The sequence below is a fragment of the Streptomyces sp. NPDC102451 genome, assembly GCF_044765485.1.
GTDB lineage: Bacteria > Actinomycetota > Actinomycetes > Streptomycetales > Streptomycetaceae > Streptomyces.
This window is the reverse complement of the sequence record NZ_JBIWKD010000006.1, coordinates 1-225,344: the sequence shown is the minus strand read 5'-3', so window position 1 is coordinate 225,344 and position 225,344 is coordinate 1. Positions and strand designations below refer to the sequence as shown.

201 protein-coding genes, 2 tRNA genes, 3 pseudogenes and 1 riboswitch (1 of these 207 running past the window's edge) are annotated in these 225,344 nt (G+C 71.2%); of the genes and pseudogenes, 87 read left to right on the top strand and 119 right to left on the bottom strand.

Going from position 1 to position 225,344, the window contains the following annotated elements:
- Positions 1 to 764: the 5' portion of a LysR substrate-binding domain-containing protein gene (locus tag ACIRD8_RS16570; protein WP_403991244.1), read on the bottom strand. Its footprint begins 190 nt before the window's first position; 764 of the gene's 954 nt are visible here — the first part of the coding sequence; it begins with the start codon at positions 762 to 764; its stop codon lies beyond the left edge, outside the window.
- A gap of 256 nt (positions 765 to 1,020) precedes the next feature.
- On the opposite strand from ACIRD8_RS16570, the gene snpA reads away from it, so the two are divergent.
- On the top strand, positions 1,021 to 1,698 hold the full coding sequence (gene snpA / locus ACIRD8_RS16565) for a snapalysin (protein ID WP_403991241.1): 678 nt from the start codon (positions 1,021 to 1,023) through the stop codon (positions 1,696 to 1,698).
- 85 nt (positions 1,699 to 1,783) lie between these two features.
- On the opposite strand, the gene ACIRD8_RS16560 is transcribed toward snpA, so the two are convergent.
- The 4 genes from ACIRD8_RS16560 to ACIRD8_RS16545 all read right to left on the bottom strand — a co-directional run bounded on the left by ACIRD8_RS16560 (position 1,784) and on the right by ACIRD8_RS16545 (position 5,757).
- Positions 1,784 to 2,452 (bottom strand): DUF6304 family protein, encoded by a 669-nt coding sequence (locus tag ACIRD8_RS16560; protein ID WP_403991238.1) that lies wholly within the window; start codon positions 2,450 to 2,452, stop codon positions 1,784 to 1,786.
- Between the two features lie 82 nt (positions 2,453 to 2,534).
- Entirely contained in the window at positions 2,535 to 3,125 is a 591-nt protein-coding gene (locus ACIRD8_RS16555; protein ID WP_403991235.1) for a GNAT family N-acetyltransferase, read from the bottom strand.
- Positions 3,126 to 3,218: 93 nt separating this feature from the next.
- Positions 3,219 to 4,262, bottom strand: a complete 1,044-nt coding sequence (locus ACIRD8_RS16550) for a family 2 encapsulin nanocompartment cargo protein polyprenyl transferase (protein ID WP_403991233.1) — start codon at positions 4,260 to 4,262, stop codon at positions 3,219 to 3,221.
- A gap of 91 nt (positions 4,263 to 4,353) precedes the next feature.
- Positions 4,354 to 5,757: a family 2B encapsulin nanocompartment shell protein gene (locus tag ACIRD8_RS16545; RefSeq protein ID WP_403991230.1), complete on the bottom strand. Its 1,404-nt coding sequence runs from the start codon at positions 5,755 to 5,757 to the stop codon at positions 4,354 to 4,356.
- Positions 5,758 to 6,059: 302 nt separating this feature from the next.
- Between ACIRD8_RS16545 and ACIRD8_RS16540 the strand changes: the two genes are divergently transcribed.
- A complete protein-coding gene (locus ACIRD8_RS16540) occupies positions 6,060 to 7,070 on the top strand; it encodes a questin oxidase family protein (protein WP_403991227.1) in 1,011 nt (336 codons plus the stop codon).
- A 14-nt stretch (positions 7,071 to 7,084) separates the two neighbouring features.
- Here ACIRD8_RS16540 and ACIRD8_RS16535 read toward each other — a convergent pair whose 3' ends face one another.
- Positions 7,085 to 8,512 (bottom strand): FAD-binding oxidoreductase, encoded by a 1,428-nt coding sequence (locus ACIRD8_RS16535; protein ID WP_403991224.1) that lies wholly within the window; start codon positions 8,510 to 8,512, stop codon positions 7,085 to 7,087.
- A gap of 98 nt (positions 8,513 to 8,610) precedes the next feature.
- Between ACIRD8_RS16535 and ACIRD8_RS16530 the strand changes: the two genes are divergently transcribed.
- From ACIRD8_RS16530 to ACIRD8_RS16515, 4 genes are all read left to right on the top strand, one after another.
- Entirely contained in the window at positions 8,611 to 9,063 is a 453-nt protein-coding gene (locus tag ACIRD8_RS16530; RefSeq protein ID WP_403991222.1) for an RrF2 family transcriptional regulator, read from the top strand.
- A 132-nt stretch (positions 9,064 to 9,195) separates the two neighbouring features.
- Entirely contained in the window at positions 9,196 to 10,401 is a 1,206-nt protein-coding gene (locus ACIRD8_RS16525; RefSeq protein ID WP_403991219.1) for a globin domain-containing protein, read from the top strand.
- A 144-nt stretch (positions 10,402 to 10,545) separates the two neighbouring features.
- Entirely contained in the window at positions 10,546 to 11,136 is a 591-nt protein-coding gene (locus ACIRD8_RS16520) for an N-acetylmuramoyl-L-alanine amidase (RefSeq protein WP_403991216.1), read from the top strand.
- Positions 11,137 to 11,165: 29 nt separating this feature from the next.
- Positions 11,166 to 12,059, top strand: a complete 894-nt coding sequence (locus tag ACIRD8_RS16515; protein ID WP_403991213.1) for a 1-aminocyclopropane-1-carboxylate deaminase/D-cysteine desulfhydrase — start codon at positions 11,166 to 11,168, stop codon at positions 12,057 to 12,059.
- Positions 12,060 to 12,075: 16 nt separating this feature from the next.
- On the opposite strand, the gene ACIRD8_RS16510 is transcribed toward ACIRD8_RS16515, so the two are convergent.
- Positions 12,076 to 13,677, bottom strand: a complete 1,602-nt coding sequence (locus tag ACIRD8_RS16510; protein ID WP_403991210.1) for a Na+/H+ antiporter — start codon at positions 13,675 to 13,677, stop codon at positions 12,076 to 12,078.
- A 35-nt stretch (positions 13,678 to 13,712) separates the two neighbouring features.
- Here ACIRD8_RS16510 and ACIRD8_RS16505 point away from each other — a divergent pair, with 35 nt between their 5' ends.
- The 3 genes from ACIRD8_RS16505 to ACIRD8_RS16495 all read left to right on the top strand — a co-directional run bounded on the left by ACIRD8_RS16505 (position 13,713) and on the right by ACIRD8_RS16495 (position 15,591).
- Positions 13,713 to 13,973 (top strand): UBP-type zinc finger domain-containing protein, encoded by a 261-nt coding sequence (locus ACIRD8_RS16505; protein WP_403991207.1) that lies wholly within the window; start codon positions 13,713 to 13,715, stop codon positions 13,971 to 13,973.
- A 230-nt stretch (positions 13,974 to 14,203) separates the two neighbouring features.
- Positions 14,204 to 14,617, top strand: a complete 414-nt coding sequence (locus tag ACIRD8_RS16500; protein WP_014154139.1) for an anti-sigma regulatory factor — start codon at positions 14,204 to 14,206, stop codon at positions 14,615 to 14,617.
- The gene (locus ACIRD8_RS16495) at positions 14,614 to 15,591 is read left to right on the top strand and encodes an RNA polymerase sigma factor SigF (protein WP_403991204.1); all 978 of its coding nucleotides are present in this window, start codon (positions 14,614 to 14,616) and stop codon (positions 15,589 to 15,591) included. Before ACIRD8_RS16500 ends, ACIRD8_RS16495 begins: the two co-directional genes overlap by 4 nt.
- 28 nt (positions 15,592 to 15,619) lie before the next feature.
- Here ACIRD8_RS16495 and ACIRD8_RS16490 read toward each other — a convergent pair whose 3' ends face one another.
- Entirely contained in the window at positions 15,620 to 16,072 is a 453-nt protein-coding gene (locus ACIRD8_RS16490; RefSeq protein ID WP_403991202.1) for a hypothetical protein, read from the bottom strand.
- 149 nt (positions 16,073 to 16,221) lie between these two features.
- Between ACIRD8_RS16490 and ACIRD8_RS16485 the strand changes: the two genes are divergently transcribed.
- Positions 16,222 to 17,190 (top strand): diacylglycerol/lipid kinase family protein, encoded by a 969-nt coding sequence (locus ACIRD8_RS16485; protein ID WP_403991199.1) that lies wholly within the window; start codon positions 16,222 to 16,224, stop codon positions 17,188 to 17,190.
- A gap of 320 nt (positions 17,191 to 17,510) precedes the next feature.
- Positions 17,511 to 17,768 carry a WhiB family transcriptional regulator gene (locus ACIRD8_RS16480; protein WP_003953983.1) on the top strand — a complete coding sequence of 86 codons (258 nt, stop codon included), beginning with the start codon at positions 17,511 to 17,513 and terminating at the stop codon, positions 17,766 to 17,768.
- Between the two features lie 198 nt (positions 17,769 to 17,966).
- Here ACIRD8_RS16480 and ACIRD8_RS16475 read toward each other — a convergent pair whose 3' ends face one another.
- Positions 17,967 to 19,433: a sensor histidine kinase gene (locus ACIRD8_RS16475; RefSeq protein WP_403991837.1), complete on the bottom strand. Its 1,467-nt coding sequence runs from the start codon at positions 19,431 to 19,433 to the stop codon at positions 17,967 to 17,969.
- Between the two features lie 548 nt (positions 19,434 to 19,981).
- Here ACIRD8_RS16475 and nagB point away from each other — a divergent pair.
- Positions 19,982 to 20,767, top strand: a complete 786-nt coding sequence (gene nagB / locus ACIRD8_RS16470) for a glucosamine-6-phosphate deaminase (RefSeq protein WP_403991196.1) — start codon at positions 19,982 to 19,984, stop codon at positions 20,765 to 20,767.
- A 74-nt stretch (positions 20,768 to 20,841) separates the two neighbouring features.
- Here nagB and ACIRD8_RS16465 read toward each other — a convergent pair whose 3' ends face one another.
- The 4 genes from ACIRD8_RS16465 to ACIRD8_RS16450 all read right to left on the bottom strand — a co-directional run bounded on the left by ACIRD8_RS16465 (position 20,842) and on the right by ACIRD8_RS16450 (position 25,560).
- Positions 20,842 to 22,362, bottom strand: a complete 1,521-nt coding sequence (locus ACIRD8_RS16465; protein WP_403991193.1) for a glycoside hydrolase family 3 protein — start codon at positions 22,360 to 22,362, stop codon at positions 20,842 to 20,844.
- Positions 22,363 to 22,372: 10 nt separating this feature from the next.
- A complete protein-coding gene (locus tag ACIRD8_RS16460) occupies positions 22,373 to 23,119 on the bottom strand; it encodes a carbohydrate ABC transporter permease (RefSeq protein ID WP_403991834.1) in 747 nt (248 codons plus the stop codon).
- Between the two features lie 89 nt (positions 23,120 to 23,208).
- On the bottom strand, positions 23,209 to 24,189 hold the full coding sequence (locus ACIRD8_RS16455; RefSeq protein WP_403991190.1) for a carbohydrate ABC transporter permease: 981 nt from the start codon (positions 24,187 to 24,189) through the stop codon (positions 23,209 to 23,211).
- 90 nt (positions 24,190 to 24,279) lie between these two features.
- Positions 24,280 to 25,560, bottom strand: a complete 1,281-nt coding sequence (locus ACIRD8_RS16450) for an extracellular solute-binding protein (RefSeq protein WP_403991187.1) — start codon at positions 25,558 to 25,560, stop codon at positions 24,280 to 24,282.
- Between the two features lie 283 nt (positions 25,561 to 25,843).
- On the opposite strand from ACIRD8_RS16450, the gene ACIRD8_RS16445 reads away from it, so the two are divergent.
- The 6 genes from ACIRD8_RS16445 to ACIRD8_RS16420 all read left to right on the top strand — a co-directional run bounded on the left by ACIRD8_RS16445 (position 25,844) and on the right by ACIRD8_RS16420 (position 33,038).
- Complete coding sequence (locus ACIRD8_RS16445) at positions 25,844 to 26,614, top strand: GntR family transcriptional regulator (RefSeq protein ID WP_403991831.1); 771 nt, start codon at positions 25,844 to 25,846, stop codon at positions 26,612 to 26,614.
- Positions 26,615 to 26,792: 178 nt separating this feature from the next.
- Positions 26,793 to 27,056 carry a DUF3311 domain-containing protein gene (locus tag ACIRD8_RS16440; protein WP_403991184.1) on the top strand — a complete coding sequence of 88 codons (264 nt, stop codon included), beginning with the start codon at positions 26,793 to 26,795 and terminating at the stop codon, positions 27,054 to 27,056.
- On the top strand, positions 27,053 to 28,687 hold the full coding sequence (mctP, locus tag ACIRD8_RS16435) for a monocarboxylate uptake permease MctP (RefSeq protein WP_403991181.1): 1,635 nt from the start codon (positions 27,053 to 27,055) through the stop codon (positions 28,685 to 28,687). The genes ACIRD8_RS16440 and mctP overlap by 4 nt, the downstream gene beginning before the upstream one ends.
- Positions 28,688 to 28,813: 126 nt before the next feature.
- Positions 28,814 to 29,314: a GNAT family N-acetyltransferase gene (locus ACIRD8_RS16430; RefSeq protein WP_403991179.1), complete on the top strand. Its 501-nt coding sequence runs from the start codon at positions 28,814 to 28,816 to the stop codon at positions 29,312 to 29,314.
- Positions 29,315 to 29,354: 40 nt separating this feature from the next.
- Positions 29,355 to 29,489, top strand: a riboswitch (cobalamin riboswitch).
- 136 nt (positions 29,490 to 29,625) lie between these two features.
- Positions 29,626 to 32,022: a ribonucleoside-diphosphate reductase subunit alpha gene (locus tag ACIRD8_RS16425; protein ID WP_403991176.1), complete on the top strand. Its 2,397-nt coding sequence runs from the start codon at positions 29,626 to 29,628 to the stop codon at positions 32,020 to 32,022.
- On the top strand, positions 32,022 to 33,038 hold the full coding sequence (locus ACIRD8_RS16420; RefSeq protein WP_382984452.1) for a ribonucleotide-diphosphate reductase subunit beta: 1,017 nt from the start codon (positions 32,022 to 32,024) through the stop codon (positions 33,036 to 33,038). Before ACIRD8_RS16425 ends, ACIRD8_RS16420 begins: the two co-directional genes overlap by 1 nt.
- On the opposite strand, the gene ACIRD8_RS16415 is transcribed toward ACIRD8_RS16420, so the two are convergent.
- Complete coding sequence (locus ACIRD8_RS16415) at positions 33,035 to 33,247, bottom strand: hypothetical protein (protein WP_403991173.1); 213 nt, start codon at positions 33,245 to 33,247, stop codon at positions 33,035 to 33,037. The genes ACIRD8_RS16420 and ACIRD8_RS16415 overlap by 4 nt on opposite strands.
- Positions 33,248 to 33,328: 81 nt before the next feature.
- Between ACIRD8_RS16415 and ACIRD8_RS16410 the strand changes: the two genes are divergently transcribed.
- Positions 33,329 to 34,303, top strand: a complete 975-nt coding sequence (locus tag ACIRD8_RS16410) for a GlxA family transcriptional regulator (protein WP_403991170.1) — start codon at positions 33,329 to 33,331, stop codon at positions 34,301 to 34,303.
- 67 nt (positions 34,304 to 34,370) lie between these two features.
- Here the strand turns inward: ACIRD8_RS16410 and ACIRD8_RS16405 are convergent, their stop codons facing one another.
- From ACIRD8_RS16405 to ACIRD8_RS16365, 9 genes are all read right to left on the bottom strand, one after another.
- Complete coding sequence (locus tag ACIRD8_RS16405) at positions 34,371 to 35,108, bottom strand: D-Ala-D-Ala carboxypeptidase family metallohydrolase (protein WP_403991167.1); 738 nt, start codon at positions 35,106 to 35,108, stop codon at positions 34,371 to 34,373.
- Between the two features lie 182 nt (positions 35,109 to 35,290).
- A complete protein-coding gene (gene def, locus ACIRD8_RS16400) occupies positions 35,291 to 35,929 on the bottom strand; it encodes a peptide deformylase (protein ID WP_403991164.1) in 639 nt (212 codons plus the stop codon).
- Between the two features lie 81 nt (positions 35,930 to 36,010).
- Complete coding sequence (locus tag ACIRD8_RS16395) at positions 36,011 to 37,003, bottom strand: tetratricopeptide repeat protein (RefSeq protein ID WP_403991158.1); 993 nt, start codon at positions 37,001 to 37,003, stop codon at positions 36,011 to 36,013.
- 90 nt (positions 37,004 to 37,093) lie between these two features.
- Positions 37,094 to 38,347, bottom strand: coding sequence for an HD-GYP domain-containing protein (locus tag ACIRD8_RS16390; RefSeq protein ID WP_403991155.1), 1,254 nt, complete (start codon positions 38,345 to 38,347; stop codon positions 37,094 to 37,096).
- Positions 38,344 to 39,732, bottom strand: a complete 1,389-nt coding sequence (locus ACIRD8_RS16385) for an HD-GYP domain-containing protein (protein ID WP_403991152.1) — start codon at positions 39,730 to 39,732, stop codon at positions 38,344 to 38,346. The genes ACIRD8_RS16390 and ACIRD8_RS16385 overlap by 4 nt, the downstream gene beginning before the upstream one ends.
- Before the next feature lie 138 nt (positions 39,733 to 39,870).
- The gene (gene rsrA, locus ACIRD8_RS16380; protein WP_099174563.1) at positions 39,871 to 40,191 is read right to left on the bottom strand and encodes a mycothiol system anti-sigma-R factor; all 321 of its coding nucleotides are present in this window, start codon (positions 40,189 to 40,191) and stop codon (positions 39,871 to 39,873) included.
- A complete protein-coding gene (locus ACIRD8_RS16375) occupies positions 40,188 to 40,844 on the bottom strand; it encodes a sigma-70 family RNA polymerase sigma factor (RefSeq protein WP_187281824.1) in 657 nt (218 codons plus the stop codon). The genes rsrA and ACIRD8_RS16375 overlap by 4 nt, the downstream gene beginning before the upstream one ends.
- Before the next feature lie 322 nt (positions 40,845 to 41,166).
- Entirely contained in the window at positions 41,167 to 41,868 is a 702-nt protein-coding gene (locus ACIRD8_RS16370; protein WP_403991150.1) for an alpha/beta family hydrolase, read from the bottom strand.
- Positions 41,869 to 41,877: 9 nt separating this feature from the next.
- A complete protein-coding gene (locus tag ACIRD8_RS16365; RefSeq protein ID WP_403991147.1) occupies positions 41,878 to 42,693 on the bottom strand; it encodes an SOS response-associated peptidase in 816 nt (271 codons plus the stop codon).
- A gap of 75 nt (positions 42,694 to 42,768) precedes the next feature.
- Here ACIRD8_RS16365 and ACIRD8_RS16360 point away from each other — a divergent pair, with 75 nt between their 5' ends.
- The 4 genes from ACIRD8_RS16360 (at position 42,769) to ACIRD8_RS16345 (ending at position 46,425) form a co-directional block, all read left to right on the top strand.
- Positions 42,769 to 43,482 carry a M50 family metallopeptidase gene (locus ACIRD8_RS16360; RefSeq protein WP_403991144.1) on the top strand — a complete coding sequence of 238 codons (714 nt, stop codon included), beginning with the start codon at positions 42,769 to 42,771 and terminating at the stop codon, positions 43,480 to 43,482.
- 114 nt (positions 43,483 to 43,596) lie between these two features.
- A complete protein-coding gene (gene aroA / locus ACIRD8_RS16355) occupies positions 43,597 to 44,976 on the top strand; it encodes a 3-phosphoshikimate 1-carboxyvinyltransferase (RefSeq protein WP_403991141.1) in 1,380 nt (459 codons plus the stop codon).
- Positions 44,977 to 44,980: 4 nt separating this feature from the next.
- On the top strand, positions 44,981 to 45,997 hold the full coding sequence (rsgA, locus tag ACIRD8_RS16350) for a ribosome small subunit-dependent GTPase A (protein ID WP_403991138.1): 1,017 nt from the start codon (positions 44,981 to 44,983) through the stop codon (positions 45,995 to 45,997).
- A 104-nt stretch (positions 45,998 to 46,101) separates the two neighbouring features.
- Positions 46,102 to 46,425 (top strand): multidrug efflux SMR transporter, encoded by a 324-nt coding sequence (locus ACIRD8_RS16345; RefSeq protein ID WP_103514042.1) that lies wholly within the window; start codon positions 46,102 to 46,104, stop codon positions 46,423 to 46,425.
- On the opposite strand, the gene ACIRD8_RS16340 is transcribed toward ACIRD8_RS16345, so the two are convergent.
- Positions 46,382 to 46,969, bottom strand: a complete 588-nt coding sequence (locus ACIRD8_RS16340; RefSeq protein WP_403991135.1) for a TetR/AcrR family transcriptional regulator — start codon at positions 46,967 to 46,969, stop codon at positions 46,382 to 46,384. The genes ACIRD8_RS16345 and ACIRD8_RS16340 overlap by 44 nt on opposite strands.
- Positions 46,970 to 47,085: 116 nt before the next feature.
- Here ACIRD8_RS16340 and hisN point away from each other — a divergent pair, with 116 nt between their 5' ends.
- Entirely contained in the window at positions 47,086 to 47,886 is an 801-nt protein-coding gene (gene hisN, locus ACIRD8_RS16335; protein WP_403991133.1) for a histidinol-phosphatase, read from the top strand.
- Positions 47,887 to 48,039: 153 nt separating this feature from the next.
- The gene (locus tag ACIRD8_RS16330) at positions 48,040 to 48,441 is read left to right on the top strand and encodes a cyclic nucleotide-binding/CBS domain-containing protein (RefSeq protein WP_403991130.1); all 402 of its coding nucleotides are present in this window, start codon (positions 48,040 to 48,042) and stop codon (positions 48,439 to 48,441) included.
- A 136-nt stretch (positions 48,442 to 48,577) separates the two neighbouring features.
- Here the strand turns inward: ACIRD8_RS16330 and ACIRD8_RS16325 are convergent, their stop codons facing one another.
- The gene (locus ACIRD8_RS16325) at positions 48,578 to 50,047 is read right to left on the bottom strand and encodes a catalase (protein WP_403991828.1); all 1,470 of its coding nucleotides are present in this window, start codon (positions 50,045 to 50,047) and stop codon (positions 48,578 to 48,580) included.
- A gap of 158 nt (positions 50,048 to 50,205) precedes the next feature.
- Here ACIRD8_RS16325 and ACIRD8_RS16320 point away from each other — a divergent pair, with 158 nt between their 5' ends.
- Positions 50,206 to 50,625 (top strand): Fur family transcriptional regulator, encoded by a 420-nt coding sequence (locus tag ACIRD8_RS16320; protein ID WP_124274600.1) that lies wholly within the window; start codon positions 50,206 to 50,208, stop codon positions 50,623 to 50,625.
- Between the two features lie 101 nt (positions 50,626 to 50,726).
- Here ACIRD8_RS16320 and ACIRD8_RS16315 read toward each other — a convergent pair.
- The 4 genes from ACIRD8_RS16315 to ACIRD8_RS16300 all read right to left on the bottom strand — a co-directional run bounded on the left by ACIRD8_RS16315 (position 50,727) and on the right by ACIRD8_RS16300 (position 56,213).
- A tRNA-Met gene (locus ACIRD8_RS16315) sits at positions 50,727 to 50,800 on the bottom strand.
- Positions 50,801 to 50,893: 93 nt separating this feature from the next.
- Positions 50,894 to 52,957, bottom strand: coding sequence for a sel1 repeat family protein (locus tag ACIRD8_RS16310; protein ID WP_403991127.1), 2,064 nt, complete (start codon positions 52,955 to 52,957; stop codon positions 50,894 to 50,896).
- 211 nt (positions 52,958 to 53,168) lie between these two features.
- Positions 53,169 to 53,242: transfer RNA gene (locus tag ACIRD8_RS16305), tRNA-Met, on the bottom strand.
- A gap of 43 nt (positions 53,243 to 53,285) precedes the next feature.
- Positions 53,286 to 56,213, bottom strand: a complete 2,928-nt coding sequence (locus ACIRD8_RS16300; protein ID WP_403991825.1) for a UPF0182 family protein — start codon at positions 56,211 to 56,213, stop codon at positions 53,286 to 53,288.
- Between the two features lie 128 nt (positions 56,214 to 56,341).
- Here ACIRD8_RS16300 and ACIRD8_RS16295 point away from each other — a divergent pair, with 128 nt between their 5' ends.
- Positions 56,342 to 56,911 carry a PPA1309 family protein gene (locus ACIRD8_RS16295; protein ID WP_403991124.1) on the top strand — a complete coding sequence of 190 codons (570 nt, stop codon included), beginning with the start codon at positions 56,342 to 56,344 and terminating at the stop codon, positions 56,909 to 56,911.
- A 46-nt stretch (positions 56,912 to 56,957) separates the two neighbouring features.
- On the opposite strand, the gene ACIRD8_RS16290 is transcribed toward ACIRD8_RS16295, so the two are convergent.
- From ACIRD8_RS16290 to ACIRD8_RS16280, 3 genes are all read right to left on the bottom strand, one after another.
- Complete coding sequence (locus tag ACIRD8_RS16290; protein WP_403991121.1) at positions 56,958 to 58,064, bottom strand: PDZ domain-containing protein; 1,107 nt, start codon at positions 58,062 to 58,064, stop codon at positions 56,958 to 56,960.
- 480 nt (positions 58,065 to 58,544) lie between these two features.
- Positions 58,545 to 59,006, bottom strand: a complete 462-nt coding sequence (locus ACIRD8_RS16285) for a molybdenum cofactor biosynthesis protein MoaE (protein ID WP_403991118.1) — start codon at positions 59,004 to 59,006, stop codon at positions 58,545 to 58,547.
- Positions 59,007 to 59,139: 133 nt separating this feature from the next.
- On the bottom strand, positions 59,140 to 60,282 hold the full coding sequence (locus ACIRD8_RS16280; RefSeq protein ID WP_403991116.1) for an SDR family oxidoreductase: 1,143 nt from the start codon (positions 60,280 to 60,282) through the stop codon (positions 59,140 to 59,142).
- A gap of 191 nt (positions 60,283 to 60,473) precedes the next feature.
- Between ACIRD8_RS16280 and ACIRD8_RS16275 the strand changes: the two genes are divergently transcribed.
- A complete protein-coding gene (locus ACIRD8_RS16275) occupies positions 60,474 to 61,925 on the top strand; it encodes a zinc-dependent metalloprotease (protein ID WP_403991113.1) in 1,452 nt (483 codons plus the stop codon).
- Positions 61,922 to 62,497: an NUDIX hydrolase gene (locus tag ACIRD8_RS16270; RefSeq protein WP_403991110.1), complete on the top strand. Its 576-nt coding sequence runs from the start codon at positions 61,922 to 61,924 to the stop codon at positions 62,495 to 62,497. The genes ACIRD8_RS16275 and ACIRD8_RS16270 overlap by 4 nt, the downstream gene beginning before the upstream one ends.
- A 66-nt stretch (positions 62,498 to 62,563) precedes the next feature.
- On the opposite strand, the gene ACIRD8_RS16265 is transcribed toward ACIRD8_RS16270, so the two are convergent.
- The 4 genes from ACIRD8_RS16265 to ACIRD8_RS16250 all read right to left on the bottom strand — a co-directional run bounded on the left by ACIRD8_RS16265 (position 62,564) and on the right by ACIRD8_RS16250 (position 66,419).
- Entirely contained in the window at positions 62,564 to 63,319 is a 756-nt protein-coding gene (locus ACIRD8_RS16265) for an AIM24 family protein (RefSeq protein WP_403991107.1), read from the bottom strand.
- A gap of 19 nt (positions 63,320 to 63,338) precedes the next feature.
- Complete coding sequence (locus tag ACIRD8_RS16260) at positions 63,339 to 64,019, bottom strand: AIM24 family protein (protein ID WP_403991104.1); 681 nt, start codon at positions 64,017 to 64,019, stop codon at positions 63,339 to 63,341.
- An 11-nt stretch (positions 64,020 to 64,030) separates the two neighbouring features.
- A complete protein-coding gene (locus ACIRD8_RS16255; protein ID WP_403991101.1) occupies positions 64,031 to 65,689 on the bottom strand; it encodes a TerD family protein in 1,659 nt (552 codons plus the stop codon).
- A gap of 106 nt (positions 65,690 to 65,795) precedes the next feature.
- Positions 65,796 to 66,419 carry a M48 family metallopeptidase gene (locus tag ACIRD8_RS16250; RefSeq protein WP_403991098.1) on the bottom strand — a complete coding sequence of 208 codons (624 nt, stop codon included), beginning with the start codon at positions 66,417 to 66,419 and terminating at the stop codon, positions 65,796 to 65,798.
- Between the two features lie 181 nt (positions 66,420 to 66,600).
- Between ACIRD8_RS16250 and ACIRD8_RS16245 the strand changes: the two genes are divergently transcribed.
- A complete protein-coding gene (locus ACIRD8_RS16245) occupies positions 66,601 to 67,746 on the top strand; it encodes a ThiF family adenylyltransferase (RefSeq protein WP_403991095.1) in 1,146 nt (381 codons plus the stop codon).
- Positions 67,747 to 67,810: 64 nt separating this feature from the next.
- On the top strand, positions 67,811 to 69,262 hold the full coding sequence (locus tag ACIRD8_RS16240; protein ID WP_403991092.1) for an ABC1 kinase family protein: 1,452 nt from the start codon (positions 67,811 to 67,813) through the stop codon (positions 69,260 to 69,262).
- Positions 69,263 to 69,363: 101 nt separating this feature from the next.
- On the opposite strand, the gene ACIRD8_RS16235 is transcribed toward ACIRD8_RS16240, so the two are convergent.
- The 5 genes from ACIRD8_RS16235 to ACIRD8_RS16215 form a co-directional block, all read right to left on the bottom strand.
- Positions 69,364 to 69,567: a hypothetical protein gene (locus ACIRD8_RS16235; RefSeq protein WP_403991089.1), complete on the bottom strand. Its 204-nt coding sequence runs from the start codon at positions 69,565 to 69,567 to the stop codon at positions 69,364 to 69,366.
- A 153-nt stretch (positions 69,568 to 69,720) separates the two neighbouring features.
- On the bottom strand, positions 69,721 to 70,080 hold the full coding sequence (locus ACIRD8_RS16230; RefSeq protein WP_403991086.1) for a hypothetical protein: 360 nt from the start codon (positions 70,078 to 70,080) through the stop codon (positions 69,721 to 69,723).
- A complete protein-coding gene (locus tag ACIRD8_RS16225) occupies positions 70,077 to 70,445 on the bottom strand; it encodes a WhiB family transcriptional regulator (protein ID WP_033298139.1) in 369 nt (122 codons plus the stop codon). The genes ACIRD8_RS16230 and ACIRD8_RS16225 overlap by 4 nt, the downstream gene beginning before the upstream one ends.
- A gap of 169 nt (positions 70,446 to 70,614) precedes the next feature.
- Positions 70,615 to 70,944, bottom strand: coding sequence for a hypothetical protein (locus tag ACIRD8_RS16220; protein WP_403991083.1), 330 nt, complete (start codon positions 70,942 to 70,944; stop codon positions 70,615 to 70,617).
- Between the two features lie 167 nt (positions 70,945 to 71,111).
- The gene (locus ACIRD8_RS16215) at positions 71,112 to 73,334 is read right to left on the bottom strand and encodes an ATP-dependent DNA helicase UvrD2 (RefSeq protein ID WP_403991080.1); all 2,223 of its coding nucleotides are present in this window, start codon (positions 73,332 to 73,334) and stop codon (positions 71,112 to 71,114) included.
- Positions 73,335 to 73,520: 186 nt separating this feature from the next.
- On the opposite strand from ACIRD8_RS16215, the gene ACIRD8_RS16210 reads away from it, so the two are divergent.
- Positions 73,521 to 73,778 (top strand): mycoredoxin, encoded by a 258-nt coding sequence (locus ACIRD8_RS16210; protein ID WP_403991077.1) that lies wholly within the window; start codon positions 73,521 to 73,523, stop codon positions 73,776 to 73,778.
- A 168-nt stretch (positions 73,779 to 73,946) separates the two neighbouring features.
- On the opposite strand, the gene ACIRD8_RS16205 is transcribed toward ACIRD8_RS16210, so the two are convergent.
- A complete protein-coding gene (locus ACIRD8_RS16205) occupies positions 73,947 to 74,672 on the bottom strand; it encodes a class I SAM-dependent methyltransferase (RefSeq protein WP_403991074.1) in 726 nt (241 codons plus the stop codon).
- A 761-nt stretch (positions 74,673 to 75,433) separates the two neighbouring features.
- Between ACIRD8_RS16205 and ACIRD8_RS16200 the strand changes: the two genes are divergently transcribed.
- Positions 75,434 to 75,586, top strand: coding sequence for a hypothetical protein (locus ACIRD8_RS16200; protein WP_403991071.1), 153 nt, complete (start codon positions 75,434 to 75,436; stop codon positions 75,584 to 75,586).
- A 56-nt stretch (positions 75,587 to 75,642) separates the two neighbouring features.
- On the opposite strand, the gene ACIRD8_RS16195 is transcribed toward ACIRD8_RS16200, so the two are convergent.
- From ACIRD8_RS16195 to ACIRD8_RS16165, 7 genes are all read right to left on the bottom strand, one after another.
- The gene (locus tag ACIRD8_RS16195) at positions 75,643 to 77,199 is read right to left on the bottom strand and encodes a recombinase family protein (protein WP_403991068.1); all 1,557 of its coding nucleotides are present in this window, start codon (positions 77,197 to 77,199) and stop codon (positions 75,643 to 75,645) included.
- Positions 77,200 to 77,281: 82 nt separating this feature from the next.
- Positions 77,282 to 78,106 carry a hypothetical protein gene (locus ACIRD8_RS16190; protein ID WP_403991065.1) on the bottom strand — a complete coding sequence of 275 codons (825 nt, stop codon included), beginning with the start codon at positions 78,104 to 78,106 and terminating at the stop codon, positions 77,282 to 77,284.
- Between the two features lie 69 nt (positions 78,107 to 78,175).
- Positions 78,176 to 79,120: an NAD(+) diphosphatase gene (nudC, locus tag ACIRD8_RS16185; protein ID WP_403991062.1), complete on the bottom strand. Its 945-nt coding sequence runs from the start codon at positions 79,118 to 79,120 to the stop codon at positions 78,176 to 78,178.
- A 44-nt stretch (positions 79,121 to 79,164) separates the two neighbouring features.
- On the bottom strand, positions 79,165 to 80,559 hold the full coding sequence (locus ACIRD8_RS16180; protein ID WP_403991059.1) for a dipeptidase: 1,395 nt from the start codon (positions 80,557 to 80,559) through the stop codon (positions 79,165 to 79,167).
- A 10-nt stretch (positions 80,560 to 80,569) separates the two neighbouring features.
- Positions 80,570 to 84,034 carry a UvrD-helicase domain-containing protein gene (locus tag ACIRD8_RS16175; RefSeq protein WP_403991056.1) on the bottom strand — a complete coding sequence of 1,155 codons (3,465 nt, stop codon included), beginning with the start codon at positions 84,032 to 84,034 and terminating at the stop codon, positions 80,570 to 80,572.
- A gap of 60 nt (positions 84,035 to 84,094) precedes the next feature.
- On the bottom strand, positions 84,095 to 87,445 hold the full coding sequence (locus tag ACIRD8_RS16170) for an ATP-dependent helicase (protein ID WP_403991053.1): 3,351 nt from the start codon (positions 87,443 to 87,445) through the stop codon (positions 84,095 to 84,097).
- Positions 87,446 to 87,742: 297 nt separating this feature from the next.
- A complete protein-coding gene (locus tag ACIRD8_RS16165; RefSeq protein ID WP_403991050.1) occupies positions 87,743 to 88,156 on the bottom strand; it encodes an MGMT family protein in 414 nt (137 codons plus the stop codon).
- A 216-nt stretch (positions 88,157 to 88,372) separates the two neighbouring features.
- Between ACIRD8_RS16165 and ACIRD8_RS16160 the strand changes: the two genes are divergently transcribed.
- From ACIRD8_RS16160 to ACIRD8_RS16150, 3 genes are all read left to right on the top strand, one after another.
- The gene (locus ACIRD8_RS16160) at positions 88,373 to 91,123 is read left to right on the top strand and encodes a lysylphosphatidylglycerol synthase domain-containing protein (RefSeq protein WP_403991047.1); all 2,751 of its coding nucleotides are present in this window, start codon (positions 88,373 to 88,375) and stop codon (positions 91,121 to 91,123) included.
- A 76-nt stretch (positions 91,124 to 91,199) separates the two neighbouring features.
- Positions 91,200 to 92,798, top strand: coding sequence for an alpha/beta hydrolase (locus ACIRD8_RS16155; RefSeq protein WP_403991044.1), 1,599 nt, complete (start codon positions 91,200 to 91,202; stop codon positions 92,796 to 92,798).
- An 80-nt stretch (positions 92,799 to 92,878) separates the two neighbouring features.
- A complete protein-coding gene (locus ACIRD8_RS16150) occupies positions 92,879 to 94,420 on the top strand; it encodes an alpha/beta hydrolase (RefSeq protein WP_403991042.1) in 1,542 nt (513 codons plus the stop codon).
- Positions 94,421 to 94,499: 79 nt separating this feature from the next.
- Here ACIRD8_RS16150 and moeZ read toward each other — a convergent pair whose 3' ends face one another.
- From moeZ to ACIRD8_RS16090, 12 genes are all read right to left on the bottom strand, one after another.
- Entirely contained in the window at positions 94,500 to 95,678 is a 1,179-nt protein-coding gene (moeZ, locus tag ACIRD8_RS16145) for an adenylyltransferase/sulfurtransferase MoeZ (RefSeq protein ID WP_147959389.1), read from the bottom strand.
- Between the two features lie 84 nt (positions 95,679 to 95,762).
- A complete protein-coding gene (locus ACIRD8_RS16140; protein WP_403991039.1) occupies positions 95,763 to 96,605 on the bottom strand; it encodes a spherulation-specific family 4 protein in 843 nt (280 codons plus the stop codon).
- Positions 96,593 to 97,558 carry an NAD-dependent epimerase/dehydratase family protein gene (locus tag ACIRD8_RS16135; RefSeq protein WP_403991036.1) on the bottom strand — a complete coding sequence of 322 codons (966 nt, stop codon included), beginning with the start codon at positions 97,556 to 97,558 and terminating at the stop codon, positions 96,593 to 96,595. Before ACIRD8_RS16135 ends, ACIRD8_RS16140 begins: the two co-directional genes overlap by 13 nt.
- A gap of 132 nt (positions 97,559 to 97,690) precedes the next feature.
- Positions 97,691 to 98,890, bottom strand: coding sequence for a hypothetical protein (locus ACIRD8_RS16130; RefSeq protein WP_403991033.1), 1,200 nt, complete (start codon positions 98,888 to 98,890; stop codon positions 97,691 to 97,693).
- Positions 98,891 to 98,924: 34 nt separating this feature from the next.
- Positions 98,925 to 100,769, bottom strand: a complete 1,845-nt coding sequence (locus tag ACIRD8_RS16125; protein ID WP_403991030.1) for a DUF3492 domain-containing protein — start codon at positions 100,767 to 100,769, stop codon at positions 98,925 to 98,927.
- Positions 100,770 to 100,958: 189 nt separating this feature from the next.
- Positions 100,959 to 102,599, bottom strand: a complete 1,641-nt coding sequence (locus ACIRD8_RS16120) for a dipeptide ABC transporter ATP-binding protein (RefSeq protein WP_403991027.1) — start codon at positions 102,597 to 102,599, stop codon at positions 100,959 to 100,961.
- Positions 102,596 to 103,585 carry an ABC transporter permease gene (locus tag ACIRD8_RS16115; protein ID WP_403991024.1) on the bottom strand — a complete coding sequence of 330 codons (990 nt, stop codon included), beginning with the start codon at positions 103,583 to 103,585 and terminating at the stop codon, positions 102,596 to 102,598. Before ACIRD8_RS16115 ends, ACIRD8_RS16120 begins: the two co-directional genes overlap by 4 nt.
- Complete coding sequence (locus tag ACIRD8_RS16110; protein WP_403991021.1) at positions 103,582 to 104,589, bottom strand: ABC transporter permease; 1,008 nt, start codon at positions 104,587 to 104,589, stop codon at positions 103,582 to 103,584. The genes ACIRD8_RS16115 and ACIRD8_RS16110 overlap by 4 nt, the downstream gene beginning before the upstream one ends.
- Positions 104,590 to 104,591: 2 nt before the next feature.
- Complete coding sequence (locus ACIRD8_RS16105) at positions 104,592 to 106,331, bottom strand: ABC transporter substrate-binding protein (protein ID WP_403991018.1); 1,740 nt, start codon at positions 106,329 to 106,331, stop codon at positions 104,592 to 104,594.
- Between the two features lie 204 nt (positions 106,332 to 106,535).
- Positions 106,536 to 106,631 carry an Ms4533A family Cys-rich leader peptide gene (locus ACIRD8_RS16100; protein WP_397697135.1) on the bottom strand — a complete coding sequence of 32 codons (96 nt, stop codon included), beginning with the start codon at positions 106,629 to 106,631 and terminating at the stop codon, positions 106,536 to 106,538.
- 88 nt (positions 106,632 to 106,719) lie between these two features.
- Positions 106,720 to 108,066 carry a DUF3152 domain-containing protein gene (locus ACIRD8_RS16095; RefSeq protein ID WP_403991014.1) on the bottom strand — a complete coding sequence of 449 codons (1,347 nt, stop codon included), beginning with the start codon at positions 108,064 to 108,066 and terminating at the stop codon, positions 106,720 to 106,722.
- Between the two features lie 8 nt (positions 108,067 to 108,074).
- Positions 108,075 to 109,040, bottom strand: coding sequence for an alpha/beta fold hydrolase (locus ACIRD8_RS16090; RefSeq protein ID WP_403991012.1), 966 nt, complete (start codon positions 109,038 to 109,040; stop codon positions 108,075 to 108,077).
- A gap of 110 nt (positions 109,041 to 109,150) precedes the next feature.
- Between ACIRD8_RS16090 and ACIRD8_RS16085 the strand changes: the two genes are divergently transcribed.
- From ACIRD8_RS16085 to ACIRD8_RS16070, 4 genes are all read left to right on the top strand, one after another.
- Positions 109,151 to 109,366, top strand: coding sequence for a hypothetical protein (locus ACIRD8_RS16085; protein WP_403991009.1), 216 nt, complete (start codon positions 109,151 to 109,153; stop codon positions 109,364 to 109,366).
- Positions 109,367 to 109,534: 168 nt separating this feature from the next.
- Positions 109,535 to 110,176 (top strand): TetR/AcrR family transcriptional regulator, encoded by a 642-nt coding sequence (locus ACIRD8_RS16080; protein ID WP_147959380.1) that lies wholly within the window; start codon positions 109,535 to 109,537, stop codon positions 110,174 to 110,176.
- Positions 110,177 to 110,317: 141 nt separating this feature from the next.
- A complete protein-coding gene (locus tag ACIRD8_RS16075) occupies positions 110,318 to 110,545 on the top strand; it encodes a DUF3107 domain-containing protein (RefSeq protein WP_167526138.1) in 228 nt (75 codons plus the stop codon).
- 196 nt (positions 110,546 to 110,741) lie between these two features.
- Complete coding sequence (locus tag ACIRD8_RS16070; protein ID WP_403991006.1) at positions 110,742 to 111,014, top strand: hypothetical protein; 273 nt, start codon at positions 110,742 to 110,744, stop codon at positions 111,012 to 111,014.
- Positions 111,015 to 111,023: 9 nt separating this feature from the next.
- Here the strand turns inward: ACIRD8_RS16070 and ACIRD8_RS16065 are convergent, their stop codons facing one another.
- Positions 111,024 to 111,770 carry a ferritin-like fold-containing protein gene (locus ACIRD8_RS16065; protein WP_403991003.1) on the bottom strand — a complete coding sequence of 249 codons (747 nt, stop codon included), beginning with the start codon at positions 111,768 to 111,770 and terminating at the stop codon, positions 111,024 to 111,026.
- Positions 111,771 to 112,243: 473 nt separating this feature from the next.
- On the opposite strand from ACIRD8_RS16065, the gene ACIRD8_RS16060 reads away from it, so the two are divergent.
- Positions 112,244 to 114,229, top strand: a complete 1,986-nt coding sequence (locus tag ACIRD8_RS16060; protein ID WP_403991000.1) for a DEAD/DEAH box helicase — start codon at positions 112,244 to 112,246, stop codon at positions 114,227 to 114,229.
- 106 nt (positions 114,230 to 114,335) lie between these two features.
- On the top strand, positions 114,336 to 115,190 hold the full coding sequence (locus tag ACIRD8_RS16055) for an alpha/beta fold hydrolase (RefSeq protein WP_403990997.1): 855 nt from the start codon (positions 114,336 to 114,338) through the stop codon (positions 115,188 to 115,190).
- Between the two features lie 21 nt (positions 115,191 to 115,211).
- Here ACIRD8_RS16055 and ACIRD8_RS16050 read toward each other — a convergent pair whose 3' ends face one another.
- The gene (locus tag ACIRD8_RS16050; protein ID WP_403990994.1) at positions 115,212 to 116,123 is read right to left on the bottom strand and encodes an NYN domain-containing protein; all 912 of its coding nucleotides are present in this window, start codon (positions 116,121 to 116,123) and stop codon (positions 115,212 to 115,214) included.
- Between the two features lie 210 nt (positions 116,124 to 116,333).
- On the opposite strand from ACIRD8_RS16050, the gene ACIRD8_RS16045 reads away from it, so the two are divergent.
- On the top strand, positions 116,334 to 116,486 hold the full coding sequence (locus tag ACIRD8_RS16045) for a hypothetical protein (protein WP_014154223.1): 153 nt from the start codon (positions 116,334 to 116,336) through the stop codon (positions 116,484 to 116,486).
- A gap of 109 nt (positions 116,487 to 116,595) precedes the next feature.
- Here the strand turns inward: ACIRD8_RS16045 and ACIRD8_RS16040 are convergent, their stop codons facing one another.
- The 3 genes from ACIRD8_RS16040 to ACIRD8_RS16030 all read right to left on the bottom strand — a co-directional run bounded on the left by ACIRD8_RS16040 (position 116,596) and on the right by ACIRD8_RS16030 (position 118,914).
- Positions 116,596 to 117,201: a MarC family protein gene (locus tag ACIRD8_RS16040; protein WP_403990991.1), complete on the bottom strand. Its 606-nt coding sequence runs from the start codon at positions 117,199 to 117,201 to the stop codon at positions 116,596 to 116,598.
- 114 nt (positions 117,202 to 117,315) lie between these two features.
- Positions 117,316 to 118,182, bottom strand: a complete 867-nt coding sequence (locus ACIRD8_RS16035) for a PHP domain-containing protein (RefSeq protein ID WP_403990988.1) — start codon at positions 118,180 to 118,182, stop codon at positions 117,316 to 117,318.
- Between the two features lie 87 nt (positions 118,183 to 118,269).
- On the bottom strand, positions 118,270 to 118,914 hold the full coding sequence (locus ACIRD8_RS16030; protein WP_403990985.1) for a DUF6758 family protein: 645 nt from the start codon (positions 118,912 to 118,914) through the stop codon (positions 118,270 to 118,272).
- Between the two features lie 157 nt (positions 118,915 to 119,071).
- Here ACIRD8_RS16030 and ACIRD8_RS16025 point away from each other — a divergent pair, with 157 nt between their 5' ends.
- Positions 119,072 to 120,304 (top strand): MFS transporter, encoded by a 1,233-nt coding sequence (locus tag ACIRD8_RS16025; protein WP_403990982.1) that lies wholly within the window; start codon positions 119,072 to 119,074, stop codon positions 120,302 to 120,304.
- 99 nt (positions 120,305 to 120,403) lie between these two features.
- On the opposite strand, the gene ACIRD8_RS16020 is transcribed toward ACIRD8_RS16025, so the two are convergent.
- Positions 120,404 to 120,988 carry a suppressor of fused domain protein gene (locus ACIRD8_RS16020; RefSeq protein WP_393382982.1) on the bottom strand — a complete coding sequence of 195 codons (585 nt, stop codon included), beginning with the start codon at positions 120,986 to 120,988 and terminating at the stop codon, positions 120,404 to 120,406.
- Positions 120,989 to 121,402: 414 nt separating this feature from the next.
- On the opposite strand from ACIRD8_RS16020, the gene ACIRD8_RS16015 reads away from it, so the two are divergent.
- Complete coding sequence (locus ACIRD8_RS16015; RefSeq protein ID WP_099174624.1) at positions 121,403 to 122,518, top strand: magnesium and cobalt transport protein CorA; 1,116 nt, start codon at positions 121,403 to 121,405, stop codon at positions 122,516 to 122,518.
- 13 nt (positions 122,519 to 122,531) lie between these two features.
- Positions 122,532 to 123,038, top strand: coding sequence for a hypothetical protein (locus tag ACIRD8_RS16010; protein ID WP_403990978.1), 507 nt, complete (start codon positions 122,532 to 122,534; stop codon positions 123,036 to 123,038).
- 69 nt (positions 123,039 to 123,107) lie between these two features.
- Here ACIRD8_RS16010 and ACIRD8_RS16005 read toward each other — a convergent pair whose 3' ends face one another.
- Complete coding sequence (locus tag ACIRD8_RS16005; RefSeq protein ID WP_403990975.1) at positions 123,108 to 123,860, bottom strand: hypothetical protein; 753 nt, start codon at positions 123,858 to 123,860, stop codon at positions 123,108 to 123,110.
- Between the two features lie 172 nt (positions 123,861 to 124,032).
- Here ACIRD8_RS16005 and ACIRD8_RS16000 point away from each other — a divergent pair, with 172 nt between their 5' ends.
- Genes ACIRD8_RS16000 through ACIRD8_RS15990 form a run of 3 tightly spaced genes read left to right on the top strand, consistent with a single transcriptional unit; the run spans position 124,033 to position 127,034 of the window.
- On the top strand, positions 124,033 to 125,307 hold the full coding sequence (locus ACIRD8_RS16000) for a magnesium transporter MgtE N-terminal domain-containing protein (RefSeq protein WP_403990973.1): 1,275 nt from the start codon (positions 124,033 to 124,035) through the stop codon (positions 125,305 to 125,307).
- Positions 125,297 to 125,857, top strand: coding sequence for a DUF1003 domain-containing protein (locus ACIRD8_RS15995; protein ID WP_403990970.1), 561 nt, complete (start codon positions 125,297 to 125,299; stop codon positions 125,855 to 125,857). The genes ACIRD8_RS16000 and ACIRD8_RS15995 overlap by 11 nt, the downstream gene beginning before the upstream one ends.
- 43 nt (positions 125,858 to 125,900) lie before the next feature.
- Positions 125,901 to 127,034 carry an Mrp/NBP35 family ATP-binding protein gene (locus ACIRD8_RS15990; RefSeq protein ID WP_403990967.1) on the top strand — a complete coding sequence of 378 codons (1,134 nt, stop codon included), beginning with the start codon at positions 125,901 to 125,903 and terminating at the stop codon, positions 127,032 to 127,034.
- 59 nt (positions 127,035 to 127,093) lie between these two features.
- Here ACIRD8_RS15990 and ACIRD8_RS15985 read toward each other — a convergent pair whose 3' ends face one another.
- From ACIRD8_RS15985 to sigE, 5 genes are all read right to left on the bottom strand, one after another.
- A complete protein-coding gene (locus ACIRD8_RS15985) occupies positions 127,094 to 127,792 on the bottom strand; it encodes a hypothetical protein (RefSeq protein WP_403990965.1) in 699 nt (232 codons plus the stop codon).
- A gap of 126 nt (positions 127,793 to 127,918) precedes the next feature.
- Entirely contained in the window at positions 127,919 to 128,398 is a 480-nt protein-coding gene (locus ACIRD8_RS15980; RefSeq protein ID WP_403990962.1) for a sec-independent translocase, read from the bottom strand.
- A 118-nt stretch (positions 128,399 to 128,516) separates the two neighbouring features.
- Positions 128,517 to 130,358, bottom strand: coding sequence for a trypsin-like peptidase domain-containing protein (locus ACIRD8_RS15975; protein ID WP_403990959.1), 1,842 nt, complete (start codon positions 130,356 to 130,358; stop codon positions 128,517 to 128,519).
- An 89-nt stretch (positions 130,359 to 130,447) separates the two neighbouring features.
- Positions 130,448 to 131,407, bottom strand: coding sequence for an anti-sigma factor family protein (locus tag ACIRD8_RS15970; RefSeq protein ID WP_403990957.1), 960 nt, complete (start codon positions 131,405 to 131,407; stop codon positions 130,448 to 130,450).
- Positions 131,404 to 132,165, bottom strand: coding sequence for an RNA polymerase sigma factor SigE (gene sigE / locus ACIRD8_RS15965; RefSeq protein ID WP_403990954.1), 762 nt, complete (start codon positions 132,163 to 132,165; stop codon positions 131,404 to 131,406). The genes ACIRD8_RS15970 and sigE overlap by 4 nt, the downstream gene beginning before the upstream one ends.
- A 178-nt stretch (positions 132,166 to 132,343) precedes the next feature.
- Here sigE and ACIRD8_RS15960 point away from each other — a divergent pair, with 178 nt between their 5' ends.
- Positions 132,344 to 133,009, top strand: a complete 666-nt coding sequence (locus ACIRD8_RS15960) for an O-methyltransferase (protein ID WP_078850520.1) — start codon at positions 132,344 to 132,346, stop codon at positions 133,007 to 133,009.
- A 106-nt stretch (positions 133,010 to 133,115) separates the two neighbouring features.
- Here the strand turns inward: ACIRD8_RS15960 and ACIRD8_RS15955 are convergent, their stop codons facing one another.
- Entirely contained in the window at positions 133,116 to 133,283 is a 168-nt protein-coding gene (locus tag ACIRD8_RS15955; protein WP_003966491.1) for a DUF3117 domain-containing protein, read from the bottom strand.
- Positions 133,284 to 133,597: 314 nt separating this feature from the next.
- Between ACIRD8_RS15955 and ACIRD8_RS15950 the strand changes: the two genes are divergently transcribed.
- On the top strand, positions 133,598 to 134,407 hold the full coding sequence (locus ACIRD8_RS15950; protein WP_403990951.1) for an enoyl-CoA hydratase/isomerase family protein: 810 nt from the start codon (positions 133,598 to 133,600) through the stop codon (positions 134,405 to 134,407).
- A gap of 14 nt (positions 134,408 to 134,421) precedes the next feature.
- Here ACIRD8_RS15950 and ACIRD8_RS15945 read toward each other — a convergent pair whose 3' ends face one another.
- Positions 134,422 to 135,006, bottom strand: a complete 585-nt coding sequence (locus ACIRD8_RS15945; RefSeq protein ID WP_403990948.1) for a DNA-3-methyladenine glycosylase I — start codon at positions 135,004 to 135,006, stop codon at positions 134,422 to 134,424.
- Positions 135,003 to 135,395, bottom strand: coding sequence for a DivIVA domain-containing protein (locus ACIRD8_RS15940; RefSeq protein ID WP_403991822.1), 393 nt, complete (start codon positions 135,393 to 135,395; stop codon positions 135,003 to 135,005). The genes ACIRD8_RS15945 and ACIRD8_RS15940 overlap by 4 nt, the downstream gene beginning before the upstream one ends.
- Before the next feature lie 90 nt (positions 135,396 to 135,485).
- On the opposite strand from ACIRD8_RS15940, the gene folP reads away from it, so the two are divergent.
- Positions 135,486 to 136,358, top strand: coding sequence for a dihydropteroate synthase (gene folP / locus ACIRD8_RS15935; RefSeq protein ID WP_403990945.1), 873 nt, complete (start codon positions 135,486 to 135,488; stop codon positions 136,356 to 136,358).
- Positions 136,359 to 136,433: 75 nt separating this feature from the next.
- On the opposite strand, the gene ACIRD8_RS15930 is transcribed toward folP, so the two are convergent.
- Together ACIRD8_RS15930 and dapE are read right to left on the bottom strand one after the other, a co-directional pair.
- Positions 136,434 to 137,219: a TIGR00730 family Rossman fold protein gene (locus tag ACIRD8_RS15930; protein WP_361580107.1), complete on the bottom strand. Its 786-nt coding sequence runs from the start codon at positions 137,217 to 137,219 to the stop codon at positions 136,434 to 136,436.
- Positions 137,220 to 137,304: 85 nt separating this feature from the next.
- The gene (gene dapE, locus ACIRD8_RS15925) at positions 137,305 to 138,384 is read right to left on the bottom strand and encodes a succinyl-diaminopimelate desuccinylase (RefSeq protein WP_403990941.1); all 1,080 of its coding nucleotides are present in this window, start codon (positions 138,382 to 138,384) and stop codon (positions 137,305 to 137,307) included.
- Between the two features lie 62 nt (positions 138,385 to 138,446).
- Between dapE and ACIRD8_RS15920 the strand changes: the two genes are divergently transcribed.
- Together ACIRD8_RS15920 and ACIRD8_RS15915 are read left to right on the top strand one after the other, a co-directional pair.
- Positions 138,447 to 139,343, top strand: a complete 897-nt coding sequence (locus tag ACIRD8_RS15920) for a hypothetical protein (RefSeq protein WP_403990938.1) — start codon at positions 138,447 to 138,449, stop codon at positions 139,341 to 139,343.
- Between the two features lie 309 nt (positions 139,344 to 139,652).
- The gene (locus ACIRD8_RS15915; RefSeq protein WP_403990935.1) at positions 139,653 to 139,997 is read left to right on the top strand and encodes an ATP-binding protein; all 345 of its coding nucleotides are present in this window, start codon (positions 139,653 to 139,655) and stop codon (positions 139,995 to 139,997) included.
- 90 nt (positions 139,998 to 140,087) lie between these two features.
- Here ACIRD8_RS15915 and ACIRD8_RS15910 read toward each other — a convergent pair whose 3' ends face one another.
- Together ACIRD8_RS15910 and fdxA are read right to left on the bottom strand one after the other, a co-directional pair.
- Entirely contained in the window at positions 140,088 to 141,191 is a 1,104-nt protein-coding gene (locus ACIRD8_RS15910; RefSeq protein ID WP_403990932.1) for a bifunctional succinyldiaminopimelate transaminase/glutamate-prephenate aminotransferase, read from the bottom strand.
- Positions 141,192 to 141,290: 99 nt separating this feature from the next.
- Positions 141,291 to 141,611 (bottom strand): ferredoxin, encoded by a 321-nt coding sequence (fdxA, locus tag ACIRD8_RS15905; RefSeq protein WP_014154250.1) that lies wholly within the window; start codon positions 141,609 to 141,611, stop codon positions 141,291 to 141,293.
- A gap of 117 nt (positions 141,612 to 141,728) precedes the next feature.
- On the opposite strand from fdxA, the gene ACIRD8_RS15900 reads away from it, so the two are divergent.
- The 3 genes from ACIRD8_RS15900 to ACIRD8_RS15890 all read left to right on the top strand — a co-directional run bounded on the left by ACIRD8_RS15900 (position 141,729) and on the right by ACIRD8_RS15890 (position 145,662).
- Complete coding sequence (locus ACIRD8_RS15900; protein WP_403990929.1) at positions 141,729 to 142,730, top strand: GNAT family N-acetyltransferase; 1,002 nt, start codon at positions 141,729 to 141,731, stop codon at positions 142,728 to 142,730.
- Positions 142,731 to 142,760: 30 nt separating this feature from the next.
- Positions 142,761 to 143,612: a transglutaminase-like domain-containing protein gene (locus ACIRD8_RS15895; protein ID WP_403990926.1), complete on the top strand. Its 852-nt coding sequence runs from the start codon at positions 142,761 to 142,763 to the stop codon at positions 143,610 to 143,612.
- 256 nt (positions 143,613 to 143,868) lie between these two features.
- Positions 143,869 to 145,662, top strand: a complete 1,794-nt coding sequence (locus ACIRD8_RS15890; RefSeq protein WP_403990923.1) for a coagulation factor 5/8 type domain-containing protein — start codon at positions 143,869 to 143,871, stop codon at positions 145,660 to 145,662.
- A 68-nt stretch (positions 145,663 to 145,730) separates the two neighbouring features.
- Here ACIRD8_RS15890 and ACIRD8_RS15885 read toward each other — a convergent pair whose 3' ends face one another.
- From ACIRD8_RS15885 to ACIRD8_RS15865, 5 genes are all read right to left on the bottom strand, one after another.
- Positions 145,731 to 146,168 (bottom strand): VOC family protein, encoded by a 438-nt coding sequence (locus ACIRD8_RS15885; RefSeq protein WP_403990920.1) that lies wholly within the window; start codon positions 146,166 to 146,168, stop codon positions 145,731 to 145,733.
- Positions 146,169 to 146,257: 89 nt separating this feature from the next.
- Positions 146,258 to 148,141, bottom strand: coding sequence for a hypothetical protein (locus ACIRD8_RS15880; protein WP_403990917.1), 1,884 nt, complete (start codon positions 148,139 to 148,141; stop codon positions 146,258 to 146,260).
- A 419-nt stretch (positions 148,142 to 148,560) separates the two neighbouring features.
- On the bottom strand, positions 148,561 to 149,022 hold the full coding sequence (locus ACIRD8_RS15875; protein WP_403990914.1) for a DUF6113 family protein: 462 nt from the start codon (positions 149,020 to 149,022) through the stop codon (positions 148,561 to 148,563).
- Positions 149,019 to 149,936 carry an N-acetyl-1-D-myo-inositol-2-amino-2-deoxy-alpha-D-glucopyranoside deacetylase gene (mshB, locus tag ACIRD8_RS15870; RefSeq protein WP_403990912.1) on the bottom strand — a complete coding sequence of 306 codons (918 nt, stop codon included), beginning with the start codon at positions 149,934 to 149,936 and terminating at the stop codon, positions 149,019 to 149,021. The genes ACIRD8_RS15875 and mshB overlap by 4 nt, the downstream gene beginning before the upstream one ends.
- A 74-nt stretch (positions 149,937 to 150,010) precedes the next feature.
- Positions 150,011 to 150,205, bottom strand: a complete 195-nt coding sequence (locus ACIRD8_RS15865; protein WP_014154257.1) for a hypothetical protein — start codon at positions 150,203 to 150,205, stop codon at positions 150,011 to 150,013.
- 221 nt (positions 150,206 to 150,426) lie between these two features.
- On the opposite strand from ACIRD8_RS15865, the gene ACIRD8_RS15860 reads away from it, so the two are divergent.
- Positions 150,427 to 152,553, top strand: a complete 2,127-nt coding sequence (locus ACIRD8_RS15860; protein ID WP_403990909.1) for an alpha/beta fold hydrolase — start codon at positions 150,427 to 150,429, stop codon at positions 152,551 to 152,553.
- A 9-nt stretch (positions 152,554 to 152,562) separates the two neighbouring features.
- Here ACIRD8_RS15860 and ACIRD8_RS15855 read toward each other — a convergent pair whose 3' ends face one another.
- From ACIRD8_RS15855 to ACIRD8_RS15780, 16 genes are all read right to left on the bottom strand, one after another.
- Positions 152,563 to 153,657: a hypothetical protein gene (locus ACIRD8_RS15855; RefSeq protein ID WP_403990906.1), complete on the bottom strand. Its 1,095-nt coding sequence runs from the start codon at positions 153,655 to 153,657 to the stop codon at positions 152,563 to 152,565.
- Positions 153,658 to 153,852: 195 nt separating this feature from the next.
- Complete coding sequence (locus tag ACIRD8_RS15850; protein WP_403990903.1) at positions 153,853 to 154,992, bottom strand: ABC transporter ATP-binding protein; 1,140 nt, start codon at positions 154,990 to 154,992, stop codon at positions 153,853 to 153,855.
- Positions 154,982 to 155,959, bottom strand: coding sequence for an ABC transporter ATP-binding protein (locus tag ACIRD8_RS15845; protein ID WP_403990900.1), 978 nt, complete (start codon positions 155,957 to 155,959; stop codon positions 154,982 to 154,984). Before ACIRD8_RS15845 ends, ACIRD8_RS15850 begins: the two co-directional genes overlap by 11 nt.
- 13 nt (positions 155,960 to 155,972) lie before the next feature.
- A complete protein-coding gene (locus tag ACIRD8_RS15840; protein WP_403990896.1) occupies positions 155,973 to 156,965 on the bottom strand; it encodes an ABC transporter permease in 993 nt (330 codons plus the stop codon).
- Positions 156,958 to 157,881, bottom strand: a complete 924-nt coding sequence (locus ACIRD8_RS15835) for an ABC transporter permease (protein WP_014154263.1) — start codon at positions 157,879 to 157,881, stop codon at positions 156,958 to 156,960. Before ACIRD8_RS15835 ends, ACIRD8_RS15840 begins: the two co-directional genes overlap by 8 nt.
- 135 nt (positions 157,882 to 158,016) lie before the next feature.
- The gene (locus tag ACIRD8_RS15830) at positions 158,017 to 159,645 is read right to left on the bottom strand and encodes an ABC transporter substrate-binding protein (protein WP_403990893.1); all 1,629 of its coding nucleotides are present in this window, start codon (positions 159,643 to 159,645) and stop codon (positions 158,017 to 158,019) included.
- Positions 159,646 to 159,810: 165 nt separating this feature from the next.
- Complete coding sequence (locus ACIRD8_RS15825; protein ID WP_403990890.1) at positions 159,811 to 160,953, bottom strand: ABC transporter ATP-binding protein; 1,143 nt, start codon at positions 160,951 to 160,953, stop codon at positions 159,811 to 159,813.
- Positions 160,946 to 162,004: an ABC transporter ATP-binding protein gene (locus ACIRD8_RS15820; RefSeq protein WP_403990887.1), complete on the bottom strand. Its 1,059-nt coding sequence runs from the start codon at positions 162,002 to 162,004 to the stop codon at positions 160,946 to 160,948. Before ACIRD8_RS15820 ends, ACIRD8_RS15825 begins: the two co-directional genes overlap by 8 nt.
- Positions 162,005 to 162,015: 11 nt before the next feature.
- Complete coding sequence (locus ACIRD8_RS15815; protein ID WP_403990884.1) at positions 162,016 to 162,960, bottom strand: ABC transporter permease; 945 nt, start codon at positions 162,958 to 162,960, stop codon at positions 162,016 to 162,018.
- Positions 162,953 to 163,882, bottom strand: a complete 930-nt coding sequence (locus tag ACIRD8_RS15810; RefSeq protein WP_403990882.1) for an ABC transporter permease — start codon at positions 163,880 to 163,882, stop codon at positions 162,953 to 162,955. Before ACIRD8_RS15810 ends, ACIRD8_RS15815 begins: the two co-directional genes overlap by 8 nt.
- A gap of 122 nt (positions 163,883 to 164,004) precedes the next feature.
- Positions 164,005 to 165,630 (bottom strand): ABC transporter substrate-binding protein, encoded by a 1,626-nt coding sequence (locus ACIRD8_RS15805; protein WP_403990880.1) that lies wholly within the window; start codon positions 165,628 to 165,630, stop codon positions 164,005 to 164,007.
- 465 nt (positions 165,631 to 166,095) lie between these two features.
- Positions 166,096 to 167,970, bottom strand: coding sequence for a translational GTPase TypA (gene typA, locus ACIRD8_RS15800; RefSeq protein ID WP_403990878.1), 1,875 nt, complete (start codon positions 167,968 to 167,970; stop codon positions 166,096 to 166,098).
- A gap of 333 nt (positions 167,971 to 168,303) precedes the next feature.
- A complete protein-coding gene (locus ACIRD8_RS15795; protein ID WP_403990876.1) occupies positions 168,304 to 170,571 on the bottom strand; it encodes an ABC transporter family substrate-binding protein in 2,268 nt (755 codons plus the stop codon).
- 194 nt (positions 170,572 to 170,765) lie between these two features.
- A complete protein-coding gene (locus tag ACIRD8_RS15790) occupies positions 170,766 to 171,317 on the bottom strand; it encodes an isochorismatase family protein (RefSeq protein ID WP_403990873.1) in 552 nt (183 codons plus the stop codon).
- A 43-nt stretch (positions 171,318 to 171,360) separates the two neighbouring features.
- Positions 171,361 to 172,839, bottom strand: a complete 1,479-nt coding sequence (locus tag ACIRD8_RS15785) for an MFS transporter (RefSeq protein WP_403991819.1) — start codon at positions 172,837 to 172,839, stop codon at positions 171,361 to 171,363.
- A 119-nt stretch (positions 172,840 to 172,958) separates the two neighbouring features.
- Positions 172,959 to 173,435, bottom strand: coding sequence for a MarR family winged helix-turn-helix transcriptional regulator (locus ACIRD8_RS15780; RefSeq protein WP_403990870.1), 477 nt, complete (start codon positions 173,433 to 173,435; stop codon positions 172,959 to 172,961).
- 210 nt (positions 173,436 to 173,645) lie between these two features.
- On the opposite strand from ACIRD8_RS15780, the gene ACIRD8_RS15775 reads away from it, so the two are divergent.
- Positions 173,646 to 174,701, top strand: coding sequence for a LacI family DNA-binding transcriptional regulator (locus ACIRD8_RS15775; RefSeq protein WP_403990867.1), 1,056 nt, complete (start codon positions 173,646 to 173,648; stop codon positions 174,699 to 174,701).
- 61 nt (positions 174,702 to 174,762) lie between these two features.
- Here ACIRD8_RS15775 and ACIRD8_RS15770 read toward each other — a convergent pair.
- Positions 174,763 to 175,734: pseudogene (locus ACIRD8_RS15770) on the bottom strand (acetylxylan esterase); the annotation flags it as partial.
- A 255-nt stretch (positions 175,735 to 175,989) separates the two neighbouring features.
- Between ACIRD8_RS15770 and ACIRD8_RS15765 the strand changes: the two are divergent.
- From ACIRD8_RS15765 to ACIRD8_RS15735, 7 genes are all read left to right on the top strand, one after another.
- Positions 175,990 to 177,237 carry a sugar ABC transporter substrate-binding protein gene (locus ACIRD8_RS15765; RefSeq protein WP_403990864.1) on the top strand — a complete coding sequence of 416 codons (1,248 nt, stop codon included), beginning with the start codon at positions 175,990 to 175,992 and terminating at the stop codon, positions 177,235 to 177,237.
- A gap of 2 nt (positions 177,238 to 177,239) precedes the next feature.
- Positions 177,240 to 178,226: a carbohydrate ABC transporter permease gene (locus ACIRD8_RS15760; protein ID WP_403990861.1), complete on the top strand. Its 987-nt coding sequence runs from the start codon at positions 177,240 to 177,242 to the stop codon at positions 178,224 to 178,226.
- Complete coding sequence (locus ACIRD8_RS15755) at positions 178,223 to 179,092, top strand: carbohydrate ABC transporter permease (protein WP_403990858.1); 870 nt, start codon at positions 178,223 to 178,225, stop codon at positions 179,090 to 179,092. The genes ACIRD8_RS15760 and ACIRD8_RS15755 overlap by 4 nt, the downstream gene beginning before the upstream one ends.
- 78 nt (positions 179,093 to 179,170) lie before the next feature.
- Positions 179,171 to 180,376 carry a glycoside hydrolase family 1 protein gene (locus ACIRD8_RS15750; RefSeq protein WP_403990856.1) on the top strand — a complete coding sequence of 402 codons (1,206 nt, stop codon included), beginning with the start codon at positions 179,171 to 179,173 and terminating at the stop codon, positions 180,374 to 180,376.
- Positions 180,377 to 180,558: 182 nt separating this feature from the next.
- Positions 180,559 to 182,037, top strand: a complete 1,479-nt coding sequence (locus ACIRD8_RS15745) for a glucoamylase family protein (protein WP_403990853.1) — start codon at positions 180,559 to 180,561, stop codon at positions 182,035 to 182,037.
- An 82-nt stretch (positions 182,038 to 182,119) separates the two neighbouring features.
- Positions 182,120 to 184,216, top strand: a complete 2,097-nt coding sequence (locus tag ACIRD8_RS15740; RefSeq protein ID WP_403991816.1) for a TPM domain-containing protein — start codon at positions 182,120 to 182,122, stop codon at positions 184,214 to 184,216.
- A 94-nt stretch (positions 184,217 to 184,310) separates the two neighbouring features.
- Entirely contained in the window at positions 184,311 to 185,024 is a 714-nt protein-coding gene (locus ACIRD8_RS15735) for a PspA/IM30 family protein (RefSeq protein ID WP_403990850.1), read from the top strand.
- A gap of 31 nt (positions 185,025 to 185,055) precedes the next feature.
- Here ACIRD8_RS15735 and ACIRD8_RS15730 read toward each other — a convergent pair whose 3' ends face one another.
- The 6 genes from ACIRD8_RS15730 to ACIRD8_RS15705 form a co-directional block, all read right to left on the bottom strand.
- Positions 185,056 to 187,638, bottom strand: coding sequence for a SpoIIE family protein phosphatase (locus ACIRD8_RS15730; RefSeq protein WP_403991813.1), 2,583 nt, complete (start codon positions 187,636 to 187,638; stop codon positions 185,056 to 185,058).
- Positions 187,639 to 187,831: 193 nt separating this feature from the next.
- The gene (locus tag ACIRD8_RS15725) at positions 187,832 to 188,269 is read right to left on the bottom strand and encodes an ATP-binding protein (protein WP_403990847.1); all 438 of its coding nucleotides are present in this window, start codon (positions 188,267 to 188,269) and stop codon (positions 187,832 to 187,834) included.
- Between the two features lie 151 nt (positions 188,270 to 188,420).
- Entirely contained in the window at positions 188,421 to 188,825 is a 405-nt protein-coding gene (locus tag ACIRD8_RS15720) for a (deoxy)nucleoside triphosphate pyrophosphohydrolase (RefSeq protein ID WP_403990844.1), read from the bottom strand.
- A gap of 71 nt (positions 188,826 to 188,896) precedes the next feature.
- Positions 188,897 to 189,079, bottom strand: a complete 183-nt coding sequence (locus ACIRD8_RS15715) for a hypothetical protein (protein ID WP_033298025.1) — start codon at positions 189,077 to 189,079, stop codon at positions 188,897 to 188,899.
- Between the two features lie 214 nt (positions 189,080 to 189,293).
- Positions 189,294 to 191,033 (bottom strand): purine-cytosine permease family protein, encoded by a 1,740-nt coding sequence (locus ACIRD8_RS15710; protein ID WP_403990842.1) that lies wholly within the window; start codon positions 191,031 to 191,033, stop codon positions 189,294 to 189,296.
- Between the two features lie 202 nt (positions 191,034 to 191,235).
- Positions 191,236 to 191,988 (bottom strand): GntR family transcriptional regulator, encoded by a 753-nt coding sequence (locus ACIRD8_RS15705; protein ID WP_403990839.1) that lies wholly within the window; start codon positions 191,986 to 191,988, stop codon positions 191,236 to 191,238.
- A gap of 170 nt (positions 191,989 to 192,158) precedes the next feature.
- Here ACIRD8_RS15705 and ACIRD8_RS15700 point away from each other — a divergent pair, with 170 nt between their 5' ends.
- Positions 192,159 to 193,277, top strand: a complete 1,119-nt coding sequence (locus ACIRD8_RS15700) for a threonine synthase (RefSeq protein WP_403990836.1) — start codon at positions 192,159 to 192,161, stop codon at positions 193,275 to 193,277.
- A gap of 6 nt (positions 193,278 to 193,283) precedes the next feature.
- Here the strand turns inward: ACIRD8_RS15700 and ACIRD8_RS15695 are convergent, their stop codons facing one another.
- A complete protein-coding gene (locus tag ACIRD8_RS15695; protein WP_403990833.1) occupies positions 193,284 to 193,766 on the bottom strand; it encodes a cupin domain-containing protein in 483 nt (160 codons plus the stop codon).
- 90 nt (positions 193,767 to 193,856) lie between these two features.
- Here ACIRD8_RS15695 and ACIRD8_RS15690 point away from each other — a divergent pair, with 90 nt between their 5' ends.
- Positions 193,857 to 196,445, top strand: coding sequence for a glycosyl hydrolase family 65 protein (locus ACIRD8_RS15690; RefSeq protein WP_403990830.1), 2,589 nt, complete (start codon positions 193,857 to 193,859; stop codon positions 196,443 to 196,445).
- 105 nt (positions 196,446 to 196,550) lie between these two features.
- Here the strand turns inward: ACIRD8_RS15690 and ACIRD8_RS15685 are convergent, their stop codons facing one another.
- Positions 196,551 to 197,144, bottom strand: coding sequence for a TetR/AcrR family transcriptional regulator (locus tag ACIRD8_RS15685; RefSeq protein ID WP_403990828.1), 594 nt, complete (start codon positions 197,142 to 197,144; stop codon positions 196,551 to 196,553).
- Between the two features lie 135 nt (positions 197,145 to 197,279).
- On the opposite strand from ACIRD8_RS15685, the gene ACIRD8_RS15680 reads away from it, so the two are divergent.
- A complete protein-coding gene (locus ACIRD8_RS15680) occupies positions 197,280 to 197,852 on the top strand; it encodes a hypothetical protein (RefSeq protein ID WP_403990825.1) in 573 nt (190 codons plus the stop codon).
- Between the two features lie 35 nt (positions 197,853 to 197,887).
- Here the strand turns inward: ACIRD8_RS15680 and ACIRD8_RS15675 are convergent, their stop codons facing one another.
- From ACIRD8_RS15675 to ACIRD8_RS15665, 3 genes are read right to left on the bottom strand one after another with little or no spacing between them, the layout of a single operon-like run.
- Complete coding sequence (locus ACIRD8_RS15675; RefSeq protein WP_403990822.1) at positions 197,888 to 198,988, bottom strand: SPFH domain-containing protein; 1,101 nt, start codon at positions 198,986 to 198,988, stop codon at positions 197,888 to 197,890.
- 45 nt (positions 198,989 to 199,033) lie between these two features.
- Positions 199,034 to 199,471 (bottom strand): NfeD family protein, encoded by a 438-nt coding sequence (locus ACIRD8_RS15670; protein WP_403990819.1) that lies wholly within the window; start codon positions 199,469 to 199,471, stop codon positions 199,034 to 199,036.
- Between the two features lie 27 nt (positions 199,472 to 199,498).
- Complete coding sequence (locus ACIRD8_RS15665) at positions 199,499 to 200,170, bottom strand: TetR/AcrR family transcriptional regulator (protein ID WP_403990816.1); 672 nt, start codon at positions 200,168 to 200,170, stop codon at positions 199,499 to 199,501.
- Between the two features lie 136 nt (positions 200,171 to 200,306).
- Here ACIRD8_RS15665 and ACIRD8_RS15660 point away from each other — a divergent pair, with 136 nt between their 5' ends.
- The 13 genes from ACIRD8_RS15660 (at position 200,307) to ACIRD8_RS15600 (ending at position 216,612) form a co-directional block, all read left to right on the top strand.
- Positions 200,307 to 201,251 carry an alpha/beta hydrolase gene (locus ACIRD8_RS15660; protein WP_403990813.1) on the top strand — a complete coding sequence of 315 codons (945 nt, stop codon included), beginning with the start codon at positions 200,307 to 200,309 and terminating at the stop codon, positions 201,249 to 201,251.
- Positions 201,252 to 201,422: 171 nt separating this feature from the next.
- The gene (locus tag ACIRD8_RS15655; RefSeq protein WP_403990810.1) at positions 201,423 to 202,283 is read left to right on the top strand and encodes an isocitrate lyase/phosphoenolpyruvate mutase family protein; all 861 of its coding nucleotides are present in this window, start codon (positions 201,423 to 201,425) and stop codon (positions 202,281 to 202,283) included.
- A 33-nt stretch (positions 202,284 to 202,316) separates the two neighbouring features.
- The gene (locus ACIRD8_RS15650) at positions 202,317 to 204,119 is read left to right on the top strand and encodes an AMP-binding protein (RefSeq protein WP_403990807.1); all 1,803 of its coding nucleotides are present in this window, start codon (positions 202,317 to 202,319) and stop codon (positions 204,117 to 204,119) included.
- Positions 204,116 to 205,507, top strand: a complete 1,392-nt coding sequence (locus ACIRD8_RS15645; protein WP_403990805.1) for a condensation domain-containing protein — start codon at positions 204,116 to 204,118, stop codon at positions 205,505 to 205,507. The genes ACIRD8_RS15650 and ACIRD8_RS15645 overlap by 4 nt, the downstream gene beginning before the upstream one ends.
- Positions 205,504 to 206,904 carry an MFS transporter gene (locus ACIRD8_RS15640; protein WP_403990802.1) on the top strand — a complete coding sequence of 467 codons (1,401 nt, stop codon included), beginning with the start codon at positions 205,504 to 205,506 and terminating at the stop codon, positions 206,902 to 206,904. The genes ACIRD8_RS15645 and ACIRD8_RS15640 overlap by 4 nt, the downstream gene beginning before the upstream one ends.
- Positions 206,905 to 206,964: 60 nt before the next feature.
- Positions 206,965 to 208,092 carry a pyridoxal-phosphate-dependent aminotransferase family protein gene (locus tag ACIRD8_RS15635; protein WP_403990799.1) on the top strand — a complete coding sequence of 376 codons (1,128 nt, stop codon included), beginning with the start codon at positions 206,965 to 206,967 and terminating at the stop codon, positions 208,090 to 208,092.
- On the top strand, positions 208,089 to 210,359 hold the full coding sequence (locus tag ACIRD8_RS15630) for an FAD/NAD(P)-binding protein (RefSeq protein WP_403990796.1): 2,271 nt from the start codon (positions 208,089 to 208,091) through the stop codon (positions 210,357 to 210,359). Before ACIRD8_RS15635 ends, ACIRD8_RS15630 begins: the two co-directional genes overlap by 4 nt.
- Positions 210,360 to 210,405: 46 nt before the next feature.
- The gene (gene phzG, locus ACIRD8_RS15625) at positions 210,406 to 211,065 is read left to right on the top strand and encodes a phenazine biosynthesis FMN-dependent oxidase PhzG (protein ID WP_403990793.1); all 660 of its coding nucleotides are present in this window, start codon (positions 210,406 to 210,408) and stop codon (positions 211,063 to 211,065) included.
- A gap of 29 nt (positions 211,066 to 211,094) precedes the next feature.
- The gene (locus ACIRD8_RS15620; RefSeq protein ID WP_403990790.1) at positions 211,095 to 212,048 is read left to right on the top strand and encodes a hydroxyacid dehydrogenase; all 954 of its coding nucleotides are present in this window, start codon (positions 211,095 to 211,097) and stop codon (positions 212,046 to 212,048) included.
- Positions 212,045 to 213,157, top strand: a complete 1,113-nt coding sequence (locus tag ACIRD8_RS15615) for a zinc-binding dehydrogenase (protein WP_403990787.1) — start codon at positions 212,045 to 212,047, stop codon at positions 213,155 to 213,157. The genes ACIRD8_RS15620 and ACIRD8_RS15615 overlap by 4 nt, the downstream gene beginning before the upstream one ends.
- Positions 213,154 to 214,266, top strand: a complete 1,113-nt coding sequence (argC, locus tag ACIRD8_RS15610; RefSeq protein ID WP_403990784.1) for an N-acetyl-gamma-glutamyl-phosphate reductase — start codon at positions 213,154 to 213,156, stop codon at positions 214,264 to 214,266. Before ACIRD8_RS15615 ends, argC begins: the two co-directional genes overlap by 4 nt.
- On the top strand, positions 214,256 to 215,455 hold the full coding sequence (pgk, locus tag ACIRD8_RS15605) for a phosphoglycerate kinase (RefSeq protein ID WP_403990781.1): 1,200 nt from the start codon (positions 214,256 to 214,258) through the stop codon (positions 215,453 to 215,455). Before argC ends, pgk begins: the two co-directional genes overlap by 11 nt.
- Positions 215,456 to 215,457: 2 nt before the next feature.
- Complete coding sequence (locus ACIRD8_RS15600) at positions 215,458 to 216,612, top strand: iron-containing alcohol dehydrogenase (protein ID WP_403990778.1); 1,155 nt, start codon at positions 215,458 to 215,460, stop codon at positions 216,610 to 216,612.
- A gap of 28 nt (positions 216,613 to 216,640) precedes the next feature.
- Here the strand turns inward: ACIRD8_RS15600 and ACIRD8_RS15595 are convergent, their stop codons facing one another.
- Positions 216,641 to 217,282, bottom strand: coding sequence for a DUF402 domain-containing protein (locus ACIRD8_RS15595; protein ID WP_403990775.1), 642 nt, complete (start codon positions 217,280 to 217,282; stop codon positions 216,641 to 216,643).
- Between the two features lie 82 nt (positions 217,283 to 217,364).
- Entirely contained in the window at positions 217,365 to 218,141 is a 777-nt protein-coding gene (locus ACIRD8_RS15590) for an AraC family transcriptional regulator (protein WP_403990773.1), read from the bottom strand.
- Between the two features lie 55 nt (positions 218,142 to 218,196).
- On the opposite strand from ACIRD8_RS15590, the gene ACIRD8_RS15585 reads away from it, so the two are divergent.
- From ACIRD8_RS15585 to ACIRD8_RS15575, 3 genes and pseudogenes are all read left to right on the top strand, one after another.
- Positions 218,197 to 218,802, top strand: a complete 606-nt coding sequence (locus tag ACIRD8_RS15585; protein WP_403990770.1) for a class I SAM-dependent methyltransferase — start codon at positions 218,197 to 218,199, stop codon at positions 218,800 to 218,802.
- 15 nt (positions 218,803 to 218,817) lie between these two features.
- A complete protein-coding gene (locus ACIRD8_RS15580; protein WP_403990767.1) occupies positions 218,818 to 219,663 on the top strand; it encodes an NAD(P)-binding domain-containing protein in 846 nt (281 codons plus the stop codon).
- A 5-nt stretch (positions 219,664 to 219,668) separates the two neighbouring features.
- Positions 219,669 to 219,851, top strand: a pseudogene (locus ACIRD8_RS15575) (type II toxin-antitoxin system RelE/ParE family toxin); the annotation flags it as partial.
- A gap of 51 nt (positions 219,852 to 219,902) precedes the next feature.
- Here the strand turns inward: ACIRD8_RS15575 and ACIRD8_RS15570 are convergent.
- Positions 219,903 to 221,321 (bottom strand): ATP-binding protein, encoded by a 1,419-nt coding sequence (locus ACIRD8_RS15570; RefSeq protein ID WP_403990764.1) that lies wholly within the window; start codon positions 221,319 to 221,321, stop codon positions 219,903 to 219,905.
- A 286-nt stretch (positions 221,322 to 221,607) separates the two neighbouring features.
- Between ACIRD8_RS15570 and ACIRD8_RS15565 the strand changes: the two genes are divergently transcribed.
- Together ACIRD8_RS15565 and ACIRD8_RS15560 are read left to right on the top strand one after the other, a co-directional pair.
- Positions 221,608 to 221,883: a hypothetical protein gene (locus ACIRD8_RS15565; protein WP_393882841.1), complete on the top strand. Its 276-nt coding sequence runs from the start codon at positions 221,608 to 221,610 to the stop codon at positions 221,881 to 221,883.
- Positions 221,880 to 222,287: a PIN domain-containing protein gene (locus ACIRD8_RS15560; protein WP_403990761.1), complete on the top strand. Its 408-nt coding sequence runs from the start codon at positions 221,880 to 221,882 to the stop codon at positions 222,285 to 222,287. The genes ACIRD8_RS15565 and ACIRD8_RS15560 overlap by 4 nt, the downstream gene beginning before the upstream one ends.
- Before the next feature lie 510 nt (positions 222,288 to 222,797).
- Here ACIRD8_RS15560 and ACIRD8_RS15555 read toward each other — a convergent pair.
- The 3 genes and pseudogenes from ACIRD8_RS15555 to ACIRD8_RS15545 form a co-directional block, all read right to left on the bottom strand.
- Complete coding sequence (locus tag ACIRD8_RS15555; RefSeq protein ID WP_403990759.1) at positions 222,798 to 224,513, bottom strand: AAA family ATPase; 1,716 nt, start codon at positions 224,511 to 224,513, stop codon at positions 222,798 to 222,800.
- Between the two features lie 57 nt (positions 224,514 to 224,570).
- Positions 224,571 to 225,101 carry an NUDIX domain-containing protein gene (locus ACIRD8_RS15550; RefSeq protein WP_403990756.1) on the bottom strand — a complete coding sequence of 177 codons (531 nt, stop codon included), beginning with the start codon at positions 225,099 to 225,101 and terminating at the stop codon, positions 224,571 to 224,573.
- Position 225,102: 1 nt separating this feature from the next.
- A pseudogene (locus ACIRD8_RS15545) lies at positions 225,103 to 225,252 on the bottom strand (tetratricopeptide repeat protein); the annotation flags it as partial.
- Positions 225,253 to 225,344: the final 92 nt, after the last annotated feature.

Sequence of the window (225,344 nt, the reverse complement as noted above, 5' to 3'; positions counted from 1 at the left end):
TCGCGCGGGCCCGAGGTCGGCTGGCAGGGGGCGACCGCCTCGCCGAGGACGACGAGGGAGGCCGCCGTGAGGTAATCGCCGTGCAGGACGGGCGGGTCGAGTCCGGCGGCGCCGAGGACCCGGCGTACGCCGTCCCACTCGCCGTCCACCGAGGGGTCGACCATCCACCGGTCGCCCGCCAGGTCGTCGAGGTCCACCACCGGCAGTCCGGCCGCCGGATGGTCCCGGGCAAGGGAGATGAACTGCGGTTCGCGGTCCAGGAGTACGCGCTGCTCCAGCCCGTCCGGGATCGTGAGCGGGAAGCCCTCCACCTCGTGCACGAAGGCCACGTCGAGCCGGCCCGCCGCCACCGCCGACAGCAGCGACCGCGCCGATACGTCGACCCGGAGCGAGATGTCCGTACCGGGCAGCCGCACCCGCAGTCCCCGTAGCCAGCCGCCTATGACCCGGCTGGCGGTGGACCCGATCCGCAGCCCGGGGCCACCGGCCCGGGAGGCCGCGGCCTCCGCCGTCGCGGCGCCGACCAGGGCGGACATGCCGTCGACCAGAGGCCGGGCGCGGCTGAGGACGGAACGTCCGAGAAGGGTCGGCCGGCAGCCCGTCCTCTCGCGGCGGAACAGCTCCGCGCCCAAGGTCCTCTCGATCCGCTGGAGCTGGGTGGTCAAGGAGGGCTGGCTGACGCCCAGCCGTCGTGCGGCCTGGTGCAGGCTGCCCGTGTCGGCGATGGCGCAGAGCGCCCTGAGGTGCCTCACCTCGAGCTCCATGACGGCGAGCGTATGGCTGTTCGTGCGCCGAGCACCAGATGCCCCAACCCCCACCAACCGGGCTGATTCAGGGGGTGTCGGGGCGACCGGCCCGTGCTGATTCTGTGTGCTCCCCGTGCAGGCGATAGGGGCGCGCTATCGCCGGTTGACATCATCCGCTGCGGGCCCGGCTGCCCCGACACTCTCTCCGTACCCCCCACCCGTTCCCCGTTCGGCTCCCGGACGGGGTTCTTCGGACAGGCAGGAGACACCCCCCATGCGTCACCCCAGGACAGCCGTCATGTCAGCCGTGGCCGGTCTCGGGCTCGGCCTCGCCGCCGCGCTCGGCACCACCCCCGCGGTCGCCGCCGCTCCGGCCCCCGCGTCCACGGCCACCGTGGCCACCGCGCAGTCCGGCTACGCCGCGTACGCCGGTTCGAACGAGAACGCTGCAGCGAACCAGGCCTTCTTCGACGCCGTCATGAAGTCGGTCGCCGAGAAGCGGGCCGCGAACCCGGGCGCCCAGGCCGTCACCGTGGTCTACAGCACCGCCAACGCCCCCAGCTTCCGCAGTCAGATAGCGAGCAGCACCAGCATCTGGAACAGCTCGGTCAGCAACGTCAAGCTGCAGGAGGGTTCGAACGCCGACTTCGACTACCGCGAGGGCAACGACTCCCGCGGATCGTACGCGAGCACCGACGGGCACGGCAGCGGCTACATCTTCCTCGACTACGCCCAGAACCAGCAGTACGACTCGACCCGGGTCACCGCTCATGAGACCGGACACGTGCTGGGGCTTCCGGACCATTACACCGGGCCGTGCAGCGAGCTCATGTCGGGCGGCGGTCCCGGCACGTCCTGCACGAACGCCTACCCGGACGCCACGGAGCGCTCGAAGGTGAACTCCCTCTGGCAGAACGGGCTCGCGGCGGCTCTCGCCCGCGCCGTCTCCTGACACCAGGGCCGGGCCATCGGCCCGGCACGCAGCACTGGGGCCGTTCCGCGGAAGCGGGGCGGCCCCACGCGAATGTCCTGGCCGGTCAGGCGAGTTCGAGCGGGAAGGCACCCCGGTGGCCGGTGCCGGCGCCGTGCGCCGGGCGCGGTTCGAACTCCCGGCAGCTCCATATCTCCTGGACGAATCCGGTGCGTCGGTCCCAGAGTCCGGCGACGTCGTCCCCGCCCGCCACGTCGCGGTAGGCGTCCTTCGCACCGCGGAAGCACGCGAGACCGCCGGACAGACCGCGGACCGGAGCCGGGAAGTAGTCGGAGAACGCGCAGGCTATGCACGTCTGCAGATGGATGCCCGGCGGCAGGATCCGCTGGACCGTGGCCAGTGCCGCGGCGAAGTCGCTCGCGGCGCGGTTCGACTCGTACACCGCCCCGTCCAGATGGAGGGCGAGATACAGATCCGGGTCCGCCCTGCGCAGGGACAGCAGGCAGCTGAGCGTGGCCTGACGGACCGTGCCGGACACGAGGACCGGGAGCGGGAGGTCCCACTCCAGGACGCAGTCGTCGAGCACACCGTCCACCAGAGCGAACAGTCCCTCCGGGACCGGCACGCCCGCCACGGGGGCCAGACCGTCGAAGCTCTCGCCCTCGAAGTCCGTGCCCCGGACGCGGATACGGAGCTGCTGTCCGTCCGTGGTGAGAATGACCGCCTCGGAACCATGGCGGTCCCGGTACCAGCCTGCCCACGACTCATCTGTCATGAGCAGGGACTGTAGCCCGTGCCCCGGTGCCCTCCCCGTGGCACCCTCCCCTTCCGTACCTCCGGTGGCCGGTCCTGGCCCATCAGGCCTGGGGCTCACGCCACATGGGCCACATCGGCGGCCCCTGGGGAAGGTCGACGGTCCGTCCCATGAAGGTGAATCCGAGCCTTTCGTAGAGACCGCGGCTACGCTCGCTGCTCGCCTCCAGATAGGCGGGGGTCCCCTCACGGTCGCACCGCTCCAGGACCCCCCTCATCAGCGCCTCACCGATCCCCTCCCCCTGGCGCTCCGGGGAGACACCGATCATCAGCAGGTACTCGTGCGCTCGGTCGTGGGGGTGGACGGCACCGGTCAGCCGCCCCACCAGCTCGGCCCGTTCGTTCTCCGGGTCCGCGGTCTCCCGCATGAGCGCCGGGGTGTCGTCCTCCTCGGGCACACCCGCCGGCACGGAGAGCCAGAGGGCCGCCGCCGTACCGTCCTCCAGCAGATCGATACGGCCTCCTTCCAGCGTGACGTCGGCGAAGACGCCGAGGAACTTCCCGTGCACCGCGCGCCGGTGGTCCTCGTCGGGGAAGACCCAGCTGCTCACCGGATCGTCGTGGAACGCCTCCTCCAGGATCCGTACGACCTGATCCCTGTCCCGCGCTTCCGCCCGCCGTATCCGTACGCCCATGACCGGCCCCGCCCTCTTCGTCCCGTGGTGTTGATCCAACCGACGCACGGAATCCTAGAGTTGGGCGTCCGAACCGGTCACGGGCGGCCCGGCTCAGTGGGTTCTTCTGGTGACGAATTCGGCCAGGGCGAGCAGGTCCCCGGCACCGTCCGGCGCGGGCACCGCACGGGAAAGGTGGTGGACGGCCCTGGCCATCCGGTCCGCCGCGGCGGCCTGCGCCCAGTCGCGCCCGCCGGCCCGGTCGACCGCGTCGGCTGCGCTTCTCACCTCCCCCGGTGTGTCCATGGCGCCCCGGTAGAGCGCGGCGAGCTCGGCGGCGGCCGGGGTGTCCGAGGTGAGCGCCGCGACCACCGGCAGGGACTTCTTGTGGGCGGTCAGGTCCGCCCCGACCGGTTTGCCCGTGCGTGCCGTGTCCCCCCAGATGCCGATCAGGTCGTCGATGAGCTGGAAGGCGAGGCCCGCTTCCCGGCCGAAGCCGTCCATGGCGCGGACCGCCCGCTCCCCCGCCCCGGCGTAGAGCGCTCCGAGGGCGCAGGCGCAGCCGAGCAGCGCGCCCGTCTTGGCCATGGCCATGGCCAGGCACTCGTCCAGGGTGACGTCGTCCGGGCCACGGTCCTCGAGGGCGCAGTCCGCCTGCTGTCCCGCGCAGAGCTCGATGACGCAGGTGGAGAGCCGCACCGCGGCGTGCGCGGACGCCGGGTGCGGGTCGTCCGCCAGCAGCCGCAGGGCGAGGGAGAGCATGGCGTCACCCGCGATGACGGCGTCCGGCACACCGAACACCGCCCAGGCCGTGGGCCGGTGCCGGCGGGTGGTGTCCTCGTCGATGACGTCGTCGTGGAGCAGGGTGAAGTTGTGCGCGAGCTCGACGGCCACGGCCGCCCGCATCGCCACGTCCGGATCCCCTCCCAGCGCACGGGCGGCGGCCAGGACGAGCGCCGGTCTGATGGCCTTGCCGGCCTGCCCGGAGGCGGGTGTGCCGTCGGCGTCCTCCCAGCCGAAGTGGTACATGGCGACCCGGCGGATCGCCCCGGGCAGCGTTTCGACGGCCGCCCGGAGGTGCGGGTCGACGGTGTCACGGGTGTGCTCCAGGAGCGCGGCGGCCTTGTGCCCCTCCATCGCGGCATCCGTACTGGTCATGGTCACGGTCACTCCTTCCGGGCGCCACGGGGCGCCTTGGTCGCGGCCTGCCGGGGCCCGGGCGGTCCCGCCGCCCGGGCCCCGGGGAGCGTCACCGCCAGCGGCTGACCTCCACGTTCTCCAGGACGCCGAGGGCGTCCGGCACCAGGACCGCGGCGGAGTAGTAGGCCGTCACGAGGTACGAGATGATCGCCTGCTCGTCGATCCCCATGAAGCGGACCGAGAGGCTCGGCTCGATCTCGTCGGGGATACCGCTCTGCTGCAGCCCGACGACGCCCTGGTCCGCCTCGCCGGTCCTCATGCAGATGATCGATGTGGTGCGCGCGTCGGAGACCGGGATCTTGTTGCACGGGAAGATCGGCACCCCGCGCCACGCGGGCACATGGTGTCCGCCGACCTCGACGCTCTCCGGCACCAGGCCGCGCTTGTTGCACTCCCGGCCGAACGCGGCGATGGCACGCGGGTGGGCGAGGAACAGCTTCGATCCGCGCCGCCGCGACAGGAGCTCGTCCATGTCGTCGGGACCGGGTGCCCCGTCGTGCGGCTGGAGCCGCTGGCCGTAGTCGCAGTTGTTGAGCAGGCCGAACTCCCGGTTGTTGATGAGCTCGTGCTCCTGACGCTCGCGCAGCGCCTCGACCGTGAGCCGCAACTGCTGCTCGGTCTGGTTCATCGGCTGGTTGTAGAGGTCGGCCACCCTGCTGTGGACCTTCAGCACGGTCTGGGCGACGCTCAGTTCGTATTCACGGGGCGCCGACTCGTAGTCGACGAAGGTGTGCGGGACGACGCTCTCCCCCACATGTCCCGCGGACAGGTCGATCTCCGCCTCGCCGTAGCGGTTGGTCCGCTGGTGCGGGATGGCGAGCAGTCCGGCGAGGTGGTCACGGAGCGAGTCCGCGCGTGCCGCCAGGTTGAGCACGTCCGACCGGCGCAGGGTGAGCAGCGTGCAGGCGGTCACCGCACGGGCCGTGTACTCCCAGGTCGCGTCGCCGTCGAGCAGGACGTGGTCCCCGAAATAGGCGCCGTCGGCGAGGACTCCGAGCACCGTCTCGTCGCCGTAGGGCCCGGCCCCGATCTTCTCGACCTTGCCATGCGCCAGCAGATGCACACGGTCCGCCGCTTCGCCCGATGCGGCGAGCACCTCCCCGGCCGCGACGTCGCGCTGCTCGCACCGGCGCGCCAGCTCGGCCAGCACCTCCTCGTCGCCGAAATCGCGCAGGGCGGGAAGTTCGCCGAGCTCGGCGGGGATGACCGTGACCCGGTCGCCCGTCTGGACGAAGGTCACCCTGCCGTCCCCGACCGAGTAGCTCAGCCGCCGGTTCACCCGGTATGTGCCGCCCTGCACCTGCACCCACGGCAGCATGCGCAGCAGCCACCGCGAGGTGATCTCCTGCATCTGCGGGGCGGACTTGGTCGTCGTCGCGAGGTTCCGCGCAGCCGCTGTGCCGAGACTCTGCTGCGGCGGCTGCGTGTCGCGAACCTCTTCACCAACGGACATCCGACATCCTCTCGATCATGGGCTGACCTGCGAGAAGAAGACTTGCAGCCGGAGGACACGGCGCGCTATTACACAAAAGAGTGTGACTATTCGGGCTTGGGGCGGGAACGCTGCCCGCACCCCGGCGCCCGCATACCGCCCGCGCCGGGCCGGGCCGGACGTCGCGGATGCAGGGCGACCCGGCCGGGCCGGACTTCGCGGATGTAGGGCAACCAGGGCCCCGGACCTAGGACTTCAGCCCGCTCCGCGTCCAGGACTTCCGCCCGTTACGGCGCCGCGCACGGGCGCCTAGCGTTCTCGCCATGGATACGACAGGCACTCTCGACGAGGCTCTCCAGCGGCTGCACATCTCGGGTCCCGAGCGGCTCGGGCGGCTCACCAACCACGCGCCGATGGCCGTCGAGGCCCTCGCCGCCAACGGTCAGTCGGCGGCCGTGCACCGCTGGCTCGACGTGTACGCCTCCAAGCTGGAGGAGTTCCCGGCCGGCGTCGAGCCGGTCACGGAGACCAACTGGCGCTCCGCGCTGGGCGATCCGCGCCGCGCCGCCGACTGGATCGGCTACTTCGGCCGGGAGCTCGCCGAGCATCCGTGGCGCGAGGTGCTCACCCTGTGGTGGCCCCGTCTCCTGCCCGGCATGTACGGCGGGTCGACGCACCCGGTCATCCGCGTGGGCCACGCCGTGCGCACGCTGCTGGCGGGCGAGGAGACCGGGCCGCGTCTGACCGAGCTCGCCCACGGCCTCGGGTACTGGGCGGCCCGCCACCACCCGATGACGGAGCTCGTGCCGGTACCCGGTGCCGACAGCGCCGCGGCGGCCCTCGACGCGGTGGCGCCCGTCGACGAACGGGAGGGCGGCTTCCCCGCCCGGCTCGGGCGGGTCAGGACCCTGCCGGTGTGGGCCGCCACGGTCACGGACCCGGCGGAGGCGCACCGTCGCCTCACCGAACTGGTCCGGGCGGCCACCCACCGGTACGCCACCCACGGCCACGGCGAGGAGACGATGCTGGTCCACGCGGCCACGGCTCCCAACGCCGTCCTGCGCACCCTCCCCGCGCTCCCGACGGCCCTGTGGGTGCCGAGCCTCCAGGCCGCCTGGACGGCCTCCGCGGCGGTGACCGCCATGTACGCGCCGGACGCACCGGTCGCCTACGTACCGCCGGGCCGGATCACGCCCGAGGAGGTCATGGCACGGGCCCTGACGCACGGCGACGAGCATGTCATCAAGCTGACCGACACGGCTCTGGACTTCGGCGACGAGCGGGCGCTCGCAGCGGCCCTGCGGGCCATCGAGCTCAGCGAGCCGCTGCGGTAGAACCCGACGGGCGGTCAGTACGCCAGCGGTGCCCCCGACGCGACGACCTTGCCCGGGTTGAGGATGCCGTGGGGGTCCAGAGCCGCCTTGACCGCGCGCTGCATGGCGAGGTTGACCGGCCCCACCTCACGGTCCATGCCGCCCATCTTCAGCAGCCCCACGCCGTGTTCACCCGTGACGGTGCCGCCGAAGGAGATCGCCGCGTCGAGGATGTCCTCGAAGGCGAGCTGGGCGCGGGCCCTGGCCGCCTCGTCGCCGGGCTCGGTGATGATCAGGGGGTGGAGGTTCCCGTCGCCCGCGTGGGCGATGTTGGCGATGAGGACGTCGTGCGCTCCGGCGATCTCCTCGACGCGCGCGAGCATCTGGGGCACCCGGGACCGCGGCACGACCACGTCCTCGGTGAGCACCGGCCCCAGCCGCTCCAGCGCCGGGTAGGCGAGCCGGCGGGCCTGGAACAGCGCGTCCGCCTCGGCCTGATCGGTGGAGACCTCCGCCCAGGCGGCGCCGGCCTCCGCGAAGCACGCCCGTATCGCCTCGGCCTCGGCGTCGCCCGCCGCTCCCGGGGTGTCCACACGGCCGAGCAGGATGGCGTCCGCGTCCGACGACAGCCCCATGTTCTTCCACTCGTCGACGGCCTTCAGGCAGTGCCGGTCGAGGAGTTCGAGTGCCGAGGGCACGATGCCCGCCGCCGTCACCCGGCTCACCGCGTCGCCGGCCGCGACGACCGAGTCGAAGAAGCCCGCCACCGTACGCTCGGCGGGCCGGGCGCCACGCAGCTTCACGGTGATCTCGGTGATCACTCCGAGGGTGCCCTCCGAGCCGACGAACAGGCCGCACAGGTCGTACCCGGCGACCCCCTTCGCGGTCTGCCGGCCCACCCGCACGGTCTCGCCGAGGCCGTTGACGACCTCAAGACCGAGTACGTAGTCGCGGGTCACGCCGTACTTGACGCAGCACATGCCTCCCGCGTTCGTGGCCGTGTTCCCGCCGATGGTGGACCAGGGCGAGCTCGCCGGGTCCGGCGGGTACCAGAGGCCCTGTTCGGCGCACGCGGCGCGCAGATCGTCGTTGACGACGCCCGGCTGGACGACCGCCAGGCGCTCCACCGGGTCGATGCGCAGGATCCGGTTCATGTCCTCGAAGGAGAGGACGACGGCTCCGTCCACCGCATTGGCCCCGCCCGACAGCCCCGTACCGGCGCCGCGGGGGATCACCGGGATCCGGTGTTCGACGCAGTACGCGACGACGGCCCGCACCTCATCGGTGTCCTGGGGCCGCACGACGGCCAGGGGCACCCCCGCGGGGGCCCACTCCGCCTCGTCGTGCGCGTAACGGCCCAGACTGTCCGGGTCGGTGATGACCTTGACCGCCGGTATCCCGTCGGCTGCGTTCGGCTTCGGCACGGCCGCTGACCACCTCTCTCGCCCACGCGCACCCCGCATCCGTCACGGGGCCGCACCTCCCATCATGACGCGGCGCCGAACGCGCGAAACGGCGGCCCTAAGTTGCATCGCGGATGCAACTTATCTACGCTGCCGCCATGCGGCTGACGCGATTCACCGATGTGGCGCTCCGGGTGCTCATGCGCCTGACCGTCACGGCGGACGACGAGGACCCGCCGACCACCCGCGAGGTGGCGGCCACCATGCAGGTGCCGTACACGCACGCCGCGAAGGTCGTCGCCCGCCTCCAGCACCTCGGCCTGGTCGACGCACGGCGCGGCCGGGGCGGGGGCCTGTCCCTCACCACCGCCGGACGGGCAGCCTCGATCGGCACCCTGGTCAGACAGCTGGAAGGGCCGGGCGAGGTCGTCGAGTGCGAGGGCGCCACCCCGTGCCCCCTGCGCTCCGCCTGCCTGCTCCGCTCCGCGCTGCGACGGGCCGAGGAGGCTTTCTACGCCTCGCTCGACCCGCTCACGGTCGGCGATCTCGTCTCCTCCCCCACCGGCCCGCTGCTGCTCGGCATCAGCAGCGGCCGCCCCGCACCCGGCTGATTCCCCACGCCCGCCCGGTGCGCTCCCACGGTGCGCACCGGGCGGGTCACGTCGGCCAAAAATACGCATCCTGGATGCTAATTAACCGGTGGCCCGACCCGCGTGCCACCATCACACCCGAGGAGTCACCCGATGCTCTCCGAGACGTCGACCGCCACCGTCCGCGCCACGCTCCCCGCCGTGGGGGCGGCCATCGGGGACATCGCGGACCTCTTCTACCGGAAGCTGTTCGACGCCCACCCGGAGCTCCTCCGTGACCTGTTCAACCGGGGCAACCAGGCTTCGGGCACACAGCGTCAGGCGCTCGCCGGTTCGATCGCCGCCTTCGCCACCCAGCTCGTCGAACACCCGGACACCCGGCCCGACGTGATGCTGGGCCGCATCGCCAACAAACACGCCTCCCTGGGCATCACCGCCCCGCAGTACGAGATCGTGCACACCCACCTCTTCGCCGCGATCGCCGAGGTGCTCGGCGACGCCGTCACCCCCGAGGTGGCCGCGGCCTGGGACGAGGTCTACTGGCTGATGGCCAACGCCCTGATCGCGATCGAGGAACGGCTCTACGCGCAGCAGGGTGTGGCGGCGGGCGACGTGTGGCGCGAGTGGACCGTGGCCTCCCGCGCCGAGGACACCTCCGACGTGGCCACCTTCCGCATCACCCCGTCCGACGGCGCACCGGCCCCCGCCTTCCGGCCGGGCCAGTACGTCTCCGTCCAGGTGGAGCTCCCCGACGGCGCCCGCCAGATACGCCAGTACAGCCTCACCGGGGCGCCCGGGTCCGCCGTGCGCTCCTTCTCGGTCAAGCGGGTACGGGGCGGGGCCGGCCCGGAGGGCGAGGTCTCCGCGCACCTGCACGCGCGACTGCGCACGGGCGACCGGCTGCGCGTCTCGGCACCGTACGGCGACCTGGTGCTCGACGGCTCCGACGCCCCGCTGCTCCTCGCCTCGGCCGGCATCGGCTGCACCCCGATCCTGTCGATGCTGGAGCACCTGGCGGAGGAGGGGCACCGTTCACCCGTCACCGTGGTGCACGGCGACCGGTCACCGGCCGACCACGCGCTGCGCACGGACCACGCGGCGCTCGCCGGGAAGCTCCCCGACGCCTCCGCGCACTTCTGGTACGAGACCCCGGAGCCCGGCCGGGCCGGTACGGACACGGAGCGCACCGGCACGGTCGACCTGAGCGACGTCCCGGTCACCCCCGGCACCCGCGCCTACCTCTGCGGCCCGCTCCCCTTCATGCGCGCCGTCCGCTCGCAGCTCCTGGCGAAGGGGGTGCCGTCCGCCGACATCCATTACGAGGTGTTCGGCCCCGATCTGTGGCTCGCCCAGGACTGAGCACGTCCCGCCCGGGGCACTCGCGGACTGTCCGGATCGAATCGCACACGACGCGAACAGCACCCGAACAGGTTTGCCGGAGCCCTGTGTTCCGGTACAAGCGCTGTACGGACACGCTCCCCCGCCAACGAAGGAGAGTCGGCCATGTCCTCACCCATGTCCGCCAGCAACTTCCTCAAAGCCCTGAAGAACGAAGGGCTGACCGTCGTCCAGGTGGGCGACTGGCGTACGCACAACCGCAACCACAAGGGCCCCTGGGGGCCGGTGCACGGAGTGATGCTCCACCACACCGTCACGAAGGGCACCGCCCGCACCGTCGAGATCTGCCGTGACGGCTACGCGGGACTGCCGGGCCCGCTCTGCCACGGTGTGATCGCCAAGGACGGCCGGGTCCATCTGGTCGGCTACGGCCGCGCCAACCACGCCGGCCTCGGCGACGACGACGTCCTGCGCGCCGTCATCGCCGAGAAGCGCCTGCCGGCGGACAACGAGTCCAACACCGACGGGAACCGGCACTTCTACGGCTTCGAGTGCGAGAACCTCGGGGACGGGAAGGACCCCTGGCCCGCGGTCCAGCTGGAGGCCATCGAGAAGGCCGCGGCGGCCGTCTGCCGCTTCCACGGCTGGAACGCCCCCTCGGTCATCGGGCACCTGGAGTGGCAGCCCGGCAAGGTCGACCCGCGCGGCTTCTCGATGAACGGCATGCGCAACCGCATCCATGACCGGCTGAAGTAGGGCGGCACCCGGCGGCACACAATGAGGGCATGACCGACGAAACGTTCGACCTCTCCCGGCTGCAGCCGGTGCTTCCCTCGCCCCTGCAGCCGGCGGAGGACGAGCGCTTCGCGCGGCACGGTGTGACGCTGCTGCTCAAGCGCGACGACCTGATCCACCCGGACCTGCCGGGCAACAAGTGGCGCAAGCTCGCCCCGAACCTCCGGGCCGCCGCCGGCCGCACCGTGCTGACCTTCGGCGGCGCCTACTCGAACCACCTCCGGGCCACCGCCGCCGCGGGACGTCTGCTGGGCTTCCGCACCGTGGGCGTCGTACGGGGCGACGAGCTGGACGGCCGCCCGCTCAACCCCTCCCTCGCACGATGCGCGGCCGACGGGATGCGTCTGCACTTCGTGGACCGGTCGACCTACCGTGCGAAGGCCTCTCCCGACGTCCTGGACGGCCTGCTGAGCCTCTTCGGGGAGTGTGTGGTCGTCCCGGAGGGCGGCAGCAACGCGCTCGCCGCACAGGGCTGCACAGAGCTCGGCCGTGAGCTGCGCGGCCGGCCCGGCACGGTGGCGGTCGCCTGCGGCACCGGCGGCACCCTCGCGGGGCTGGCCGCCGGGCTCGGCGACGGTCAGCGCGCCCTCGGCATCCCCGTCCTGCGCGGCGGCTTCCTGGGAGCCGCGGTGGAGGACCTGCAGCGGGAGGCCTTCGGCGCACGCGCCGGGCGGTGGTCCCTGGACGAGCGCTTCCACTTCGGCGGGTACGCCCGTACGACACCGGAGCTGCACGCCTTCGCCGACGACTTCGAGGACCGTCACGGCCTGCCCGTCGAGCGGCTCTACGTGGCCAAACTCCTGTACGGGCTGACCGTGCTGGCCGGGGAGGGCGCCTTCGCCCCGGGGTCCACGGTCACCGCGGTCGTCACGGGCCGGCCCTGAACCACAGGGAACGCGGTCACGCGCCGTCCGACTCCCGGTACGCGGCCGCCTCCTCCAGGTCGAGACGCCGCAGCAGCGCACGCAGCATCTCGTCGTCGATCCGCCGCTCGTCCCTGAGGCGTACGAAGACCTCCCGCTCGGCGGCGATCATGTCCCTCGCCAGCCGCCGGTAGGTGTCGTCCGCCGACTCCCCGGTGACCGGATTGGTCGCGCCGAGCCTCTCCCACACGGCGTTGCGGCGCCGCTCCATCACGGCGCGCAGCCGCTGGACGAGCGGGTCGGGCAGCGCGTTGCGCGGATCGGCCAGCAGCTCCTCCAGCGCGGCGTCGGCGGCCGTTGACGCCTCGTTCTGCGCTTGCGCCTCGGCCAGCGTCTCGGTGCGCGCGCTGCGTCTCGGCAGCTTCAGGACGCGCACGAGGAGGGGCAGGCTCAGCCCCTGGACGACCAGCGTCCCGATGACGGTCGTGAAGGTCAGGAACAGCACCAGATTGCGCGCGGGGAAGGCCTCCCCGTCGTGCGTGACCATGGGGATGGAGAACGCGATGGCGAGCGAGACGACGCCCCGCATCCCGGCCCAGCCGACGATCAGGGCCGAACTCCAGGAGGGCGGGCCCTCGCGCTCCCTGATGCGTGCGGAGAGCCAGGGCGGCAGATAGCTCGCCGGGTACACCCAGACGAAGCGCACCACGACCACGGCCACGAACACGAGGACCGCGTAGCCGAAGGCCTCGGCCACGCCGTAGGAACCCAGCCCCCGCAGCACGAAGGGCAGCTGCAGCCCGATGAGCGCGAAGACCGCCGACTCCAGGATGAACGCGACCATCTTCCAGACCGCCGCCTCCTGGAGCCGCGTAGCGAAGTCGACCTGCCAGGAGCGGTGCCCCAGGTAGAGCGCGACGACGACCACGGCGAGCACTCCGGAGGCGTGCACGCGCTCCGCCGCCGCGTAGGCGACGAAGGGGATCAGGAGCGACAGGGTGTTCTGGAGCAGCGCCTCCTTGAGGTGCGTACGCAGCCAGTGCAGCGGCACCATCAGCAGCAGGCCGACGCCGACGCCCCCGACGGACGCCAGGGCGAACTCACCGATCCCGGCGCCCCAGCTCATGCCCTCGCCGACGGCCGCGGCCACCGCCACCTTGAACGCGGTGATCGCGGTGGCGTCGTTCACCAGGGACTCGCCCTGGAGGATCGTCGTGACCCGGGCCGGCAACCCCACCCTGCGGGCGATCGCCGCGGCCGTGACGGCGTCCGGCGGGGCGACCACCGCACCGAGCACCAGCGCGGCGGTGAGCGGCAGGTCCGGCACGAGGAGATGGGCCAGCGACCCCACGGCGACCGTCGCGAACAGGACGTACCCCACGGAGAGCAGCGCGACCGGGCGCAGATTGGCCCGCAGGTCGAGGTACGAGCTGTCGACCGCCGCCGTGTAGAGCAGCGGCGGCAGCAGCAGGGGCAGCACGATGTGCGCGTCCAGCGTGTAGTCGGGCACCCCCGGCAGGTACGAGGCCAGCAGGCCGGCGGCGACCAGCAGCAGCGGCGGGGGCACCGGTGTCCGGCGGGCGGCCCCCGCGACCGCCGCGCTTGCCGCGACGAGCGCCACCAGCGGCAATGCGTCCATCTCGCTGTCCTCACATCCGACGTAACGTGGCCATCATGAGTGAGTGCCTCCACGTATCCGAACTGCCGCGCCCCGAACCCGCCCCGCTCAGCGACACCTGTCCGGAGTGCCTGGTGGCCGGAACCCATCCCGTGCAGCTGCGGCTCTGCCTCGTCTGCGGCCACGTCGGGTGCTGCGATTCCTCGCCCCTGAGACACGCCACGGCGCACTTCGAGGCGACCGGCCATCCGGTGATGCGCAGCTTCGAATGCGCCGAGAGCTGGCGCTGGTGCTTCGTGGACGGTTCGATCGTCTGACGTCTGGGTACGTCAAACCGGCGCCGGTTCTTCGCAATTGACCGCCGCAGACCCCTAGCCACTGTGTGTACTCATATGCCTACCATGAGTAATCAGCGGGTTGCGGTCTCGGCGACACGGCATCATGGGTCGCGACAGCGTCGCCGAACCACAGAACCGACGACGGACCGCACGGCCCCGGGCACTCGTCCCGGAGCCTCGAACGAGTTTGTGCCACCTTGGAGGTGAGGGTGTCCCAGATCGCAGGCGAGCCCGGGAACCAGGACTTCGTAGAGGTCCGGCTGCCCGCTGCGGGTGCCTACCTGTCGGTGCTGCGTACGGCCACGGCCGGTCTCGCAGCGCGCTTGGACTTCACTCTCGACGAGATCGAGGATCTTCGCATCGCGGTCGACGAGGCCTGCGCGATCCTGCTCCAGCAGGCCGTGCCCGGCTCCGTCCTCAGCTGCGTGTTCCGACTCGTCGGCGATTCCCTCGAGGTGACCGTCTCGGCCCCCACGACGGACGGACGCGCCCCTGAGCGCGACACCTTCGCCTGGACGGTGCTCTCCGCACTGGCCGGCAAGGTCGACTCCACGGTCGCCGACGACCGTACGGTCAGCATCAGCCTCTACAAACAGCGCGGCGCGGGACCCGGGCCGGCGTGAGCGACGGGAACGGGGACGGTCCTGTGCGGGACGAGACGATCCGGTCGGGGCCGGTGCGACCGGCAGCCCTGCCGGAGCAGCAGGCCCGGCCGCATCCGGAAGGCGGCGCGGACGACGCGCAGGGCCCTCCGGCCACGGCGGAGCAGTCGCGGGCCGAGCAGGCGCAGCAGCCGCAGGCGGAGCGGACGGGCCGGATGAACGAGCACGGGCACCACGATCCACATGACCGCAGTGGGGCACGGGCGCTCTTCATCGAGCTCCGGGAGCTCCCCGACGGCTCCGTGGAGAAGGCCGAGCTGCGCAACCGGCTGGTGCGGATGCATCTGCCGCTCGTGGAGCACCTGGCCCGCAGGTTCCGTAACCGCGGCGAGCCGCTGGACGATCTGACACAGGTCGCCACGATCGGCCTGATCAAGTCGGTCGACCGGTTCGACCCGGACCGCGGGGTCGAGTTCTCGACGTACGCGACCCCCACGGTCGTCGGCGAGATCAAGCGCCACTTCCGGGACAAGGGCTGGGCGGTGCGGGTTCCCCGGCGCCTCCAGGAGCTGCGGCTGTCGCTGACCACGGCCACCGCGGAGCTCTCCCAGCAACACGGCCGCTCCCCCACCGTGCACGAGCTGGCGGAGCGCCTGGGCATCTCCGAGGAGGAGGTCCTGGAGGGGCTGGAATCGGCCAACGCCTACAGCACCCTCTCGCTCGACGTCCCGGACACGGACGACGAGTCGCCCGCGGTCGCGGACACCCTGGGCTCCGAGGACGAGGCGCTGGAGGGCGTCGAGTACCGCGAGTCGCTCAAGCCGCTGCTGGAGGACCTCCCGCCGCGCGAGAAGCGGATCCTGCTGCTGCGCTTCTTCGGCAACATGACCCAGTCGCAGATCGCACAGGAGGTCGGCATCTCCCAGATGCACGTCTCCCGCCTCCTGGCCCGCACGCTGGCGCAGCTGCGCGAGCGGCTGCTCGTCGAGGAGTAGCGGACCGCTCGGGGGTGAGCGCGAAGGGTCAGGCGTCGGGGGTCGTGCGCGGCCCCCGACGGATGCCCAGCGCCTCCGTCGTGGCGGGGTTCAGCAGCAGCACGAGCGCCGTCACGGCGACTGCCGCGAGGACGATGCCCGCCGGGATCAGGGCGCCCTGGGCCCGCAGCAGCGTCCAGGCCACCGGCAGCGCCATGAGCTGCGTGATGAGCGCGGGGCCACGGCTCCAGCTGCGCCGCCGCAGCAGTCCGCGGGCGGCGAACAGCGGGATCAGGCCGAGCGCCACCAGCGTGAGCCCGCCCATCTCCGCCTGCTGCATGCTGTCGGGCCGGCCGAACAGCCCGACGGCCAGCATGTAGATCCCGCCGACGGCGAGCGCCGCGCCTTCGAGCGCGTTGAGTGCGGCCAGTACGGCGATCCGGCCCGGCTTCTCCGGGCCGGCCGAGGGCGAAGGAGAGGGCGCGTTCTGCTGAGTGCTCACGCCCTTCAGATTCGCATCCCGGCCGCCCGGACGCGAAGCCGGGGCCACGGCGGGCACACCCCGGGTGAGTTGTCACGCTGCGTGACCGGGCGTGGACCGGGTGGATCGGGACTTCAGGGCGGTACCGCGCGGTAGGTACTCTGGCGGGCATGCGCGCACTTCTCGTGGTCAACCCAGCTGCCACCACTACCAGTGCGCGCACGCGTGACGTGCTGATCCACGCCCTGGCGAGCGAGATGAAGATCGAAGTCGTGACCACGGAGCACCGGGGTCACGCGCGTGACCTGGGGCGTCGGGCCGCCGACTCCGACGACATCGACCTGGTGGTCGCCCTCGGCGGCGACGGCACGGTCAACGAAGTGGTCAACGGACTGCTGCACAAGGGCCCCGACCCCGAGGGGCTGCCGAGCCTCGCCGTGGTCCCCGGCGGCTCCACCAACGTCTTCGCGCGGGCCCTGGGCATCCCCAACGACGCCGTGGAGGCCACGGGCGCCATCCTGGACGCCCTCGCGTCCCGCAGCGAGCGCACGGTCGGCCTCGGCCTGGCGGCCGGCACCCCGGGCACGGCGGACGAGGCCGTCCCGGGACGGTGGTTCACCTTCTGCGCCGGGCTCGGTTTCGACGCGGGCGTCATCGGCCGGGTCGAACAGAAACGCGAGCGGGGCAAGCGGTCGACCCATGCGCTGTACGTGCGCCAGGTGCTCCGGCAGTTCATGGACGACCCGCACCGGCGCAACGGGATGATCACCCTGGAGGTCCCCGGCCAGGACCCCGTCACCGACCTCGCGCTGTCGATAATCTGCAACACCGCACCCTGGACCTACCTGGGGAACCGCCCGATATACGCCTCCCCGAAGGCGTCCTTCGACAGCGCCCTGGACGTCCTCGGACTGAAGCGTCTCTCCACCCCCGCCGTGACCCGGTACGCCACCCAGCTGCTCACTTCGAGCCCGGAGAAGGGCCCGCACGGCAAGCACGCCGTGTCCCTGCACGACCTCACGGACTTCACCTTGCATTCAAAGGCCCCACTGCCCTTCCAGATGGACGGTGACCACCTGGGACTGCGTAGAAGCGTGACGTTCACAGGCGTACGCCGTGCACTGCGTGTGATTGTGTGAGTGGAAGGGGCGAAAGTCCTTTAACTCGAACGTTTGGGCTGGCCCCCACCCCTTAGAAGTACGGCTGTGACCTAGTCGACACCGAGGAATCAAAAAAAACTTTCCAGAAGGGGTTGTATCCGCCGCCGAGGTTTGCGAATCTCTACATGGCGATCGGGACGGCCCGCAACATCGGCCTCCACTGAGAGCCAGAACCCCTCCTCACCACAACAGGACCACATCCAGTTCATCTGGGCGTCGGACCTTCGTCTGCGGGGGGATTCGTGAAAGCGTTCACATTCACAAGCACCAGCATGTAATACCAAGGAGAGGTAGCAGCCATGGACTGGCGTCACAACGCCGTTTGTCGTGAGGAAGACCCCGAGCTGTTCTTCCCCATCGGCAACACCGGTCCTGCGCTGCTGCAGATCGAGGAAGCCAAGGCCGTCTGCCGTCGCTGCCCCGTCATGGAGCAGTGCCTGCAGTGGGCGCTCGAGTCCGGCCAGGACTCCGGCGTCTGGGGTGGCCTCAGCGAGGACGAGCGCCGCGCAATGAAGCGCCGCGCCGCTCGCAACCGGGCGCGTAACGCCAGCGCCTGACCGACGCCCCCCGCACGACGAGCCTCAGCCCGGCGGCGCGTACAGAGCGTACGCACAGCCCCGCCTTCGAGTCGCAGCGCGCAGTACCCCCGAAGCGCATCGCACCGTAGCACCACGCAGTGGGCCCGGACCGTTACCACGGTCCGGGCCCACTGCTGTGCGGCGGCGATGCGGCTCGGCCGCACCACCCGCCGTTCGCTACTTGTCGTTCTGTACGGGGATGTCGAGCACCACCTGTGTTCCGCGCACCGGGGCCGGCACCATGCCGAACGTGCCGCCCAGTTCGCCCTCGACCAGGGTCCGCACGATCTGCAGTCCGAGATTGCCGGCCCGCTGGGGGTCGAACCCTTCGGGCAGCCCGCGTCCGTCGTCCGTCACGGTGATCAGCAGCCGGCCCTCGGCCGGTGAGCCGCCGCGCACCGCGGAGACCTCCACCGTGCCGCGCTCGGCCACGGTGAACGCGTGCTCCAGGGCGTTCTGCAGCACCTCGGTGAGCACCATCGAGAGCGGAGTGGCCACTTCCGCGTCGAGGATCCCGAAGCGCCCCGTGCGGCGGCAGGTGACCTTTCCGGGCGAGATCTCGGCGACCATCGCGATCACCCGGTCGGCGATCTCGTCGAACTCGACCCGCTCGTCCAGATTCTGGGACAGCGTCTCATGGACGATGGCGATCGAACCGACCCGCCGGACCGCCTCGTTGAGCGCCTCGCGCCCGCGCTCGGAGTCCATGCGGCGCGCCTGGAGGCGCAACAGGGCGGCCACGGTCTGGAGGTTGTTCTTCACCCGGTGGTGGATCTCCCGGATGGTGGCGTCCTTCGTGATCAATTCCCGCTCGCGGCGGCGCAGTTCCGTGACGTCACGGAGCAGTACCAGTGAACCGATGCGCACCCCCTTGGGCTTGAGCGGGATGGCGCGCAGCTGGATGACCCCTCCGGCGCCCTCGACCTCGAACTCCCGGGGCGCGTAGCCGCTCGCCACCTTGACCAGGGCCTCGTCCACCGGGCCGCGTGACGGGGCGAGTTCGGCGGTCGTCGCACCGAGGTTGTGGCCGACGAGGTCCGAGGCCAGGCCGAGCCGGTGGTAGGCGGAGAGGCCGTTGGGGCTGGCGTACTGCACGACACCGTCAGCGTCGAGCCTGATCAGCCCGTCACCGACGCGCGGCGACGCGTCCATGTCGACCTGCTGGCCGGGGAACGGGAAGGATCCGGCGGCGATCATCTGGGCCAGGTCGGAGGCCGACTGGAGATAGGTGAGCTCCAGCCTGGACGGCGTGCGCACGGTGAGCAGGTTGGTGTTGCGGGCGATGACCCCGAGGATCCGGCCCTCCCTCCGTACGGGGATCGACTCGACCCGGACGGGCACCTCCTCCCGCCACTCCGGATCCCCCTCGCGCACGATGCGGCCCTCGTCCAGGGCGGCGTCCAGCAGCGGCCGGCGGCCGCGCGGCACGAGGTGGCCGACCATGTCGTCCTGGTAGGAGGTGGGGCCGGTGTTGGGCCGCATCTGCGCGACCGACACATAGCGGGTCCCGTCGCGGGTGGGCACCCACAGCACGAGGTCGGCGAAGGAGAGGTCGGAGAGCAGCTGCCACTCCGAGACCAGCAGATGGAGCCACTCGAGGTCGGTGTCACTCAGGGCTGTGTGCTGGCGGACGAGGTCGTTCATGGAGGGCACAGGGGCGAGCGTACCTGTGGAGACGAAGTGGATCCGAACCGAACGGGCCGTGGATACGTGACACTGTGGGAGCGCGGACCCTCGACGAGAATGTCCGCGCACATGGATGGACACGGCCTATTGGTCTAGTCCACAATGCACCACGTAGGGGCAAGGGTGGGAACCCGTCCCCTGCGCGACAGACCTCCGCTCTCCCCGCACAGGAGAGCGGACCGAGGTATCCGGCGCTCTCTGCCCTGACTGCGCCGGTGCCTCCAGTGGCCGGAGGCACCGCACACCGCCGGCCAGGCAGGGCCTGCCGAGAGGCGGGCCCGTAGCTCCGGGCTGCGGTGCCGGACGGGCTGAGGGTCCCGTCCTGGCGCCGCGGCCCGCGGGTGTTTCCGGGGGCATTCCCCCGCGGACGCACACCGTCCGCCGACAGGGCGACAACCAGTGACGCACACGTGGACGGTTCACCTCCGGGCCGCGCCGTTCTGCTAGATTGGCCTCCAGATTGGTCTATACCACATGACGCCACTCTTCAGATCGGCAGGCACAGCGTGGAAGTTGTCATCGTCCCGGACGCCACGGCAGGCGGCGAACTGATCGCGGAGGCCATCGCGGCCCTGCTGAGCCGTAAGCCCGACGCCCTGCTCGGCGTGGCCACCGGCTCGACCCCGCTGCCCATCTATCAGGCACTCACCGCGAAGGTCCGCTCCGGCGCCGTGGACGCCTCGCGCGCCCGCATCTGCCAGCTCGACGAGTACGTCGGGCTGCCCGCAGGCCACCCCGAGTCCTACCGCTCGGTCGTCCTGCGCGAGGTCATCGAGCCGCTCGGCCTGTCCGAGAAGTCCTTCATGGGCCCGGACGGCACCGCCGAGGACGTCCAGGCGGCCTGCGAGGCGTACGACAAGGCGCTCACCGAGGCGGGCGGCGTGGACCTCCAGCTGCTCGGCATCGGCACCGACGGGCACATCGGCTTCAACGAGCCGTGCTCGTCCCTCGCCTCCCGCACCCGCATCAAGACGCTGACCGAGCAGACGCGGATCGACAACGCGCGCTTCTTCGACGACGACATCGAGCAGGTGCCCCGCCACGTCATCACCCAGGGCATCGGCACCATCCTGGAGTCCCGTCACCCGGTCCTGCTGGCCACCGGCGAGGGCAAGGCCGACGCGATCGCACGGACGGTCGAGGGCCCGGTCGCCTCGGTCGTCCCGGCCTCGGCGCTGCAGCTGCACCCGCACGCCACCGTGGTGGTCGACGAGGCGGCGGCCTCGAAGCTGAAGCTGGCGGACTACTTCCGCGCCACGTACGCGGCGAAGCCGCGGTGGCAGGGCCTGTAGAGACCCCGTAACCCCGTACGCGTGAGGGCCGGGCACCTGTGCGGTGCCCGGCCCTCACGCGTTTCCTCCCGGGCTCAGCCGGTTCCCGTGATCGCCTCCGCGGCCGCGACCCCGCACACCCGGGCCGCGCCGTACGTGGCGACGTGCAGGGCGCCCCGGGGCGGGGCGTAGGGCAGGCCCATCTCGACCACGACCGTGTCGGGGCGCGCCGCCAGCACGGCGTCCAGCGCCTCGCTCATCCACGCGTGCCGGTGGGCGTCGCGGACGACGGCGACGATGCGCCGCTTCCCCGCAGCCTTCAGCACCTCGGCGGCGGGCGACGCGCTCCCGGTGCTGTAGGTGTCCGTCTCCGTGCCGGGCAGTATCCGGGCCAGCTCGGCCGCGACGCCCCACGGGGTCTCGTCGCCGACCGCGATGTTGGCGACCGGGGTGAACGCGGCGACGTAGGCCGGCTCGCTCAGCGGCTCGCCGCTGCCCGTGACCGTCACGGCCCTGCGGGCCGCGACCAGTCCGACGTCGGCTCCGAGGCCGGGCGCGGTCCCCTCCTGCATGTCCGCGCCCGGCTCCGGGGCAGCCCCCCTGACCCTCTGCGTCCAGGACGCGAGGGCCCGTACACGCGCGGCGGCGTCGGCCAGCCGCTCCTCCGGCAGTTCGCCGGTCCGCACCGCCGTCACCAGTGCGTCGCGCAGCCGCAGCACGGTGTCCTCGTCGGCCAGCCCGCCGCCGACGCAGATCGCGTCGGCGCCCGCGGCGATGGCGAGGACGGATCCGCGCTCGATCCCGTACGTGCCGGCGATGGCGTCCATCTCCATGCCGTCGGTGACGATCAGCCCGTCGTAGCCCAGCTCCTGGCGCAGCAGACCGGTGAGGATCTGGGGGCTCAGGGTCGCGGGCCGGGTCGGGTCGAGTGCGGGAAGCAGGATATGTGCACTCATCACTGATTTGGAACCCGCGGCGATGGCCGCCCGGAAAGGCACCAGCTCACGGGCGTGCAGGGTGTCCAGGTCCACATCGATGCGGGGCAGCGAGTGGTGCGAGTCGACGGCCGTGTCGCCGTGCCCCGGGAAGTGCTTGGTGCAGGCGGCGACCCCGGCGGCCTGGAGCCCCTCGACGTATGCGGCGGTGTGGCGGGCGACGAGCTCGGTGTCGGCGCCGAAGGAGCGTACGCCGATGACCGGATTGCCCGGGTCGGAGTTGACGTCGGCGGACGGCGCCCAGTTGAGGTTGACCCCGCACTCGGCCAGCCGGCGGCCGAGCTCCCGGGCGACGGCCCTGGTCAGGCCGGTGTCGTCGACGGAGCCCAGAGCGAGGTTGCCCGGGAAGGACGAGCCGCTGCGGACCTCCAGCCGGGTGACGTCGCCGCCCTCCTCGTCGATCGCGACGAGTACGTCGTCCCGCTCGGCGCGCAGCCGTGCGGTGAGCGCGGCGAGCTGCTCGGGCGAGTGGATGTTCCGGCCGAACAGTCCGACGGAGGCCAGGCCTTCGCCGACCCTGCGCAGGAGCCAGTCCGGAGCGGTCGTGCCGGTGAAGCCCGGCTGGAGGACCGCGAGCGCGTCGCGGGTGACGGTGTCCGTGGTGGATACGAGGGTGGTCATGACAGCCGGGTTATCCCTTCACTGCGCCATCGGTCAGACCGCTGACGGCCTTGCGCTGCAGGAAGACGAAGAGGATGAGGATCGGGATGGCGAAGACCGAGGACGCCGCCATCGTGGCGCCCCAGTCGTCGCCGAACTGGGTCTGGAACTGCGACAGCCACAACGGCAGGGTCTGGGACTCCGCGTCCTTGTTCAGGACCAGCACCAGCGGGAACTCGTTCCACGCGGTGATGAAGCCGAACATCGAGGTGGACATCAGTCCGGGCGCGAGCAGCGGCAGGATCACCTTGCGGAACGCCTGGGGGCGGGTGCAGCCGTCCACCATGGCGGACTCCTCCAGCTCCTTGGGCACGGCGGCGACGAAGCCGCGGAGCGTCAGGAGGGTGAAGGGCAGCACCATCACCATGTAGAAGAGCGTCAGCGGGATCAGGCTGTTGAGCATGTCCGAGTCGCGCACGATGAAGTAGATCGCGATGACCATGACTTCCCAGGGCGCCATCTGGGCGACCATGAAGCCCACGATGAAGCCCTTGCGCCCCTTGAACCGCATCCGGGCCAGGGCGAAGGAACCCGCCAGCGCCAGGATGAGGGAGAGGGCCACCGCGAGGACGGTGACCGTCAGGGAGTTGCGGACCATCGTCCAGAAGTTCTCGGCCGCGAAGGCGGTCCGGAAGTGCTCGAACGTGAAGTTCGTGGGGAACCAGACCGGGTCGTCCGCGACGATGTCCGGCGTCGGCTTGAAGGCCGTCGCGAACATCCAGTACACGGGGAAGACGAGGCCGATGATCAGCAGGACCGCGGCGCCGTTCCGCCAGACGCCGCTGAACCGTGACGAAGCCGAGCGCTTCACAGCTCCTCCTCCTCTTGCTTGAGAACGATCCGGAGGTAGTAGGAGGTCAGCAGGAGCAGGACCACGATGGTGAGCATCGCGATCGCCGAGCCCATGCCGTAGTGCTGGTTCCCGACACCTTCGACGTAGGCGTACACCGGCAGGATCTCGGTGAGCCGGTCCGGGCCGCCCTGGTTGATCGCGAAGACCTGGACGAAGGCCTTGAAGATCCAGATGATCTCCAGGAAGGTCGTCGCGAGGAGGAAGGGCCGCAGGAACGGCATGGTGACCGAGGTGAAGCTCTTCCACGGGCCGGCGCCGTCGAGCGAGGCGGCCTCGTAGAGCTCCTTGGGGATGGTCGTCGTGGCCGCGTACAGGTTGATCGCGACGAACGGGATCGACATCCAGACGATGAGGACCGTGACGACGAAGAAGGTGGAGAACTGGCCGCCGGTCCAGTTGTACTCGGCCATCGAGTGGAAGCCGACCTTGTCCAGCACCCAGTTGACGACACCGAACCGGGAGGCGAAGAGCCACTGGTACACGGTGGTCGCGGCGACGACGGGCATCGCCCAGGCCAGGACCAGCGCGGTGAGGAGCGCGACGCGCATCCGCTTGCCGAGGCGGGCCACCAGCAGTCCGACCAGGGTGCCGATGAGCATGGTCAGGAAGACGTTGACGGCGGTGAAGGCGATCGACCGGACGGTGACGTTCCAGAAGTCCTCGCTGCCGAGGATCTCCTTGTAGTTGTCGATCCCGTTCCACTCGGTGAGGTGCTGGATCAGCTGCCTCATGTTGAGGTCCTGGAACGACAGCAGGGTGTTCTTGACCAGGGGCCAGCCGAGGAACACCAGGGTCACGGCCACCGGGGGGATCAGCAGCAGATACGGTGCCGCCGCACCGGATCTGCGGCGCGCCACGGGTTCGCCCGGGCCTGCGCCGGCCCCCTTCACCACGTCCGTCGGACCTGAAGGCGGCCGTTCGGTCTGCACGGTCATGCTCGCCATCTCTTTCTCGGCACCATGGGACACAAATCGACTGCCGGGGGCCGGGCTCCGTGTCGGAACCCGTCCCCCGGCAGTTCGGCCTTACTGCTTCTGCGCGAGACGCTTGTTGAACTCCGCCTCGACCTGCTTGGCGGCTTCCGCATTCGACTTGCCGTTCAGGACCGCCGTCATGAAGGTCTTGATCGGGTTGGGCGCATTCTCGACCGCGGCCCACTCCGGGATCAGCGGGGTGGTGCCACCGACCTTGGCGCCCGGGGCCGCCGCCTCGGCGACCACGTTGCCGGTCAGGTTGGAGTTCAGGGACTCCTTGTTCGGGATGACGCCGTTGAGCTTGGCGAGCTGGCCCTCGTACTTGTCGGAGAGTGCGAGCTTCAGGAACTCCTTGGCGAGGTCCTGCTTCGCGCTGCCCTCGGCGACGGCGAGGTTGGAGCCACCGAGGAAGACACCCTCGGGCTTCTCGGCGGTCTCACCCGGGATGGTGAAGTAGCCGATCTCCTTCTCGATGGCCGGGTTGGCCTTGATCGCCGTGCCGGCCTCCCAGCCCATGCCGATGAAGGCGCCGGTCTTGCCCTTGGCGAAGATGTCCGCCTGCTGCGGGGTGGCCTCGTCCTTGTCCTTGGGGGCCTTGGAGTAGTCCTGGTACTTCTTGTACAGGTCCATCGCCGCGCCGATCTTCGGGTCGGCGAGGTTGGAGACCCACTTGTCCCCGTCCTTCTTCACGAGGTCCGCACCCTGGCCGATGGTGAGGCCGTCGAAGAAGTACCAGTTCTGGCCCGGCAGGTAGATCGGCTCGGCCTTGCCCTTGGCCTTGATCTTGTCCAGCGCGGCGAAGAACTCGTCACGGGTCTTGGGGACCTCGGTGACACCGGCCTCCTTGAAGACCGACTTGTTGTAGATCACCACACGGTTGGCGAAGTACCACGGGGCGGCGTACTGCTTGCCGTCCACGACCGCGGCCTCGTTCAGGTTGGCGGCCCAGTCGCCGCCGATCTCCGACTTGAGGTCACCGAGGTCGGCGAGGCCGCCGGTCTTGGCGTACGCCGCGGTCTGGGTGTTGCCGATCTCGAAGACGTCCGGCGGGTTCTCCTCGGAGAGGGCGGTCGTCAGCTTCTGCTGGATACCGTTCCACTGCTGGACCTCGAACTTGACCTTCGCGCCGGTCTTCTTCTCGAACTCGGCGGTAAGGTCCTTCTGCCACTGATCCGGCGTCGAGCCGTCCATGGCCCAGACGGTCAGGGTCTCCCCCTTGTAGCTGTCCGGCCCGGACTTCTTGCTGTCGCTGCCGCTGTCGTCGGAGCCACACGCTGCCATGCTGACCATCATGCCCGCGACGCCGATCGCCGCGATGAGCTTGCGCTTCACGCCAAACCCTCCTCAGGGTGCTGCAACCCCCCGCCCACCGCGAAGACACCGACGAGTAGTACTGCTGGGGCTGGGACCTGGTCTTTAATGGTTTAGACCAGTACCGGGAGCTTGGCCTAGACCTTTAGGGGTGTCAAGGGTGTATAAGAAGTGCACTCGCGTCCGTTATAGGACCGACACCTGAGGGAGGGCGACGACCCGTGACCGGACCGTGCCACCATGTGAGCCGCGACAGACGGAGGAGCCGGTGACGGCAGCAACGCAGCAGTCGGGAAGGCGGGCCATGGGTGCCGACGGGGGCAGCAGTACGAGCGAGACCGGTGCGGGCGCGGGTGCGCGTACGGCACGCGTCCCGAAGTACTACCGGCTCAAGCGTCATCTCCTCGACATGACGGACACCATGCCGCCCGGCACCCCGGTGCCGCCCGAACGGACGCTGGCCGCCGAGTTCGACACCTCGCGCACGACGGTGCGTCAGGCCCTCCAGGAGCTGGTGGTCGAGGGCCGGCTGGAGCGCATCCAGGGCAAGGGCACCTTCGTCGCCAAGCCGAAGGTCTCGCAGGCGCTGCAACTCACCTCGTACACCGAGGACATGCGCGCCCAGGGCCTGGAACCCACCTCCCAGCTGCTGGACATCGGCTACGTCACGGCGGACGACACGCTCGCCGGGCTGCTGGACATCACGGCGGGAGGCCGGGTGCTGCGCATCGAGCGGCTGCGGCTCGCCAGTGGCGAACCGATGGCCATCGAGACCACCCACCTGTCGGCCAAGCGCTTTCCCGCGCTGCGCCGTTCACTGGTGAAGTACACCTCTCTCTACACGGCGCTGGCCGAGGTGTACGACGTCCGGCTCGCCGAGGCCGAGGAGACCATCGAGACCTCGCTCGCCACGCCGCGCGAGGCGGGACTGCTCGGCACGGACGTCGGTCTGCCGATGCTCATGCTCTCCCGTCACTCGATCGACGGGGAGGGCGAACCGGTGGAGTGGGTGCGCTCGGTGTACCGGGGCGACCGGTACAAGTTCGTGGCCCGACTGAAGCGTCCCACCGACTGAGACTCCCCGGGTCCCCCGGACGGATGATGCCCCCGCACGCGCGGGGGCATCACTCATTTCGGGCGACACCGGACCGTTGCAGGACCGCAATGCGGACGGGGGGTGACGATGGCCGGAACTACCGCTTAGATTTCCTGCGCGTTGCACCAGGTGATCAGCGAGGGGACGGAGTCGCCACATGCCGGAAGAAACCGATGCGAACCCACCAACAGCACCCACAGTGACACCCACGAGGGTGGTCATCGGGCTCTGTCTGATCGCCCCGTTCGTGGCGATGCTCTGGGTCGGCTCGTACGCGAAGGTCGACCCGACCTTCATCGGCATTCCGTTCTTCTACTGGTACCAGATGCTCTGGGTACTCATCTCGACCGCTCTCACGATGATCGCGTACAAGCTGTGGCAGCGTGACCAGCGCGCCCGCAAGGGGGGTGCGTCAGCATGAAGGACGGCGTGAACGGCGTAGCACTCGCCGTATTCATCTTCTTCTTCGTGGCCGTCACGGTCATCGGCTTCATGGCCGCGCGCTGGCGCAAGGCCGAGAACGAGGCCAGCCTCGACGAATGGGGCCTGGGCGGACGTTCGTTCGGTACCTGGGTCACCTGGTTCCTGCTCGGCGGCGACCTCTACACGGCGTACACCTTCGTCGCGGTGCCCGCGGCGATCTACGCGGCGGGCGCGGCCGGCTTCTTCGCCGTCCCGTACACGATCCTCGTCTACCCGCTGATCTTCACCTTCCTGCCGCGCCTGTGGTCGGTGTCGCACAAGCACGGCTACGTCACCACCTCGGACTTCGTCCGCGGCCGGTTCGGCTCGAAGGGGCTCTCGCTGGCGGTCGCCGTCACCGGCATCCTCGCCACGATGCCGTACATCGCGCTCCAGCTCGTCGGCATCCAGGCCGTGCTGGACGTCATGGGCGTCGGCGGCGGCGAGAACACGCACTGGTTCATCAAGGACCTGCCGCTGCTCATCGCCTTCGCCGTCCTCGCCGCGTACACGTACTCCTCGGGGCTGCGCGCACCCGCGCTCATCGCGTTCGTCAAGGACGGCCTGATCTACCTGGTCATCGCCGTGGCGATCATCTACATCCCGATCAAGCTCGGCGGGTTCGACGACATCTTCGCGAAGGCGGGCGAGGCGTTCGCCCAGACGAACGAGGCGACGGGCAAGCCGCGCGGTGCGCTGGTGCCCGGCGAGATGGGTCAGTGGGGCTACGCCACCCTGGCGCTGGGCTCGGCGCTGGCCCTGTTCATGTACCCCCACTCGATCACGGCGACGCTCTCCAGCCGCAGCCGTGAGGTGATCCGGCGCAACACCACGATCCTGCCGCTGTACTCGCTGATGCTGGGTCTGCTGGCCCTGCTCGGGTTCATGGCGATCGCCGCCGGGATCAAGGTGGACAACGGCCAGCTCGCCATCCCGCAGCTGTTCGAGAACATGTTCCCCGACTGGTTCGCCGGTGTGGCCTTCGCCGCGATCGGGATCGGCGCCCTGGTGCCCGCCGCGATCATGTCGATCGCCGCGGCGAACCTCTTCACCCGCAACATCTACAAGGACTTCCTCAAGCCGGACGCGACCCCGGCCCAGGAGACCAAGGTCTCCAAGCTGGTCTCGCTGCTGGTGAAGGTGGGCGCGCTCGCCTTCGTCCTGACCATGGACAAGACGGTCGCGATCAACTTCCAGCTGCTGGGCGGTATCTGGATCCTCCAGACGATGCCCGCCCTGGTGGGCGGCCTGTTCACCCGGTGGTTCCACCGCTGGGCCCTGATCGCGGGCTGGGCGGTCGGCATGATCTACGGCACGGTGGCCGCCTACGGCGTCGCCAGCCCCACCCAGAAGCACTTCGGCGGGTCCTCGAAGGAGATCCCGGGCATCGGGGAGATCGGCTACATCGGCCTCACCGCCTTCGTGCTCAACGTCGTCGTCGTGGTCGTGCTGACGTTCGTCCTCAACGCGGTGAAGGCACCGGCCGGCGTGGACGAGACCTCTCCGTCCGACTACACGGCGGACGCGGGCGACCCCGGCGTCAAGGCCGAGCTCCCGCCGGCCACGGCGGGCGCCCCGGGCGGCCACTGACCGCCCCAGGAGTACGCGTGACGCCGTCCCGGCAGGGTCTCCCTGCCGGGACGGCGTCGTCACGGCCGACGGCCCCGGTACGGAACGGGGGCGCGCCGTGCCCGCCTCCTGCGGCAGACTGCGCCCATGGACGTATCGATCAGGCCGGCCCTGCCCTCCCAGTTCGCGGATCTGGCCGAGATCACCGCCCAGGCCTATCTCGGCGACGGGCTCCTGGACTTCGGCGCCGAGGACCCCTACCTGGAGCAGCTCCGCGCCGTCGAGCGGCGGGCGGCGGAGGCCGAGGTGCTGGTCGCGCTGGACGCCGACGACCGGCCGCTGGGCGGTGTCACCTACGTCGCGCCCGGCAGCCCGTGGGCGGACATCGCCGGGGGCGGCGAGGCCGAGTTCCGGATGCTGGCCGTCTCGCCGGAGGCCCGCGGGCGAGGCGTGGGTGAGGCTCTCGTACGGGCCTGTATCGAGCGGGCACGGGCCGCCGAGGGGGTCTCGGGGATCGTCCTGTCGACGGCCCCGGCCATGCTGGGCGCCCATCGGATCTACCGCCGCCTCGGCTTCGTACGGACTCCTGAGCGGGACTGGTGCCCTCTTCCGGGCCTCGCACTCCTGACATTCCGCCTGGAGCTCTGAGCCATCACGACACAAGATGTGGGGGCTTCTTCATTCGGCAGCCCCCACATGTATGCTCGACCTCGCTGTCGCCGCAGGGGAATCCGGTGAGAATCCGGAACTGTCCCGCAACGGTGTGATCGGTGCGCTTTGCGCACCCGAAGTCCGAAGACCTGTCGACAGTGCGCCCGGCTCGACCGATCCGGGCGTCGAGACGTCCGGGCCCCGCGGAGGGCCGGTGGACGCCGTGCGCCGTGCTGCCCCTCCCCGGGCGCCGCCGTGTCCGGCTGCCCCGCTCCCGCAGGCCCTGAGCCGAGCGAGGGATAGCCCCAGTGACCATCGCGCCAGCCGACCCGGTTTCAGCCACGGATTCCGAAGGCCGCACGACCGACGCGCCCGGGACCGCACTGCTGCGGACCCTGACCGGCCTCACCGCCGATCTGCCCGACACCGATCCCGGACGGGTGGCCGCCGCCGCACTGCGCGGCCGCAACGCCCGGTCGGACGAGGCCGAGTTGCGCTCGCTGGCCACCGAGGCCGCCGCCGGCCTGATCTCCGAGGACCCGGCCTACTCCCGGCTCGCCGCTCGGCTCCTCACCCGGGCCATCGCGGACGAGGCCGCCGGCCAGGGCGCCGTCTCCTTCTCGGCGTCGGTCGCCGTCGGGCACCGCGAGGGCCTGATCGCGGACCGTACGGCCGAGTTCGTCACACTGCACGCCGCCGCCCTGGACGCGCTGGTCGACGAGGCGCTCGCCGACGGCGCCGACGACCGCTTCGGCTACTTCGGACTGCGGACGCTGCACAGCCGGTACCTGCTGCGCCACCCGCTCACCCGCGACGTCGTGGAGACCCCGCAGCACTTCATGCTGCGCGTCGCGGCCGGGCTCGCCGAGGACACCTCCGAGCGCGCCCTGGAGGAAGTGGCCGCGCTGTACGGCCTGATGAACCGGCTGGACTACCTGCCGTCCTCCCCCACCCTCTTCAACTCCGGCACCCGGCACCCGCAGATGTCCTCCTGCTACCTGCTGGACTCGCCGCTGGACGAGCTGGACTCGATCTACGACCGCTACCACCAGGTGGCGCGGCTCTCCAAGCACGCGGGCGGCATCGGCCTCTCGTACTCCCGCATCCGCGCCCGGGGTTCACTGATCCGCGGCACCAACGGGCACTCAAACGGCATCGTGCCGTTCCTGAAGACGCTGGACGCCTCCGTCGCCGCGGTCAACCAGGGGGGCCGGCGCAAGGGTGCCGCCGCCGTGTACCTGGAGACCTGGCACGCGGACATCGAGGAGTTCCTGGAGCTGCGCGACAACACGGGTGAGGACCAGCGGCGTACGCACAACCTCAACCTGGCGCACTGGATCCCGGACGAGTTCATGCGCCGTGTCGACGCGGACACCGGCTGGTCGCTGTTCTCCCCCGCCGAGGTCCCCGAGCTGGTCGACCTGTGGGGCGACGAGTTCGACGCGGCCTACCGCGCGGCCGAGGCCAAGGGCCTGGCCCGCAAGACGATCCCGGCGCGTGAGCTGTACGGCCGGATGATGCGGACCCTCGCGCAGACCGGCCAGGGCTGGATGACGTTCAAGGACGCCTCCAACCGGACCGCGAACCAGACCGCCGAGCCGGGCCGCGTCGTTCACTCCTCGAACCTGTGCACGGAGATCCTCGAAGTCACCGACGACGGCGAGACGGCCGTCTGCAACCTCGGTTCGGTCAACCTGGGCGCCTTCGTGGCGAACGGCTCGATCGACTGGGAGCGCCTGGACGCCACCGTGCGTACCGCCGTGACCTTCCTCGACCGCGTGGTGGACATCAACTTCTACCCGACCGAGCAGGCCGGCCGCTCCAACGCCCGCTGGCGCCCGGTGGGTCTGGGCGCGATGGGCCTCCAGGACGTCTTCTTCCAGCTGCGCCTGCCCTTCGACTCCCCCGAGGCCCGCGCGCTCTCCACGAGGATCTCCGAGCGGATCATGCTCGCCGCGTGCGAGGCCTCCTGCGACCTCGCCGAGCGGTCGGGTCCCCTCCCCGCCTGGTCCGAGACCCGCGCCGCCCGCGGTGTGCTCCACCCCGACCACTACGACACCGAGCTGAACTGGCCGGAGCGCTGGGACGCCCTGCGCGCCCGGGTCGCGAAGACCGGGATGCGCAACTCGCTGCTCCTGGCCATCGCGCCGACGGCGACGATCGCCTCGATCGCCGGTGTGTACGAGTGCATCGAGCCGCAGGTCTCCAACCTCTTCAAGCGTGAGACGCTCAGCGGCGAGTTCCTCCAGGTCAACGCCTACCTGGTCGACGAGCTGAAGCGGCTCGGCGTCTGGGACGCGCGCACCCGTGAGGCGCTGCGCGAGGCGAGCGGCTCCGTCCAGGGCTTCGCCTGGATTCCCGAGGACGTGCGGGCGCTGTACCGCACGGCGTGGGAGATCCCGCAGCGCGGCCTGATCGACATGGCGGCGGCCCGTACGCCCTTCCTCGACCAGAGCCAGTCGCTGAACCTGTTCCTGGAGACGCCGACGATCGGCAAGCTCTCCTCGATGTACGCGTACGCCTGGAAGCAGGGGCTGAAGACGACGTACTACCTGCGCTCCCGCCCGGCGACCCGCATCGCGCGTGCCGCGTCCGGGAAGACCGCCGCCACCGCCCCCATTCCCGTACAGCAGGCGTCCTCCCCCGACGCGGACGCGATCGCCTGCTCCCTCGAAAACCCCGAGTCCTGCGAGGCATGCCAGTAATGAGCTCCAACGAAGACAAGAACCTGCTCGACCCGGGCTTCGAACTGACCCTGCGCCCCATGCGCTACCCGGACTTCTACGAGCGCTACCGGGACGCGATCAAGAACACCTGGACGGTGGAGGAGGTCGACCTGCACTCCGACGTCGCCGACCTCGCCAAGCTCTCGCCCGGTGAGCAGCACATGATCGGCCGGCTGGTCGCGTTCTTCGCGACGGGCGACTCGATCGTCTCCAACAACCTGGTGCTGACGCTGTACAAGCACATCAACTCCCCGGAGGCGCGGCTCTACCTGTCGCGTCAGCTGTTCGAGGAGGCCGTGCACGTCCAGTTCTATCTGACGCTGCTCGACACCTATCTGCCCGACCCGGAGGACCGCGCGGCGGCCTTCGACGCGGTCGAGGAGATCCCCTCGATCCGCGAGAAGGCGCAGTTCTGCTTCCGCTGGATGGACTCGGTCGAGAAGATCGAGCGGCTGGAGACGAAGGCCGACCGCCGGCGCTTCCTGCTCAACCTGATCTGCTTCGCCGCATGCATCGAGGGCCTGTTCTTCTACGGCGCCTTCGCGTACGTGTACTGGTTCCGCTCGCGCGGCCTGCTGCACGGTCTCGCCACGGGCACCAACTGGGTGTTCCGCGACGAGACGATGCACATGAACTTCGCCTTCGAGGTCGTGGACACCGTCCGCAAGGAGGAGCCGGAGCTCTTCGACGACGAGCTCCAGCAGCAGGTCACCGACATGCTGAAGGAGGCCGTCGAGGCGGAGCTGCAGTTCGGCCGCGACCTGTGCGGCGAGGGCCTGCCGGGGATGAACACCGAGTCGATGCGCCAGTACCTGGAGTGCGTCGCCGACCAGCGGCTCACCCGGCTCGGCTTCCCCGCGCTCTACGGCTCCGAGAACCCGTTCTCGTTCATGGAGCTCCAGGGGGTGCAGGAGCTGACGAACTTCTTCGAGCGCCGCCCCTCCGCGTACCAGGTGGCGGTGGAGGGGTCGGTCGGCTTCGACGACGACTTCTAGACCCTCGCCCAGGACCTGATGTACGGGCGCCGCGTGGCCATGACCGGCTGCGCGGCGCCTGCCGCTTGCGGGGGCTCGGCGCCCCGGCGCCGTTCCGCCTCGCGGAGCTCGCGGTCGATCCGGCGCTCCCGCGTGAACCCGACGAGGGCGGGCAGCAGGACGAGGGCGAAAAGTGCGGTTACGGCCAGGTAGCTCAGGAATGTGTTCATGGCTCCACTGTCGTCCGTGCGCCGGAATTCCGGCAGTGGCAGGACTGTCACACAGCATCGAATTGCTGCCACACTGACTCCATGCTGAACAACGTCGCCGTCCTGCTGCTCGACGAGGTCCACCCCTTCGAACTCGGCGTCCTGTGCGAGGTGTTCGGGCTCGACCGCTCCGACGAGGGGCTGCCGGTCCAGGACTTCGCGGTCGTGTCGGCCGAGGGCCCGGTCCTCCGCACGCACGCCGGGTTCTCCATCAGCACCCCCCACGGTCTCGACCGCCTGGAGGAGGCCGACCTCATCGCCGTACCGGCGGGGAGCCACTTCATGGAGCGCACGTACCCCGAGGAGGTCCTGGACGCCCTGCGCCGGGCCGTGGAGCGCGGGTCGCGGGTGCTGAGCGTCTGTTCCGGCGCCTACGTCCTCGGCGCGGCCGGGCTGCTGGACGGCCGCCGCTGCACCACCCACTGGCGGCACGCCGACGAGCTGGCGCGCCGCTTCCCCGAGGCCTGCGTGGAGCCCGATGTGCTCTACGTGGACGAGGGAGCGGTCATCACCTCGGCGGGCACGGCCGCGGGCATCGACGCCGCCCTGCACCTGGTCCGCCAGGCGCACGGGCCCGGCGTCGCGAACGCCATCGCCCGCCGCATGGTGGTCCCCCCGCACCGGGACGGAGGCCAGGCGCAGTACATCAAGCGCCCGCTGCCCCGCACCCGGTGCGACACCGTCGGGGAGACCCTCGCCTGGATGGAGCGCCACCTCGACCAGGAGATGACCGTCGAGCAGCTGGCCGCCCAGACCCACATGTCGCCCCGGACCTTCGCCCGCCGCTTCCAGCAGGAGACCGGCACCACGCCGTACCGCTGGCTGCTGCGGCAGCGGGTGCTGCTGGCACAGCACCTGCTGGAGACCTCGGACGCGACCATGGACACGATCGCGGGACAGACCGGCTTCGGGAACGCGGCGGCGCTGCGCCACCAGTTCGTACGTTCGCTGGACACGACCCCGAACGCCTACCGGCGCACCTTCCGGGGGCCGGCCGGCATGACGGAGGCGGCCTGACGGACGAGGCCCCGCCGGGGTGATCACGCGATCACCCCGGCGGGGCCTCGTCACTGCGGGCGTGCGCTCAGATGCCGCACTGCGAGGCGGACCAGAAGTGGCTCGGCCCCTGGTTCACGTGGATGTGGTCGCTGTGCCCCGCGTAGCCCGGGCCGAGGATCCCGTTGAATCCGTGGTTGCGGGCCTGCTTGGCGATGGTGCACAGGGAGTGCGGCCCGGCGCCCAGGTCGACCGCGTCACCGTAGAGATGACGGCTGTTCGTCGCTCCGCCCACCGCGGAGTTGCAGGAGGTGGACCGGAAGCCGCTGGTGACGCGGATCGACTGGTCGCCCAGCGCGTGTCGCAGGGCCTGGAGCTTCCACATGCTGCTCAGGGCGTTGGCCTTGGCCGTGCCCGCGGCGACCGCTCCGCCCGCCCAGGTGCTGTTGCACTTGTTGAGCTCGGGATAGGTGAAGTTCACGGGGGTACAGTCGTCGTCCTGGAGCGCGTAGAGCTTGGCCTGGGTGGCCGGCCCGGCGACCCCGTCCGCCGCGAGGCCGTACGCGGACTGGAAGCGCTTGACCGCGGCCGTGGTGGCCGGGCCGTACGAGCCGTCGATGGCCAGCACGGAGTTGTACCCCGGATAGCCGGCGACCCGGATCTGGAGCTGGGTGACGTCGTTGCCGGTGGCGCCGGACGACAGGGTGCGGGTCCAGGTGTAACAGCCGTCGGCCTGCGCGGTTCCGGCGGTGACGACGGCACCGCCGATCGCGAAAGCCATGGTCATGACAATGCCGAGCAGCAGATGTGCGGTCCGTCTGAGCATGGGGGTCTCCCTGCGTATGAGGCGCGGTGGCATGGCGTGGGGATGAGCCTGGCGGACGGGTCGACGCGCGTCAACTACGCCCGGGACAACACTGGTTGACGATCCCGCCGCACCCGCGCGCAACACCGGCCACAGGAAAGGGCCCCGCCGGCGGCAGGGCCCTTCTCCGTACGGGTGCGGCGTCAGTCGTTCGGGACGACCTCGTAGCGCGCGGTGCCTTCCGCCATCTGCTTCAGGGCGTCCTTGCGGTCCCGCTTCGACAGCCGGTCGATGTACAGGTAGCCGTACAGGTGGTCGGTCTCGTGCTGGAGGCAGCGCGCGAAGTAGCCGCTGCCCCGCACCTTCACCGCGTTGCCCTGGGCGTCCTGGCCGCGCACGACCGCGTAGTCGGGGCGCGCGAGCGAGGCGTACGCCGTGGGCACGGAGAGGCAGCCCTCGTTCGAGTCGTCGAGGTTCCGCCGGTCCGGCGCGAGGTCCTCCAGCACCGGGTTGCAGATCGCGCCGACGTGCCGCACCCCGTCGTCGTCCGGGCAGTCGTAGACGAAGACCTTGCGGTCCACGCCGATCTGGTTGGCGGCCAGGCCCACGCCCTGCGCCGTCCGCTGGCTGGCGAACATGTCGTCGATCAGCCGCGCGAGCTCGTCACCGAACTCCGTGACGTCCTGGCACTCCTTGTGCAGGACCGGGTTGCCGACCACCGTGATGGGGCGGGACGTGCCGCGCTCTCGGTGCGCCGCCTCGCGCGCCTCGCAGTCCTCGGTGTCCACGAGGAATCCCTCGTCGTCCACACCGGTCTGCTCGTCCGTCTCCTGCTGCGACATGTCCGCCGTTCGCCTTCCTGCAACCCTGAGCCCGTGAGTACCCGCACCGGAATCGGTGCGCGTACAGCCTACGGGCACCGGTCAGCAGACTTCTTCCAGATCCCGCCACTCACGGCTGTCCGGGCTGTCCGCCACCCAGCCGTCGAGCAGACCGCGCACCAGCCCGGCCGGAGCCGCTATGCCGCACTCACGCTCCGGCACCCAGAGGTCACCGGCGGTGCGGTGGCCCAGCGGCCCGGGGTGGCCCGGCTCGCTGTGGTCGTGCGGGTCCAGGTGCTCCCCGTCGCCCTCGTCGCTCTCCATCGGGCTCTCCGAACAGGCACGGCAGAGCAGCCGCACGGAGGACGACCAGTCCTCGGCGGCGAATCCGGCGTCGGAGGCGAGCCGCTCCAGCGCGTCCCGGTCGGCCTCGGTGGCGGCCTCCAGGAGGACCACCCAGGTGGGGACGGGGGAGGGCGCCCACAGCTCGATCTCGTCGAAGACCGGGTACGACGGCCCGGCCGCCGTGATCCGCTCGCCGTTCGGCACGCCGTCGTGCAGGACGACCTCGCCCCAGCGCCGTCCCGAGGACGGCAGCGGGATCGACAGCACCTCCAGCCGTGCGGGATCGAGCCTGCGGCCCCAGACGACCTCGGCCTCGCCCTCCGGCGAGAGCCGCACGGCCGCGCTGCCCAGCTCCATGCCCGTGGGCTCGCTGTTGGCCGCCGCGTTGTGCTGGCCGCTGCCCGGCACCTTCAGCCCGTAGGCCTGCCAGGCCCGGCGCGCCAGCGGCCAGTCCTGGAGCGCGGTGGCGGCGATCCCGACGTTCCACCAGTCCGGGGCCCCCGACTCGCGGTCGAGCAGGGCGACGGCGCGCAGGCCGGCGGCCCTCGCCTGTTCCCAGTCGTGCCGGAACTTGTGCAGCAGGGCGAGGTTGAACCAGGACTCGGAGAGCCAGGGCTCCAGGTCCGCCGCGCGCGTCAGCAGCGCCCCCGCGTCCTCGTACCGGCCGTCGCCGATCAGCGTGAACGCGCGGTCCGTGGCCTGCCGCCAAGAGGCGGACGGCCGATGCCGTACCTTCCCGAAGATCCTCACGATTCCCGCCTGTCCCGAATGGACACCCTCTTTTTCCGCTCTCTTCGCATCCAACCATGCCCGGCCGGACGCTCGCTCATTACCCATGGGTTACCCAGCCACGGCAGGGGTCAGACCGCCCCGCGCCAGGACTCTGGCCAGTGCTTCCACCACCTGGGGCTGGTAGTCGCGGCCGGTGCCGAGCCTGAGCTGCTCCAGGGCCCCCAGGGAGCCCTTGACGCCTTCCCCGCACAGGTCGTCGTACGCGTTGACCGTACGGACGATCCTCGCGGCGGTCTGCTGTTCCCGGTACGGATCCGCCTGCTGCTCCACCACCACGGCCACCGCGGGATCCACTCCGGTCTGCCGGACCACGGCCCCTCCCAGCAGCGCGATCCTCCGCTGCTCGGCGGCCGGCAGGACGGCGGTCGCCCCGTCGGCCACCGGGTCGACGAGGGAGAGCTGCCCGATGTCGTGCATCAGCGCCGCGTACTCCAGCACGGTCAGCTCGGGACCGGTGAGCCCCAGCTCGCGCCCGACGGCCGTGGAGAGCCCCGCCACCCTGCGGGCGTGCCCGTGCGGGGTGTAGCCCGCGATCTCCGTGGACCGGGCCAGCGACGCGATGGTCTGCCGGTACGTCGTGCGGACGGCGGCGTACCTGCGGAACGAGACCTGGGTGAGCAGCAGCGGTACGCACAGGACGGGCAGGGCCCACAGCCCCGCCACGGCGACCCCGAGCGCCATCACGGCACCGGTCGCGCAGACCGCCGAGCCGATACCGCTGAGCGCGCGGAGTTCGTCACGCAGCTGCGGCCCGTACGGACGGGAGGTGCCGGAGGTGAGGGCCGCGAGGACGGCGTCGCAGAGGGCGGTGAGGACCAGCAGCACGAGGAGGAAGAGAGCGAAGTACGGCCCCTCGCCGAACCAGCGCTCCGTCCGGCCCGTGTGGTGGAGCGGCTGGAAGCACACGGCGGCGAACGCCACGGCCAGCACACGGCGGGCCGCCTGGTCGGGCCCGGGGCCGCTCCCCCGCGCCATGTGGGGCACGGAGGCGAGCAGCTGCGCCGCGACGACGACGGTGATCACCTGGAGCACGCCGTGCGCCGTCTCCTGTCCGCCGCTGCGCCCGAGCAGTGCGTACGCGAGCGCTCCGGCCGCCCCCAGCGGCGCGGGCTCGCGCTCGCCCGGCAGGGCTCCCCAGCGGGCGAGCTCACCGACGGTGATCAGGACTCCGAAGGCGAGGGCGTGGCCGGGCTCGACGACGCCGTTCCACAGGGTGTGCCCGAGCGCGACGGCCGCGAGGACCAGCGCGGCACCTCGGACCGCGAGGACGGTCGGCGACGGGTGGTGGGACGCCGGGGTCACCTGGGCTGTCCCGGCCGGTCCTGTGCACCGGTGGCCGGCGGGCGTGCAGCCGCCCGCTGCCTCGGCAGCCCGGCCGGCTCCTCCTCCGAGGTGACCGTGTTGGCAGCGGCGGACCAGCCGTGGCGGTCCAGGGCGCGCGCCAGCGCGCGGACCATGCGCGGGTCGAACTGGGTCCCGGCGCAGCGCTTCAGCTCCTCCACGGCCACGGGGACGGGCCGTCCGCGCCGGTAGGAGCGCGTCGAGGTCATCGCGTCGAAGGCGTCCGCCACGGCGACGACCCGGGCGAACTCGGGGATCCGGTCCCCGGCCAGGCCGTACGGATAGCCGCTGCCGTCGAGCCGCTCGTGGTGGTGCAGGATCGCGGCGCGCGCCTCGTCCAGGAAGCCGATGCCCCGGACGATCTCGTGGCCGTACTCCGGGTGCAGCTCGATGACGCGGCGCTCCTCGGGGGTGAGCGGGCCGTCCTTGCGCAGGACCCGGGTCGGGACGCCGAGCTTGCCGACGTCGTGCAGGATGCCGGCGAAGCGGAGGGCCTCCATCCGGTCCTCCTCCATGCCCAGTTCACGGGCGATCAGCTCGGAGGCACGGCCCACCCGCTCGCTGTGCCCCCGGGTGTAGCCGTCCTTGATGTCGACGGCCTGGACGAGCGCCCTGATCGTGGCGCGGTGGGCGGCGTGCTGACGGTGGTACTGCGCGAAGACCCAGCAGGAGATGTACATGGGCAGCAGGACGACCAGCGCGGAGAGCGGCCCGTAGGAGCTGTGCCAGAGGACGGCCATCATCAGCCCCGCGAGCGCGTGCACCAGATGCGGCCCCACGGAGCGGGCCGGCAGCCCGCGCCAGGCGTGCCTGACGGCCACGCGCTCGGCCGTGACGAGGATCCCGCCGTCCAGCGCGGCCAGCACCAGACTGAAGACGAGCGCGGTCGCGCAGGCCGGGAGGAGGGCGTACGGAAGATCGGGCCCGGCGTCCCCCGAGGAGCCGCCGAGCGTGGCGGGGCCGCCCAGGAAGGCGTACGTCCATGAGGCGGCCCCCACGGTCAGCGCGAGCTGGGAGGCCCGCCAGACACGGCGCGCGGCGGCCGGCGGCCGGTCCACCCGCCCCGCGAGCGCGCCGGGGACGGCGACGAGAACGGCGGCGGACGGCGGCAGCAGGAACGCCGCGGCGAGCAGCAGGGGGAAGAACGATCCGGCACTGATCGGCACGGAGCTGCCGAAGAAGGGGCAGCGGCCCGGGAGCTCGCACGCGAGGTAGAGCGCGGCGAGGAGGCCGAGGGTGCCCCAGGGGGTGGCGGCGCCCGGGGAGAGTGCGGGAAGGGCGCAGACCACGGCGCCCGCCGCCACGCACAGGATGTGGACGCGCGCTGCCCTCGGTGTGCCCCTCACCCGTACCGCCCGCCCCCAGCCTGGTCAATGGAGGCGCCAGGCTAGCGAGTTGGGGATCGGTCAGGGCCCGAACGGACCGGATTAGCACATTCGGGTGACACCACGGGGATCAGCGCGCGGCGGGACGGTCGAGCGCCGTCACTCGGCGGCGGCGGCCGGACGGTCTGCGCCGCCCAGGGCCACGTCCTGCTCGGGCACGGCGTGCCCGGAACGGATCAGGTCGATCCGCCCCATCACCTTCGAGCGCAGGTCGGCCGGGACGTCGTCCTGTCCGCAGCAGCGCTTGACCAGCTTCTTCACGGCCTGCTCCAGACCGTACTTCTCCAGGCACGGGGAGCACTCCTCGAAGTGCACCTCGAATTTGGTGCAGTCGCCCTCGGGCATCTCATGGTCGAGGAACTCGTAGAGATGATCGAGAACCTCTGAGCAGTCCGTCTCGTGCGGCTCTCCGCAGCTCATGAGGCCGAGCCTTTCGTGTCGTCCGACTCACCGGCTCCGGCCGGGACGAGCCCGCGCTCACGCGCGTAGTCCTCCAGCATGCCGCGCAGCTGACGGCGTCCCCGGTGCAGCCGGGACATCACCGTACCGATGGGTGTCCCCATGATGTCCGCGATCTCCTTGTAGGCAAAGCCCTCTACGTCGGCGAGATACACGGCGATGCGGAACTCTTCGGGGATCGACTGCAGTGCGGACTTCACATCGGAGTCCGGCAGGTGGTCGAGTGCCTGGGACTCCGCCGAGCGCAGACCGGTCGACATGTGCGACTCCGCACGCGCCAGCTGCCAGTCCTCGATCTCCTCGGCGGCGCTCCGCTGGGGTTCGCGCTGCTTCTTGCGGTACGAGTTGATGAAGGTGTTGGTGAGGATGCGGTACATCCACGCCTTGAGGTTCGTGCCCTCACGGAACTGGTGGAAGGACCCGTACGCCTTGGCGTAGGTCTCCTGCACCAGGTCCTCGGCGTCCGCGGGGTTGCGCGTCATGCGCAGCGCGGCCGAGTACATCTGGTCGAGATATCCCAGGGCGTCCCGCTCGAAGCGCGCGTTGCGCTCGGCAGTCGTCTCCTGCGCACGGCCGTCGTCGGTCCCTGTGTCGGTCCCAGTGACCGGACCCACCTCCTCCAACGATGTGGCGGAGCCGAAACCGGACCCGCTCGCATCGGAGAATAGTCGACCTTGCTTCCCGGCGGGCTGTCGATCGGCACCGCCCGGGGCGCGCGCCGGAGTGCTCTTGGCCGCGTGAAGCACCGTCCACTCCAGTTCTGCGGCGTTCGAGCGGCTCGGGCAGATGGTCGAACCCATGCGACGGACTCCCTCTCCACGTACGACGGCGTCGTACCGACATCGGCGTTGTGCCGACACCAGCCACAACAGCCGTCCCGCACGGCGCATTCCCAGGCGTCGGCGGGCGCCCGGGGGCGTGAGCGGGACCACAGGCTCAGGTGAGTCCGTCCAGCCACTCGGCCACCGCACCGGTGAGGAGGCCCATCGTCTGATCCACGGTCAGCGGCGCCTTCTTCGGCACGGCGAAGCCATGATCCGCGTCCGGCACCTCGACGAGCCCGTGCGTCCCCGGGGGAAACTCCTCCGGCCGCCCGAACGGGTCGCGGCCGCCCTGCACCACGAGGGTGGGGACGCCCGTGCCGAGCAGTTCGTCCGCGCGGGACTTCTCCGGCTTGCCGTTGGGGCCTCCCCTGCTCGAACGGAGTTGAGAGCTTGGGGAAGGGTGCAGGGGAAAGCTCAGGGTGAGCACCGCGCGGGCGCCGAGCTCCGCGGCCGTACGGCAGGCGACGCGGGCTCCCGCGCTGCGGCCCCCGGCGACGACGGGAAGCCCCGGGGCCGTCAGCGCGGGCCACAGCCCCCGCCAGCCGGTGTCCAGGGTCCTGGGCGCGGGCGCCAGCTTCTTCCCGGCCACCCGCCAGGGCTGTTCCACCAGGGCCACGGTCACCCGGCGGTCCGGGAGCGCGGCGCCGAGGGCCTGGAGGTCACGGGCCTCGATGCCGCCGCCGGCGCCATGGCTGACGGCGAGCACCAGACGGGCCCGTTTCGCGGGGAGCCAGGTGATCCTGGCCACTCCCGCGTCCGTCTCGACGCTCTCGGTCTTCCGCGCTGTCGCTGCAGTAGGGCTCACACCGACCATCCTGCCGGGTCAGAAGAGCGTGCTCTCCTCCGGCGCGGCGAGCTCCTCCAGGAGTTCCGGGCCGTTGTTGCGGACGTTGCTGACGGCGGTGGCCACCGGATAGGCCCGCATCAGTCCGCCGGGCGGTGGCTCCAGCAGCGCCTTCAGCTCCTCGATGCCGGTGTGCGACGGGTCGAGCCAGTCGTCCCAGCGGTCCGGGGTCAGCATCAGCGGCATCCGGGGGTGGATGTCGGAGAGTGAGGCGGGTCCCTCTGCGGGGGCGACCGCGAGCGGGGACGTCTCGGCCTCGGTGGTGATCACCGAGCAGGTCACCCACCAGGCCGACGGATGGTCGTCAGGGAGTGTCCGGTCGCGCCAGAACTCGTACAGGCCGGCCATGGCGAACACGGAGCCGTCGGCGGGCGTCACGAAGTACGGCTGCTTACGGGGCCGCTTCTTCCTGCCCTTCTCCTCCAGCTGCCGCTCCTCGGCGCCGGTGACCCACTCGTAGTAGCCGTCGGCGGGCAGGATGCAGCGCCTCGAAACGAAGGGGCGGCGGAAGGACGGCTTCTCGTGGACGGTCTCCGCGCGGGCGTTGATCATGCGCGCGGCTCCCTCCGGCGTTTTCGACCAGGACGGCACGAGTCCCCATTTCAGGGCGCGCAGCTGGCGAACCGGCCGCTGATCGTCCGCGTCCTTCACAGGACGGTCGAGGACCGCGTAGACCTCCTTGGTCGGCGCGACGTTCCAGTCGGGCTCCAGGGTCTCCGTGGGTTCCCATTTCTCCACGCCGAAGAGCCCGGTCAGATCCTCCGGCCGCCGGCTCGCTGCATACCGTCCGCACATAAGTGCCAGACTGCCACGACCCGCCAGTCGAGTGGATGCCGATTCCCTCGAGCACCTCAAGGAGCCGCCCGCACCATGGACAGCACCGACCTCGGCGATCTGTGGGATCGCATCTTCGGGACCCAGCCGGCGCCCGAGCAGTGGCTGGTGGTCGTCACGGCCACGGCGGCGCTCGTCGCGGTCGTCCCGAACCTCATATGGCGTCTCTCCCGCAACGCGATCACCATCGCGCACGAGGGAGGGCACGGCCTGGTCGCCCTGCTCACCGGGCGCCAGCTGTCGGGCATCCGGCTGCACTCGGACACCAGCGGCCTCACCGTCAGCCGCGGCAAGCCCACCGGCATCGGCATGATCCTCACCGCGGCGGCCGGCTACACGGCGCCACCGCTGCTCGGGCTCGGCGGTGCCTGGCTGCTGACCAACGGCCGGATCACCCTGCTCCTGTGGCTGGCGACCGCGCTCCTCGCGGTGATGCTGGTGATGATCCGCAACCTGTACGGGGCGCTGACCGTCATCCTCACGGGCACGACCTTCCTGCTGGTGTCCTGGCTGACCTCCGCCGACGTCCAGTCGGCGTTCGCGTACACCGTGGTCTGGTTCCTGCTGCTCGGCGGCGTGCGTCCGGCGTTCGAGCTGCAGTCCAAGCGCAGGTACGGCGGTGCTCCCGACTCCGACGCCGACCAGCTCGCCCGGCTGACGCACGCACCGGCCGCGATATGGCTGTTCCTCTTCCACGCGGTGTCGCTCTGCTCGCTGATCGGCGGCGGACGCTGGCTCCTCGGGCTGTGAGAACGCCTGAGCGTGCGTGGGTGGGAACCCACCCCTACCACCCTTGTATTACGCCCCGGTTTCGGCCCTTTTGTTCAGGATCTGGGTTTGCGCTGAGCCACTAAAGTGAGGGGCATGACCGAAAGTTCCGTGCACCCCGCCCTCTGGCCCGCCCCCCGAGCGACCGGGGCCGTCGACGCGACCGTCACCGTGCCCGGATCGAAGTCGGTCACCAACCGCGCGCTCGTCCTGGCCTCGCTGTCCTCCGAGCCGGGCTGGCTGCGCCGCCCGCTGCGCTCGCGCGACACCCTGCTGATGGCCCAGGCGCTCCGCGCCATGGGCGTGGGCATCGAGGAGGGCGTGGGCCCGGACGGCTCGGGCGAGGCCTGGCGGGTCATCCCCGCGGGTCTGCACGGACCGGCCCAGGTGGACGTGGGCAACGCGGGCACGGTGATGCGCTTCCTGCCGCCCGTGGCCTGCCTCGCGGACGGCCCGGTCCACTTCGACGGCGACCCGCGGTCCTACGAGCGGCCCCTGCACGGCGTGATCGACGCGTTGAAGTCGCTGGGCGCCCGGATCGACGACGACGGCCGGGGGACGCTGCCGCTGACCGTGCACGGCGCGGGCGCGCTGGACGGCGGCCCGGTCTCCATCGACGCCTCCTCGTCCTCCCAGTTCGTCTCCGCGCTGCTGCTGTCCGCGCCCCGGTTCAACCAGGGCGTGGAGGTGCGCCACACCGGCTCGGCGCTGCCCTCGATGCCCCACATCCGGATGACCGTCGACATGCTGCGCTCGGTCGGCGCCCAGGTCGACGAGCCGGAGTCGGGCGGCGAGCCCGATGTCTGGCGGGTCTCCCCCTCCGCACTGCTCGGCCGCGATCTGACGGTCGAGCCCGACCTCTCCAACGCCCAGCCGTTCCTGGCCGCCGCACTGGTGACCGGCGGCCGGGTCACCGTCCCCGACTGGCCGCTGCGGACCACCCAGCCGGGTGACGCGCTGCGCGAGATCTTCACCGCAATGGGTGGCGCGTGCGAGCTGACCGAGCGCGGGCTCACCTTCACCGGCTCGGGCTCGGTCCACGGCATCGACGTCGACCTGAGCGAGGTCGGTGAGCTGACCCCGGGCATCGCGGCCCTCGCCGCCCTCGCGGACTCCCCGTCCACCCTGAGGGGCGTCGCCCATCTGCGGCTGCACGAGACGGACCGGCTGGCGGCGCTCACCAAGGAGATCAACGGCCTCGGCGGCGACGTCACAGAGACCGCCGACGGCCTCCGGATCAACCCCCGCCCGCTGCACGGCGGCACCTTCCACACGTACGACGACCACCGGATGGCGACCGCGGGCGCGATCATCGGCCTCGCCGTGGCGGGGGTGGAGATCGAGAACGTCGCCACGACGGCCAAGACGCTGCCGGACTTCCCGGACATGTGGACGGGCATGCTCGGGGAGCCCTCCGGCGCCGTCGGCGTCTCGGCCGGTGCGCCCGGCGCCCCCGCCGGAAGGCGCGGGGTCTGAGGACATGCGCCGCTACGGGAAGAACCCCGACGAGGACGACATCCGCGTCCGCCCCAACCCCAAGGGCAACCGGCCCCGCACGCACACCCGCCCCAAGCACGAGGACGCCCAGGACGGCATGGTCCTCACCGTCGACCGGGGCAGGCTGACCTGCCTGGTCGACGACCGTACGGTGACGGCGATGAAGGCCCGCGAACTGGGCCGCAAGGCCGCCGTGGTGGGCGACCGGGTCTCCCTCGTGGGTGACCTCTCCGGAGCCAAGGACACCCTGGCGCGCATCGTGCGGATCGGTGCGCGTACGTCGGTGCTGCGCCGCACGGCGGACGACGACGACCCGTTCGAGCGGGTGGTCGTCGCCAACGCCGACCAGTTGGCGATCGTCACCGCGCTCGCCGACCCCGAACCCCGCCCGCGCATGATCGACCGCTGTCTGGTCGCGGCGTACGACGGCGGGCTCACCCCGCTCCTGGTGCTGACCAAGTCGGACCTGGCCTCGGCGGACAAGCTCCTGGAGGCGTACACCCCGCTCGGGGTCCCCTATGTCGTGACCAGCCGCGAGGAGCTGGAGAACGGGGACGCCGCCGAACGTGTGCGGGAGCTGCTGAACGACCGGGTGACCGCCTTCGTCGGGCACTCCGGGGTCGGCAAGACGACGCTGGTCAACGCGCTGGTGCCGAAGGACCGGCGGCGGACGACCGGGGTGGTCAACGCCGTCACCGGGCGCGGCAGGCACACCACCACGTCGGCGCTCGCCCTGCCGCTGCCGGGCGACCGGGGCTGGGTCGTCGACACCCCGGGCGTACGGTCGTTCGGACTGCACCACGTCGACCCCTCGCGGGTCATCAACGCCTTTCCCGATCTGCAGCCGGGCACGGAGAACTGTCCGCGCGGCTGCACGCACGACGGCCAGGAGCCGGAGTGCGCCCTGGGCGCGTGGGTCGCGGAGGGGCACGCCGATCCGGCACGCCTCGACTCGCTGCACCGGCTGCTCTCGACGCGCGAACGGCGCGAGGGCGACTGAGCGGGGCGGCTTCCGACTCGCGCACGTTTGCGGGCTTCCACGGCTGGTAAGGGCATAATCGCGCAAGCGAGACGAAGCGTCACCTACGTGGGAGGCACCGGACGATGGCGTGGTTGCTGGTCGTGGTCGCTGGACTGCTCGAGACCGGCTTCGCCGTGTGTCTGAAGCTCTCGCACGGATTCACCCGGCTCTGGCCGACGATCGCGTTCTGCGCGTTCGCCCTCGGCAGCTTCGGGCTGCTGACGCTGGCCCTGAAGAAGCTCGACGTCGGACCGGCGTACGCGGTGTGGACGGGCATCGGGGCGGCGGGCACCGCGATCTACGGGATGGTCTTCCTCGACGACGTGGTCTCCGCGCTCAAGCTCGTGTCCATCTCGTTGGTGATCATCGGGGTGATCGGGCTCCAGCTGTCCGGTTCGGCGCAGTGAGTCCCCGGGGGGCCAAGGATTCCGTAGGCACCAGTGCGTACGAGAGGGCGAGCCGCAGCGCGATCTCGCAGGTCAGTGCCAGCTCCGCGGGGTCGCGCGGCGAAGGCCCCTCCTCCAGTGCGGCCACGGCCCGGTCCCTGACGAGCGTGAGCAGCTCGGTGGGCGTGGGCAGTGCCGTGTCCGTACGCCTGCCGTCGCATGGATCTCCCGGTCTGGGCAGGTGCTCTCCCCAGACGCCCGTGAGCAGGGCCTTCACCAGGACGTCCGCCCGCGCGGCCCGGACCGTCCAGCGGGCGAGCTCCGCCGGCCCTTCCCCCCGGACGCGGCCGGCGCCGAGCGTACGGTCCACGCCGGCGAGATAGCCGTCGGCCGCACGCCGGATCAGTGCGCGGGCCAGACCGTCCTTGCTGCCGAACTCGTTGTAGAGGGTCTGCCGGGACACCCCGGCCCTGGCCGCCACGTCGACCATGCGCACGGCCGTCCAGGGCCGGGTGCGCAGCGCCGACTGTGCGGAGTCCAGCAGTGCTTCTCGCGCCGACGGCATCGTCGCCTCCCACGCCGGGGACCTGCGATTCAGAGTTGACGCGCCCGGGGGCACTGTCAAGGGTCCGCGCACGGGGCCGTGTAGCCCGGGCGGGTGGCGGTGGATACTGTGACGGCATGCCCGACTACCACGATGATCTGCGCCTGGCCCACGTACTGGCGGACGCCGCCGACGCGGCGACGATGGACCGGTTCAAGGCTCTGGACCTCAAGGTCGAGACCAAGCCGGACATGACCCCGGTGAGCGAGGCCGACAAACACGCGGAGGAGCTGATCCGCGGGCACCTGCACCGGGCCCGACCGCGCGACGCGATCCTGGGCGAGGAGTACGGGATCGAGGGCACCGGTCCGCGGCGCTGGGTCATCGACCCGATCGACGGCACCAAGAACTACGTACGGGGTGTCCCCGTATGGGCGACGCTGATCTCGTTGATGGAGGCGGGCGAGGACGGCTTCCAGCCGGTGGTGGGCGTCGTGTCGGCCCCCGCGCTGAGCCGCCGCTGGTGGGCGGCGAAGGGCGCCGGCGCGTTCTCCGGCCGCAGCCTGACGTCCGCGACGCGGCTGCACGTGTCAAAGGTCGAGCGGATCGCGGACTCCTCGTTCGCGTACGCCTCGATGACGGGCTGGGAGGAGCAGGGCCGCCTGGACGGCTTCATGGACCTGACGCGGGCCGTCTGGCGCACGCGCGGGTACGGGGACTTCTGGCCGTACATGATGGTCGCCGAGGGTTCGGTGGACATCTGTGCGGAGCCGGAGCTCTCCCTGTGGGACATGGCGGCCAACGCGATCATCGTCCAGGAGGCGGGCGGGCAGTTCACCAGCCTGGACGGGGTCTCCGGCCCGGGCGGCGGCAACGCGGCGGCGTCCAACGGCCTGCTCCACCACGAGCTGCTCGGCTATCTGAACCAGCGCTACTAGGGGGCGGCGCGGGCCGGCGCGCGGAGGAACGGCGCGCGCCCTCTTGTTGAGTCCCTTCCTGGGTGCGACTCTGAGAGTCCCCCCACTTGTGAACTTGTGAATTCCCTCACGAGGGGCTTCACAGGTCACTTCTCGAAGGAGGTGGCTCCTCGCATGCTTGTCCGTGACGCCATGAGCACCCTGGTCCTCACCATCGGCCCGGCCCACACGCTCCGGCAGGCGGCCCGGCTGATGTCGGCCCGCCGTATCGGAGCGGCTGTCGTCCATGACCCGGACACCTGCGGCCTCGGCATCATCACCGAGCGCGACATCCTCGACGCCCTCGGCGCCGGGCTGGATCCCGATGTCGAGACCGCGTCCACCCACACCACCACCGACGTGGTCTTCGCCTCTCCCGTGTGGACCCTGGAGGAGGCGGCCGAAGCCATGACGCACGGTGGTTTCCGGCATCTGATCGTGCTGGACGGCGACGGCCCCGTCGGTATCGTCTCGGTGCGCGACATCATCAGGTGCTGGGCGCCGGCCCGGCGGATCCGCCCCGAGATGGCCCTCTGACCCCCGCGTTCCCACCGCCCCCGCCGGCACCCCCGTCCGCGTCCCTGTCCGCGTCCCTGTCCGCGGACGACAGTGGGCCGGACCCCCGGGAGAACCTCCCGGGAATCCGGCCCACCACCTACGGCAAGCGCCCGTGTCAGCCGCGCAGGGCCTGGACCGCGGCCTCCAGCCGCTTGCCGAAGTCTCCGTCGGCCTGACGGAAGTTGCCGATCGCGCGCTCGGCGATGTCGTCGCGCGAGACCTTGGAAATGAACCCGGAGAGGTTGTCGATCAGACGGACCTTCTCCTCCTCCGTCATCAGCCGGTAGAGGTTGCCGGCCTGCACGAAGTCGTCGTCCTCGGCGTGGACCGGCGTCTCGTGGTTGCCCGTGCCGCCCGTGACGGGAACGGGCTGCCAGAGCGGCCGGTCCGTCTGGAACGGGCCGCCGAAGCTGTTCGGCTCGTAGTTCTTCGCGCCCTTGTGACGGCCGTCGTAGAGGTAGCCGTCACGGCTGTGGGTGCGCGCCTCGGTGGCGTGCGGACGGTTCACCGGCAGGTGGTCGGCGTTGATGCCGACGCGGTAGCGGTGGGCGTCGCCGTACGCGAAGAGACGGCCCTGGAGCATCTTGTCGGGGGACGGGCCGATGCCGGGCACGAAGTGCGACGGGCTGAAGATCGACTGCTCGACCTCGGCGAACACGTTCTCCGGGTTCCGGTTGAGCTCCAGCTTGCCGATCTCGATCGGCGGGTAGTCCGCGTGCGGCCACACCTTGGTGAGGTCGAACGGGTTGAAGCGGTACGTGGCCGCCTCGGCCGCCGGCATGATCTGGACCTGCACCGTCCAGGTCGGGAAGTCACCACGCTCGATGGACTCGCGCAGGTCGCGCTGGTGGCTGTCCGGGTCCACACCGGAGAGGCGGACGGCCTCCTCGGTGGTGAGGTTCTCGATGCCCTGGTCGGTCTTGAAGTGGTACTTGACCCAGAAGACCTCGCCGGCCTCGTTGTTCCACTGGAACGTGTGCGAGCCGAAGCCGTCCATGTGACGGTACGAGGCCGGGATGCCCCGGTCACCGAAGAGCCAGGTCACCTGGTGCGTGGACTCGGGCGACAGACCCCAGAAGTCCCAGACGTTGTCCGCCTCCTGCGATCCGGTGTACGGGTCGCGCTTCTGGGTGTGGATGAAGTCGGGGAACTTGATGGCGTCCCTGATGAAGAACACCGGGGTGTTGTTGCCGACGAGGTCGTAGTTGCCCTCCTCGGTGTAGAACTTCAGCGCCCAGCCGCGGGGGTCACGCGCCGCGTCGGCGGAGCCGAGGTTGCCCGCCACAGTGGAGAAGCGCAGGAAGGTCTCGGTCTCCTTGCCGACCTCCGAGAGGAACTTCGCCCGCGTCCACTGCGAGACGTCCCGGGTCAGCGTGAAGGTGCCGTACGCACCGGCGCCACGGGCGTGCACGACACGCTCCGGGATGCGCTCGCGGTTGAAGTGGGCGAGCTTCTCCAGAAGCGCCTGGTCCTGAACGAGAACCGGTCCACCCGGGCCAGCGGTCTCGCTGTTCTGATTGTCGGCTACCGGAGCGCCGGCCTCCGTGGTGAGCGGTCCCTGAGTCACGCGCGCCTCCTGCGTCATGTCCTGCACAGCGTCGTTCCCTGTGCAGCCTGTTCTCGGCCGCAGCCTGTCCTTGGCCAATACGTCACCGATCCTACAATGGACTTTGTCCAAGTCAAGCAGCCATCTAAAGTCACACCGACTCGGGACTCGGGGCTGTCCACTGTTACGCTGGGCCCATGAGTGACCTCCTGGAACGACTTCGTGGACGCGGCTGGCGCATGACGGCACAGCGGCGCGTGGTGGCCGAGGTTCTCGAAGGGGACCATGTGCATCTGACGGCGGACGAGGTCCACGCGAGGGCCGTCGACCGGCTGCCCGAGATCTCCCGGGCCACCGTGTACAACACGCTGGGCGAGATGGTGTCCCTCGGAGAGGTCATCGAGGTCACCACCGACCGCCGTGCGAAGCGGTACGACCCGAACGCCCACCGCCCCCACCACCACCTGGTGTGCGGGCGCTGCGGAGCCATCCGGGACGTGCACCCGTCCGGCAATCCGCTGGCGGACCTGCCCGACGACGAGCGCTTCGGCTTCACCGTCTCGGACGTCGAGGTCACCTACCGCGGCATCTGCCCGAACTGCGCGGCCACGGCCTGAGGCCTCACTCCCTCAGGGCCTGAGGTTCCGGCCCTGAGGCCTTTGCACGGGCATACGACTGAGGCCCGGATCCTCGAAAGGATCCGGGCCTCAGTCTTTAGTAGCGGGGACAGGATTTGAACCTGCGACCTCTGGGTTATGAGCCCAGCGAGCTACCGAGCTGCTCCACCCCGCGCCGTTGTGATTGCAACTCTACGGTACGCACACCGGCCGGAGCAAATTCATTCGCCGGACACCCGCGCGCACCCACGGTCCGTCCGGCCCGCCGTCACGCGGTGAGCTCCTGGTGGAGCGCCTCCAGCAGCCGTGCGGCCCGCTCCGCCACCTCCGCCGGACCCAGCTCGACCGCCCGGGCGCACCAGCGCTGCCCCTCGGTGAGCTCGCCCCGGCGGGCGGCGAGCAGCGCGAGGCGCAGGGCCGCCCTGCCATGCCCGTCGTTGGCGGCGCGGCTCCACCACAGGGCCGCCTCGCGCTCGCTGCCCTCACGGGCGAGCAGCAGGCCGAGGTTGAAGGCCCCGTTGCGGCTGCCCGACTCGGCCGCCTCGCGGTACCAGCGCGCGGCGCTCCGCATGTCACCGCGCGCGGCCGCCAGCATCCCCGCCCTGACCTGGGCACGGCGATGGCCCTGCTCGGCCGCCCGCTCGTACCACTCCTCGCACTCGGTCTTCTCCGGCATCGGCTCGCCCAGCGCGGGAGGGCCAGGCGCGGGCTGGCGCAGGTCGAGGACGCCGGCCAGCCGGAAGGCCGCCTCGGCGCTGCCGCCGCCCGCGGCGCAGCGCAGATGGCGCTCGGCCGCCCGCTCGTCGCCGTCCCGCAGCAGGGCCATGCCCACCTGGAGCGCGGCATCGGTGTGCCCGGCGGCGGCCGCCCGCTGGTACCAGCCGAGCGCCGTGCCGTCCTCGTCCCGGCCGGCGTGCAGGATGCCGAGGTTGAAGGCGGCGTCCACGCTGCCCGCCTCCGCGGCCTTGGAGAACCACGGCTCGGCCCCGGTCGCGTCCCCTGCCTGGAGCAGGAGCACGGCCAGCGCGTTGGCCGCCTCGCGGTGTCCGGCGTACGCGGCCCGGCGGTACCACTGCTCGGCCTGCGGGATCCGGTCCTGGGCGGCACAGAGCAGGCCGAGGTTGTACGCACCGTTGACGTCACCGGCGTCCATGGCGGCGCGGTACCAGCGCTCGGCGGTCTGCTGCTCGCCCCGGGCCGCGTGCAGGGCTCCCAGGGCGTTGGCGGCGTTGCCGTCGCCGTCCTGGGCGGCACGCAGCCACCAGACGGCCGCGCTCTCCTCGTCGCCCGCGTCACGCAGCAGGAAGCCGAGGGCGCAGGCCGCCCGGGGCTCGCCGTCCTTGGCGGCGGTGAGGTACCAGCGGCCGGCCTCCTTCAGCTCCCCGCGCTGTTCGAGGATGGCGCCGAGGTGCAGGGCGGCACGGCGGTGCCCACGGGCCGCGGCCTGGCGGTACCACTGCTCGGCCTCGCCGACGCGTCCGGAGTCCGGGCCCGCGACGGGACCGTCCGGCCTGGCCGGCGGGACGGCGTCCAGCCCCCGGCGCTCCTCGCCCCCGACGACGCGGCCCAGGCCGAAGGCGTCGTGGGCGTCACCGACGGCGTTGCGCTCGATGGTCCGCGCCAGGCGGTACGCGGCCTCCCTGTGCCCCTGCTCCGCGGCGGCGCGCAGCCAGCGCTCGGCGCCGTCGTCCCCGCGGTGCTCCAGCAGGTCGGCGAGCGCGTACGCGCCCAGGGCGTGGCCCTGCTCCGCGGACTGGCGCAGCCAGTACTCGGCGCCGGGCTCGTCCCCGCGCTCCCGGAAGTGACGGCCGAGGGCGTGCGCGGCGGCCGCGGAACCGGCGACGGCGGCGATCCGCCACCAGCCGGCCGCCTCGTCCGCGTATCCCCTCTGGTGGAGCAGCACGCCGAGGTTGTTGGCCGCGGCCCGGTCGCCCTCGGCGGTGGCCGCCCGGAGGTGGGTCTCGGCACCGTCCAGGTCGCCGCGGCGCAGCAGGAGGGCGCCCAGGACGCTCATCGACGCCGTGTCACCGGCTTCCGCGGCACGGCGGTGCCGCGCCTCGGTCTCGTCGGCGTGGTCCGCGGTGTCGGTGGTGTCGGTGGTGTCCGCGCCGCCGGCCGTGACGGCTCTCTCGACGGCTCCTACGACGGTGCCGGGCGTCCCGGTGATGTCCACGGTGAAGGCGGCGTCCTCGTGGACGCCGTCGGCGGTGTCAGCGGTTCCGGCCAGGGCAGCGGCGAATGCCGCATCTGCCATGTTTTCCGTCGTCCGGCCGCGTCGCTGCACAAACCGCCCTGTCTCCAACAGAGTTGCCCTGTCCCCCATAAATACCATCGTCGCACCACCTGCAACCCGCGTACACCTGGAATACCGCGGCCAGTGAAGTCACTTCGGCGTTTTGTCGACATGCCCACAGAGAGACAAGTGAAACACGAGTGAGTCCAACTCGTGCCCCGCGAACCGCACTTCACTCCGACAACTTGAAAAATGCGCCGTGACATGACGAAGGCCCGGATCCCAAAGGATCCGGGCCTTCACCTTTCAGTAGCGGGGACAGGATTTGAACCTGCGACCTCTGGGTTATGAGCCCAGCGAGCTACCGAGCTGCTCCACCCCGCGTCGTTGTGTTCAAACCGTACCACGACGCGGGGTGGACCTTTTCTCAACTGCCCTGGTCGTCGCCCTCCGGCTTGGCCGCGCCCTCGGTGCCCGAGGAGCCGGCACCTGCCTTGGGCTGAGCCGCCGCGGCACGCTCAAGGGCCTCCTGCAGGTCCTTCTGAGCCTTGCCGTAGGCCTCCCAGTCCTGCTCCTTGAGAGCCGTCTCACCCGCCGTGTACGCCTTCTGGGCGTCCGCGATGGCCTTCTTGAGAGCGGCGTCCCCGGTGGCCGGAGGCTCCGTGGTGTCACCCGGTGGCTCGTCCGGCTCGGTGGGCGGAGTCGTCGTATCGGAGCCCTCGACCCCGAAGACCGCGTTCAGCGCCTCACCGAGACTGTTCTCGAACACGATCTTCGACCCGTACGAGGCGGCCACCTTGCGCAGCAGCGGATAGTTCTGCGTGCCACCGCGCGTGTACACCGGTTCGATGTAGAGGAAGCCTCCGTCGAGCGGCACCGTCAGGAGGTTCCCGTACTCGATGTCCGAGTCGGTGCCCTTGAGGTTTCTCACGAACTCGGCGACGTCGTCGTTGCCGTTGAGCTCACTCTGCACCTGGCCAGGACCCTTGACCGTACTGGTGACTCTCAGGAGTCTGATCGTGCCGTAGTCCTTGCTGGCCGCGTCCGCGTCCACCGCCATGAACGCCCCGAGGTTGGGCCGCCCCTTCGGGGTGAAGGTCGTGGTCAGGGAGAACTTCTGCGTGTCCTGGTCCGGCATCTTCATGCTCAGGTAGTACGGCGGAACGGACCCGGGTTCCTTGTTGGTGGGGTCGTCCGGCACCTGCCAGGCATCACTGCCGCTGTAGAACTGCGCGGGGTTCACGACGTGGTACCGCGTCAGCAGCTCACGCTGGACCTTGAACAGGTCCTGCGGGTAACGCAGGTGGTCCATCAGCTCCTTCGGGATGTCCGCCCGCGGCTCCACCGTGCCCGGGAACGCCTTGCGCCACGTCTTGAGCACCGGGTCCTCGGTGTCCCACTCGTAGAGCTTGACCTTGCCGTCGTACGCATCGACGGTGGCCTTCACGGAGTTCCGGATGTAGTTGACCTGGTTCTGCTGGGCGACGACCGCGCGCTGGTTGGTGGTCAGCGAGTCGGCCGTGGTGTCACCGAGCGTCGTACGCGAGGCGTACGGATAGCCGTTGGTCGTGGTGTACGCGTCGACGATCCACTGGATCCGGCCCTCGACGACCGCCGGGTAGGCGTCGCCGTCAATGGTCAGCCAGGGCGCGACCGCCTCGACGCGCTCCTTGGGGGTGCGGTTGTAGAGGATCCGCGAGCCGTCGCCGATGGCTCCCGAATACAGGATCTGAGGCTCGCTGAAGGAGACCGCGTAGGCCGCCCGGTTGAAGGCGCTGCCGAGGCTGACCCCGCTGTCGCCCTCGTAACTGGTGGTCTTCTCGCCGTCCTCCTCGTAGTCGAGCTCCTTCTGGGGCCCGCCGACGATGGAGTACTGCTCGGTCTTCTCGCCGTAGTAGATCCGCTGCTCGTACTTGCCCAGCTCGCCGGTGGTCGGCAGACCCGACTCCGTGAAGTCGGGGGACCCCGTCGGGTTGGTGCCCGTCGTGGTGCCCCGGGCCGCGATGACGCCGTAGCCGTGGGTGTACGTGAAGTGGTCGTTGATCCAGTTCCTCTTGGGGAGGCCCTGGAGGTTCAGCTCGCGCAGGCCGATGACGGTGTCCTGCTCCTTGCCGTCCTCGCCCTTGTAGCGGTCGACGTCCAGCGTCTTGGGGAACTGGTAGTAGTTCCTCTTCTGCTGGAGCTGCTGGAACGCCGGCGAGACGACGTTCGGGTCCATCACGCGGTAGCTGGCGGCCGAGTCGGCGCTCGCCCTCAGCTTGGTGCTGTCGTCGGTCGTGCTCGTGCCCGAGTAGTCGTCGACCTTCGCGTCGTCGATGTCGTAGGCGTCGCGCGTCGCGTCGATGTTCTTCTGGATGAACGGGGCTTCCTTGGCCTGCTCGTTCGGCTGGACCTGGAACTTCTGCACGATCGCCGGGTAGAGCCCGCCGATCAGGATCGCCGAGAGCACCATCAGACCGAAGCCGATCACCGGCAGCTGCCAGGTGCGGCGCCAGAGCGTCGCGAAGAACAGCACGGCGCAGATGACCGCGATGCAGAAGAGGATCGTCTTCGCCGGCAGGTAGGCGTTGGCGTCGACGTACCGCAGGCCGGTCCAGTTGTCCGTGGCCTTGAAGTCACTGGACTTCACGGCCAGGCCGTACCGGTCGAGCCAGTACGCCACGGCCTTCAGCGTGACGAAGACGCCGAGCAGCACCGAGAGATGACCGGTGGCCGCGCCCGTGGCGCGCGCGCCGGGGCTCGTGATCCGCAGCCCGCCGTAGAGGTAGTGGGTCACCGCCGCCGCGATCAGCGACAGCACCACCGCGGCGAAACCGAAGCCGAGCAGGAAGCGGTACCAGGGCAGGTCGAAGGCGTAGAAGGAGACGTCCAGCTTGAACTGGGGGTCCTTCTGCCCGAACGACACGCCGTTGACGTACATCAGCCACGTACGCCACTGGCCCGACGCGGAGGCGCCGGCGATCAGCCCGACCAGCGCGGTGACCGCGAGCAGCACCCACTTCTTGTACGGGGCGACACTCATCCGGTAGCGGTCCAGGCTCTGCTGCTCCAGCGACATCGCGCTCAGCGGCGGCCGGAGCCGGTGCGCGAGCCAGATGTTCACACCGATGGCCACGGCCATCAGCAGTCCGAAGACGAGGAACAGCCCGATCTTGGTCCACAGGGTGGTGGTGAAGACGGACGAATACGCGACCGACCTGTACCAGAGCCAGTCCGTCCAGAACCCGGCGAACATGACGAAGGCCATGGCGAGGACCGCCAGGACGCCCAATGTCATGAGCAGGGTACGGGCGCGCCGGGACGGGCGGCCGACTCTGATCCGTGGCCCGGTCGGGCCTCCGCCGCGGTCCGGCATCTGGAAAGCCAACGTGCGCACCTCGAAGTTCGCGGGTCGTGTGGAGCGGGCCCAGCGATCGTAGAGCCCACCTATGCAACTTACTGAGGCTTTACCTAGTTCCCGTTCCCGGGGCAGAAGGAGGCAGGATGTTGGGCATGCCCAACGTTTCCCCCTCAGGCCCTCCGATGGCCGCGAGCCCACTCACCGTCGCCGTCCTCGAAATCGACGCCTATGCCGCAGGTCTCGGCTGGGACCAGCCGGCCAGGCTGTTCGCCCTGGTCGACACCGCCCGGCTGCGTGCCCACGAGCCGGGCCTCGCCGCCCAGCTCGGCCTCGACGACGGCGCTTCCACGACCGCCACCCTCACCCCTGTGGAGCAGGAAGAGCTCCCGGCCGGCACCGCGCTGGACGAATTCCTCGCCACGATCGCCTGGCCCGACGCCGTGGTCGGCTGCGCCATGACCGTCGAGCGGCTGATGCTGCCGCCCTCGGCGGAGGCGTCCGTACCGGACGGCCTGTCCGACGCCCAGCTGACCAAGTGGGTCGCCGAGCACCCGGACCGGCAGGAGGTACGCATGACCGTGGCGGTGCTGCGGGACGGGGCGCGGGACTCCGCCGTGCGCCTGCGGGAGAAGGACTCCCCCACCGAGGTCCTGACCGGTGCGGGGCTCGTTCCGGGGCTGGCCGAGGCACTCGCGGCCACCTTCGAGTCCTGACGCCTCCGGCGGGGGCCGGCCGGCAGCCTCTCAGCCCTTCGAGCTCTCAGCCCTTCGAGCAGCTCGGCAGGCCGGCCGTGTCCCCCGCGCGGATCTTCTCCAGGGACTTCTTGGCGTCGTCGAGGGTCTTCACCCGCACCAGGGTGAGGCCGCTCGGGGTGTCGGAGTCGGCAGCGGAGCAGTTGTCGTCCGGAGTCAGGAAGTACCGGGCGCCCGCGTCGCGCGCGCCGACCAGCTTCATGTTGATCCCGCCGATGGGGCCGACCTTGCCGTCGTCGTCGATGGTGCCGGTGCCGGCGATGAACTTGCCGCCCGTCAGCTTGTCGGGCGTCAGCTTGTCGATGATGCCGAGCGAGAACATCAGTCCGGCGCTCGGGCCGCCGACGTCGGCCAGCTTGATGTCGATCTCGAACGGGAACGTGTGGTCCGTCCCCGCCTGGATCCCCACGATCGCCCGGTCCTCGGAGGGGTTCGAGGGGTCCTGGGGCCCCTTGCGGGTGGTGAGCGTGACGTCGCGGGAGCCCTTGGGCTCCTTGCCCGCCTTCTCCGCCGCCGCCGCGGTCTTCGCCGGGATGATCGTGAAGACGACCTTCTCGCCGGGCTCGTGCTTCGTGACGAGCTTCGCCACGTCCTCCGGCTGTTCGACCGCCGTGCCGTCGACCGCCTCGATCACGTCGCCCGCGTGCAGCACGCCCTCGGCGGCGCTGTCCTTGACGACCGTGGAGACCACCACGCGGGAGGTGACGGGGATCTTCAGCTCCTCCAGGGCAGCGACCTTGGCGCTCTCCTGGGACTGGCTGAACTCCTCGGCGTTCTCCTGCGTCGACTCCTCCTCGGTCTTGCCGTCCGGGTAGAGGGTCTCGTGGGGCACGACCACGCTGTCATGGGCCAGCCAGCCGTAGACGGCCTCGACGATGTTCATGTCGTAGTCGGCACCGGTGACGCGCACCGTCGTCATGTTGAGGTTCCCGGACGTGGGATACGTCTTGCGCCCGCTGATGTGCAGGACGGGCTCGCCACGGGCGTCGCCGAGGGTGTTCACGGTCGGGCCCGGGGACATCTCCGAGTACGGCACGCGGATCAGCACGCCTGCGCAGAGCAGCGCGATCAGGATGAGGGTGGAGGCGAGCATCGTCGCGGTGCGGCGTGGCATGGAACGACAGTACGGGAACGGCCTGTCAGTGCACCGTCGGGGCCGGTCCGTACGGGGCGGACGGCGGAGCGGGTGCGGGTCCGGGAAGGACCGGGGGACATCGCGCCTCGCTCGCTGCGCGGACTGCGCCTACGAGGAGCGGGTGCGGTGCGGAGTTGGCAACTGCGTACAGCTGCGGAGTCTCAGACGGCCTCGGAACCGGAGTGCGACTTCTCCATCGCTTCACGGAACCTGGCGTAGCCGGCGAGCTCGGTGACATCGCCGGTCGTTCGATTGCGGGCTGCCCACCCTCCCCATATCGCTGCGCCAAGAGCAGCTATAAGTGGAATCAACAGCCAAGCGAGTGCTGCCATCACGACCTCCCTACCCCATGAGCGACCGCAACTGACGATCAGAAGATTAACGACCTGCAGGACCAACGCTCATGGCAGGGGTGCGGTTACGCAAATCGGGGCTGATGCCCCCCGGGGCGGTTTGCGCTCAGCAGGCGCCGACCCACTCCTCCGTGCCGTCGGAGAAGCGCTGGTGCTTCCAGATCGGGACCTCGTGCTTGAGGTCGTCGATCAGCTTGCGGCAGGCCTCGAAGGCCTCACCCCGATGGGCGCAGGAGACGGCGACGACCACCGCCAGGTCGCCCACACCCAGTTCACCCACACGGTGGACGGCGGCCAGCGCCCGTACCGGGAACTCCGCCACCACCTTCTCGGCCACTCTGCGGAGCTCGTCGCCGGCCGTCGGATGGCAGGAGTATCCGAGGGAGCCGACGTCCTGCCCGTCGTCGTGGTTGCGCACCGTGCCGACGAAGAGCGCCATGCCTCCGGCGGCGTCGTCCCCGACCGCGCGGAAGACCTCGTCGACGGAGAGCGGTGTGTCACGGATGTCCAGAAGCCGGATCGGGTCCTGGGCCGCCTGCTCGCCGGGGTGGTTGTGGGTGCGTGCCATGGGGCCATCGTGCCGCACGGGACGCGTATCCCGGAATAGCGGTTTCGACCGGTGGCGTGCCGGTCCGCTTGGAGCCTCCTACCAGACGGGCGCGGGGCCCCTGCCGGGTGGCGAGGCCGGGCCGCCGTCCGCTCTAGAAACGCCGGCGCGCCTTGCGGGCCCGCCGGACCAGGGCCGCCGTACCGAGCAGTGCGACGGTCGCCCCCGCGGCACCCGCTGCGGTGGCGTCCTTGCGGCCGAGCCGCCGGCCGGCGACGGTGTGACGTCCCTCCACCTCTTCCAGGAGCGCTGCCAGGACCTCCTCGTTGGTCCACCGCGGGCGCCATCCCGCGTCGTGGAGCCGGCTCACGCTGACCACCCAGGGGTGCATGGTGTAGGCGAGGTCGCCCGCCGGTGACGGTGTGAGGCCGATGCGGTGCAGCCGGGCCGCGGCGCCGAGAGCGACGGCGGACGGCAGCTCCATGCGGCGCACCCCGGAGAGCTCCTCCACCTCCTCCTGTTCGAGCCAGCCGTCGCAGCCGACGGCGAACTCTCCCTCGATCTTCTCGAGAGCCGCGTACTCCAGGGCGCTGACCAGGTCGTCGACGTGACAGAACTGCCAGGCCGGGCGCGAGCCGGCGACGACCAGGAGCCTCGGGGACTCGAAGTACCGGGTGAGCGCCGTGTCCGTACCGCCGACCAGGACCGTGGGGCGCACGACCGTGACGTTGAGACCGGGGTGGGCACGGGGAGCGCGGCGGCCGAGCCGTTCGATCTCCAGCAGGTCGCCGACACCGGTGGCCTCCGCCGTGGCCCGCAGTTCCGCGTCCTCGGAGAGGGGGATGTCGTTGTCGGGCAGGGCGCCGTAGACCATCGCCGAGGTGCACAGCACCACCCGGTGGACGCCCACGGCCGCCGCCGCCGTGAGCACGGTCTGGGTACCGCGCACGTTGTACGCGGTACGGGCGGCGGGGTCGGTCTCCAGGTCGAGGTCGAGCGCCATGTGGACGACGACGTCCGCGCCGCGCAGCTTCTCGGCGATGGCGGGGTCCCGTACGTCCAGGATGTGCCAGGTCGCCTCGGAGACGTCCCCCCGGCGCTCGTCGATGGCGATGACCTGCTTGATCTCGTCGGATGCGGCGAGATGGGCGGTGAGCAGCTCACCGACGCCGGTCGCGGCACCGGTGACCGCGACGACCGGGCCGCGGTTTCGGGAAAGATTTTTCGTGGGCTTGCTTTCGGGCGAGGGGTCGGCCAGGTTTCGCGCTGCGCGAACCTGCGGATCTGGGGAACTCACCGGGCGTCTCCAGCGGTTGTCTTCAGTACGTACCCGAATGACGCGTACGTACCAGGTGGCGTCCATCCTGCCGCAGGCCGGGAGCCGGCGGAGCACTGAGGGCCCAAGCGGTCTTCGGTGTCTACGCTGGATGGTGATGTCGGGCAGTCGCCGTCGGTTCGAGCCGGCGGCCCTACGAGCCGAGGAAACCCGTGAGTGACACCCCATTCGGATTCGGCCTTCCGCCGGAGGAGCCGGAAGACGGCGACGAAGGCAAGAAGAAGGACCCCACCGGTGGTGGGCAGGGCTCGGGCGGGCCGGCGAACCCGTTCGGCTTCGGGCCCGGCGCGGGCGGGGACAACCCGTTCGCCGCGATGTTCGGCTCCATGAACCCGAACGACCTGGGTGCGGCCTTCCAGCAGCTCGGCCAGATGCTGAGCTACGAGGGCGGCCCGGTCAACTGGGACATGGCCAAGCAGATCGCCCGCCAGACGGTGTCGCAGGGCACCACGGACGGCAGCAAGGACGCCAGCGTCGGGCCCGCCGAGCGGACCTCCGTCGACGAGGCGCTGCGTCTCGCCGACCTGTGGCTGGACGGCGTGACGTCGCTGCCCTCGGGTTCCGTGTCGACGGTGGCGTGGAGCCGCGCCGAGTGGGTCGAGGCGTCCCTGCCCACGTGGCAGCAGCTGGTGGACCCGGTGGCCGAGCGTGTCGGCCTGGCCATGGGCGATGTCCTGCCGGAGGAGATGCAGGCCATGGCCGGCCCGCTGATCGGCATGATGCGGTCCATGGGCGGTGCCATGTTCGGCCAGCAGATCGGCCAGGCCGTGGGCACGCTCGCCGGTGAGGTCGTCGGCTCGACCGACATCGGCCTCCCGCTGGCGCCGGCCGGCAAGGCCGCGCTGCTCCCGCTGAACGTCGAGCGGTTCGGCAAGGACCTGAGCGTTCCGCAGGACGAGGTCCGGCTGTACCTGGCGCTGCGCGAGGCGGCCCACCAGCGGCTCTTCGCCCACGTCCCGTGGCTGCGCTCGCACCTGTTCGGCGCGGTCGAGGCCTACGCCCGTGGGATCAAGGTCGACACCAGCAAGCTGGAGGACGTCGTCGGTCAGTTCGACCCGTCGCAGCCCGAGCAGCTGCAGGACGCTCTCCAGCAGGGCATGTTCCAGCCGGAGGACACCCCGGAGCAGAAGGCGTCGCTGGCCCGCCTGGAGACCGCTCTCGCCCTCGTCGAGGGCTGGGTGGACGCGGTGGTGCACGAGGCCGCGAAGTCCCGGCTGACCTCGGCAGACGCGCTGCGCGAGACGATGCGCAGGCGCCGGGCGTCCGGCGGTCCCGCCGAGCAGACCTTCGCCACGCTCATCGGGCTCCAGCTGCGGCCTCGCCGGCTGCGGGACGCGTCGCGGCTGTGGGCCTCGCTCACGGACGCCCGGGGCGTCGACGGCCGCGACGGCCTGTGGGAGCACCCGGACATGCTTCCGACGGCCCGGGACCTGGACGACCCGGACGGCTTCGTCCACCACGAGCAGCTGGACTTCTCCGAGTTGGACAAGATGCTCGGCGAAGCGGCGAAGGGCCCGCAGAAGCCCGCCGCCGAGGCGCAGGGCGAGGACGAGCCCGGCGACGAGGACCCGAAGAGCGACGGCAAGGACGACTCCGGCAAGTGAGCCTGCACGACGACGCGGTTTCGGTACTCGAGGGTTACGACGGTGGTGACGGGGGCGACGGGGGCGACGCGCAGCAGGCGGAGCTGCGCCGGACGTACCTGGACCATCTGGCCGGGCATCCCGACGGCATGTGGAAGGCGTGCGGAGCGGGACACCTGACGGCCAGCGCGCTGGTGATCGCCCCGGAGCGCGGCACGGTCCTGCTGACGCTGCACAGGAAGCTGCGGATGTGGCTGCAGATGGGCGGGCACTGCGAGCCGCGGGACGCCACCCTGGCGGCGGCCGCCCTGCGCGAGGCCACGGAGGAGTCGGGGATTCCCGGGCTCACCCTGCTGCCCGGCGGGCCCGTGCGGCTGGACCGGCATCCCATCCCGGCGCCCTGCAACTGGCACCTCGACGTGCAGTACGCGGCGACGGCGTCGCCCGGGGCGGTGGAGCGGATCAGCGACGAGTCCCTCGATCTGCGCTGGTTCCCCTACGACGAGGTGGCGGGGGTGGCGGACGCCTCGGTCGGGCGGCTGCTGGAGAGCACCCTCGTACGACTGGATCAAGGCCGTCAGAAAGGCCGTTAGACACGGGTGAGGGGCGGCTTCCACCGGAAACCGCCCCTCATTCCCGCACCCGGCCGAGCGGCCGGCTCAGTTCCAGGCGTTGTTCTGGTTCTGACCGTGCGCGCCGTGCTGGCCCATACCGAACTGGGCCGCGGCCCCCTGGCCGATCTGGGCGTGCTGCGGCGGCAGCACCTCACTCGGCTGGACGAGGGCGAACCCCTGACCGAGGAAGCTCAGCTCCCAGCCCTCCCCCGTGTTGCCACGGCGCCGGAAGACTCCCGAGGAGTGGGTCTGGGCCTGCATCTGGACCCTCAGCCCGCTCGACCAGGCGACGATCGCGTCGGCGTCGGCGTTGACGTACTTGTCGGGGGTGACCTGCATCATCAGCGGCTGGCCGGAGGTCATCAGGGCGACCTTGCCGGTTCCGGAGATGTTGAGCTGGTACTTGCCGGTGCCGGAGATGCCGTACTGGCTGTCCACCGCGATGACCTCGGTGTGCAGCGAGGAGTCCAGCGCGAGGACGTAGGCGCTGTCGACCGTCATGCCCTCGTGGTCGACGTCGACCACGTGGATGTACTGGGCGAGGTTGGCCAGATAGACCGTGCCCTGGCCGGAGCAGCGCATCAGGTCGAGGCCTTCGCCGGTGTTCCTGCGGGCGCGGCGCTGGCCCTGCGACTGGTACTCACCGTCGAACTCCATGAGCCCCTGGTAGGCGACCATGGCGCCCTTGCGGGCGAGGACGTCGTCGTGACCGGCCAGCGAGACCCGCAGGAGCTGCGGGTTCTGGACGGTGTAGCGGTCCTGCGACTGCTGTTCGGTGTGGCTGAAAAGCGGACTCTGCATGATGTGTGGTTCCCCCCGCTCAGTTCCGGATCCGCAGGCGGTCGGTACTGTCCTCGCTCGGCTGGACGACGACGATCCCCTGGCCCGAGAAGGCCATCTGGTACGCCTCTCCGCTGCCCCGCCCGATGAGCGAGCCCGCCTTGAAGCTGCGCTTGCCCTTCACCTTGAGGTTCGGGGACCACGCGACGAGAGCGTCGGGGTCGACGTACGTCTCGTCCTCGCCCCGGCCGCAGTCGACGACGATCGGTGTGCCGCGCGAGGTGATGGCGACCCACCCCGTGCCCTGGATCGCGACGTTCCACAGGCCCTGGCCGGCGAACTTGGCCAGCCCCTTGACCCGCTCCACACCCCAGGTGAGGTGGCTGTCGAACGCCAGGAGGTTCGTGCCGTTGACCGAGAGCGAGTCGTTGTTGAGGTTGATGACGACCACGTCGGCGCCGTAGTCGGCGAGGTAGAGCAGTCCGTCGCCGGCGCACTTCATCAGGGGTGTGCCCTCGCCGGTGATCCACTGGGACGCGATCTGGCGGACGGCGGGCGGGTTAGGTTCGTACTGGATGAAGCCCTCGTAGGCCACCATCGAGCCGGTCCGCGCGTAGAGGTCCTGGCCTGTGGCCATGGCGACCTTGAGCATGGTGTGGCCGTGGTTCTCCATGCGGGCCGTGACGGGGGTCGGGGCGAAGCCCGCGAGCTGCTGATTCATGACGGGCTCCCTCAGACCTCGTAGGGCTGGACGACGATGAAGTTCCCGGGGGCTCCCCGGAACTGGAGGTTCACGGTCTCCCCGCTGTGGCCCGGGTACGCGTTGCGGCGCAGCCGGACCTGGCTGGAGATGATCACCTGGGACGCGGACGACCAGGCCACCACCGCGTTGCAGTCGGCGAAGGTGGTCGGCGTGACCGGCAGGACGACCGGCACACCGTGGGTCTTGACGACGACGGTGCCGGTGCCCTGGAACTGCATGGTGAACAGGGCGCCGCCGGGGATCCCGTGGCCTTCGATCCTTCGGACCTCGTACTGGAGGGACTCGTCGAACGCGAGGACGCTCTCCGCGGAGACACAGATGCCGTCGCCCTGCAGTTCGATGGGGTGCAGATGCGACCCTTCCTCGGCGAGGAAGACCTGGCCACGGCCGGTACAGCGCATGAGCTGCATTTCCTGGCCCGTCGCGTTGCCGACCATGCGGCCCGCAAAGCCGGCGCCCTTGTAACCGAAGTCGACCTTGCCCTGGTACATCACCATGCTGCCCTGACGGGCCAGCACCGGGGTGCCGCCCATCGTGAGGTCGACCCGCATGAGCTGCTGGTTCTGCGAGGTCCAGCGCTGCCCGGTGGCCGCTTCCTTGTAGGGCTGCAGGGCGGCCTGCAGGCCTGCGCCACCGGCGGGAACACCCTGGGGCACGCCTTGCGGCACACCTGGGTGCATGCCGGGGGGCTGCTGCCCGAACTGCGCCGGGGGCTGCTGCCCGAACGGCGGTGCGCCCGGGGGCTGCTGCTGTCCGAACGGCGGGGCGCCCGGGGGCTGCTGCCCGTAAGGCGGCGCGCCCTGCCCCGGGACCTGGCCGAACTGCGGCTGCTGGGGCGGCTGACCGTACGGGGCGGGCGCCGGTGCCGGTGCGTGCGGCGCCGGTGCGTGCGGCGCCGGTGCCATGGGGGCCGCGATGGTCGGCGCGGCGTGCATCGGCTGCTGCTGCGGCGCGGGAGCGGGCGCCGGAGGCGCGCCGAAGGCCGGTGCGGGCTGCGGCGCCTGGGGAGCGGCCGGAGCACCGAACGCAGGAGGCGCTGAAGCCTGGGCGGGCGGCGCGAACGAGGGGGCGGCGCCCTGGGGCGGCTCGGCGGGAGCCTCTTCGGCGACCTCCCCGCCGAAGTTCTTGAGCAGCGCGTCGAGTCCGCCGTCGAAGCCCTGGCCGACCGCGGCGAACCGCCAGACGTCCTTGAGGTAGAAGTCGCCGAGCATGACCGCGCGCTCGGTGGTGAACTCCGAACCGGTGAAGGCGTACTTCACCACTTCCTCGCCGCCCGCCACGATCCGGATGTATCCGGGGCCGACCTGCGACATCTGCCCGGCACCGTCGAGCGTCGCGGTGAAGGACAGCTTGTGGATGTTCGCCGGAATACGGTCGAGGGTGACGCGGAACGATTCGGTGTCACCGGCCTGGGCGCCGAGAAGCTGAATGGACTCCTCAGGCGATTTCGGCTGGTTGAAGAAGATGAAATACCGGTCGTCGGAGAGCTGCTCGTTGGCGTCGAGACCGAAGCAGCTGATGTCGAACGTCAGGCCGGGGCCCGCGATCTGCACACCTACGTACAGATCCGTCCCTGACGTGAGATCACTGATCTTGGCCTTGTGGCCGCGTTGAAATTCCCTGGCCATGCGTAACGACCGTCCCCCATCCCGAAGGTGAATGCGTCGCGTCAGGCTAACCGCAAACCACGACATCGAGCCAAGCCGGTACAGACCCGGTACAGAATCGGCGAACTCACTCTTCGCGGGCGGCGGGCAGATGCGGGAGCCGGTCGGCCGCCACGACTCCCTCGAGGTAGCCCCGCGCACGCTCGGTACGGGGGTACGCCTCCAGGAGCCGCCAGAAACGCGGCCCGTGGCCCGGGACCAGCAGATGGGCCAGCTCATGGAGGAGCACGTAGTCGAGGACGTACTCAGGCATCCCCTGCAGGCGGTGCGAGAGGCGGATGCTTCCCTCGGCGGGGGTGCAGGAGCCCCAGCGGGTGTTCTGATTGGTCACCCAGCGCACGGAGGCGGGCCGCGCCCGGCCGTCGAGATACTGACCGGAGAGCCGCTCCGCGCGGTCGGCGAGCTCACTGTCGCCGATGACGCGCCTGCTCTCCTGCGCGGCGAGCTTGTCGAGCATCACGCCGACCCAGCGCTGCTCCTCGGCCTCCGACATCCGGGCCGGGATGAGCACGATGGTGCGGTCGCCCTCCCGGTACGCGGAGACCGTTCTGCTGCGCCGGGTGCTCCTGCGGACCTCGACCGCGCTCGTCACCGATGCGCGGGGCTGCTGGGTGGCGGGGCTGCGCTGCTTGCGTCCGGCGCTGCGCGCAGGGGTCTCCCCGGCGAGACCGGGAGAGGGGTCGGCGGGCACGACACGACGTTACCCGCTGGCGGTGCGGGAAGTCCCGCCCCCTCGACGGTCCCGCGTTGATCCACTTCTCGGCTTGCACCATTTGAACGACTAATACCCCAGCCTGTGGATAACTTTCGGCCCGTTTCGCCGCCATGTTGCATTCTGGCAACGGACCCCGACACCCGACCTGGGAGAAGTCATGCACCCGATGCTGAAGCCCGCACTCCGCCGGGCATGGCGTGGACGGAACACCGTGCAATTCGGTGTGACGCCCGCACACGCGGTAACGCTGGGGCCGATGGATATCGCCACCGGCAGCTTTCTGGAACTGCTCGACGGAACACGCGGACTTCCCCTGCTCCGTGAAGAGGCCCGGGCTCTGGACCTGTCGGACCGTCATGTGGACATTCTCGTATCGCGCCTCACGGAGGCCGGGCTGCTGGACGATCCGGATGCGGGCGGTCCGGAGGCCGACGCCTTACGCCGACGGGCCGAGACCCTCGAGCGGCAGCGCCCCGACGCGGCGGCGCTCTCCGTGGTCCACCCGACGCCCGGCAGTGGGCTGCGGAGGCTCGCCGCCCGGCGCGCGATGCGGGTCCAGGTGCGCGGAGCGGGCAGGGTCGGTGCGGCGATCGCGGCGGTGCTGTCCGGGTCGGGGGTGGGTCACGTCGAGGTGCTCGACGGTGGCCGCACCGAACCCTGGGACGTCGCACCGGGCGGCCTCCCGGCCTCGTCGGTCGGGGAGCGCCGGGACACGGCGGCCCGGCAGCTGGTGCGCAGGTCGGCGGTCGGCGGGCCGCCACGGTCGGGCGGGGCGGCCGAGGCCCCTCCACATGGCGGACCCGCCCTGTCCCTGATCGTGGTGGCGCCCAGGGACGGGCTCTCCGTCTATGTCCCCGATCCGGACATCGCGGCACCGTGGATCGCCTCGGGTACGCCGCATCTCTATGCGGGAGTGATCGAAGCCACCGGGGTGGTAGGGCCCTTGGTGCTGCCCGGAGGCACCGGCTGCGCGGGCTGTCTGGCGTTGCACCGCGCCGAGAGGGACCCCCAGTGGCCACGGATGCTCGCGCAGTGGCGCTCCGGGCGGCGCACCTGCGTGCAGGCCTGCGATCTGGGTCTGGCGACCGCGGTGGCCGGCCTCGCGGCGGCCCACGCGCTGTCCTTTCTCGACGGGGAGCTGCCCGCCAGCACGGGGGCACGCTGGGAGGCCGCCATGCCGATGCTGGACTGGCGGTCGGAGCCGCTGGGGCCCCACGCCGACTGCGCCTGTGGTGCCGCCGGGCACACTGAGGTGGAGCTCACCCCCGCGGCCGGGGCCACGCAGGACACAATGGCCGGGTGACCGCCGCCGACGGAGCGGAACCGGATACTCACGCCGCACGGCAGTCTGGGAACTGGAGGGGCACATGTCTGATCTTCCCCGGAAGGCGGTCACCCGTACCGCGAAGCTGGCAGCCCTGCCGCTCGGCTTCGCCGGCCGTGCCACGTGGGGGCTGGGCAAGCGGATCGGCGGGAAGTCCGCCGAGATAGTGGCCCGCGAGGTCCAGCAGCGCACGGCGGACCAGCTCTTCAAGGTCCTCGGCGAGCTGAAGGGCGGTGCGATGAAGCTCGGACAGGCCCTGTCCGTCTTCGAGTCCGCACTGCCGGAGGATGTGGCGGGCCCCTACCGTGCGGCGCTGACCAAGCTGCAGGAGGCGGCACCGCCCATGCCGACCCACACGGTCCACGGGGTGCTGGCGGAGCGGCTCGGCGAGGACTGGCGGGAGCTGTTCACCGAGTTCGAGGACCGGCCCTCCGCCGCGGCCTCGATCGGACAGGTCCACCGCGCCGTGTGGCACGACGGGCGCGACGTCGCCGTGAAGGTGCAGTACCCGGGCGCCGGCGAGGCGTTGCTGTCGGACCTCACCCAACTCAGCCGCTTCGCACGGCTGCTGGGCCCCCTCATTCCCGGGATGGACATCAAGCCGCTCATCACGGAGCTGCGCGACCGGGTGTCCGAGGAGCTGGACTACGAGCTGGAGGCCCGCGCCCAGCAGGAGCACGCCGCCGAGTTCGAGGCGGATCCGGATGTGGTGATCCCCGGAGTGGTGCACCAGTCCGAGCAGGTGCTGGTCACGGAGTGGATCGACGGAATTCCGCTGTCGGAGGTGATCGCTGACGGCACGCCGGAGCAGCGGGACCGGGCGGGCCAGTTGCTGGCGCGTTTCCTGTTCTCGGGGCCGGCACGCACCGGCCTGCTGCACGCGGATCCGCATCCGGGCAACTTCCGGCTGCTCCCCCCGGCGGATACGGCCACCGGGGACGCGGAGGCACGCGGCGGGGACGAGCCCGGCGCGGACGGTGCGCCGTGGCGTCTGGGGGTGCTCGACTTCGGCACGGTGGACCGGCTTCCGGGTGGTCTGCCGCAGACCATCGGTGACGCCCTGCGGATGACGCTGGAGGGTGACGCCGACGCTGTCTACGCCATGCTGCGCGAGGCCGGCTTCGTCAGGGAGTCCATCGATCTCGAACCGGACGCCGTGCTCGGCTATCTACTCCCCATCATCGAGCCCGCGCAGGCGGACGAGTTCACCTTCACCCGCTCCTGGCTGCGCAGCCAGGCCGCCCGGATCGCCGACCCTCGCTCACCGGCACATCAGTTGGGCAAACAGCTGAACCTGCCCCCGTCCTACCTGCTGATACACCGCGTGACGCTGAGCACGATCGGGGTGCTGTGCCAGCTGGGCGCGACGGTCCGTCTGCGCGACGAACTGGAGTCCTGGCTGCCGGGGTTCCTCCTGGAGTACGAACCCGACGAGGACAGCACCGCGGACGGCGCAAAGGTCAGCGCCGGGGAGGGCGCGGCGGTCGAGGTGTAGCCGAGGCCTGGAGGAGGGCGCGGCTGCCGCGCCGCCGGGGAACCCGGGAGTTCGGGATACGGGCGGGGACCGGGTTCCGCTTCCTCGTCCTCGGCCCCGGGTCACCACCAGGCCGAGTCGAGTCTGCCCTCGATCGCCCGCAGGTGGGTGCGCGCGCAGTCCTCGCAGAAGTACTGGCGCCTGCCGTTCTCCACTGAGCAGAGCCACGTCAAGGGGGGCGGGTCCGACTCCGCGGTGGTGCCGCAGCGGGCACACGCCACGTGGTCGGCGACCGGTTCCACGGGGTGTTGAGTCTCCTCGTCCACCTCGCGACGATAACGCCGAGGGCCGGGCGGCGCGCGCCGGAACGCACTGCGGGGCCGGCCTGTTCGGGCCGGCCCCGCTGATGGGGAGGGTGGCTGCCTGAGGGCCGAGCGGTGGCCCGGCAGCCGTGGTGCGCCGTACTGCTGGTGGAGCCGTCAGTGCATGACGGCCATGGCCAGCGCGCGGCGGGCGCGCATCGAGGCGCGCTCCGCACGGCGCTGCATCCGCCGGGCGGCCACCAGGCGCACTGCCTGACGTCCTTGCTCGGCCTCCCTCAGGCGGTCGTGCATATGCGCACGAGCCAGGGCTTCTGGGATGAGTTGCATCTCGCGGGTCCTGTTCTGGCGCGAGTCGTTCGCGCCGATGATGGTGACGTCCGGGGTCGCGGAGCCGACGGGCTCCCTCGTGGTGGTGGTCATTGGTGCCTGATTCCGGGGGTCATGAGTCTGGGGACGGTCGATGGTTCCGATGCGCTTCGTTCGTGTGGGGGCCATGACCCCCAGGCCGGCGGTCACGCCGCGACCGGGTTCTTACGCGGACGGCCACGGGGCCGCTTGCGGGCGACGACGACGCCCTGGACGAAGAGCTCGCCACCCCAGACGCCCCACGGCTCGCGCCGCTCCTTGGCTCCGGCGAGACAGGCCTCGACCAGCGGACAGGTACGGCAGAGGGACTTGGCGTACTCGACGTCGGCCGGGGACTCGGCGAAGAAGACCTCCGGGTCGTACGAGCGGCAGGGGACGGGCACGCCGAGGTTCTCGATGGCGTCGTCGAGCGCGGTGAGCGCGGTGAGGGGGATCAAGGTGGAGTCCTCCGTGAGGCCGGGCGGGGAGATCGTGTCGGAAGGCGGTACGGACGGGGCGTGCGTCTCGAGTTGCACGGTGGCGTTGTCCTCGTCTGGTCGTGCCGGCCTGTTGGCCGGTTGGCGGCTGGTACCAGGTCCTGCTGTCCCGAGGCTCCTTCGTCTCGTCTCATCCGTTCGGACAAAACAAAAGGGCCGCGGATCCCGAGTGGGGTTCCGCGGCCCTGAAGGCGCCGGCCTGATCGGATCAGGCTGGATCACTCCAGGGTTCAGGCCCACGGAAGGCCCACATCGTGTGGTGCTGCGTCGTCTGCTTCTTGGCTCCGGCACCGGCTGCGGCTGCCGCAAAGGCATAGGCCGAGGCCTGTCCCTTCACTACTGCTGCTTCCGGTGCCTCGGTCGGTCGCTCATTGCGCTCCCGCACGGGCAGGCTCGCCAGAGAGAGCGGGCTGACCAGGGAGATGCCGGACACACCGGTGCCGCGGAGCGAGAGCTCCGAAGAGCGGGCGAGGCCGAGCGAGCAGGTGGAGACGACCGACGGATCGGTCATTTTGATGGTGTTGATGATGCTGATCACGACAATCGCCTCCTCTCGGCGTCTCAAGGGACCGGCCGGGGCCGATCCTGCGGTATTCGGATAAGTACAGCACGGAGTCAGGGCTTCAGAGAAGTCGCTGTTCCCGTGGTTAAGAACCTATGGTGATGACTGCTGCGGGCGCAAACTATTTTTTCGACGAGTTTTTCTCACACGTCGTCCCCGCCCCCCTCAGCTTCCTGACCCACCGTCCGGCCTGCGCAGATGGCCAGCACGTCGGCCCCGAACCTGGTCAGCTTCCGGTTGCCGACACCGGCGATGACGACAAGCTCGCCCTCGCTGTCCGGCGCCGCCTCGGCGATCGCCATCAGTGTCTTGTCGGTGAAGACGCAGTAGGCGGGCTGGCTGATCTCTTTCGCCCGGTCCGCGCGCCACTCGCGCAGCCGCTCGTACAGCCCCTCGTCCATGTCCGAGGGACAGTCCTCGCAGCGCATCAGTTTCATCTCGCCGGCCTCGGTGAGCGTCCTGCCGCAGACCCGGCACCGCGCCGGACCCCTCCGGCCCGCCCTGACCGGCCTCTCCGCACCGGCGCCGCCCGTGCCCGCACGGGAGCCGCGGTCGATACCGCCGCCTCCTCCGGCGCCGCCCCGCGTGCCCAGCGCCGCCGAGCCGGGCCGCAGCCCGTTCAGGAAGCGGGTCGCCCGGCGGTTCCCGCGGCCACCCGGCGACCGGGACAGCGCCCAGGACAGCGAGAGGTGGAAGCGGGCCCGGGTGACTCCGACGTACAGCAGGCGGCGTTCCTCCTCGACCTGTTCGTCCGTCTTGGCGTAGGCGATCGGCATCATGCCCTCGGTCAGCCCGACGAGGAACGCGGCGTCCCACTCCAGGCCCTTAGCCGAGTGCAGCGACGCTAGGGTGACGCCCTGGACCGTGGGGGCGTGCTGGGCGGCGGCCCGTTCGTCGAGCTCGGCCACGAGATCGGAGAGCGTGGCGCCCGGTTTGGCCTGTTCGAAGTCCTCGGCCAGCCGCACCAGCGCGGCGAGGGACTCCCAGCGGTCCCGCACCGCGCCCGATCCGGCGGGCGGCTTGGAGGTCCATCCCTTGGTGGAGAGCACGGCCCGCACCTCGGAGGGCAGGTCGTCGGCGCCGTCGAGCAGCGAGTCGTTGCCCCCCGCGCGGGCGGCACCGCGCAGTGCGACCCCGGCCTCCCGCACCTCCGGCCGGTCGAAGAAGCGCTCGGCGCCGCGGAGCTGGTAGGGCACGCCCGCGTCCGCCAGTGCCTGCTCGTAGACCTCGGACTGGGAGTTGACGCGGTACAGCACGGCGATCTCACCGGCCGGGACGCCCGCGGCGATCAGGTCGCGGATCCGGCGTGCGGTGCCCTCGGCCTCGGCCGGCTCGTCCGCGTACTCCGTGTAGACGGGCTCGGGGCCCTTGTCCCGCTGCGAGACGAGCTCCAGCCGGTGTTCGGCCGCCCTGCCCCGGGCCTGGCTCAGCAGGCCGTTGGCCAGGTGGACTACCTGGGGCGTGGAGCGGTAGTCGCGCACCAGCTTGACCACGGTCGCGTCCGGATGGCGGGTGCGGAAGTTCAGCAGGTGGTCGGGGGTGGCGCCGGTGAAGGAGTAGATCGTCTGACCGGCGTCGCCGACGACGCAGAGGTCGTCCCGGTCGCCGAGCCAGAGGTCGAGGAGCCGCTGCTGGAGCGGGCTGACGTCCTGGTACTCGTCGACGACGAAGTGCTGGTACTGACGGCGCACATGCTCGGCGATGTCGTGGCGGTCCTGGAGGATGCCGACGGTGAGCAGCAGCACGTCCTCGAAGTCGATCACCGAGCGGTCGCGCTTCAGCTGCTCGTACATCGCGTAGATCTGCGAGAGCTCGGCCGGGTCGCGCGGGGCGTCGCGCTGGGTCTTGGCCACCGCGGCCGGATAGTCGGCGGGGACGGTCTGGGTGACCTTGGCCCACTCGATCTCGCTGGTGGTGTCCCGCAGCTCGTTGCGGTCGAGCCGGATCCCGCAGCGGGCAGCGGCCTCGGCGACCAGCTGGACCTTGCGCTCCACCAGACGCGGGAGCTCGCCACCGACTGCTTTCGGCCAGAAGTACTGGAGCTGGCGCAGGGCCGCCGAGTGGAAGGTCCGGGCCTGCACGCCGGTCGCGCCGAGCTGGCGGAGCCGGCCCCGCATCTCCCCGGCCGCACGGTTGGTGAAGGTGACGGCGAGCACGGTCGCCGGCTGGAGGATTCCGGCACGCACCCCGTAGGCGATGCGGTGCGTGATCGCCCGCGTCTTGCCCGTCCCGGCTCCGGCCAGCACGCACACGGGCCCGCCGAGGGCCAGCGCCACCTCGCGCTGCTCCGGGTCGAGCCCGTCGAGCACGGCGTCCGCGGTGTCGGGGACCTGGGGGAAGAGGGTGGAATGCGTTGCTGCTGTCACCCTGCCATGCTGCCAGGTCGGGAGGGACCGGAGCGGCGGTTGTCCACAGGGGGTGCCGTTCGTCATACCGGTACGGGGAAACCAGGGAGGCCGCGGGGAATGGCCGTCACGTCCCGTACGTTCCCTCCATGCGGGAGCGTACGGCCCGCATCCAGCGAGACGGACAGACGAAGGAGCACCGACGACATGCCGGGCACTGTGACGATGTACAGCACCACGTGGTGCGGCTACTGCCGCCGGCTCAAGGGGCAGATGGACCGCGAAGGCATCGCGTACACCGAGGTCAACATCGAGCAGGACCCGGATTCGGCGGCTTTCGTCGAGAAGGCGAATGGCGGGAACCAGACGGTCCCGACTGTGCTGGTAGTTCCCTCCAACGGTGGCGCTGAGGTCGTGATGACGAACCCGAGCCTTGCCCAGGTGAAGCAGGCGCTCGCGGTCTGACGCTCTCCATCGCTTCGCCCCCTCTGGTCAAGGTCACCGGAGGGGGCCGCTCTGCATGTTTGGTTTTCGGGACGTCTACTACTGGTCACGCTGCGCCACGGTCGTTGTCCTGCGCCATGGAACCTTGAGGGTGCGTCATCGAATTCGAGTGGCATGGATCACCGAAGATCACGGACGTCGTGCCAGGAAGACGAACTCCCTTCCTGGGCGGTCGGGCGCATCGCGAACGTCATCCACCACGTATCCATGCGCGACCAGGTCCCGCTCGACTTCCTCCCGCTCGCGGAAACGCAGCGTCGAATCCGACGTCAACACCAGTCCGTCCACTGCGAACCTGTAGCTCCAGCGGAACGTCACCAGAGGCCAGCTCACCTCAGCCAGCTGAACCCAGCTCTCGACGGAGCCGACGCCTGAGATCTCGGTCACGCGGTAGGAGTTCTCTCGGGTCCACTCTTCCCAGGCGCGTCTGGCCGGATCGCGCGTCTCGAAGACCAGATGCCCTCCAGGCCGCAGTGCTTCGTGGGCTCCCCGTAGCGTCTTCTGCCATGTATGCGGATCAGCGATGGCCTGGGCGACGTTCGCTGTCATCGTCGCGAGGTCAACCTGCAGCGGTGGGAGGTCTGCCGCGTCACCGCAGATCCAGCGCACTCGCTCACTTCCCGGCTTGGCCCGAGCGACGTCGATGGACGCCCTGGCGGGATCCACGCCGACGACCTTGATCTCGCGGTCGGCCAGGAGAAGTGCGAACACCCCCGTGCCGCAGCCGATGTCCAGTACTCGTTGCGCCTCGAACTCTTCTGCCATCTCCAGGTATGCATCGAGGTCGCTGCGGTCAGGGTCGAGGGGATCGTAGATCGCGGCGAGTCGTGGATGCGTGAAGCAGTCGTCAGCCATGCGGCCGAACGTATGCAGGGCTGGGGCCGAACAGCTACTGAGTTTCGTCGACAGTTCCCCTACGGCATCAGCGCACGGCAGAGCGCGGCGGCGGAGGGGTGGGGTATGACCCCCTGGCCAGTGCTTGCCGACCGCCGGGTCTTACCGGCCCAAATCCTGCCACGGTTCCGGGGTCCGTCTGAGAGGCGCCTCACATGTGATGACCTGCGCCTTTGTCTCTGGTGAGCTGTAGATTTTGGAGTCCTTTTGAGTCTTCAGAGAAGGGAAGCCCGAGATATAGGAACATGTATGGCGCCGTGCGTTGGTGCGCTCTGGCATGAAGCCCGCAGAGAAGTTGGTCGGCGTTGCGATGGCGCTGTATGCGGACTACGAGACGGGCCAGAACGCATGCCCGTCCAACGGGACGATCGCAGGGAACTCGGCTACGGCGGGAAGGCTCCAGAGCAGACGGTCAACAAGATCGTCGGCAGGCTGCGTAAGGCCGGCTGGCTCACGAAGACGGGCAAAGTACCGGACGGCCCGGTGATCTACCGGCTCACGTTGCCGAAGCAGGGCGGTATGGCTGAGGAGCCATACAACCTACATACCTTCAAGAGCGACGGCGATGGAAGCAGCAAGCCGGTAGGCGAAGAGCGGCCCCCGGCAGGGGGCCGACAGGGCGAAGACGAAGAGCGCAAGCAACCAGCGACGGTGGGCCGCGTGAGCGGCCCCCAGGAGGAGGACAAAGGCGCTGGCTCTCTTGGGGGCCTTCGGCCCCCTCCTTGCCCTTCGTAGACCTGGCGACGGTCAAGCAAGGGGAGCGCCGCCGGAAGTGGTTCGGCGAGTCGTACACAGCTCCCCTGCCAGCCGACTTCGACTACGACAACTCGGCCAATCGGCTCCGCGAGGCCGAACACGAGCCGCCGCCCTTCTGACTCGGAACGACAGAAGGCCCCCAAGTCGGGGGCCTTCCTCGCCTGCTCATCCTGCATCAGGCGGACGTCGGAACCACCATGGCTTCCCTTGCTCCCTGGGCTTCCTCCTGGCCCTTCGCCCGCTGTGCTGTCCGCTCCGCTTCGAAGTCCTCCCAGCGGCTGACGATCTCCCACTCCACACCCGTAAGCGGCTTCGGCTTCTCGTACGGCTTTCCGTGCAAGGAGATCGGCGTGATCGGTGAGAGCACCTGAGAAGACTTGGAGGGCACATCCCAGTACGTGATGCCCTGCTGCTTGATGTTCTCGATCAGGTCGCCGGGATCGATGGCCAGGACGTCATGTCCGAAGTACGCCTTGACCTTGTGCTTCTTCAGCCATTCACGCCGTTCGTCGACGCTCGACCGCTCCCACCACTCCGCGTAGCCCTCGCCCGTGCCCGTCCACACGGTCACCGGCTTCGGCCCTTCCTGGTTGGTGACCTTCTCTCGGTCCTGGGCAAGGCTGGCGACTTGTGAGGCGTACGCGACGGCGCTGATCTCGTCCTGCTGGAGTTCCTTCAGGAGCTGGTTCATCCTGCCGTCGATCACGGCGAGCTTGGCTGCACGGCTGTTGTCGATGGTCGTCTTCGACTCCATCCGTTCCAGGTGGCCGATCTCGCCCAACAAGGCCGACTCCAGCCAGGGGTACAAGTCCTCTGCCCAGAACCTCTGCTTCGGGCATGCCTGGATGCCCTTGCTCTTGTTGCCGTGACACCGATACCGCTCGCGCTTGCCCTTGGCCGGATCGCCCTTCACGAAGTAGAGGGAGCTGCCGCACAGCATGCAGAACGTCACGCCCACCGTCGGCGACGTAGAGCCCTTCTGCTTCTTGTACTTGACCGAGGCGACGGCTTCCGACAGCTTCGTCCACTCCTCCTCGTTCAGTACCGGCTCAGAGCGCATGACAGGTGTGCCGTCGTCGTTGCGGGCTACGGCGCCACTGGCGCGTACGTACTCCCCGAGTAGGGAGCGGCTGATCAGTACGGCTTGCACTGTGGTCGGCGTCCACCTGGCTCCCCGAGGCTTCGGGTCGGCCAGCCGAGTTGTGCTCTCGCCTGCCGCCGCGCGGATGCGAGCGATGTCCTGAGCCGTGGGTACACCTTGCTCGTTCAACCAGTCGGCGACAGCCGAGAAGCTCGGCTTCTCGATGAAGCGCCGGATCATCTCGATCAGCGTCGGGCCGTGCTCGGGGTCGAGTTCCAGAGTGAAGCCTGCGTCACCCTTCACTGCTCTACGTCCGAACGGGACAAGGCCACCCGGCCAGCGGCCGGTCTTCCGCATGGTCTCCCGGGAAGCCTTGTTGCGGGCCTTGATGGCGTCCAGCTCGGCCTCTGCGACCACAGCCAGGATCTTGGCGATCGTCTTGCCCCACGGCTTCGAGAGGTCGAAGCCCTCCTCACAGGAGATCAGGCCCTTACCGTTCGCCTCGCACCACTCGATGATGTCCGAGAGGTGGCGGACCGACCGCGCGATGCGGTCGATCTTCAGGATGATGATGTGGTCGAACTGGTCCTTCTTGTTGTTGAGCCAGTCGCCCAGGGACGGGCGTACCCACGGCGAGATGGACGCCGACAAGATCGGCGCCTGACGCGGAGCGAACGGCGAAGGCCCCGGGCGGGAAGCCCGGGGCCTTCGTGCTGCCGGCGGCCGCGTCCTGTCAGCGTTTACGGAGCTTCCTGCGCCACCAGCTCGGGCGTCGTCCCGCTTCCGGGCCTTCCGGGCCCGGGTCCACCGCCGGGGCCGTCACCGGCTCCGCTCCCCGACCGGCCGCCGATTCCCGCACAGCGGTCCTGATGCGGTCGAAGGTGGCGATCCGGTTCTGCTTCCCGCCGGGCAGGACGAGGCCGACGCAGACCAGCTTCAGCCGGTCGTCCCCGAGCTCCTCCCCCACGAAGACCGGTGCACCGGCGCATCCCTCGGGCACGGTGGAGTCCCACCGGACGTGGCCGTCGGTTCCGCGTGCCACCTGGCCCACGACGACGGCCTGCAGCCTCTCCCCGTCCGGCTCGCCCACGTCATGGCCCAGGATGTACGCGGGCAGGGGCTCGGCGCCGATCCGGGCGATGTCCTCGTGGCGCGCGGCCAGTCCGTCGGTGATCTCGTCGGTCGCCCAGCTCCAGCCCTTGCGGCTGCCGTGGGCGTGCAGGCCCGCCGTGGGCATCACGGCGACACCCAGGTCGCCGAGGACGGTCCACCCGTCGGCGAAGTCCGTCATGAGGAGCTTCTCCGCGCTCCCCACGGGTTCGCACAGCTCGGGCCGCAGCGTCAGCTCGCCCAGGTCGTAGCGCGTCACCTCCGCCGCCGTCACGAGGTACTGGCTGATGACCTCGGAGTCGGGCGTGGAGTCGATGAGGTCGTTGAACCAGAACGCCGTGCCGTGCCACCGGTCGGCGTGCGCCTGCGCGAAGGCCAGGGTCGAACGGCCGGCGTTCGCCATGATGGCGTTGATGATCGCGTCGTGACGGACGCTCGATTCGGGCATGGCCGGGGACTCTACCGACGTCCCCGGTGCGCGGGCTCGCCAGGGCCCCGTATCTTCCGGCCCGCGCCGTCAGCCGACGGTGCCCGGCCTCGGGAGCGGCTTGCCGTACCAGAGCTCGATGAGGCGCGCCGCGATCGAGACGCCGAACGGGGGCAGGACCTCTCCCGAGTCGAAGGCGGTCGTCAGCTCCTCGCGGGAGAACCAGCGGGCCTCCTCGATCTCCTCGCCGTCCACGTTGATCTCGGAGGACGTGGCGCGTGCCATGAAGCCGAGCATCAGGCTGGAGGGGAACGGCCAGGGCTGGCTGGCGATGTACTCGACCTCGCCGACGACGACCCCGGCCTCCTCGAACACCTCGCGGGCCACGGACTGCTCGATCGACTCCCCCGGCTCGACGAAGCCGGCGAGGGTCGAGAAGCGGCCCTCGGGCCAGTGCACCTGGCGCCCCAGCAGGGCGCGGTCCTGGTCGTCCGTGACCAGCATGATCACCGCGGGGTCGGTGCGCGGGTAGTGCTCCGCGCCGCAGGCCTGGCAGCGGCGGATGTGGCCGGCCGCCGCGATCACGGTGCGCTCGCCGCAGCGCGAGCAGAAGCGGTGCAGCCGCTGCCAGTTCTCCAGGGCCACCGCGTGCACCATCAGCCCGGCGTCGCGCGGGCCGAGGAGCATTCCGGCCTCGCGCAGACCGGCGGGCCGTGCGGACTGGTCCATGCGGCCCGGGAGGGAGTCCTTCTGGAGCGCGAAGTAGCGTACGCCGTCCTCGTCGGTGCCAAGGAAGTAGCGGTGGGTCTCGGTGACGGGCGCCTCGAAGGCGGGCGTCATGACGAGCTCGGTGCCGCCGTCGGGGGTGTCGTCGACGAGCGCCTGACCCCCGGAGACCACGAAGACCCTGGTCGTCGGGTGGCTCCAGGCCGCGGCGAGCCAGGCCTCGTCGAGCCGGTGGTGGGCTGCGCGGTCGATGCCGCTGGGCGCGGTGAAACCGATCGGATGGGCGGTGGCGTTGTCGAAGGTGCTCACAGGTGCTTCCTACTCCCCCGGGGGTGGATCGGGCGTTCAGAGATTCAGCGGAGTGCGTCGGCCAGCTCGCCCCACAGATGGGCGGTGGTCTCCACGCCCTTGAGGAGGAGGTCGAGCTCGACCTTCTCGTCGGGGCCGTGCCAGCCGTCGGACGGTACGGAGATGCCCAGGAAGAGGACGGGTGCGCCGAGCACGTCCTGAAGGTCGGCTGCGGGTCCCGAGCCCCCCTCGCGGGTGAAGAGGATCTTCGTCCCGAAGGCCCGGCCCATGGCGCGGGCCACCGCCTGGAGGGCGGGGTGGTCCAGGGGCGTCAGACAGGGGCGGGTGGCGGGGCTGAACGTGATCCGGTGCCGGATGCCGGCCGGGATCCGGGCCTCGGCCCAGGTGCGGACCGCCTCCTGGATCCGCTCCGGGTCCTGGCCCGCGACCAGCCGGAAGCTCAGCTTCACCAGCGCCGACGAGGGGATGACGGTCTTGCTGCCCGCCCCCTGGTAACCGCCGCCGATGCCGTTGACCTCGGCGGTGGGGCGGGCCCAGACGCGCTCCAGGGTGGAGTAGCCGGCCTCGCCCGCGGTGGCGTACGAGCTGGCTGTACGCAGCCAGGTGGACTCGTCGAAGGGCAGCTCGGCGAAGAGGGCCCGCTCGGCCGCGGTGAGTTCGGTGACGCCGTCGTAGAAGCCGGGGACCGCGACCCTGCCCTCCGTGTCGTGGAGAGCGGCGACGAGGCGGGCGAGGACGGTCGCGGGGTTGGGCACCGCGCCGCCGAAGGAACCGGAGTGGATGTCCTGGTCGGGGCCGTGCAGCTCGATCTCGCACTCCGCGAGGCCGCGCATACCGGTGCAGACGGTGGGGGTGTTCTCGTCCCACATGCCGGTGTCGGAGACGATCACGACATCAGCCGCGAGACGGGCGGCCCGCTCCTCGGCCAGCGCGCGGAAGTGCGGGGAGCCGGACTCCTCCTCGCCCTCGACCAGGAGCTTGAGGTGCACTGCGGGCGTCGTGCGGCCGGTCGCCGCGAGGTGGGCGCGGACGCCGAGTGTGTGGAAGAACACCTGGCCCTTGTCGTCGGCAGCGCCGCGTCCGTACATCCTGCCGTCGCGGATCACGGGCTCGAACGGGTCGGTGCTCCAGCCGTCCTCGCGGGCCGCGGGCTGCACGTCGTGGTGGCCGTAGACCAGGACGACCGGTGCGTCCGGGTCCTCGGAGGGCCACTCGGCGAAGACCGCCGGGGCTCCGGGCGTCTCCCAGATCTCGGTGACCGGGAAACCGGTCTCCGCGAGCTTGCCGGACAGCCACTCGGCACTGCGCCGTACGTCCCCGTCGTGCTCCGGCTGCGCCGATACGGACGGGATGCGCAGCCACTCGGCAAGGTCGTCGAGGAACGCTGCGCGGTGCTGCTCGGTGTACGTACGGACGGCGCTGTCCGGGGTGTCGCTCATGCTTATGAGCCTATCGGCCCTCACGGGGTGGCTCGTCCAGCAGGAGCCGCTCCAGCTCCTCCCTGCCCGGCAGCCCGGCGGGACGGGACGTCTCCCCCGTACGTACGTACAGGAAGGTCGCCGTGACCGCTTCCAGCGGCAGGCCGTGCAGTTCGGCCCAGGCCAGCCGGTAGACGGCGAGCTGGAGCGGGTCGGCCGTGCGGTGCCGGCTGGTCTTCCAGTCGACGATCTCGTACGTCTCCCCCGTGCGGTAGACCGCGTCGATCCGGCCGCGGATCACCCGGCCTCCGAGCGTGATCTGGAACGGTGTCTCGACGCGGTACGGAGTGCGCCGGGCGTACGCGGTGCGTTCGAAGGCTTCCTTGAGCTCGGCGAGGTCCTGCTCGTCGGCGATCTCCGCGTCGCTCCCGTCGCCCCCGGGGAGTTCGTCGGGGCCCAGCATGGGCAGGGGGAGCTCCTCGAAGCGGGACTCCACCCAGGCGTGGAAGCGGGTCCCCCGGCGGGCCGCCGGCTGCGGGGGGCGCGGCATGGGGCGGGCGAGCTCCCGCGCGAAGCCCTCGGGGTCGTCGGCGAGGTGCAGGAGCTGGGTGGCGGAGAGCGTGGCGGGTACGACGACGTCGCGCACGGCCGCGCGGGCACGCCGCAGCTCACCGGCGAGGGCGTCGAGGTCGCGGTCCCAGGAGGCGAGGGTGCGGGACTCCTCCGGGGTGAGGTCGGCGTCCGCCGGGGCACGGGCAGCGGGTACGTGGGGCACGGCGCCGCCCGGGGACGGGGGCGCGGGCGGCGGCTGTGTGCCGTCGGCAGGAGCGACGGGCTCGCCGTCCGGGAAGGGGTCGTCGAACGGGGCGTCCGCCTCGTCGTACGGCGGCACCTCGTCCTCGTACGGCGGCTCCTCGGGCCCGTCCTCGTACGGAGGCTCCGCGCGCTCGTACAGCGGCTCCTCGTACGCGTCCGGTACGGGCGTGGCCGCCAGGGCCTCCAGGTGCGCCAGCACCGTGTCCCGGGCGGCGCGGCGGCGTGCCATGGCGGTGTCGTCGAGCGGCAGCGGCCAGGCCTGGTCGGCGTCCTTCTCCTGGAGCGCCGGGTTCTCCTCGTCCTCCCCGGGCTCGTCCGCCCAGACCTCGATCTCGCCGTGCCCTGCCGCGCAGTGCTCGTACAGCGCGTCCAGGAAGGCGGACGGGCCGCGGGGCTTCTTCTGGGAGGGGCCCCACCAGTGGCCTGAGCCCAGCAGCAGGCTGCGGGGGCGGGTGAAGGTGACGTAGCCGAGGCGGAGCTCCTCGGTGTGCTGATGTCCCTTCAGCTCCTCCTTGAATGCCTTGAGGCCCTTGGCGTCGAAGGAGTGGAGGGCGGGGAGCGTGGCCGCGTCGCCGCGCAGGGCGTGCGGGAGGACCTGGGACTGCGAGGTCCACGCGTCCCGGGACTGCGTGCTGGGGAACTGGCCGCCGACGAGGCCGGGGACGGCGACGACGTCCCATTCCAGGCCCTTGGACTTGTGGGCGGTGAGGACCTTCACGGTGTTCTCGCCGCCGGGCAGGGCGTTGTCCAGGCCCTTCTCGTACTGCGCGGCGGTGCGCAGGAATCCGAGGAAGGCGAGGAGGCTCGCCTCCCCGTCCACCGCGGCGAAGCCGGCCGCGACGTCCAGGAAGTTGGCGAGGGTCTCACGCCGGCGTGCGGCCAGGGCGTGCGGCGACGCGGAGAGCTCCACTTCGAGGCCTGTCGTCGCGAGGACGCGGTGCAGTACGTCCATGAGGGGGTCGGCGAGCGAGCGGCGGAGGTCGCGGAGCTCGGTGGCGAGGCGGGCGAAGCGCACCCGCGCCTCGGCGGAGAAGGGCAGCTGGTCGTCCTCGGCCCCGCCGGACTCCAGGAAGGTGTCGAGGGCGTCGGCGAGCGAGATCACCTCGGCGGGGTCGACGCCCTCGACGGCCTCGGCCAGCCGCAGGTCCGGATCGGCGTCGTCACCGGCGGTGGAGCGGTGGACGAGGAGGCGGGCGCGGCGCCCCAGGAGCGCGAGGTCCCGGGGCCCGATGCGCCAGCGCGGTCCGGTGAGCAGCCGGACGAGGGAGGCGTTGGCGCCGGGGTCCTGGAGGACCTCGCAGACGGCGACGAGGTCGGCGACCTCGGGGAGGTGCAGCAGTCCGGACAGGCCGACGACCTCGACCGGGATGTCCCGGGCGACGAGGGCGGCCTGGATGCGGGGGAAGTCTCCGGCGGTCCGGCACAGGACGGCGATCTCCCCGGGCGCCCTTCCGGTCCGTACGAGGTGGGCGAGCGAGTCGCCGAGCCAGTCGATCTCCTCGGCGTGGGTGCGCAGGAGGGCGCACCGGACCGTGCCGTCCCGCTCGGCCCCGGGTGCGGGGCGCAGGGCCTCGACGCCCTCGTGCATGGCGCGCAGCGGTTCGGCGAGGCCGTTGGCAAGGTGCAGGAGACGTCCGCCGCTGCGGCGGTTCTCGCTGAGGGAGTAGCGGGTGGCGGGGGTTCCGTCGGCGTGCGGGAAGTGCTGCGGGAAGTCGTCGAGGTTGGCCACCGAGGCGCCGCGCCAGCCGTAGATCGCCTGGCAGGGGTCACCGACGGCGGTGACGGCGTGGCCGGTACGGCCCGAGGGCCCGCTGCCGAAGAGCGCGGAGAGCAGCAGTCGCTGGGCGACCGAGGTGTCCTGGTACTCGTCGAGCAGGACGACCCGGAACTCGTCGCGGAGGATGGCGCCGACCTCGGGGCGGGTGAGGGCCAGCTCGGCGGAGAGGGCGATCTGGTCGCCGAAGTCGAGGAGGTCCCGGCTGCGTTTGGCCGCACGGTAGCGCCGGGTCAGTCCGAGGAGCTCGCGGCGGGCCACGGCCGTCTCGGGGAGCTTGCGCAGCTCGGCGTTGGTGAGCCGGGCGCTCTCCAGCTCCGCCAGGAGCTCGGTGTCGTGCTCCGCGAGCTGTTCGGGGCGTACGAGGTGTTCGGCGAGCTCGGCGTCCAGGGCGAGCAGGTCGCTGACGAGGGTGGGGAAGGACCGGGTCAGCGCCGGGTAGGGGCCGGGTGCCTCGCGCAGCACCCGGGCGGCGAGCTGGTAGCGGGTGGCGTCGGCAAGGAGTCGGGTGGTGGGTTCGAGGCCGATCCGCAGGCCGTGGTCGGTGAGGAGCCGGCCGGCGAAGGCGTGGTAGGTCGAGATGCTGGGTTCGCCCGGGGGGTTGTCCGGGTCGATGACGTCGGGGTCGGTGACCCCGGCCGCGACGAGGGCCCTGCGGACGCGCTCGGCGAGCTCACCGGCGGCCTTGTTCGTGAAGGTCAGACCGAGGACCTGCTCGGGGGCGACCTGTCCGGTCCCGACCAGCCAGACGACCCGGGCTGCCATCACCGTGGTCTTGCCCGACCCGGCTCCGGCCACGATCACCTGCGGGGCGGGCGGCGCGGTGATGCAGGCCGTCTGCTCCGGGGTGAAGGGGATCCCGAGGAGCTCCTTGAGCTGCTCGGGATCGGTGATACGGGAGGACACCCCAGGAAGGCTAACCGGCCCCACCGACAACGCGGTCCCGCGCGGATTACACCGGGAAGATCATTCGATGATCTGCCGACCCTCGGGCTGTGCGCTGCACGACGCCTTGAAGGCGCAGTGGGTGCAGTGCTGGCCGGTCGTGGGGGTGAACCGTTCGTCCAGGACGCGCCCGGCCGCCGTGGCCAGCAGGTCGGAGACCCACTCCCCGGAGAGGGGTTCCTGGGCCTGCACCTTGGGAAGGGCGTCCCCGCCCTCCTTCTTCGGGGCGGGCTGCCGCAGCTGGACGAGTTCGGCCCCGCCCGCCTCCGGGCGGCGGCCGTCGAAGACCTCGTCGACGGCGCCTTCCCTGACCGCCAGCTGGTACACGGCGAGCTGGGAGTGGGAGGCGACCTCGTCCTTGGTCGGCGCGCCCTTGCCCGTCTTGAAGTCGACGACGTACGCCCGGCCCTCGGTGTCCTGTTCGACCCGGTCCATGGAGCCCCGGATCCGTACGGCGTACTCGCCCGCTTCGAGGGTGACGTCGAAGTCGTGTTCGCTGGCGGTGGGGGTGCGGCCCGCCCGGTCCATGACGTGCCAGCGCAGGAAGCGTTCCAGGGCCGCGCGCGCCTGGTCCTTCTCCTGCGACGACTTCCAGGGGGCGTCGAAGACCAGGCCGTCCCATACGGAGTCCAGGCGCTCCATCAGGACGTCCAGGTCGGCGGCGGTACGTCCGGAGGCCACCTCGTCGGCGAGCACGTGGACCACGTTGCCGAAGCCCTGGGCCGCCGTCGCCGGGGCGTCGGCCTTGACCTCGCGGCCGAGGAACCACTGGAGGGCGCAGGTGTTGGCGAGCTGGTCGAGCGCGCTCCCGGAGAGCGCGACGGGGTGGTCCCTGTCACGCAGCGGCACCTCGGAGCGGGTCGGCTCCTCCAGCCCCCACCAGCGGTACGGGTGGGCCGCGGGCACGAGCGGCTGGCCCTCGTCGTCGGTGAGCGCGGCGAGCCGGGCGAGCCGGTGCGCGGCTGCGTCGCGCAGGGCCTCCGAGGCTGCGGGGTCGACGGTCGTCGCCCGGAGCTCGGCGACGAGCGAGGCCACCGCGAGCGGCCGGCGGGGGCGGCCGGTGACGTCCCGGGGCTCGGTGCCGAGCTCGGTGAGGAAGCGGGAGGGCTGGTCGCCGTCGTCGGCGGGTGCCTTGACCGCGGTGACGATCAGACGGTCACGGGCCCGGGTCGCGGCCACGTAGAACAGGCGGCGCTCCTCGGCCAGGAGCGCCCCCGGGGTGAGCGGTTCGGCCAGGCCGTCGCGCCCGATCCGGTCCGCCTCCAGGAGCGATCCCCGGCGGCGCAGGTCGGGCCAGAGCCCCTCCTGCACCCCGGCGACGACCACCAGGCGCCATTCCAGCCCCTTGGAGCGGTGCGCGGTCATCAGGCGTACGGCGTCGGGGCGTACGGCACGGCGGGACAGGGTGTCGGCGGCGATGTCCTGGGCGTCGACCTCCTCCAGGAAGTTGAGCGCGCCGCGTCCCCCGGTGCGCTCCTCGGCGCGTGCCGCGGTGTCGAAGAGGGCGCATACGGCGTCGAGGTCCCGGTCGGCGTTCCGGCCGCCCGCGCCGCCGCGCAGCGCCGCCCGCTCCAGCCGGCCGGGCCAGGGGGTGCCGTTCCACAGGGTCCACAGGGCCTCTTCGGCGGTGCCGCCTGACTCCAGGAGCTCGGTGGCCCTGCGCAGGAGCGCGCCGAGCCGCTGTGCGCCCCGGGCGTACGCCGGGTCGTGGGTGACCAGCCGCTCGGGCTCGGCGAGCGCCCGGGCCAGCAGTTCCCCGGACGGCGGCGGTACGCGGTTCCCGGCGGCCCGTTCCTCGTCGCGCAGGGCGCGGCCGAGGCGGCGCAGGTCGGCGGCGTCCATGGAGCCGAGCGGAGAGGCGAGGAGGGCGAGGGCGGTCTCGGTGTCGAGCGGGCCGGGTGCCGCCGGGCCGCTCTCCTCCTCCGTGTCCTCGGGCGCGGCGGGGCGCAGTGCCGCCGTGGCGACGGTGCGCAGCGCGGTCAGGAGCGGGGCGACCGCCGGCTCATGGCGCAGCGGAAGATCGTCGCCGTCCACCTCCAGGGGGACTCCGGCGGAGGTGAGCGCCCGGCGCACGGCAGGGATGGAACGCCCGCCGGCGCGTACGAGGACCGCCATGTCGCGCCAGGGCACGCCCTCCTCCAGGTGCGCGCGCCGGAGCAGGTCGGCGATGTTCTCCAGCTCGGTGGAGGGCGTCGGATAGGTGTACGCCTCGACCCGGCCGCCACCGCGCACGGCGGCCAGCTCGCGGTGCGCCCGGACCTTGTCCGAGGGCAGGCGGGTGAGCGGCATCCGGCGGGTGAGCTTCCGGGTGGCATCGAGCAGCATCGCCCCGGAGCGTCGCGAGGTGGTGAGGACCCCGACGGGGGCGGGAGCGCCGTCGGCGCGGCGGAAGGTGTCCGGGAAGTCGAGGATGCCGTTCACATCGGCGCCCCGGAAGGCGTAGATCGACTGGTCGGGGTCGCCGAAGGCGATCAGCGTGCGGCCTCCGCCGGTGCCCGGCGCGGCCGCGCCCCGGTTCCCGGCCAGTGCGTGCAGCAGCCGCACCTGGGCGGGGTCGGTGTCCTGGTACTCGTCGACGAACACCACGTCGTAGCTCCGGGCCAGCGCCGCCGCCACCTCCGGCTGTTCGGCGAGCAGGACCGCCCGGTGGACCAGTTCCGCGTAGTCGAGGACGCCCTGGGCGTCGAGGACGTCCAGGTACTCGGCGAGGAACTGGGCGGCGGCGCTCCAGTCCGGGCGGCCCGTACGGCGGGCGAAGGCGGCCAGCGCGTCGGGGCCGAGGCCCAGCTCACGGCTGCGGGCCAGCACCGCGCGCACCTCGTCGGCGAAGCCCCGGGTGGTCAGGCAGGCCCGCAGCTCGTCCGGCCAGCGGACATGGGCGAGCCCTGCCTGTTCGAGACCGAGCTGGCCGGCGAGGAGTTCACGGACGGTGACGTCCTGCTCGGGCCCGGAGAGCAGCCGCAGCGGATCGGCGAAGAGGTCGGCGTCCTGGTGGGCGCGGACCAGGGCGTAGCAGTACGAGTGGAAGGTGGTGGCCTGCGGACCCCGGACACCGCCGAGCCGGGCCGCCATCCGGTCGCGCAGTTCGACCGCCGCCTTGCGGCTGAAGGTGAGGACGAGGATGCGGGCGGGATCGGTCCCGTCGGCCACCCGCCGGGCGACCGCCTCGACGAGCGTCGTGGTCTTGCCCGTGCCGGGTCCGGCGAGGACCAGCAGCGGGCCGTCCCGGTGGTCAACCACGGCGCGCTGCGGTGCGTCCAGGAGAGGGGGCTCCACGGAGCCCGGCGGGGTGCGCACCAGCCGGTACGCGCCCGGGGCCCGCCGCCGTGCCTGGCGGTGCGGGCCGTTCCGGGTGGTGAAGGAGGAGCTCACGTGGATCGCCGGTCCTGGTGGGTGTACTCGGTCTGCGCGGTGGCCCGCCATGGGGTGACGGGCCCGGGTGTGCCGGCCGCTGGTGCCGGAGGGTACTGAGGGCCCCGGTGCGACGGCCCGGTCATGACGGAACGGATGAGGGAGCGGAGCGTGCCGCGTGTGGACGACGCTACGCCAGCGGCGGGGCGGACATGGGGCCATGGGCCGCGTCCCTCGTCACACGGTGGGCCCGGCACGCCGGTGCGTGCCGTTCACCGGCCGGGCACCCGCCCCGGCGGCGCACGATGGCGGAAGCTGTCAGGTGTGAGCTTCGTCGCCCGGTCCACCGGTCACGCCGTCCCATCGGGCGCGCTTCATGTCGAGGCGCGGAACGTGCCCGTCCGCGTCGCGCGGGGCCGCTCTCAGCGGTGTGCCCTCCTCGCGGTAGTGGCCGAGCGCCCGCAGTTCGTGGCCCGGCAGCAGCACCCCGTCGGCGCGCACGACACGCCACCAGGGGACCGCGGAGCCGTACAGGGCCATCACCCGGCCGACCTGTCTCGGCCCGCCGTCGCCGAGCCACTCGGCGACATCGCCGTACGTCATGACGTGGCCGGGCGGGATCAGGTCCGCCACGTCCAGCACCCGCTCCGCGTAGACGGGCAGCTCGGCGGTCTCGGGCCCGGGGGGCTCGTCCCCCGGCCGGCTGCGGCCTCTCGTCCGGTCCTCGCTCATCCGTCCCATCCTGCCGTACGCCACCGACAACCGGGCCCGCACGGTGTCGTCCTGGTCACACACCGTGCACGCGGGGGCGGAGCAGCGTATGTTGCGCATCGCGCCCGCGCAATGCACCCTGATGCCCCCCTCTGTCTGCAGGCCGTGCCACCATCATGCGGGCGGTGACCGGTGATACGAGAACACGAAGATTCTTCAGAGGCTAAGGAGCAGGGCGTGCAGCCACCGAAGGCGGCGGGCGCCTCTGATGCCGAGTCGCGCCCGGACGCGCCCGACGCCCCTGGTGCCCCGGATTCCGGGGAGACCCCCGAGCCGGCCCCAGGGCAGCCCCGGGAGCCCCTCGCGGGCTCGACCCTCGCGTCGGCGGACACGGGCCTGACCGACCGTGTGTCGGGCGACGAGCCCCTGCTGCCGGCCCGGGTCCACCGCCCCTCCGATCTGCTGCGGCTCCTCATCGGCGTCCTCGCGATCGCTCTGCTGTTCTCCGTCGCCGCGTTCGCCCAGGGGACCACCACGGGCCTCGAGGACGACATCTCCAAGGGCACCGACCAGGCCCCCGACCTGCTGATCAAGCTCGCGGGCCTGGTGTCCAGCATCGCCGTGCTCCTCGTCCCGGTCGCCTTCGCGATCGAGCGTCTGGTGAAGCGCGACGGGCTGCGGATCGCGGACGGGGTGCTCGCCGCCGTACTGGCGCACGGGGTGACCCTGGCCACCGATCTCTGGGTGGCCCGCTCGGCGTCCGGGACGATCCGGGACGCCCTGACCCAGCCACAGCCCGGGGACGCGCTCACCGATCCCGTGCACGGCTATCTCGCTCCCGTCATCGCGTATATGACGGCGGTCGGGATGGCGCGCAGACCGCGCTGGCGGGTCGTCCTGTGGGTGGTGCTGCTCCTGGACGCCTTCGCGATGCTGGTCGGCGGCTACACCACCCCGTTCTCGATCGTGCTCACCGTGCTGATCGGCTGGACCGTCGCGTACGGCACGCTGTACGCCGTCGGCTCGCCGAACGTCCGTCCGACCGGCCAGCACCTGATGGCCGGTCTGCGTCACGTCGGCTTCCGTCCGGTCGCCGCGATGCGCACCGAGGACGCCCCCGACAACATCGACCAGAGCGACCGGGGCCGGCGCTATCTGGTGACCCTGGAGGACGGACCACCGCTGGACGTCACGGTCGTCGACCGTGAACAGCAGGCCCAGGGGTTCTTCTACCGGGTGTGGCGCAGACTCACCCTGCGCAGCATCACCCAGCGCCGCTCCATCCTGTCCCTGCGCCAGGCCCTGGAGCAGGAGGCGCTCCTCGCGTACGCGGCGATCGCGGCCGGGGCCAACGCGCCGAAGCTGATCGCCACGTCCGAGCTCGGACCCGACGCCGTGATGCTCGTCTACGAGCACATCGGCGGGCGCTCGCTGGACGCCATGGAGGACGAGGAGATCACCGACGACCTGGTGCGGGGCGCCTGGCGGCAGGTGCAGGCGCTCCAGTCGCGGCGGATCGCGCACCGCAGGCTCACCGGGGACGCCATCCTCGTGGACGGTTCCGGCAAGGTGTTCGTCACCGACCTGCGGGGCGGCGAGATCGCCGCCGGTGACCTGGTCCTGCGCATGGACGTCGCCCAGCTGCTCACCACCACCGGTCTGCGGGTGGGCGCGGAACGGGCCGTCGAGGGGGCGCTCGCCGTCCTCGGCCCCGACGCCGTCGCCGACTGTCTGCCGCTGCTCCAGCCGATCGCGCTGAGCCGCTCCACCCGGGCGACGCTGCGCAGGCTCGCCCGGGAGCGTTCGCAGCGTGAGCGCGAGGCGGTGCTGGAGGCCTCGCAGGCGGCGAAGCAGAGCAGGGCGGAGGAACAGGGCGAGGCAGCCAACGACCGCAAGGCCGCCCGCAAGTCGCTGCGCACGGAGAAGCAGGCCGAGAAGCGGGCGATAGACGATGCCCTGGAAGAGGCCCGCGAGGAGGACATGCTGGCCCAGATCCGCCGCCAGGTGCTGCTGATCAGGCCGCAGGCGCCGGTCGAACCGGTCCGCCTGGAGCGCATCAAGCCCCGCACCCTGTTCAGCTTCATCGCGGGTTCCATCGCCGCGTACTTCCTGATCTCCCAGGTCACCGAGGCCGACTTCGGCACGGTCGTGGAGCAGGCCGAGTGGGGCTGGGTGGCGGCGGCGCTGGGCTTCTCGGCCCTGAGCTACATCGCCGCGGCCATGAGCCTCCTCGGCTTCGTGCCCGAACGGGTGGCGTTCGGCAAGACGGTGCTGGCCCAGGTCGCCGGGTCGTTCGTGAAGATCGTGGCCCCGGCGGCGGTGGGCGGTGTGGCGCTGAACACGCGCTTCCTGCAACGCGCCGGAGTGCGCCCGGGGCTCGCCGTCGCGAGCGTGGGCGCGTCCCAGCTGTTCGGTCTCGGCTGCCACATCCTGCTGCTCGCGCTCTTCGGGTATCTGACCGGTACGGAGAAGACCCCGGACTCGCTCACCCCGTCCAGGACGGTCATCGCGGGCCTCCTCACGGTCGCCGTGCTCGTGCTGGTGGTGACCGCGATCCCGTTCCTGCGGAAGTTCGTCGTCACCCGCGTCCGGTCACTGTTCGCCGGCGTCGTGCCCCGCATGCTCGACGTGGTGCAGCGCCCGCAGAAGCTCGTCACTGGCATCGGCGGCATGCTGCTGCTGACCGGGCTGTTCGTGCTCTGTCTCGACGCGTCGATCCGTGCGTTCAGCGGTCCCGACGTCCCCCAGCTCAGTTACGCCAGCATCGCGGTGGTCTTCCTCGCGGGCAACGCGCTGGGATCCGCGGCGCCCACCCCGGGCGGTATGGGCGCGGTCGAGGGCGCGCTGACCCTGGGGCTGATCGCGGTGGGCCTGCCGAAGGAGGTCGCCGCGCCGGCCGTGCTGCTGTACCGCGTGATGACGCTGTGGCTGCCGGTGCTCCCCGGCTGGATCTGCTTCAACCAGCTGACCCGCAAGGGCGAGCTCTAGAACACACGCGCGGGGCGCGCCACTCGCATGGACCGCGCCCCGCGCGCTCCCTCGCGCTCCGCCGCACGATGGATCCATGAGGACCTCCCCCGCTCTGCGTGCCGCCGCCCTCGCCGCCACCGCCACCGTGCTGCTGCCACTGGCCGCCTGTTCGGACGACGGTGACGACGGAGGCACGGAGCGGTCGACGCCGACGGCCGCCTCTACGGCGTCCCCCACGGCCACGACGAAGGAGCTGACCTCCCAGAAGCTCGACTGGAAGGCGTGTCCGCCGCCCAGCCGGTCCCAGGGCAGCGGTACGTCCCCCTCGCCACTGCCGGGCGGGACGTCCTGGGAGTGCTCCTTCATGGACGTACCCCTCGACTACGCGGACCCCGAGGGCCGGACCATCGAGCTGGCCCTCATCCGTGCCGCCGCCAGGAACAAGGACAAGCGGATCGGTTCGCTGATCTTCAACTTCGGCGGCCCCGGCGGCTCCGGTGTGGCCACCCTGCCCTCCTTCGGCACCGCGTACGACGCGCTCCGCACCCGCTACGACCTGGTGAGCTTCGACCCGCGTGGGGTCGGCCGCAGCGAGGGCGTCGAGTGCTCGGACGACAGCACGCTGGACAAGCGTTACGAGCAGGACGGGACCCCGGACGACGCCGAGGAGGAGAAGGCGTTCGCCGCCGACCAGAAGTCCTACATCGCGGACTGCGAGGAGAACTCCGGGGACGAGCTGCCCTACGTCGGCACGACGAACGCGGCCCGGGACATGGATCTGCTGCGCGAGGTGCTCGGCGACGACAAGCTGTACTACTTCGGGATCTCGTACGGCACCGAACTCGGCGGTGTCTACGCCCACCTGTATCCCAAGAAGGTCGGCCGGGCCGTCCTGGACGCGGTCGTCGACCCGACGGAGGACTCCCTGGAGTCCTCGCTCGGCCAGGCCGAGGGCTTCCAGCTCGCCCTGGACAACTTCTCCGCCGACTGCGCCGAGCGCGACGACTGCAAGCTCCCCGGGGCCACGTCGAAGGAGGTCCAGGACTGGATCGCCGCCCTCCTCGCCAAGCTGGAGAAGAAGCCCGTACCGGGCCTCGGCGACCGGGAGCTGACCGAGACCCAGGCCACCACCGGCATCGCGTCGGCCCTCTACTCCAAGGAGACCTGGCCGCTGCTCGAACAGGGCCTCGACGAGGCGGACGGCAAGAACGGCGGACTGCTGCTCGCCCTCGCCGACTCGCTGAACGGCCGCTCCGAGGACGGTCACTACGACAACTCGAACGCGGCCAACACCGCCATCAACTGCGCGGACTCCAAGCAGCGGTTCACCCTGGAGCAGACCAGGAAGGCGCTCCCCGAATTCCGCAAGGCCTCCCCCGTGTTCGGCGACTACCTCGGCTGGGGGCTGATGGCCTGCACCGGCTGGCCCGTCGCGGGCGCCTGGGAGAACCCGGACGTCAGCGCGCCCGGTTCGGCCCCGATCCTGGTCATCGGCAACACCGGGGACCCGGCGACGCCGTACGCCGGGGCGAAGGCGATGGCCACCGAGCTCGGCAAGGGCGTCGGGATCGAGCTCACCTACAAGGGCGAGGGCCACGGGGCGTACAACGGCGGCAGCACCTGTGTGCAGCGGGCCGTGGACGGCTATCTGCTCGAAGGGAAGGTCCCGAAGTCGGGAACGGTCTGCGAGTGACCGCTCGTTGAACGGCCGGACATCGGTGACACCCGGACCGCTCCCGGCAGCGGCCTCCGGGCACGGGGGAGGGAGCGCGCATGCGCGTACGGGGACGGGCCCGCGGAGGCGCGGCGGCCCTGCTGCTGGTGACGGCGGTCCTCGCGGGCTGTGACGACGGACCGGCGACGCCGCAGACGTCGTCGAAGGGCTCCTCGCCGGGAGCCTCAGGGAAAGCGTCCGGGGCGCCCGCCCCGGCCCGGCCCCTGGACTGGAAGCGCTGCGGCGCCCCGGAGGGCGGCACGGCGCCGGGTCCCGCCTGGCGGTGCGCCACGCTCGACGTCCCCCTGGACCACGCGCGGCCGGACGGGGAGACCATCGGCATCGCGCTGATCCGCAAATCGGCCACCAGGAAGAGTGAACGGCTCGGCTCGATGCTGTTCAACTTCGGCGGTCCCGGCGGCTCGGGAGTCGGCATCCTGCCGCGCGCCGCCTCCTCGTACCGCGAGCTCAACACCCGCTACGACCTGGTCGGGTTCGACCCGCGCGGGGTCGCGGCCAGTGCGGGGGTCCGCTGCCGCGGCGACGAGGAGCAGGAGTCGGCCAACCGCGAGATCGACATGACCCCGGACACCCCGGCGGAGGAGGCCGCGTTCCTCGCGGACGCCACGGACTTCGGAGCCGGCTGCGCGCGGCTCTCCGGCACCTTGCTCCCCCACGTCGGCACGGCGAACGCCGCCCGGGACATGGACGCGATCCGCCGCGCACTCGGCGACGAGAAGCTCTCGTACTTCGGCATCTCGTACGGCACGGAGCTCGGCGGGACCTATGCGCACCTCTTCCCGGAGACCGTGGGAAGGGTCGTGCTGGACGCCGTCGTCGACCCGACGGCGGATTCGGTGGGCCACGCCCGTAACCAGGCGACGGGGTTCCAGCGGGCCCTGGAGAACTACCTGGAGGACCGCGGTCAGGACCCTGCGGCGGGCACCCGGCGGATAGCCGGGCTGCTGGAGCGGATCGACACGGCCCCGCTGCCGACCTCCTCCGGGCGCGAGCTCAACGAATCGCTCGCCGTCATCGGCATCGTGGCCCCCCTGTACTCGAAGAGCGGCTGGCCCACCCTCACGGCCGCGCTCGACGAGGCGGAGAACAGCGGCAAGGGCGACCGGCTGCTCGCGCTGGCCGACTCGTACAACGGCCGGGACCGGAGCGGGCACTACGACACCCAGAGCCACTCCCAGCGGGCGATCTCCTGCGCCGACGCCAAGGCGCGGCCGACGGCGGGCGAGGCCCGGGCGCTGCTCCCCGAGTTCCGGAAGCTGTCACCGGTCTTCGGCCCGTTCCTGGCCTGGGACACGGCGGGCTGGTGCGCGGGGTGGCCGGTCGAGGGCGAGCACGACACCCCGGAGGCGAGCGCCCCGGGCGCCGCGCCGATCCTCGTCATCGGCACGACCGGCGACCCGGCGACCCCGTACGAGGGCGCGCGGCGGATGGCGGACGAGCTGGGCGAGGGGGTCGGCGTGATGGTGACCAACAGGGGTGAGGGCCATGGCTCGTACGGCGAGAGCGCCTGCGTGACCTCGTTGGTCGACGCCTACTTCCTGGAGGGGAAGGTCCCGGCGGACGGGCGCACCTGCTCCTGAGCCCTGTCAGGGGAGCGCTCGGACACGCGAAAGGGCCGGCCCCGGTGAGGGCCGGCCCTTCGCGCATCACGTCGCGGGTCTAGTAGACCGGCTTCTCGGGCTCGATCTGGTGGACCCAGCCGATGACGCCGCCGCCGACGTGCACCGCGTCGGCGAAGCCCGCCGACTTGAGGACCGCGAGGACCTCGGCGCTGCGGACACCGGTCTTGCAGTTCAGGACGATGCGCCTGTCCTGCGGGAGGTCCTGGAGGGCGTTGCCCATCAGGAACTCGTTCTTCGGGACCAGCCGGGAGCCCGGGATCGCGACGATCTCGTACTCGTTCGGCTCGCGGACGTCGATGATCTCGATCTTCTCGTCGCCGTCGATCCACTCCTTGAGCTGCTTGGGAGTGATCGTGGAACCGGCCGCCGCCTCCTGGGCCTCCTCGGACACGACGCCGCAGAAGGCCTCGTAGTCGATGAGCTCGGTGACGGTGGGGTTCTCGCCGCAAACCGCGCAGTCGGGGTCCTTGCGGACCTTGACCTGGCGGTACTGCATCTCCAGCGCGTCGTAGATCATCAGACGGCCGACCAGCGGGTCACCGATGCCGGCGAGCAGCTTGATGGCCTCGTTGACCTGGATGGAGCCGATGGACGCGCAGAGCACGCCAAGGACACCGCCCTCGGCGCAGGACGGAACCATGCCGGGGGGCGGCGGCTCCGGGTAGAGGCAGCGGTAGCAGGGGCCGTGCTCGGACCAGAAGACGGACGCCTGGCCGTCGAAGCGGTAGATCGAGCCCCAGACGTACGGCTTGTTCAGCAGGACCGCGGCGTCGTTGACGAGATAGCGGGTGGCGAAGTTGTCCGTGCCGTCCACGATCAGGTCGTACTGCGCGAAGATGTCCATCACGTTGTCGGCTTCGAGCCGCTCCTCGTGAAGGACCACGTTCACCAGGGGGTTGATCCCCTGCACGGTCTCCTTGGCCGACTGGGCCTTGGACTTGCCGATGTCGGCCTGGCTGTGGATGACCTGACGCTGCAGGTTCGACTCGTCGACCTCGTCGAACTCGACGATGCCGAGCGTGCCCACACCGGCCGCGGCCATGTACATCAGAGCCGGCGAGCCGAGGCCCCCGGCTCCGACGCAGAGCACCTTCGCGTTCTTCAGCCGCTTCTGTCCGTCCATCCCGACATCCGGGATGATCAGGTGGCGGGAGTACCTGCGGACCTCATCGACGGTGAGCTCAGCAGCTGGCTCGACCAGGGGTGGCAGCGACACAGGAACCTCAACAATGCAGGTGGTCGGTTTCTACGTACTTCATCTACGTACGGTTGTTCTCCCGTAACACTGCCACGCCGCTCCTCATTCCGAGATACCAGGTCCGATCCGCGAGACGAATTCGTCCCAGTAGCTGGGCAGTGCCGCAAATGGATCGGTTTGCCCCTTCGCGCCGTCCCGGTTCGTGCCGTCCCGGTCCGTGAAGAAGATCGTGCCCGCGCCCTGCCAGCGCGCGATGCGCATGGCCTCCTCCAGGTGGGTGCGCGGGACGCCGTGGACGAAGTGCGCGAAGCGGCCCGGTTCGTACGCGGCGGTCCACTCGGCCACCTGGGACCAGCGGTAGTCGGTCCACGGCCCGCGGAAGGTGACCAGCTGGTCGGCGGCCTCGGCGTAACCGGGGTGCGGGTGGGTGCCGTGGCCCAGGACCAGCCGGCCGCCCTCCTCGTCCGCGCTGTCGCTGTCGGCCAGGAGGGCGGAGAGCGTGCTGGTCAGCCGGCGGACTGCCGGGAGCCCGTCACGTTCGGCCGGGCAGCGGTCCAGGTAGAAGCCGCCCACCCGGTACCAGTCGAGGTAGGACTGGGCGTCGGCGACGAGCTCACCGAAGGGACGGCCGCCGAAGGCCAGATCGAGGTGGCCCAGCAGCCGGCCCCCCGAGGCCCGCACGGTGTCCTCGGGAACCTCCCCGTGCAGAGCCCGCTCACGGGCGTTGCGCAGCCGGCCGGCGGCCTCGAGACAGTGCGGGTCGGGCCGGGCGCCCGGCCCGTTGTCGATGTTGAGGACGGCCCAGTGCAGCGGTGTGCCCGGCCGGTTGAGTCCGGCCCACTCGGCGGGCGCGACCAGCGGATGCGCGTATCCGGGGACACCGACGCCGAGGTGTTCCGCGCCGTCGGTCCGCAGGGTGGAGCCGGTGCTGGTCAGATGCGGCATGCCGCCTCCATCCAGATGTCGGCGAGGGACTCCTCCAGATTGATACGGGGACGCCAGCCGAGCCGGTCCCTGGCGGTGCGCACATCGGCCTGCTGCCAGGCGCCGCAGCCGTCGGGGTAGGGCGACGGGGTCGCCGCGAGGTGCTCCACGGCCGATTCCACGGAGGCGCGGGGGGCGCCGATGGGGAGCCGGCCGGGGGGCACGTCGAGTTCGTGGAGCGCGCCCGCGTAACCCGCGACCCTGGCGAGGACCGCCGCCGCGTCACGCAGCCGTACGGCCCGGCCTGTGCCGATGTTGACGACGCCCTGGGCGGCGGAGAGCGAGGCGGCGTGCACGGCGCGCGCCACGTCGCGTACGTCGACGAAGTCCCGCTGCACCCCGAGGCCGCTGAGCTTGAGCTCGGGATCGCCGGTCTGCATGGCGCGGCGCATGGTCTCGGCGAGCCGGCCGAGCGGGGAGCCGGCCGGGGTGCCGGGCCCCACCGGCGAGAAGACCCGCAGGACGACCGCGTCGAGACCGGAGCCGAGGACCAGCTCGGTGGCGGCGAGCTTGCTGACCCCGTACGGACCCCCCGGACGCGGTACGGCGTCCTCGGCGGTGGACGAGCCGGGCTGCGAGGGCCCGTACTCGGAGGCACAGCCGACCTGGACGAGCCGCGCGCTGCACCCGCTGCGGCGCATGGCCTCGCAGACGGTGGCCACGGCGACGGTGTTGTGGCGGGTCAGGTCCCGGGCACCGCCACGGGTGGCACCAGCACAGTTGACGACGACCCCGGGGTGGACGGCGTCCAGGAAGCGGGTGAGCGCTCCGGGGCTGCCGCCCGCGAGGTCGAAGCGCACGTCGGCGTCGTCGCCGCGGCCGAGTGCCGTGAGGTGCACGGCGGGGTCGGCGAGCAGACGGTCGGCGACGAAGCGTCCGAGGAAGCCGTTGGCTCCGAGCAGCAGAACCCTCATCGCGCGCCCCCTCGGTGCCGACGGCGAGCTGCCGGTGCGGGGGATTGGGGGGTCATGTCGGTGTCTCCTTGAGGAAGGTGGTGTGCGGTACGGAAGACCCGCGGCGTCGGCTCCGCGGGGGTGGGGCAGGGCCTAGGCGGCGTGGGCGGATGCCCGGGTGAGGGTGACCGATGCGTGGACCAGCAGCCCGAACGCGGCGACACCGCAGGCCAGGACGGGTACGCCGGCGGGGCCTGCCGCGGTGAACACGGCGTCGACCGGCCGGGCGAGGAGGCCGAGGCCGGGCAGCCGCCCGGCGAGGACCAGGAAGGGGGCCGCCACTTCGCCGGCGCAGGCGGCGGCGAGCCCGGTGGCGGCGGGTTCCGGGAAGCCGTGGACGGCCAGCAGGCGGGCCAGGAAGAGCAGGGCGCCCAGGGCGGCGGGGCCCAGGAGGCCGCCGCCCGCACCGGGGTGGCCGAGGCCGGCGAGGAACAGCAGCGCGGTCAGTGCGCACAGGAAGAGCGCGAGGAGACCGAAGAGCAGGGGGCGTACGCCGGCGCCGAAGTCCGACAGGCCGTGGGACCCGGAGAGCCGGCGGCGCGCGTGCAGGGAGAACAGGTGGGCGCACCAGGCCGCCGGGGCCAGGGCGAGCGTGAGCCCGAGCAGCGGGGCGGGCGCGGCGGTCCAGTGGCCGTCGGGGCCGCCGCTGACGACCTGGGCGAGCAGGTCGTCGCCGTACACGGCGTAGCCGAGGAGCCAGCAGACGTACAGGGTGACGCCGCCGGGGCCGTCCGGGGCGCGCAGTGGGCCGGTGCGCAGGGCGAGCCGGAGCCCGAGGAGGACGAGCAGCGCGCCGGCCGCGGTCACCGCGAACCGGGCCTCGCCGCCGAGCACCCCCTCGGTGGCCCTGAGGGCCCCGGCGGTCGCGAGGCAGGCGGCGCCGGGCAGCAGGGCCTGGAGTGTCCATCCGGCCCGCGCCTCCTTGCCGGGGTCCGGCGTGTGGCCGGGGGTGCGGGGGGCGGGCCTGCCGGCGCCGGGGACGCGGGCGTAGAGCTCCTCCGCGAGGGAGAAGACGTCGCGGTGCCGGTAGCGCGCGGCGGCGCGGTCGGTGAGGCCGTGCGCCTCCAGACCGGCGGCGATCTCCAGGGGGTCCACGGCGCGCTCGCAGAGTTCCCGGTGCCGGTGCATGAGCACCTTCACGGGGTCCGCGGGCCCGCGCCTGGCCACGGATCTGCGGGCGGGGTGGTAGGCGATCTCGGGCGCCCGGACGGCGGAACGGACCGCCCCCCGGCCCTCGTCCGCCGGCTCGCCCCCGGTGTCCTGGGCCGCCGGGGCGTCGTTCGGTCCGCCCATCGGGGCTCCTCCGTGGTCAGGGCCCTTCGTCTCGTCACGCATCGCCGTCCCCCGCTCCGCGTGCGCCCGCGCACACGCCCTCCGCGCCGAGCGCCCAGCTGGGCACCCGTGAGGACCCGGCGGCGGCATCGACGCCCGCACCGGCGGTGGACCGGGCGGCGGCCCCCGCGGGCAGCACCGCGGCGATCCGTCCGGGGGGCAGGGCGCCCAGCACATGGGCCTCCGGGGGTGTGGAGAAGGGGCGCGGCGGGCCGGCCGGATCCCCGGGATCCGGCGGCGTCGTCCAGCGGGGCGGGGCATGGCCCACGAGGTCCAGGTAGATGCCGCGGAACGCCGCGAGGTTCTGCTCGACGGTGAAGAGTTCGAGCGCCCTGGCGCGCGCCGCCGCACCCAGGCGTGCGCGGCGCTCGGGGTCGCGCAGGAGCGCCACGCAGGCGTCGGCGAGCGCCCGCGGATTGCGCGGGGGCACCACGAGCCCCGTACCGCCGACGACTTCGACCACGGCGCCCACATCGGTCGAGACCGTGGCCCGGCCACAGAACATCGCTTCGACCAGGCTGATGGGAAAGCCCTCGACGACGCTGGAGAGCACGACGACACCCCCGGCGGCGTAGGCCTCCGCGAGGTTGGGGACCTCGGGGCCGCCGATCTCCTCGAAGGTGACCGGGTTGTCGCCTACGGCGTGCGCGTCCGCGGCCTCGTCGGGGAAGAGCTGGGCGGCCAGCGCCCTGCACTGGGCAAGATACGTGTCGCCCTCGGCCCCCTGGACCGGCGCGCCGAAGATCCGCAGCCGGGCGTCCGGCTCGGCCCTGAGCACCTCGGCGAAGGCGTGGAGCAGGGCGATCAGGTCCTTGGCGGGTTCGATCCGCCCGATCCACACCAGTGTGGCCGGGCCGCCCTCGTCGTCGCCCTCCCCCACGGCCGCGAACCGCTCGGCCTCCATGCCCGGGTAGACCGTGCGCAGCTTGCCCCGGTCGGCGCCGAACCGCTCCTGCCAGCGGCGGACATGGGTGTTGCCGGGGGTGATGAGCGCGGCCTGCCGGTAGACCTCGGAGGCGAGCAGCCCGTGGAAGTTGGCCAGCAGGGCGCGCACCGGCGCACCGGGCTGCGCTTCGGGCGCCGCGAGGTAGTGGGCCCGCAGCGGGACGCCGTGCTCCGTCACCAGCAGGGGCACCCCGAAGAAGCGTTTGGCCAGCAGTCCCGGAAGAGCGGCCGCGCCGCCGGACGCCGCATGGCAGACGTCGACCGCGCCGAGGCCGTCCTCGTCGTACCAGTCGAGGGAGAGGGGGCGCAGGGAGCGCTCCAGCTCGGCGACGAAGGCGAGGTAGTCGGGGACGGTGGCGCCGTGGACGGTCCGCCCGGTGCCGGGCGCGCGGCAGGACGCCTCCACGATGCGTACGGTCGTCTCGGAGCGCAGGGCGTGGTGCAGTCCGCCGCGTTCGCGGGCCAGTTCGGCGAGGCCGTAGAGGCCGTCCGCGAAGAGGCCGGCCGCCGACCCGGCGTCCGCGCCGTCGGATTCCGGACCGGTCTCCGGGCCGGCGCAGACCGCGCCGACGAGCGCCGCCATGTGCGCCGTGAAGCGCCGGCGGTCCCGCCGCCCGTACGAGCGGCCCAGGCCGGTGGCGAGTCTGCCGGTCAGGCCCCTCGGGCGGTCGGCGTGCCGGGTGTCCTCCGCGTGCGTCCACAGGGGAGCGGTCCGCACCCGCCCGACCCGGTCGGGGAGTCTGACCCAGCCCTGTTGCTCCTGGTCGGCGGAGCGGCTGAGCGCGAAGAGGTCGAACTCGTGCTGGGGAAGACCGCGCACCAGACGGTCGCACCAGAGTCTGGACTCACCGGTCGCATACGGATAACCACCGTCCGTGAGGAGTCCGATCCGCACGAGCACACCCCCGATCTCCCTTGTGGGCGGCCGCCGTTGATCGGCGACTCGCAGCGGGACGACCGTATGCGGATTCATGGGTGGTGCGACGGACGGTTGTCCGTCGCACCACCGAAAGGGGTGAACCGGAGTAACTTTCCCGCCCTAGTCGCGTTCTGTTGCGATAAGCAGGAGTTCGGTGACACAGGGTCAGGCTGCGGCCAGCTCCGAGCGGGTCGCACGGCGTGCCGCGGCATGTGCGGGATCGAGCGCGGGAACCGCCGCCAGGAGCTGTTTGGTGTACGGGTCCTGGGGCGACCCGTACACCTCGTCGACGGCGCCCTGTTCGACGATCCGGCCGTTCCGCATCACCGCGACCCGGTCGCTCACCTGCCGTACGACCGCCAGGTCGTGGGCGATGAAGACGAGTCCGATGCCGAGGTCGCTCTGGAGCTCCGCCAGGAGCGCGATCACCTGGGCCTGAGTCGTGACGTCGAGCGCGGAGACCGGCTCGTCGCACACGATCAGCTTGGGTTCGGCGGCGAGGGCCCGCGCGATCCCGACCCGCTGGCGCTGGCCCCCGCTGAACTCGTGCGGGTAGCGCTCGTACCGGTCGGCGTCGAGACCGACCCTCTCCAGCAGTTCGCGCACCCGGTCCCGGATCCGGCCCTCGTCGCTCTCCCCCGCGGCCCGGAGCGGATCGGCCACGGACTCGCCGATCGAGCGGCGCGGGTTGAGCGAGGCGACCGGGTCCTGGAAGACCATCTGGAGCTCGCGGCGGTGCGGGAGGAACGCCTTCTCCGAGAGCGAGCCGATGTCCTCGCCGGCGTACCGGATACGGCCCGACGTGGGGTCGAGCAGCCGTACGAGCATGCGCCCGAGGGTCGTCTTCCCGCTGCCGCTCTCGCCGACGATGCCCAGGGTCTCGCCCGCGTGGACGGTGAGTGACACCCCGTCGACCGCGGTGACGCGGCGGGCGCCCCGGCCGAACTCACGCCGGAGGTCCTCGGCCTCCAGGACCGGTCCGGCGTCCGGGTCCGCGGTCCGCGGTCCGGGGACACCGGCCCGCTTCTCGTCGATCCTGGGCACCGACGCCAGGAGCTCGCGGGTGTACGGCTGCCGGGGCGCGCCCAGCACCTCGGCGACCGGTCCGCGCTCCACCGCACGGCCGTGCTGCATCACCAGGACGTCGTCCACGCTCTCCGCGGCGACACCCACGTCATGGGTGACCAGCAGCAGCCCCATGCCCGTCTCGCGGCGCAGTTCGTGCAGCAGGTCCAGGATCTGGGCCTGCACGGTGACGTCGAGGGCGGTGGTCGGCTCGTCGGCCACGATCAGCCGGGGTTCGCAGGCCAGGGCCATCGCGATGAGGGCCCGCTGCCGCATCCCGCCGGAGAACTCGTGCGGCCTGGACCGGGCGCGGCGGGCCGCGTCCGGGATGCCGACCCGGTCCAGCACCTCGACGGCCCGGGCCCGTGCCGCCCGCCGGGAGACCGGGTTGTGCACCCGGTACACCTCGGCGATCTGGTCGCCGACCGTGTAGTACGGGTCGAGCGAGGAGAGCGGGTCCTGGAAGATCATGGCGGCCTTCGCGCCCCGGAGGGCCCGCAGTCCCGCCTCGTCCGCCGTACCCACATCCGTGCCGGCGACGCGGACGGTCCCCGTGACCCGGGCACCGGTGCCCCGGTGCAGCCCGAGCAGCGCGGAGGCGGACGCGCTCTTGCCGGAGCCCGACTCGCCGACGACGCCGAGGGCGGCGCCCGCCTCCAGGGTGAAGGAGAGCCCGTCCACGGCGCGGACGGCGCCGAAGTCGATGGTGAGGTCCTCGACCTGGACCAGCGGTGTTGTCATGACAGGACCACCCGTCGGTCGGCCAGCGCGTAGAGCATGTCCGCGACGGCATTGGCGAGCACCACGACGAAGCCGGTCACCAGCACCATGCCGACGACCACGGGCAGGTCGACGACCTTGACCGCGTGGACCAGTTCACGTCCGAGGCCCGGGATCCCGAAGAGGGACTCGGTGAGTACGGCGCCGCCGAACATGGAGCCGAAGTCCAGCGCGCTGAGCGCGATCACGGGGGCGACGGCGCCGCGCAGGGCGTGCCGTCCCATGATGGCGGGTTCGCTGACGCCGTACGCGCGAAAGGTGCGCACATGGTCCTCGGCGAGCGTCTCCAGCATGGAGCTCCTGGTCAGCCGGGCGTACTTGGCGGCCTCGATTGCCGCCAGGGAGACCCAGGGCAGCAGAAGGCCCCAGGCCCACTGCTCGGGGTCCTCGGTGAAGGGCACGTAGGTGGGCGACGGCAGCCACTGCAGCGTGGAGCAGAAGATGATGATGAGCAGCAGCCCGATGACGAAGACCGGCGTCGCCGTCCCGGCCAGGGTCAGCCAGGTGAGGACCCGCTCGGTGATCCGGCCACGCCGCCAGGCGGACAGCACGCCCGTGCCGACGCCGAGCAGGATCCACAGGGCGAAGGCGCCGATGACGAGCGAGCCGGTGACCGGCAGCTTGGTCAGGATCAGCTGCATGACCTGCTGGTCGCTCTGGTACGAGACCCCGAGGCAGGGTGCGGAGCAGTGCTCCACGCCGGTGCCGGTGGAGAAGTCGCGTCCGGCGACGATGCCCTGGAGGAAGTGCCAGTACTGCGTGTAGACGGGGTCGTCGAGCCGGAGCTGCTCGGTCACCTGGGCGACCTGGGCGGGTGAGCAGCGCGGGCCGCAGGCGATCTGGGCGACGTCGCCGGGGGCGACGTAGAAGACCGCGTACAGGATGACGGTCAGGGAGAGCAGCACGAAGACGGCGCCGCCGAGGCGCCGCAGCAGGAATCCGGTCATGACGCCCGCTCCTTCGTACGTTCCGTGCGCTCCTCGCGTCCGGTGCCGATCCGCAGCCGGGAGGCGGCCCGCGGGTCGAGTGCCGTACGGACGCCCTCGGCGAGGACGGTCAGCGAGAGCACGGTGACGAAGAGCAGCCCGGCGGGGATCAGGAGGTAGGTCGGGGCGGACTGGTACCAGGTGTCGGCCTCGGTGAGCATCTGTCCCCAGGACGGTGTGGGCGGCTTGATGCCGACGCCGAGGAAGGACAGGGCCGCCTCCACGGTGATGTTGACGGGGAAGAGCAGCGCGGCGTACGTGATGACGGGCGCGGCGAGCGAGGGCAGCAGTTCGCGCCGGGCGATGCTCCACCGTCCGCGGCCCGCGAGCCGGGCCGCGGAGACGAAGTCGAGGGACTTCAGGGCGAGCGCGTTGGCCCGCACGATCTTCGACGTACCCGCCCAGTTGATGCCGCCGATGACCAGTGCGATCAGGACCGGCCGGGGGAAGGAGGCCGGCACGATCGCGAGCAGGGCGAGGGCGATGACCATGAGCGGCAGGGCCACGTTGATGTCGGTGATCCGGCTGAGCGCCTGGTCGACCCAGCGGTTGCCGAGGGCGGCGGCGAGCCCCACGACCAGGCCGATGGAGACCTGGAGGACGGTGGCCGCGAAGGCCACGCCGAGCGAGACCCTCGCCCCGTACACGACGCGGGCGAAGAGGTCGCGGCCGGTCTGCGGTTCGACGCCGAACCAGTGGTCGGCGCCGATGCCGCCGAAGGAGCCGACGGGGACCCCGCCGGCCGCCGAGTCGACGAGGTCGGGGTGGTAGGTGTTGGGGTCCTGGCCCGCGAGCGCGGAGAGCAGTGGGGCCCCGAGGGCGGCCAGGAAGAGCAGGAGGACCACGGCCGTCGCGACGGCGGCCGCGCGCTGTGCGCGCAGCCGCAGCCAGAACTGCCGGGCCCCGGAGGCGGGGGCGGCGACCGGCGCCGCTCCCGCCTCCTGGACCAGAAGTGCTTCCGACATGGTTACTTGACCGCGGCCTGCGAGATGTCGAGAACGCCGGTCCAGTCGCTGATGACCACGTTCTTGACGTCCTGGCCGAAGAGCCGCTTGTAGACCGGGTGGAAGAGCGGCACCGTCAGGGCCTGCTCGCCGATCTTCTTGTCGAGCGCGCCCCAGCGCGCGGCGGCGGCGTCCAGGTCGGTGAGCTTGTTGATCTCGTCGATCTCCTTGTTGACCGACGCGTCGTTCAGGAAGCCGGTGTTGAAGTTGGCACCGTCCTTCACGATCTGGCGGCCGTCGAAGATCGGCGCGAGGAACGGGCCGCCGGAGGGCCAGTCGGCGCCCCAGTGGGCGAGGAAGAAGCCCGGTTCCTTGGAGGCGCTGTGGATGGTGTCGGAATAGTCGTTGCTCTCCAGGCCCTTGAGCTCGACGGTGATGCCGGCCTTCTTGAGCGCGGCCTGGAGCGCCGTGGCGATCTCCGGGCTGGTCTCGAAGTCCTTGTCGTTGGAGTGCGTGAGGGTGACCTTCAGGCCCTTGGGGTAACCGGCCTCCTTCAGCAGCTCCTTGGCCTTGGCCGCGTTGCCCGTCTCGCCCGCCGGGAAGTGGTCGTAGGGCGTGTAGCCGAAGGACTTCTGGTTCGGCAGGTAGGTGGTGGCGGGCTCGGCGAGCGAGGAGCCGCCGGCCGCGTTGATCACGGAGGAGCGGTCGACGGCGTACGAGATCGCCTGGCGCACCTTCGGGTCGTCGAACGGCTTCACCTTCGGGTTGAAGGCGATGTAGTTCGTGTAGCCGAAGTGGCCGGTGCCGACGCGGGCGGCGAGCTTCTTGTCGCCGGAGACCTTGGCGAGCTCGGCCGGGCCGAGGTTGGTGTCGGTCGTGACGGCGGCGGAGTCGACGCCCTGCGAGGCGGAGAGCCGCTGGTTGATGACGGCGGAGTCCAGGCCGGAGCGTACGTCGATCTTGTCCGGGTAGGCCTTGCGCTCCTCGTCGGTGGCCGCCGACCAGTGCTCGTTGCGCTCCAGGACGAGCCGCTCGCCGTCGTTCTCGTTCGTGACGACCTTGTACGGCCCGGAGGAGACGGGGTGCTCCTCGTACTTGGTGCCCGTGTCCTTGGCCTTCGGCACCGGGGTCGTCTGGGTCTGGGTGGCGAGGTAGGGGAATTCGCCCTCGGGCTTGTTCAGGTGGAAGACGATGGTCTTGTCGTCCGGCACCTCGATCGACGCGAGGCCCTTCTTGTCCTTGTACGGGCCCTGGTAGTCGGCCCCGCCGATCAGCCAGTCGCGCAGGTAGGGCGCTCCGCCGGACAGTTCGGCGGCGAAGGACCGCTCGATGCCGTACTTGATGTCCGCGCTGGTGATCGCGGTGCCGTCCTCGTACTTCAGCCCGTCCTTGAGGGTGTACGTCCAGACGGTGGCGTTCTTGCTGGGCGTGCCCAGGTCGGTGGCGAGGTCGGGGACGACCTCCGCGCCCGCCGCACCGTTCTCACGGTTGCGGGTGGTGAGCGTACGGAAGACGAGCGAGGGGACGTTGCCGCCGCCGGAGGTGTAGAGCCGCGCCGGGTCGAAGTCCTCCTGCGGGTTGCTGTTGAGGACCGTGAGGGTGCCGCCCTTCTGGGGCTTGCCCGAGGCGCCGGAGCCGCCGCTTCCCCCGTCGGCGTCGTCCGAGCTCTTGGGGCCCGCGCAGGCCGCGAGACCGGCGACCAGGGCGAGACTGACGGCGGCGGCGGTTGCCACGCGGCGCGATATGACGGACGGCTGACTCATCGGAAGATGACCTCTCGGTGTGCTGCGGCGGGAAGGAGACATGTGTCCGCACGGGAGCGCAGCGGGTCCCGCCCCGGTGACGGGGAGGGGGACCGGATACCGGAGTGCCGCGCCTGCGGACGGAGTACGCCCAGGCGCGGCGGAGTTGGGGCCGAGGAGCCCGGAAAGGGCTCGTCAGGGGGCCGACGCGCGTTCGGGCAGGCGTCAGCGACAGAGAATGTCGGCTACGCAGTGCCCGGCCACGCCGAGGAGCGCCAGTTCAAGGGCGGCGCGCTCGGAGAATGCGGGGCTGCGTGACATGCGGAGAAATATGGACGACCCCTCACCCGATGTCAACGCGCGCCGAGACGGCCGTCCCACCATGCGGACAGAGCGGCCTCCGGGTGGCTCAACTTCCCGGATACACCCAGGGGTTGGGGCGACACTTGATGCCGTCCAGGTCCAGGGTCTTGGTCTGCTGCTGCATCACGGGCGCCAGGGCGCCGGGGGTGCGGCAGCTCACATGGTTGTGGCCCAGCCGGTGGCCGACCTCGTGGTTGATCAGCATCTGACGGTAGGACAGGAGCTTGTCCGGCCCGAAGGTCGAGGCCCCCTGAGCCCAGCGGTAGGCGTTGATCATCACGCGGTCGGTGGCCGCGGAGTCGCAGGAGACGTTGTCCTCGGTGGTGTCCAGGCCCGACTTCTCGCACCAGTCCGCCGTGGTGCCCGGACTCGCGAGGGTGATCACGAAGTCGGGCTGCCCCGAGGAGATCCGCTCGAAGGTCATGGCACCGTTGTGCGCCCAGCTGCGGTCGTCGTTCAGCGTCTTCTGCACGGCTTCGGCGAACAGCCCGGTGTCGAGACCGAGCCCCTTCTCGACGTCGATCCGGTACCGGTGCTTGGTCCCCTTGCCCGGCGCCTTCGCCAGCCCCGCCACCGCCTCGAACGCCCCGGACCCCTTCAGATCGGCCGCCAGCGGGAAGGCGGTGGCCATCTTCTGCGCGTACGACAGGGGCTTGACCTCCTGCCGCTGCTCCGCCTGGGGTGTGGGCCGGTCCACCGAGCGGGAGGCGTCGTCGGAGTCCTGCCGGTCCACGCCCGCAGACATCGGACCGTCCGCCGCGCCCCCGGAGTCCTGTGTCACCTGCCCGGCCACCACGACCGCGAGCACCGTGGTCACGGCCGCGGCCGCGATCCCCGTGAACGTGCGGCCCTTGCCCCCCTTCGCCCCCGGGCTGTCCTCGTCGTCCGGGACGTCGGGTCCGCCGGGCTCCATGGAGGTCCGGGCCGTGTCCTCGGCGCGCTCGGTGTCCTCGGGCCCGACCGGGTGCGCGGGACGCGAGGGTGCGGTGTCGAACGCCTCCAGGAACTCCCTGCGCGGGCCCGGTATCAGTGTGGCGCTGCCGGTCTGCGGCCCGGCCGTGCGCCGGCCCGCCGCCTGCTGCGCGGCCTGCTGCCGTGCCACGGCGGCCTGCCTGGCGCGGAAGAGCTCCTGGGCGCCCGGCCTGTCCGGATCGCGCCGGCCGTCGTACTGCGGCTGCGGGCCCGTCCCCCAGCCGCCGCCCGGCTCACGCTGCTCCGGGTGGCCGCCGCGCACCTGCGGGGCCTCGTGGAACGGGCTGTGGCCGTCCCGTGGAGGAGGCGGCGCGGCCGCTTCCCGCCCGCGCCTGCCGGTGCCGGGCTCCGCACCGGCTCCCGCCGTGGTCCCGGTCTCGCGCCGGATGACCCCGGGGCCCTTTCGGCTGTGTCGTCCCACGCCCCGGATCAGCTCCCGCCACGTTCGTCGAGCAGTTCCCGGAACGCCTGGGCGACCGCCTCCGGGTACTCCATCATCGCCACGTGCCCCGCTTCGGGCAGTGTCAGAAGGCGTGAGTCGCGGAAGGCCGCGGACGCCTTGCGTGCCATACGGTACGAGACCAGCTGGTCCCGTCCGCCGTACACCAGCAGGGCCGGTGCGAGCACCCGTTCGGCCTGGCGCCATAGCCCGTGCTGTCCCCCCAGCGTGTAGGCATCGACGATGCCCCGTGCCGAGCGTGTCATGGCGTCCCAGAAGTACGGCAGTTCGAGCCGGCGCTCCATCTCGGCCACCGCGTGACGGAAGGCTTCGTCGGAGATACGTGCCGGGTCGCCGTAACAGAGTGCCATGGCGCCACGGGTGCGCTGCTCCGCGGTCCAGTCCCGGGTGAGCCGGGCGAACAGGGATGCGACGCCCGGGAGTGCGAGCAGGGCGGTCGGCACGGCGGGCCGCTGGACCCGGATCTCGGGCAGGGCCGGGGAGACCAGCGTCAGCGTGCGGACCAGATCGGGCCGGGCCGCCGCGACCCGGGTGGCAACGGCGCCGCCCAAAGAGTTACCGAAAAGGTGAACGGGCCCACGCCCGCCCGCGTCCAGCAGCCGGATCACCGCCCGGGCGTGTCCGGTCAGGGAGTAGTTGCCGTCGTCCGGCGGCGGGGAGTCCCCGAAACCGGGCAGATCGACCGCCTCGCTGTCGAGCGTGTCCGCCAGCAGCGGCATCAGGGCCGACCAGTTCTGGGAGGAGCCGCCCAGGCCGTGCACGAAGAGAGCGGGGGCCGCCCCCTCCGTCTCCGCCGGGCGGGAACGGACGGTCAGGGTGAGCCCGGGCAGCGCGACGGAGCGCAGCTTCTCCCCCTCCGCGACCCGGACGGCACTGACCGTGGGTGCCACCGCGGCAGCGGCGGCGTGGATACCGGGCAGCTCGGTCGAAGACATGCGGCAATGTTACGAGACGATCACGCGATGATTCATGTGTTCGCCGTCACAGGCCGCATAGCGCCCCCGGGGGGTTGCTCCTAGGCTGCAGGGGAAGGAAGGGAGCCATCATGACGGTCGACCCGAGCGACCCGGAGACCTTCGAGGATCCACAGCAGGCCGAAGCGGACCCCGAAGCCCCTGAAGCCGACACCGCCGAACAGCGGGCCGCGGTCCGGCCGGAGCGCGACGAACCGCTCACCGACATCGACCGCACCACCGCGAACGAGGCGGATGCGGCGGAGCAGGCCCGCGTCGTCACCGACGATGAGGACGATTACCGGTAGAACGCACCGCTTTGCGGCATGGGCCGACATATCTGTGGCTACCGCAGCCGGCCGGTCCGTGAAATTCTGCGTCCGCGCCGCGCGCACCCGGGTTACTCAAAAGTACGATGGCACCACGGCGCAGCGTGCACGGTACGACTGTGTTCGAACACGAATTTGGGAGGCGGCGTGACAGCCATCGAGCAGACAGAGGCGGCGCGCCCGCGGGGCACCCGGCTGCCCCGCCGTGCCCGACGCAATCAGCTGCTGGGCGCCGCACAGGAGGTCTTCGTCGCCCAGGGCTACCACGCCGCCGCGATGGACGACATCGCCGAGCGGGCCGGCGTCAGCAAGCCGGTGCTCTACCAGCACTTCCCCGGCAAGCTGGAGCTCTACCTCGCCCTGCTGGACCAGCACTGCGAGTCACTGCTCCAGGCGGTCCGTACGGCGCTCGCCTCGACCACGGACAACAAGCTGCGCGTCGAGGCGACGATGGACGCCTACTTCGCGTACGTGGAGGACGAGGGCGGCGCCTTCCGTCTGGTCTTCGAGTCCGACCTCACCAACGAGCCGGCGGTCCGCGAGCGGGTCGACCGGGTCTCGCTGCAGTGCGCGGAGGCCATCTCCGACGTCATCGCCGGTGACACGGGCCTCTCCAAGGACGAGTCGATGCTGCTCGCGGTCGGCCTCGGCGGGGTCTCCCAGGTCGTGGCGCGCTACTGGCTCTCCAGCCCGTCCGGCATTCCGCGCGACTCCGCCGTACAGCTGCTGACGTCGCTCGCCTGGCGGGGCATCGCGGGATTCCCGCTGCACGGCACCGATCAGCACTGAGCCCGGCGGGGGCCACGGCCGCGGCCGGTGTTCGCTGCGGGCGTTGCCGGTCGACCCGTGGTCCGTCCCTTCACCGGGCTAATGTGTGCTGCGTACGGCGCGGTTCACCGCGCAGAGACGGACCGTCGGAGGGACATAGCCGTGGAGGTCAAGATCGGGGTGCAGCACACGCCCCGCGAGATCGTTCTGGAGAGCGGACTTTCCGCCGAAGAGGTCGAGAGCGCGGTCGGCGAGGCGCTCAACGGCAAGGCGCAGCTGCTCAGCCTCACGGACGACAAGGGCCGCAAGGTCCTGGTGCCGGCCGACCGGATCGCCTACGTGGAGATCGGCGAGCCCAGCACCCGGCGGGTGGGGTTCGGCGCGCTGTAGCCCGCGCGACACGACAGCAGAGGTGGAGGCCCGGCGGAATCGTCCGCCGGGCCTCCACCTTTTCTCCTCCGGACCCGCTCCCCGTTCTTCCCTCGATGGGGTTCACAGGAGCCGAGGAGGGTTGTATTCCGCCGGCCACGGGTAGGACGGCCTACGACCGAACGCCCGCCGCGCCATCAAGCGAGGTGACCCCTCAGTGCTCTGGGAATCCATCAGCTCCGTCGTGCTCGGACTCGCCCTGTCCTGGGTCGTGCTCCGCTCCCTGTCCGGCCGGCTCCCGTCCGCCCGCGTGGTGTTCGTCACGGGGGGACTGGGCGCCCTGTTCGGCGCGTATCTGACGCAGTCGACCGTGGGCTCCGGCCATGTCCTGGCGACGCTCACCGGCGCCGTGCTGGTCGGGGCGGTGACCCTGTCCCTGCTGATCCGCCCGCGCGGCAGGCGCCCGGTGCGATCAGCGGCGGCCCAGTAGGGCCGCTGGTCAGGCCGCGAGACCGAGCGCGGCCATCCGCTTGGTGTGCGCCTCGGTGATCCGGGAGAACATCCGGCCGACCTCGGCCAGGTCGAAGCCGTCCGCCACACCGCCCACGAGCATCGTGGACAGCGCGTCGCGGTCCGCCACCACGCGCTGGGCCTGCGAGAGGGCCTCGCCCATCAGCCTGCGCGCCCACAGGGCGAGCCTGCCGCCGACGCGGGGCTCCGCCTCGATCGCGGCGCGCACCTTCTCGACCGCGAAGTTCCCGTGGCCCGTGTCGTCCAGCACGGAGAGGACGAGGGAGCGGGTGTCCGAGTCGAGGCGGGCGGCGATCTCCCGGTAGAAGTCGCTGGCGATCGAGTCGCCGACGTACGCCTTGACCAGGCCTTCCAGCCAGTCCGACGGGGCCGTCTGACGGTGGAAGTCGTCCAGCGCCTTGGCGAACGGCTCCATGGCGGCGGTCGGCGACTCCTCGACGGCCGTGAGCCGGTCGGTCAGCTGCTCGAAATGATGGAATTCGGCGGACGCCATCTTCGCCAGTGCCGCCTTGTCGCCGAGTGTCGGCGCGAGTTTCGCGTCCTCGGCGAGCCGCTCGAAGGCCGCGAGCTCCCCGTAGGCGAGTGCGCCGAGCAGATCCACGACCGCGGCGCGGTACTGCGGGTCGGCGGACGCGGTGGCCCAGTCCTGGGCGGCGATCCCGGTCGGTGCGGGTGCTTCGTCGGATGCTGCAGTGGCGTTGTCAGGCGTCTCCATGCAGCGCAGAATAGCCCGCCCCGCCGGGTGCGGAAGGGCCTGGTCAGCAGGAGACATCACACCGTTCCGATGAATTCGCCCAACACACATGCGCGAATCCGGGGTACAGTGGTATTGCGCTTACTGAGCATTTCTTGTGCCAGGGGCGCGACCTTGAATGAGGATGCCCGGTCGGTGGCCCGATCGGCTCCGACCCGACAGCCCTCCACGCGGGGCGTACACCACGTACGACCGCAGAGGAGGGGACCCCTCAGCGGCACGAGCGCTCGAGCGACGGCAGTGGTCCCGCGCCACCCGGCCCCTCCATGGCCGGATGACCAACCCCGGCACGGTACGACCCCCAGCGTTCGCCTCGGTCCGCGTCTCACAGAAGAGGCAGCACCCTGACTACGTTCCGCGACCTCGGAATCCTTACCGAGACGGCCGAAGCCCTTGAGGCTGTTGGCATCATGTCCCCCTTCCCCATCCAGGAGATGACGCTCCCCGTAGCGCTCTCCGGCTCCGACGTCATCGGCCAGGCCAAGACCGGCACCGGCAAGACACTCGGCTTCGGCCTCCCGCTCCTGGAGCGTGTGACCGTCCCCGCCGACGTCGAGGCCGGCCGCGCCGCGCCCGAGAAGCTGACGGACGCGCCGCAGGCCCTGATCGTCGTTCCCACCCGCGAGCTCTGTCAGCAGGTCACCAACGACCTGCTGACCGCCGGCAAGGTGCGTAACGTCCGCGTTCTCGCGATCTACGGCGGCCGGGCGTACGAGCCCCAGGTCGAGGCCCTCAAGAAGGGCGTCGACGTGGTCGTCGGCACCCCGGGGCGCCTGCTCGACCTGGCGGGCCAGCGCAAGCTCGACCTCTCGCACATCCGCGTCCTTGTCCTGGACGAGGCCGACGAGATGCTCGACCTGGGCTTCCTGCCCGACGTCGAGCGCATCATCACCATGCTGCCGCCGAAGCGCCAGACGATGCTGTTCTCGGCCACCATGCCCGGTGCCGTCATCAGCCTCGCGCGCCGCTACATGTCGCAGCCGACGCACATCAACGCCACCTCGCCCGACGACGAGGGCACGACCGTCAAGAACACGGTCCAGCACGTCTACCGCGCCCACTCGATGGACAAGCCGGAGATGGTCTCCCGCATCCTGCAGGCCGAGGGCCGCGGGCTCGCGATGATCTTCTGCCGTACGAAGCGGACGGCCGCCGACATCGCGGAGCAGCTGGAGAAGCGCGGCTTCGCGTCCGGCGCGGTCCACGGCGACCTCGGACAGGGCGCCCGTGAGCAGGCGCTGCGCGCCTTCCGCAACGGCAAGGTGGACGTCCTCGTCTGCACCGACGTCGCCGCGCGCGGCATCGACGTCGAGGGTGTGACCCATGTCATCAACTACCAGTCGCCGGAGGACGAGAAGACGTACCTCCACCGCATCGGCCGTACCGGCCGCGCGGGCGCCAAGGGCATCGCGATCACGCTGGTCGACTGGGACGACATCCCGCGCTGGCAGCTGATCAACAAGGCCCTGGACCTGAAGTTCCCGGACCCGCCGGAGACGTACTCCACGTCCCCGCACCTGTACGAGGAGCTCAACATCCCGGCCGGCACCAAGGGTGTCCTGCCGCGCACCGAGCGGACCCGTGCGGGTCTGCGCGCGGAGGAGATCGAGGACCTCGGCGAGACCGGTGGCCGCGGCCGCAAGTCCGCCGCCTCGGCCCCGGCCCCCCGGGAGGAGCGCGCGCCGCGCACGCCGCGTCAGCGTCGTCGTACGCGGGGCGGCAGCGTCCCGGACGAGGCCGCAGCCGTGACCGTGCCCGCGCCCGCCGCCGAGGCGGCCGGTGAGGACGCGTCGGAGCCGCGCACCCCGCGCCGTCGGCGCCGTACCCGTGGAGCGGCCCCCGAGGCCGTGACCGAGGGCGCGGTGGCCGTGACGGAGGCCGCGGTGGCCGTGGCCGAGAGCCCGGTCGTCGAGCCCGCGCCCGTGGCCGAGGCCGAGCCGGCCGCGGAGACCAAGCCGCGCCGCCGCCGTGCGCGTGCCACGACCACCACCACGGCCACGAAGCCTGACGTCGCGCCGGCCCGTGCGGCCGAGCCCGTGGTCGACTTCCAGACCGTGGCCGTCGCCGCACCCGTGGCGGAGCCCGTGGCCACCAAGCCGCGCCGCCGCACCCGGATCGTGAAGCCGGCCGACGAGGTCGACTTCCAGATCGCCCCGGCTTCCGAGCCGGTGACCGAGACCAAGGCGCGCCGCCGTCCGCGGGCCGCCACCAAGCCGAAGGCCGAGGCCGTGGCCACCACGGCGACGGCCGAGGACGCCGGTGAGACCAAGCCGCGCCGCCGTCGGCCGCGTGCCGCCGCGGAGAAGGCGGAGACCGCCGCGGTGACCGAGACGGTGACGGCCGGCGAGGCGGCACCCGCGAAGCCGCGCAGGCGCCGTTCCCGCGCGGCGGCCACCGCCGCCGAGTCGACCGAGGGCTGACCTCCGGCCGCAGCCCCATCCGTACGGCCCCGGTTCCCGCTCCGCGGGGGCCGGGGCCGTACGGCTGCCCGGGCAGGTCCGGGCCCCCGGCGATACCCTCGGGCCCATGAGCCGGCCGCCCACCTTCACCCCGCCCCCCTGTGCCCGTGCCCGCGTACTGCGTACCGAGCGCGGGGACTTCGCCGTGCTGGACGCCGCGCCGCCCGCCGGCGCGCACTCCACCGCTCTCCTGCTGCCCGGGTACACCGGCAGCAAGGAGGACTTCATCGCGCTGCTCGAACCCCTCGCCGGGGCCGGGTTCCGGGTGCTGTCCGTCGACGGCCGGGGGCAGTACGAGACGGAGGGGACGGGCCGTCAGAACCCTTACGCCCAGGCCGAGTTGGCCCGGGACGTGCTGGCCCAGGCGGCTGCCGTGGACGAGGTCCCACCGCCCGGCGGCGTCCATCTGCTCGGGCACTCCCTGGGTGGCCAGATCGCCCGCGCGGCGGTACTGCTGGACGCCGCCCCCTTCCGTTCGCTGACCCTGATGTCGTCCGGCCCCGCCGAGATCGACCCCGCCCAGCAGAAGAAGGCGCGGCTGCTCAGCGACGCCCTGGGCCGCTGGACCATGGACGAGGTCTGGCGGATGATGCGCGCGATGGACCCGCCGGAGGACGCGGACACGGGCGACGGCGAGGACCTGCGCCGCCGCTGGCTGCGCCACGACCCGGCGCAGCTGATCGCCACCGGCGCGCAGCTCTCGTCCGAGCCGGACCGGGTGGACGAGCTCGCCGCGCTCTCCCTCCCCGTGCACGTGGTCTCGGGGGAGCGCGACGACGTCTGGCCGGTGCCGCTGCTCGACCGGATGGCCCAGCGGCTGGGCGCGCGCCGCACCGTGATCGAGGGCGCCGAGCACTCCCCCAACACGGCCCGGCCCGAGGAGACCGCGGCGGCCCTCGTCGCGTTCTGGAACGGCCTCTGACGCCCACCGCGACGGGGGCCGTCAGTACTGCGCCTGCAGGTGCTGCCAGAAGCCGTCGCGCAGCGCCCGGCGCAGATGGGCGTGGCCGCGCAGCGAGTGCTGGAGGAGTCGTTCGGCCTCGACGAGCAGGTCCTGGTCGACGGAACCCGGCAGATAGGGATGCCCGGGCAGCAGGTCGGCGAGGGCGTCACGGCCGCGCGAGGAGAGCCAGCCCGCGGCGATCTGCGCGCCGACGAAGCGGACGTCCTCGCGTGCGGGCGCCGGGCTCTCGTCGTCGTACATCGTGACGGAGCGCCGGGTCACGTACGGGCGGCAGAAGTCGAGGTCGAAGGTGCGCTGGCTGTCGACCTCCCAGAGCAGCGGCTCGGCCTGGTTGCGGCCCTCGCCCGCCTCGATACCCCAGAGGTGGACGCGGGCGCCGTAGCCCTGGGCGGCCTCGACGGCCGAGACGAGGTCCTCGTCGCCGCCGACGAGCGCCGCGTCGCTGATGGCGCGGTGCCGGGCGAGCGACTCCAGGTCGGTGCGGATGAGCGAATCGACGCCCTTCTGCTGGTTGTTGGCGTTGAGGTTGCCCAGCCTGACCTTGACGTCGGGGAGTTCGGCGATGGACTGCTGCTCGACGGTGTGGATCCGGCGCCTGGCCCCGTCGTACCAGTACACGCGCAGCAGTCTGCTGTCCGCGAAGATCGTGCGGGCCTTGTCGATGAAGGCCTCGATCAGCCCCTCCGCGTCGAGGTCGAAGGACCGGCGGTCCTCGGTGCCGGTGACGAGCAGCCCCGCCGCCGCGTAGACGTAGCCCGCGTCCACGAAGATCGCGTGGGTGGAGGGGGTCTTCGACACCTCGGCGAGTACGCGCTGGAGCAGCTCGTTGGTGCGGTCCAGCTGTTCGCGGATGCCCGGCTCCTCGTCCGTCCGCGTGTCCGGGTGGTTCATGCGGACCTCATCGTCCGCGCATGGCTGATTACCGACGGGTACTTAGGCATCCAAAAAATTTCCTTAGCGTAGGGAATGTTCGCACCGGTCAAGTCGTTGTACCCCCCGAGGGGCACGGGACCTGGATGTCCTGCGCTCCCCATCCTTGTGGACGGCGAGCCCGTCCTCCCAGTAGTTCTCCAGCAGGAGGATCAGACGAAGGGAAGCCATATGCGCTTCGAGATCATGCGACTCGACGATGTCGACGGTACCGCCGTGGACAGCACCGTCGTGGACGCCGCCTCCGTCAACCGGATCGTGCAGCAGGCCGCGGCAATGGGCCAGCGCATCTACATCCGGCCGGCCGACACGTCGGCTTCGTAACACCTTGCATTGCTTGGCGTCGCTGGTTTCGAGCGGATGACGAGCTGAAGAGACGAAGCGCCCCCGCACGGAAGGCCCGTGCGGGGGCGCTGTTGCGTCCGGGGCCGGGTCAGGCGTTCTGGATGACCTGGGTGACGCCGTTGATGATCTGCTGTACGGCGATGGCGGACAGCATCATTCCGGCGAGCCTGGTGACCAGCACGACGCCGCCGTCCTTGATCACGCGGATGATCAGCAGCGAGTAGCGCATGGTCAGCCAGAGCACGACGTGCATGGCGAGGATCGCCGTCCAGACCGAGATCTGGCTGCCCACGCTGTCGGCGTGCTGCACCGCGAGGATCACGGAGACGATCGCACCGGGTCCGGCGAGCAGCGGCATGCCGAGCGGCACGAGGGCGACGTTGACGTCCTTGGTCTGCGTCGGCTCGTCCGTCTTGCCGGTGAGCAGGTCGAGCGCGATGAGCAGCAGGAGGAGTCCGCCCGCGATCATCAGCGCGGGGACGGAGACGTGCAGGTAGTCGAGGATCTGCTGACCCAGCAGGCCGAAGACGGCGATCACACCGAACGCGACGGCGACGGCCTGAAGTGCCATCCTGCGCTGCACCTTGGCGGGGCGGCCCGCGGTGAGGGCCAGGAAGATCGGGGTGATTCCGGGCGGATCCATAATCACAAAAAGGGTGAGAAAAAGGGATCCGAAGACAGCGATGTCGAACACGGTGAGCCTTGCGAGAGAAGAGCGGGCCGAACAGGAGGAGGTGCGCGCCGGCACGTCTTGAGGACGCCCGCGCGCACAGGGGGTACGACGGAGAGGAAGCCGGGAGGGGTCCCGTTACGCCGGGACGGGTCCACCGGCGCCCGGCACGGGGAAGGCCCCCGTGGCGCGCCGGGTGATCTCGCCGTAGATCTCGGGGTCGGTGGTGTACTCCCCGAGCCGGACGGTCTTGCGGGAGCCGTGGTAGTCGCTGGACCCGGTGGGCAGCAGCCCCAGCTCGGCGGCGAGCCCCCGCAGCCGGGCCCTGGTGGGCTCGTCGTGGTCCATGTGGTCGACCTCGATGCCGTCGAGGCCGGCGGCGGCGAGCCGCGCGATCACGGTCTCCGGGACCACGGCGCCGCGCTTGACGGCGAGCGGGTGGGCGAAGACGGTGACGCCGCCCGCGGCCTTGACCAGCCGGATCGCGTCGAACGGGTCGAGCTCGTGCTTGTCGGCGTACGCGCGCCCGCCGTTGCCCAGCCAGGCCGAGGTGAAGGCGTCGGAGACGGTGTCGACGACACCGAGCTCCACGAGCGCGGTCGCGACGTGCGGGCGGCCGACCGAGCCGTCCCCGGCGATCCGCGCGACCTGCTCCCAGGTGATCGGGACGTCCAGCTCCTGGAGCCGGCGCACCATCGCCTGCGCCCGCGGCACCCGGTCGTCCCGGACGAGCTCGCGCTCACGGGCCAGTTCGGGCTCGGACGGGTCGAAGAGGTAGGCCAGCATGTGCAGGCTGACGCCGTCGACGCGGCAGGAGAGCTCGGCACCGGTGACGAGGGTGAGGCCCTCGGGGAGAGCGGCGGTCGCCTCCGCGTGGCCGCCGACCGTGTCGTGGTCGGTGAGGGCGACGACGTCGAGTCCCGCGGCGGCGGCGTTGGCCACCAGCTCGGCGGGGGTGTCCGTGCCGTCCGAAGCGGTGGAGTGGGTGTGCAGATCGATGCGCACGACGCGTACTCCAGAGCTGGCGGGCGGACAGGGGACGCTCAAGGATAACCGCCGGGCGCCACCCGTCCGGCCCCCTCCCGAGCGAGGTCAGGGCCGGGTGAGCAGCCGGGGCGTGAGCGCCCCGCAGGGCAGGAGGTCCACTTCACCGCCCGCGTCACGGAGGTCGGTCAGCACCAGTTCGTCGTACATCAGGAGCCCGGACTGCTCGGGCCAGACGATCGCCCAGAGCCAGAGGCCACGCGCCTCGCCCGCGAAGACCGCGCGGTCGGCGGGGGCGTTCTTGACGTGCCAGAGCGGGGTGGGGCGTCCCGCGGCGAGCACCTTGGCGTCCGGTGCCGCGTCGATCGCCAGGCCGGAACCGGGGTCGAGGCCGTCGATGCCGGCGTAGCGCGCGCCGAGTCCCACGCCGAGCTCCTCGGCGACGAGGAGCAGCTCCCCCATGCCGCCGAGCGGACCGGGGCCCGAGCACACGACGGCGGTGGCCCGGCCACCGCTGCGGTCGTCGCCCGCGTACGCCGCGCCCGTGAACAGCCAGCCCACCGGGAGCGGCCAGGGCATCCACACCGGCACCTGGGCCCGGTGCACCACCACGCCCAGCGCCTCGACACTGGGCGGGACCACCGGCTGCATCGGGTGCACCTGGCCGTGCGCGGAACACTGCCAGGCATCGGCGAAAAGGCCGGGCGCCCTGACCCGGCCACCGCACTTCGGGCAACTGGGTTCGCCCCTCATAACGCCCAACGGTCCTCTCCGGTCGTCGCCGCGTCAAGGACGATCACCCGTCCGCAGCGCGGCTCCGACCGGGAGAGATAGATGTGGGTTGCACTTATTAGAGCGTCTAACTTATTCTGTGTATAACGCAACGGTCTAGTGGAGAGCGAGAGAACCCATGCCGGCAGAGGATCCGTTCGACGAGGGAGCGACCAGCATCCTGCGTCAGCCGAAGGCCGTCTGGGCCACGGCGGGCGCCTCGGTCGTGGCCTTCATGGGGATCGGTCTGGTGGACCCGATCCTGCCGTCCATCGCCAAGGGACTCGAGGCCACACCCAGTCAGGTCTCCCTGCTGTTCACCTCGTACTTCCTGATCACCGCCGTCGCGATGCTCGTGACCGGCTTCGTCTCCAGCCGCATCGGCGGACGCAAGACCCTGCTCGCCGGCCTGGCACTGGTCGTCGTCTTCGCCGCGCTCTCCGGCACCTCCTCGTCCGTCGCCGAACTCGTCGGCTTCCGGGCGGGCTGGGGCCTGGGCAACGCCCTGTTCGTGTCGACCGCCCTCGCGGTGATCGTCGGCGCCGCCGCGGGCGGCAGCGCGGCCGCGATCCTGCTGTACGAGTCGGCGCTCGGCCTCGGCATGGCGTGCGGGCCGCTGGTCGGCGCCCTGCTCGGCGACGCCAGCTGGCGCTACCCGTTCTTCGGCACCGCCGCCCTGATGGCCATCGGCTTCCTCTGCATCACCGCGTTCCTCAAGGAGCAGCCCAGGCCGGCCCGTAAGACCTCGCTGCTCGACCCGGTCAAGGCGCTCGGCCACGGCGGACTCGCCTCGGTCGCCACCTCGGCGTTCTTCTACAACTACGCGTTCTTCACGATCCTGGCCTTCACGCCGTTCGTGCTGGACATGTCGCCGTACAGGTCGGGCGCGGTGTTCTTCGCCTGGGGCCTGCTGCTCGCCGTCTTCTCGGTGCTCGTCGCCCCGCGCCTGCAGCGGTGCTTCGGCTCGCTGAAGGTGGTCGGCGGCTCCCTGGTGCTGCTCGCCGTGGACCTGGTGGTCCTCGGGTACGGCAACCACACGACGGCCATCGTCTGCACCATCGTCTCCGGCGCCTTCATCGGCATGAACAACACCGTCTACACCGAACTGGCCCTCGGCGTCTCGGACGCGCCGCGCCCGGTGGCGAGCGCCGGCTACAACTTCGTCCGCTGGTTCGCCGCGGCGGCCGCGCCCTACCTCGCCCCGAAGATCGAGGAGTGGAGCGACATCCACACGCCGTTCGTCGTCGCCGCCGTCGCGGCCCTCGTCGGCGCGGCGGTCGTCTGGGTCCGGCGCGCCGCGTTGACGCACGAGGCGGAGGAGCTGGAGCCGCGGCACGCCACGGAGGACGGCGTCACCGTCTTCGCCGACTGAGCCGGCTGACGACCGAGCTGACGGGACCCTCCCACCGGTCCGGCCCCGCCCGCGGTTCCCCTCCTGGCCGCGCGGCGGGGCTTCTGCCTGTCCGGCGCGTCAGTCCAGCGGTACGGACGCCCGCAGCGGGTCCCGGAGGTCGGTCCCCTGCGAGAGCCAGCGCTCCTGGAGCTCCTGCGCGCCCCGGACCCGCTTCCAGGCCGCCTCGTTGTGCGTCATCGGCAGCAGCGGCAGGAAGCGCACCGGGTCCATCGGGTCGTCCAGCTCCAGGTCCTCGACCAGGCCGCCCGGCTCGGCGACCAGGACGGAGCTGAACGGCGCCCCGGTCCACAGCGGCTGCCCCAGGTCCAGCGAGGCCCCCGGGGCCACGATCAGGCCCTCGACCTGCGGGGAGGCCGCCAGCACCGCGAGGGGCCGCAGCACCTGGTCGGTGTCGGCGAGCCCCACCCGTACGGACAGGACCAGTTCGGCGCGCGGGCCCTTCACCGGGTCCGCCAGCGGCGAGGTCGGATCGGCCATCGGCTGCGCGGACATGCCGAGTGTGGCGTAGCGCACCACGTCCCCGTCGATGAAGCGGAGCACCTCGATGCGGTCCGTGCCGAGGAACGTCACATCGGCGCGTGCGTCCGGCTCCCCCAGCGCCGTACGGAGCCGGGCCTCGACCAGATCAAGAATTTCTCCCATGCCGCGAGCATAGAACGCGTCCCGAACGGGCAAAGGAAGGGATTGGCTCCTCACCTGGCTGATAGCCTGAGGCGTCGGTCGGGACAGCACGCAGAAGCGTCGCTCTCAGTCCTGACAACACGTGATCCCCCACGGGGGACCGGCCGGAGGAGGTGGGGCTGCGGTGGATCCAAGTCGACCGTGCAGTACCAACCGCCCTTCCGCACGACGCCTTCCTTCTGTGATCTGACGCCCTTCCCGGCCGTCACCACGGTAGTTCGCGCACCGGAAGAGCCCCGCGTTTTTGCCTGTCTGTAGCGAACGCCGTCATCGTGCCCCGCGCGGTGCCGCCCGCTTTGCGGACGTGAGCGCACGTCCCCATTCCGGGCTGTTCCACGTGCCCACCCGACGGCCCTCCGTGAAGAGGAGCCAGCCATGTCGATGATCCGTGACCTGCGCGCCGCCGTGCGCCCGTCCCTGCGCAAGAGCAACACCCCGTACAACAGCTACGACACCACCCGGGACCCGTCCGCCTCCAGCGCCGTCGTCGACTGCGCGGTCTACCGGGACGGGCGCCGGCTCACCGAGGCCTCCTGCCTGACGCCGCGTGAGGCGATGCTGCGCGTGCGGGAGGAGGGCGGCTTCGCCTGGATCGGCCTGCACGAGCCGACCGAGGAGGAATTCGCCGGTATCGCCCGGGAGTTCGGCCTCCACCCGCTCGCCGTGGAGGACGCGGTCCACGCCCACCAGCGGCCCAAGCTGGAGCGGTACGACGACACGCTGTTCACCGTCTTCAAGACGATCCACTACGTCGAGCACGCCGAGCTGACCGCGACCAGCGAGGTCGTCGAGACCGGTGAGGTGATGTGCTTCACCGGACGGGACTTCGTGATCACCGTCCGGCACGGCGGGCAGGGTTCGCTGCGCGCCCTGCGCCACCGTCTCCAGGAGGATCCGGAGCTGCTCTCCAAGGGCCCCTCCGCCGTGCTCCACTCCATCGCCGACCATGTCGTCGACGGCTACATCGCGGTGGCGGCCTCGGTGCAGGACGACATCGACGAGGTGGAGATCGACGTCTTCTCCACCCCGGCCAAGGGTGGTCCGCGCGGCTCGGACGCGGGCCGGATCTACCAGCTGAAGCGCGAGGTGCTGGAGTTCAAGCGCGCCGTGTCACCGCTGCTGCGGCCGATGCAACTGCTGAGCGAGCGCCCCATGCGGCTGATCGACCCCGACATCCAGAAGTACTTCCGGGACGTGGCCGACCACCTGGCCCGGGTGCACGAGGAGGTCATCGGCTTCGACGAGCTGCTCAACTCGATCCTCCAGGCCAACCTGGCGCAGGCGACCGTCACGCAGAACGAGGACATGCGCAAGATCACCTCCTGGGCGGCGATCATCGCCGTACCCACGATGATCTGCGGGGTGTACGGCATGAACTTCAAGCACATGCCCGAACTCCGGTGGACGTACGGCTATCCGATGGTCCTCGCGCTCATCGGCGTCGTCTGCTTCTCCATCCACCGCACCCTCAAGCGCAACGGCTGGCTCTAATACAGTTCAGCCCATGACTGCTGCTGACGTGTTGCTTGCCCGGGCTCTCGTCGAGGAGGCCACCAAGAAGTCCGGCCTCATCTGGGTGCGGGGCACCGGTCCGTCCCGGGCGCTGTGGCACGTGTGGCACGAGGGTGCGGCCGTGCTCGTCGGCGACGGCCCCGGGGAGCAGCCGCTCCCCGCCGGGCTGGACACCGGTGGGGCCGCCGAGGTGACCGTACGCAGCAAGGACAAGGGCGGCAGGCTCGTGGCCTGGACCGCAGCCGTCGCGGTGCTGGAGCCGCACTCCGAGGAGTGGGAGGCGGCGGTCGGCGAGCTCAAGGGCAAGCGGCTGAACGCCCCGGACGCCGAACAGCTGACGGAGCGCTGGGCGCGTGAGTGCCGGGTCCTCCGGCTGACGCCCGGCGACACGCGCTCGGACCTGCCGGACGGTTCGCTGGCCGCCGCACCGCTGCCGACCGCGGCGACCACGCGGCACACGGCGCCCGCCGCGCTCCCCCGGCTGCTGCTGAAGCGCTGACCCGGCCGCGTAAGCCTCTGTCGGCCTGCTCGGCCTGCGTCGGCCTCCATCGGCCTGCGTCGGCCTGCGTCAGCCGGAGGACCTGGGCAGCTCGCCGCCGTAGTCGACGGTGTCGTCCTCGGCCGGCGCCTCCAGGGAGAAGGCCTTGCCCCAGTCGGCGAGGGCGACGGTGCCACCGCCGCCGCCACGCGCCACGCGCAGGGGATACGGAGTGCCCTTGAGGGAGACGTCCAGTGCGCCGCCCTCACCCTTTCCGCCCATGATCTGCACGGTGCGCACCCCGCCGACCGTGCCCCGGTCTCCCTTGTTGACCTTTCCGTGGAGGGCCAGCATCCCGTCGAGCAGCGTCTTCTTCTCGGTGAAACCGCGCAGCTGCTGATAGGTGGGGTCGTCCTCGGGCACCTTCACGTACTTGCCGCCGAGTTTGTCGGCGGCCTGGTCGCTCCGGTCGTCGGCCTTCTCGTCCTTCCAGAAGCCCGCGTCGGCCTTCAGGAAGAGCTCGTCACCGATGCGAAGCAGCGCGAAGGTGTTCTTCTTCGACGTGACCGATCCCGTGCCGCCCGCGCCGCTGAGCTGCATGTTCAGGCTGTACGTCCCGCCCTTGCTGACCAGCTTGCCCGTCAGCCGCACCGCCTTCGCGGCGTCGGCTGCGGCGAGCGCCTTCTTCTCGATCTGCGCGGCCGTCAGCTTGCCGACGCCGTTCGTCCCCTTGTCCGGGTCCTCTCCCGCGCAGGCCGTGAGGGCGACGGTCAGCCCCGCGCAGAGCACCACGGCGAGAGCGGTCCGGCGGTGGGCACGGACGGCCGGGGCGGAAGAGGTCACGGCGCACTGCCTCTCATCTGTGTGTCGGGGGGTGGCAGACGGCAGCGTACCCGTGCCGCGTACGCCATTCGGCAGAGCGCCGTACGGACGGCCCGCCAGGGCGTCACGGACCGGTACGGGCTAGCCTGATCACGGCGAAGGAGGACGTGAGGGACAGAGGGAGGCGCACAGGATGGCGGCAGTCACTCCCAGGGTTTTCGTCTCACACCTCGCCGGCGTACCGGTGTTCGACCCGAATGGTGATCAGGTCGGCCGGGTCCGCGACCTGGTGGCGATGCTCCGGGTGGGCGGCAAGCCGCCACGGCTGCTCGGCATGGTCGTCGAGGTCGTGAGCCGGCGGCGCATCTTCCTGCCGATGACCCGGGTGACGGGGGTCGAGTCGGGCCAGGTCATCACCACGGGCGTGGTCAACATGCGGCGCTTCGAACAGCGCCCGACCGAGCGACTCGTCCTCGGCGAGTTCCTCGACCGGCGGGTGCGCCTCAAGGAGACGGACGAGGAGGTGACCGTCCTCGACGTCGCCATCCAGCAGCTCCCGGCCCGCCGCGACTGGGAGATCGACAAGTTCTTCGTACGCAAAGGACGCGGCGGAGCGCTGCGCCGCAAGGGCGAGACGCTGACGGTGGAGTGGTCGGCGATCAGCGGCTTCTCGCTGGAGGAGCAGGGGCAGGGCGCCGAGAGCCTGGTGGCGACCTTCGAGCGGCTGCGCCCCACCGATGTCGCCAACGCCCTGCACCACCTGACGCCCAAGCGCCGCGCCGAGGTGGCCGCGGCCCTGGACGACGAGCGGCTCGCGGACGTCCTGGAGGAGCTCCCCGGTGACGACCAGGTGGAGATCCTGGGCAAGCTGGCGGAGGACCGCGCCGCGGACGTCCTGGAGGCGATGGACCCGGACGACGCGGCCGACCTGCTCTCGGAGCTTCCGGAGGCGGACAAGGAACGGCTGCTCGCCCTGATGCGGCCGGACGACGCCGCCGACGTACGGCGTCTGCTGTCGTACGAGGAGCGGACCGCGGGCGGGCTGATGACGACCGAGCCGATCATCCTGCGGCCCGACGCCACGGTCGCGGACGCGCTGGCCAGGGTCCGCCAGCAGGACCTCTCCCCCGCGCTGGCCGCCCAGGTGTACGTCTGCCGGTCGCCGGACGAGACCCCCACCGGCAAGTACCTGGGCACCGTGCACTTCCAGCGGCTGCTGCGGGATCCGCCGTTCACGCTGGTCAGCTCGATCGTCGACAGCGATCTGGTCCCCCTGGCGCCGGACACCCCGCTGCCCGCCGTGACCAGCTATCTGGCGGCGTACAACATGGTCTCGGTGCCCGTGGTGGACGAGAGCGGCTCGCTTCTGGGGGCGGTGACCGTCGACGACGTACTGGACCACCTGCTCCCCGAGGACTGGCGCGAGACCGACTTCCTGGGCGAGGAGGAGATCACCGGTGGCCGCTGAGGACCGCGCGAGGGCCGTGCCGACGGGCGCCTCGGGCATCGTGCGCCCGCCGCGTCCCCGGCTCGACCAGCCGAAGGCACCGCGGCGCCGGCTGCTGCCCGAGTACGACCCCGAGGCGTTCGGCCGGTTCTCCGAGCGCATCGCCCGGTTCCTGGGCACCGGACGGTTCATCGTCTGGATGACCCTGATCATCATCCTGTGGGTGGTGTGGAACATCTTCGCCCCGCAGGAACTGCGGTTCGACGAGTACCCGTTCATCTTCCTGACCCTGATGCTCTCCCTCCAGGCCTCCTACGCGGCCCCGCTGATCCTTCTGGCGCAGAACAGGCAGGACGACCGGGACCGGGTCACCCACGAGCAGGACCGCAAGCAGAACGAGCGGTCCATCGCGGACACCGAATTCCTCAGCCGGGAGATCGCCGCGCTCCGGATGGGCCTCGGGGAGGTCGCCACCCGGGACTGGATCCGCTCCGAGCTGGAGGCCATGGTGAAGGACATGGAGGAGCGCCGGATCCTCTCGCGGGCGGAGAGTGACGAAGGCGACCGCTGAGGGGCTACCCGCGCGTAGCCCCCGGCGCCGTACCATCGTCGGTATGGCTACGGAAGACGCGGTGCGCGAAGCACTGGCGACAGTGAACGACCCGGAGATCCACCGACCGATCACCGAGCTGGGCATGGTGAAGTCGGTCGAGATCGATCCTGACGGTGTAGTCGCTGTCACCGTGTATCTCACGGTCTCCGGCTGCCCGATGCGCGAGACGATCACCAAGAACGTGACCGACGCGGTGGCCCGCGTCGAGGGCGTGTCGCGGGTCGAGGTCACGCTCGACGTGATGAGCGACGAGCAGCGCAAGGAGCTCGCCTCGTCGCTGCGCGGCGGCACGGCGGAGCGGGAGGTGCCGTTCGCCAAGCCCGGCTCGCTGACCCGGGTCTACGCGGTCGCGTCCGGCAAGGGCGGCGTCGGCAAGTCCTCGGTGACGGTGAACCTCGCGGCCGCGATGGCGGCCGACGGCCTGAAGGTCGGTGTGGTCGACGCGGACATCTACGGGCACAGCGTGCCCCGGATGCTCGGCGCCGACGGCAAGCCCACCCAGGTCGAGAACATGATCATGCCGCCGTCCTCGCACGGCGTGAAGGTGATCTCCATCGGCATGTTCACCCCGGGCAACGCCCCGGTGGTGTGGCGCGGCCCGATGCTGCACCGCGCGCTGCAGCAGTTCCTCGCCGATGTGTACTGGGGCGACCTGGACGTCCTGCTGCTCGACCTCCCGCCGGGTACCGGTGACATCGCGATCTCCGTGGCGCAGCTCGTCCCGAACGCCGAGATCCTGGTCGTCACGACCCCGCAGCAGGCCGCCGCCGAGGTGGCGGAGCGGGCCGGCTCCATCGCCGTGCAGACCCACCAGAAGATCGTCGGTGTCGTCGAGAACATGTCGGGCATGCCGTGCCCGCACTGCGACGAGATCGTCGACGTGTTCGGTGCGGGCGGCGGACAGCGGGTCGCCGACGGGCTGACGAAGACGGTCGGCGCCGAGGTGCCGGTCCTCGGGTCCATCCCCATCGACGTACGGCTGCGTGAGGGCGGTGACGAGGGCAAGCCCGTCGTCCTGTCCGACCCGGACTCCCCTGCGGGCTCCGCGCTGCGCTCCATCGCGGAGAAGCTGAGCGGCCGTCAGCGCGGCCTGTCGGGCATGTCGCTGGGGCTCACCCCGCGCAACAAGTTCTGAGCGCCGAACGGGTGGGGGCGGCCTCTCCAAGAGGCCGCCCCCACCCGTTCGCGTGTCGCTCAGTTCTCGTTCGGGTTCACGTCCCGGGGTACGTCCTCGATCTCGTACGAGGCGATGTCGCCGATCGCCGCGAATCCCAGGCCGTAGGCGCTCATGCCGCGTCCGTAGGCGCCGATGTGCACCCCCTCGGGGGCGGAGCCCGCGAGCACCCAGCCGAACTCTGACTCGCGGTAGTGGAAGTCCACCGGCACGCCGTCCACCGGAAGGGACAGCGTCGACCAGGGCTCCCGGCCCAGGTCGTCCGCGAGCTCGAACGCGGTCTCGGTCTGCTGGTTCAGCCATTCGCCACGCAGGGTGTGGTCCATCTGCGGGGGCCAGGTGCAGTCCAGCAGGCCTGAGCCCGCCAGCCAGGCCGCCGAAGAGACCGTGGTGGCGTCCAGGACCCCCGTACCGTCGTCGCTGTGCCGCACGGGGCTGCTGCCCACGGTCACGACCACCGCGAAACGTGCCTTCTCCGCCCCCGCGTCCGCCCGTACGACGGGCTCCTCACCGTGTCCGGTGGACCCGTGGTGCACCGTGTCGTCCGCCGCGGCGGTGACGTGCATCAGCCAGCGCGGGCCCGTGAAGGCCTCGTCCAGCCCGTACCAGGGGAACGGAGCCTTGAGATAGCCGTCGACAGTACGCCGGGTCGCCGGCACCCCCTCTGCGGTGACTGCGCTGGGCGCACCATCCGCCCCTACCCGACTCGTCGTCTCCATCTGCCCGGCCGCCTCCTCGATCTTCCACTGATCCGGAGCGGCCCTCCCCCCGTGGGCATGGGCAAACTCGCAACCGGACAGATGGAGAATAGCCATACCGTCCGGACGAGTCGGGATTGACGGGTCTCAGGTGGCGTCTGCGTCGAAAGGCGGGCGCTCGTCCGCGGCCGGCTGCGCGGGCTTCTTGAGGAGGTCCGGGGCGGACTTCTTGAGGAGGTCCGGCGCGGCGGCTGCGCCGGACGCCGCGGCGGCGGCCGTGCCGGTGGACGAGGCGCTCTCGCGGCCGTTCACCGCGTCGGTGACCTCGGCCATCTCCTTGCGCAGGTCGAAGCTCTCGCGGATCTCCTTGAGCCCCAGGTCGTCGTTGCCGTCCATGAGCTGCTTGCGGACGAACGTCTTGGGGTTGAGGTCCTCGAACTCGAAGTCCTTGAACTGAGGTCCGAGCTCCGAGCGGATGTCTTCCTTGGCGCTGTCCGAGAACTCACGGATCTTGCGGATGGTGCGCGTGACGTCCTGGATGACCTTCGGCAGCTTCTCCGGGCCGAATACGAGCACGGCGAGAACCACGAGCGTCAGCAGCTCGAGTGCGCCTATGTCATTGAACACCTTGCTGCTCCTCGTGTTCTCTGCGTGGTCTCCGCGTGGTCTCCGCCGCCAGGTCAGGGGGCCCGGACCGCTCCACGGTACCCGGCAAAGCTGTCCGTGCGGTACCTGCCGGTGGCCGTCAGGTGCCGCTCGCCGAGCCCAGCGTCAAAGTCATGGACAGGTCTTTGCCACCGCGGGTCAGGACGAGCCCGAGCCGGTCACCCGGCCGGTGGGCGCGGATCTTGACGATGAGTTCCTCGCCGCTGTGCACGCGCTGGCCCTCCACCTCGGTGATGATGTCGCCCGGCCTGATGCCCGCCTTGTCGGCCGGTCCCCCCTCGGTCACCGCCGTGCCGCTGCCGGCCGCCTTGCCGCCGACCTTGGCTCCGTCGCCGGTGAACTCCATGTCCAGCGTGACGCCGATCACGGGGTGGGTGGCCTTGCCGGTGTTGATCAGCTCCTCGGCGACCCGCTTGCCCTGGTTGATCGGTATCGCGAACCCGAGGCCGATGGAGCCCGCCTGGGCGCCGTCGAGACCGGATCCGCTGTCGGCGGCGCGGATGGCGCTGTTGATGCCGATGACCCGGGCCTCCGTGTCGACCAGGGGGCCTCCGGAGTTGCCCGGGTTGATCGGGGCGTCGGTCTGCAGCGCGTCGACGTAGCTGACATCGGTCCCGTCGCCCTTCTCACCGCCCGCGGTGATGGGCCGCTGCTTGGCGCTGATGATGCCGGAGGTGACCGTGTTGGACAGGTCGAAGGGTGCGCCGATGGCCACCACCGGGTCGCCCACCTGCACGTTGTCGGAGTTCCCGAGCGGCAGCGGCTTGAGGCCCGAGACGCCGGTCACCTTGACGACGGCCAGGTCGTAGCCGCTGTCCTTGCCGACGATCTCGGCCGGTGCGCTCTCCCCGCCGCTGAACGTGACGGTGATGTCGCCGGTGGAGCCCGCGGGGGCGACCACATGGTTGTTGGTGAGGATGTGGCCCTTGTCGTCGAGGACGAAGCCGGTGCCCGTGCCGGACTCGGCGGAGCCGCTGACGTGCAGGGTGACCACGCTGGGCAGGGCGCTGGAGGCGATCCCGGCGACGCTGTCGGGCGCCCGGCCTCCGCTGTCCCGGCCGGCCTGGGGCAGTTCGACCGTGGTCAGACCGCCGTTGCGCTCGACGTAGGCACCGATGCCGCCGCCGATCCCACCGGCCACGAGGGCGAGCAGCGCGGCCCCGACGAGGAGTGACCCCGGGCGGCCCTTACGCGGCAGGACGTCCGTCCCCTGCCCCGGGCCGGGGTGGCTCAGCGGCTGCTGGGGCGCGCCCCAGGGGTCGTACCGCAGCCACTGCGAGGGCTGCTGGGTCTGGGCGGGCGGCTGCGGAGCGGGCTGGGCCGCCGTGTGCTGCTGCTGCTGCGGAACAGTGTGCGGCGTGGGCGGGGGCGCCCAGCCCTCGGCGTGCCCCTGAGCGGCCGCGGCGGGCACGGGGGCGGGCGCGGCCACACCGTGGCCGTTCGTCCCCGCGTACGGCGGCGGTACGGGCGTCCCGTGGGCCGGGGTCGGCACGGGGCGCTGCACGGGCGGCGCGGGCGCCCACGGCCCCGGGCCGCCGTACGGCGGGGTGCTGTACTCGTCGGGCGCGTGCAGGGGCCCCGTACGGTGCGGCGGCGGACCGGCGGCTGCCGGCGCGGTGTCCGTGGGCCGGGGCGCCGCCGGTTCCGGGGCCGGCGGCGCGGGGGTGTGCGGCCGGGCGGCCGGCGGTGCGTGGGTGAAGTCGCCGTCATCCGCGGCCTTGGGCGGCTCCGCGGCCGTGAGCGGCTCTCCGGCCGTGGGCGCCGGTGGCTCCCCGACGGCGGCCTCGCCGCGCGGGGGCGGCGTGGTCGCACCCGCGTCGGCGACGGTCACCGTGTCCTCGGGCCCGGCCGGGCGGTTCCGTTCCGTGGAGGGACGGCTCCACCACTTCGTCTTCGGCCCGCTGGGCTTCCCGTCGTCCATGCTCTCCCCGCAACTGGCCCTTGCACGCCTCACAGAGGCGTCCCTCCCGGAATTCAACCAGGTTTGCGAATCCGCGCGCAGGGTCCTGGTCAGCGGAGCGGGGTGAGCGGCATCGCGCGGTCGTACAGCATCGGGGTGGAGGCCGTCGCGGACGGCGCCGACGGCTTCGGCTCCGCACCCGCGCCGAGCTCGGGCGAGTAGAGCGGGCCGGCGTCGGTCGGGCGTATCAGCGGCGGCACGGCCACGTTCAGCACGGGGAAGGTGAACGTGCCCCCGGTGAGGGCCGAGGTACTGAGCAGCGAGGGTGCGGAGGCAGGCACCGGCCGGGCGGACGAGGAAGGCGCGGCGCTCGGCCGGACGTCCTGGCCCTCCCCGACGGCGAGCGCGCCGCCACCGCTGCGGCTGGCCGCCGCACTGGCGGTGCCGGACCGCTCCTCGGCGTCGAGCGGGGTCGCGTTGCTGCCCGCGCCCTCGGCGCTGAGCGGTGACTCGGGGCTGTGGTCGAGCGGGAGGGAACCCCCCAGTGCGATGGCCGCGAGCGAGACCGCGCTGGCCGCGACGAAGGCGAAGCGCCGGGCGCGCCAGGGGGAACGGTCGGACTCCCTGGCCACGTCGTGGATGCGGAAGCCGGTACCGGACGCGCCGCCCGGCAGCACGGCGGTCGAGCCGTGGGCGGTGGGGAGGTATCCGAAACCGTCCAGCGGGGAGCGTGTCTGTTCCTCGGGCCCACCGGGGTGCAGCACGGGGAAGATCCCGTCCCCGAAGCGCCGGCGGCCGTTCGGACCGTCGCCCGGGCCGTCGCCGCCGCTGGGACCCCCGGGGAGGCCCTGCAGACGGGCGAGGAAGCCCTCGGAGGGCGAAGGGGCGGCGGAGGTGGCGAAGGCGCTCTTCAGCCGCCGCTGGGCGTCGGCCTCGGCCTTGCACCTGGCGCAGGTCGCCAGATGGGCCAGGACCCGCTCCCGGGCGTCGTGTTTGAGCTCACCGTCGACGAGCGCGGCGAGCCGGTCCCCCAGATGCTGCTCCGCGGGGGTCGGACCTGTGCCGCTCACGCCGTGCCGCCCTCCCCTGCCAGGACCGCGTCCGCGAGGGAACGCTGCTCGGCACGGGCCTCGGGCGAACGGTGCTTGAGCGCCTTGCGCAGGTGCGAGCGGCCACGGTGGATACGGCTGCGCACCGTCCCGAGCTTGACGCCGAGCGTGGCGGCGATCTCCTCGTAGGAGAGGCCCTCGATGTCGCAGAGCACGACCGCCGCACGGAATTCGGGCGCGAGGGTGTCCAGCGCCTGCTGGACGTCCGCGTCGAAGTGCGTGTCGTTGAAGACCTGCTGCGGGGACGGCTCACGGCTCGGCAGCCGCTCGGCCGCGTCGTCGCCGAGGGAGTCGAAACGGATCCGCTGCTTGCGGCGGACCATGTCCAGGAAGAGATTCGTCGTGATCCTGTGCAGCCAGCCCTCGAAAGTGCCGGGCGTGTAGGTCGACAGCGACCGGAAGACGCGGACGAAGACTTCCTGGGTGAGGTCCTCGGCGTCGTGCTGGTTACCCGTCAGCCGGTAGGCCAGGCGGTACACCCGGGCGCTGTGCGTGCTGACGATCTCTTCCCATGAGGGCGGGGTCCACGCCTGTGAATCCGCATCGGAGGCGAAGGTCGCGGTCGGTGCGGGATCCTTGGAAGAACGGTCAGCAATGTCGGTCACGGATTTCGGCTCACCCGCCGACCTGAGAAAGCGCCGCAGCGCACCTCTCCGATCCACAGGCGCAGCCGCACCTCCCCTATCGGCTCTGGTGGTGTCCAGTGGAGCCCCTACCATAGCCACCTCGCCCGTTAGCTCCGGATAAGCCTTTTTACCTGCTGGTGTCCCGGTGTCCCCGGGAGCAAGAGGCACATTCCGGGCCAGGCCGCAGGGCCCGGTCCGCGTGTTCTCCCCTGCCCCCTCCTAACGCCTGGTCCCATCTGCGGGTTCCCGGGTCCAGCGGATACAGTCACCGTTGCGCCAACTACGGGGTCAGGAGAGGGTCATTACCGCCAACCGGCAGACGAGCTGGGCATTCGCCGACGCCTTTGTCGCCGAGGAAGAAGCTCTGCTCTGGGCCCGGGACCGGGCCCAGGAGACGGGGCTCCGCCCGGTGTCGTCAGGCACCGGCGCGGCACTGCGCCTGCTCGCTGCCACCGCGGACGCCAAGGCCGTGGCCGAGATCGGCACCGGAACCGGCGTGTCCGGTATCTATCTGCTGCAGGGCATGCGTCCGGACGGCGTGCTGACCACCGTCGATCCGGAACCCGAGCGCCAGCAGTTCGCCCGGGAGGCCTTCCGCGCCGCGGGCTTCGCCACGAACCGCGCCCGTTTCATCCCGGGGCGCGCCCTCGACGTACTGCCACGGCTCGCGGACGGCGGGTACGACCTCGTCTTCTGCGACGGCGACCGTCTGGAGAGCCTGGACTGCCTCGCTGAATCGTTGCGCCTGCTGCGGCCGGGCGGCCTGGTCTGCTTCGAGGGCGTCTTCGCCGACGGCCGCACGATCGACTCGGCCGCGCAGCCGGCCGAGGTGCTGCGCCTGCGTGAACTGCTGCGGGCCGTGCGCGAGAGCCAGGAGCTCATGGCCACGCTGCTGCCGGTGGGCGACGGCCTGCTGTGCGCCGTACGCCGCGGCTGACCGCCTCCGCTGCCGGCTCCCACGCGCCCGCCCCGGCCCCCGGACGCACCACTGCCCCGGCACGGAGTCCGTGCCGGGGCAGTGGTGAAGTGTGGGCGCCTCCGCCTCAGCCGACGACCTTCTTCAGCGCGTCACCGAGTGCATCGGCCTCGTCCGGAGTCAGCTCGACGACAAGCCGACCGCCGCCTTCGAGCGGAACGCGCATGACGATGCCCCGCCCCTCCTTTGTCACCTCGAGCGGGCCGTCGCCCGTCCGCGGCTTCATGGCCGCCATGCTCGTTCCCCTTCCTGAAACCAGCTCATCGCAGCCGGCGGCCCCATGACAGGCGCTGCCTCACCGGCGTCGAACACAATGCTTCCTCCGCATTATCCCGCATCAGGGACCCCGATGACCAACATCGGTCGGCATCGCTTGCGCAACGCGCTCTCTCAAAACCACTCAATTCGGCGATCCAACTGCGATACTGCGCCACCGTCGGCCTCCAGCCGAAGTCCAATCGTTAGACGCAGGTCACATGTCCGGCCCGCCCGAAGTCCGCCATGCTTGCCTGGACAGGCACGACGCCGGACCGCAAGGAGACCCTGCACATGGCCGACACGGCTGACACGGTGCTCACCGACGTGAGCGACGGGCTCGCGACGATCACCATCAATCGCCCCGACGCGATGAACGCCATGAACACCGCCGCGAAGGTCGCGCTCCGCGACGCGCTTCTGAGGGTCGCGGACGACCCCGCCGTGCGCGCGGTTCTGCTCACCGCCACCGGGCGCGCCTTCTGCGTCGGCCAGGACCTCAAGGAGCACGTCGCCAAGCTCTCCGAGGCCCGCGGGTCGGACGGCGGCAACGCGCTGAGCACAGTGCGCGAGCACTACAACCCCATCGTCCGCGCCCTCACCGAGATGGAGAAGCCCGTCGTCGCGGGGGTCAACGGGGTCGCCGCGGGAGCCGGCTTCGGATTCGCGCTCGCCGCGGACTACCGCGTGGTCGCCGACACCGCCGCCTTCAACACGTCCTTCGCGGGTGTCGCGCTGACCGCCGACTCGGGCGTCTCCTGGACCCTGCCCCGGCTGATCGGCCCGAGCCGCGCGGCCGACCTGCTGTTCTTCCCGCGCTCGATCTCCGCCCAGGAGGCGTACGAGCTGGGTCTGGTGAACAAGGTGGTGCCCGCGGCCGACCTGGCGAAGGAGGCGCACGCGGTGGCCCGCGCCCTGGCGGACGGGCCGACGGTGGCCTACGCGGCCCTGAAGGCGTCCATGGCCTACGGCGCCGGGCACACGCTCGCCGAGGCGCTGGAGAAGGAGGACGAACTCCAGACGAAGGCGGGCGCGTCGCAGGACCACACGATCGCGGTCGAGGCGTTCCTCGCCAAGCAGCCGCCGAAGTATCTCGGCAGGTAGCCCGGCACGTGGGGCTACCTGCCGCCGCCCCGGGCCACGCAGTCGGCCAGGTGGTCGTCGACGAGGCCGCAGGCCTGCATCAGGGCGTACGCGGTCGTGGGGCCGACGAAGCGGATGGACCGCTTCTTCAGCTCCTTGGCCAGCGCGGTGGACTCCGGGGTGACCGCCGGCACGTCGGCGAGGACCCTGGGGGCCGGCCGGGTGGCCGGGTCGGGTGCGTACGACCAGATGAGGGCGTCCAGCTCGCCCTCGCCCCAGCCGGCCAGCACCTTGGCGTTGGCGAGGGTGGCGTCGATCTTCGCGCGGTTGCGGATGATCCCGGCGTCGGCGAGGAGGCGCTCCTTGTCGGCGTCGGTGAACTCCGCCACGGCGGAGATCTTGAATCCGGCGAACGCGCTGCGGAAGCCCTCGCGGCGGCGCAGGATCGTCAGCCACGACAGCCCCGACTGGAACGCCTCCAGGCAGAGCCGCTCGAAGAGGGCGTCGTCGCCGTGGACGGGACGGCCCCACTCGGTGTCGTGGTAGGCGAGGTAGTCCTCGGTGGACAGGCCCCAGGGGCAGCGCGGACGCCCGTCCGCGGCCGGCTCGGCGCCGCTCATCGCCCGTACTCCTCGTCCTGCGGTCCGTCGTCGGCGGCTGGGGCCTCGCCCGGCCGCTTGAACAGGTCCGGGCCGTTCACCGCGGTCGCCTGGGCCCCGGCGAGCGCCGACTCCAGCTCGGCGATGTGGGCGTCCCGCTCGGCGAGCTCGGCCCCCAGTCTACCGAGGGCCTCGTCCACGTCCGTCATGCGGTAGCCACGCACCGCCATGGGCAGCCGCATGGCCTCGACATCGGCGCGGCCGACGGGCCGGTTCGCGGGCAGCGGATCGGTGAGCCGCTCGGGCTCGACCTCCTGCAGCACCGCGCTCCCGCCTCCACCGACCACCGCCAGGGTGACCGCGGCCACGACCACGACCATCGTCAGCAGCAAGAACCAGAACACGCGCATCTCCCTGGGGGCGGAATACCTGTCCAGGTCAGATCGTGCCATGCGGCACTGACAGTTAGGGTCGCAGGCGGACTACAGGGAGGAAGAGGGATGCGAAGCGGGGCGCTCAGGCTGGGGCGGCGGGAGTTCGGGCCGCACGAGCCGGTGATCATGGCGATCGTGAACCGGACTCCCGATTCCTTCTACGACCAGGGGGCGACGTTCCGCGACGAACCGGCGCTGTCCAGGGTCGAGCAGGCCGTCGCGGAGGGCGCCGCGATCATCGACATCGGCGGGGTGAAGGCAGGTCCCGGCGAGGAGGTGACGGCGCAGGAGGAGGCGCGCCGCACGGTCGGCTTCGTCGCCGAGGTGCGCCGGCGCCACCCGGACGTAGTGATCAGCGTGGACACCTGGCGGCACGACGTGGGCGAGGCCGTCTGCGAGGCCGGGGCGGACCTGCTGAACGACGCGTGGGGCGGCGTCGACCCGAAGCTGGCGGAGGTCGCCGCGCGGTACGGAGCGGGGCTCGTGTGCACGCACGCGGGCGGCGCCGAGCCCCGTACTCGGCCCCACCGGGTCGCGTACGACGACGTGATGGCGGACATCCTGCGGGTGACCCTGGGGCTCGCCGAGCGGGCCGTGGAGCTCGGGGTCAGGCCGGACGGGATCATGATCGACCCGGGGCACGACTTCGGGAAGAACACCCGGCACTCGCTGGAGGCGACGCGCCGGCTGGAGGAGATGACGGACACGGGCTGGCCCGTACTGGTCTCGCTCTCCAACAAGGACTTCGTCGGGGAGACCCTCGACAGGCCGGTCAAGGAACGCGTGATCGGCACGCTCGCGACGACGGCCGTCTCGGCGTGGCTGGGGGCGCAGGTGTACCGGGTGCACGAGGTGGCCGAGACCCGGCAGGTCCTGGACATGGTGGCGTCCATCGCGGGCCACCGGCCGCCGGCGGTCGCACGTCGCGGCCTGGCGTAGGCCCGTACGCCGCTCCCGCACGGCCGGACGGGCGCGGCGGGGCAGGGGGCCGCGCGGCCCCCTGCGCCGCCCCTGCTACCGGCCGACTTCCTTGGTCACCAGCCGGACCGCCTCGTCCACGTCGTCCGTGACGTGGAACAGCATCAGGTCCCGCTCGGACGCCTTGCCCCCCGCGACCACCGTGTCCCGCAGCCAGTCGACGAGGCCGCCCCAGTACGCCGTGCCGAACAGGACGATCGGGAAGCGCGTCACCTTGCCGGTCTGCACCAGGGTCAGCGCCTCGAAGAGCTCGTCCAGCGTGCCCAGTCCGCCGGGCAGGACGACGAAGCCCTGCGCGTACTTCACGAACATCGTCTTGCGGACGAAGAAGTACCGGAAGTTGACGCCGATGTCGACATGTGGATTCAGCCCGGACTCGAAGGGCAGCTCGATGCCGAGTCCGACGGAGACGCCCTTGGCCTCCCGGGCCCCCTTGTTCGCCGCCTCCATCGCACCGGGCCCGCCGCCCGTGATGACGGCGAAGCCCGCCTCGACGAGCGCCTTGCCGATCTGTACGCCCGCCTCGTAGTCCGGTCCGCCCGCCGGGGTGCGGGCCGAGCCGAAGACACTGATGGCGCTGGGCAGTTCCGCCAGCGCGCCGAATCCCTCGACGAACTCGGACTGGATCCGCATGACCCGCCAGGGGTCGGTGTGGACCCACTCCGAGTCACCCTCGGAATCCAGCAGCCGCTGATCGGTCGTGCCCGGCTGGACCTGGTCCCTGCGGCGCAGTACCGGACCCAGTCGCTGTTCCTCGGGCTTCACCGCACCCTCGGGAATCTGCGCGCCCTCGGGGATCCGTGCGTCCTCCGGGTTGCCCATGACCTGCTCCCTCCGCCGACCTGCGATGTGCGTGTGTCGCTTCAGCGTAGATCGGCGGAGGTTACGTACAGGGGAATGCCGTGAGTCAGCTGGTGAGCCAGGAGCGGAGGCGGTCCTCGCAGTGCGTGATCCGCTCGACGCGCACGTGCTCGTCGCGCTTGTGGGCGTACAGCGGGTCACCGGGGCCGTAGTTCACCGCGGGGATGCCCAGGGAGCCGAAACGGGACACGTCGGTCCAGCCGAACTTGGGCCGTGCGACGCCGCCGACCGCGTCCATGAACGCCTTGGCCGCCGGGTGCGAGAGCCCGGGCATCGCGGCGCCCGTGTGGTCGTCCACGACGAACTCGGCGACGCCGCAGTCCGCGAAGACCTCCTGGACGTGCGCCTCGGCCTCCTCGGCCGTGATGTCGGGGGCGTAGCGGTAGTTGACGACCAGGGTGCAGGCGTCCGGGATGACGTTGGTGGCGACGCCGCCCTCGATGCCCACGGCGTTGAGCCCCTCGCGATACTCCAGCCCGTCGATGACCGGGCGGCGGGGCTCGTACGCTGCCAGCCGGGCCAGCGCCGGGGCGGCCGCGTGGATCGCGTTGGACCCCATCCAGCCGCGCGCGGAGTGGGAGCGCTCGCCCGCGAACCGCAGATGGACGCGGAGGGTGCCCTGGCAGCCTCCCTCGACCTCACCGTTGGAGCCCTCCAGGAGGACCGCGAAGTCCGCGTCGAGCCACTCGGGGTGCGCCTCGGCCACGTGCCCGAGGCCGTTGAGGTGGGCGGCGACCTCCTCGTTGTCGTAGAAGATGAACGTGAGGTCGCGGTTGGGCTCAGGCACCGTCGCCGCGATGCGCAGCTGGACGGCGACGCCCGACTTCATGTCGGAGGTTCCGCAGCCCCACAGCACGCCGTCGTCGTCGAGCCTGGACGGCACGTTGTCCGCGATCGGGACGGTGTCGATGTGACCCGCCAGCACGACGCGCTCCGCTCGGCCCAGCTGCGTCCTGGCCACGATGTTGTTGCCGTGGCGGTCGACGGTCAGGTGCGGCAGCGGGCGAAGGGCCGCCTCGATGGCGTCGGCGAGGTCCTTCTCCTGCCCACTGACCGACGGGAAATCGACCAGCCTGGCGGTGAGCTCCGGGCCGTCCAGGGCGAGGTCAAGCGTATGTCCATCCATGGTCACGAGCCTAAGGGACTTGGGTCTCGGCCCCGGCCCTACCCTCCAGTACGGTGGGCCCCGTGCCCCGGTCCAGCTCCTCTCCCCGCCGCAGCCGTCTCTTCCGAGTCACGGCCGCCTTCGCCGTGCTCGTGGCACTGGCCGGCTATCTGGCCGTGCAGTACCTCTCCGGCGGCAAGGGCTCGCCCAGCTGCACCGTCGGCCCCGCCGACGGCGGCGAGGGGCGTACGTACGAGCTGAGCCCCGACCGGGCGGCCAACGCCGCCACGATCTCCGCCGTGGGCACCACACGCGGGCTGCCGGAGCGCGCGGTGACCATCGCACTGGCGACCGCGCTGCAGGAGTCCGCGCTGCGCAACCTCGACCACGGGGACCGGGACTCGCTCGGGCTCTTCCAGCAGCGCCCCTCGCAGGGGTGGGGGACGCCCGAACAGATCATGGACCCGGTCTACGCGTCCGGGAAGTTCTACGAGCACCTCGCCGAGGTCCCGGGCTACTCGCGGCTGCCGCTGACCGTCGCGGCCCAGCGGGTACAGAAGAGCGCGTTCCCGCAGGCGTACGCCAAGCACGAGCCGGATGCCGCGCTGCTGGCCGCCGCGCTGACCGGGCGGGCCCCCGCCTCGCTGACCTGCTCGGTGCCGGCGCCGTCCGCCGAGGACCCCGGGGACGCGGCCGAGGTGCGGTCCGACCTGGTGCGCGCCTTCGGGAAGGACGTCCTGCCGTCCGCCGGGTCGGCGGGCTCCTCCGCGGCAGGCACGGTGTCGGTGCCCGTGCGGGGCGGGGACGACACCGCGTCGCAGCGCGGCTGGGAGCTCGCCCACTGGGCGGTCGCCCGGGCCGGCACCCTGCGGATCACGGAGGTCTCGTACGCGGGCCGGGTGTGGACCACCGACACGGGCTGGCGGACGGAGCGCGAGGAATCCGGCGCCACGACGGTCCGAATGCGGCTCGCTCAGTAGTACGGCCTGTCGTCCGTACGGGGCGTCGACCGTTCGCCGGATCCCCGCTCCCGCCACCGTTTCCCCGCCCCCGCATTTCGGGTGGATTTCCTTGCCAGTAAAGGGAAGTGACGGTTCATCAGGCGTCTACCGAATGCGCCGTTCGCCCGGGTTCCTCCGTTGCGGATTATCTGACGCATTACCCAGTCTTTACCTTGCTGCCCCGCAACCTTCCCCGCCCCCGGACCGGTTGTTCAGTGCGTCCGATCAACCGGACAGGCGGATTCCATATCTGCCGCGAACTCGTTGACGTCCCGTCGAAGGAGCATCATGTCCCTCCCCCTGACCCGCCGGATCGCCCGTGCCGCGCTGCTGATCGCCGCAGGTGCGGCCCCCGTGGTCGGCGCGGCCGGAGTCGCGGGTGCCGCGGTGCTCCCGCAGACCCCCGCGCTCGGCGGCCTCACCTCGCTCGACAACGCCGGACTCAGCAGCACGCTGGACTCCGCCTCCAGGCAGGGCTCCGAGGTGGCGAACGGGACCGGCGGCAAGGTGGTCGGCACGACCCTTCCCGCCGCCGGCAAGACCCTCGACACGGCCGGCAACGTGGCGTCGGGCGACCTGTCGAAGGACCTCCCGACCAAGGGCCTGCCCACCAAGGGCCTGCCGATCGGCTGATCCGCCGGACGGCACACCGTGCCGGGCATGCGCAGGGGCCTCGGGAGTGCGCACTCCCGAGGCCCCTCGGCGTACCGGCCCCCGGGGGCCCTAGGACAGCCGCTTGACCGCCGCGTCCACGCGCTCGTCCGAGGCCGTCAGCGCCACCCGTACGAAGTGGTCCCCGGCCGGCCCGTAGAAGTCGCCCGGCGCCACGAGGATGCCGAGTCCGGCCAGGTGCGCCACGGTCTCCCAGCAGGGCTCGTCACGCGTGGCCCAGAGGTAGAGGCTCGCCTCGCTGTGCTCGATCCGGAAGCCGTGGGCCTCCAGCGCCGCGCGCAGGACCGTGCGCCGCCGCGCGTAGCGCTCCCGCTGCTCCGCCACGTGCGCGTCGTCACCCAGCGCCGCGACGGTCGCCGCCTGGACCGGGGCCGGCGTCATCATCCCGCCGTGCTTGCGGATCTGGAGCAGCTCACCGAGGACGGCCGCGTCCCCGGCGATGAAGGCCGCGCGGTAACCGGCGAGGTTGGAGCGCTTGGAGAGCGAGTGGACGGCGACGATGCCCTCGTACGTACCGCCGCAGACGTCCGCGTGCAGCACGGAGACGGGCTCGGCCTCCCAGCCGAGCTCCAGGTAGCACTCGTCGCTGAAGACCAGCACCCCGTGCTCGCGCGCCCAGGCGACGATCCGGGTCAGCTCGTCCTTCGGCAGGACGCGGCCCGTCGGGTTGGACGGGGAGTTGAGCCAGAGCAGCTTCAGGCCCTCCGGGTCCAGCTCCGTCGGGTCGTCGTAGACCACGGGCTCGGCGCCGCAGAGCCGCGCGCCGACCTCGTACGTCGGGTAGGCGAGCCGGGGGTAGGCGACCTTGTCGCCCGCGCCGAGACCGAGCTGGGTCGGCAGCCACGCGACCAGCTCCTTGGAGCCGACGACCGGCAGCACGTTGCCGTGCGTCACACCGGTCGCGCCGAGCCTGCGCTCCACCCAGCCGGTCAGGGCGTCCCGCAGCGCCTCGGTCCCCCACACCGTCGGATAGCCGGGGCTGTCCGCGGCGGCGATCAGCGCCTGCTGGATCAGCTCGGGCACCGGGTCGACGGGCGTACCGACCGACAGGTCCACGAGGCCGTCCGGATGGGCCACGGCCGTCGCCTTGTAGGGCGCCAGCTTGTCCCAGGGGAAGACCGGGAGACGGGAGGAGACGGGAACTGCTGCGGACACGGGACTCTGCTTTCTCGTACGGGGCCGGGGCGGCCGGGAAACACCTCGGTCCCGCACGGTGACAAGCCGTACGGGACCGGGCGGCGCTCGTGCGGCCGCTTACTGGTTCTGCGGCGGCAGCGCGGCGATGAACGCGTGGTCGCGCTCGATGAGACCCAGCTTGGAGGCGCCACCCGGCGAGCCGAGGTCGTCGAAGAACTCGACGTTCGCCTTGTAGTAGTCCTTCCACTCCTCCGGGGTGTCGTCCTCGTAGAAGATGGCCTCGACCGGGCAGACCGGCTCACAGGCTCCACAGTCGACGCACTCGTCCGGATGGATGTACAAGGACCTGGAGCCCTCGTAGATGCAGTCGACGGGGCACTCTTCGATGCAGGCCTTGTCCTTCACGTCGACACAAGGCTGCGCGATGACGTAGGTCACGCTGTCGTTCCTCCTCGGTAGGGCGTTGGCTCTCGCGCGGGAGCGCGGCGTCGTCGATGCCCGCCCCTAGTATCTCCGTTCCGGGGCACGATCCGAACAGGAGGGGCAGACAGAGCTGTGGAATTCACCATCGGCGGACGGCTCGAGGTTCGCATAACACCCGCTGACGTGGGCAAACGCGTATCCGTGCGGCGCGTCGCCGACGTGCCGGGCACGGGCGCGAAGTTCACCGACACGGTCGGGGTTCTCACATCGTGGGACGACGAAGTGCTGTCGATCACGACGAAGAACGGCGAGAGTATCCGCATCGCGGAATCCGCGCTGGTGGCGGGCAAGGTGGTGCCCCCGGCCCCGGCACGCCGCCGGGGCCCCGCCGCGTCCTTCGGCGAACTCGCCCTGGCGACCGCGCGCGCCTGGCAGCCCGTGGAGAGCGAACTCCTGGGCGACTGGCGGCTGCGCGCGTCCGGCGGATTCACCCGCCGCGCCAACTCCGTGCTGCCGCTCGGCGATCCGGGCCTCCCGCTCGACGAGGCGCTGGGGCATGTGACCCGCTGGTACGGGGAACGCGGCCTGCCCGCCTGCATCCAGACCGCCACCGGCGCCGAGGGCACGCAGGAGCGGCTCTGCGCGGACCTGGAGGAGCGCGGCTGGCGGCGGGAGGTGACCGCCGAGGTGCGGATCGCGGCGCTGGCGCCGGTCGGCGATCTGGACGCGGACGTCTCCGCCGTACGGACGGCCCGGGAGCCGGACGACGCGTGGCTCTCCCGGTACCAGCGCTTCGAGACTTTGGGGCCGCATGTGCTGAAGGTGCTGGGCAGCGGCCCCTCGGTGTGGTTCGCCTCCGTGCCGGGCGACGACCCGGCGGGGGCGCCCGCCGCGATCGGGCGCTGTGTGGTGGACGGCCGCTGGGCGGGTTTCATGGCCGTCGAGGTGGGCCCGGAGTACCGGCGGCGCGGTCTCGCGACGGCCGTCATGACCGCGCTGGCCCGCACGGCCCTGGACGAGGGTGCCTCGGCCGCGTGGCTCCAGGTGGAGGCGGACAATGAAGGTGCCCGTGCCCTGTACGACGGCATGGGCTTCGCCACCCACCACAGCTACCACCACTTCCGGCCCGCGTAGCGGGGACAGCAGCAGGGGGACGTGTCACACATGAGCGCCGAGGACCCGGGCACGGCCGCACGACGGCAGCGGTTCGCCGAGGAGGCGCGCGCCGAACGGCCCGACCTCGCGCTGCTCTGCCTGCTGCTGGGCGCGGAGACGTCCCCTCCGTCGCCCGGGGACGCCGATCCGCACGGCATCGACGCGGCGCAGATCGAGCTGGACCGGCTGGCCGGCCTCCTGCCGTACGGAGCGCGCGGCCCCCGCGTCTGGGCGTCCGCGCTCGCCGAACTGCTGGGCGAGCGCTGCGGTTTCGCGGGCTCCTCCCAGGACTACCAGCGGCTGGAGTCGTCGGTGCTCCAGCAGGTGCTGCGGCGGCGCAGAGGTCTGCCCATCCTGCTGTCCGTGGTCTGGATCGAGGTCGCCCGGAGGGCCGGGGCGCCCGTCTACGGACTGTCGCTCCCGGGCCATTACGTGGTCGGTTTCGGTGATCCGGCCGAGCGGGTGCTGGCCGACCCCTTCGCCGGCGGCGCCCCGCTGAGCGGTGAGGACGCGGAGCTGATGGTGGCGGGGGCGACCGGGGCGCCGCCCTCGGCGACGACGCAGGTGCCCGCCAGGCCGCTGGAGACGGTGCTGCGGATCCTGAACAACGTCCGGGCCTGGGCGGCGGCGCGCCCCGAGCGCACGGACGTGGCGCTGTGGGCGCTCGACCTCTCCCTGCTGCTGCCCTCGCACCCGGCGAGGCTCCGCTACGAGCGGGCCCAGCTCCTCGTGCAGCGCGGGGAGTTCCTGCGGGGTGCGGCGGAGATGGACGAGTACGCGGAGATCGTCGACGGCATCGAGCCGACGGCGGCCGAGGCCATCCGGCACCGCGCCCAGGCCGCCAGGGCGCTGCTGAACTGAACGCGTACGCACCGGACGGCCCCGGCGCGCGGTCACCCTCTGAACTCACAGGCGGGGCCGTGTGCGCACAAAGCCGCCCAATTGCCGTACGCCCGACGCTATTTGTTGCCCGTACGGCAAACAGTTGAGGCTCCTGATGCACACCTCTTGACGTGTCCAGGGCGACAGCGGTTACATCGGCGAAACGAGAGAGCGCTCTCTCGCCTCTCTCGAGGTTCCGTCGTGCACCCGTACCACGACCCAGGAGACGTCATTCATGCAAGCTCCCCCCACGAGTTCCGCGCCCCCCACCGCTCCGCACCGCCACCGCCGCACCAGGGCGCTCGGTTTCGCCGCACTCGCCGTTTCGCTGCTCATGGCCTTCCCCACGGCCCAGTCGGCGTTCGGTGACGAGGCCGCGGAGCTGCCCGGCGGCGGCGACCTCGGTCCCAACGTGCTGGTCTTCGACCCTTCCACGCCCGACATCCAGGGCAAGGTCGACGAGATCTTCAAGAAGCAGGAGTCGAACCAGTTCGGCAGCGACCGCTACGCGCTGATGTTCAAGCCGGGCACGTACGACAACATCAACGCCCAGATCGGCTTCTACACCTCCATCGCCGGGCTCGGGCTGAACCCCGACGACACCACCTTCAACGGCGATGTCACGGTCGACGCGGGCTGGTTCAACGGCAACGCCACCCAGAACTTCTGGCGGTCGGCCGAGAACCTCGCGCTCAACCCCGTCAGCGGCACCAACCGCTGGGCGGTCTCCCAGGCCGCCCCCTTCCGCCGTATGCACGTCAAGGGCGGCCTCAACCTGGCACCCGACGGCTACGGCTGGGCGAGCGGCGGCTACATCGCCGACAGCAAGATCGACGGCCAGGTCGGCCCCTACTCGCAGCAGCAGTGGTACACCCGTGACAGCTCGATCGGCAGCTGGGGCAACGGCGTCTGGAACATGACGTTCTCCGGCGTCGAGGGCGCACCCGCCCAGAGCTTCCCGGAGCCGCCGTACACCACGCTGGACAACACCCCGGTCTCCCGCGAGAAGCCGTTCCTCTACCTCGACGGCGACGACTACAAGGTGTTCGTCCCCGCCAAGCGCACCAACGCGCGGGGCACGTCCTGGGGCAACGGCACCCCGCAGGGCGAGTCCATCCCGCTGGACCAGTTCTACGTGGTGAAGCCCGGAGCGACCGCCGAGACCATCAACGCGGCCGTGGACCAGGGTCTGCACCTGCTGTTCACGCCCGGCGTCTACCACGTCGACCAGACGATCGACATCGACCGCGCGAACACCGTGGCGCTCGGTCTGGGTCTCGCCACGATCATCCCGGACAACGGGGTCACCGCCGTCAAGGTCGGTGACGTGGACGGCGTGAAGCTCGCCAGTCTGCTCATCGACGCCGGAACGACCAACTCCGAATCGCTGATCGAGGTCGGCCCGGAGGGCTCGTCCGCGAACCACGCGGACAACCCGACGTCGCTCCAGGACGTCTTCGTGCGGGTCGGCGGTGCGGGTGCCGGCAAGGCCACCAACGGCCTGGTCGTCAACAGCAACGACACGATCATCGACCACACCTGGCTGTGGCGCGCCGACCACGGCGACGGCGTCGGCTGGGAGACCAACCGGTCCGACTACGGCCTGACGGTCAACGGTGACAACGTCCTGGCCACCGGCCTGTTCGTCGAGCACTTCAACAAGTACGACGTGCAGTGGAACGGCGAGAACGGCAAGACGATCTTCTTCCAGAACGAGAAGGCGTACGACGCCCCCAACCAGGCCGCCATCCAGAACGGCGACATCAAGGGCTACGCCGCCTACAAGGTCGCCGACTCCGTCACCACCCACGAGGGCTGGGGCATGGGGAGCTACTGCTACTTCAACGTCGACCCCAGCATCCGCCAGCAGCACGGCTTCCAGGCCCCGGTGAAGCCCGGGGTGAAGTTCCACGACCTGCTCGTCGTCTCCCTCGGCGGCCAGGGCCAGTACGAACACGTCATCAACGACACCGGATCCCCCACATCCGGCACGGACACCATCCCGTCCCAGGTGGTGTCCTTCCCATAGACCGGGGGGAGACAGGGCCCGGCCGCACCCGCGGCCGGGCCCTGTCCCGTTCGGGTCGCGCGTGCCGTTCAGAGCACGCAGAACTCATGGCCCTCCGGGTCGGCCATCACGACGTGGTCGGGCCGCCCGTGGAGCTCGTGCACCTGGATCACCGTGCCACCGGCGGCCGTCAGCCGCTCCACCGCCCCGGACACCCGCGGCCATCTGACCTCCCACGGGGTCTCGCGCCCGCCGCCCGCCTGCACATCGAGGTGCAGCCGGTTCTTGGCCGTCTTCGGCTCGGGGACCTTCAGGAAGGACAGGCCAGGGCCCGTGCCGTCCGGGTCGGACAGATAGGCGCCGTCGTCCCACTCCTCCTCCGGGACTCCGTGGTGGGCGAACCACTCCTCCCAGTCGCCGAACCCGGCGGGCGGCGGCTTCTCCACGTACCCGAGCGCCAGGGCCCAGAAGGCCGCCAGCGCCTTGGGGTGCGCGCAGTCGACGGTCAGACTCCACCGGGTGGACATGGTCCTTCTCCTCCGCGAGCAGGGGCGGTATGACACCGCCCCCGCCCGGAGGTCCGGGCGGGGGCGGCCGTACGGCGTGGTGCGTGCGGTCAGCCCTCGCCGTTCAGGTTGATCGCGACGGTGCGCTGCGCGGGGGTCTTGCCGAGCAGCGCGCCCTGCATGGCCTGGGCCACGTCGGTGGCGCTGACCTCGTGCTTCTTCCCGTCACCCTTGGTGATCATGATGCCGTCGAAGACGCCGTCCAGCAGCTTGTCGATCGCCGCCCTGTCGTAGACGGGGACCAGCTTGCCGTCGACCGGCTTCATGGACAGGATCTGCGGCAGGGACCTCGCGGGACCGAAGTCGATCTGCTTGGGCCCCGCCTTGATGGTCACCAGGCCGGACATCGCGGGCTCGGCGAACTCCTTCATCGCCCGGTCCAGTTCGGCCTTGGTGATGGTGGGTTCGGTGGCGGCCACCGGCAGTTCGACGACGGCCGGGTCACCGGTCTGCACCTGCGCGCGGTAGGCGTCCCGGACGGAGATCATCGACCGGTTGACGTCCAGCGACTTCCCCGACTTGCCGGGGACGGCCACGGCCTTGTTCGGCTCGAACTTGATCGTGCCGTCGTTGGCGGAGCCGGAGACGCCCGCCAGGTCGGTCAGCGCGACCCCGAGCTTCTCCTCGTCGACCGGGATCACCGGGTCGGCGGGGCGTGCCCCGCCGAACAGGGAGCCGATCACCGAGACCGGGTTGTAGTCGCTGCCGGCGGCCTCGCGGACCGTCTCCTGGCTGTCCAGGGTGAGGCCGGCCTTGTCGGGGGCGAGCTTCTCCTCCTTGCCCTCCACGGACAGCCGCAGGGGCGTCTGCGCGCGCTTGCCGAGAGCGGACTCCAGCTTGGTGACCGCCTCCTCCTTCGAGCCGCCGCCGATGTCGACGCCGAGCACGGTGGTGCCCTTGGGGACCTCGGAGTGGTTCATCAGCAGGCCGGCGCCGTAGGCGACACCGAACAGCACGACGACACCCGCGCCCAGGAGGACCAGCTTGGAGCGGCCCTTCTTGGCGGGCGGCGCGGCCTTCGGGGCGGGCCGGGGGGCCGGAGCGGGCGCCGGGGCACCCGCGTCCGCGGGACCGCCGCCCAGGGGGCCCTCGGGCGGCCGGGTGCCGCCGGGTCCGCCCGGGAACGCCGAGCGGGGCTCACCCGGGATGACGGGGATGCCGCTGGTGAGCGTGTCACCGGAGACATGGCCGGACCCTGCTCCGGACCCGGGGCCCGGAGCGGGGGCCTGCGGCGTCAGGATCGCGGTGTCGTCCGACATCCGCGGGGGTACGCCGCCGGGGCCGCCGGGCCGGGGGCCGGACGGGCCGCCGGGGCCCGCAGGACCGGCACCGCCGGGGAGACGGTCGAGGTTCGGCGTCAGCGACGAACTGCCGGTGGCCGGACCGGTGGTGGGTCCGGAGGGACCCGGTCCGCCCGGCGGCCGGATGCCGGCGTTCGGCGTGGGCCGCGGACCGGCGTCGAGGTCGTCGAGAGCGCTGCGGCCCGGACGGGAGGCGCCGCCCCGGTCGCCGGGCTGCTGCGGACCGTCCGAGAAGTACGGCGATTCCGTGCGCGGCGGGGTGGGGCCGGAAGGACCGCCGGCGGACCCGCCGCCTGGGCCGGAGCCCGGATTAGGGCCCTGGCCGGGGCCGGGGCCGGGCCCCTGACCGGGGCCGGGCGCGCCCGGAGCCGAAGCCATGGGAGCGGCACCCGCACCGGGTACGGGGGCCGGGGCCTTGCGCGGGGCGAACCAGTCGCTGCCGCTCTTCTCCCTGGCCGGGCTCGAAGCCGGGGCGTCGGCAGCCGGGCCGCCCTCACGGTCACGCGCGTCCGGGCCGGGGACCGGCGCGCCACCGGGCGTCGGCGCGGGTGCGCCGGGCCTCGGGGTGCTACCGGTGCGCTCGGCGTCCGGACGGTCGCCCGAGGGGTCCACGTCGCTCATCGGCGTACGCATGACGACAGGCGGGATCGGACGCGAGCCCGGGATGTTGATCCGGATGCGCGTCGTCAGCGTCGTCTCGGTTCTGGGCTCCTCGGGCTGAGGCGGATCCGCAGGCTCCGGAGTCTCCTCCGGCCCGTCCTGGGACGGGTGCAGCGACGGATACTGGCGTGATCCGTACGGCGGCGTACCCGACGGGTACGCGGCTCCTCCGCGCCCCTGGGGCCCGGACGACGAACTGTCAGTTTCACGACTCAAAGCAGGTTCTCCCGATTGGCTCCGCCGCCCGTACTTCCCCCATGCCGCAGGCCAGGGGACGGCTCGGCGCGCGCACCACCATACTGGCCGCCACCGTAAGACTCTCCGCGCCCGGGGGGGAACAAGGATGCACCCATCACTGCGCGGAGGGGCAATCCGGGAGCGGACATACCACATCACGTGCCAGTTCGACCGGCACCGTTGGCCGGATACGGCAGCCGCGACATCGTGGCACAGATCACAGCGACGGCCATCCCTCCGAGCATGAAGAGCGCCAGGCCGAGCTCCTGCCCGAAGACGTAGTCGCCCTCGGGCCGCCCGCCGAGAAGGATGACGACGGCGATGAACCAGCCCACCGCGGGCACCAGCGCGCCGAGCTGTGTCCCGGTCAGCACCCGGCCGCCGTAGAACAGGCCCGCCGACGCGGCGAGCGCGAGCAGCAACCCGCCGGGGAACAGGGCCGCCTGGACGAGGGTGCCGGCGAGCCCGACGGCCGCGCCCAGCACCGCCAGGCCCACGTACAGGGGGATCCGTGCGGGGTTGGGGGGCGCGGCGAGACCGGTGGGCCCGGGGCTTCTCGGCGGGGCGTTGGTGCGGGGTGCCTGCGAGGTGGCGCGCTGCCTCTTGCTGCTGCTCATGCCTGTGCTCCCGGTGCGAGGGCCGCGTCCGGCAGGCCCGCGAAGAGGTCGTGCTCACGGGAACCGCCGTCCCCGCCCGGGACGCCCCGCACCAACTCGTAGTACTCGGTGGTGAGGACGGGCTGTCCCAGGTCGTTCGAAAGAGCGAAGAAGGGGCCGTCCACGGCGATCTGGGTGGCGTGGGCCCGCATCGCGGCGGTCTTCGCCGCGGCGTACGCCGTGCCGTCGATCTCCGCCGTGATCACCGCGTCGTCCACCACACCGGGTACGTCGTCGATCGCGGCGATCCCCGGGAAGGCGTCGGGGGCGGTCTCCCGCAGCCGTGCGAAGGCGGCCTCGGCCACGGAGCGGGGCACCCGGTTCCAGTAGATCTTGGCGACGGTGTGCGGGGCTCCGGTGCTCGCGTCGTACGCGGGGTCGGCGGCCAGGTCCGCCGCCCGCATCGCGACGCGGTGCGCCTGGATGTGGTCGGGGTGGCCGTAGCCGCCGTCGGGGTCGTACGTGATCAGGACCTGGGGGCGCAGGGAGCGGATCACCCGGACGAGGTGGCCGGCTGCCTCGTCGAGGCCGGCGGCCCAGAAGGCGCCGGGCCGGCCGTTCTGCTCGGTGCCCATCATCCCGGAGTCGCGGAACCGGCCGGGGCCGCCCAGGAACCGGTGGTCGGTGACCCCGAGCTCCCGCATCGCGGCGGCGAGTTCGCCGATGCGGTGGTCGCCCAGACCGCCGTCCCGGTCGGCGGCGAGATGTGCGAGGTCCGGCGGGATGACCTCGCCCTCCTCGCCGAGGGTGCACGTCACCAGGGCGACGTGGGCGCCCTCGGCCGCGTACCTGGCCATGGTGGCACCGTTGTTGATCGACTCGTCGTCGGGGTGCGCGTGCACGAGGAGCAGACGGCGGGCGGGGAGGTCCTTCATGGGACCACCCTACGAGCACGCCGCCCCACCGGCCGAACGCCCCACGGAGCCCGGGGCGCCCGGCGGGCAGGCGGTCAGAACTTGATGCCCCCGATCATGCCTGCCACGTTCGACGTCACCTCCGAGATGGTCGGGGCGATCGACGAGCTCGCGAGGTAGAACCCGAGCAACATGCAGACCACCGCGTGTCCGCCCTTCAGTCCGGATTTCCGGATCAGCAGGAAGACGACGATCGCCAGCAGCACCACCGCCGAAATCGAGAGTGCCACGGCGGTTCACCTCCATCAGTACGGTCGGGACGGGCAGCACACATGGAGCCAGCAGGTTCTGGAAGCTGTTGTCTTGCCCCGGTCGGGGGCCGACCGGAGCAAGACAACAGCTTCTTACCCACCGAGCGCTACGGATCATAACTATCCGTGCCGACGCATTGATCGGGGCACAGCAGCACGAGGGGCGCACGGACCGGCCGTCGGGAGCTAGGTTCGGTGCCATGACCTCGCAGAAGCTGTCCTTTCCCCGCCAGCACGCCCGGACCCAGCGGTTCACTCTCGGCGCACCCCGGGCGTTCACCGTCTCACCGGATGGGACGCGGGTGCTCTTCCTCCGCTCGGCCTCGGGAACGGACCGGACGAACCGGCTCCATGTGCTGGACACCGGCACGGGCGAGGAGCGGATCGCGGCCGACCCCGACGCCCTGCTGGGCGGTTCGGCGGAGAAGCTGTCACCGCAGGAGCGGGCCAGGCGCGAGCGGACCAGGGAGGGTTCGGCGGGCATCGTGGGCTACGCGGTGGACGACGCGGTCGAGTTGGCGGCCTTCGCGCTCTCCGGCAAGGCGTACGTCGCCGAGTTGAGGGCGGGCACGGCGCGCGCCCTGCCGGTGCCCGGCCCGGTGATCGACCCGCGCCCCTCCCCCGACGGCCGGCACATCGCCTACGCGGCCCGCGGCGCGCTGCGCGTGGTGGGGGCGGAGGGTGACGGCGACCGGGCCGTCGCGGAGCCGGAGGACGCCCACACCTCGTACGGCCTCGCGGAGTTCGTCGCGGCCGAGGAGATGGGCCGCTACCGCGGTTTCTGGTGGTCGCCGGAGTCGGACCGCCTGCTGGTCGCCCGGGTCGACGACAGCGCCGTACAGCGGTGGTGGATCGCCGATCCCGCGCACCCCGGGAGCAAGCCCGCCGAGGTCGGCTACCCGGCGGCGGGGACGGCCAACGCCGAGGTGCGGCTCTTCGTGATCGGCCTGGACGGGACCCGCACCGAGGTTGTCTGGGACCGGTCCCGCTTCCCCTACCTCGCCCGCGTGCACTGGTCCTCGCACGGCGCACCGCTGCTCCTGGTGCAGGCCCGTGACCAGCGCAGTCAGCTGCATCTGGCCGTCGACACGGAGAGCGGCGCGACCCGTACGGTGCATGTCGACGAGGACGCCGTCTGGCTGGATCTTTTCGCCGGGGTGCCCTCCTGGGCGCCCGACGGCCGGCTCGTGCGGGTCGCCGACGAAGGGGGCGCGCGGGTGCTCTCGGTCGGCGACCGGCCGCTGACCGGCAGTCGGCTGCACGTCCAGGCGGTGCTGGACATCGGGGAGTCGGACATCCTGGTGCAGGCGACCGCGGGCGAGGGCGCGCCGGATCCGGAGACGGGGCAGAGCCATGTGTACCGGGTCAACGAGCTGGGCGTGGAGCGCGTCAGCGAGGGCGTCGGGGTCCACTCCGCGGTGCGCGCGGGCGGTGTGACGGTGCTGGTCTCGGCGTCCCCCGAGCGCCCGGGGACGGCGGTGCAGGTGCTGCGTGACGGCAAGCGGATCGCCACGGTGGCGAATCTCGCCCAGGAGCCGGTCCTGACCGCGAAGGTCCATCTGACCGAGGGGGGCGCACGGCGCATCCCGTGCGCCGTTCTGCTCCCCACCGGATACAAAGAATCAGACGGTCCGCTTCCGGTCCTGATGGACCCCTACGGCGGCCCGCACGGCCGCCGGGTGGTGGCCGCCCACAACCCGCACCTGACGTCCCAGTGGTTCGCGGACCACGGCTTCGCCGTGATCGTCGCGGACGGCCGGGGCGCGCCGGGCCGTTCCCCCGGCTGGGAGAAGGCGGTGCGGGACGATCTGACCCTCACCCTCGACGACCAGGTCGAGGCGCTGCACGCCCTGGCCGGGCGCTTCCCGCTGGACCTCTCCAAGGTGGCCATGCGCGGCTGGTCGTACGGCGGCTACCTCTCGGCCCTCGCGGTGCTGCGGCGCCCCGACGTCTTCCACGCGGCCGTCGTGGGCGCGCCGGTGACGGACTGGCGGCTGTACGACACCCACTACACCGAGCGCTATCTCGGTGACCCCGCGCACCAGCCCGAGGTGTACGCCCGCAACTCGCTGGTCACCGACGAGGGGCTCTCCGAGCCGGCCCACGAGGTGCGGCCGATGATGATCGTCCACGGCCTGGCGGACGACAACGTGGTGGTCGCCCACGCCCTGCGGCTCTCCTCCGCGCTGCTGTCCGCCGGACGCCCGCACGAGGTGCTGCCGCTGAGCGGGGTGACGCACATGACCCCGCAGGAGCAGGTGGCCGAGAATCTGCTGCTGCTCCAGGTGGACTTCCTCAGGCGGTCCCTGGGGCTGCCCGGGGCGTAGCCACGGCCGTCACCAGCCGGGCGGCGGGGACGCGGGCGGCGGCGGGGAACCGGACCCGCCGCCGTGCGGATAGCCGTAACCGGGTCCGCCGCCGCTCTGCGGGTAGCCGTAGCCGGGGGTGCCGGCCTGCGGGTAGCCGTAGCCGGGGGTCCCGGTCTGCGGATGGCCGTATCCGCCGTACCCCTCGTCCTGCCGGTCGGTGACCTCGAAGCCCCTGCGCGCCAGGACGAGCAGGGCCGCCGCTCCGGACACGGCGAGGAGGAACGGGGTGAGCATGACCAGCTGCTGCTCGGCCGGCGCCTCACCGAAGTGTTCCAGCCAGGAGTTGTGGAGGAGCCGGGCGATTCCGCAGCCGCCGGAGACCAGCAGGAATCCGGCGGCGATCATGCCGAGCGGGCGGGAGTGGACGGCCCGGAAGAGCGCGGTCCACGCCACCACCAGGCAGATCACCCCGAGGGCCACACTGCTCCAGCCCGGCGGGGTGGCGGTGAGCCCGAGCGTGAGGCCCTTCCCGCCGATGAACCAGGCGGGGTAGATCGCGTCGGGCAGGGTGAAGAGCTGGCGGATCTCCCAGCCGATCACGACGGCCCCCGAGGTGCCCAGCGCCAGGAAGGCGGTGACCCCGGCCCCGCGGCCGGGCCGGGTGGGCCGTGGTTCGTAGGCGTCCTCGGACCGTCTGCGGCCCGCGGCTCCGGTGACGACGAGCGCGAGGCCCGCGGCCAGGGCGACGAAGGTGCCGATGAGGGCGCGGGTGCGCAGTTCGTCGTCGAACCGACCGTCCATCCAGGACGAGCCGATGGTCCAGACGCCCGGCAGCCGCAGGGCGAGCGTGACCAGTCCGGTGGCGACCAGCGTGGACGCGGCGACGGAGGAGCGCAGCGAGGCGAACAGGGCGAGGACGTACACCACGAGCAGCACCGGGTCGGCCTGCAGGGTGGCGGGCAGTGTCTTCGGCCATTCGTCCGTGTAGCCGGCCCAGTAGCGCACCAGGTCCAGCGGATCACCGACGGCCCGCAGGTCCCGCACGATCCAGGCCGCGACCAGGGCCGCGAGCACGGCGCACAGCACCGCTCCGGTGATTCTGGCTCCCCGTGTGAGTATCACACCGGCGATCCTCCACCGCTGCCCGCCGATGGACAAGGGCGCCAGAGCGGGCACTTGTAACCGGCCGGGGCGACGTGATGAACGCCCCGGCCGGTTCACGGCACCCGCACGGCCGTACGCTCTCTATGGTGGGGTGTCCGTATATCGGTGTGACGACGGTCAAGTTGCCTCTGTGTTAACGGACATGAGGCCTGTTCAACGCTCTTTGTCGCCCTCCGGTGCGTCCCGCGGGCCTTCGGGCGGGACGACCTGCTTCTCCTCGGCGAAGTGGCACGCCGAGTCGTGCCGGGCCGGTGTCTCCGACTCCCGGAAGACCGCCGGCACCGCCAGCAGCGGCACCTCCAGCTCGCACCGCTCCTGCGCCTTCCAGCACCGGGTGCGGAAGCGGCAGCCGGACGGGATGTTCGCCGGGGAGGGCACGTCACCGTGGAGGATGATCCGCTCGCGGTGGTCACGGGCCGTCGGGTCGGGCACCGGGACGGCCGACAGCAGCGCCTGGGTGTAGGGGTGCGTCGGATGGTCGTAGATCTCCTCGTCCGTGCCGATCTCGACGATCCGGCCGAGGTACATGACGCCGACCCGGTCCGAGATGTGCCGGACGATCGACAGGTCGTGCGCGATGAACAGGAAGCTCAGGTCGAATTCGTCCTGCAGCCGGTCCAGCAGGTTGACGACCTGGGCCTGGACCGACACGTCGAGGGCGGAGACCGGTTCGTCGGCGACGATGATCTCGGGGTTGAGCGCGAGGCCGCGGGCGATCCCGATGCGCTGGCGCTGGCCACCGGAGAACTGGTGCGGATACCGGTTGATGTACTCCGGGTTCAGCCCGACGACGTCCAGCAGGTCCTGCACCTTCTGTCGGCGGCTCCCCTTGGGCGCCACCTCGGGGTGGATCTCGTAAGGCTCCCCGATGATGTCGCCGACCGTCATACGCGGGTTCAGCGAGGTGTACGGGTCCTGGAACACCATCTGGATGTTGCGGCGCACGGCCTTCAGCGCCCGCCCGGACAGCTTGGTGACGTCCTCGCCCTTGTAGCGGATCGCGCCCCCGGTCGGCGGCTCCAGGTGCACCAGCATCCTGGCGACGGTCGACTTGCCGCAGCCGGACTCCCCCACGATGCCGAGCGTCTCGCCCGCCGCGAGGTCGAAGTCCACGCCGTCGACGGCCTTGACCGCGCCGACCTGCTTCTTGAACAGGATGCCCCGGGTCAGCGGGTAGTGCTTGACCAGCCCGCGCACCTCCAGGATCGGGTCGCCCCCGGCGTACGGGCGCCTGGGCGCTTCCGCCTGGAGCGTGGAGCCGCCGCCCCCGCGGCCCGTCTCGTCAGCGTGCATCGAGCGTCTCCTTCCAGAAGTGGCAGGCGCTCCGGCGTTCCTCGTCCACGGTGTAGAGCGGCGGCACGTCCGTGCGGCACACGGCCTGGGCCAGGGGGCAGCGCGGGTGGAAGGCGCAGCCGGGCGGAATGTGCAGCAGGTTGGGCGGCAGGCCCTTGATCGCGTAGAGCTCCTGGCCCTTCTGGTCCAGGCGCGGGATCGACCTCAGCAGGCCCTTGGTGTACGGGTGCGCGGGCGCCTGGTAGATCGGGTGGACGGGCGAGGTCTCGACGATCCGGCCCGCGTACATCACGGCGATCTTGTCGGCGACGTCGGCGACCACGCCGAGGTCGTGGGTGATCAGGATCAGGCCCATGTTGAGCTCGCGCTGGAGCTCCGCGAGCAGGTCCATGACCTGGGCCTGGACGGTCACGTCGAGGGCGGTGGTCGGTTCGTCGGCGATGATCAGGTCGGGCTCCAGAGCCAGCGCCATGGCGATCATGATGCGCTGGCGCATGCCGCCGGAGAACTGGTGGGGGAAGTCGCCCACCCGCTGCCGGGCCGCCGGGATGCGCACCCGGTCCATCAGCTCGATCGCCTTGGCCTTGGCGTCGCCCCGTGACATCCCGCGGTGCACGACGAACATCTCGCCGAGCTGCGCGCCCACGCTGAGGACCGGGTTCAGCGAGGACAGCGCGTCCTGGAAGATCATGGCCATCTCCTGGCCGCGGATCCTGCGGCGCTCCTCGGCCTTGAGCTTCAGCAGGTCGCGGTCCTTGAAGAGGATCTCGCCCCCGCTGATCTTCCCGGGCGGCATGTCGAGGATGCCCATGATCGCCTGGGCGGTCACGGACTTGCCCGAGCCGGACTCGCCGAGGACGGCGAGTGTCTCCCCCTCGGACACCGAGTAGTTGACCCCGTTGACGGCCTTGGCCACTCCGTCCCGGGTGTGGAACTCCACGTGCAGATCGCGCACTTCGAGCAACATGGCAGCGGGCTCCTCAGCGCAGCTTGGGGTCGAGGGCGTCGCGCACCGCGTCGCCGAGCATGATGAAGGCGAGCACCGTGATCGCCAGCGCTCCGGCCGGCCAGAGCAGCATGTGCGGCGCGTTGCGGATGTACTGGGAGGCGGCGGAGATGTCGATCCCCCAGGAGACCGCCGGCGGCTTCAGGCCCACCCCGAGGAACGACAGGGTCGCCTCCAGCGAGATGTACGTGCCCAGCGCGATGGTCGCGACGACGATCACCGGGGCGACCGCGTTGGGCGCGATGTGCCGCAGCATCATCCGGCTGTTGGACGCCCCCAGTGCACGGGCCGCCTGGACGTAGTCGTTCTGTTTGGCGGTGATGACGGAGCCACGGGCGATACGGGCGATCTGGGGCCAGCCCAGCAGCACGATGAAGCCGATCACGGGCCAGACCGTGGAGCTGGTGACGACGGAGAGGAAGACCAGCCCGCCGAGGACCACCGGGATGCCGAAGAAGACGTCCGTGATGCGGGAGAGCACGGCGTCCCACGCCCCGCCGAAGAAGCCGGCGAGGCCGCCCAGCACGCCGCCGAGCAGCGAGACGCCGAGGGTGGAGAGGACGCCGACGGCCACCGAGGTCCGCGCGCCGTAGACGGTGCGGGTGTAGACGTCGCAGCCCTGTCCGTCGAAGCCGAAGGGGTGTCCGGGCTGGGAGCCCTCCTGGGCCTTGGCGAGGTCGCAGTTGAGGGGGTCCTGGTCGGCGATCAGCGACGGCCAGATCGAGATGATCACCAGGAAGAGGATGACCAGCCCGGAGATGATGAAGACCGGGTTGCGGCGCAGGTCGCGCCAGGCGTCGGACCACAGGCTGCGCGGCTTGCCGGTGGGACCGGTGCCCTCGGGGCCGCCGGGTGTCTTCTCCAGGGTGACGCCCTCGTCCATCGCGAGGTCCATCGCCCCGCCCGCACCGGCGCCCGAGATCGCTCCGCTGCCCGTCGTCTCGTCCCACGGCTGCTGCTCAGGCATAGCGGATCCTCGGGTCGAGTACGGCGTACAGGAGGTCGACGATCAGGTTGGCCGCCAGGAAGACGAGGACCAGGACGGTGACGAACCCGACGACGGTCTGGGAGTTCTGCCGCAGAATGCCCTGGTAGAGCTGGTAGCCGACCCCATGGATGTTGAAGATGCGCTCGGTGACGATCGCCCCGCCCATCAGGGCGCCCACGTCCGTACCGATGAAGGTGACGACGGGGATGAGGGAGTTGCGCAGCAGGTGCCGCACGACCACCCGTCGTCTGGGGAGGCCTTTGGCCACGGCGGTACGGACGTAGTCGGCGCGGGCGTTCTCGGCGATGGAGGTCCGGGTGAGCCGGGTGACGTAGGCGAGGGAGACGGAGGCCAGGACGAGGCCGGGCACGATGAGTTCGTCGACCGGTGCCTCCGAGGAGACGGACGGCTTGATGATGCCCCACTCCACGCCGAGGAGGAGCTGGAGCAGCAGGCCGGTGACGAACGTCGGTACGGCGATGACGACCAGGGTCAGGATGAGCACCACGGTGTCGACGGGCCGGCCGCGGCGCAGGCCGGTGACGACGCCGAGGCTGATGCCGATGACGATCTCGAAGACGATCGCGACGATGGTGAGCCGGATGGTGATGGGGAAGGCGGTGGCCATCAGCTCCGTGACCTTCTGCCCGTTGAAAGCCGTGCCGAAGTCACCGGTGAAGATGTTGCCCATGTAGGTCAGGTACTGCTGCCAGACCGGCTTGTCGAGGCCGAACTCGGTGCGCAGCTGGGCGGCGGTCGCGGGGTCGCACTGGCGGTCGCCGCAGAGGCCCGCGATGGGGTCGCCCATCACGTTCACCATGAGGAAGATCAGCAGTGTGGTGCCGAAGAAGACCGGGATCATCTGCAGCAGCCGCCGGATCACATAACGTCCCATGAAGGGCTCCGGGGGTTCGGGTGTACGGGCGGAGGGCCGGAAAGCCGGGGGGGGGGGGGGGGGGGGGGGGGGGGGGGGCGGCGGCGGGGGGGGGGGGGGGGGGGGCGCCCCCCCCCCCCGCCCGGCTTCAGCGGGTCACTTGACCTTGATCTGGTCGTACACCGGGACGCTGAAGGGGTTCAGCGAGACGTTCTCGACCCTGTCCGAGTAGCCCGCGCTGCCGTTCTGGTACCAGAGCGGGATAACGGGCATCTGCTCGACGAGGACCTTCTCCGCGTCCTGGAAGGTGGTGACGGCCTTGGCCTTGTCGCTCTCCGCGTTGGCCTTGTCGACCAGGTCGTCGAACTTCTGGTTGCTCCACTTGCCGTCGTTGGACGGGGCGTTGGTGTAGTAGAGCGGCTGGAGGAAGTTCTGGATCAGCGGGTAGTCCATCTGCCAGCCCGCGCGCCAGGCCCCGGTCAGCTTCTGTGTGGAGACCTGGCTGCGGAAGTCGGCGAAGGTGCCGACGGGCCCGCCGACACACGCCTTGTTGTTCCCCATGACGTTGTTGATGCTGTTGCAGACCGCGTCGACCCACTCCTTGTGGGAGCCGGTGTCGGCGTTGTACGAGATCTTGAGCTGACCGCCGGGGATGCCGCCGCCCTCCTGGATCAGCTTCTTGGCCTCCGCCTTGTCGTACTCGCAGGCGGGGCCGCAGAGGCCCTTCTTGAATCCGCCCTCCTCGCCGAGGACCGGGGACGTCCAGTCGCTCGCGGGGGTGCGGGTCTGCTGGAAGATCTGCTGGGTGATCTGGTCGCGGTTGATCGCCATCGACAGGCCCTGGCGGACCTTGATCGCGCCCGGGGTGTCCCAGGCCTTCTCGTAGAACGGGAAGGCGAGCGTCTGGATGATGCCCGCGGGTGTGTTGATGTACCGGTCGCCCAGGTCCGCCTTGACGTTCTTGAGCTGCGATGCGGGCACGTCGTCGACCAGGTCGAGGTTGCCCGCGGTCAGGTCGGTGTAGGCGGTGTTGTTGTCGGTGTAGACCTTGAGGTCGATGCCGCCGTTCTGCGCCTTGTCCGCGCCGGGGTAGTCGTCCCACCGGCGCAGGTTCATCGACGAGCCCTTGGCGTACTGGTCGATGGTGTACGGGCCGTTGCCGACGGGCTTGGAGAGCCAGGCGTCGTGGTCGGTGTAGAAGACCTTGGGCAGCGGCACGAAGGCGGCGTAGCCGAGGGTGTCGGGCCAGAGCGAGAACTTCTGCGACAGCTTGGCCGTGAAGGTCGTGTCGTTGACCACCTTGAGCCCGGAGAGGGTGGCGGCGGACGCCGTGCCCGACTCGGGGTGGACCTTGTCGTACCCGTCGATGTACTGGAAGAAGTAGGCGTTCTTCTGGTTGTTCTTCAGCGCGGCGCCGTAGTTCCAGGCGTCCACGAAGGACTTCGCGGTGATCTTCTCGCCGTTGCTGAAGGTCCAGTTGTCCTTGATCGTGATGGTGAAGTTCTGCGAGTCCTTCGAGTCGATCTTCTGTGCGATCTCGTTCTTGGCCTCGCCGGTCTTGGGGTCGTACCGCACGAGTCCGCGGAAGACCATGTCGAGGACCTTGCCGCCCTGCACCTCGTTGGTGTTCGCCGGCTCCAACGGGTTCTGCGGGTCACCCCAGGAGGAGCTCACGATCCCGTCGGCACCACCGCCGCCACCGCTGTCCCCGCCGCCGCAGGCCGTGGCCGCCAGGGCGACAGCGACGGCGCATGCGGCCCACCTGGCCTGTGTGGCTCCGCGCATGGAGTGCCTCCTAGGGTTCCCGTGAGTGGCTCAATGCCTCATATCACCCCATATGACACTCCGTCGCATGTCGGCATACGCCGTACGCCGTACGGGCTGCCGGAAACGCCGGAACGCCCGGCCCTTCGCGAGGGGCCGGGCGTCCTGGTCTGGACCGATCGGGTGCTACGCCGCGTGCACGACGTCCTTCTCCTCGGCGAAGTGGCACGCCGACTCGTGCGCCGCCGGTGTCTCCGAGCTCTTGAAGCGCTCGGGGATCGCCAGCAGCGGCACCTCGGTGGCGCACTTGTCCTGGGCCTTCCAGCACCGGGTGCGGAAGCGGCAGCCCGACGGCGGGTTCGCCGGCGACGGGACGTCGCCGGAGAGGATGATCCGCTCGCGGCCGTCACGGGCCTCGGGGTCCGGGACGGGGACCGCCGACAGCAGCGCCTGGGTGTAGGGGTGCGTCGGGTGGTCGTAGATCTGCGTGTCCGTACCGATCTCGGCCATCTTGCCGAGGTACATGACCCCGACCCGGTCCGAGATGTGCCGGACGATCGACAGGTCGTGCGCGATGAAGAGGTAGGAGAGGTTGAACTCGTCCTGGAGCTTCTCCATCAGGTTGATGACCTGCGCCTGCACCGAAACGTCGAGCGCGGAGACCGGCTCGTCGCAGATGATGATCTCCGGGTTGAGCGCGAGGCCGCGGGCGATCCCGATGCGCTGGCGCTGACCGCCGGAGAACTGGTGCGGATACCGGTTGATGTACTCCGGGTTCAGCCCGACGACGTCCAGCAGGTCCTGCACCTTGCGGCGCCGCTCGCCCTTCGGGGCCACCTCGGGGTGGATCTCGAAGGTCTCCCCGATGATGTCGCCGACCGTCATACGCGGGTTCAGCGAGGTGTACGGGTCCTGGAACACCATCTGGATGTTGCGGCGCACGGCCTTCAGCGCCCGCCCGGACAGCTTGGTGATGTCCTGGCCCTTGTAGAAGACCTCACCGGCGGTGGCCCGCTCCAGCGTCATGAGGAGCTTGGCGACCGTGGACTTGCCACAGCCGGACTCGCCCACGATGCCGAGCGTCTCGCCCTGGTAGAGATCGAACGAGATCCCGTCCACGGCCTTGACCGCGCCGACCTGCTTCTTGAACAGGATGCCCTGGGTCAGCGGGAAGTGCTTGACCAGGTTGCGGACCTGGAGGATCGGCTCCCCCTGCGAGACCGGCGCCTCGATGGCCGCGACGGCCTCGGACTCGGTGGCCGCGTTGACCGTCGCCACTTCGGTGACGTTCGGGGTGGCGTCCACGGGCTCCTTGCTGAGCTCAGCCATGGATCGTCTCCTTCCAGAAGTGGCAGGCGCTGCCGCGGCCGACCAGCTCGGTGCCGTCCTGCTCGGTCACCGGGCGCAGCGCCGGGATGTCCGTACGGCAGATGTCCTGCGCCATCGTGCAGCGCGGGTTGAAGGCGCAGCCGGACGGCACGTGCAGCAGGTTGGGCGGCAGGCCCTTGATCGCGTAGAGCTCCTGGCCCTTCTGGTCCAGGCGCGGGATCGACTCCAGCAGGCCCTTGGTGTACGGGTGCGCGGGGCGCTTGTAGATCTCGTGGACCGGGGCGGTCTCGACGATCCGGCCGGCGTACATCACGGCGATCTTGTCGGCGACGTCGGCGACCACACCGAGGTCGTGCGTGATCAGGATCAGACCCATGTTGAAGTCGCGCTGGAGCTCCGCGAGCAGCTCCATCACCTGGGCCTGGACGGTCACGTCGAGCGCCGTGGTGGGCTCGTCCGCGATGATCAGGTCGGGCTCAAGGGCCAGCGCCATGGCGATCATGATGCGCTGGCGCATACCGCCGGAGAACATGTGCGGGTAGTCGCCCACCCGCTCCTTGGCCGCCGGGATGCGCACGCGGTCCATCAGCTCGATGGCCTTGGCCTTGGCGTCCTTCTTGGAGAGGCCCTGGTGCACGCGGAACATCTCGCCGAGCTGGTAGCCCACGGAGAGCACCGGGTTCAGCGAGGAGAGCGCGTCCTGGAAGATCATGGCGATCTTCCGGCCGCGGATCTGCCGGCGCTCCTCGTTGGACATCTTGAGCATGTCCTGGCCGCGGAAGAAGATCTCGCCCTTGGGGATGCGCCCCGGGGGCATGTCCAGGATGCCCATGATCGCCTGAGCGGTCACGGACTTGCCGGAACCGGACTCGCCGAGCACGGCGAGGGTCTCGCCGGCGCTGACGCTGTAGTTGACTCCGTTGACGGCCTTGGCGACGCCGTCGCGGGTGTGGAACTCCACGTGCAGATCGCGGACTTCGAGCAGCGGGCCGCTCTCGTCCTTCGAACCACGCGGAGCAGGAACATCCGCCGTCTTGTCGATGATGGTCATGTACGCCTCCCTCAGCGCAGCTTGGGGTCGAGGGCGTTGCGTACCGCATCGCCGAGCATGATGAACGCCAGAACGGTGATCGACACCATGACCGACGGGATGATCAGGACGAACGCGGCGTTACGCAGCTGCTCCTGGCCGGAGGAGATGTCGACACCCCACGACACGGTCGGTTCGGCGAGGCCGATACCCAGGAAGGACAGGGTGGCCTCGGCCGAGATGTAGCCGCCGAGCGCGATGGTCGCGACGACGATCACCGGGGCGATCGCGTTGGGCACGATGTGCCGGAGCAGGATGCGGGTGGTCGAGGCGCCGAGCGCCTTGGCCGCCATCACGTAGTCGGCCTGCTTGATCGTCAGGACGGAGCCGCGTGCGACACGGGCGATCTGGGTCCAGCCGAGGAAGGCCAGGGCCAGGATGACGACCCAGATGTGACGCTCCTCGAACGAGGTCAGGACGACCATCGCACCGAGGATGAACGGGACGCCGAAGAAGATGTCGGTCACGCGGGACAGGAGCGTGTCGATCCAGCCGCCGAAGTAACCGGCGAGCATGCCGACCACGGTTCCCAGGACGGTGACGAGCGCGGTCACCACCAGAGCGACGGTGATCGAGGCACGGGCGCCGTAGACGACACGCGCGTAGATCGAGCGCCCCTGGACGTCGTACCCGAACCAGTCCTCCTGGAAGAAGTTGCCCCACTTGGGCTTCTGCAGGTAGTGGTGGGCCAGGTCCGCGTAGCGCGGGTCGGCTCCGGTGAAGAGACCCGGCGCGATCGCCATGATCAGAAGGAACACGATCAGGATCGCCGAGACGACGAAGAGCGGACTGCGGCGCAGGTCGTGCCACGCGTCCGACCACAGGCTGCGGGGCTTGCCCATCGGTGCGGCAGAGCCCGGTGCGGCAGCGGTCCCGACGGACTCGTCCGCAATGTTTTCCTTGAGCGCCTCAGGCATAACGGATCCTCGGGTCCAGGACCGCGTAAAGCAGGTCAACGAGCAGGCTGGTGACGAGATACACGATGACGATCAGCGTCACGATGCCGACGACTGTGGCGCCCTCCCGGTGCTGCAGGGCCCCGAACACGGCCCGGCCCACACCTTGGACGTTGAAGATGCCCTCCGTGACAACCGCACCGCCGAGCAGGGCGCCGAGGTCGGTGCCGAGGAAGGTGACGACGGGAATCATCGAGTTGCGCATCAGGTGGACACCGACGATGCGGCGCCGCGGAAGCCCCTTGGCCACAGCGGTGCGCATGTAGTCGGAGCGCAGGTTCTCCGCGACCGAGGTACGGGTCAGTCGCGCAACGTATGCGAGTGAGAGCGACCCGAGTACGACAGCCGGCAAGAACAGTTCGCCCCAGTTCCCTTCCGGACTCACATTCGGCTCGACCCAGCCGAGCTGGTGGGCGAACAGGTACTGAGCGAGGAAGCCGAGCACGAACGAGGGGACCGAGATGAGCAGGAGCGTGAGGAACAGCAGGCCGCGGTCCCTGAAGGTGTCGGCCTTCAGCCCGGCGAAGACGCCCATGGAAATACCGACGACGACCGTGAAGACGAAGGCAAACAGGGCCAGTCGAACTGTCACCGGGAGCGCGTCCGCGATGGTGTCGGCCACCGGTCGGCCACTGGCGATCTCGGTGCCGAAGTCACCCTGGAACAGGTTGACGAGGTAGTTCCAGTACTGGTGCCAGAGCGGCAGGTCGAGACCCAGCTCCTTTTTCATGTTCGCGATCTGCGTCGGATCGACGGTCTGTTCGCCCGCGAGTGCGCGCACGGGATCGCCGGGCAGCGCATACATCATGGAGAAGACCAGCAAGGTCGACCCGAGGAAGACCGGGATCATCTGGAGCAGTCGCCGCGCGACGTAACGCCCCATGTTTGCCTCCGATTAGGGATAAAGCAGCCCAGGGGCCGCCCTCCGGATGTGGAGAGCGGCCCCCCGGGACCTACTGCCTGGTGTGGGCGGCTGATGGCCGAGTGGGGGCCCTCAGGCGTGTCTTACTTGTTGACCGTGACTTCGGTGATGTTGTAGTCACCGTGGAAGTCGATGGTCACGTTGTCGACAGCCTTCGAGTAGCCACCGTTGGTCTTGTACTCCCACAGCGGGATCGCCGGCATCTTCTCGAGGACGAGCTTCTCGGCGTCCTGGTACGCCTTGATGGAGTCGTCCAGCGTCGCCGCGTTGTCGCCCTTCTTGAAGGCCGCGTCGACGTCCTTGTCCGAGAAGCGGCCGTTGTTGGCCTCGGCGGTCGTGCCGTACAGCTCCCGCATGAAGTTGACGTTCAGCGGGTAGTCGGCCACCCAGCCACCGCGGTACATCGACTTGACCTGGTCGTTGTCACGCGCCTCCAGGTCGGTCTGGAAGTCCGGCTTGGCGTCCGGGATGCAGTCGACCCCGGTCGAGTTACGGATGGACTCGCAGACCGCGGTCACCCACTCCTTGTGGCCACCGTCGGCGTTGTACTGGATCCAGATCTTGTTCTCCGGAACGCCGCCGCCCTCGGTGACGAGCTTCTTCGCCTTGGCCGGGTCGAACTTGAACACGTCGGTGCCCAGGTCCTGGTTACCGGCGACGCCCGGAGGCGTGAAGCTGGTGGCGGGCTTGCGGGTGCCGTTGAGCACGGTCTTGGTGATCGTGTCGCGGTCGATGCCCATCGACAGACCCTGGAGGACCTTCGGGTCGATGTCCTTGAAGGTCTTCGAGTAGAACGTCGGGACGAGCGACTGGATGGCCGCGTACGGCTCGTCGATCGCGCGGTCACCGAGGTCCGTCTTGTACTTCGGCAGGTCTCGGGGACCGACCTGGCGGATCATGTCCAGGTTGCCGGAGAGGAGGTCCTGGTACGCGGCCTCGACGGTCGCGTAGTTCTTGAAGAGGACACCCGCGTTCTTGGCCTTGTTCGGACCCTGGTAGTCCGGGTTGGCCTTGACCTGGATGAGCTTCTTGTGGTCCCACTTCTCGAAGACGTAGGGACCGTTGCCGACCGGTGCCTGGCCGAACGCCTTGGTGTCCTTGTAGAACACCTCGGGCAGCGGGGCGAAGGTCGTGTAGCCGAGCTTGTACTCGTAGTACGGGACCGGCTTGTTGAGCTCGATCGTGAAGGTGGTGTCGTCGACCGCCTTCAGACCGGACATCTCCGTGCCCTTGGGGTCACCCTTCTCGGGGTGGACGTCCTCGTAGCCCTTGATGTCCTCGAACCAGAACGCGTTCTGCTGGTTGTTCTTGATGTTGGCGTACCAGTTCCACGCCTTGATGTAGGACTCGGACGTGACCGGGGTGCCGTCGTGGAACTTCCAGCCGGCCTTGAGCTTGACGGTCCACGTCTTGTTGTCCGTCGACTTCACGGACTCGGCGTTCGTGTAGACGATGTTGCCGTCCGCATCGAAGTCGAGCAGCTGGGTGAAGATCGACTGGATGACGTAGCTGCCGAGCGACTCGTTCGTGTCGGCCGGGATCAGCGGCTTCTGCGGCTCGCCGACGTCGATGGAGACGTAGCCCGCGGGCTTGCCCTTCTCCTTCGAGGCCTTGCTGCTGTCGTCACTGTCGCCCCCGCCACAGGCAGTCGCGGCCAGGGCGATGATTGCCGCTCCCGCGACCCACTTGGCGCTCTTGGCACCGCGCATGGGTTTCCTCCTCATGAGTCCACTTTTGACTACAAGAGGGGCACTGTAGAGATCCACCGACACCCCTGACGGCGATCGTTTGCAGTGCCCCGAGTGTGCTCGTGAGTCCGCACTCCCCACAGTGCGCCGACCCATTGACCCGAGCTCAATGGAGCCAACTATTAAGTAACACCGGGCTGTAAACCACACTTAAAGGGTCTCGGTTTGACAACATCGAGAAGCCATGGTTGCCCGAAATCCGGACAAAGGGATCCCAGACAGACACACCCGAAACGGACCGTTAACACATGTTCCGGAGAGCGACGCACGATATCCGGACACCTCGGTCAGGAAAACGGGTTGACCGGACCCCCAGGTGCCGGTCGGTCAAAGGCCCGGACCCCCACAGTGTCTGCGGGGGTCCGGGCCTCATGTCAATGGCTCGTTCCGACCGTTCGAGGGCCGGAGCGGGCTGTCCGTGTCAGGTCAGCCGTTCTTCGCACGCGAGGCCGTGCGGCCACGCTGCTTCTGGTCCAGGACGACCTTGCGGATACGCACGGTCTCCGGGGTCACCTCGATGCACTCGTCCTCGCGGCAGAACTCCAGGGACTGCTCCAGCGACAGCTTGCGGGCGGGAACCACGTTCTCCGTGGTGTCCGCGGACGCCGCACGCATGTTGGTGAGCTTCTTCTCCTTGGTGATGTTCACGTCCATGTCGTCGGCGCGGGAGTTCTCGCCGACGATCATGCCCTCGTAGACCTCGGTGCCGGCCTCGGTGAAGATGACACCGCGCTCCTGGAGGTTGACCATCGCGAACGGCGTCACCGTGCCCGAGCGGTCGGCGACCAGCGAGCCGTTGTGACGGGTGCGCAGGTCCCCGAACCAGGGCTCGTGGCCCTCGAAGATGGAGTGCGCGATACCCGTGCCGCGGGTCTGGGTCAGGAACTCCGTACGGAAGCCGATGAGGCCGCGGGAGGGCACGATCCACTCCATGCGGACCCAGCCCGAGCCGTGGTTCGTCATCGTCTCCATACGGCCCTTACGGGTCGCCATCAGCTGCGTGATGGCACCGAGGTGCTCCTCGGGGGAGTCGATGGTCATGCGCTCGATCGGCTCGTGCGTCTTGCCGTCGACCTGCTTGGTGACGACCTCGGGCTTTCCGACCGTCAGCTCGAAGCCCTCACGGCGCATCTGCTCGACCAGGATGGCCAGCGCGAGCTCACCACGGCCCTGGACCTCCCAGGCGTCCGGGCGCTCGGTGTCCAGGACGCGGAGCGAGACGTTACCGATGAGCTCGCGGTCCAGACGGTCCTTCACCTGGCGGGCGGTGACCTTGTGGCCCTTGCCGCCCTTGCCGACGAGCGGCGAGGTGTTCGTACCGATGGTCATCGAGATGGCGGGCTCGTCGACCGTGATCAGCGGGAGCGCGATCGGGTTCTCGGGGTCGGCCAGGGTCTCGCCGATCATGATGTCCGGGAAACCGGCGACGGCGCAGATGTCACCGGGGCCGGCGACCTCGGCGGGCTTGCGGGTGAGCGCCTCGGTCATGAGGAGCTCGGTGACGCGGACGTTGGACATGGTGCCGTCGCGCTTGATCCACGTGACGGTCTGGCCCTTGCGCAGCTCACCCTGCTCGACGCGGCAGAGCGCGATGCGGCCGAGGAAGTTGTCGGCGTCCAGGTTGGTGACGTGGGCCTGCAGCGGGGCGTCCTCGTCGTACTCCGGCGCGGGGACCGTGGAGAGGATGGTCGTGAAGAAGGGCTCCAGGCTGTCGCTGTCCGGGGGGACTGTGCCGTCCTCCGGCTTGGTCAGCGAGGCGACGCCGTCACGCGCACAGGCGTAGACGATCGGGAACTCGATCTGGTCCTCGTCGGCGTCCAGGTCCAGGAAGAGGTCGTACGTCTCGTCGATGACCTCGGCGATCCGGGAGTCCGGCCGGTCCGTCTTGTTGATGCAGAGGATGACCGGCAGCTTGGCGGTCAGGGCCTTGCGCAGGACGAAGCGGGTCTGGGGCAGCGGGCCCTCGGAGGCGTCGACCAGCAGGACGACCGCGTCCACCATCGACAGACCGCGCTCGACCTCGCCGCCGAAGTCGGCGTGGCCGGGGGTGTCGATGATGTTGATCGTGATCGGGTCCCCGCCGTCCTTGGGGTGATACTTCACCGCCGTGTTCTTGGCGAGGATCGTGATGCCCTTCTCACGCTCCAGGTCGTTCGAGTCCATCATGCGTTCGTCGAGGTTCTCGGCGGCGTGCGCGGCGAAGGCGCCCGCCTGCTTGAGCATGGCGTCGACCAGCGTGGTCTTGCCGTGGTCGACGTGGGCGACGATGGCTACGTTACGGATGTCGTGGCGCGTGGGCATGGGTGGCTTGCGCTTCTCTCGGATCGTGGGATCAGGCGTCTCAGTCGGTCTCGAGTCCTCGTACGCCCGCCGGGCGGCACGCCACGGCTAGTCCAATGGTACGGGCCCGATGGGTCCGGGGCTTCCCGGGCCGATCCACAGGGCGGGACCACAGCCACAATTCAGCCGATATTCAGCAGGTATTACGTCATCATCCGGCCGGTGAGCGGCCGGACGGCAGGGGGGTGAGATGACGAGCAGCCCGGGTCGGGGCGGACACCACCTTGCCCGCCGGGGGCGCCGACGGGCAAGGGAATTGAGCTGCATCTGAGCTTTGATTGTGGCTTTGACCTGCTACTTCTTCCGATTCGCGGGGGAACCTGCCGCTTGTCGCCCGGTGAATCCGATGTCCTCGTAGCGAGGTGCGGCGAAGCCGAAGGCGCCGATGTTCGCCAGCTTCTTGTCGACGGCGACCAGCTGTGGCCTCTGATACAGCGGAATCGATCCTGCAGCGGCCCAGATCCGGGCGTCGGCCTGCTTCAGGAGGTCCCTCGACGCGTTGGCGTCGAGCTCGGAGACCGCCCGGTCGAAGAGCTGGTCGATGTGGTCCGAACCGACCCGGGTGTAGTTCTGCTCGACGAGCAGCGAGCCGTCGGTGGCGGGCTCCGGCTTGGCGAAGATCGGGCGGCCGTCGGTCGCCGGGTAGGCGGTGGCCGGCCAGGAGTACAGCGCCATGTCGTAGTCGCCGGAGGCGATGTGGTCCTTGAAGTAGTCGGCGTCGTCGACCTTGGTGATCTGCGTGCTGATGCCGATCGCGTCCAGCATCTCGGCGATCTTCTGCCCGACGGTGCGCAGCGGCTGCGATCCGGGGCCGGAAGGCAGGACGAAGCGGAGGGTCAGCGGCTTGCCGCCCTTGCCGAGGCGGTCCTTGAGGGAGGCGGGGGCCGGTGCGGCGGTTCCGGCGGGGGCATAGGCGCCCGCGGGGCCCTTGTCCTGGGCGGTGACCCCGGTGCCGGCGGCGGGGCCGTCGCCCGGCTTGTCGTCGCCGACGATGTACGTCCCCTCCTCGCGCGAGGCCTTGTCGTCCTTCTCGGCCTTCTCCTCCTTCTCGCTCTTCTCGCCCTTCTCGCCCTTCTCCGTCTTCTCCTCGGCCGCCTTGTCGGTCGCCTTCGCCGAAGCCTTGTCGGTCGCCTTCGCCGAGGCCTTCTTCTCCTCGGCCTCGCTGCCCGCCTTGGTGTCCTCGGTCCTGCGCACGGCCCCGCCCACGGTCCATCCCGCGTCGGCCAGCAGCGCCTGCGCCTCCTTGGCGTCCTGGTCGCCGAGCGCGCCGCTGCCGTCCTTGTACCCGGGCTGCCCGGCCAGGGCCAGGTGGCTGCCGGGCGGCTTCGCGGGCAGGCCGAGCGGCTTCAGCACGGTGTCGGCGAGCTCCTGGCGGTCCAGGGTGCGGGCGATGGCGCGGCGCACCCGGTCGTCGGTGAGGGGACCGGACTCGCCGTTCAGCGCGAGCTGCGTGTAGGCGGGCTCCAGGGACTTGCGTACGGCGAAACCGCTCAGCGACTTCTGCTCGGCGGCGTACACCGCGACGGCTTCCCGGTTCTTCTCGCGGGCCAGCTGCGCCGACTCGGCGGCCTCCTCGTCCGAGCCGTGGGCCAGCGCCCAGGAGCGCAGGGCGGCGGCAGGGGTGATGTCGGCTCCGGGGCCGTGGGCGGGCGGCTGGCCGTTCCCGCCCCGGTAGCGGGCCGCGAGGGCGATGCTGTTCGCCGTCGTGGCGTCGATGTCGGCGACGTCCACGGTTCCGGCGGTCAGCGCGGCGGTACGGTCCTTGGCATCGACGGCACGGAAGACCAGGGATTCGAGCTTGGCCTCGTCGCCCCACCAGCGCGGGTTCCGGTCGAGCACGACCGTCCCCTTGGGCTTGTTCACGCTGCGCAGCCGGAACGGCCCGGCGGTGGCCTTCAGGGTGGTCCTGGCGCCGTCGTTGAAGGTGCCGGGCGACCCGGTCACCTCCTTCGGGTACAGCGGTGAGAAGAGCGAGCGCCAGTCCGCGTACGGCTTCGAGAACGTGACCCGGACCTGCAGGTCGTCCTTGCCGCGTTCGATCTTCTCGATCCGCTCGTACCCCGCGTTGCGCGCGGTCCAGAAGGCCGAGTCCTTGCCGCTCAGCGCGCGCCACTGGGCGACGAAGTCGGGGGCGCCGATCTCCCGGCCGTCGCTCCACACGGCCTGCTGGTTGAGCTTGTAGAGGACGACCTGTTTGGGCTCCTGCTCGATGACCTTCGCCGACTCCAGGTAGTCGGGGTTGAGCTTGGGCTCCCCCCGCGCGTCCAGCGGGAACAGGGAGGGCAGCAGGGCGCCGGTGATCCGCGTCGTCGCGCTGTCGGCGTCAGCCTGGTAGGCGTTGAGCGTGGCGGGGACCGCGTCGATCGCCCAGGTGAGGGTGGAGCCGTCGGCCACCCGGTCCCGGGAGGCCGGGGCGATGTCCTGCGGGACGGCCACCGGGGTGGGGCCCTCGCTGTCCGAGGTGCAGCCCGCCAGTACCGGGATCGTGAGCACGCCTGTCGCCAGGAGCGCGACCGAGCGGCGCTTTCGGGCCGTCCCGCGTGGGACGCCGACGTGGGCCATGGCTGATACCTCCGGTGCCGGCCCGGCCCACTCCGTACAGGAATGGGCCGGATGATGCTTTCTGGTGGCATTTGCAGTTGATCAGACTGGTTCGCTGACCCACTGAAAGCATCCGCACGCGCGGGGAGGAGGCAGGCGCGGCCGGTGGGGCCGCGGAATTAACCCGTGCGGCCCCGGTGCCGGCCCGGTGGCGGTCAGCCCAGGAGCTTGACGATCGCGGCGGTGGTGTCGGTCTCGCCGAGCCTCGGGAAGATCTTCTCGACGCTGTTGCGGTGGGCGTCGGCGTCCATGTCGGTGACCGCGTCCGTGGCGACGGTGACGTGGTAGCCGTGCTCGTGCGCGGCGCGGGCGGTGGACTCGACGCCGATGCTGGTGGCGATGCCGGTGAGCACCACCTGGGTGATGCCGCGGCGGCGCAGTTCGAGGTCGAGCGCCGTGCCGTGGAAGGCGCCCCACTGCTGCTTGGTGACGACGATGTCGCTCTCGCGCGGGCCGAGCTCGGGCACGATGTCCGCCCAGTCCGCAGCGGGCCTGCCGGACGCGCCGCGGCTCTCGTTGCGGCCGGGGGCCCCGCCCGTCACGCGGACCAGGAAGACCGGGAGGTCCTTGGCGCGGAAGGCGTCGGCGAGGGTCACCGAGTGGGCGACGACGTCCCCTGCGGGGTGGGCCGTCGGGAGGCCGACGATGCCCTTCTGCAGGTCGACGACGACGAGAGCGGTCCGGGGGTCCAGGACGGTGGCGGTCATGGGCGTACTCCTCGATGTGCTGATGGTGCTGGTGTGCTGGGGATCAGGTGCGTGCGCGCAGGGCGCGGTCGGTGAGCGTCAGGGCGGCCAGCAGGACGGCCAGGACGACGGAGGCCGCCGCCATGAGGTGGAGTCCGGCGTCGGTGGCCGCGTCGGCGTAGGCCAGGGCGATCAGGCTGGACGCGGTGATGGCCCCGATGTACTGGGCGGTCCGCTGGAGCCCGGCGGCGGCCCCGATGGCCTCGGGGGGCGCGTAGGCCTGGACGGCCGCCTGGTTGCTCGTGCCGATGAGTCCCTGCGGGGCGCCGAAGCACGCTCCGGCGAGCAGCAGGACGGCGAGCGGGGTGTCGCCGGAGAGGAACAGCAGGATTCCGGCGCCGGCGGTGAGCAGGAGGCACGCCACGGTCAGCGGGCCCCGCAGACCCTTCGTACGGGCGCCGAGCAGCGAGCAGACCAGCGCGGTCACCGACATCGGGAGCATGAGCAGGCCCGTGTGGCCCGAGGAGAAGCCGCGGGCCTCCTCCAGCCACTGGGTGTAGCCGTACATCACGCAGTAGATCAGCAGATAGCTGAGGCCGTGACGTATGTACGTACGCAGCAGGGGGCCGTTGCCCGCGAGCATCCGGATGTCTATGAACGGCTGCGGGGTGCGCAGCTGCCACCGGACCAGGACGGCCGTCAGGACGGCGAAGGGGGCGAGCAGCCACCACTGCGGGTGGGCGAGGTCGAGCAGGAAGAAGACCAGCACCGTCAGCGCGGTGGTGAACAGGCCGATGCCCAGCGGGTCCAGGGAGAGCTTCGGCGCGGACCCGTCGGCGGCCCGGTCGCGCGGCGGGTCGGCGGGGACCCAGAGGAGCGCGGCGCCGAGGGCGAGCAGCGCGACCGGCACGTTGACGGCGAAGATGCCGCGCCAGCCGACGACCGACACCAGCAGCCCGCCGAGCGCGGGGCCGACGGCGGCGCTGCCGAGGGCCGCGAAGGAGAGCCTGGCGAGCACGGGGCGCGGGGTGGGGCGGCTGGGGCCTGTGGTGAGTTGTCCCGTGGAGGAAGGAGCGGTGTCTGGTGCCGTCGAATCCAAGGCGGAGGAGGGAGGCGACGCGGAGCGTCGTGGACCGACGACAACGCCGGAGGCGGCGGTGCCAGGCGCCGCGACGCCGCGGGACGACTCATTACAGGCCCCGAGGCGCCGCGATTCGTCGCGCAGGACGGCCATCGCGGCCGGGTAGGCGGCCGAGGTGCCGACGCCGAGGAGCAGCCGGGAGACGATCAGCGTGCCGAAGCCGGGGGCCAGCGCGCCGACCACGCCGGACGCGATCACGACGACGAGGCCGGCCAGGAAGACCCGGCGCGGGCCGAGGGTGTCGGCGAGCTTGCCGAGGACCGGCTGGGCGACGGCGCTCGCGAGGTAGAGGACGGAGATGAGCCAGGCGGTGTCGGCGGCCCCGATGCCGAAGGAGTGCCCGATGGCCACCAGCGCGGTGGAGATCATCGTGGTGTTGAGCGGGTTGAGCAGGGAGCCCATCAGCAGCGGCGCGGTGAGCCGCGCGCTGAACCCGGGGCCGGGTCCGTCGGGCAGGGCCGGCGGTGCGGCGCGGGGGTCCGCCACCGGCGCGCCGGTGGTCAGCTCGGTGCCGGGACGGGTCACTTGTCGACCAGACGGCCGATGAGCTCGACGGCCTCGGCGAGCTTACGGCGCTCGGCGCCGTCCAGCTCGCCGGCGATCGCGTCGGCCAGCCAGCTCCGCTTGGCGGCCCGCACCCCGGCCAGGACGGTGCTGCCCTCCTCGGTGACCGACACGACCGACTTGCGGCCGTCCGCCGGATCGGGGGCGCGGGTGACGAACCCCTGGCCCTCCAGGGCGCCGAGGGTCAGCCGCATCGACTGGGGCCGCACGAGCTCGGCCCTGGCCAGGGCCGCCGTGGTGGCCGGTCCGCCGTCCTCGAGCCGGGCGAGGACCGAGCGCTGGGAGGGGGTGAGCAGGCTGTCCGCCGAGGAGCTCCGCAGCCGCCTGAGCAGCCGGCCGACTACGGCCGAGAGGTCTTCCGCCACGTGCTCGGCCGTCGGGTCGACAGCGGCCCGCGGCGAGGCGTTCTCCATGTTCTCGGGCTTTCCGGACATGTTTTCCACGGTAAAGATGGGCAGGACATCTTGCAAGGCTGCCTGTCTATTATTCGGCAAAGAGGGCACGTGACCTGCGGGCGGCGCGCCGCACCGGGCCCCTGTTGCCCGTCGCCGGGCCCGCGATCTAGGGTGAATGCGCTTTCAGAAGAGGGCCGCCACCCGCAGCAGCGGGTGCTGCGCACGGAGAAGAAGCGGACGGTCGGTCGAGTGAGCGCCCCTACGGTGTACGACGTCGCCGAGCGGTCGGGCGTCTCGATCGCCACGGTCTCCCGGGTCTACCGCAACCCCGACTCCGTACGCGCCCAGACGCGGGAGAGGGTGCTGGATGCGGCCCGCGAGCTCGGTTACGTACCGAGCGGGAACGCCCGGGGGCTGGCCAGCCGCACCACCGGGGTGCTGGGGCTCTGCTTCCCCGACTACGCCGACCCGGACGCCGAGGCCGACGCGGAGACCGACAGCGGGGCCGACGACGCGGCGATGCTGTACTCCGACCAGATCATCCGCGGCATGGAGCGGGCGGCCCGCCGCCACGGCTACGCCCTCCTGATCGCCGCGTCGCTGCAGGGCGGGCCCGAAAGCCTCGTCGCGAAGGTGGCGGGGCGGGTGGACGGCTTCGCCGTGCTGGCCCAGACCGTGCCGACCGAGGACCTCGACGTCATATCGCGCCGGCTTCCCGTGGTGATGCTCGCCGGACCGCGCGAGCTCGACCACCTCGACCACATCGTCGTCGCGAACGCCGCGGGGCAGCGCGAGCTGGCCCGCCATCTGATCGAGGACCACGGGCTGCGGCGGCTCGCCTTCGTCGGGGGCGATCCGGACTCCCCCGACGCCGAGGCGCGGTTCCGGGGCTTCCGGGACGCGTGCCGCGACGCCGGGCTGCCGGTGCCGGACGCACCCGACCTGCGGACCGGGATGATGACGCGGGCGGAGGGTGCGCGGGCCGCCGAGACGCTGCTCGACGGGGGTTCCGAGCGGCCGGAGGCGATGCTCTTCGCCAACGACCAGATGGCGGTGGGGGCGCTGCGCGCGCTGGAGCGGCGCGGGGTGCGGGTGCCCGAGGACATCGCCGTGACCGGCTTCGACGGGATCCCGCTGAGCCGGATCGTGCGCCCCTCGCTCACGACCGTACGGCAGCCGATCCGGCAGCTGGGCGAGCAGGCGGTGGAGTTGCTGGTGCAACGCCTGGCAGACCCGAGCCGCGACCCGGTGTCACTGGAGCTGCCCGTCGCCCTCGCCCGCCGGGCGAGCTGCGGCTGCGGCTGACCCCCGGCCAGGCTCCGGGCGGGCTGCGGCTGACCCCCGGCCGCCCGGGGCGGCGGCCCCCCAGCCATGTCCCGAAGAAGCGTCCGCGCCGGGCGGCGAGCTCCGCGGTCTCCTCGGCGAGCCCCTCGTACGCGAAGTGGCCCGCTTCCAGCACCATCAGCTCCCGGGGGCCGGGCAGTGCGTTGTGCACGGCGAACTGCCCCGGCGGCGGCACCGACGGGTCGAACAGCGCCGCGGCCACCAGCGTCGGCAGCTCCAGCCGCGCGGCGGCGGTCGCCGCGTCGAAGTAGCGCAGGACTTCCGTCACTTCGGGGTGCTCGCGGTGGTGGGCGCGTACGGACTCCCCGCTGCCCACGCAGGGCAGGGTGAGCCGCAGGGGGTGGTTACCGAAGGTCGGGACGGTGAGCTGCGCCGCGCCGAACCGTTCGTCCCAGGGCAGCGCGAGGGCCCCGAGCCCGCCGCCGAAGCTCTCCCCCAGCCAGCCGAGCCGGCCGGGGCCCGCGAGCCCGGGCACCAGCTCCTGGAGCGCCGAGGCCGCGCACCACAGGTCGGCCACGCAGTCGCCGATGACATAGGTGTCGCGCGATCCGATGCCGTGCAGGACGTGCCCCGCCGCCTCGTCCGGGATGCCGGGCACCAGCCCGCGGGACCCCATGCCCCGTACGCAGGGCAGGAGCGCGGCGGACCGGGGCAGCGGCAACGGCACGTCGGGCCCGGCCTCCCGGCGGCCTCCGTAGCCGTGCCCGATGACGAAGCCGTGCTCCGCCGGGCCGTCGGCGGGCAGTGCGAGCCAGCCGCCGAGGCGTACGCCGCCGACGGACGTGAAGGTCACGCCGTGCAGCCGGACCCCGTCGCGCTCCTCCTCGACGGGGCCCACCTCGGGGGCGGTGACGACCGCGCGCGCCGCACGGTGACGTGCCGTCCAGAACGCCTCGAAGTCCTCGGGTTCCGCGGGGGCCGGTACGCGCAACAGGTCGTCGAGCGTCCGGCCGTAGGAGGGGTCGAAGGGGAAGTCGTGCTCTGACGAAGCCATGAGCAGGACAGTAGGGCCTCCCCGGATCCTGTCGGCCGGCCCTCCCACCGCCCCTGACCCCAAGCGGAATCGGTCACATCCACTTCAAATTCGCAAACGGTGTGCTTACGGTGCCCCGAACGAACCTCCAGGTGTCGAGCACGTTGCACGAGTGTGACCCAGCACCCTCTTGCGGATTCCGGAACGACTGCCGCAGAGTGATGTATGCGCTTACAGGCAGCGCATACATTCGGATTGCTCGAGGAGGAGCCCTCCATGTCCCGCACCGCCAGAACCGCCTCAGCCGCCCTCACCGTGGCGCTCGCCCTGGGCCTCTCCGCCTGCGGCAGCTCCGGGGGCTCCGACGTCGCCGCGGACGCGAAGCAGACGCTCACGGTCTGGGCCATGGGGGCCGAGGGCGAGAAGCTCGCCGAGGTGGCCGAGGTGTACGAGAAGGCCCACCCCAACGTCACCGTGAAGGTGACCCCGGTCGGCTGGGACGTCGCGCACCAGAAGCTCGTCTCCGCCGCGGCGGCCGGCACCATGCCGGACGTGGCGCAGATGGGCGGGACCTACATGGGAGAGTTCGCCGAGCTCGGTGTCCTGGAGCCGGTCGACACGAAGACCTTCGCCAAGAAGGACTTCTTCCCGGCGGGCTGGAACCAGGGCGAGGTGGACGGCACCGCGTACGGCGTCCCGTGGTACGTCGACACCCGGGTCCTCTACTACCGCACCGACCTGGCGAAGAAGGCCGGCGTGGACAAGGCGCCCGCCGACTGGCAGGAGATGCGGGACCTGGCGACCGCCTACCAGAAGAAGGCCGGCACCAAGTGGGGCCTGTCCGTCCAGCCCAGCGGCCTGGACACGGTGCAGAGCTTCTACCCGTTCCTCTACTCCGCCGGCGGCGAGATCGTCGACGACAAGGGCGAGGTCGTCATCGACAGCCCCGAGGCCGTCAAGGCGCTGAAGGAGTACGGCGCGTACTTCGAGCAGGGCCTCTCCAACACCTCGGTGCAGCCGGGCTACGACGTCGTGAAGGACTTCGGCAACGGCCGGGTCCCCATGTTCTTCGGCGGCCCCTGGCACGTCACCCTGCTGAACGAGGGCCAGCCGCAGATCAAGGGCAAGTGGGCGGTGGCCCCCGTCCCGGCCGACGCGACCTCCGCGTCCCAGGCGGGCGGCTCCTCGCTGGTGGTCTCCAAGGACAGCGAGCACAAGGCGGCGGCCACGGAGTTCATCCAGTACCTCACGGACGCCGAGGGCCAGGCCGACTGGTACGAGCGCACCAAGGACCTCCCCGCGAACACCACGGCCTGGGACTCCGGCAAGCTCGCCGACGACGCGAACCTCCAGGTCTTCAAGAAGCAGATGGACACCGCGAAGTCCTCCCACCCCTCGGCCCAGCTGACCGAGATCAACGACAAGGTCGACCAGGCGATCGCCAAGGTGACGCAGGGCAAGGCCTCCGCCGAGGACGCGCTGAAGACCGCGCAGTCCGAGATCGAAGGCCTCGTGAAGCAGTAGCCATGGGCACCACGACCGCACGGGCCGCACAGCCGGCCGAGGTGAAGGAAGGCCCCGGGGCACCCCGCCCCCGGGCCGGCCACGAAGGGCCCCGGCGCCGGAAGCGCTCGATGGGCGTGCAGAACGCGGCGGGCTGGCTCTTCTCCACCCCGTTCCTCGTCCTGTTCACCGTCTTCATGGCGTTCCCCATCCTCGCCACGCTGCTGATGAGCTTCACGGACTTCGGGCTGCGCAACGTCACGCGCCCCTGGGAAGCGAACTTCATCGGCTTCGAGAACTACACCGAGCTGTTCGGCGACGAGAAGTTCCTCAAGTCGCTCTTCAACACGGCGTACTTCGTCGTGGTGGGCGTCCCGCTCACCATCGCGATCGGGCTGGTCGTCGCCGTCCTGCTGAACAACGGCATCGACCGGGCGAGGACCTTCTTCCGGGTCGGTTTCTACGCCCCGGTGGTCACCACCATCGTGGCCGTGGCCGTGGTGTGGCGGTTCGTGCTGGACCCGAGCGACGGGCTGATCGCGGGCCTCTTCTCCGAAGTGGGCCTCACCGCGCCGGACTTCCTCGGTTCCGAGGCGCTGGCCATGCCGTCGATGATCGCGATGGCCGTCTGGCGCAACGTCGGCACGGTCATGGTGCTCTTCATCGCGGGCCTCCAGGCGATCCCGACCGAGGTCAGGGAGGCGGCGCGGCTCGACGGCGCCGGGGTGTGGCAGGAGTTCCGCGGGATCACGGTCCCGCTGCTGCGGCCGACGCTCCTCTACGCCACGGTGATCACGACCATCGGCTACCTCAACGTCTTCGAGGAGCCGTTCGTGATGACGCAGGGCGGCCCCTCGGACTCCACGCTGACCGTGTCGCTGAACATGTACCGCGAGGGCTTCAACTTCTTCCACATGGGCTACGCGAGCGCCATGGCGTACGTGCTCTTCATGGTGATCATGGGCATCACGGTGCTGCAGCTCCGACTGCTGAAGGACAACACCAAATGACCGTCGGTGAAGCACCCGCGCGGACGGCGCCCACGGGCACGTCCCGGAACCTGAAGCGTCCCCTGGTCTACGTCCTGCTCTCGCTGGGACTGCTGGTCATGTCGGCGCCGTTCCTCTGGATGGCCGTCTCGTCCTTCAAGACGACGAGCGATCTCTCGGCCAGTCCCCCGGTGTGGATCCCCACCGAGTGGACCCTGGAGAACTTCCGGCAGCTCCTCGACAAGCTGGACCTGCCGCTGTACTTCATGAACTCCGTGATCGTGGCGGTGCTGGTCACCGTCTCGAACCTGGTGTTCTGCTCGATGCTCGGCTACGCCCTGGCCAAGCTGAGGTTCGTCGGCCGCAACAAGATCTTCGGCATCGTCCTGGGCGCCCTGATGGTGCCCGGCAACCTGATGCTGCTGCCGCTGTTCGTGCTGATGAGCAAGCTCAAGCTGATCGACTCGTACGCCGGTCTGGTGCTGCCCTTCGCGGCCGGAGCCTTCGGGGTCTTCCTGATGCGGCAGTTCATGCAGTCGATCCCGGACGAGCTGCTGGAAGCGGCCCGGATGGACGGCGCCGGTGAGTGGTACATCTTCTGGCGGATCGTCATGCCGCTGGTGAAGCCCGCCCTCGCGACGCTGTCGATCTTCACCTTCCTCGGCTCCTGGAACAACTTCGTCTGGCCGCTGATCGCGACCAACGACCCGGACAAGTACACGCTCCCGGTCGCCCTGGCCACGTTCGCGACCGACCCCAACAAGGCGGGCGGCTCCAACGGCATGCTGATGGCCGGAGCCTTCCTGGTCGTCCTGCCGGTGCTGATCCTCTTCATCGCCCTGCAGCGGCACTTCACCCAGGGCATCGCCACGGCCGGCATGAAGTAGCCCCCCGCCCCCGTACGCACACGAGGCCGCACCCCGCACCGCGGCCGCACCCCTTCACGCACAGAAAGACACTCCGCGATGACGCACGCCCCTGTCCCGTTCCCCGAAGGCTTCCTGTGGGGCGCCTCCACGGCCGCCCACCAGATCGAGGGCAACAACACCAACAGCGACTGGTGGGTCAAGGAGCACTCCACCGGCACCCACATCCAGGAGCCCAGCCTGGACGCCTGCGACAGCTACCACCGCTGGCGCGAGGACATGGACCTGCTGGCGTCCCTCGGCTTCACCGACTACCGCTTCTCCATCGAATGGGCGCGTATCGAGCCCGCCGAGGGCCGGTTCTCCCGGGCCGAGCTGGCCCACTACCGCCGCATGGTCGAGGGGGCGATCGCCCGCGGGCTGCGCCCGATGGTCACCCTGCACCACTTCACCGTGCCGCAGTGGTTCGAGGCACGCGGCGGCTGGACGGCGGACGGCGCCACCGAGCTCTTCGCCCGCTACGTCGCGGCCTGCGCACCGGTGATCTCCGAGGGCGTCAGCCATGTCTGCACGATCAACGAGCCGAACATGATCGCCGTGATGGCCGGCCAGGCCAAGCGCGGTGACATCGGCTTCCCGCCGGCCGGGCTGCCCACCCCCGACGACGAGACCACCGAGGCCGTCATCGCGGCGCACCACGCGGCCGTGAAGGAGGTCCGGGCGATCGACGCCGGGATCCAGGTCGGCTGGACCATCGCCAACCAGGTCTACCAGGCCCGCCCGGGCGCCGAGGACGTCACCGCCGCCTACCGCCACCCGCGCGAGGACGTCTTCATCGAGGCCGCCCGCGGCGACGACTGGATCGGCGTCCAGTCCTACACCCGTACGGAGATCGGCGCCGACGGCCCCGTCCCCGCGTCCGACGACGTCGAGCGGACGCTGACGCAGTGGGAGTACTACCCCGCCGCCGTCGGGCACGCCCTGCGTCACACCGCCGAGGTCATCGGCACCGACATGCCGTTGATCGTCACGGAGAACGGCATCGCCACCTCCGACGACACCCGTCGCGTCGACTACTACGCGGGCGCGCTGAACGAGGTGGCCTCCGCGATCGAGGACGGGCTCAACGTCCAGGGCTACCTGGCCTGGAGCGCCCTGGACAACTACGAGTGGGGCTCCTTCGCCCCGACCTTCGGCCTGATCGGCATCGACTGGGAGACCTTCGAGCGGACCGCGCGCCCCTCCGCCGAGTGGCTGGGCTCCCTGGGCCGTTCCCGCGAACTGCCCCGCACCGCCGGCCGGTAGGACCGGCGGGACCTGCCGGTCACCCACCGGGACCGGCCCCCGGAACAGGGAGCACCTGACCGCTCCCTCCGGTGGGGGAGCCGTCGCCACCTGACCTGCGACGGCTCCCCCGCCACCCTGCCCGGACGCGTCCGGGCCGCACCGTGACCGACGATGACCCCGACCCTTCCCGAGAGGTTCCGATGGACCGTCGCACGTTTCTCACCGCAGCCGGGACGGGAGCCGCCGCCCTGTCGGCCGGAGCCCTCACCGCTCCGTACTCCGCCGCCGCACCGGCCGGCCGCACCGGCTCCGGCTCCGGCTCCGGGCAGCTCCTGGCCTGGTTCCGCGACACGTACCGCTCGATCGAGGCGATGACGACCGGTTTCGGTCTCACCGCCGACAAGATCGACGTCAGCGGCGCCGTACCCGTCGTCTCGCGCCAGACCTCGCCCACCAACATCGGCTGCGGCCTCTGGTCGGCGGTGGCGGCCGGCGGGCTCGGCGTGATCAGCGGGGCCGCGATGCTCCGCACCCTGGAGCGGACCGTCTCCGCCGTCGAGAAGCTGGAGCGCCACCACGGCTTCTGGCTCAACTGGTACGACGCCCACGACGGTTCCGTGCTGACCGAGTGGCCCGGCACCGGGGATCCCGTACGCCCGTTCCTGTCCTCGGTCGACAACGCCTGGCTGGTCACCGGGCTGCGGATCGCCGCCGACGCCACCCCGTCGCTGCGCCCCCGCATCGCGCGGATCCTCTCCACCGCCGACTGGTCGTACTACTACACGCCGTACGACGCCTCCGACCCCGTGGCGGGCCCCGGGCAGCTGCGCGGCGGCTTCTGGACCGACACGGAGGAGCCCACCCCGCACCATTACGGCGCTCTCAACACCGAGCCCCGGATGGCCAGTTACCTCGGCATCGCGGACGGCTCACTGCCCTCCGAGCACTACTGGCACCTGCTGCGCACGATGCTGCCCGAGCACGAGCAGGAGCAGCGTCCGGGTGGTGTGTACGCCGTGATGGACGGGGTGCGTGTCTGGCAGGGCCACTACACCCACGGCGGACGGAAGCTGGTGCCCACCTGGGGCGGCTCGATGTTCGAGGCGCTGATGGTGCCGCTGTTCGTCCCCGAGCCGGAGTGGTCGCCGCGGTCCTGGGGCCGCAGCCACCAGCGGTACGTCCGCAGCCAGATCGAGCACGGCCTGGCGGAGGCGGAGTACGGCTACTGGGGCTTCTCCCCCGCGAACGTCCCCGAGGGCGGCTACCAGGAGTACGGCGTCGATGCGCTGGGCATGCAGGTCGACGGCTACGCCTCCAACACGGACCGTACGTACACCGCGGACGGCGCACCGCTGCCGGACCCGGCGGCGTTCACCAACGGTGTCGTCACCCCGCACGCCTCGTTCCTCGCGCTGCCGTACGCCGGCCGGGAGGCGGTGGCCAACCTCCGGGCGCTGGACCGTGACTTCGGCGCGTACCACGAGGGCTACGGCTTCCGGGACTCGGTGAACGTGGACACCGGGCGGGTCAGCGACTTCATGCTGGCGCTCGACCAGGGCATGATCGTCGCCGCGCTGGCCCAGGCCCTGAGGCCCGGTCTGCTGCAGCGGCCGTTCCGGACGGGCGGCTTCCGGTCACGGGTGCGTCCGCTGCTCGCCGCGGAACGCTTCAGCATCTGAGCCGGTCCCCGGTGCCGGGTCGCGGGCGGCAGTGGGCGGACATAGCCTCCGGAATGTGACGCCGCCTGCGAGCCGTACCGGGATGTCCCGGCCTTCGATACCCGGCAGGGTCCTCGTCGCCGCCCTGACAGCGGTGCTCTGGACCGCCCTGCCGGGCGCCCAGGGCGCCCGGGCCGAGGACCCCGTCACGCTGTCCCGTGACGGGCAGATCACCGACAGGGTGGACGCGCTCGGCGACCGTGAGCAGCAGGTCGAGGCCGCGCTCGACCGCTTGTTCGACGAGCAGCGGGTGCAGCTGTTCGTGGCGTACGTCCGTGACTTCTCCGGCCGGGACGCCCAGACCTGGACCGACGAGACCGCGAACCGCAACGGCCTGGGACAGGAGGACGTGCTGCTGGCCGTGGCCACGCACGACCGGCAGTACGCCTACTCCGTCGACCAGGGCTCACGCCTCACCGACGCCGAGCTCCAGGACGTGGCGAACACGGCGGTCGAACCGGCTCTCCGGCAGAACGACTGGGCCGGGGCCGCGATCGGCGCCGCCGACGGTTACGCCGCGGTGCTCGCCGGCGACCCCGTCCCGACCCCCGCCGTCACCCCGGGCGCCGCGGATCCCGGGGGCGGCTCCGGCGGCTCCTCGGCCGGCCTGATCCTGCCCCTGGCCCTCGTCGTCGTGGTGGTCGCCGTCGCCGCCCTCACCTTCGCCCGCCGCAGACGGCGCACGAGCACCCGTACGACTCCGGCGGCGGGCGGCTGGGGCGGCGAGGCCGGAGCGGCCGCCGCGCCGCCGGTCCCGCTGCCCGACCTGGACGCGCGGGCCAAGGAGGATTTGGTCGACACGGACGACGCCGTGCGCACCAGCGAGGAGGAGCTCGGCTTCGCCACGGCCCAGTTCGGTGAGGAGGCCGCGGCACCGTTCGCCGCGGCCGTCCAGCACGCCAAGTCCGAGCTGACCGCCGCCTTCCGGCTGCGGCAGCAGCTGGACGACGCCTTCCCCGAGGACGACGCGACACGGCGCCGCATGCTCGACGAGATCATCAGCCGCTGCAAGGACGCCGACGAAGGCCTGGACGCGATGTCCGAGGACTTCGACCGGCTGCGCTCCCTCGAACAGACCGCCCCGCAGGCCGTGGCCACCGCCGAGACCACCTACCGCGAGCTGACGGCGCGGGTCGCTGCGGCGGAGACGGCCCTCGGCGCGATGCGGGAGCGGTACGCCGAGTCGGCGTCCGCTCCCGCCGCCGGGGACCTCGAACAGGCCAAGGACCGGCTGACGTTCACCACCTCCGCCCTCAACCAGGCGCGCCAGGCGGTGGACAGCGACGACCATGCCCGGGCCGCGGTGTACGTCCGCGCCGCCGAGGGGGCGATCAAGCAGGTGTCCACCCTGGTGGACGCGGTCGACCGGCGGGCCGGGGAGCTGGCCGAGGCCGCGGACAAGCTGCCGGGCGCGCTCACCGAGACGGAGACGGACCTGGCCGACGCCAGGGGCCTGCTGGATGGCACCCCGGAGGGGGTGCCGACCGCGGATCTGCGGGGCCGGGTCGCCCGCGCCGAGGCGGTGGCCGGCGATGTGCGCGGCGAGATCGGCTCCGGACCGTACGACCCGATCGACGCGCTGCGCCGGGTGGAGGAGGCCGACGCGGCGCTGGACGAGGCGCTGGCCGGGGCCCGGGAGCAGGAGCAGGGCGGGCGGCGCGCGCGTTCGCTGCTCGACCAGGCGATGCTCACCGCGCGGGCGGCGATCGGTGCCGCCGCGGACTACATCACCACCAACCGGGGCGCGGTCGGCAGTCAGGCCCGCACCCGGCTCGCGGAGGCCCAGCGGCGCTGGGAGAGGGCCCGGGAGCTGTCCGAGGGCAACGACCCCCAGGGCGCCCTGGCCGAGGCGCAGCAGGCGGACGCGCTGGCCGCGCAGGCGCGGAGCCTGGCCGAGCAGGACGTACGCGACTACCGCGACCGGAGCGGCTTCGGCGGTCCGCGCGGCGGAGGCGGGGCGGGCGGCGCGGTGCTGGGCGGCATCATCCTCGGCGGGCTGCTCGGCGGCGGGCGGCGCGGCGGGCTCGGGGGCGGCTTCGGTGGCGGGTTCGGCGGTTCCGGCGGCGGGTTCGGCGGCGGTCCGGGCAGCTTCGGCGGCGGGGGGACCCGCGGCCGGCGGGGCGGCGGGGGCCGCTTCTGACACCGTCCGGGGCACGCGTACGACGGGATTTCGCCCAGGGGGGACTTCGCACAGGGGGACTTCGCACGGGGGACTTCGCACAAGGAGAGGTGCCATGACCAAGCAGACCATCCTCGGCCGCGTCACCCAGCTGGCGCGGGCCAACATCAACGCCCTGATCGACCAGGCGGAGGACCCGCAGAAGATGCTGGACCAGCTGATCCGCGACTACACGGCCAACATCGCCGAGGCCGAGCAGGCGGTGGCCGCCACCATCGGCAACCTCAGGCTGATGGAGGAGGACCACCGCGAGGACGTCGACGCGGCCCGGGAGTGGGGCCAGAAGGCCCTGGCCGCGAGCCGCAAGGCCGACGAGCTGCGCGCCGGGGGTTCCGGGGCGGAGGCCGACAGGTTCGACAACCTCGCCAAGGTGGCGCTGGGGCGGCAGCTCCAGTCGGAGCAGGAGGCGAAGACGGCCGAACCGACGATCGCCTCCCAGACGGTGGTGGTGGACAAGCTGAAGTCGGGCCTCGACCAGATGAAGAACAAGCTGACCCAGCTGAAGTCCAAGCGCGACGAGCTGGTCGCACGCGCCGCCTCCGCCCAGGCCCAGAACCGGATGATGGACGCGGTCAAGAGCATCGACGTCATGGACCCGACGAGTGAGCTGGGGCGCTTCGAGGACAAGGTGCGGCGCGAGGAGGCGCGGGCGGTGGGCAAGCAGGAACTCGCCGCGTCGTCCCTGGACGCCCAGTTCGAGCAGCTGGACAGCCTCGGGGAGAGCGCGGAGATCGAGGCCCGGCTCGCCGCCCTGAAGTCCGCCTCCTGACGGGGGCGGGCCACCTGCCCGCCCCGCCCTGTCAGTACATGCTCAGCAGCTGCTCCACGGAGAGCTCCGCGGCGGGCGCCCCGTCGGGCAGCGCCAGCTCGAACCAGACCGTCTTGCCGCGCGGGGTGCGCCGCGAGCCCCAGGCCGCGCTGAGCAGCCCGACCAGTTGCAGCCCGCGCCCGCCCTCGTCGGTGTCGCGTGCGCGGCGCCGCCTCGGCTGGACGAGGCCCGCGTCCCACACCTCGCAGACGAGCGTACGGTCGCGGAGCAGCCTGAGCCGGATCTCGCCCTCGCCGTAGCGCAGGGCGTTGGTGACGAGTTCGCTGACGAGCAGCTCGGTGGTGTCCACCAGGTCGTCCAGGTCCCAGGCGGTGAGCTGTTCGCGGGCCAGCTCACGGGCGCGGCCGACCGAGCGGAGCTCGCGCGGGAGCCGCCAGTCGCCCACCGCGTCCGGGGCGAGCCCCTGGATACGGGCCATCAGCAGCGCGATGTCGTCCTCGCCGTGCCGGGTGTCGAGGGTCGTCAGCACGTGGTCGCAGACGTCTTCGAGGGGCTGTGACGGTTCGGTGAGGGCGTGCCGGAAGGCGTCGAGGCCCTCGTCGAGCGGATGGTCGCGGGACTCGACGAGCCCGTCGGTGTACAGCGCGAGGAGGGCGCCCTCCTTGAGCTCCACCTCGACCTCCTCGAAGGGTTCGCCGCCGACGCCGAGCGGCATGCCCGGCGGCACGTCGAGCAGCAGGGCGGGCTCGCCCGGCTCGGCCACGACCGGGGGGAGGTGACCGGCATTGGCGAAGGTGCAGCGCCGGGTGACCGGGTCGTACACCGCGTACACGCAGGTCGCCAGATAGACCTCGGAGAGGTCGGCCTCGCGTGACTTGTGGGCGGCCCGCGAGGGCCACTGGGCGCCGCCGCCCGCGCCGAAGCCCTCGCTCCGCTCGCCGCCTCCCGGGGTGCCGAGGCCCCGGGCGACCTCGTCGAGGGCGGAGAGCACCTCGGCGGGTTCCAGGTCCAGGAGGGCCAGCGTGCGTACGGCGGTGCGCAGTTCGCCCATGGCGACGGCGGCCCGCAGTCCACGGCCCATCACGTCGCCGACGACCAGGGCGGTGCGGTGGCCGGGGAGTTCGATGACGTCGAACCAGTCGCCGCCGACCTCGGTGGCCGTGTTGCCCGGGAGGTAGCGGCAGGCGATGTCCAGGCCCGCGGCCTCGGGGTCGCCCGGGGGGAGCAGGCTGCGCTGGAGGATGAGCGCCCGCTCGTGCTCCCTGCGGTAGAGGCGGGCGTTGTCGATACAGACGGCGGCGCGGGCGGCGAGCTCGGTGGCCAGCGCACGGTCGCGTTCGCCGAAGGGCTCGCTGCCCTTGGTACGGGAGAACTGGACGAGGCCGACGACGACGTCGTGCGCGACCATCGGCACGGCGAGGGTGGAGTGGACGAAGCCGCGCCCGTCGCCGGGCACGTCCTCGACGCGGCCGGAGCGCAGGGCGACGGCGCAGGGCGAGTGGAACGGGTAGCGGTGCACCGAACCGAGCGCGGGCGGGCCCGTGTCCCCGTCGCCCTCGGCGCCGCTGCCCGTGCCGGCGCCGGAGAAGACCTCGGGGAGCGCGTCGGAGACTGCGCTGGCATGGGCGACCCGGCGCAGCTCGGCGGAGCCCGTGCCGGATTCCTGGTGGTGCCTGCCCCAGCTGGCGGGCGACGCCTCCTCGCCGGTGAGCAGCCCCTGGTAGAGGTCGACGGAGGCGAGGTCGCAGAAGCCGGGCACGGCGACGTCGAGCAGTTCCCGGGCGGTGGTCTCCAGGTCGAGGGAGTTGCCGATGCGCGCGCTGGCCTCGTTGAGCAGGGCGAGGTTACGGCGGGCGCTGGCCGCCTCCCGGGCGGCGATGTGCCGTTGTGTGACGTCGGTGGCGAGTCCGGCGATGCCTATGGGGCGCCCGGCGCCGCTGTGCACGCGGTAGAGGTTCATGGACCAGTGGCGCCGGCCCGTGGTGCCGGGCGGGGTGCCGACGAGCTGGAGGTCGGTGACGGCGTCACCCGTCTCCAGGACGCGCCTGAGCGTGGCGGAGAGCCGTTCGGCCTCCGGGCGGGCCAGATAGTCCTCCACCGTGCGGCCGCGGTGGTCGTCGGCCTCGCCGCCGAAGACGGTGGCGAACCGCTTGTTGGCCCGTACGACGGTGAAGTCGGTGCCGAAGAGGACGAACCCGAAGGGAGATTGGCCGAAAATCGCCTGCGAGGCGGCGAGGTCCGTCTCGATGCGGCGCAGCGCCCTGACATCGACGACGATGCAGACCGCCGCACGCTCGCCGGTCTCCGTCTCGCTCGGCATGACATAGATCTCGGCGAGCCCGCGGACCGCGTTCTCGCCCGGGATCCGGAACGGGACGAGGCCCGTCCACTCCTTGCCGTCCAGGATCTCGCCGACCCGCCGATGGGCGTCCGGGCGCAGCTCGGCGGGCATGAAGGCCTCGACCGGGTCCCTGCCCACCACCTCCGCGGAGGCCATGCCGAACAGACCGGCGGCCCGCCGGCTCCACTGCTCGATCAGGCCGTCGGGCCCGATCGAGAACGATGCGACCCTGATGTAGTCATAGATCGAGCCGGGCGGGCTGCTCTGCCACATGACGTCGCCCGCCGTTCCAGGTATCTCGCTCACGCGACCGTCCCCTCCAGCTCACACACCGGACCGGTCCTGCCCGCAGTATTCAGCACTACGGGCCTCACCGGCACGGCGTTCACGATCACAGCACGGTCTCAGTCCCTTTCAGCCAGGTCCTGCCCGACCTCCGGTGATCGCTGTGCGTCCCCTCCCACTCCTAACCAGGCAGAGGGAGCTCGAACCACACGGTCTTGCCACCATTTCCGCGACGGGTCCCCCAGCGGCGCGCGGAACAAGCCACGAGCTGCAGTCCGCGACCCCCCTCGTCCTCGGGTCCGGCCGTACGTTCGGTGGGCGGATCCGGAACCGGATCGGAGACTTCCACCAGCAGACCCCGCCCCTCGCCACCCACGTCGGGCCCCTCACCGTCGAGGTGCGGCCACCTCAGCCGGACGCCGATGGGTCCGGAGGCGTAGCGCAGGGAATTGGTCACCAGCTCACTGACCAGCAGTACGGCGACGTCGCCCACCGTCGCGTCGAACCCCCACTGGTGCAGTGCGTCACGGACCGCGTGCCTGGCGCTGCGCACGGAGCCCGGCACCGCCGGAAAGCTCCACTCGGCGCAATCGCCTTCGGTATCGGTCACGCCGATCACTTCCCGGAGCCGGCAGAGGGGGGCGCACCCTGTCACAGGGCCTAATCGGCACATACCCGATATTCAGAGCAACCTATCGCAGATGGCGCGCTATGGGGCGTACGGGTGCATCCCGCTCGCTGCTTCGCCCAGGCGTCCGGCAAGGCCCTCGTCAGGCGCGCGAGGCGTCCCGCAGCCTGCGGGCGGCTTCGGCCACGGCGGGGCGGTCCTGGTCCAGCCAGTCGACGGTGTCCGTCTCCTCCGGGGCGAGCCAGCGCAGCTCGTCGTGGTCCTCCAGCGGGCTGGGCTCGCCCGACAGCAGCCGGACCGTCCACACCCGCAGCACATAGCCGGGCTTCAGCGGCCACTCCCCCGGGATGCGCTCCAGAGGCTCCGCCTCCACACCGAGCTCCTCCCGGAGTTCCCGTACGAGCGCCTGCTCGCCGCTCTCCCCCGGCTCCAGCTTGCCGCCCGGCAGCTCCCACCGTCCGGCCAGCTCGGGCGGGGCGCTGCGGCGGGCGGCCAGGAGCCGCCCGCCGTCGCAGACGGCCCCGGCCACCACCACGGAATCGCTCATGTGCCGGAGCGTAGCCGGTGCCGCTCTCCGGTCGGCGGCCCCGCCCGTCGGTGGCCCTTGCCGCAGGCGGCCTACGGGCGCGCGCTCCGGCTCGTTCGCTCCACCCAGTAGAGCTGTTTGTGTCCGTGACGGTCCAGGCCGTCGGCGATCTTCTGTGCCTCGTCCTGCGTCGCATAACGCCCGACGCGATACCTGTTGCCGTTGTCGTCCTGTCTGATCACCAGCCAGGGGAGCACGGCGCCGCTGTCCGTCATGGCGTTCCTCCCCAGCATCCCGCCCCTCTCCCCACCGGCGTGCACGTCTCTAAGGATCCCCAGGAAACCGCAGTACGCATATGCCCGAGCGTACGCCTGACCTTCACTCAGCGGATGCGTGTTTACACAAAGAGACACGCATTTGGCCACACCAATGGGGGCGCACTCCCCCGAATGCGCCCCTCTCCGACGTGTCGGCGGCGTTTCCCCTCCGTCAGCCGGCCGGTGTCACCGGTGCCACCGGCGTGCGTACGACCGGCATCGGCATCAGCACCGGGCCGGCCGCGGGTTCCCTGCGGCAGACGTCCCCGCACTCCTCGTCCAGCGAGCAGCACAGGGAGCAGATCGGCCCCGACCGGACCGGGCAGTCCGCGATGTCCGGCAGCTCGTAGGCGGTCTCGCACACCGCGCAGGTGTGCGTGGCGGTGATGTCGGCGATCTCGACGCCGGGACCGTTCACCGGGTTCGGCCGGGCCAGGTAGTACTTCCCCTTCGTCAGCCAGGCGATCAACGGGCAGAGGACCAGGGACAGTCCGGCCGCGATGAAGGTGGAGAAGGCCTCGGCGTACCTGCCGAACAGTCCGAAGAAGGCGAGGATCGAGACGGTCGACGCGATCAGCATCGCCCCGAAGCCGGCCGGATTGACGGCGTGGAGGTAGGCGCGCTTGAACTCGATGTAACGGGGGCTCAGCCCGATCCGCTTGTTGATGACCAGGTCGGCGGCGACGGCCGCGATCCAGGCGATGCCCACGTTGGAGTAGAAGCCCAGCAGCTTGTTGAGGGCCGCGAACATGTTCATCTCCATCAGCGTCAGCGCGATGGTGAGGTTGAGGAAGATGTACCAGACCCGGCCGGGGTGCTTGTGCGTGATCCGCGAGAAGAAGTTCGACCAGGACAGCGAGCCGCTGTAGGCGTTGGTCACATTGATCTTGACCTGGGAGACGATCACGAAGAGGGCGGCGGCCGGCAGCGCGAACGAGCCGAGCCACGGCTTCAGCGCCTCGATCTGCGGGGCGATCGGCTCCAGCGCGTGCGTCTTGCCGACCGCCTCCAGCGCGACGAAGGCGAGGAAGGCGCCGCCGAGCTGCTTCGCCGCCCCGATCACGACCCAGCCGGGGCCGGCGGCGAGTACGGCGAGATTCCACCGCCGCTTGTTGGCCTCGGTCCTGGCGGGCATGAAGCGCAGGTAGTCGGCCTGTTCACCGATCTGGGCGATGAGCGAGAGCGCGACGCCCGTACCGAGCCCGAAGGCGATCCAGGAGAAGCCGGGCTCCGCCCCCTCCGTACCCGTGAAGGAGCTGAACGCGCCCCAGGATCCGGGGGCTTCGACGGCGAGCACCACGAAGGGGAGCACCATGCCGATGATCCAGACCGGCTGGGTCCAGGCCTGCACCTTGGCCAGCGCGCCCATGCCCCGGAAGACGATGGGGATGACGATCAGCGTGGTGACCAGATAGCCGGCCTCGACGGGGAGGCCGACGGCCTGGTGCATGGCCTGCGCCATGATCGAGCCTTCGAGCGCGAAGAAGATGAAGGTGAAGGACGCGTAGATCAGCGAGGTCAGCGTCGAGCCGAAGTAGCCGAAGCCGGCCCCGCGGGTGACCAGGTCCATGTCCAGGCCGTACTTCGCGCAGGCCCGGGCGATCGGGATGCCGGTGAGGAAGATGATCGCCGCAGCGGCCAGGATCGAGGCGAGCCCGCTGGTGAATCCGTAGGTGAAGACGATCGACGCACCGATCGCGAAGTCGGCCAGATACGCGATGCCTCCGAGCGCCGTCCCCGCGACCGTCGAGGGCGACCAGCGCCGGAAGGAGTGCGGCGCGTAGCGCAGCGAGTAGTCCTCGCGGCTCTCGTCGGCGGCGAGCTTGGCGTAGCTGCGCCGGGGCGCCCCGGGGCCCTCCTGCGGCTCCTGTCGCGGCGCTTCGCCCGTCGTGGGCGTGGCGATGTCCGTCATCGGTGACTTCCCGTTCGTCGGTCCGGTGTGCGGTGACGAACGGGAAGGTAGGACTTGGACATGACAAGCCGTCACGGTGGACGGTTGCCCGCCGGTTACGTGCGGCGCGGGCTCGTTAACTCCGCATCACCCGGGGCGGACAGGCCGTCGCTCCCAGCGGTCACCACAGCCGTCCCACCTGTCACCCCGCCCTCCTCGGCGCTCACTTGACCGGCAGATGGTAGGCAATCCGGTAGCGGTCGGCAGGGACGACCACGTCGGCCGTCTCGACGGCCAGCCCCGAGGCGTAGTACGTCCGCCCGATCACCATCACCACATGGCCAGGCACTCCACCGAGGGCCAGGAGCTCCTCCGCCAGCCCCGGGCGCGCCCCGACCTCCTCCGCCACGTTGTCCACGACGATGTCGATCGCCGCCATGCGGTCGACGACGCCGCAGCCGCCCAGCGGACCCTCCTCGGGCAGCATCACCGGCGTGCGCCCCGTGACGGACAGGGGCTCCCAGGACGTGGACAGCATCATCGGCTCGCCCGCCTCCCGGAAGACATACCTCGTGCGCATCACCCGGTCGCCCGGCTCGATCCCGAGCCGCTCGGCGATCTCGGCACTCGCCCCCTCCTGCTCGCTGCGGGACTCCCAGGTCCCCCGCACCCCTTCCGCCGTCTGCTCCTGGCGGAACGGCGTGGCGCCCGTCCCCGGCCGGTAGCCGGAGCGGGCGATCCGGCGGGGGACCGGACGCGCGCGCACATAGGTCCCCGAACCCGACCGGCCCTCGACGAGCCCCTCGGCCATCAGCACCTTGCGCGCCTCCAGCGCGACGGTGTCCGAGACCCCGTACTCCTCGCGGATGCGGGCCTGCGACGGCAGGCGGGTATGGGGCGGCAGCGCGCCGTTGACGATCTTCTGCCTGAGATCGCTCGCCACGCGCAGATAGGCGGGCTGCTCACCGAAAGGCACAGGCCACTCCCAACAGGTTGACAGACAGCAACAGCGTCGCAACCGTGGGTTGAGTACCGCAAGCGCGGGCCAGAGTTTCACTCGATGTGATGATTCCCCGCCCACCAGCGCATACCTGCCCCGGGCATGCGTCACGCACCCCGGGCATGCGTCACGCATAGATTCGTCCCATGGCTGACACCCCCTTCCCCATGGCGACCTACCTCTGCCCCCAGGACGGAGCCCGGGCGGGCAGCACCACGCGGGCCTGGTGCTGCCCGGTCTGCGGTGGCCCCTGGGACCTCGACACCGGCCCCCTCCCGCCCGTCCGGATCGACGCGCTGAGCACCCGCGTCAATTCGCTGTGGCGTTACGAGGAGGCCCTCCCGCTGGCCGCCCCCACGGTCTCCCTGGGCGAAGGACGGACGCCTCTCGTCCCGCTCACGGACCAGGTCTCGGCCAAGCTCGACTACCTGATGCCGACGCTCTCCTTCAAGGACCGCGGCGCGGTCATGCTGGCCGAACTGGCCCGCAGGCTCGCCCCGGACCGGGTCGTCGCGGACAGCAGCGGCAACGCGGGGACGGCCGTCGCCGCGTACTGCGCCCGGGCCGGCCTGCCCTGCACGGTGTACGTACCCGAGGGGACCTCTCCCAAGAAGACCGAGCAGATCCGCGCCCACGGCGCCCGGCTGGAGACGGTGCCCGGCGGCCGGGAGGCCACGGCGGCCGCCGCCCGGGAGGCCGCCGGGACACCCGGCACCTTCTACGCCTCGCACGTCTTCAACCCGTACTTCCTGCACGGCACGAAGACGTACGTCTACGAGATCTGGGAGGACCTGGGCGGCACCCTGCCCGACGCCCTCGCCGTGCCGGTCGGCAACGGCACCCTGCTCCTGGGCGCCGCCCTCGCCACCGCGGAGCTCCTCGCGCACGGCCTGATCGACCGGCGCCCGGCCCTCATCGCCGTACAGGCCGAAGCCGTGTCCCCGCTGGCCACGGCGTTCCGGGCGGGGGCCGACGGCCTCCCGGACGGCGCCCCCGACCAGGCGCGGGCCACCCTCGCCGAGGGGATCGCCATCCCCCGGCCGCCGCGCGCCCGGCAGATCCTCGCCGCCGTACGGGAGTCGGGCGGCACCTTCCTGACGGTGACGGAGGAGCAGATCCGCACGGCGCAGCAGGACCTGGCGGCCCGCGGCTTCTTCGTCGAGACCACCGGGGTCGCCTGCTGGGCGGCCGTGGGAGGGGTGACGGACCGGAGCGTGGTCGTCCCGCTCTGCGGGGCCGGACTCAAGACGGGTCTCGCACCGTAGGAGGGGTCAGCCCGTCCAGTACGTGTCGTGCTTGAAGAAGAACTCCGCCCGCTCCTTCTCCGGCCAGTCGGAGACCTGCCCGACCTTCTCGAAGTACTCCTCGCGGGGCGCCCCCGGGGTGAAGAGCAACAGCATGGAGGCGGGTTCGTCGGACTCGTTGCGGAAAGCGTGCAGGCCGCCCTGGGGCACGTACAGGAAGTCGCCCTCGGTGGCGTCGACCCATCGCTCCCCGTCGTAGATCCGCACCGTCCCGCCGAGGATGAAGAACGACTCCGAGATCGACCGGTGGAAGTGCTCGGCGGGGCCGCCCGCCCTGGGCGCCATGTTGATGCGGTACAGCCCGAACTCGCCGTGCGTCGACTCCGCCGTGGCCAGGTAATGGGTGTTCCCGCCGCTGCGTGTCAGCAGGTTCGGGACGGTGTCCGCCGGACGGTACGTCGCACTGATCTCGCCCGCGCCGTCCGTGTAGACGGGTTCCGGATAGGACATGGCGCTCTCCCTGCCTCCGGTCCTGGACCGGTCCGCTCGTCCCGCGCGCCGGTACCGCACCGGCGGCGTGGTCTTCCCTACCTTCGTGGGGTGAGACTCAAGCGCTTCGCCCTCCTCGCGCCGTTGACCGCGGGCGCGCTGATCTTCCCCCTGCCGCCCCTCTCGCACGCCTCGGGGCGCACCCCGGCCCCCGTGTGCGGCAGCGGGGCGGAGACTCGCTCCGACGCCTCATGGGCGCCGACCTCCACCACCTTCGGCGAGGCCGCCGGATACGACCCCTATGTCGGCAACGGCTACCTGGGCCACCGGGTGCCCGCCACCGGCGCCGGATACGCCGCCACGGGCGAGAAGACGGGCTGGCCCCTCTACACCCCACGGTACGACGGTGCCTTCGTGTCGGGGCTCTACGCCCGGGACGAGGGCCTCGCCGAGGGCCGCGAGGTGATCGCCGCACTGCCGTCCTGGACCACGCTCGACGTGCGCGTCGGCTCCGAGACGTACGGCTCCGCCACCCCCGCCGGCCGTGTCTCCCGCTACCGCCAGACCCTCCACCTGCGCTGCGGCGTCGTGGTCACCTCCCTGCGGTGGACCACGGCCGACGGCCGCGCCACCGACCTGACCTACGAGGTGCTGACCGACCGCTCCGACGTCCACACCGGCGCCGTACGCCTGCGGATGACCCCGCACTGGAGCGGCACCGCGACGGTGACGGGCCGGCTGGACGAGCGCGGGGCGCGCCGGGTCACGGTCGCCGGCGACGGTACGTTCCGGACGCTCGGCACCGGCACGGAGGGGGCAATCGCGCAGCGGGGCACCGACGGCGCCCGTACCGCCCGGGTCAGGGCCGGCCGCTCGTACACCTTCGAGAAGTACGTGGGCGTCGACACCGCCCTCACCTCCCGCGCCCCGCTCGCCTCCGCCGGGGCGGCGGCGGACCGCGCGTCCCGGCGCGGCTGGTCCGGGGTCCTCGCCGGCAACGCGGCGGCCTGGCGCAGCGCCTGGGCCGCCGACGTGCGGACGCCCGGCAGCCCGGACCTGCAGGCCTGGCTGCGGGCCGCGCAGTACGGGCTGCTCGCCAATACCCGCCCCGGCTCCTCGGACAGCATCGCCCCGGCCGGGCTGACCAGCGACAACTACGCGGGCATGGTGTTCTGGGACGCCGAGACCTGGATGTATCCGGGGCTGCTCGCCACCCGCCCCGACCTGGCCCGCTCCGTCGTCGAGTACCGCTACCGCACCCGGGACGCCGCCCGCGCGAACGCCGGGAAGCTGGGCTACAAGGGTCTGTTCTACCCCTGGACGAGCGCGAGCGAGGGGCGCCTGGACTCCGAGTGCCAGAGCTGGGACCCGCCGCACTGCCTCACCCAGAACCACCTCCAGGGCGACATCGCGCTCGCCGTCTGGCAGTACTACCTGGCCACCGGCGACCGCGCCTGGCTGGCGGACCGGGGCTGGCCGCTGCTGAAGGGCATCGCCGACTTCTGGCAGTCGCGCGCCACGGCCAACGCCGACGGCAGCTACTCGGTGAAGAACGTCGCCGGGCCCGACGAGTACAGCAACGGCGTCACCGACGGCGTCTTCACCAACGCGGTCGCCGCCACCGCCCTGCGCCACGCCACCCGCGCCGCCGCCCTCCTCGGCCACCCGGCACCCGCCGGCTGGACCAGGGTCGCCGACGGACTGCGCATCCCGTACGACGCCGAGCGGAAGCTGTTCCTCCAGTACGCCGGCTACAACGGCTCGACGATCAAGCAGGCCGACACGGTGCTGCTGATCTACCCGCTGGAGTGGCCGATGGAGGAGGGCGCCGCCGCCGCGACGCTCGACTACTACGCCGCCCGCACCGACCCGGACGGCCCGGCGATGACCGACTCGGTGCACGCGATCGACGCCGCCGCGATCGGGGAGCCGGGCTGCGCCACGTACACATACCTCCAGCGCGCCGTACGCCCGTTCGTCCGTGGCCCGTACAGCCTCTTCTCCGAGGCGCGGGGCGAGAAGTCCGGGGCCGAGGACCCGCTCTCGGGCTTCCCGGCCGAGGACTTCCTCACCGGCAAGGGCGGCTTCCTCCAGGTCTTCACGCACGGCCTGACCGGGCTCAGGCTGCGCGAGGACGGCGTACGCCTGGATCCGCTCCTGCCCCCGCAGCTCCGCGAGGGCGTGGAGCTGACGGGGCTGCGCTACCGGGGCCGTACGTACGACATCTCCGTCGGCCCCCGGACGACCACGGTCCGGCTGACGGCGGGCGCGCCCTTCACCGTGCACACCCCGGCAGGGCCGCGCCGCCTCTCCGGCACCCTCACGCTCCCCACCCGCCGTCCCGACCTCGCCCCGACGACCGACGCGGCCCGCTGCCGCCCGGCGACGGCCACCTCGGAGGCCCCTGGTCTGTACGCCGAGGCGGCGGTGGACGGCAGTCCGTCGACCTCCTGGTCGCCGGACGGCGCGACGGGCACGCTGACGGTGGCGCTGCGGCAGGTGACCCGGATCGCCGCGCTCACGCCCCGCTGGACGGACACCGCCCCGGCCTCCCACGCCCTGGAGACCTCACTGGACGGCCGCACCTGGCACCCGTACCGCCCGGGCGATCCGGCCCGACGGGTCAGGCTGACGGTCCGTGCGGCGGACGCGGAGAAGCCGACGGGGGTGAGCGAACTGACCGTATCCGCCCGCGAATAGACGCTCGCGGCATCGGACCGGTCATGCACGGGTCGGCACCCGGGTCGCCGGCCTCGGCTCCGCCGCCACGCTCGAATTGCACAGCCTGGTCGAGAGACCGGCTCCTCAGCTCGGATCCGACCCCGAACGCTGCAGGATTCCCTCGACGCCTTGCATGAAGGTCTCGGAGACGAGCTCCGGGTCGGAGAGGCAGCCGGCCGCCATGGCGCCGTCCCTGAGCATGACGAGGTGCCGGCCCGCCGCGTCGGCGGGCGCGTGGCCGGCCTGGGCCAGCAGCTCCGTGACGGTGTCCAGGAACCATTGCCGGTGAGCCAGCACGGCCTGGTGGATCGGATGGGCCGGGTCGGCGTACTCGGCCGCCGCGTTGAGGAAGGCACAGCCGCGGAATCCGGGTGACCGGATGCCTTCGACGATGGACCGGCCGACGGCCCGGACCCTGTCCGCCGCCGACCCGCCGCTCGCCCGTGCGGCCGCGACCTGCGCCCGGATCCCCCGGTCGGCCTGGTCGAGATAGGCGAGGACGAGCTCTTCCTTGCCCGAGAAGTGCCGGTACAGCGTCGCCCGGGTCACCTGCGCCTCCGCGATGATGCGGTCGACGCCTACGGAGTGGATCCCCTCCGCGTAGAAGATCTTCGTTGCCGTGCTGAGCAGCCTGGCTCGCGCCTCGGACGTACTGCCGCTTCCTGTGCCCCGACTCATGTGCCCGAGACTACCAAATGAGGGAGGGAGAACGTTCGGTCTTGACAGTCGCGATGACAGCCCTTTGAATGAAGGCGAGACCGAACGTTCTCCCTCACCCTTCATCGCTTCGCTGAGCCGTCGAAAGGCACCCCCATGGGCACGTCAGTCAGCACCACCGGCGCCACCCCCGTCACCAGCGTCCCCGCGGCCCTGCGGAAGCTGTACTTCCTGCGCTTCGCGTTCGCCGCCGTATGGGCCGGCCTGCTGTTCGCGACCGCCGACACCCTGGGCCCACTGAGCGCGACGCTGCTCGTGATCTACCCCCTGTTCGACGTGGCGTGCGCCGTCGTCGACGCCCGGTCCGCCCGGGCGAACGGCGGTCCGGTCCGCGGGCTGTACGTGAACATCGCGCTCTCCACCTTCACCGGCGTCGGCCTGGCCGTCGCCGCCACGTCCGGCATCCCGGCGGTCCTGCGCGTCTGGGGCGTCTGGGCCGTCACCGCGGGCCTCGTCCAGCTCGTCGTCGGCGCCACCCGGCGCCGGCTGGGCGGCCAGTGGGCGATGATCGCCAGCGGTGCCATCTCGACCCTCGCCGGAGCGTCCTTCTTCGCACAGGCGGGCGCGGACGACGCCACCCTGCGCAATCTGGCCGGCTACGCCTTCCTCGGCGGGGTCTTCTTCCTCGTCTCGGCCCTACGCCTCAACCGCGCCGGCAAGAACGCATGACGACGCCTTGAGCCCTGCCCGCCGGGTGTCGTCGCTCAGTCGCCGGACGTCTGCCCCCGGCCCGGCGGCGGCGCCGCCTCGGCCGCCTGGGCCTCGGCCTTCGCGTCGCTCACCGCGGCGGCGGCCTGCTTCGCCGCCGCGTCGGCGGCTGCCAGAGCATCCAGCGAAAGCCCCGAGCCCGCCTCCAGCTCCGGAGCCCCGTCCTCGTCCGACGCGTCGGTGGCGGGTGCTTCCTCACGTTCGGCCGACGGGGGAAGACCTGTCGACGACTTGTCGCCGAACGCGCTGGTGACGGCGCGAACCGCCTCGGTCAGCTCGCCGGGGATCACCCAGAACGTGTTGTTCTCGCTCCTCGCCAGGTGCGGGAGCGTCTCGAGGTACTTGTAGGCCAGGATCTTCGAGTCGGCGTTGTTGCGATGGACGGCCTGGAAGACGAGCTCCACCGCCTTCGCCTCACCGTCCGCCCGCAGGATCATGGCCTGTTGCGTGCCCTGTGCCTCCAGGATGTCCTTCTGCTTCGTGCCCTCCGCGGTGAGGATCTTGGCTTGCCGCTCCCCTTCGGCGTGCAGGATGGCCGCACGCTTGTCACGCTCGGCCCGCATCTGCTTCTCCATCGCCTCCTTGATGGTGTTCGGAGGATCGATGGCCTTGATCTCGACGCGGTTGACCCGGATGCCCCACTTGCCGGTGGCGTCGTCGAGGACGGCGCGGAGCCGGGCGTTGATCTCCTCGCGCGAGGTGAGCGTGCCCTCCAGGTCCATGCTGCCGATGACGTTCCGCAGCGTGGTCACGGTGAGCTGGTCGATCGCCTGCAGGTAGTCGGCGACCTCGTAGGCCGCCGCCCGCGGGTCGGTGATCTGGTAGTAGAGCACGGTGTCGATGTTCACCACGAGGTTGTCCTCGGTGATGACCGGCTTGGGGTCGGACGAGTACACCTGCTCGCGCACGTCGAGCTTGGTGTTGACACGGTCCGCCACCGGCAGGACGAAGTTCAGGCCGGGTTGCAGGGTCCGGCGGTACCGGCCGAACCGCTCGATGTTGTAGCGGCGCGCCTGCGGAACGATCCGCACCGTGGCGGCCACGAGAAAGACGACGACAATCGCTGCCACAAGAATCGGGATGACGACCGGATCCACGCTTCCTCCCTCGCTGGGTGTTCAGGCGTTCAGGCGTTCAGGCGTTCACGGAAGGAGTTCCCGGGGGTACACGACCGCTGTGGCGCCCTCGATCTCCATGACGTCCACCAGTGCTCCCACCGGGATCACATGGGTTTCGTCGAGAGCGCGAGCGGACCACTCCTCACCGGTGACCTTGATCAGACCGTGCGTCGCCGTGACCTCCTGTATGACCTCGGCCCGCTTGCCGATCAGCGCGTCACTGCCCTCGTGCGTGAGGGGTGCCTGGGCCATGTGCCGCAGCGCGACGGGGCGGACGAGGGCGAGACCCGCCGCCGCTGTCACTCCGAGCGCCACGAGCTGGCCGAGAAGGCCGACGCCCACGCCGGCCACCACGGCGGCGACCAGTGCGGCACCGGCCAGCAATCCGAAAACCAGCGTCAGGGTGAAGAACTCCGCAGCGCCGAGCGCCGCGGCGGCGAGCAGCCAGGCGAACCACGGCATCGAATCAGCCTCCCCTAGGGGATTTACCTACTCACATACCCCTCGGAACCCGGGCGGAACCAATTGCCGCTCCGCCTGACCCCTGATCCCGTCGAGCACGGTGTCGAGCATCCGGTCGAACTCCGCGACAGACCCGAAGTCGGCCCACCGGGGCGCCAGGGCGGCCATGCCCGGGTACGTACCGGCGTCGAGCTCGGGCACGGGAGCGGGCCCGTCGGGGCCGCCGCCGGTGCATGCCAGCAGGTGCCCGTTGAGGAAGCCGAACAGCACCATCGGGGCATCCGCCGCCACCCGGTCGGGCAGACCGGCCGCGCGCATCGCGGTGACCAGGCGCTCCAGGGCGGAAAGGGCCACCGGCGAGGTCTGGGCGCGGGTGACCAGCAGCGGGAACACCCGAGGATGCCGGTACGCCATGTCCCGGTAGGAGTGGGCCGTGCGCCGGGCGATCTCCTCCCAGTCGTGCGGCCCGCCATCGGGAGCGGTCACCACCTCGGCGAGCACCGCCTCGGAGATCAGGTCCAGCAGTGCGGCTTTCCCCTTGACGTGGTGGTAGAGCGACATCGGATCGACCCCGAGCTCCTCGGCGAGCCGCCGCACCCCGAAACGCTCGAGGCCGTCGCGGTCCACGAGCGCCACGGCCGTGACCGCGATCCGCTCCCGGTCGAGCCCCGCCGAGGTGCCCCGTGCGCGTCTGGCCACACCCACTCCCTCTCTTGTCTCCTTATCCCCTTGCCAAATCTACGTCGTAGAACTTAGCGTGCACAGCGAAACCTACGCCGTAGGTTTTGACCTTGCCGACCGAAGAACGCCGACCGAGGAACACGGGGGAACAGACATGGACGAGAACACTGCCGCGGAACGTCCGCCACAGCCCGACTGGTCGTCGGTGACGGCCGAGGACCTGGCCGCCTACCGCCTCGCCGAGAACCACTGGCGGGCGTCCGGCGCGGCCCGGTCGGTCCTGGGGCAGCCTGATCCGGGCGCCACGATCGAGTGGCACCGGGTGAAGCTGCCCGGCCGCGACGTCCCGGTGCGTGTGTACCGGCCCAGCGGCGCTCCCCAGGGCCCACTCCCCCTCGTACTCCATGTGCACGGAGGGGGGTTCGTGGGCACGGCGGTCCAGTGCGATTGGGCCAACAGCCACCTCGCCACCCACCTGCCCGCGCTCGTCGTCTCGGTCGAGCACCGGCTCCTCGACCGGGGGATTTCGCTCTCCGAGGCGGCCGCCGACGGCTGGGACGTACTCCAGCACGTGGTGGGTCACGCCGAGCGGTGGGGCGCCGATCCGGCCCGGGTGGCCGTCCTCGGCGAGAGCTTCGGCGGATTGATCAGCGCCCTGTCGGCGATCCGGGCCAGGGAATCCGGCCTGCGGCTCGCGGCGCAGGTGCTGGTCAACCCCGCGGTCGATGTGACCGGGACGCTGTACGAGCACGCGTCGATCGCCGAGTACGGGCACGGCCTGGGCCCCACCGTTCCGCAGCTGCGGGTGCTCCGGCGCCTCGCCGTACCGCCGGGAACCGATGCGCGCACGCTCTCACCGCTGTACGCCGATGAGCTGGGCGGGCTCGCGCGGGCGCTCGTCGTGGTGCCGACCCAGGACTCGGTGGCCGATCACGGCCGCCGCTACGCCGAACGGCTGGACGCGGCGGGAACGACGGCACGGCTCACCGAATACCCGGGAGCGGTGCACGGCTTCCTCACCCTGCCCGGGATACAGCCGCAGGCCGAGCCCGCCCGCGCGGAGATCCTCGAATTCCTCGGCGCGGCCCTGACGGGGTGAGGGGCCACCTGCCGACGCGGTGCCGAAAATTGCGGCCGCATGAATGAAAACGGGGATTATTGCGCCGACATTGCAGCAATATATTTTATGCCTTCTTCAGCCAATCCTGCCCCACGGGACGGGGCCGTCGTGGTTAACCTGAGGTCACAACTTGAACCGAGGGGGATGCACGTGAGCAGGAAGAAACACCCTTCTTTCCGGTCCGTTCTGGCCACCGAGGGAATAGCCCGGGTGGCGGGTGCGCACGACGCACTGGGAGCCGTACTGGCCCAGGAGGCCGGTTTCCAGGCGGTATGGTCGTCCAGTTTCGAAGTGTCCGCCGCCCGCTGCTTACCTGATGCCAGCATCCTGACGGCGACGGAGTATCTGGAAGCGGCGTCGCACATGCAGAAGGCGCTGCAGATCCCGGTCGTGGCGGACTGCGACACCGGGTACGGCGGCAACATGAACGTGGCGCACACCGTGCGCGAGTTCGAGGACGCGGGGATCACCGCGATCTGCATCGAGGACAAGCTCTTCCCCAAGATGAACAGCTTCGTCGGCGAGGGCCAGGACCTCCTCGACACCGAGCAGTTCGCCAAGAAGGTGTCGACGGCGAAGAACGCCCAGTCGACGGACGACTTCTTCGTCATCGCCCGTACCGAGGCCCTGATCGCCGGGCTGGGCGTGGACGAGGCCCTGGCCCGCTGCCACGCGTACGCCGACGCGGGGGCGGACGCCGTGCTCGTCCACTCCAAGCAGAAGACCAAGGGCCAGGTGCTCGACTTCCTGGCCGCCTGGCAGGGCCGGCTCCCGGTCGTGGTGGTGCCCACGACCTACCCGGACTGGCACATCGACGACGCGACGGCGGCCGGCGTGTCCGTGGTCATCTACGCCAACCAGGGCCTGCGGGCGACCGTGTCCTCCCTGCGGGACACATTCCGCTCGATATACCTGAACGGCGAGACGACCGCTCTCGAGGACACCATCGCGTCCGTCGGTGACATTTTCGCGCTCCAGAGACTGACCGACTGGCAGAAACTGGACGCGTAATGGCCGACCGGAACGGGATTCGGGTAAATCGTCATGGCTGAGAAGAGCTCCGGAACAGAAGCACAAACACAAGCACGAGCAGAAACAGCGGAAGCGGTCCGGAATTCCGCAGGAGACCCGGAAAGACATTCCGAACCGCCCTCCGTCGTCGAATTATTCGACGCATCCGTTCGCACGCACGGAAACGAGCCCGCAGTTCTCTCTCCGTACGGCGATCTTTCCTACCGTGAACTCGACGAGCGCGCCGCCGCCGTCGCCGGCTCACTCGTCCGCGGCGGCACCCGTCCCGGCGACGTCGTCGCGGTGGAACAGTCCTCGCATCCGGGGTCGGTCGCCGCCCTTCTCGCCGTACTGCGCGTCGGCGGTGTCGTCCTCCCCCTGGACCCTCTGCTGCCCACCGCGCGCCGCTCCGCGGTGCTGGCCGCGAGTGGGGCGAACCGGCTGATCAGGGCCGGCGAGTCGTACCCCGCACCGACCGAGGAGGTACCGGGCGGCCGGACACCCGTCGGCGCACACGACGCCGCGTACGTCTGCTTCACCTCGGGCAGCACCGGCGAGCCCAAGGGGATCCTCGGCAGTGGTGCCGGTCTGGCGCACTTCGTGCGGTGGCAGCGGGACACGTTCCGGATCGGACCGGGCGACCGGGTCGGGCAGCTGACCAGCTGGGCGTTCGACGTGGCCCTCCGGGACGTGTTCACGCCGCTGGCGGGCGGCGCCGCGCTGTGTCTGCCCGATTCGCGGTCGCCCGACGCCGACCGGGTCCTCGGATTCCTCTCCCGGCGCGCGGTCACCGTCCTGCACACGGTGCCCTCGCTGGCCCGGCGCTGGCTCGTGGGGCGGGCACCGGCCCCGCTGCCGGACCTGCGGCTGACCTTCTTCGCCGGCGAGCAACTGCACGGCGAGCTGGTGCGCGACTGGCGTGAGCGGATCGCTCCAGGTGGACGCGTGATCAACCTGTACGGGCCGAGCGAGACGACCCTCGCGAAGTTCTGGTACGAGGTCCCGCGCGAGCCGGCGCCCGGGCCGCAGCCCGTGGGCCGGCCCCTGCCCGGCGCCCGGGCCGCGCTGACCGACGGCGGCGAGGTGGTCATCCGGACGCCTCACCGGTCGCACGGCTATCTGACCGGGCCGGACGGGTTCCGGCCCGGGCCCGGCGGCGCGGACGACGTGCTCTACCCGACCGGCGATCTGGGCCGCTTCGACGGGGCCGGGGACCTGCACCTGCTCGGCCGTGTGGACGACCAGGTCAAGGTGCGCGGCGTACGGCTGGCCCTGCGGGAGGTGGAGCACGTCCTCGAATCCGTGCCCGGCGTGGTCCAGGCGGGGGTCGTGGACATCCGGGACGAGCAGGGGGAGGTGACGCTCGTCGGACACGTACAGGTGCGGGATCCGGGGCCCGACGGGCCCGTGACCCGCGACGCCCTGCGCCGGGCCGTCACCGGGCGCCTGCCCGCCGCCGCCGTGCCGTCCGTGCTGCACCTGGCGGACCACGACCTGCCCCTCCTGCCGAGCGGCAAGCTCGACCGCTCGGAACTGCGGACGCGCTCCGCTCCCCAGGTACGGACGGACCGCGCGGCCGCGCCCGTGACCGCACCCGCCGTCACCATCACCGAGGTGTGCCAACAGGTGCTCGGCGTCTCCCCCCTCTTCCCCGAGGACAACCTCTTCGACCGAGGTGCCGACTCGCTGTACGCCCTGGAGATCGCCGCCCGGCTGGAGGACGCCCTGGGCACCCCCGTCCCGCTCGGTCTGCTCTTCGAGGCACCCACGATCGCGGAGATCTCCACGCTGCTGGGTTCGCCCGTGGCCGCCGGGCCGACGGAGGCGGCGCCATGACCGCGGACACCGTCCTCGCCGCCTGGAACCACCGGCACCGGCTGCGGCAGAGCGCTGCGGAGGCCCGGCGCGGGGTGTTCAACCCCCACCACTCCGTACGGGCGTTCAGGGTCACCGGCCCACTCGACCTCGCCGCCCTGGAGCGCGCCTGGCTGGGCCTCCAGCGGCGCCATCCCGTCCTGCTCAGCTCCTTCGGCCCCGACCACGACCGGGGCGGTGACCGGTGGCGGCTCACCGGGGCCGACCCGGTCGGCCTGGCCCGTCCGCTCTCCCCCGCGACGTCGGCCGCCACGACATCGGCCCGCACCGCGTCGGCCCCCGTGTCCCGGGCGGAGGACACCCTGCGCCGGGCCGCCGCCGAGCCCTTCGACATCGCGAACGGACCACTGGCCCGCCTGCTCGTCGTCCCCACCGCCGCGCCGGACACGGGACACCTGGTGGCCCTCGTCGTGGAGCATCTCGTCACCGACGGCTGGTCCGGCACCGTGCTCCTGCGGGACCTGCGTGCGCTCTACGCGGCCGAGGTCGGGGCTCCGTACGATCAACTGCCCCGGATCGAGCAGGACTTCGCGGAGTTCACCGCGCGACAGAACACCTATCTGGAGTCCCCCGCCGGACGGCGGCTGCGGCAGGAGCTCGCCGAGCGGCCTGCCGGGGGCAGCCCCCTGCCGGACACCCCGCTCAAGGGGTTCACCGGCCGGACGCCCGTCCGGCACGAGCGCCACCGCCGGCTCGACCGCACGCTGGACGCCGCCGGCTACGACCTGCTGCTGCCGCTGGCCCGGTCGACCCGCACCACCCGGCTCAACCTCGTGCTGGCGGCCGTCCACGCGGCGCTCGCCGATCTGTCCGGACGGCGGGTGGTCGCGACGACCATGACGGTGTCCAACCGTGCGCACCCCTCGCTGCGGCACAGCGTCGGCTGGTTCGCGAGCAAGGTCGTCGTGGCGAGCGAGCCGCACTCCGGGGCCGATCCGCTGCGTCGCCTCGACGCGCTGCGGTCCGCGGTGGCGGCCGGCCTGGAGGCGAGCCGGGTGCCGTGGCCGACACAGATCCACGACCACCGGACCGAGCTGTTCGGCACCCAGGCGACCACGCCGTTCCTCTCCTTCAACGCGCAGCCCGAGCGCATGCAGGAGACCGGCGGCTTCGCCGACCTCTTCGCCGGGGCCCAGGCACGGCCCGTACCTCTCCCGCTCGGCTGGCAGGACGCCGCGCTCGCCACGCAGTGGCAGGAACGCGGCCCGGGCGGCCTGCGGATGACGGTGGACTACAAGACGGACTGGTACGCCGAGACGGACGTCGCCGCCCTGTGGGACGCGGTGACCGGCCACCTGGAACGGCTGGCCCACCTCCCGGTGCCCGGCGGAAGGGCGGGCCGGACGTGAGCGGACTGGAGAAACAGGCCACCGGTACGAACACGGAGGCACCCACGCACGTGCCCTCCGGACTGCGCTACTCCGTCGGCACCGGGGTCTTCCTGCTCTCCCTCAACTCGTCGATGATCGCGGTGGCGCTGCCCGTCGTCGGGGACGCGTTCGGCTCCGGCGCGGGCCTGTCCTGGCTGGTCTCGGGACTGTACGTCGCCACCTCGGTGGGCGCCCCGACCGCCGGCCGGCTGACCGATCTGTACGGCCCCCGGCGGGTCTACCTCGGCGGACTGCTGCTGGTGGTGCTCGGCTCGGTGGTGGGCGTCCTGGCACCGGGGCTGGGCACACTGACGGCGAGCCGCGTGGTGATCGGGCTCGGGGGTTCCGCGCAGTACCCCGCCGCCGTGGCCATCATCCGCCGCCACTCCGCCGCCACCGGGAGCACACCGACGAAGGCGCTGGCCACCCTGTCCATGGTGGGCCAGACGGCGGTGGCGTTCGGACCGCCGATCGGCGGCCTGCTCGTCAGCGGCTTCGGCTGGCAGTCGATCTTCCTGGTGAACGTGCCGCTCGCGCTGCTCGCCTGGCTGTGGGTGCGGCGCACCGTGCCCGCGGACCCGCCGGCGCCCGCGGACCGGCCCCCTCTGCTGCGGACGATCGACCTGCCGGGGCTGCTGACCTTCGTGGGCGCGATCGTCGCCGTGATGGTCTTCCTGCTCTCCTTCGGCTCGGGGCCCGCCCTGTGGCTGCTCCCGGTGGCGGCCGTGCTCCTGACCGCCCATGTGGTGTGGGAGCTGCGGGCGGGATCGCCGTTCGTCGACATACGGATGCTGGTGCACAACCGGGCGCTCAGCTTCACGTACGCCCGGACGACGGTCACGTACACCGCCTTCTACCTGGTCTTCTACGGCTTCCCCCAGTGGCTCCAGGACAGCCGGGGCCTCTCCCCCGCGACCGCCGGTCTGGTGGTCTTCCCGGTCGCGGCCCTGGGGTTCGTCAGCACCGGGGCGGGCGCCAGGCTCCAGACGCGGTACGGAGTGCTGGTGCCCCTGCTGATCGGCAACTCGGCGCTGGCGGCGGTCGGTCTGCTGCTGTGGGCGGCCGTGGACACCGGTACGGCGCTGTGGGCGCTGCTCCTGGTCGCCGCGCTGCTCGGGCTGCCGAACGGGTTCAACAGCATCGGCAACCAGTCGGCGATGCTCGCGGCCGCCGAGGCGGACCGGGTCGGTATCGCCTCGGGCCTGTACCGCACCTGTCAGTACGTGGCGGCCGCTCTGGCGGCGGTCCTGCTGGAGCTCCTGACGTCGAACGCCGGCGCGTCCGGCGTCGTCCGTCCACTGGGACTCGCGGTCCTGGCCTGTGGCGCCGCCCTGGTCCTGACCGCCGCCTTCAGCCGCACCCTGCGCCGGAACTGAACACCCGCTCCACCTCCGCGAGTCAACGGATCCACCCATCCATGCCCAGGAGGCACTCCCATGTCCGTTTCCGAAGCACCGTCCGCCCCCGACCGGCTCGTACTGCTCAACCCCGGGCCGGTGAACGTCCACGAGGACGTCAGGACGGCCATCGCCGCGCCCGACAGCTGCCACCGCGAGCCCGAGGCCGCCGCGTTGATCAACCGGGTGCGGCAGAAGGCCGCCCGGATCGGCGGCGGCGACGACAGCCACACCTCGGTGCTGCTGGCCGGGTCCGGTACCGCCGCGCTGGAGGCGGTGTTCTCCTCCGTGGTCCCGGCCGAAGGACGCATCCTGATCCTCGACAACGGCCACTACGGCGAGCGGCTGTACCGCATCGTCAGCGTGCACGACGTCCCGCACCGCCGCCTGGAGTTCGGCTGGACGAACCCGATCGATCCCGACGAGGTCGACCGGGTGCTGGCCGCGGACCCGTCCCTCACCCATGTGGGCCTGGTGCACCACGAGACGAGCACCGGTCAGATCAACCCGCTCCGGGAGATCGGCGAGGTCGTCGCCCGGCACGGCCGGCAGCTGGCGGTGGACGCCATCAGCAGCCTGGGTTCGGAGCGGCTCGACATACCGGCCGACCACATCGACTGGCTGATCGGCACCGCCAACAAGAACCTGGAGGGCCTGCCCGGCGTCAGCTTCGTCGTCGCGCCCAGGCACCGGCTGGACGCCCTGGAGAACGTCCCGGCCCGTACGTTCTACCTCGACCTGTACGGCCACTACGTCTCCCAGGACCGTCTGAACGCACCGCTGTTCACCCCCGCGCTCCAGGTCCTCACCTCCTTCGAGAAGGCCCTGGACCTGGCCCTCGCCGAGGGCACGGAAACCCGCGGCGCCCGCTACGCCTCCCTCGCCGACCGGGTCCGCACCGGCCTCGCGTCCCGCGGCGCCAGCTTCCTCCTCCCGCCCGAGCACCGGTCCAACTCGGTGACCGACGTCCATCTCCCGGAGGGGATCGGCTACGACGACCTGCACGACGGCCTCAAGGCCGAGGGTTACGTCGTCTACTCCACCCAGGAGCAGCTCGCGGGCGTCTTCCGGGTCGCCAACATGGGCCAGCTGACCGAGGCCGACATCGACGGGTTCCTCGCCGCGTACGACCGGGTGGTCGCGAAGCTCGCGGGGGTGGCCGCGTGACCGCCACGGTTTCCGACGCCCCCACCACCGTGAGGGTGAGCCTGGCCCTGGTCGGGGGCGGGCCGAGCAGCACGTACGTACTCGACCGGCTCGCGGCCACCGCGCTCGCCGCCGAGGGTCCGCTGGCGCTGGACATCCATGTCTTCGACCGTTCGGGGCAGTTCGGGGCCGGGCAGGTGCACAGCCCGGACCAGCCGCTCACCAGTTTCCTGAACCGGATCGTGGGCCAGGTGGCGTTCGCCGCCGACGAGTCGGTGGCCGACGCGGGGCCGCTGCTCGATCCCGCCGACCGCCCCACGCTCCTGGAGTGGTGCCGGGCCAGGTTCCTGGAGACGGGCGACCGGGTCTACGACCTGTCGGCCGAGGACTGGCCCAAGCGGTACGTCCACGGCGAGGCCCTGCGCGACCGCTTCGGCCGCTATGTGGCCCTGCTGCGCGGGATCCCGGGCGTCCGGGTCCTGCTGCACCGTTCCGAGGTGACGGACCTGGTGGAACGGGAGGACGGGCGCCTTGAGTTGGTGACCGGCTCCGGCACCTCCGCCGCCACGGCCCCCGGCACCTCCCCCGACACCTCCCCCGGCACCGGTGATCCGGTCCTCGCCGACCACGTCCTGATGCTGACGGGACACTCCTCCAACGACCCCCTGGCGTCCCCCGCCCGTCGCGACTGGATCCGCTTCGCCGCCCGTCACACGGCCGCCTTCGTGCCCTCCGCCTACCCCCTGGAGAACGCCTTCGGCCCCGAGGTCGCGGGCCCCGGGACCACGGTCGGCTGCCTGGGCATGGGCCTGACCGCGATCGATGTGATCCTGCACCTCACCGAGGGCCGTGGCGGGCGGTTCGAGCCCCGGGCCGACGGCTCGCTGGAGTATCTGCCCTCCGGTGCGGAACCCGCCTCCGTCGCCGTGTTCAGCCGGTCAGGCCTCTTCACGTTCGCCCGCCCCTACAACGCCAAGGAGCGCGATCCCGAGCGCCTCGAACACCGGGGCGTCTTCCTCACAGAGGACGCGGTCGAGCGACTGCGGGTCTCGGCGGGGAGCCCGGTCCGGGTCGGCGGCCGCACCCGGCGCCAGCTCGACTTCCGCGCCCATCTGCTGCCGCTGGTCGTGCTGGAGATGGCGCACCTCTACTACACGACCCTGTTCGGCGAGGAGTACGGCCGCCACCTGGAGGACACCGTACGGCCGCGGTACGAGTCCTTCCTCGACGACGGCGGTGCCGGAGCGGACCCGGCGTCGGCGCTGCGGCGGCTGCTCGACCCGCTGGAGCGGCGGGTCGACACCACCGCGGCCGAGGTCGACGCCGTCCTGGCGGGCGGCGGCGCTCCCGGCCGGCCGGTGCCCGCGGTGCTGCCCCGGTATCTGCGGGTGGTGTTCGGTGAGGAGCGCGGCGCGGTCCTCGCGGAGCTGCTCGCCGGTGACCGGGCCGGGTTCGCCGCGGCGGTGGCCGGGTCCGAGTCGCCGTACCGGCACGGCCGTACGGCGGCGGAGAACCGGTTCTCCTGGGAGCGCACGATCGAGCCCCTGCCGCGTGGCGCCCACACCACACCGGAGGCGTACCGGGAAGCCGTTCTCGACTTCCTCGATCTCGACCACCGCTGGGCCGCGCAGGACAACCTGTGGAACCCGGCGAAGGCCGCCGCCGACGGCGTCTGGCGGGATCTGCGGGACGTCCTGGCGGCGGCCCTGGACTTCGGCGGGCTGCACGCCTCCTCGCACCGGGACTTCCTCGACGTCTTCATGCGCCACCACAACCGGTTGTGCAACGGGGCCGCCCTGGAGGTCATGGAGAAGATCCGGGCCCTGGTCCGGCAGGACCTGGTCGACGTGTCCGCAGGCCCCGACGCCCAGGTGTACGGCGATGAGGGGACCGGGCGGTTCCGGGTGCGGGGGGCGGTCACCGGGGCCGACATCCCGCTGGACGTCCTGGTCGACTCCCGTGTGCACCCCTTCGACGCCGAGCACGACGTGCTGCCGCTCTACCCGAACCTGCTGCGCCGTGGTCTCGTCCGTACCTGGCGCAACCCGGGCGTCGGCGAACCCGACTTCGTCCCCGGAGGGCTCGACCTCACCGACGGTTTCCATCCGGTGCGCGCGGACGGGAGCCCCGACCGGCGGCTGACGCTGCTCGGCCCGCCGAGCGAGGGCGTCATGTTCTTCCAGCTGGGCGCCCTGCGTCCGAACCAGAACCACCACGTCATGCAGGACATCCTGTGCTGGCTGCGGGAGTTCTGGCCGCAGGCCACCGCAGCCCCCGCGCCGGTGTGACCGCGCCGCCGCCACGACCGTACGCACCCCCTGGAGACGAGACACCGTGACATCGAGAACGACACCGGCGGCCGCCGACACCCTGACCGGCGACACCACCCTGTCGCTGCCGGAGTTCGACGCGCCGCCCGAGGAACCACTGGCTCTGCTGCGCGCCTGGCTGGACGGGGCGCACGAGCGGGGGGTGCGGGAGGCGAAGGCGGCCGTCCTGGCCACCGCCGACTCGTCGGGGCGGCCCTCGTCCCGGGTGGTCTCGGTCAAGGAGGCCGACGCCGGCGGGCTGGTCTTCACCAGCTTCCGGGGCAGCCGGAAGGGCCGGGAACTGGCGGACCAGCCGTGGGCGTCGCTGACGTTCTACTGGCGGGAGACCCTCCAGCAGCTCACGGTCGCCGGGACCGTCGAGCCGCTGGCCGACGGGGAGTCGGACCGGCTGTTCGCCGAACGCCCCCGTGCCGCACAGGCCACCACGGCGGTCTCCCGGCAGAGCCGCCCGCTCGACGACGAGCCGGCGCTGCGCGAACGGGCCCGCGAACTGGTCGCCGCCGAAGGCCCGTTGACGCGCCCGGCGGAGTGGACCGGTTACCGGCTGCTGCCCGGGAGCGTCGAGTTCTGGTACGGCAGCCCGGACCGGCTGCACCGCCGGCTGCACTACGAGCGCCCGGCGCCGGACACGGCGATCTGGACCCACCGGCGCCTTCAGCCGTGAACCGGCCGACGCTCCAGCGAGGAGGAACCATGAGCGGAGAGCGGGCACGTGTCCTCGTGCTCGATCCCCTGCACCAGGACGCCGTGGCGGAGCTGGGCCGCGACCACGAGGTCGTGGTGCGCCTGCGGCCGGCCGAGGACGAGCTGGCCGGGCTGGTCACGGACGTCGACGCGATCGTCGTCCGCAGCGGGGTCCGGATCACCGCACGGGTGGTGGAGCAGGCCAAGCGGCTGCGGGTGGTCGCCCGGGCCGGTGCGGGCACCGACAACATCGACCTGGACGCCTGCCGCGCTGCCGGGGTGCAGGTGTTCAACATCCCCGGAGCCTCGGCGGGGGCCGTGGCGGAGCTGGCACTCGGCCTGGTCCTCGCCGTGACCCGGAACATCGTCCGCGCGGACCGCCGCATCCGGGAGGGGGTCTGGGACAAGACGGGCTCGGCCGGACCCGAGCTGGCCGACCGCACGCTCGGCGTGGTCGGGGCGGGCCGGATCGGCTCACGGCTGGCAGAGCTGGGGCAGGCCGTCGGTATGCGGGTCGTCGCCTCGGTGGCCCGGCCGTCGGCGCAGCGGGACCAGGAACTGCGCGAGCGCGGCGTGACCCGGCTGGCCCTCCCCGAGCTGCTCGCCACCGCGGACGTGGTGTGTCTGGCGGTGCCGCTCACCGAGGCGACCCGGGGCCTGGTGGGCGCCGCCGAACTCGCCGCGATGCGCCCCGAGTCGTACCTGGTGAACGTCTCCCGGGGCGGCGTGGTGGACGAGGACGCGCTGTACGGGGCGCTGCGCGGCGGCACGATCGCCGGGGCGGCACTGGACGTGCACGCCGTCGAACACGGGCTGCCCGCTCTGGCAGCCCTCGACAACGTCGTCCTCACCCCGCACATCGGCGCCACGACGACCGATGCCCAGCTGCGGGTGGGCCGCATCCTCGTCACCGAGCTCCGCCAGGCCCTGGCGGGCACCTCGGCCGAGGGGAGGGTCGTGTGAGCGGGAGCCGCGGGGAAGCCCGTACGACTGAGCCCCTCGTCACCGCGACCGGGGCGACGGCGGTCGCTCTCACCGCCGTCCGCCGGCTCGAACCCCGCCGGGTGCCCCGACTCCTGCCGGAGCCCGGGGAGTTGCTGGTGCGGGTTGCCGCGACCGGGATCTGCGGTTCGGATCTCGCCGCCTACCGGGGCACCCACCCCTACAAGACGGCGCCGGCGGTCCTCGGGCACGAGTTCTCCGGCTTCGTGGAGCAGGTCGGCGCGGGAGTGGCCGGGTTCGCCGAGGGAGACCTGGTCTGTTCGGCCGCCTTCTCGCACTGCGACGACTGCGAGGCGTGCCGGAGCGGGGCCGTGAACCTGTGCGGCCGCAAGCTCAACCTCAGCCACCTCGGCTGGGACGGCTCCTTCGCCGACCAGGTGCTGCTGCGCCCCAACATGACCCACCGGCTGGCGCCCGGCACCCATCCGGTGGCCGGGGCCCTGGTGGAGCCGCTCTCCATCGGCCTGCACGCCGTGCGCAGCGCGCGCCGGGAGGGCAGCGTGCTGGTGCTGGGCTCCGGCACCGTCGGGCTGAGCTGCGTGGTGGCCGCCCGCAGGCTCGGCCGGGGGCCGGTGGTCTGCGTCGACCTCGGCGCCGGCAAGGGTCGGCTCGCCCGTGCGATCGGCGCCGACGGGTACGCCGACGCGGCGGACGGGGATCCGGTGGAGCGGGCCCTGTCCGCCCTGGGCGGCCGGCCGGCCGACACCGTCGTGATCGCCGCGGGCTATCCCGGCGTGCTGGACCAGGCGGTGCGGGCGGTGCGGCCCGGCGGCGAGATCGTGATCGTGAGCTATTTCGAGGACCGGCCGCCGGTCGACCTCAACGCGCTGGTGGGCCGGGAGGTCACCGTCCGTACGTCCGCGCTCTCCACCCCCCGGGACTTCGCCGAGGTGATCGGCTGGCTCACGGACGGCGGCCTCGATCCGCTGCCGCTGGTCACCCATCACTTCCCGCTCGCGCGGGCGGCCGACGCGCTGCGGCTGATGGACCGGGCCGACACCCCCACAGGGAAGATCATGCTGCATGTGACGACGGATCCGGCCGAGTTCGGGAACGGGTGGTCCGTATGACTGCCTCCCCGGGTTCTCCCGGCATCCGCGTGGCCGTGGTCGGTGGCTCCGGGCACACGGGCGGGGAGGCGTGCCGGCTGCTGTTGAACCATCCGGCGGTGGCGGAGATCGTGCCGACCTCCCGCACCGATGACCCCTTCGAGCGGGTGCATCCCAACCTGCTGGGCAGCGGGCTGGAGTTCGTGCCCGTGGAGGAGGTGGTGGCGGCGGCCGCCCGGTTCGACGCGGTCCTGCTGTGCACCCCCTCCGGTGAGGCGATGCGGCTCGCTCCGCTCCTCCTCGACGCCGGGACCCGTGTGATCGACCTGAGCGCCGACTTCCGCTTCCCCGACCCCGAGCGCTACCGGGCGGCGCACGACCGTGAGCACACCGCGCCCGGACTGCTCGGCGAGGCGGTGTACGGAGTCACCGAGTTCGCCCGTGACCGCGTCCGCACGGCCCGTCTGGTGGCCAACCCCGGCTGCTACGCCATCACCGCGCTGCTCGGTCTCGCCCCGCTCCTCGGCACGGGCCTCGCCCGGCCGGACACACCGCTGCACATCGCCGCCGTCAACGGCACCACCGGCGCCGGCGTCACCCCGCGCACCGCTATCCAGCACGCCGAGGTGGTCGGCTCCCTGCTGCCGTACAACCTGGCCGGACACCGGCACGCACCCGAACTGGAGGAGCGGTTCGCCCAGCTGGCCGGTGCGCCGGTGGCTGTCGACCTGAGCACCGCGCACGGCGACTTCGCGCGCGGCATCCACATCCAGGCGAGCGTGCAGCTCCGCCCCGGACGGCGCGACGGCGTGAGCCGCGAGTCGCTGCTCGCCCTCTACCGGGAGCACTACGGCGAGGGGTCCTCCGGGGAGTACTTCGTACGGGTCAACGACCAGCCGTCGCTGGGCGGACCGACCGACAAGGACTACGGCCGCTTCCCGCACCTCGCGGCCGTGGCCGGTTCCAACTTCGTCCACATCGGCCTGGACCACGACGCCAGGCTCGGCATCGCCCGGGTGGTGGCCGTCAGCGACAACCTGGTCAAGGGGGCCGCCGGTTCGGCCGTACAGAATCTGAACGTCATGCTCGGGCTCGCCGAGACGGACGGACTGCTCGGCTATGGCCTCTGATCCGCTGGCCGGAGTGCCGCTGCTGTCCGGGCAGCCGGTGGCGCGGGGGGAACGGTGGATCTTCTCGGCCGGGTTCAACGTGTCCGCGTCCCTGTCCCCGACCGCTCGGATCGACAGCGAGGTGGCCGATCTCGCGCGGCTCTCCGACGCCGGGGCCCGGGTCGCGCTCCTGTCCCACCAGGGCAGCCACCGGGACGGTACGGCCGGGCATCTCCCGCACATCGCGGCCCACCTGTCCCGCGCGCTGGGCCGGCCGGTGCGCTACCACCCGGAGAACGCCTCCCCCGGAGCGGCACTCGCCGCGCGGCGGATGCGGGACGGGGAGATCGTGCTGTTCGGCAACACCCGGCTGCACGCGGGGGAGGAGGCCGGGGACCCGCAACTGGCCCGTTCGTTCGCCGCGTTGGGTGACCGGGTGGCCGTGGGCGGCTTCTCCAAGGCGCACCGCTCGCACGCCTCCAACACCGGTCTGCTCGACCACCTGCCGGGCTGGGCGGCCGGCTCCCTCGCGGCGGAGGTACGGTTCCTCGCGCCCTGGGCGGCGGGCCCGCACGCGCCGCCGGGCGGTGCGGCCGTCCTCGGCGGGCGCAAGCCCGAGAAGACCCTGGTGGGGCTCGCGGGTCTGGTGGGGCGGCACGAACTCGTGGTGCCCGCCGGGGTCGTCCTGAACACGGTGCTGCGGGCGCTCGGCCACGACGTGGGCGCCTCCGACCTCGGGGAGCGCCCGGCGGCCTGTCTGGCAGCGGCCCGGGCGGCGCTCGACGCGCCCGGCCGGACCCGGATCCACCTGCCCACGACCGTGTTCACCGTGCCCGCAGGGCAGGTCGGCACGGCGCCGGCCCGGCCGGTGGCGCTCGCCGACGGCGTGCCGCGCGGTCACGCCGTGGTGGACTTCGTCGTCGAACCCTGGGCGCTGGCCCTGCTGGCACGCGCACGGCGCGCCCTGCTCGCCGGCACCCCCTCACGCCACCTCGACGGATACACCGTGGCCTCCGGGTCCGTCCTGCGGGCGCTGTCCGCCGCGGCCCCGGGCAGCGCCCTGCTGCTCGGCGGGGACACCACGACGGAACTCCCCTGGCCCGGCCCCGCGTCCACCGGCGGGGGCTCCGCCCTCCAGTTCCTCGTCGAGGGCACCTCCTCGGTCCTCGACGCACTGCGTTCCCGTTCCCGGCCCCGAAGGAGCACGTAACGATGACCGCGTACGACACACGGCACGACGATCCCCCGTACATCTTCCCCGTACCCACCCGTGTGGTCTTCGGCGCCGGCACGGTGGACCGCACCGGAGAGCTGGTACGGGAGCACGGCGAACGGGCGCTGGTGGTCACCGGGCGCACGGCTGCCCGGCACCACGGCCACCTGGACCGGGTGCTGGCGTCCCTGGCCGAGGCGGGGGTCGCCGCCGCCGTGTACGACCGGATATCGGCCAACCCCCGCTCCGACGAGGTCGACGAGGCCGCCGCGCTCGCCCGGGCGCGGGGCACCGACGTCGTCGTGGGACTCGGGGGCGGGAGCGCGCTCGACGCCGCCAAGGGGATCGCCGTGGCGGCAGGTCTGGAGGCAAGCGTCCGGGACGTCATAGGCGTCACGCTGGACCCCGGTGTCCCGGTCCTGCCGCTGGTCGCCGTCCCCACGACCGCCGGGAGCGGCTCCGAGGTCACCAAGGGGGCCATCATCACGGACACCGTGCGGCACTTCCGCTCCGGCGTGCGCGGTGAGCAGCTGTTCCCACGGACCGCCGTCGTCGACCCCGACCTGATCGCCTCGGTGCCGCCCGCAGTACTCGCCGAGACGGCCTTCGACGCCCTCGCCCACGCGGTGGAGGGCTCGGTGGCCGCCCAGGCCACCACCGCCGGCCGCGCCCTGGCCCACCGGTCGATCGGCCTGATCACCACCCATCTGCCCGCGGTGCTGGGCGGCGACCGGGACCCGGCCCACCGTTCGGCTCTCTCCCTCGCCGCACTGCTCGGCGGCGTGAACGTGGCCACCGCGAGCACCTGCCTCCCGCACCGCCTCCAGCAGGCCATGGGGTCACTGCCGGGCCTCGGCATCTCGCACGGCCGGGGCCTGGCAGTCCTCTATCCCGGCTGGCTGCGCCACACCGAACCCCTCGCCCCCGGCCCCTTCGGCGAGCTGGCCGACGCCCTGGGCGCCGACTCGGCGTACGCGGGCGTCGAGCGGCTGAGGGAGGCCGCGGGGCTCACCGCGCGGCTGAGCGACTGGGGCGTCACCGCTGCCGAACTCGACACCCTGGTGGCCGGGGTCAGCGGGAACCTCGGCAACGACCCGGCGGGGGCGACGGCGGACGCCGACTATCTGCGTACGCTCTACGCAGAAGCCCTGTAGCGGCTACACGGAGGCTCTATAGCGCGGTCTACGCGGAGGCGGCCCCGCAGCCGTCGAGGGGCCGCTCACACCCCTCGTCCTCGTCCGACAGCGGCACCGCCGCCGGTACCTCCCACTCCTCCGGCGCCCGCCAGTCACGCCACGGCTCCCACCAGCCGGCGCCCCGCTCCACGAGGTCCACCACCGAGGCGGCGGCGGACCTGACCGCGGCCGCCTCCTCCTCGGTGAAGCCCCCGGAGCGGCGGCGCTCCTCGAAGTGGTCCTCGTCCTTCCACCGGTGGGCCGAGCCGTCGGCGGGCAGCAGCAGGTCCAGCTCCTGGTCGAGGGTGTCGAAGCCCCGGTCGGTGCGGTGCAGCGGCTCCTGGAAGTTGACGTACCAGTCGGTGAACTCCCCGCCGGTGCGCCGCGCCCACACCGCGTACCCGTCGCCGGGGCGCTGCAGCTGGAGCACGCCTTCCGACTGCCAGTACGGTTCGAACGCCGACCAGGGGTGCGGGCCCCAGCGGAACTCCCCGCCACCGAAGGTGAGCGGCGTGCCGTGCGCCAGGTAGACGGCGAGGAGGTCCCCGGTGTCCTCGACCACGCGTACCGGGTAGACCATCCACTCCCGGCCGTCGAGGATCTCGCGACGGACGATGACTTCGTTCACGGAGAAACGGCGTTCCATCATGATCGGCACCGTAGCAACCATGGACAGCGGGGTTCGACCTCGGCGAGAAGCCAGGTCCTGCCGCGTGATCGGCCGGCAGGCGTCATCGTCGAGGTGGATGGCCCCGCCCTCGCGCACCGAAGTACGCGCCCGGGGTGGTGCCGGTCTCACGTCGGAACGCCGCGACGAACGCACTGACCGTTTCGTAGCCGACTCCGCGCGCCACGCGATGGAGCGGCTCGCCGGCGGCCAGGGCAGGCAGCGCCGCCTGGAGGCGGACGAGGGTGCGCCAGCGGCCGAACGACATGCCGGTGTCGGCCAGGAACACTCTGGCGAGTGTGCGCCCGGAGGTACCGACCCGCCGCCCCCACGCATCCACCCCGAGCCCACAGGCCGGATCATCGAGCAGCTCCCCCGCGACCTGGCGGGCGCGCGGGTCCCTGGGGAGCGGAGCCCCGAGGGCGGTGGCCGTCACCGGCCGGAGCAGGTCGAGGAGCACCGCCTCACCGCGCGCCTGTTGCTCGGCGCCGAGCTCCGGATCGTCCAGGTAGCCGATCAACTCGGCCAGTAACAAAGGGACGTGGACCGGCTGGACCGTGGCCCACCGCTCCGGATCGGCAGGGGGCGATGCCGGCAGATAGAGCGAGGTCATCGTGGTGTGGCCGGCCGAGACGACCTCGTGCGGCACTCCGGCCGGGACCCACAGGGCGCGCGTGGTGGGCAGCACCCAGCGCCGGGAGTCCACGTCGACCGTCAAGGTGCCACGGGAGGCCCAGGCCAGCTGGTGTGTCCGGTGGGTGTGCCGGCCGAACCGCGTTCCCGCCGGCATGGGGAACGTCCCGATGGAGACGAGCGCACCGCCCTGTCCGTTTCTCGACATGAGTTGGAAGGTTACGGCCTTCTGGACAGCGGCACCGTTCCCTAGCGTTGCCGTCATGAACACCGACCACGCCGAACTGTGCGCGAGCCCGGAGTGGGCCGCCCATCTGCACGACGAAGTACTGCCGTTGGCCGTCGCGCGTGCCGACCTCGGGAATGAGCTGCTGGAGGTCGGCCCCGGTCCGGGAGCGGCGACCGAATGGCTGCGGACCAAGGTCGACCGCCTGGTGGCGGTGGAGATCGAGGCCGAGGCGGCGTCACTCCTCGCCGAACGGTTCGCCGGTACGAACGTGGAGGTCCGCCGAGGGAGCGGCACCGCGCTGGAGTTCGCCGACGACTCCTTCGACTCCGCGGCGTCGTTCACGATGCTGCATCACGTACCGACAGCGGCTCTCCAGAACCTCCTGCTCGCAGAGATCCTCCGGGTGCTCAGGCCGGGCGGCGTGCTCGTCGGGGCCGACAGCCTGCCCAGCCAGTCGCTGCACGCCTTCCACGAGGGCGACGTCTACAACCCGGTGGAGCCGGCCGCACTCCTCGTACGCCTTCAGACACTGGGCTACGTCGACATCACCCTCGGCGTGGGCAGGCGGCTGACCTTCTCCGCACACAAGCCTCCCGCCCAGGCCGAGCAGGGATCGTCGAATCCCTCGGCGCGGCCCTGACGGAGCGAGGGGCGCATGACAGAACTGGAGCAGTCCACGGCCGCCGGAGAGGACGACACCGTGAAACGCATCGGCATCATCGGAGTGGGAGAAATCGGCCGGGCCCTCGTGGAGGGCCTGTACGACGCGGGCGGCCCGGCGCCGGAGGTGTTCCTCTCCCCGCGCGGCGCCCGCACCGCAGCGGGACTCTCCGAGCGGTACGCCGGCGTCCACACCTGCGCCGACAACCAAAGCGTCGTGGACCGGGCCGAGTTGGTGATCGTCGCCGTACGCCGTCAGGACCGGCACGAGGCGCTGGACGGCCTGCGGGTGGACAGCGACAAGGTAGTGGTCAACGTGATGTCCGGGGTCCCGGGCGAAGACCTGCGCGGCATGCTCGCCACCGACGCGCCGCTGGTGCGCGCCATCCCTCTGCCGTCCGTGCGCGAACGCCGCTCCGTCACCGTGACCTGCCCGTCGCACCCGGCCGTCGACGCCTTCTTCGAGCAGCTGGGCGGGGCACTGCCGGTCACGGACGAGGCGGCCTTCGACGTCTTCTCCGCGCTGACCGGGACGCTCACCACCCACTACGCATACCTCGCCGCGCTCACCTCGTGGGCGGCCGGACACGGCATCCCCGCCGACGACGCGGAGCGCTATGTGCGCGGCCTCTTCCAGGCCACCGGCCGCGCCCTGGGCGACGAGACCCGCTCCCTGCAACGGCTCGCCGCCGACCACGAAACCCCCAGGGGCAACAACGAACGCATCCGGACCACATGGTTCGACCAGGCCAACGCCACGGCCCTCGACAGCGCACTCGACGGCCTCCTCACCGATCTGCGCCACCCTCGGGCCACAGCCCCGGGGGACCCCATCCGCTGAAGTGCGCGCTCGCCTCCCAGCCCGAGCGCCGCCGCCTCAGAGTCGGCGACTACCGCGTCATCTACACCGTCAACAACGGCGAACTGATCGTTTGGGTCATCCGCGCACGGGAAACGAAGGGGTCCGCCTCCGAGGATGCGGACCCCTTCCGGCCTGCGCGCTTGACGCATCACCTGACGCAAGGTTGACATGGCTGCACAGCAGCGCCGCGCTCACGTGCCGTGCCCGCCATCCGCCCCTCACATCGGCCAGGCGGTCAGCAAATCGTCGGGACCGTAGGTGGCATCAAGCCCCGGACAGTCGACGCCGCTGCGCGAAACCGCAACGACTGGAACAGGTTCGTCGGTGAGGGCGGCCCGGTGCCGATGGAGAGCGGCCAGGTCGTGCCGGTCGAAGGCTGACTGCTCCAGCCACTTGATGGAGCCGACGAAGAGCAGCTCCTTGGCAATGGGGGCGCGGTCCGCCCCGACGATGTCGATTTCGACGTCGTTGGTGCGGGTCCAGTAGCCGCCCACCGCGGGGGCCGCGGGCAGCCGGTCATCGGGCAGTATCCGCGCCAGGGCCTCACGGACAAGGGGCTCGACGGCCCGGCCGCGCCAGCTGGTCCAGTTCTCCCGGATGCGCGCCAAGGTCAGATCACCCCGTCCCCGCTCGATCTCCTCCATGGACGGGCCCAGCAGGTGCAGCCAGAACCGCAGGTACGGATCTGCCACCCGGTAGCGGCGGTCCTTCGACGGACGCAGCGATACTGGCAGCTCCGCCGCGACGATCCGCTTGTCCGTGAGCAGCTCCAGCGCTCGCTGCAGGGGTGTGGCCCCGATACCGCCGGCCGCGCGGGCGATATTGGTGAAGGTCCGCTCGCCACTTCCGATGGCGGCCAGCACCGTACGCGCCTGGGCCTGCGGGGGGAATTCAGCGGCCAGCGAGCGCTCGGCCGACACCAGCAGGGCCGAGACCGGGTCGCTCAGCGCCTCACCGAGGAAGTCCCACAGCCCTGCGCCCCGCGGCCACTCCGCGCAGATCAACGGCAGCCCGCCAGTGACAAGCGCGGCGTCGAAGGCTTCCGCCGGATCCAGGCCGAGCATCCGCCCCACCTCCGCCGGGTTCAGCGGTCCGAGCACCATCTCCCGGCCGCGCTGGTGGAAGGGGCGTCCATAGCTGTTGAGAGCCTCCATCATCGACAGATCGGAACCGATGAGGACCAACAGCACCGGCTTGGTCTCCAGTACCCGGTCCCAGGCCCGTTGCAGTACACCCTCGAAGGCGCCATCGGCATCCATCAGGTACGGCACCTCGTCGATGACCAGCACGCTCGCCCGGTCGGCGGGCAGCGCCGCAGCCAGCACGTCGAACGCGGCGTCCCAGCTATCCGGCCGTGCGGCGGCCACCAGCCCCGCCAACGGCAGCGTCGATGCTTGGGCGTCCCGGGCCAACCGTGCCAGATCACCGCTGGCAGACGCACCGGTCGCCGCGTAGAACAAGAACGGAGCTCCGGAGCGCTCCGCAAACCGCTCGACCAATCGCGACTTGCCCACCCGGCGCCGTCCACGCAACATCACGCACCGACCGGGCCGCTCCCCGTCAACTCCTGCCGACACCTTCCGCAGCTCTCGCTCCAGAGTCGCCAGCTCCTGCCGGCGGCCAACGAAATCAACCATGTCCCGCCGACCTCCACACATGGAACTAACAGAGAAGTTACCAACATAGATGTTAGTTAAAACCTCGGCCAGTCGACGCGCGGCAAGGCCCCCTGCGCACCCGGGCACGACCCGGCGCTGGACAGCGCACCCAGCCCTCCAGCGCCCCAGCACCATCCCGGCACGGGAATCACTGCAAAGTACAAGAAGATCCAGAAGCGCCAAGACTGCGCATCAACGCCCGCCCCGGATACAGGCCGCGCAGCTCTCCAGGCGCTGTAATAGTTCCTGTACTAGACTTGCAGCCATGAAGTCACCCCGCCCTGGCGGCACCGAGAACATCTCCGTCTCGATGCCCTCGGAACTCCTCGGTGCTCTGCGCACCCGTACCGGTAAGCGCGGTGTATCCGCGTACGTGGCGGCGGCGGTCCGGCATCAGCTCGCCATGGACGGTCTGGCCGAGATCGTGGCCGCCTACGAAGCCGAGCACGAGCCGCTGAGCGAGGCCGAAGTTCAGGCCGCGCAGAGCGAACTGTTCGGTGACGCACCGGCGCCGTACGCGTCGAACGACAGCGCCGCATGAAGGAGCCCGCGGCCAGGTCCCTGGTGCTCGACTCCCAGGCGCTGTCGCTGCTGCTGCGCGACGATCGCCAGATGATCACCCGGATCGAGGCCGCTCGGCGCGTGGGCGTACCCGTCCTCGTGTCGGCCCTGACGGTGGTGGAAGCCGTCCACGGGAAGACGGATACCGCCCGGCTGCGCTGGCTGCTCTCCCGCCTTCAAGTCCAAGACGTCACCCCGGCGGACAGTCTCACTGCGGTGCAGCTCCTGAGCGACGCCGGCGGCCTGCACGGCCACAAGTACGCCATCGACGCCCTCGTCGCCGCGATGGCGCTCCGCTCCCCTGCGCCCGTCCTCGTACTGACCTCGGATCGCGACGACTGGTCGAAGCTGTGCGGCGACCAAGTACAGATCAAGGACGTGTGAGGGCGTCGCGCGTGTGCGCGCTCACCTGCAGGTCATCCATGCCCCGCTCTCAATCCTGCGGCGCAGGTCGAGACGGAGGACGGCCATCCGGTCGCGCAGAAGCGGCACGGGAAGCACCGCAACGAATCACAGTGGTGACACGGTGCGATGTCTTCGACTTGCTACGCGCTGTGGAGGGCGGCTGGTGGGGACGCCTGGACGAAGTCGCCTTCCTGGGCAGCCTGTACGACCTGACTATCCCAGCACCATCCCAGCACGGGAAAAGCCAAGGGCCCGACTCCGAAGAGTCGGACCCTCTCTGACCTGCACGTTTGCCAGATCAGTGACGTGGCGGTACGGCACCCACTACACGTTGAAGCGGAATGTCTACGGACTGATCCTGACCTGCGGCGGAGCCCCATCCAGGGCTCTGACCTGGGACTTCCCGGTTGGCACGCGTTGGCTCCCGACGGCCGTTTACGGGTTTCCTGCGGACTGGCTGCGGACTGGCAGACATCCGCGATCCCCCAGTCAGCGGGACGGCGGAACGCTTTCAGTGAGTTCCTGGTACGCGTCCATGACATCACCCACGTGCAGCGTGATGACCTCGTCCTCCGACGGGACTCCAGAGCTGCCGTGCGCCTCGTAGACCCGCAGGTCCCGCACTGCGGCAGCCTTCCGAGCGAGTTCGCGCGCGAAGCGACCATTACCAAGCCGGTCGATCAGGTCATTGGTGACGACGAGGTCACATGACGTGCGCAGCGCAACCGCTGCCTCGTCGGTAAGGGCATCGCCTTGGGCTACCAGGAACGACTCCGCGATCAGCACCAGCTCGTCAGCCGAGTAGGCAGGGAAGTCCACCCGAGTGTTGAAGCGGGAGGTGAGACCTGGGTTGGTGGACAGGAGGTCATCGATCTCGCTCGGGTACCCGGCGAGAACCACAACCAGGCGGTGCCTGTCGTCTTCGGCTCGTTTGAGGAGCACCTGTAGGGCTTCCTTGCCGAAGGCGTCACCTCCCGAGTACCCGGTGTTGGACAGTGCGTACGCCTCGTCGATGAAGAGAACGCCATCCAGGGCCTCGTCGATGATCTTTGATGTCTTGATCGCCGTCTCTCCTAGGTGCTGTCCCACGAGGTCAACGCGCTGGGCCTCGACGACGTGGCCTCGGGCCAGCAAGCCAAGCCCTGCGAAGACCTTGCCTACGACGCGGGCCACCGTGGTCTTGCCCGTGCCGGGCGGCCCGGCAAATACCAAGTGCTGTGGAGCCGGTGCCGCAGCCAGGCCCTGGCCTCTTCGCACTGACGCCATCCTCAGCTGTGCCGACAGGGTCCGCACCTGGCGTTTCACCGGGGCCAGCCCGACCATCTCGTCGAGTTCGGCCATCGCCTCGTCCAGCAATGCCGAACGCTCCTCGTCGCTCAAAGTGATGCTGGAGGAATCCTCACGTTGTTCTTGCGCAGCCCCAGCAGCCTGGGCGGGCAGGCGCGCAGCCGGCGAGGCCACCACCTTCGCCCGCTGGGCCACATCACCCAGGGTCGGGCTGTACCGGAACGCTGTCTGAAACTGCTTCAGGGCATCCTCAGCCTGGCCGAGCTGCTCATACGCACGGCCACGAAGGTAGGCAACCTCCCCGAGAAAGCCGGCGTTATCAGCCAGCGCTTGTGGGAGTGGGTTCAGCACGTTGAGCGCCTCATGGGATACGCCTTGGGCGATAAGACTGGCCGCAACACAGAGCTGCGACTCGTCCCGTAGGAAGGAGTTCCGGATTCCCTCGGCAAAGGTCAGAAGGAGTGGCCAGTCCTTCTTCAAGACGGCGTAGCGGGCGCAGACGAAGCGGGTCTCGTCGCAGTCGAGCACTGCGTGGGAGAGCATGTTCCATGCTTGATCGAGTAGGCCGTCGTCCAAGAACTTCGCCGCCCTCGCGAGCCACAGATCACGGGACGTCTCTAAACGGAAGTTCACATAGCTCCCGATCTGGAACCGGGAGGACAACGGGGTCTGGAGCTGCGTGCGCATGGCACCGAAGGACTGAGCTTGACCGTGCATGGCCTCGATCGCCTGGCCCTGGAGCTGCCCCGCGGCATGCAGTCCCAGCCAGGCGTCAGCAGCAAGAGGGTTGTGCGCGACGGCCGTGTGAAAGGATGCAGCCGCAGCGGCCTGATTACCCACCCTCAGTTGTGCAACCCCTTCGAGCCACGCTTGCTCGCAATTCTTGATCGAACGCCGTGATACGGACGGCCCCTGCACCCAGGTCTCCAGTGCTGTCGTTGGCTGATTCAGATTCGCCCGCCTTGGATAGGCGGGCTAGTTCCACCCGTCAAGTGATACCTGGGAGTTGCCACCCAAGTACTGATGCAGGGCGCTGGCGGTGGTGTCCACGAAGTTCTCGGGGACAGCGTCGGCGTCGATCCAGCGGACCTGGGAGTGCTTGCGGGGTTCGCGGTTCTCGGGTTCGCCGGTCCATTCGTGGGCTGCGAAGACGACGGTGAGAAAGCCGTTGGGGGCTTCGACGCCCCAGGCGCCGTGGATGATGTGGGCGACTTTGAGGGCCTCGGGCTTCACCATGAGGCCCGTCTCCTCGTAGAGCTCGCGGACCGCGGTCTCGGTGATGGGCTCGCCCGGTTCGCTCTTGCCGACGGGCAGGTCCCACATCCCCTGAGCGAACTTGGCGTTCTCGCTGCGCTGGAGGAGGACGACACGGTTCGTGGCCTTGTCGTGGACGATGACGGCCGCGACCAGCAGAGTCATCGAGTCGAGCGCCGGCTTGAGGGCTGGGGGGCGGTTGTCGGTCTGCTGAGCCACGGGGTTTCCTTCGTCGGGCGGGTGGTTGGGCATGTTAGGCGAGGGACTCGCGGGCTCGGCGGGCGAGATCTGCGGCTCCGGGGACGCGGCGGCGCTGGTAGATCGCGAGCGTGGAGCGGATCGAGGTGATCGCCTTGCGGGTGCGGTCGGAAGTCATGCCCTCCATGAGGACCAGGGCCTGAGAAGCCGTTTCTCTACCGGGCGTGATCGTTTGATTGTCGCTGGTCAGGCATGGTTTCGGAGGAGGTGAGGGAGAGTCTCGACGTTCTGTTCCGC

Excerpts from the sequence above, each read along its gene's own strand:
- ACIRD8_RS16475 (WP_403991837.1), bottom strand. The coding sequence starts at position 19,433 with ATGAACGACCTCGTCCGCCAGCACACAGCCCTGAGTGACACCGACCTC.
- ACIRD8_RS16130 (WP_403991033.1), bottom strand. The coding sequence starts at position 98,890 with ATGGGCGGACCGAACGACGCCCCGGCGGCCCAGGACACCGGGGGCGAG.
- ACIRD8_RS16545 (WP_403991230.1), bottom strand. The coding sequence starts at position 5,757 with ATGTCCGTTGGTGAAGAGGTTCGCGACACGCAGCCGCCGCAGCAGAGT.
- ACIRD8_RS15760 (WP_403990861.1), top strand. The coding sequence starts at position 177,240 with ATGGGCACCACGACCGCACGGGCCGCACAGCCGGCCGAGGTGAAGGAA.
- pgk (WP_403990781.1), top strand. The coding sequence starts at position 214,256 with ATGGCCTCTGATCCGCTGGCCGGAGTGCCGCTGCTGTCCGGGCAGCCG.
- ACIRD8_RS16115 (WP_403991024.1), bottom strand. The coding sequence starts at position 103,585 with ATGACCGGATTCCTGCTGCGGCGCCTCGGCGGCGCCGTCTTCGTGCTG.
- ACIRD8_RS15830 (WP_403990893.1), bottom strand. The coding sequence starts at position 159,645 with ATGCGCGGAGCCACACAGGCCAGGTGGGCCGCATGCGCCGTCGCTGTC.
- argC (WP_403990784.1), top strand. The coding sequence starts at position 213,154 with ATGACTGCCTCCCCGGGTTCTCCCGGCATCCGCGTGGCCGTGGTCGGT.
- ACIRD8_RS16550 (WP_403991233.1), bottom strand. The coding sequence starts at position 4,262 with ATGACCAGTACGGATGCCGCGATGGAGGGGCACAAGGCCGCCGCGCTC.
- ACIRD8_RS16320 (WP_124274600.1), top strand. The coding sequence starts at position 50,206 with ATGAGTGACCTCCTGGAACGACTTCGTGGACGCGGCTGGCGCATGACG.
- ACIRD8_RS16485 (WP_403991199.1), top strand. The coding sequence starts at position 16,222 with ATGCGCGCACTTCTCGTGGTCAACCCAGCTGCCACCACTACCAGTGCG.
- ACIRD8_RS16465 (WP_403991193.1), bottom strand. The coding sequence starts at position 22,362 with ATGACCACCCTCGTATCCACCACGGACACCGTCACCCGCGACGCGCTC.
- ACIRD8_RS16330 (WP_403991130.1), top strand. The coding sequence starts at position 48,040 with ATGCTTGTCCGTGACGCCATGAGCACCCTGGTCCTCACCATCGGCCCG.
- ACIRD8_RS16430 (WP_403991179.1), top strand. The coding sequence starts at position 28,814 with ATGGACGTATCGATCAGGCCGGCCCTGCCCTCCCAGTTCGCGGATCTG.
- typA (WP_403990878.1), bottom strand. The coding sequence starts at position 167,970 with ATGCCCACGCGCCACGACATCCGTAACGTAGCCATCGTCGCCCACGTC.
- ACIRD8_RS16285 (WP_403991118.1), bottom strand. The coding sequence starts at position 59,006 with ATGGCACGCACCCACAACCACCCCGGCGAGCAGGCGGCCCAGGACCCG.
- ACIRD8_RS16090 (WP_403991012.1), bottom strand. The coding sequence starts at position 109,040 with ATGTCTTCGACCGAGCTGCCCGGTATCCACGCCGCCGCTGCCGCGGTG.
- ACIRD8_RS16155 (WP_403991044.1), top strand. The coding sequence starts at position 91,200 with ATGAGGACCTCCCCCGCTCTGCGTGCCGCCGCCCTCGCCGCCACCGCC.
- ACIRD8_RS16555 (WP_403991235.1), bottom strand. The coding sequence starts at position 3,125 with ATGGGCGTACGGATACGGCGGGCGGAAGCGCGGGACAGGGATCAGGTC.
- ACIRD8_RS16150 (WP_403991042.1), top strand. The coding sequence starts at position 92,879 with ATGCGCGTACGGGGACGGGCCCGCGGAGGCGCGGCGGCCCTGCTGCTG.
- ACIRD8_RS16505 (WP_403991207.1), top strand. The coding sequence starts at position 13,713 with ATGAGTGAGTGCCTCCACGTATCCGAACTGCCGCGCCCCGAACCCGCC.
- ACIRD8_RS16510 (WP_403991210.1), bottom strand. The coding sequence starts at position 13,677 with ATGGACGCATTGCCGCTGGTGGCGCTCGTCGCGGCAAGCGCGGCGGTC.
- ACIRD8_RS15735 (WP_403990850.1), top strand. The coding sequence starts at position 184,311 with ATGACCAAGCAGACCATCCTCGGCCGCGTCACCCAGCTGGCGCGGGCC.
- ACIRD8_RS15975 (WP_403990959.1), bottom strand. The coding sequence starts at position 130,358 with ATGGACGACGGGAAGCCCAGCGGGCCGAAGACGAAGTGGTGGAGCCGT.
- ACIRD8_RS16010 (WP_403990978.1), top strand. The coding sequence starts at position 122,532 with ATGACTGCTGCTGACGTGTTGCTTGCCCGGGCTCTCGTCGAGGAGGCC.
- rsrA (WP_099174563.1), bottom strand. The coding sequence starts at position 40,191 with ATGAGCTGCGGAGAGCCGCACGAGACGGACTGCTCAGAGGTTCTCGAT.
- ACIRD8_RS15620 (WP_403990790.1), top strand. The coding sequence starts at position 211,095 with ATGAGCGGAGAGCGGGCACGTGTCCTCGTGCTCGATCCCCTGCACCAG.
- ACIRD8_RS16265 (WP_403991107.1), bottom strand. The coding sequence starts at position 63,319 with ATGCAGAGTCCGCTTTTCAGCCACACCGAACAGCAGTCGCAGGACCGC.
- ACIRD8_RS15795 (WP_403990876.1), bottom strand. The coding sequence starts at position 170,571 with ATGGCCCACGTCGGCGTCCCACGCGGGACGGCCCGAAAGCGCCGCTCG.
- ACIRD8_RS15840 (WP_403990896.1), bottom strand. The coding sequence starts at position 156,965 with ATGCCTGAGCAGCAGCCGTGGGACGAGACGACGGGCAGCGGAGCGATC.
- ACIRD8_RS15885 (WP_403990920.1), bottom strand. The coding sequence starts at position 146,168 with ATGTCCACCCGGTGGAGTCTGACCGTCGACTGCGCGCACCCCAAGGCG.
- ACIRD8_RS15565 (WP_393882841.1), top strand. The coding sequence starts at position 221,608 with ATGAAGTCACCCCGCCCTGGCGGCACCGAGAACATCTCCGTCTCGATG.
- ACIRD8_RS16060 (WP_403991000.1), top strand. The coding sequence starts at position 112,244 with ATGACGCTCCCCGTAGCGCTCTCCGGCTCCGACGTCATCGGCCAGGCC.
- ACIRD8_RS15685 (WP_403990828.1), bottom strand. The coding sequence starts at position 197,144 with ATGAGTCGGGGCACAGGAAGCGGCAGTACGTCCGAGGCGCGAGCCAGG.
- ACIRD8_RS16055 (WP_403990997.1), top strand. The coding sequence starts at position 114,336 with ATGAGCCGGCCGCCCACCTTCACCCCGCCCCCCTGTGCCCGTGCCCGC.
- ACIRD8_RS16310 (WP_403991127.1), bottom strand. The coding sequence starts at position 52,957 with ATGGTATTTATGGGGGACAGGGCAACTCTGTTGGAGACAGGGCGGTTT.
- ACIRD8_RS16525 (WP_403991219.1), top strand. The coding sequence starts at position 9,196 with ATGCTCTCCGAGACGTCGACCGCCACCGTCCGCGCCACGCTCCCCGCC.
- ACIRD8_RS16260 (WP_403991104.1), bottom strand. The coding sequence starts at position 64,019 with ATGAATCAGCAGCTCGCGGGCTTCGCCCCGACCCCCGTCACGGCCCGC.
- ACIRD8_RS16445 (WP_403991831.1), top strand. The coding sequence starts at position 25,844 with ATGGGTGCCGACGGGGGCAGCAGTACGAGCGAGACCGGTGCGGGCGCG.
- ACIRD8_RS15895 (WP_403990926.1), top strand. The coding sequence starts at position 142,761 with ATGAGCGCCGAGGACCCGGGCACGGCCGCACGACGGCAGCGGTTCGCC.
- snpA (WP_403991241.1), top strand. The coding sequence starts at position 1,021 with ATGCGTCACCCCAGGACAGCCGTCATGTCAGCCGTGGCCGGTCTCGGG.
- ACIRD8_RS15695 (WP_403990833.1), bottom strand. The coding sequence starts at position 193,766 with ATGTCCTATCCGGAACCCGTCTACACGGACGGCGCGGGCGAGATCAGT.
- ACIRD8_RS15645 (WP_403990805.1), top strand. The coding sequence starts at position 204,116 with ATGACCGCGGACACCGTCCTCGCCGCCTGGAACCACCGGCACCGGCTG.
- ACIRD8_RS15585 (WP_403990770.1), top strand. The coding sequence starts at position 218,197 with ATGAACACCGACCACGCCGAACTGTGCGCGAGCCCGGAGTGGGCCGCC.
- ACIRD8_RS16050 (WP_403990994.1), bottom strand. The coding sequence starts at position 116,123 with ATGAACCACCCGGACACGCGGACGGACGAGGAGCCGGGCATCCGCGAA.
- ACIRD8_RS16015 (WP_099174624.1), top strand. The coding sequence starts at position 121,403 with ATGTCGATGATCCGTGACCTGCGCGCCGCCGTGCGCCCGTCCCTGCGC.
- ACIRD8_RS16030 (WP_403990985.1), bottom strand. The coding sequence starts at position 118,914 with ATGAGGGGCGAACCCAGTTGCCCGAAGTGCGGTGGCCGGGTCAGGGCG.
- ACIRD8_RS16360 (WP_403991144.1), top strand. The coding sequence starts at position 42,769 with ATGGACAGCACCGACCTCGGCGATCTGTGGGATCGCATCTTCGGGACC.
- ACIRD8_RS15580 (WP_403990767.1), top strand. The coding sequence starts at position 218,818 with ATGACAGAACTGGAGCAGTCCACGGCCGCCGGAGAGGACGACACCGTG.
- ACIRD8_RS16410 (WP_403991170.1), top strand. The coding sequence starts at position 33,329 with ATGCTGAACAACGTCGCCGTCCTGCTGCTCGACGAGGTCCACCCCTTC.
- ACIRD8_RS16340 (WP_403991135.1), bottom strand. The coding sequence starts at position 46,969 with ATGCCGTCGGCGCGAGAAGCACTGCTGGACTCCGCACAGTCGGCGCTG.
- ACIRD8_RS16240 (WP_403991092.1), top strand. The coding sequence starts at position 67,811 with ATGTCTGATCTTCCCCGGAAGGCGGTCACCCGTACCGCGAAGCTGGCA.
- ACIRD8_RS16045 (WP_014154223.1), top strand. The coding sequence starts at position 116,334 with ATGCGCTTCGAGATCATGCGACTCGACGATGTCGACGGTACCGCCGTG.
- folP (WP_403990945.1), top strand. The coding sequence starts at position 135,486 with ATGCGAAGCGGGGCGCTCAGGCTGGGGCGGCGGGAGTTCGGGCCGCAC.
- ACIRD8_RS16065 (WP_403991003.1), bottom strand. The coding sequence starts at position 111,770 with ATGGAGACGCCTGACAACGCCACTGCAGCATCCGACGAAGCACCCGCA.
- ACIRD8_RS15720 (WP_403990844.1), bottom strand. The coding sequence starts at position 188,825 with ATGAGCGATTCCGTGGTGGTGGCCGGGGCCGTCTGCGACGGCGGGCGG.
- ACIRD8_RS16295 (WP_403991124.1), top strand. The coding sequence starts at position 56,342 with ATGTTGGGCATGCCCAACGTTTCCCCCTCAGGCCCTCCGATGGCCGCG.
- ACIRD8_RS16300 (WP_403991825.1), bottom strand. The coding sequence starts at position 56,213 with ATGCCGGACCGCGGCGGAGGCCCGACCGGGCCACGGATCAGAGTCGGC.
- ACIRD8_RS16000 (WP_403990973.1), top strand. The coding sequence starts at position 124,033 with ATGGCGGCAGTCACTCCCAGGGTTTTCGTCTCACACCTCGCCGGCGTA.
- ACIRD8_RS15890 (WP_403990923.1), top strand. The coding sequence starts at position 143,869 with ATGCAAGCTCCCCCCACGAGTTCCGCGCCCCCCACCGCTCCGCACCGC.
- ACIRD8_RS15650 (WP_403990807.1), top strand. The coding sequence starts at position 202,317 with ATGGCTGAGAAGAGCTCCGGAACAGAAGCACAAACACAAGCACGAGCA.
- ACIRD8_RS16370 (WP_403991150.1), bottom strand. The coding sequence starts at position 41,868 with ATGGTCGGTGTGAGCCCTACTGCAGCGACAGCGCGGAAGACCGAGAGC.
- ACIRD8_RS16210 (WP_403991077.1), top strand. The coding sequence starts at position 73,521 with ATGCCGGGCACTGTGACGATGTACAGCACCACGTGGTGCGGCTACTGC.
- ACIRD8_RS15780 (WP_403990870.1), bottom strand. The coding sequence starts at position 173,435 with ATGTCCGGAAAGCCCGAGAACATGGAGAACGCCTCGCCGCGGGCCGCT.
- ACIRD8_RS15635 (WP_403990799.1), top strand. The coding sequence starts at position 206,965 with ATGTCCGTTTCCGAAGCACCGTCCGCCCCCGACCGGCTCGTACTGCTC.
- dapE (WP_403990941.1), bottom strand. The coding sequence starts at position 138,384 with ATGGATGGACATACGCTTGACCTCGCCCTGGACGGCCCGGAGCTCACC.
- ACIRD8_RS16180 (WP_403991059.1), bottom strand. The coding sequence starts at position 80,559 with ATGAGCGACACCCCGGACAGCGCCGTCCGTACGTACACCGAGCAGCAC.
- mctP (WP_403991181.1), top strand. The coding sequence starts at position 27,053 with ATGAAGGACGGCGTGAACGGCGTAGCACTCGCCGTATTCATCTTCTTC.
- ACIRD8_RS16530 (WP_403991222.1), top strand. The coding sequence starts at position 8,611 with ATGCGGCTGACGCGATTCACCGATGTGGCGCTCCGGGTGCTCATGCGC.
- ACIRD8_RS16440 (WP_403991184.1), top strand. The coding sequence starts at position 26,793 with ATGCCGGAAGAAACCGATGCGAACCCACCAACAGCACCCACAGTGACA.
- rsgA (WP_403991138.1), top strand. The coding sequence starts at position 44,981 with ATGCGCCGCTACGGGAAGAACCCCGACGAGGACGACATCCGCGTCCGC.
- ACIRD8_RS16120 (WP_403991027.1), bottom strand. The coding sequence starts at position 102,599 with ATGACAACACCGCTGGTCCAGGTCGAGGACCTCACCATCGACTTCGGC.
- ACIRD8_RS16560 (WP_403991238.1), bottom strand. The coding sequence starts at position 2,452 with ATGACAGATGAGTCGTGGGCAGGCTGGTACCGGGACCGCCATGGTTCC.
- ACIRD8_RS15915 (WP_403990935.1), top strand. The coding sequence starts at position 139,653 with ATGTCCCTCCCCCTGACCCGCCGGATCGCCCGTGCCGCGCTGCTGATC.
- ACIRD8_RS16190 (WP_403991065.1), bottom strand. The coding sequence starts at position 78,106 with ATGCCCGAATCGAGCGTCCGTCACGACGCGATCATCAACGCCATCATG.
- ACIRD8_RS15730 (WP_403991813.1), bottom strand. The coding sequence starts at position 187,638 with ATGTGGCAGAGCAGCCCGCCCGGCTCGATCTATGACTACATCAGGGTC.
- ACIRD8_RS15570 (WP_403990764.1), bottom strand. The coding sequence starts at position 221,321 with ATGGTTGATTTCGTTGGCCGCCGGCAGGAGCTGGCGACTCTGGAGCGA.
- ACIRD8_RS15710 (WP_403990842.1), bottom strand. The coding sequence starts at position 191,033 with ATGACGGACATCGCCACGCCCACGACGGGCGAAGCGCCGCGACAGGAG.
- ACIRD8_RS15825 (WP_403990890.1), bottom strand. The coding sequence starts at position 160,953 with ATGGCTGAGCTCAGCAAGGAGCCCGTGGACGCCACCCCGAACGTCACC.
- def (WP_403991164.1), bottom strand. The coding sequence starts at position 35,929 with ATGTCGCAGCAGGAGACGGACGAGCAGACCGGTGTGGACGACGAGGGA.
- ACIRD8_RS15990 (WP_403990967.1), top strand. The coding sequence starts at position 125,901 with ATGGCTACGGAAGACGCGGTGCGCGAAGCACTGGCGACAGTGAACGAC.
- ACIRD8_RS15600 (WP_403990778.1), top strand. The coding sequence starts at position 215,458 with ATGACCGCGTACGACACACGGCACGACGATCCCCCGTACATCTTCCCC.
- ACIRD8_RS15860 (WP_403990909.1), top strand. The coding sequence starts at position 150,427 with ATGACCTCGCAGAAGCTGTCCTTTCCCCGCCAGCACGCCCGGACCCAG.
- ACIRD8_RS16535 (WP_403991224.1), bottom strand. The coding sequence starts at position 8,512 with ATGCGGGGTGCGCGTGGGCGAGAGAGGTGGTCAGCGGCCGTGCCGAAG.
- ACIRD8_RS16325 (WP_403991828.1), bottom strand. The coding sequence starts at position 50,047 with ATGACGCAGGAGGCGCGCGTGACTCAGGGACCGCTCACCACGGAGGCC.
- ACIRD8_RS15660 (WP_403990813.1), top strand. The coding sequence starts at position 200,307 with ATGGACGAGAACACTGCCGCGGAACGTCCGCCACAGCCCGACTGGTCG.
- ACIRD8_RS15785 (WP_403991819.1), bottom strand. The coding sequence starts at position 172,839 with ATGGGCTCCCTGCTCAACCCGCTCAACACCACGATGATCTCCACCGCG.
- ACIRD8_RS16140 (WP_403991039.1), bottom strand. The coding sequence starts at position 96,605 with ATGCCGCATCTGACCAGCACCGGCTCCACCCTGCGGACCGACGGCGCG.
- ACIRD8_RS16290 (WP_403991121.1), bottom strand. The coding sequence starts at position 58,064 with ATGCCACGCCGCACCGCGACGATGCTCGCCTCCACCCTCATCCTGATC.
- ACIRD8_RS16105 (WP_403991018.1), bottom strand. The coding sequence starts at position 106,331 with ATGAGTCAGCCGTCCGTCATATCGCGCCGCGTGGCAACCGCCGCCGCC.
- ACIRD8_RS15765 (WP_403990864.1), top strand. The coding sequence starts at position 175,990 with ATGTCCCGCACCGCCAGAACCGCCTCAGCCGCCCTCACCGTGGCGCTC.
- ACIRD8_RS15930 (WP_361580107.1), bottom strand. The coding sequence starts at position 137,219 with ATGGGCAACCCGGAGGACGCACGGATCCCCGAGGGCGCGCAGATTCCC.
- mshB (WP_403990912.1), bottom strand. The coding sequence starts at position 149,936 with ATGAAGGACCTCCCCGCCCGCCGTCTGCTCCTCGTGCACGCGCACCCC.
- ACIRD8_RS15815 (WP_403990884.1), bottom strand. The coding sequence starts at position 162,960 with ATGCCTGAGGCGCTCAAGGAAAACATTGCGGACGAGTCCGTCGGGACC.
- ACIRD8_RS15740 (WP_403991816.1), top strand. The coding sequence starts at position 182,120 with ATGTCCCGGCCTTCGATACCCGGCAGGGTCCTCGTCGCCGCCCTGACA.
- ACIRD8_RS16520 (WP_403991216.1), top strand. The coding sequence starts at position 10,546 with ATGTCCTCACCCATGTCCGCCAGCAACTTCCTCAAAGCCCTGAAGAAC.
- ACIRD8_RS15850 (WP_403990903.1), bottom strand. The coding sequence starts at position 154,992 with ATGCACGCTGACGAGACGGGCCGCGGGGGCGGCGGCTCCACGCTCCAG.
- ACIRD8_RS15845 (WP_403990900.1), bottom strand. The coding sequence starts at position 155,959 with ATGTTGCTCGAAGTGCGCGATCTGCACGTGGAGTTCCACACCCGGGAC.
- ACIRD8_RS16540 (WP_403991227.1), top strand. The coding sequence starts at position 6,060 with ATGGATACGACAGGCACTCTCGACGAGGCTCTCCAGCGGCTGCACATC.
- ACIRD8_RS16085 (WP_403991009.1), top strand. The coding sequence starts at position 109,151 with ATGACGGTCGACCCGAGCGACCCGGAGACCTTCGAGGATCCACAGCAG.
- ACIRD8_RS15880 (WP_403990917.1), bottom strand. The coding sequence starts at position 148,141 with ATGCGTACGCCGATGAGCGACGTGGACCCCTCGGGCGACCGTCCGGAC.
- sigE (WP_403990954.1), bottom strand. The coding sequence starts at position 132,165 with ATGGTAGGGGCTCCACTGGACACCACCAGAGCCGATAGGGGAGGTGCG.
- ACIRD8_RS16205 (WP_403991074.1), bottom strand. The coding sequence starts at position 74,672 with ATGGCTGACGACTGCTTCACGCATCCACGACTCGCCGCGATCTACGAT.
- ACIRD8_RS16245 (WP_403991095.1), top strand. The coding sequence starts at position 66,601 with ATGCACCCGATGCTGAAGCCCGCACTCCGCCGGGCATGGCGTGGACGG.
- ACIRD8_RS15875 (WP_403990914.1), bottom strand. The coding sequence starts at position 149,022 with ATGAGCAGCAGCAAGAGGCAGCGCGCCACCTCGCAGGCACCCCGCACC.
- ACIRD8_RS15700 (WP_403990836.1), top strand. The coding sequence starts at position 192,159 with ATGGCTGACACCCCCTTCCCCATGGCGACCTACCTCTGCCCCCAGGAC.
- ACIRD8_RS15595 (WP_403990775.1), bottom strand. The coding sequence starts at position 217,282 with ATGATGGAACGCCGTTTCTCCGTGAACGAAGTCATCGTCCGTCGCGAG.
- ACIRD8_RS15835 (WP_014154263.1), bottom strand. The coding sequence starts at position 157,881 with ATGGGACGTTATGTGATCCGGCGGCTGCTGCAGATGATCCCGGTCTTC.
- ACIRD8_RS16025 (WP_403990982.1), top strand. The coding sequence starts at position 119,072 with ATGCCGGCAGAGGATCCGTTCGACGAGGGAGCGACCAGCATCCTGCGT.
- ACIRD8_RS15805 (WP_403990880.1), bottom strand. The coding sequence starts at position 165,630 with ATGCGCGGTGCCAAGAGCGCCAAGTGGGTCGCGGGAGCGGCAATCATC.
- ACIRD8_RS16420 (WP_382984452.1), top strand. The coding sequence starts at position 32,022 with ATGAGCTCCAACGAAGACAAGAACCTGCTCGACCCGGGCTTCGAACTG.
- ACIRD8_RS16480 (WP_003953983.1), top strand. The coding sequence starts at position 17,511 with ATGGACTGGCGTCACAACGCCGTTTGTCGTGAGGAAGACCCCGAGCTG.
- ACIRD8_RS16165 (WP_403991050.1), bottom strand. The coding sequence starts at position 88,156 with ATGAGCGAGGACCGGACGAGAGGCCGCAGCCGGCCGGGGGACGAGCCC.
- ACIRD8_RS16460 (WP_403991834.1), bottom strand. The coding sequence starts at position 23,119 with ATGTTCGCGACGGCCTTCAAGCCGACGCCGGACATCGTCGCGGACGAC.
- ACIRD8_RS15950 (WP_403990951.1), top strand. The coding sequence starts at position 133,598 with ATGGCCGACACGGCTGACACGGTGCTCACCGACGTGAGCGACGGGCTC.
- ACIRD8_RS15560 (WP_403990761.1), top strand. The coding sequence starts at position 221,880 with ATGAAGGAGCCCGCGGCCAGGTCCCTGGTGCTCGACTCCCAGGCGCTG.
- ACIRD8_RS15940 (WP_403991822.1), bottom strand. The coding sequence starts at position 135,395 with ATGCGCGTGTTCTGGTTCTTGCTGCTGACGATGGTCGTGGTCGTGGCC.
- ACIRD8_RS16100 (WP_397697135.1), bottom strand. The coding sequence starts at position 106,631 with ATGTCACGCAGCCCCGCATTCTCCGAGCGCGCCGCCCTTGAACTGGCG.
- ACIRD8_RS15550 (WP_403990756.1), bottom strand. The coding sequence starts at position 225,101 with ATGCCCAACCACCCGCCCGACGAAGGAAACCCCGTGGCTCAGCAGACC.
- ACIRD8_RS15945 (WP_403990948.1), bottom strand. The coding sequence starts at position 135,006 with ATGAGCGGCGCCGAGCCGGCCGCGGACGGGCGTCCGCGCTGCCCCTGG.
- ACIRD8_RS16365 (WP_403991147.1), bottom strand. The coding sequence starts at position 42,693 with ATGTGCGGACGGTATGCAGCGAGCCGGCGGCCGGAGGATCTGACCGGG.
- ACIRD8_RS15810 (WP_403990882.1), bottom strand. The coding sequence starts at position 163,882 with ATGGGGCGTTACGTCGCGCGGCGACTGCTCCAGATGATCCCGGTCTTC.
- ACIRD8_RS16345 (WP_103514042.1), top strand. The coding sequence starts at position 46,102 with ATGGCGTGGTTGCTGGTCGTGGTCGCTGGACTGCTCGAGACCGGCTTC.
- ACIRD8_RS15745 (WP_403990853.1), top strand. The coding sequence starts at position 180,559 with ATGGACCGTCGCACGTTTCTCACCGCAGCCGGGACGGGAGCCGCCGCC.
- ACIRD8_RS16515 (WP_403991213.1), top strand. The coding sequence starts at position 11,166 with ATGACCGACGAAACGTTCGACCTCTCCCGGCTGCAGCCGGTGCTTCCC.
- ACIRD8_RS16020 (WP_393382982.1), bottom strand. The coding sequence starts at position 120,988 with ATGGGAGAAATTCTTGATCTGGTCGAGGCCCGGCTCCGTACGGCGCTG.
- ACIRD8_RS15590 (WP_403990773.1), bottom strand. The coding sequence starts at position 218,141 with ATGTCGAGAAACGGACAGGGCGGTGCGCTCGTCTCCATCGGGACGTTC.
- ACIRD8_RS15955 (WP_003966491.1), bottom strand. The coding sequence starts at position 133,283 with ATGGCGGCCATGAAGCCGCGGACGGGCGACGGCCCGCTCGAGGTGACA.
- ACIRD8_RS16455 (WP_403991190.1), bottom strand. The coding sequence starts at position 24,189 with ATGACCGTGCAGACCGAACGGCCGCCTTCAGGTCCGACGGACGTGGTG.
- ACIRD8_RS15820 (WP_403990887.1), bottom strand. The coding sequence starts at position 162,004 with ATGACCATCATCGACAAGACGGCGGATGTTCCTGCTCCGCGTGGTTCG.
- hisN (WP_403991133.1), top strand. The coding sequence starts at position 47,086 with ATGCCCGACTACCACGATGATCTGCGCCTGGCCCACGTACTGGCGGAC.
- ACIRD8_RS15985 (WP_403990965.1), bottom strand. The coding sequence starts at position 127,792 with ATGGAGACGACGAGTCGGGTAGGGGCGGATGGTGCGCCCAGCGCAGTC.
- ACIRD8_RS16135 (WP_403991036.1), bottom strand. The coding sequence starts at position 97,558 with ATGAGGGTTCTGCTGCTCGGAGCCAACGGCTTCCTCGGACGCTTCGTC.
- ACIRD8_RS16415 (WP_403991173.1), bottom strand. The coding sequence starts at position 33,247 with ATGAACACATTCCTGAGCTACCTGGCCGTAACCGCACTTTTCGCCCTC.
- ACIRD8_RS16255 (WP_403991101.1), bottom strand. The coding sequence starts at position 65,689 with ATGGCCAGGGAATTTCAACGCGGCCACAAGGCCAAGATCAGTGATCTC.
- aroA (WP_403991141.1), top strand. The coding sequence starts at position 43,597 with ATGACCGAAAGTTCCGTGCACCCCGCCCTCTGGCCCGCCCCCCGAGCG.
- ACIRD8_RS15750 (WP_403990856.1), top strand. The coding sequence starts at position 179,171 with ATGACGCACGCCCCTGTCCCGTTCCCCGAAGGCTTCCTGTGGGGCGCC.
- ACIRD8_RS15670 (WP_403990819.1), bottom strand. The coding sequence starts at position 199,471 with ATGCCGTGGTTCGCCTGGCTGCTCGCCGCCGCGGCGCTCGGCGCTGCG.
- ACIRD8_RS16405 (WP_403991167.1), bottom strand. The coding sequence starts at position 35,108 with ATGCTCAGACGGACCGCACATCTGCTGCTCGGCATTGTCATGACCATG.
- ACIRD8_RS15680 (WP_403990825.1), top strand. The coding sequence starts at position 197,280 with ATGGGCACGTCAGTCAGCACCACCGGCGCCACCCCCGTCACCAGCGTC.
- ACIRD8_RS15755 (WP_403990858.1), top strand. The coding sequence starts at position 178,223 with ATGACCGTCGGTGAAGCACCCGCGCGGACGGCGCCCACGGGCACGTCC.
- ACIRD8_RS15715 (WP_033298025.1), bottom strand. The coding sequence starts at position 189,079 with ATGACGGACAGCGGCGCCGTGCTCCCCTGGCTGGTGATCAGACAGGAC.
- ACIRD8_RS15790 (WP_403990873.1), bottom strand. The coding sequence starts at position 171,317 with ATGACCGCCACCGTCCTGGACCCCCGGACCGCTCTCGTCGTCGTCGAC.
- ACIRD8_RS16110 (WP_403991021.1), bottom strand. The coding sequence starts at position 104,589 with ATGTCGGAAGCACTTCTGGTCCAGGAGGCGGGAGCGGCGCCGGTCGCC.